Origin of the sequence: Lutibacter maritimus (assembly GCF_900116115.1) — a bacterium.
In the GTDB taxonomy this organism is placed as follows: Bacteria; Bacteroidota; Bacteroidia; order Flavobacteriales; family Flavobacteriaceae; genus Lutibacter; species Lutibacter maritimus.
In genome coordinates, this window is sequence record NZ_FOZP01000004.1 from 7,501 (window position 1) to 238,186 (window position 230,686).

Here is a 230,686-nt window from a genome sequence, read left to right on the forward strand (position 1 = left end):
TAAATATATAGGAAGTGATGAAAATTGGGAAAAAGCTGAAAACGCAATTATTAATGCAGCAAAAGAAAAAGGATTAGATTATATTGTAGAATATGGTGAAGCAGCTTTTTATGGGCCAAAATTAGACTTTATGGTAAAAGACGCTTTAGGTAGAAGTTGGCAACTTGGAACCATTCAGGTTGATTATAATTTACCAGAACGTTTTGATTTAAATTATAAAGGCGCCGATAACCAGTTACACAGACCCGTTATGATTCACAGAGCTCCTTTCGGTTCTATGGAAAGGTTTATTGCCGTTTTATTAGAGCATACAGGAGGAAAATTTCCACTTTGGCTAACACCCGAACAAGTTATTATCCTACCAATCAGTGAGAAATTTCAAATATATGCTGAAAAAGTTTTACATTTGCTAGAAAATTCCGAAATTCGCGCCCTTGTAGATGATAGAAATGAAAAAACGGGTAGAAAGATAAGAGATGCCGAAATGAATAAAATCCCTTTTATGTTAATTGTGGGCGAACAAGAAGAAAACGAAGGTTTGGTTTCTGTTAGAAAACAAGGAGAAGGAGATTTAGGAACATTTACAATAGATGAGTTTATTTCAATAATAAATAACGAAATTAATAGTACATTAGAAAAATTTTAAGTTTAATTTAAAAACTAGAGCCATAGCATTAAGTAGAAATAAAGGTCAAAGAAAACCTTGGAGAGTAGTAAAAGAAGATCAACATAGAATTAATGAAAATATAATTCATGTTGCTGAAGTACGTTTAGTAGGTGAAAACGTAGAAGTTGGTGTATACCCATTAGCCAAAGCAAAAGCTTTAGCTAAAGAAATGGAATTAGATTTAGTCGAAATTTCACCAAAAGCTGATCCACCTGTTTGTAAAATTATTGACTATAAGAAATTTTTATACGAACAAAAGAAACGTGAAAAAGTTCAAAAAGCTAAAGCTTCAAAAGTTGTGGTTAAAGAAATTAGATTTGGACCTAATACGGATGAACATGATTTTGAATTTAAAAAGAAACACGCTTTAAAATTCTTACAAGAAGGAGCTAAACTAAAAGCCTTTGTATTTTTTAAAGGTAGATCAATAATATACAAAGATCAAGGTCACATATTACTGTTACGTTTAGCAACAGAACTTGAGGAATTTGGAAAAGTTGAGCAAATGCCTAAATTGGAAGGAAAACGTATGATTATGTATATCGCTCCAAAAAAGAAATAAATTACCGAACGCAGAATAAGAATTAATGTTTACTTTTGCGCTCGTAATAAAATATTAAGCAAGATAAAAAAGTATAAGAGAGATGCCTAAAATGAAAACAAAATCTAGTGCTAAGAAGCGTTTTAAGCTAACTGGCTCTGGTAAAATTAAAAGAAAACACGCTTACAAAAGTCACATTTTGACTAAAAAAAGCAAAAAACGTAAATTAAAACTAACTCATACAGGTTTAGTACATAAAGCTGATGAGAATAGTGTTTTACAACAGTTAACTTTAAAATAATAAAGTTACAGGGAAATTAATAATTAACCTTGGAGTAGTGCACAAACAAGTGTAAATTAAATTTTACCGCCTACTACAAAAAAAACAAATTGAAATTATGCCAAGATCAGTAAATTCAGTTGCTTCAAGAGCTCGAAGAAAAAAGATATTGAAGCAAGCAAAAGGTTACTTTGGACGTAGAAAAAACGTTTATACAGTAGCAAAAAATGCGATTGAAAAAGGAATGGTTTATTCCTATAGAGATCGTAAAAACAAAAAGAGAACTTTCCGTGCTTTATGGATTCAACGTATTAACGCTGGAGTTCGCCAGTATGGAATGTCTTACTCACAGTTTATGGGACAAATTAAAGCTAATAATATTGAATTGAATCGTAAGGTTCTTGCCGATTTAGCTATGAATAACCCAGAAGCTTTTAAGGCAATTGTAGATACAGTAAAATAGATTTTTAATTTCTTGCTTATATAAAAAACCCAATCTTTTTAGATTGGGTTTTTCTATTTAAATACAAATTCCGCAATATGCTAGAGTTCTATTTTTTTATATATATTTACATCTTATTTTAACTAATTATATTATGCTTGTTTGGGGAATTTTTATTGCTGTAATTCTAATCTTTTTAGCGTTAGACTTGGGGGTTTTTAATAGAACACCTCATATAATTAGTACTAAAGAAGCGACAAAATGGACCGCAATTTGGGTAACTATATCTTTGCTGTTCTCAGGCGTAATTTATTGGCTATATTCAACCAGTATTATTGATAATGTAGACAACCTTACACCAACTAATGCCACTTTAAAATATATTACTGGATATTTAATTGAACTATCTTTAAGTATTGATAATATTTTTGTAATTGCAGTTATCTTTACTTCATTTAAAATTCCATTAAAATATCAACATAGAGTTTTATTCTGGGGAATTTTAGGTGCAATAGTATTTAGGGCTTTAATGATTTTCTTTGGAGTTATACTTATTAAAAAATTTAGTTTTACAACGTATGTATTTGGCGCATTTTTAATTTTTACTGCATATCGAATGCTAGTGTCAAAAGACGAAGAATTTCATCCTAAAAAATCATTTATTTATAGACAAATAAGAAAATTTGTTCCCATTACAAGTCATATGAATGGAGAGCACTTTTTTGTAAAAATGAGACATATAAAAGCTGCCACTCCTCTTTTTATTGCTTTAATTATAATTGAATTTACAGATATTTTATTTGCGTTAGATAGCATTCCGGCAATTTTGGCAATTACATCAGATCCTTTTTTAGTATTCACTTCTAATATTTTTGCAATATTAGGTTTACGATCTATGTATTTCTTCCTTTCTAATATGCTGGCTAAATTCCATTATTTAAAATACAGTTTAATTGTAATTTTAACTTTTGTGGGAATTAAACTACTATTGGCACACCATTATAAATTTCCTGAATGGTTTTCATTAACTGTAATTGCAATTTCTCTGTCAGCCGGAGTTATTGTATCATTAAGGTTGATGAACAAAAATGAAGCTTAAAAAAAGAAGAATTAATTAGTTCTTCTTTTCAATTTCTCTAAGGTTTTCTATTTTTTTATGCGCTAAGAATCCGGCAACATCTTCAAAATGTTCTTTAACACGTTTATGCCCAAATTCAAAAACTTTAGCTGCTAAACCGTCTAAGAAATCACGGTCGTGTGAAACTAAAATTAACGTACCATCAAAATCTTTTAAAGCATCTTTAATGATATCTTTCGTTTTCATATCTAAATGATTTGTTGGCTCATCTAATATTAAAACATTTACAGGTTCTAATAACAATTTAATCATTGCTAAACGTGTTTTTTCTCCTCCTGAAAGGACTTTTACTTTTTTTGTAATATCATCACCACTAAACATAAAAGCACCTAACATGTCTTTAATTTTGGTTCTAATATCACCAACAGCAATTTGATCAATTGTCTCAAAAACACTTAAATTTTCATCTAATAATGATGCTTGGTTTTGCGCAAAATATCCAATTTTTACATTATGGCCAATTTCCATTTTACCTTGAAAATCAATCTCACCCATAATAGCTTTTATCATTGTTGATTTTCCTTCACCGTTTTTACCAACAAAAGCAACTTTCTCACCTCGTTCAATCACTAAATTAGCATTATTAAAAACAATATGCTCACCATAACTTTTAGATAATTCTGATACCACAACTGGATATTGTCCACTGCGTGGAGCAGGAGGAAATTTCAAACGTAAAGCTGATGTATCAACCTCATCAACCTCAACTAATACCAATTTTTCTAACATTTTAACACGAGATTGTACTTGATTTGTTTTGGAATATGTTCCTTTAAAACGCTCAATAAACTCGGTATTTTCAGCAATCATTTTTTGCTGTTCATCATAAGCTTTTTGTTGATGTGCTCTTCTATCTTTTCTTAACTCTAAATAATGCGAATAATTTGCTTTATAATCGTAAATTCTTCCCATTGTAACCTCAATGGTTCTGTTTGTAATATTATCAACAAAAGCTCTGTCATGCGAAATTACAATCACTGCTTTAGCTGAATTAATTAGAAAATCTTCTAACCACATAACACTTTCAATATCAATATGGTTGGTTGGCTCATCTAATAAAATTAAATCTGGTTTTTGTAGTAAAATTTTAGCCAACTCAATTCTCATACGCCATCCACCAGAAAATTCAGAAGTTGGACGATTAAAATCTGAACGTTCAAAACCCAATCCTTTTAAAACTTTTTCAACTTCTGCTTCATAATTTACCTCTTCAATTGAATAAAATTTTTCACTTAGTTCGGAAACTCTCTCAATTAATGCCATATAAGCATCACTTTCATAATCTGTTCTAATTGTTAATTCTTCATTTATTTTTTCAATTTCAGCCTTCATTGTAAAGATTTCTGCAAATGCTTTTGATGTTTCTTCAAAAACTGTTGCATTATCTTTTGCTAATAAATGTTGTGGTAAATAGGCAATTACAGCATCTTTGGGTGCAGAAATATTTCCGGTTGAGGGTTTGCTTGCACCAGCTATAATTTTTAATAAAGTAGATTTTCCAGCTCCATTTTTTCCCATTAAAGCTATTTTATCATTTTCATTTATAGCGAAGGAAACATTGCTAAAAAGTGTGGTTCCTCCAAACTGGACTGAAATATCATTTACTGTAATCATTTATTAAATTTTTAATTTTTTGAAGTGGCAAATATACATGAATGTTTTAATACGAAACCATTTAAAATTTTAGGCTTTTTTCAAAAAAAAAGCAAGAATTTCTTCTTGCTTTTTAAATAGTACTTTAATTTTAAGTTTAAAAAACTTCTCCTAACTCTTTTAGTTTTTCAGTATTTTCAGCTAGTTTCAATTCTTCAACAATTTTATGAATATCTCCATTAATAATATTGCTTAAATCGTACATTGTTAAACCAATTCTATGTTCAGTAACACGACCTTGCGGATAGTTATAAGTTCTAATTTTAGCTGATCTATCACCCGAACTTACCATACTTTTACGTTTTTTAGCATCTTCTTCCTGCTTTTTAGCAAGTTCAACTTCATATAAACGTGAACGCAAAACCGTTAACGCTTTGTCAAAGTTTTTGTGTTGCGATTTTTGATCTTGACATTGTGCTACTAAACCTGTTGGTATGTGTGTTAAACGAACTGCAGAATATGTAGTGTTTACTGATTGACCCCCTGGACCAGACGAACAATATAAATCTTTACGAACATCTTTCATGTCAATTTGCACATCAAATTCTTCTGCTTCTGGCAACACCATTACTGTTGCGGCAGATGTATGAACACGACCTTGTGTTTCAGTTTGAGGAACGCGTTGTACACGGTGCACACCAGCTTCGAACTTTAAATCACCATAAACATCTTCACCTTCAACACTAAATATAATTTCTTTAAAACCACCAGAAGTTCCTTCGCTTACATCAACAATTTCTGTTTTCCAACCTTTTTCAGCACAAAATTTGGTATACATTCTGTACAAATCTCCTGCAAAAATGCTAGCTTCATCACCACCTGTTCCTGCTCTAATCTCAACCATTACATTTTTAGCATCTTCAGGATCTTTAGGGATTAACATAAATTTTATTTCCTCTTCCAATTGTTGAATTCTGGCATTTGCTCCTTCTAATTCCATTTTTGCCATTTCAGTCATTTCTGCATCTGATCCATCGGCAATAATTTCTTTAGCTTCCTCAACATTATTTAATAAGGTTTTGTACTCATCACCCAGTTTCATTACTGCACTCAAGTCTTTATATTCTTTATTTATTTGAATATAACGTTTTTGATCTGAAATAATATCTGGTTGAATTATTAAATCAGAAACCTCGTCAAAACGTTGTTTTATTATTCTTAATTTATCTAACATGTAGTTTTTTAATTGGATTGCAAATTTACAACAAATTCTTGATATTTTTTAATATTCAAAAATACCGAATTCACTAGTAATTGTTAATTTTTTACTTTCTGAAGCTTCCACTTTACCAATAACTTGCGCATTAACATTAAAACTTTTTGAAATAGTGATAATATCATTAGCAATTTCTGAAGGTACATATATTTCCATTCTATGTCCGCAATTAAAAACCTGATACATCTCTTTCCAATCAGTGTTACTTTGCTCTTGTATCAATTTGAATAAAGGTGGAACTGGAAATAAATTGTTTTTTATAATATGTAAATTATCAATAAAGTGTAAAATTTTTGTCTGGGCTCCTCCACTACAATGCACCATTCCATGAATTTCTTTTGAAGTATATTTTTCTAATATTTTTTTAATTATTGGCGCATAGGTTCTTGTTGGAGAAAGTACTAGTTTACCAGCATCAATAGGTGAATTTTCAACTGAATCGGTTAATTGTACGTTCCCAGAATATACCAATTCACTAGGAACTGCTGCATCAAAACTTTCTGGATATTTTTTTGCTAAATACTTATGAAACACATCATGACGTGCAGATGTTAATCCATTTGAACCCATTCCACCATTGTATTCCTTTTCATAAGTTGCTTGTCCAAAAGATTCTAAACCTACAATTACATCACCTGGTTTTATATTTGCATTGTCAATTATATCGGTTCTTTTCATTCGTGCAGTTACTGTAGAATCTACAATAATAGTTCTTACCAAATCTCCAACATCAGCTGTTTCGCCTCCTGTTGAGTGAATTTCAACTCCAAACTTTTTTAAATCTTGTAATAATTCTTCTGTACCATTTATTATTGCAGAAATTACGTCACCAGAAATCAAATTTTTATTTCTACCAATTGTTGATGACAGTATAATATTATTTGTAGCTCCTATACATAATAAATCATCAACATTCATAATTAATGCGTCTTGTGCAATACCTTTCCACACGGAAATATCTCCAGTTTCTTTCCAATACATGTATGCTAATGATGATTTTGTTCCTGCTCCATCAGCGTGCATTACCAAACAATAATCTTCATCATTGGTTAAATAATCTGGTACAACTTTACAGAAAGCTTTCGGAAACAATCCTTTATCAACATTTTTTATTGCGTTGTGAACATCTTCTTTTGAAGCTGAAACACCTCTTTGACTGTATCTTTTACTTATATCTGAACTCATTTGTACTTAATTATTTTGTTTTGCAAAAGTAATTTTTCTTTTTTACATAATAAAACATAAAAAAACCGAATGAGATTCATTCGGTTTTTTTTAATTAATTATTTTTTATTCCCAGTCTGGCATTATTGCATTTAAAAACATTTCAATCCTGTCATTATTATTATCAATATCCATTTTATAAATTGTTTTTAACGAAATACCGTCGTTTGATGTATTTACAAAAATAACTTCCGATTCATTTGGCGAAAATCTAGGATCCAAATCTAAAGTTCCTGCAGGTTTATTTGAAGAAACATCTACGACACTATTATCACTAAATTTATAAATAAAAATATGAGTATCTAACTGTCTGTTATTTGGGCTTTCAAATTCGGAAATATCATAACTATATAACAACAGCTTATTATCCACTGAAATATTTAATCCTCCAGCAGCTCCATTAACATCAAAAAGTACATTATTTATAACATTTCCGGTTAAATCGATAGTAAAAATTGAAATATTATAACCTGTGATATCATTCGTTTTCAAAGCAATTAAACTCTCATCACTACTCCAATCACATTCAGTTATAAAACTTCCATCGGTTGTTTTATAAATTTGTTTTAAACCACTACCATCTTTATTAATTACATATAACTTATCATAATGCGGATAAATAAATCTATCTCCATTTGATGACCAAGAATAGTCAATTTCATTGTAATTATTTCCAGTTACAGAAATTGCATCCGTTACCTTTTTTACATCTGTGCCATTAGGACTCATTGTAAATAAATGAGTTTCATTATTATATGTTCTAAGAAATGCTATTAAATTTGAAGCTTGATTTTTTCTTGGTCTCCAACTATTAAATTCTTCTGATGTTAACTGAATTTTATTCTCAGGAATGGTATCATTTTCATTAAAACTTGAGGAATAGATAACATTATTGTTATTGGAAAATTTTTCTACGTATAAATATCTATTTTCAGGAAATGGTTTTATTTTAAATGTACTAACTGTACTTAAAACTTCGTTGTTAATATTATCTGTTGCTCCTACTTGCCAAAAATATTTAACACCGTAGTTTAAATTAGAAATTACATATGATGTTTCACTTATACTATCAATTTTAATAATATTGTTATTATTGTCATTTTTAATTTCAAGACTATATAGTATCTCATCTTCTTCAGGGTCAGTTGATTCCCAAGTTAATTCAACTGAAAGTTCTAAATTTTCACTACCATCAGTTGGGGAAATTAAAATTGGAGTTGATGGTGGTCTATTTAAAGCATTGTCATCTTCCATTTCAAAAATAACATTTATTATTAAATCTACTGACACAGTAGCTGGTTCAAAAGATGTTAAATAATTTTCTTTTGTTGCGCTAACAGAATAATCACCTTCTTCTACTTCTTCAATAATAAAATACCCATCAACATCAGTAAAAACTGTATTATTTGTTGGGCTTAAAGTAATTTTAGCATTCTCAATTGGGTTGAAACTGATTGCCTCAACAACTCTTCCGGTAATTGTTCCTTTACCAATAAAACCTGTAGTTTCCTCACTACAATTGGTTAAAAATGCGAGTAGAAAGATTAATAAAATATTTAAAACTTTTTTCATAATTTCATTTTTTATTCGAACATTACCGGTTTAACACTATTAAATGGATTCCCTAAATAAAAATTAAGTCCTAAACCAACTTTATAATAAAAATCATTCCATTTCCCTTGATTTAAACCTTCTAATTCATCTGTAAAGAGCATATTTTGTTCTACAAATAGTTTTATTCCTAAATTTTTTACTGGTAAAAACTCTACGCCTCCTCCATATTGAAATTTAAAATAGATGTTATCAATTTTTTTGTCGGAAATAGCTCCAAAACCTGCATAAACAAATGGAGTTAAATTGTCATATGGCAAAATATCATATCCTAAATTTGTATCAAATGAAATAAAATCATTTTTAAAAGTATTTTCATTTTCTAATTGAAAATAGCTAGTCACAAAATTTAAATTTAATCCTGGTTTTTTAAAATATAATTTTAAAGATAAATTAGCGCCTAATCTTTTAGTAGCATCACCATAATCATTATTTGGAATTGACATTAATCCATCAAAGTTTATAGCTGAAGTACCTCTTTTATCTTCTAATTTTCGGTCGTATAATGCTGTAGATTCAGCTTCTTCTTTTTCTTTTAAATATTTTTCTTTTACTAAATTTACTACCGGCTCTCCTCCTTTTGGCAACCATAATCCATCTATAATTCCTTCAACAATTAAAAGCTCTACAGCTTTATCAATTGCTTCTTTAATTGCTAATTGGGCTGGTTCATTTTTGGTGATTCCGGTTTCAACTTCTAACAATCTTTTAATATTTACATACCTAAATAAATTTGCTGAAATTCCTTGTGATAAAATTGTTTTTGAGACGTATACATTTTTTAAAATTCTACCACTTGATGTAGAAACGGCTCTTAAATAAACTGTTATTCTATCTTGTCTGTATTCTGCAGCCCCTCCTAACCCAAAATATCTTGCTCCAGATCCTCCTGTAATTATATTAGAATCATAGGAAACTACGCCTCCTTCTAAAATGATACCTGCAAAAAGTAGTGGTGGAATTGATGTTGTTTGATCTTCATTAGCATCTCTGGCATATTCTTGACGAGTAGATCTAATTATCTGTCTCTCGTTAAGCAAGTTACCTATATTTTCTCTTTCAATAGGTTTAAACCATTTTGATTCTTCTAAAGATTTTAACAAAATTGAAGTTCCTCCTTGTGAAACTGCAGTACTAAAAGTTGATCCGTTTTCAACTAATTTATACTGCCCAGTTTGGTCTCTAAATTTATAAACACCAACTACATTTTCTGTAGCTGGCAAAATGGTATCTAATATACTTTTTCCTGAAGTATTTTCTCCAATTCTTGCTTTGCTAGTTTTAAAAGGTTGATTAAAATAAGTGCCACAACTTGTAACTAATAGTATAATAATAAAGCAATTGATAACTTTTAAATACTTATGCATAATTTTAAGGGTTGTAGTATTTAGTTTGGAATTGTAATTTGAGTTTGTTCTCCTGTAGCAGTATCTAAAATATTAACAGACAAGCCATTACTGGTTGGACTAACTTCAACAACTAAGGATCCAAAAACAAAAGTTCCAACCGATAATGATTGATCTCCAAATTGTTGAGTAAATAAATCTTGAGACAATGAATTTAATAATTGCCTATTTAAGCTTTCAGTAAAATTTTCTAAATCTGTAGCTTGATCAAAACTAAAACCTGAATCTTCTTCAAAATTGTTTTGTGCATTTGCAGAAGCCAATAATTGTTGGTAATTAAATGTATCACCACCAAAAAAAGGATTAATTGGTTTATAAACTAAGTTTTGTGAAAACATGAAAATCGGCATACAAATGAGTATAACGACTTGTATAAATTTTAACTTTTTCATAATTAAAGATAGTGAATATTTTTAAATTCTGCTATTTCTAAATAACATTTTTCGTTGTTTAGAATATTGACTTAAATTTTGTAAGGATGCTTTAACTCCTGATTTTAAATACTCTTCATCAGGTTTGGACATAAATTCAAATAATACCTGATCATCAACTTCAACTGTAATTATACTACTTGTTCCAAAATACGGTTTTTCTTTAATGGTAATTATAAATGGATATTGGGTGCCAGAATTTAAATAATCTTGGTAAAAATAATCATGAAAGTCTTTACCTATTTTAGTAATCACTTCATCAACTACAATACCTTTTAACTCAAAATCAGTTTCTCTTACTACTTTTTTTTGTGCTTGTTGTTGTTTTTGCGGAAGTATATATAATGAATCTTTTGAAATTAATACATTTTCCTGTTTCACAAATAAATAAATTCGTAAATCTTCGTCTGCATTTAAATTTAAACGAATTTCAGAAACTGTTTTGCTTTCTTCTGGATTTAATGAAAATTCACCTTCTTGCCTATTGCTTGAAAAATTACCTGATGCATTTTTCTTTAAGGCCAATAAATTATAGTACAAATTACTTTTAAAAACCGACTCATCATTTTCTACTTGTGCGCGTATCAAAATTAAATTATCGGATTCTTGAATATTAATTTTTGCTTTAACAACCTCGTTTAATTGACCATAAAATTGATTAAAACTTAACATTAAACAACATAAAATAATATGTATTTTAATCTGTTTCATTTGTTAATAATTTTTAATAATCAATGTACTAAAGTCAGATTTTTGAATAATTCCAATATTTTTAATGATTGAGTTTTCACCATAAATTTGTAGGTTATTAGAATTACCCTGTTGAATTATATTAAAATTTGATGGAGTATTATTATAGTAGTTTATAAAATTATAGTAATTATTATTTCCTATTTGGTTAATTTTTTGAGAATCAGCACCTTTTTGTTTAATATCAATTTCATTATTATTTCCAATTTGATTTAAACTAACAATATTACTTTGCACTTGAAAACTATTAGTTGAAAGTGTTTGTGTATCAGTTAATTTTGATGAAAATTCTTTATTCGATTGAAAATATTGATTGATAACATAGGTGTTTTCATCAGATAATTGCTGAGCAACTAAAAAGTTACAATTGGCAAAAAATAGTGTTAAAGCTATAATTAATATGTAGTTATATTTTTTCATCTTACTCAAATTTAAGAAAAAAAGAGGGTTTTCACCCTCTTTTAATTGATTATTTTTAGTAGTAGATTTCTATTAGTTTGGATTTGCATTAAAACCATTAACTTGTTGTACACATGCATTATTATTATTACCCATTTGGTCAACAAAGCTATAATTACCTGTTGTATCAGCAAATTGATTAACTGTTACTTTATTGTAATTTCCACTTTGAGAAACCCAATTGTAATTCCAACCTGTTCCTCCTTCAGTTTGCGTTAAACAATTACTATTACCAACACCATTTTGAGACACATAAGAAGTATTAGTAATATAACCTAAACCAAGCGCATAAGACCCTGCATTTTGAGTTTCTGAAGATGTATTACCTCTACCATCTTGTTCTGTAATTGCAACATTATAACTACCTGTTTGAGTTTGATTAGCATTGTTTCTAAATCCATTTTGGTCTATACTTGCAAAACTTCCTTCTGCTCCATCAGCACCAGAATTTTGAGCTTGAATTGCATTGTTAACTCTACCCGTTTGAGAAACTCTAGCATCATTATTATCATAATACTGTTCTTGATGTGAAGCATTTCTTCTACCGCTTTGATAAACATAAGCATCATTATTTTCAGCCCAACCTGTACCTACAATTTGGTCTGCATAATTTCCAGCTCCCATTTGAATCACCCATCCATCATTGTAGTCTCCTAATTGTCTCACATATGATGTATTTGATGTTCCTGATTGATAAATATCTGCATTATTGTTTGAACCTCCTAATCCCATAAATCCATTTGCACCATCTTGCTCAACTTGAGAATAATTACCAGTACCTAATTGCCATACATTAGCATCATTCATATTACCTGTTTGATGAATGTCAGAAACATTATAAGCACCGTTCCACGATACTAAACGTGTAACTTGATCCACACTACAATCATCACAAGGCGCACTATCTGGTGCTGCATTTTGATTTACAACATCTGGCATTGGATTGTGTTGATAATAATGATTTTGAGCAAACATAATACTTGTTGCGCATAGCAAAGCCATGCTTAAAATTAATTTTTTCATAATAAATGATTTTAAGTTAGTAATAATTAGTAATAAATTTTGTAAAATTTATATGGGGATACAATATCAAATCAGCAACTACAAAGCACTAAAATGAATAATATAAATTTTCTAATACGGGGAAAACAATTTTTTTTGGGATTTAAACAGTGGGGTAATAAAATAATAAGTACTTTATTAACATTTAAGCAGGACTAAATTACACATACTTAATTAAATAACAAAAAAATTTTAGCAAAAATATACAAAATACACCCTTTTGGTAATAAAATGTAATATCTGTAACATGTATTACATGTCAACTCTTAGAGTGCAGAAATTCATCTTTTTTAAATATATAAAAAAGATTAAACAGTATTAATTATCAATAAGTTAAGTAATGGAAAGAGATAAATTACAAGCTTTAAGCTAAGAGATAAGTTCAATTACCTGTAATTTGTGATGGTGATAGTTTTATTGTTTGAAAACTGTAATATCTTTATATTATTAATAATTGAATTTTCACCAAATATTTGTAAATTATTATTTAATCCAAATTGCTGAACTTCAAAATTTAAATAATTATTACTATAATAGGTTATAAAATCAAAATTATTTTGGTTTCCTAATTGCGTAACGTTTTTTTCTCCTCCTTTAGTTTTAATGTTTGTAGTATTATAATCTCCTATTTGAACTATAGAAACTTCAGAGTAAAAAGGATTGCTATTATTATAATTTGTTGATTGCGAAAAAAGAGTATTATCTTGAACCGATAAATTCTGAAAATATTGGTTTATTAAAAAAGTATTTTGGTTTGTTTCTTGTGAAAAACAAGTAATTGAAGAAATTAATATAAAAAACAAACTAATTATATTTAATAGGTATTTCATATGATTACTATTTATAAAAAAAGGAAGGGAAAATCCCCCCCTTTTTTTTTAATTAATGTATTTATAAAGTTTAGAAAGGATTTCTTATCATAGCTTCTGTTCCTACTTGAGTTACACAAGCTTTGTTAGAATTACCTTGTTGATTTACATCACTCCAGTTACTTCCAAATAATGCATCTTGATCAACATTTGTAAAGTTAGTTTTACCATGTTGAGTTACGTAACTTATGTTAAAGTCAAAATTCATACCCATAAATGAATCAGTATTATTTTGATCTACACAAGCCATATTACTATTTCCATGTTGATCAATTATAGAATAATTCCAACCACTAAAACTAGCAGCTTGGTTACTAACCGCAGTGTTTCCGAAACCATGTTGATCTGAATATGCTTCATTAAAGCTTCCATATTGTGATTGTTTAGCTGCATTTTCATGACCATTTTGATCAATATCAGCAATGTTATGAGTATAATATGATCTACCAGAATTTTGATTTTGCTCTGCGTAGTTATCATTTCCTTCTTGGTCTACAAAAGCATCGTTGTATTTTCCATCTTGGAATTGGAAAGATGTATTCCATTCTCCTTTTTGATTAACACTTGCTTCATTTTTATATGCATAACCGTTTGCACCAACTAATTGTTTCGCAAAATTTAATTTACCTTCTTGAACAACTGTTCCTTCATTTTCGCGACCATATTGATTAACTATTGAATGATTATATCGACCTGTTTGTGTAACATGAGCAACGTTTTCATCTCCCAATTGTTTCACATACGAATAATTTCCCCATCCAAATTGATCAACAACTGCTAAGTTTCTTAGTTCATCTTGATCAACATAACTTGTGTTAATATCTGCTCCTCTCCATCCTGTAGGTAATTGATCAATTGAACAACCATCACATTCTACTTGCATTGGAGGTTCTATACAATTTTCAACCGCTTGTGCAAATAACATACTTGTAGCAAAGAATAACGCTACCACTAATAATAGTTTTTTCATAATATAAATTTTTAAATTAATAAATTAATAATGTGATATAATTATATAAGGGAATTGAAGTAATTTTTAAAAATCATTTAATACAAATCATTTTAAAATAATTCTATATAGTTATAAAATAGGGCGAAACTATTGTGTAGGGTTTATACAGTGGGGATAAACAATTTTTTTTGCGCAATAGAAATTAATTGTACGTAATACTATTTAATTTCTGGTACTAATTTACAATATTATTTTAAATATTACAATTTTAACTACTTTATTTTCAATGTTTTAGATGTGAATTTTTTAGAAACTTAGGTTACATAAAAATAAAAAAGTCAAACAATCTGTAATTTGTTTGACTTTTTATTAAAAAAACTTCGATATAATTAAAATACTATAATTTACAGGATTTTTATTATGTATTTAATAATGAAAATTATCGTGTAAATAACAATTCTCTGTATTTTGTTAGTGGCCAAATTTCATCATCAATCATTAATTCTAACTTATCACAATGATATCTTATATCTTCAAAAAATGGTTTTACTTCATTACAATACATTTCAGCTTTTTTAACTGCATCTTTTAAGTTATTAGCTTTTTTTCTTGTATTAATCATCTGTTCAACTTTTGCGTGAATTGCTTCTATATGTCCAGAAATTCCTTTTATAAGTTGAATTTGTTGACTTGCATGTTCTTCAAAATCTTTACCGAAAATTTCTTTTAACCCTTTTACATTTTCAATTAACATATTTTGATATTTAACCGCAGTTGGCACAATATGATTTCCTGCAATATCACCTAAAACTCTTGATTCTATTTGAATGCGGAGTGTGTATTCTTCAATTTCAATTTCATACCTCGCTTCTGTTTCTATTTTACTCATTACATTCATTTGTTCAAATAACTCAATAGATTTTTTAGATATTCTTGCTTTTAAAGCTTCTGGTGTTGTTTTATTATTACTTAAACCTCTTCTTTTTGCTTCTTTTTCCCAAGCTTCTCCGTAACCATTTCCTTCAAACAAAATATTTCTTGAGGATTTAATATATTCTCTTAAAACATTAAATACAGCTTCATCTTTCTTTAAATCTTTTTTATCTATTAAAGTATCAACTTCAACTTTAAAATCTTTTAATTGTTTGGCTACAATGGTATTCAAAACTGTCATTGGATTAGCACAGTTAGCCATTGAACCTACAGCTCTAAATTCAAATTTATTACCAGTAAATGCAAATGCTGATGTTCTATTTCTGTCTGTATTATCTAATAATACATCTGGAATTTTACCTACTACATTTAACTTTAAATCTGTTTTTTCTTCTGGAGATAATTTTCCTTTTGTAACTCCTTCTAGTTCTTCTAAAACTTGAGTTAATTGAGCGCCAATAAATACGGATATAATTGCTGGAGGAGCTTCATTGGCTCCTAACCTATGGTCATTACTCGCCGAAGCAATTGCTGCTCTTAATAAAGCTTCATGATTGTTAACAGCTTTAATAGTATTGATAAAAAAGGTTAAAAATTGAAGATTACTCATGGGTGTTTTACCTGGTGATAATAAATTAACACCAGAATCAGTTGAAAGCGACCAATTATTATGTTTCCCAGAACCATTAACTCCCGAAAATGGTTTTTCATGAAATAACACTTTAAAATCATGACGAGAAGCAACTCTTCCCATAACATCCATTAGTAAAGAGTTATGATCTACCGCTAAGTTTGCCTCTTCATAAATTGGAGCTAATTCAAATTGATTTGGAGCGACTTCATTATGCCTTGTTTTTACTGGAATACCTAATAACATACATTCCATTTCTAAATCGCGCATAAAATTTAATGCTCTTGAAGGAATAGAACCAAAATAATGATCATCTAATTGCTGCCCTTTTGCTGGTGAATGCCCTAATAAAGTTCGTCCTGTCATAGCAATATCTGGTCTGCTATTGGCCAACGCTTTGTCTATTAAAAAATATTCTTGCTCCCAACCAAGTGATGATGTTACTTTTTTAACATTTTTATCAAAATATTTACATACATCTGTAGCTGCAGCATCAATAGCGTGCAATGCTCTCAATAATGGTGTTTTATAATCTAAAGCTTCTCCAGTATAAGACACAAAAATTGTTGGAATACACAAAGTTGTACCATAAATAAATGCTGGCGAAGTTGGATCCCAAGCTGTATAACCTCGTGCTTCAAACGTATTTCTAATACCTCCATTTGGAAAACTTGATGCATCTGGTTCTTGTTGCACTAATTGACTTCCTCCAAATTTTTCAATAGCCATACCATTTTCAATGGTTTCAAAAAACGCATCATGTTTTTCAGCTGTGGCTCCTGTTAAAGGTTGAAACCAATGCGTATAATGTGTAACTCCTTTTGATAAAGCCCATTCTTTCATTGATGAAGAAACTTGATCTGCAATTTTTCTATCAATTTTTTTACCATGTTCAATAGCACTCATAACACCTTTATAAGCTTCTTTTGTTAAATATTGACGCATTGTATTTTCATTAAATACATTTTTACCAAATAACTCAGATCTTTTAAGCTGTTCTTTTATCTCTATCGGTTTTCTACTTTGAGCAAGTTCAATTGCTTTAAAACGTAATTTTGCCATAATATTTAGTTTAGTAAATACGAAGATACAAGAAATTAAAAATATTTTTATCAAAAAAATAAGGATTTTTTTTAAGTATTTTCCAAATACCCCCATCTAAAATAAGGCATTTACAAAAATTTGCACACTTTTAGCATTTAACCCCCTTAAATTTTTGTTATCTTGTTTAAATAATTATTTTTGCTCCATATTTGAATTTATATAATTAATTAACATTATGGCGAAAATAAAATTAGAGTATATTTGGTTGGACGGGTATTTACCAACTCAAAATATGAGAAGTAAAACTAAAGTAGAAGAACACGAAAACTTCAAAGGAACTTTAGAAGAAATTGGAAACTGGTCTTTTGATGGTTCTTCAACAAGACAAGCTGAAGGTGGTTCTTCTGATTGTGTTTTAAAACCTGTAGCTATTTACCCTGATCCAGATCGTATTAATGGTTATTTAGTAATGACAGAAGTTATGAATCCAGATGGAACTCCACATGTTTCAAATGGTAGATCAACTATTGATGATGATAATGACGATTTCTGGTTTGGCTTTGAACAAGAATACTTTATTATGGATGTTAAAACTGAATTACCTTTAGGTTTTCCAAGAGGTGGTTATCCAAAACCTCAGGGAATGTATTATTGCTCAGTTGGTGGTTTAAATACTCATGGACGTGATTTAGTTGAAGAACATGCTGATGCTTGTATTAAAGCTGGTTTAAATTTTGAAGGTATTAATCAAGAAGTTGCTTGTGGACAATGGGAGTTTCAATTATTTGCAAAAGGAGCTAAAAAAGCTGGTGATGAAATTTGGATTGCAAGATACTTATTAGATAGATTAACTGAAAAACATGGGTACTATATTGAATATCACCCAAAACCACTTGGTGATACTGACTGGAATGGTTCTGGTATGCACGCTAACTTCTCAAATACTACTTTAAGAACTTGTGGATCTGAAGAAACTTACAAAGCTATTTGCGAAGCGTTTAGACCTGTAGTTAAAGAACACATTGAAGTTTATGGAGCTCATAACGAACAACGTTTAACGGGTAAACACGAAACAGCTTCTATCCACGATTTTTCTTATGGAATTTCTGATAGAGGAGCTTCAATTAGAATTCCTATTTATACAGTATCTAAAGGATGGAAAGGTTATTTAGAAGATCGTAGACCTGCTTCAAATGCTGATCCATATAAAGTTGCAGCTAGAATTATTTCAACTGTAAAATCAGCTAAAGTATAATTTTAGAACTTTTATAATACAAAAAAAGACACTGCAATGCAGTGTTTTTTTTGTGAATTGCTTTTTATAAAAAAGTTTTAATCATAAAGGCAATATAAATTCCTATCAAAATTAAACCCTCTTTCCAAGTAAACTTCATTTTTACAGGAATAAAATTTAGCGGTAAAATAATTAATGAAATTACTAACATCCAAATTAAATCATTAGAAATTAATCCAAAATCGAACACTTTAATTGGTGTTATAATGGAAGTTAAACCAAGAACAGCCAAAATATTAAATACATTTGACCCAATTAAATTACCCATTGAAATTGCTTTTTCCTTTTTTAAAATAGCAATTAACGAGGCTGCTAATTCTGGAACACTAGTTCCAATAGATACCACAGTAACTCCAATAATTCTTTCACTTACATTAAAATTAGTTGCTAAACCCACGGCTCCTTTTACTAAAAGTTCAGAACCACCCCACAAAGCCAAGCCTCCAAAAGCTAAAAAAAGAATATTTTTATATAAAGGTAGTTGAACATCATCTTCAGGTAATTCATCAACAATTGCTGGTTTTTGAAATTTTAATAAATATACCAGAAATGTAATTAGCATTGCAAACAAAATAACTCCTTCATAACGCTGTAGTTCTCCATCAAAAGCTATAAAAAAGTATAATAATAATGAAGAAATCATCATTACTGGCCAATCAATTTTATAAAAACCTTCTTTAACTATTATTGGTGAAATTAAAATAATAATGGCTAATACCAATCCTAAATTTGCTATGTTAGAACCTATCACGTTCCCTAATGCAATATCTGCATGGCCATCTAAGGCAGCATTTAAACTTACAATTAATTCAGGTGCAGATGTTGCAAAAGAAACAATTGTCATTCCAATTACAATTTTAGGAATGTTTAATAGTAATGAAAATCCAACAGCACTTTTTAACAAATAATTTCCACCAACAACCAATAAAACAAATCCAACCAATAATAATAGTATGTTCATACAATATAAATTTTTGCAAATATAATAGAATATAAATAGTCGATAAATTGTTTAAAAAGATATAAATTTATGTTAAATAACTATATAAATAGTTGCGCAACTATTTATATAGTTTATATTTGATTTTTAAAATTTATTATAATGAACAAACTTACTACGAAAGAAGAAGAAATAATGCAAGTTTTATGGAAATTAAAAAAAGCATTTGTAAAAGAAGTAGTTGCCGAACTACCAAAACCCAAGCCGCATTACAACACAGTTTCAACAGTTATAAGAAAAATGGAAGATAAGGGTTTTGTTAACCATGAATCATTTGGGAATACACACAGATATTTTCCAACAATTTCAATGGAAGAATATCGAAAAAAATATTTTTCAAGCGCTATTCATAATTATTTTGAGAATTCTTATAAAAACGTGGTTTCATTCTTTGCTAAAGAAGAAAAAATTAGTGCTGATGAACTACGAGAAATAATTAAAATTATTGAGAACAAACAAAATCAATAACAATGGAATACCTTTTAAAATCTAGCGGTTTAGTTATAATACTTGTGGTATTTTATAATTTATTTTTAAAAAATGAAACCTTCTTTACATCAATTAGAAGTTATTTTTTAATAGGTTCACTAATTATAATTACAGTTCCATTAATTGAAATACCAATATACATTCAAGAAGTGGCTTCACAAAGTAATGCTTTAAACTTAGCAACTATTGATGTAAAAAATTCAAACATCGAAAATTCAATAAATTGGACACAACTTATTACGCAAATATATGTTTTAGGCGTACTATTTTTTGGCAGTAAGTTTATTGCTCAGCTACTATCATTACTAGCACTCATTATAAAACATAAAACTATAAAACAAGGTAATTTATATTATATAGAAACCTCAAAAAACATTGCTCCTTTTTCATTTTTTAATATTATAATTTACAACAAACAACAATTTACAATTGAAGAATTGGAACAAATTATGAATCATGAAAAAATTCATGTAAATCAATGGCATTCTTTCGATACAATATTATCACATTTACTTGTAATCCTTTTATGGTTTAATCCGTTTGCTTGGTATTTTAAAAAATTAACATTACAAAATTTAGAGTTTTTAGCAGATTCTTGTGCGCTAAATAAATCAAAAAACCAGCAATTGTACAAATTCACTTTATTAAAAGCTAGTACAAGAAATTTCAATATTTCAATAACCAACAATTTTTATAATTCATTAATTAAAAAAAGAATCATTATGTTACACACCAACAAATCAAAAAATAATAAGCAGTGGAAATATGCATTGTTAATTCCAGTATTAATAGCATTTATTTCAACTTTTAACACCAAAACAATTGCTCAAAATGTAAAGCATAGCAATATTAATAATAATTTAAAATTTGAAGTTATTATTGATAAAAATGCTAATGAAACGGAATTAAATGAAATGGAATCTTATTTTAATAATGAATTTAAAATAGACTTGTCATTTAAAGGAATTAAAAGAAACACGAATAATGAAATTTTAGCAATAAAAATTGATGCTAAAGGCAAAAATACACAAGCAAAGTTTGAAAACTCAGGTACACTACCAATATTACCAATTAAAATTTCTTACGATTCTGAATTTGAAAATATAACTATCGGAAATGTAGCATTAAAAAAAGGAAAAAAACATAGCTATACTTATAATATTGAAGGTGACAAAGTTGATGAAAACGGTGAAGTAATTTTTGTAACCAAAGATTCTACAAAAATAAAATGGGTATCAAAATCAGAAACAGATACTTTGCATTTAAAAGGGAAAAACTCTGTCCGCATATATAGTGATAATGCAAGTGAAGATGTTAAAATTATAACTATTGAAGATAATGATAAAAATGTGTTTATAATTAAATCTGATGGCAATAGCATTAATAAACAAAAAATTAACAAAAATTCAAATGTAATTTTAATAGATTCTGAAAAAGACGAACCTATTTATTTTGTTAATGGTAAAGAAATAAAATCTGAAGAATCGAAAAACATTGACCCAAATACCATTGAAAGCATTAATGTTTTAAAAGGTGAAAATGCAATTGAAAAATATGGTGAAAAAGCAAAAAATGGCGTTATTGAAATACTAACTAAAAAAGAATAAAACAGACTAAAAAATAGTTTTTACAAAACCTACTTTAAAATATTTTTTTAGTAGGTTTTTTTTATAAAAAAAATGAAACGCCTTATACCAGGAGTTTATAATAATGAAAAAGCCTTTACTTTATATTTTTTGATATAAAACCTCCATTAAAATATTACATTTTAAAACTTTATATGAATTTTAAATTATAATTTATAACATTAGTGTAGTATTTTATTTACATCAATAAACAGATATCCTTTTTTTATTTATAAAAGAAAGTCAAATTGATAAATTATGTTTTTAGTAGTTGGATACTATTTGAAAATAGAATTACCTTAATAAAACAAATAATTTATTAACCAAAAACTCACAGAATTATGACCACTATTTTTATACTAGTAACCAAGCTAGTTTTAACTATTATTCATTATTTATTTTAATAAAAGTAACTTTAAATTGCAAGAAAAAATCCTACTTGTTGTAGGATTTCTTTTATTGTTTAATTTTGTACTATGAAAAATCAACTATTTAAATTATTAGCTAAAATAAATAAGCATTTATTACCAAGCTTTTCAAAAAAAAGACTTGATATGTCAAAAGCTAAAAAATGGCAACTTGCAATAATTGGTTGGAGATATTTTGTTACAAAAAATAGTTTGTAAATAATATATTTATATTATATTTGCACCCTCAAAACGGCCTCGTGGCGCAACTGAATAGCGCATCTGATTACGGCTCAGAAGGTTACAGGTTTGAATCCTGTCGAGGTCACTAAAGCTACATACAAATAGCAACAAAACCATCTAAATCCTATGATTTAGGTGGTTTTTAGATTTTTAGGACATCAAAGAATTTGATGTTATTTGATTTAATATGGTAGCTAAGTGTCAGCTTAACTGACACTTTCAAAAAAATGTAAATGTAAGTTTATAGTTGATTTGACTTTCGTTTTGAACAATGTTTAACATTTTAAAACGACAACTATGAAAACACATTTTCGACAAACTTTTGCCTTCAAAGTTCAAGGGCAATTAATGATGAAGCTTTACTTTATGTAAGAATTACTGTAAATAAAGAAAAACTTAATATCAGTCTAAAGAAAAAAACACCCATTGCTTTATGGGATGCGCAAAAGAAAAAAGCTAAAGGAAATTCAGCAATCGCAAGACAAATAAATGATTTTTCCAGACTAAAAAACAAAAACCCCTATAAAGGAGCTTTTGAGTTGTATTTATACTTTTTTAATGCTTTGCGTAACGATTACCATTGTTATGGGTACCTGTTCAATTTACCATCTAAAGGCAACAATTTTATTATTTACCTATTTAACTTTTAAATCTTTGATAACCCATTGTAATATATTATCTATCCCTAATTTATAGTCACTCCAATTATCAATTAATAGCACGTCTGGTTTAATTCCGTTTGTTACTGTTTCTGATAGATTGAACTTTCTTTTAGAATATGTTATAATTAGTTTTGAGTTTGGTAATTCAAACTGATCCATATCTTGATAGCCGTTAGGATTAGAGCCAGTCGGTTGACCAACAGTTTTAGCATTTAACAAGTGTTTAAATAGTGCTGTATTACTAGTAGCCGCAGAAAATGTTTTATTACTCGTTAATACAAATACACCATTTTTCCAATCTATACTATCGGCAAGATTTAGTGCATATGCTAAAACTGTACCTACGTATAAATCTCCACCTCCATTATTACGCATATCTATAACCACTTGATTTATTTGATTTTTTAAAATATAATTTACCAATGTTTCTCCAAAAATTTGCATATCTTCAAAAGTTGGATAGCTTTCAAAATTTATATATATCGCTTGAGTGTTTTTAATTGGCGAAAACCATAGATAAGGGAAACTAGGGTTATTTGGCTTTGTGATTTCTGGTACACCAATAGTTAAATAAACAAAATCTGAGGTTTTATTTAATGAATTTACATCTAATGCTTTTAGTGTTGTTTTTATTTTTTTATTATTTGCATCTAGAAATGTAAAGACCGCTTCATTCTTCTTTTTAGTAACATTAAGCGCAAATAGTAATTCACTTATAGTAAGGTAATTTCCTGTTCTAATAATTTGTGAAAATTGGTTTTCTACAAACTGTGCTACTTCTGAAACTTTAGCTGACACCTCTTTTATTGGAACATTATCAATGGCTACTAATGATAATTTTAATAAGTTATTATTCTTGTTATTTACTTTTACCACACGCCACTGATTGTCAATATATTCTACTTCAAGAGGAAATTGATGTGTGGTCATATTTCTTAAGGAAACAGCTGTGTGTCCATCATTTATTTGTCTTGTTAAGCGCATTAATTTTAAAATAATATCAAAATCGTTTAATGATTCAACATTATTATAAATCTTGCTCCATTCAGTTAAAAACGTTTCTTTGGATACCGAATGGTACAGGTCTATATGTTTTTGCTCTAAAGATTCCTTATAGATTTTTAGGTCTTCTTTCCAGTCAATTCTGTTAGCTGTCTGCGCAAGTAATATTTGAAACGTAGAAACGAAAAAAACTGATATAGGAATAATTATTTTTTGAAAGAAATTCATAGTACTATTTATTTTCTATTATATTATGTATATCGTATGCCGTAAAACCATATGGTTAACACTGATGAAATAAACTTAAATCTAAATTTTTAATATTTTAGAATGAGTAGCCGATGGAAAATTCCCCATAAAATGGATCTATAAAGTCATAATCACTCCTAAAATCCCTAATCATTTCATTAACATCTTGGGTATTCAGATTACTATTCCAATCTTCATTTGAAAACCCGTAACCAAGTGCAAAGGTTAAGGTAAAACCACTATTCCAAACCCATTTTTTTCCTGCATTTATACCAAAGCTCACATCGGGCATAGTAAAGTCAAAATTCGTTTCATTGATTTTACCTTCCCCGTTAAATTGTCTGTATCTACCATAAGCTCCAGCAAAATACGAATTCATTTGCTTATTGAAATGGTAACGATAGTTCAGTATAAAAGAATACCCACTGGATTCTATTCGTGCCTCGGTGTAGGTTTTGGGAATTGCTTCATAATCAAAGCGCACCACAAAGCCGTGCTTTTTTTGATGCAGGAATTCATAATTCACAGAATAAATTCCAAATGCCACTGCTACAGGGCAAGCACTTATTGAGTGTTTAAATTCTGATGGTGACTTTAGCTTTAAGTCTTCTTTCTCTTGGGCAAAGGTAAAAGTTGAAACTACTATTGCAAATAGATAAAGGATAACGTTACGTTGTGATTTCATAATTAATTGTTTAAAATGGAAGTTTTGAGAATTTTATAGTGCAAATATCTTATTCAATATAAAGTCAATCGTCTTGAATTATAATAAAGGACCTCACAATATCTATCCCTTTTAGTCTTGTGATTTCAATAAAATATGGCATATTATATTCTGCATTTCTTGAGATTTATACATTGGTATTTGGTGTCCTACGTCTTTCAACCAAAACAATTGCTTTTTAGGTGCTTTAAGCTTTTTAAAAAACTTTTCGGTAAGTTCAAAACTTGTTGTTAAATCTTGTTTTCCTATTAAAACATAAATAGGAATTTTAAAAACTGTTTTATATTTTAATAAATTAATAGCATATAGTTGTTTATAAAGAGGCATCCATTGTTGTTCCCATTCTTTAAAGAAATTCATGTATTGTTCAAATTCATTTTCCGGAATGTAAGCTCCTTTATAATCGCTAATCCATCTAAATTGAATTGTCAAATCTTCAACATTTTCATAAGGTATATGTATGGAATTAAGTTGTTTAACAATTTCAATCTTATTTTGCTCTTTATAATGGTTTATAAGTTTTTTATTGGTTAAGTTTTGACTTTTTTGATTATTTATTAATGGGCTTATTGCCACAAGTGATTCAATGTTGTTTGGGTATTTTAATGCTAGATGAAACCCTAAAACAGTTCCCCAAGAATTGGCAACCAATACAATTTTGTCTTTATTATATTTTTCTAATAGAAACAACAAGATTTCTTCGGCATCTTGTTTCATTTCTGATAAGGTTGGTGATTTTAAATTGAGACTCATTGATTTTCCTGCTCCCCTTTGATCCCAGTGCACAACTAAAAAATATTCTTCTAATATGTTAGTTATCTGTTGTCTATGAGATGAAGTTGCTGCTCCGGGGCCACCATGAAGATATAACATGAGCGGTTTATTTTTATTTCCTTTAATACTTATAAATTGCTTTACACTTCCAACATTCACAAATTGGGTTGTATCAATACTATTTGAATTAACCATTGATTCTTGCCCAAACAAATTACAGGATAGAACAATAAAAATAGTTATGAATAAATTTTTCATGGTTTTATATCTAAAAAAATGTTATTAATAATGTAAAAGTCTAATATCTTCTGTAAAGAATTGTATTTAGAATCTTATTCCTACATAAAGGTTAGGTTCAAAAAGGAAATAGGATTTCCACTTATTATCTAATTGTTTAAATGCTTCTGGTGTATTGGTGTCAAACATCCAATTTTGACAATGAATTTGGGGTTCTATAAAAATTCGTTTCTTTTTGCCAAAAGCAATGTGATAGCCAACGTGATAAGAATTGTAGAGCTTAAAGCCGTTTGCTATTTTTTTATTATTCTCATCTAGGTATGTTTTGTATTGTGGTAACACTTCAACTGAAGCAAATAATCCTTTCCAAAGCATACGTTGATATGATACTCCAATTCCTGTTTCTTTCAAGTAACCAGGATAAAATTCGGTTTCAGAATCTATTTTATCTTTAAGTCCGTCCCACCATTGAATACCCATAGGTTGAAATAATCTCCAAGTAGCGATTTTAATCCCAATGATGTTTTTAGAATCTAATTCCTGCTTTACATGAATTTCAATGTGTTGCGTGTTGGTTTTTTCCCCTCCATTACCAATATTGCTTAAAATAATTGCAGGAAAGCTTACCCTATATTTAAAATTCGTATCATTATTTTTTAATGATTCTGATTTACGCTGAGCAAAGATATTCAGCGTACAAAGTGTTAATCCGATGATGAATAGTTTTTTCATTTTAATTTGTTTTTAATAATTCTTTTTTGATTACTATTTAATTTATGATGCAAAGAAACACTAGAAGTTAATGTGCGTCGTCCTGAATTATGATTTCAAACCTTCTTAATTTTTAATACTAAAATCCATTTTAGGATGTAGCTATTTTTCAACTATTAAGTTTTCTAAATACCTCAGAGCAGAAGCAATTAAGTTATTACGTTTTTTTGCCTTTTCTTGGTAAAAACCCAAAGTTTGTTTATTTAATTTTCGACCCTCTACAAAAACATAGATTGGTTTTTGCATGGTTGATAATGTTATTAACGGATTTTCATCAACTAACAACAAATTGGCCATTTTACCAACTTCAATAGTTCCAAGAGAATTCATAATAGCGTGTGTTTTGGAAGCATTTACGGTAGCTGTCTTCAAAACTTCATAATTTGAAAGGCCAGCTTCTTTGTAAAAATTTAATTCTGTATGCAATGAAAATCCAGGAAGCGTAACACCAATTCCAGCATCTGTTCCGCAAATTATATTTACACCTGATTCATTCAGTTTTTTTACGATGGTAAGATGAAAATCATGTTGTTTTTTAATTCTGCTGACTGTTGTTGAATCCTTTTGCTTGGCAGATAACCAACGGTTGAATTGATTTTTACTATCTACTCTTTTCACGAGAGGATTCATATAATCTAGCTGTTCTGAATCTAACATAGAATCATTGTTCATCATTTGATAGATATTATTGAATACCGTTAAAGTAGGACAATAGCTTGTTTGCTTTGATTGGGAAATTAAGTTGATGATTGTTTGCAGTTTAAGCGTATCCAAATCATATTGTAATGGTTGCTGTACAATTTCTTCGGCATGTTCAATAGACTTAATTTGAGGATTCAAATGGTCTGAAAACAGTACTTTTTTAGAAGTGTGGGCAACAATATCCATTTCAGAAATTTTAGCTTGTTCAATAACTGCATCAAAGATTGGTTTATCCAATCCATCATAAATTTTGATGAAGTCATAACCTCTGTCTTTATATGAAATCACCTTTTCCTTAGCTTCTTCGGGGCTAAATAAATTCAAATTATCGTCACCAATAAATTCTGGTCCTGTTAGTTTTGGTCCTGTAGTAAATAAGGTGGGTGAAATTATCCTATCATTTAATATATCTTCCTTAATTCTTAAATGCATTGGCATACCCCATACATTTCTCATAGCGGTAACACCGTTTGCAAGGTATAGGCCCAGTTCATATCTATCCCACAGATGCACGTGCATGTCTATTAAACCCGGGGTTAAATATTTGTTTTTGGCATCTATAATTTCGATGCCGTTAACATTAATAGTATCTGCAATCTGCTGTATAATTCCTTCTTTTATGAATACCATTTTATTGACTAAAACAGTGTCTTGATTCATTGGAATGATATTGACATTGGTAATTAGGTAAGATTTATTGGATAGTGAGTCCTTTTTATTAATCTTTAAATAATTAGTCTCCAACGAATCAATCCAGAGGGTAATGATTCCCATTAGAACAATAATCCCAAAGAGTAGAAATCCAATTTTTAAAATTCGTTTTAGTATTTTCATTTATTTATTTTTAAGTTATGCTAACCTATTGCGGCTATCCCAAGCCTATAGTTTTATTGCTATTTTATTTGACTTTAATTAGCATTTATTTACGATTTGATTTTTCCTAAGATTTTCATAATAAATCTATCTAAAATTTTTTAGCTTCTTCAATATAAAAATCTTCTAAACGATGTGTACCATAAGTGGGTGCGATAGTATCTTCTGCCATTAAGGTTAGAAAAAACTCAAGTGGCCCATAGGTTTTTACACTAGTAAAGGTTCTCAAACTCCAAATAGTTAGTTTTCGCATCCAATCTGGTAAATGAATGATTTTTATAGGTTTGTTCAATGCATTTAAAGCTAATTCACTAATTTCATTAAGACTTAACACATCGGGTCCTCCTATGGTTAATTCCTTGTTGGTTTCCTCTAAATTGTCCACAATATATGTTGCCAAATCTTTACCGTGAATTAGGTTAAATTTTTGATAGCCCGATCCAAACAAATAAACACGACCCGATTTTGCCATCTGCAAAAAATCTTTCATATCTGAAAAAAAACCGTTGGGTCTTACTATGGTATAGTTTAATCCTGAGGATTTTAAAGCATCAACAAACTTTTCCTTGGCTTCAAAAATTTTTAAATTCCTATATTTATTGCCATTAATTGCCGAAACGTAAACGAAATGTTTTACACCTGCTTTTTTTGCTTCTTCCAACAAATTTATATTGGCTTGATAATCGACATCCATATAGGTGAGCCCATCTTTTTGTCTGGTAATACCCACAGTAGAAATTACAGCATCAATACCTTTACAAATATCCCGTAGGGTGTCAGGTTTAGTAACTTCAGCTTGTTTTATTTCTAAATAGTTTTCATTTGTATTTATTAACTTATCAGGGTTACGGACAATGGCTACTACCTGATTTTGTTGTTCAATCAATACTTTTAACAAATAACCTCCTAAATATCCTGTAGCTCCTGCTAATAATATGTTAGTATGTTTCATTACAAAAAGGTTAATGTGATTTTAATTAAACTCATTTGTTAATAATTGCTCTATAATGGTATTGCGTTGCGTACCTGTATCGTCTTGTTGATTACTTAATAGTACAATGGTAGCATCAAATTCTGGAATAAAACCAATCATACTCCAATAGCCATTAATATCACCACCGTGCCAATACATTGTTGTATTACCTTCTTGAGTGGTAAACCAGCCTAAGCCAAAATCGGTATATCCACTTGATACGTTCTGGGTAAATATTTCGGTTTTTTCAGCATTCGTAAACCAATTGGTTTTTACAGCATTTACCCAAGTTTCCATATCTTTTGGGGTACTACTAAAGTCGCCAGCACCAAAAGCGATTGTCATTGGATAGCTGCTATTTGGAGTTCCGTTTAAATAGCCCTGAGCGTTTGTATTTATATCTATTACATCTGCACCTTTATACGTGTTTGACATCTCTAATGGATTAAATATTTTTTGTTGAATATAGTCGTGGTAAGGCATTTGAGATACTTCTTGAATTAATAAAGCAGCAATAAGAAAGTTTGAGTTGCTATACTGTTTATTAGTACCTGGCGAGAAATTGAGACCATTTTCAGAAATCATATCTTTTATTACTTGGTATATATCTTCTTCATCCAAAATTTCTCCTTGTTCATAAGCATCCTCTACTACAAGTTGATAATCTGGAATACCCGATTGATGTGATAATAACTGAGCAATAGTAATTTGATTACCATTTGGAAATTCAGAATCAAATTCATCTAACGTTTGATTAAAACTGCTGATTAAACCGTCACGTTTTAATTGTACAATTCCTGCGGCGGTTAATGTTTTGGTTACCGAACCAATGCGATAATTAAGATTATAATCTTGGGGTAATGCTGTGTTTTCGTTTGCTAACCCGAAGCCTTGACGTATTAAATTATTTCCATTCTTTGTTATAATGGCATAACCTTGAAAATCAATATCATTCAATAAATTTTCAATGGTTGTGTAGTTGGTTATTGGGTTAGGATCGTCGTTCTTTGAGCAAGATGTTATAAATCCTAAAATTAATATTATTATTACTAGGAAGTGTTTGTGTAAAGTTGTCATCACTATTTTTTTTAAATTGATTTGAAATTATTTGATTGTGCAAATTTGATATAATAGGAGGCTCTAATCGTCCGAGATTATAATTTCGAACGAATTAAAGTGTTTAATAAAACAAATTGATTTTAAGCAAAGTTCAGCTCGTTCTTTTATAAAAGGACGTATTTCATACTAGCAAAATTTTTTTTAGAAAAATTTATTTTAAAGTTTCAGTTTGAAAATCTTCAATTGTCTTTAGATAACGCAAAGCATCATCAATTTGACTTCCGTTACCACATAGTAACCAGTTGAGCCATTTTTCATTAAAGCGTTTTTGTTGTAAACCCCTTAATAGAACTAAGGAAACAACTTCTAATATGATAGTTGTTATACCAAAAGATATAATTATGTTGAAGTTTAGCAAGGCCATTAAATCTATATTAAAGATGGCTTTGAAAAAAAAGATGCCAACAAATGGGCCAAATGGTAATAACCAAGCTACTATTCTCAAATTTTGAACTATTGCAGTTTTAAGCATAGCTAACTTTTCTTGAATCTTAACTACAGCTTCAGTATAGTCAATAGACAGAATGAGTTTCAATTGTTTTATTGAAGACCACACCAACCAAAAAGAAAAAAATGTCACTACTGCTCCAGAAAAGGCAAAATACCAAAATTGAGCATATTCTAAAGCAAAATACATGGCATAAAAACCTGTTATTGTATAAAAAATTAATGTGGTAATTGGTAAAAATAATAAACCAAAAAGCGATGATTTCGCCTTATCTAATTTCATTTCTTTTAAAAGCGTTAAATTTAATTTTCTATTTGCTTCTAAAAGTATTTCGTTTTGTTTCCAAAGATTTTGTATATCTAAATTTTCCATGATTTTATTGTTTAAATTTTTTCTTTAATTGTGTTTTAATTCTGCTAATTTTTGTACCTACATTACTTAAAGAAATACCCATAGCTTCAGAGATTTCTTTATGACTATTGCCATCTAAATACATAATAACAATAGCTTTGTTTAATGGGTCAAACTCCTGAATAAATGCTCTTAATTGTTTGATTTTTTCATCATATTCATTTGTTACATCTTCATTAATTGCAACAATCTTAGAAGGCATTGCAACTTCATGCTTTTTTCTAGTTTTCTGTTTTCTATAATGTGATATCGTAATATTAAAAGCAACTCTATACAACCACGTAGTGACTTTAACTTTATAATCAAAATTGTCATAGCTTTTGATGACTTGAAAAATAATTTCTTGTATTACATCTTCTTGCTCATTACTATCCGTGCAATAACTATTTACAATTTTGTAAATGAGGTTTTTGTTGTCCTCTATGATATCTACAATATCAGGTTTGTTCACTTTCATCATAGTCCGTTTTTAATTGACCATTCTCGAATTTTATTCATTGCTTCTTCATTATGCCTAATACCATTGTGTGTTTCATTTTTAATTAAATAACAATCTCCATTTGAATATGATTTAATTAGTATCGGATATTCTTCTGCAATAAATACTTCATCTTCCTTACCTACCAAGGTTATAAATGGTGCAACAATTCTTTTTAAAGTAGATCTCAAATTTTCAGGATAAATAGCATTCATACTTCGGTACGAATAAGATGTAATAGGCATTTGTTTTGGTAAATTATAAAACACAACCTTTAACGAATCATATTGATGAATACCAAACTCATTAAGCATTTTTAATCCTAATCCTCTAGATAAATGCGACTTTATAAAGCTATTTTTTAAATCTATCTGTTGATTTGTCGTTGCTGATGATGTGCCAAAATTAGGAGCAAATAACACGTAACCATCTATTTTAGTTTCAGGAAAAGTTTCCGAATGTCTTAGTATAATTCCTCCTCCCATAGAATGTCCAACAAGTATTATTTTTTGATGTGGTTTATCACTTCTTATAGTTGTAATAATTTCGTTTAAATCTTCAGCATATTGGTTTGGTTTTGAAATATCACCCGGAATACCACCTGACGCACCATGACCTCTTAAATCTATAGAAATTACTTCTACTTGTAACGCTTCTCTAATAAGACCAGACATTTTATTATAGGTATAACTTGATGCTAATACTCCATGTAATAGAATTACGGTTTTATTACTTAAAAACGGATATTTTTGAGCCGTAATTTTAACATGATCTTTCATATTAAAGACAACAGTTTCTGAAGTATTTGGTTGTTCAAAACCTAAATCTGCTAAATCTTTTGGACTTGGATTTGGCATAAAAGGACTATCAAATTGAGGTTCGGGAAGCGCAATTAATTTGAGGGCTTCCTCTACTATTCGAATACTATCTGTTTTAATCTGCCCAAAAATCACTTGGCTAGATGTAATTACTAATAGTAATAATGCTTTGTAAATAATTTGCTTCATATCTATAAGTTTTGATGGCGTTTTTTACATTAATCGTTTTATGTGAAAAAAAATCACACACTTTTGTAAATACTTTTCAAACTTAAAGATAAATTAAGGTGTCAATCGTTCTGAAATATAATTCCGAACCAAATTAAAGTACTTGTAAAAAATTAGTTTTTATTGTATTTTACCCATTGACTCGGCGTGTTGCCTTCTACTTTTTTAAAATAGGTATTAAATACACTTTTAGAATTAAAGCCACTATCATAGGCTAACCCAAGAATGGTTAAGTGCGAATTTTTAGGATCTAAGGCTATAGTTTTAAAGTGATTTAAACGGTATGAATTCACATAATTATTAAAATTCATACCTATCACTTCATTTATTAAAAAGGAAACTTTATTAGTTGAAATTTCTAGCTTTTCTGAAATTGTACTTAATGATAAAGAAGCATCAAGATAAGGTTTCTCTTCATTAAAGTAAGCAGCTAATTTGTTTTGTAATTCCTTTTGCTCTTCCTCTAATAAAAGCGGTTTGGTTGTTTCTATAGTTTTTTGATTATCAACTATTTCATCAATTGAAAAATTACTTACATGTAAATTATAAAAATCATTAAACGCTCTCAAAGGTTTTAACAAAGGTTCTTGTTTATAATTGAGAATTTGCCCGCGTTTTTGTGATACAAATTGTTTCAATAATTCAAAAGCTTCATTTGTGTAATCTGTATTGGCAAGAATGAAGAGTTCAAACAAGGTCAGTTGATCTCTTTTTAAATGATTAGAAAGAAAGTTTGATAAAACTTCTTTAGGTAAGGAATTTCTATTTTCATTTACAGCTTCATTTAATAATTGTATTTTTTCCCACAAAGGGTTAAATTGAAATTCATTTTCTAATTGTTCTCTTTTATTAAGAGCAATTAAACAAACCGCTTTTTTATGATAAGCCAAATCAAAATCAGGACGTAGATGAATTGCCTTTGTGATATGGTGTAAGGTAATATCAAAATCACCTTTATAGTAATAAATATTTGCGAAAATGTATTGATTATTTGCTGAAAGTGGATCGATTTCTAATAGTTTTTTACCATAAAATATAGCTTCATTAAAATGGCCATGTGCCATAAATAACTTGACCATAACATCTAACGCATCTATGTGATTAGGATTTATAGCAAGAACATCTTTTATGTAATGATATGTAGATTTAAAGTCCCATTCTCTCCAAAAACATTTATTTACATAACACATGGGGTATTCGGGTAAATGAGTGTCAATTTCTTTGGCTTTCATTAAGTTGATAAAAACTTTTTCAGTTCCTTCCTCTTTACTCATATACCCCCAAGTGGTTAACAATTCAAAGCATTGAACATTACCATAATATGCTTTTGCATAATTAACATCTAATGAAATTGCTTCATTATAAAATTGGATAGCTTTCTTTAAAGCATCTGGTGTCCATTGTAATTGATTAAAGCGTCCTTTTAAAAATAATTGGTATGCATCAATACTGCTTGTTGGTTGCTTAATTAAATGGTCTTGCACTTCAAAATGCCCAAAATTGTTTCGAATTTCATCAGCAATAGCTATGCTAATCTCATCCTCTAAATCAAATATATTTATTAGTTCTCTATCAAATTTTTTAGACCAATAATGGGATCCGTCGTTAGCGTCTATTAATTGTGCTGTTATCCTAACTATCTCTTGGGATTTTTTTATACTTCCTTCAAGAATTGTATTAACACCTAATTGCTCGCCAATTTTTCTAATATCAATTTTTTTACCTTTGAAGGCAAATGAAGAGGTTCTTGCTATAACCTTAAGTTGCTTAATTTTTGTTAAAGCATTTATAATTTCTTCTGTAATCCCGTCACAAAAATATTCGTTTTCAATATCATTGCTCCTATTTATAAAGGGTAGGACTGCTATAGAATTCCTTTCTTTCATTTGATTTTAGGTTTGTTTAAAGCCTTTTAAAATTAATTTAATTCTAAATTTGGTACATTGTTTTTTATATCTAGAAAAAAATCTCTAGGTTACATGGTTTTTCTAATTCTTTACTTCAATTATTTAGTTTGTTTTAAATTCCTAATTTTTCACTACTTTAACTTGGTAACAATCTATTAACCAATTTATTGCATTTGCTTCAAATAGACCTCATCTATAGGATAATTTCTTATGTTTCGTTGAAAATTCTTTATTTTATCTAGTGCTTATTTTGGATTGCTTTGTACATCATTTTTAAAAATATAGCGACCTATTCTCTAATGAAATAATAATTTCCTCCATCTTCATCTACTCAAACAAAGTTGATATCGCATTTTTACTTTCCATAAACTGCTACATTACTCACCAACACTTTATGTTAGCTTTGATTATTTTTCTATAGAAATTTTAGCTTTATCACAAAAAATAAAATTATAGTTGCAACTCTTTTCTATGTTGTTTTATCAAACGTTTTATTTTTTTAAAATTTCATTAACAAATTTACATATTTTGATTTTTATACAATTACTTGTTAGACTTATTATTACCACCATTTTGTTTCATCATCAAATTAGCTATACAAAAGTTTCTATTTTGTACTGCTGTTTCTTATGGAATAGGATTTTTTGGTAGTTTGAATTATACAATCCTTCGACTGAACTTAGGTGACAACTTAATTCTCAATAGAAAAAAGTAAATACTATTTTTTTGTCGTTTATATCTTAGAGAATTGGAAGCTTTATACAGCTTAAGTTTGTAGTTCATTAAATTAATTTAATAATTAAGTAAAGAAAGAATAAAAGAGAGGATTAAGGTTAGTATATACGGTGAAACCTAGATTTCGTCAACTCTGATAACCTCCTCTCTTTTTCTACTTAAATTTTATTCAGTTCTTATAAATTTATAAACTAGATTTTAAGTCATTGAAATTTGAGTAGCTATTCTTTCCAAAAAAAAATACCTGAAGATAAATATATTGAAATCTTGTAGTCTGGTCGGACCTTCCAATTGCTTATGCATAAATGTCTCCTGAAAAATCAATTAATGCATTTACTAAATTAGGCTGATAGGTGGTTTATCCAGAAATCCACCACATAGTAACACCAACTCTATGACTTAAAGAAGGTTCATTCCACAAGTCTGTCATTATTCTATTGGGAATTGAGGTATCTTTCATTATGTCGTGGACTTGAACTGCTATTGCCTTTTTTTGTAAAAGCATTTACAAATATCCTAGCTGTTTCTTTTACAGCATTAACCCAATTATCTGAAGTGAGTCCAGCATTTAAAAGTTCATCTCTTGTTACAGCGTTAAAATGACCTTATATACTATTTGAAGTCATTTGCGAAACATACACTAAAACCAAATCATTATCTTCACTGTATACGTTTGATGTCACTAATTCATTAAGAAATAAAATACTAAATCCTTGTAAAACAGTTGTTTTACAAGGATTTAGTATTTTTTAAACTTGATTTCATATACTTAGTAAAGTTAAATAAATAATTAATTACACTCAACAACCCATTATTAATATACAATTAAAAACTTCACACATTTAAAAAAATTAATCTATATGTTTTTCCAAAGTATTAACTTTACATAATACTTTTTTACATAATACTTTAAAAAATCATTTTAAATGTCACCATTAGTTACAATTGAAAACAAACTAAAAGAACGAATTAAAGAATTATCGTGCTTATATTCAGTTACATCAATTATTATGAATTGTAATTATGATAAAATTGAAGATTGTATTGAAAAAATAGCCTACAGCCTAAAAGATGCATTTCAATATAGTGAAGATACATGCATTACAATTAAAACCGATGAATACACAATTTCTACATTAGAATATCCTAAAAAAATGCCAACAATACAATCACAAATTAACGTATTTAACACAAAAATTGGTGAATTAACTGCTGGTTACAATAATAACAAACTAACTGAAAACTCTTTTTTATATGAAGAAAAACAACTTTTGGAAAAAGTAAGTATTGAAATAGGAAATTTATTAGAACGAAAAAAAATTCAGGAAAATGAAGTGCTTTTAAAACGAAAAGTTGAACGTGCAGATAGAATTAGCATTCTTGGAGAAATAACTGCTGGTATTGCGCATGAATTAAACACACCATTAGCTAATATTTTAGGTTTTGCCGAACTTTTAAAAACTAATTTTATTGAAGACAAACAAACAACTAAAGATCTAGATAAAATTATTAATAGCGCAATTTTTTCTAGAGAAGTGGTTAAAAAACTAATGTATTTTGCATGTGAGATTCCACAACAAATTACCGTTGTAAACATGAACAATACTATAACTGAAGCTATCAATTTATTAGAACCTTCTTTTAAAAAGAAAAATATTAAATATGTTTTAAAATTTCAAAAACCAACCATTCAATTAAATGTTGATAGCATACAATTAATTCAGGTGATATTTAATATGGTATTAAATGCCATTTATTTTTCTCCTGAAAATGGTGAAATTCAAATTGAAACGCTTGATAACAAAAATAACGTTATTTTAAACATTTCTGATCAAGGACCCGGCATAAAACACGCAATTGCTGATAAAATTTTTAATCCATTCTTTACTACAAAACCAGTTGGTGATGGTGTTGGTTTAGGATTAAGTGTTGTGCATGGTATTATTAAAAGTCACAAAGGAACAATTACACATCTACCAAATTCACCAAAAGGAACTATATTTAGTATTAAATTTCCTAAAATATAAAACGATGAGTTTACTCAATGAAAATATTTTAATTGTTGATGATGATATTAATATTTTAGAATTAATACAAAGACATCTTCAATCTTTAAATTACCACACATTTAAAGCCATTTCAGTTAAAGAAGCTATCCAAATTTTAAAAGATACCAAAATTGATTTATTAATTACTGATTTAAAAATGCCAGATGTTGATGGATTTCAACTTATAAATTATACCGCTGAACATTATCCAAATTTACCAAAATTGGTTGTTACTGGTTATCCATCACTAAATGATGCTGTTGATGTAATGAAATCTGGAGCCATTGATTATTTAGTAAAACCATTTACAAAAGAAGAATTAAAAAAAGCGCTTTTTAAAGTTTTTAATAACAAACCATTTACAGCAAATCAAAAAAATAAAACAGCTCACAAAACCACCAAACAGTATGGTGAACTAATTGGAGAATCTGATGCGTTAAAAAGTGTAATTGAAATTATTGAACGAGTAAAAAATAACAAAGCAACCGTTTTTATTGAAGGTGAAAGCGGCACAGGAAAAGAATTAATTGCCAGAGCCATTCATTATCAAGGAAAATTTGCTCGTGAACCATTTATTGCCGTTAATTGTGCTGCAATTCCAGAAAATTTACTTGAATCGGAATTATTTGGTTATACAAAAGGAGCTTTTACAGGAGCCGACAATTCTAGAATCGGTTTTTTTCAAGCTGCCAATAAAGGCACTATTTTTTTAGATGAAATTGGAAATGCATCTTTAGCTGTTCAAGCCAGACTTTTAAGAGTATTACAAGAAAAAGAAATTACTAAAATCGGCTCTCAAAAATCCGAAAAATTAGATGTAAGAATCATCACCGCAACAAATAGTAATTTAGAAGATTTAATTCTAAAAAAAACATTTAGAGAAGACCTATATTACAGGTTAACTGTTGTGCAAATTAAGGTTCCTCCATTAAGAAATAGAATTAGTGACATTCCTTTTTTAGTTGAAAAATTTTTATTTAAATACGGTGTTGAGTATAAAGATACTTTTGTTAAAATTACACCAGAAGCATTAAAAATTCTGCAACGGTATAATTGGCCAGGTAACATAAGAGAGCTTGAAAACATTATTCAACAAACTGTAATTATGAGTGATAATTTAATTGATGTTACCCATTTACCAGAACATTTAAAATATAAAATTAATTTTAAAAAATCTAAATTCTTAACTTTAAAAGAAGTGGAAAAAGAATATATTTTATCCGTTTTATCTGCAACAAATAATAATAAAACTAAAGCTGCAGCAATTCTTCAAATTGACAGAAAAACACTTCTTCAAAAAATTAAATAATAAAATTGCGTAAATAATACTCATATGGGTAATTTTTACGCAATTTACTTTTATTTAAAAAAACAATCTTGCATCATAAAGTATTGATTAACAATTTATTAAAACCATAAAACCAACAAATCATTTAATTGGCATAAAGATTGACATCTATTAGTAAATTATAATTTAAAAAATTATGAATACAATAGATAGTAGTTTATGCTCAAATTGCAATAACAGAAAAACCTGCACACTAACAGAAAGTAAACGATTTATTTGGTCTTGTAGTGAATTTGACAATACAAACACTAAAAGTGAGTTAAAAACAAGTGCTAAAAAAGCAGTTGCTTATTTTTAAAATTATTTAATTAAATAATACTTACAAAAATGACATTATTCTATAATCATTATTCAAATGATTTTACAATCATGGAAAAACAGCTAAATGAATTAAAAAATTGGATTGAAAGTTTAGAATTTATTTCTAATGAAATTAATTATTTTATAAAATTTTCACAAGAGGAAGATGACAATACTGATTTTTATACTTCATTTACTCAAATAAAGGAAGATAACATAGATTTTTTAATACTTCTTAAAAACTACTCAAATAGCATTGAAAATTCTATTGAATGTATTGATTTAGATTGTGATGCTTATTATTTAAATGAACATGAATATTATCGCGATCAATATGTCGATTTTTTAAGAGCCTACAATAATTTAAAATTAAAAACACTTAAAAAAACATTTGAACTTAAAGATTAAATTAATAATTGCTATGAAATTAATTTTTGATTTTCCATAATTATTTATGGATGTTTAATTTACAAATAGTAAAAGCGTAGTTATATAACTACGCTTTTTTTTAATATTAATAAACACAATTAAATATTAAAATATACTTTTTGAAATTCCTAACTCTAAGCCACGTAATTCAGCAAGTCCTCTTAAACGTCCAATACCTGAGTAACCAGGATTTGTTCTTTTTTGTAAATCATCTAACATTTGGTGACCGTGATCTGGTCGCATCGGTATTTTTGCATCAATCATTCCTTCAGAAACTCTTCTTCTTTCTTCAATAATTATTTCTTTTACTACACTATACATATCTACATCACCTTCTAAATGATTGGCTTCATAAAAATTACCTTTCGCATCGCGTTGCGTACTTCTTAAATGTATAAAATGTACTCTATCTGAAAACCTTTTAAATATTTGTACCAAATCATTATCTGCCCTAACACCTAATGAACCTGTGCAAAATGTAATTCCATTGGCTCTATGCGGAACTTGTTCAAATAAATAGGCATAATCTGCTTCAGTACTAACAACTCTAGGCAAACCTAAAATTGGCATTGGCGGATCGTCTGGATGGATGCACATTGATACATTATTTTGAGCTGCTACAGGAATAATTTCTTTTAAAAATGCAACTAAATTTTCTTTTAGTTTTTCGGCATCAATTGTATTATAGGTATCTAATATTTGCTGAAATTGCTCTAGGGTGTACCCCTCTTCAGCACCTGGTAAACCAGCAATAATATTGTTTACTAATGTTGTTTTTGTATTTTCAGAAAGCGACTCAAAATACGCTTTTGCTTCTATTTGCTGACTTTCAGAATATATAACTTCTGCTCCAGGTCTTTTTAATAAAAATAATTCAAAAGCTGCAAAAGCGATCACATCAAATCGTAGTGCTTTAGAACCGTCTTCTACTTCATAATCTAAAGAAGTTCTGGTCCAATCTAAAACTGGCATAAAATTGTAACATACAATGCCAATTCCACAACTTGCTAAATTTTGAATACTTTTTTTGTAATTTTCAATATATACCTTATAATTTCCGGACCTAGTTTTAATATTTTCGTGTACAGGAATACTCTCTACAACACTCCATTGCAGACCTACACTTTCAATTATATTTTTACGTTTTATTATTTCATCAACAGTCCAAATTTCTCCATTTGGTATATGATGTAAAGCTGATACAATTCCTGTTGCTCCAGCTTGTTTTATATCTGATAAAGATACGGGATCATTTGGCCCGTACCAACGCCATGTTTGCTCCATTTTAAATTTTTTATAATTATTTATACACCACTAAAAGCACTAAAGCCTCCATCAATTGGAATTACAATTCCAGTTACAAATTTTGAAGCTTCAGAGCATAAAAAATGAATAGATCCATTCAATTCATTTGCTTCACCAAATCGTTTCATTGGAGTGTTTTCAATAATTGTATTTCCTCTGTTGGTGTAAGAACCATCTTTATTAATTAATAAATCTCTGTTTTGATTACCAATAAAAAATCCAGGTGCAATAGCATTTACACGCATTCCGTCCCCAAATTTTGAAGCCAATTCAACTGCTAACCATTTGGTGTAATTATCAATTGCTGCTTTTGATGCAGAATACCCAACAACTCTAGTAATAGCACTTTGGGCTGTCATTGATGAAATATTTATAATAATTCCTTCTTTATTTTTGGTCATTTCTTTTCCAAAAACTAAAGAGGGTAAAATGCTTCCAAACAAATTTAAATCAACTACTTTTTTAAAATCATCAATTTTAACATCAAAAATATTTTGATGCTCACCAATAGTAGCTCCTGGCATATTTCCTCCTGCTGCATTTATTAAAACATCAATTTTTCCTAATTGCTCAACTATTTTACTACAAACTTCATTTAAACTAGTTTCATCTAAAACGTTACATACAAAACCTACAACATTATTACTTATTACTTTTAAACGCTCAATTGCACTATAAACTATTTCAGCTTTATAATCTAGAATAACAACCGTTGCATTATTTTCTAATAAATACTCAGCCATTTGACCACCTAAAACGCCACCACCTCCAGTAATTAGTATTACTTTATTCTCTACATTAAATAAATTCATTATATTTCTATTTTATTTTTTTTGATGTAATTTAATTTCTTTACTTCTTATCTAATTGAAGCATAAAAATACTTATTAATTTTAAGATTTAATTCGTTGTGATTGTTAAATAGGTTCCTTTAAAACTTTGATTTAAAACCATTACTCTTATTAAATTATTTTTTCCGTCTGGAATTATTTCAATACTAGCTTTACCGTTTGCCATAGCTATAGTTTCACTGCCTGTTGGAGTCCCTTGATTTTTAAGCGCTTGCCCTCCTTCTAAACATTGAAAATAAACTTTTTTCTCATAATCTAAACATTGCAACCCATTGGGATCAACTGCCGTTGCTGTAACCAAATAATTACCATTTTCCAGTTTTTTATATGATAAATTTAATTTTGCTGCTACATCATTTTTAGTATATCTGTAATTCACAAATAATGTATCTGTAATTTTTTCACCATTTTGTTTAATTCCAACAGCAACTAGCTCATTTTTTCCGGAAGTAAAATTAACATCCCAAGTTAAACCACTTGCAGGAAATTTTGAAATATCTTTTTGTTTTTCACCTAAAAACTTACCGTTATGATAAAAACCTACTTTTTCACAATTACTGTATACACTTATTGTTTTTGGAGTCTTTTCTGGACCTTGTCTTTCTGTCCAAGTATGAGATTCTATATAAACAAAAGGTTGATCGCTCCAATAACTTTTAAAAACGTAATAAGCGTCTTTTGGATTTCCATTTCTATCTGCAACTCCTTTTTGGTTCATATAAGGAATATCATTTTCTGGACGTAATGGCGTTGCAAAATCTTTAAATGCCCATTGAATATTTCCTACAAATGTTGAGTCTAGCTCTGAAATTCTTAAATGCCAATCAAATAAATCAACAATATAATTCTCACTCCAATCACCAATTTGAGCAATATTAGCAACCTCAGTTTGAACAATTTCTTCTTCCCAACTCTCTGACTGAATTAATCCTTCTCCAGTGATTGGATTTTCGGAATGACGCCCCACATGGCTTGAGCCTCCATACTCCGCATGTATAAAATGTTTGTATTCTTTTTTATAAGTATCTATTGCTTTTTGGTAGCTTTTATAACTACCTGAATACCATCCTGACCATATTGATGGCGAAAAAACATCTACAATATGTGCTCCTTCATAATACTTGCGTATAGCTGTTTTTCTTGATGGATCTAATTTATGTGAAAGAATATTTAACTCTGTTAAAAAGGCGTTCATTTTTTCTGGATTGTCACCATCTTCAAAATCTGGTAACCAATACATTTCATTCCCCAACGACCAAATTATAATACTAGGATGATTATAATTTTGTAAAATCATTTCTTTCAATTGATTTTTTGTGTTGGTTTTCCAAGTTTCATTTCCAACACCTCCTCTACACCAAGGTAATTCATCCCAAACTAAAATTCCAAGTTCATCACAAGCTTTATAAATCTCTGGATCCTGCGGATAATGAGCTAATCGCACAAAATTTGCACCCATTTCCTTTATTGATTCCATATCTTTTCTGTGCTGCTCATTAGACATTGCTGGTCCAACACCGGCTTGCTCTTCATGACGATGTGTTCCTCTTAAAAGCAATCTTTTTCCATTTAAATAAAAAGGACCATTATCTTTAAATTCAAACCATCTAAATCCAACTTTTTCAACTATAGCATCTATTATTTTTTTATCAGAGATTAAATGAATTTGAACAGTATATAAATTGGGTGTTTTTGTATCCCACAATTCTGGATTCTTTATGTTTTCAAAATTTATTTCTGTTTCATTTCCAGTTAACAAAATAGATTTTGTTGCAATCTTTTTGCCTGAAGGATTATAAAGTATAGCTTGTAAGCTTAATTTTGAAACATTATTTGGGTTCTCAACAAACGTTTTTAATTTTAAAGATGCTTTTTTATGAGAGACTTTTGGTGTGGTTATTTGAACCGATGTGATGTTATTTTTAGGTGTTGTTAATAACCAAACATCTCGTGTAATTCCTCCATAAATAAAAAAATCACTTTGTTGTGATGGAATAACTTCTATATTGTAACTATTATCAACTCTAACTAAAATTTCATTAATTCCTTCAGTGATAAAATTTGTAATATCAATATTAAAACCAATATATCCACCTATATGATCTCCTGCTTCTTTACCGTTTACAAACACTTTAGTTGTAATATTTGAGCCTTCAAAATAAAGCGTGTAATTTTGATTTTTATTGATGGTTTTAATTTCTAAATCTTTCTTATACCAACTAGCACTTCTTCTGTAACCTGGCTCCAAATCTGTTGCATCATCTGCATTCCAAGAATGTGGTAAATTTAATGGAACCCAATTATTATAATTTCTTATATCAGCTATTGAATTCACATTCGTTTCGGCATACATCCAATTTTCATTGATGTTTGTTTTAGTTCTAAACTGATTATCAATTAATATATTACCTGCAAAAGTATAATTACAACTTACCATCAGTAAACTTAAAATTAATAAAAATTGCAAATTTTTGAAGTGCATTTGTGTCATAAACTAAAGTGCTTTTTTTCTTAGTACAGCTTCTAAATAATAATAGTCTGCATATACTATAGGTTCATCAATTTCTTCATTTTTTGGCCAAATTCCTGTACTATGATCAAAGATAAAAGGGCCATCAACATTTTCATTTAAAATATATTTTTCTGTATTTAAAGACTTTAAAACTTTACTAGCAAAATTTAAATACACCTCATTTTTTGTAAATCCATATAATTCAATTAAACCAGATGCAGTAACTGTTGCAGCTGATACATCTCTAGCTGCATTTGGAATATTAGGATCATTAAAATCCCAATATGGAATACCATCTTCTGGTAAATTCTTATGATTTATAAAAAAGTTTGCGGTTGCTTCTGCTTGTTTTAAATATGCAGCATCTTTTGTATATCTATACGACATAGTATACCCATAAATTGCCCAAGATTGACCTCTTGCCCAAGCAGATTCATCATTAAAACCTTGGTGTGTCACTTTATCTTTTGCAAGACCTGTAATGGTATCGTAAACAACAACATGCCAAGTACTATTATCTGGTCTAAAGTGATTTTTTAATGTTGTATTTGTATGTTTAACTGCAATATTATGATACGTGCTATCTCCTGAAATTTTAGTAGCTTCAAAAAGTAGTTCTAAGTTTAGCATATTATCTATAATTACGGGAAATTCCCAAATATCTTTATTAAAATCCCAAGACCTTATTGCGCCAACTTTTTCATTAAATCTAGTACTTAATGTTTGTGCACTTTTAACAATAATATTTTTATAAGTTTCATTTTCTTCAACTTCTAAACCCTTCCCAAAACTGCAAAAAATTTTAAATCCCATATCATGTGTGCGATTGTTAAATTTTTCTTTTTCAATAAAAGCCGTCCATTTTTTAGCTTTATTCTTGTATGTAACATCATCTGTAAGCTGATATAATTGCCACAGATTACCAGCAAAAAATCCACTAGTCCAATCTTTTGAAGGAACTTTTTTTATTTCACCGGTTATTACATTCATGTTACGAGGAAATGCAGTAGAATCTAACGGATAGTCTAAAAGCATTTTGTATCGTAATTCAAGTAAGTTTTCAATAGTATTTTGACTCGTTAAATTTTCAGAATTACCCTTGGATTTACAGGCTATTAAAAGCACTGTAAACCCAAGCATAATTATATAATAACTAATTTTATTCATGGTTTATTTACATCAAATTAATACCCTGGATTATTAGGCATTAAATTAGGATTTCTTTGTAGCTCATCTGATGGCAATGGTAATAAATAATCTCTAGTTGGATCAAAACCTGTTTGATTTTCTAAACCAGCAGCTCCAAAAACTTGAGGGCCTAAGTTTCTTCTTTTAATATCATACCATCTTTTAAATTCAAAAGCTAATTCCCATTTACGTTCTTCTAAAACCATGGTTCTAAATGCGTCTTGAGACATTGTAGGAACATCCGCAGGAAAATTAGTTAGTACACCTGCTCTATTTCTTGCTCTTGCTCTAACTCGGTTCACATAACCATTTGCTTCTGTAGTTCCTGGAGATGTTTCGTTTAATGCTTCAGCTGCAATTAACAATACTTCAGCATAACGCATTTGTGAATAATTTTGTTCAGTTCCGCGAGCATTACCAAGTGAAACTGCACCTGGAAATCGAGTATATTTAGCGCAATATGCACTTGCAATATTTAAAGCGCTTGCTGTTGGGAAGTAGGAGAATGGCTGAACAACACCTTTAAATACCCCTATAGTATCTAAACTTACATGCTTTCTATAATCTCTTCCATCCCAAGTGTTATAAACCTTCACAGAAGGCACAGCAACTGACCATCCTTCTCCAATTTCGGTTCTACCATCAGTTCTTTCATTAGCTCTAATTCCTGTTAATGCTCCTTGATAATCTCTACCCGTATCTCCATCAGAAAAGCCGTTGAAATCTATTGAGAATAAAGATTCTTTTTGGCCTTGTTGCTTAGTAGCATCAAATAAATCTTGAAAATCTGCAACTAATTCTAAATTAAATTTTGCTTCATTTATAATAACGTATTTTGCTTCTGTATATGCATTAGGAAAATCTCCCATTGTTAAATATACTGATGCTAAATAACCTGCTGCTGCTGCTTTAGAAGGCAATGCTCTTGTGGGTTGATTGTCTGGCAACCACTCTTTAGCAAATTTTAAATCTGCAATTATATTTGTATAAACCTCTGCTTCAGATGTTTTAGAAATTTTAGTTGCCTCCTCTAAATTATCTACAGGTGTATCTAAATATGGTATATCTCCAAATAATTGTACCAAATGAAAATATGTATATGCACGCACAAAATACGCTTGTGCTACAACTGGGTTAATCTCCTCATCAGCTAAACCAAGGCTTTCAGCTCCTGCTATAGCTTCATTTGCTCCTGCAATAATTTGATATGATTTTGGCCAAAATGCAGTTATCATTCCATTATCAGCTGATACTGTAAACCTATCGTGATCAATTCGTCGAGCTGCTGTCCCAACATCTCCAATGGTTACCATATCACTTCTTAACATTAAGGGCAATGATAATTTTCTACCCCAAAAAGCCTCTGTAGCCATATTACCATAAGCACCATTTATAACAGTTTGAACATCTTGTGGTGACTTAAAAAATCCTTCAGGAGCCAGTAAACCAACTGGTTCCTCCTCTAAATCTGAACACGCAAAAATTACTAATGTAAGTGCGTATATTATATATCTAAATTTTGTCATTTTTTTAATTTTTTAATCTGAAATTATTTCTTAAAATACTGTTTTATACAGTTTTTTTATTTTTAATACTCCTTAAAATTTTAAGTTAATACTAAAAGTTACCGATTTTATATTCGGATAATTTCCATAATCAAAACCTTGATTTACGTTACTACCTTGGTTTCCTTGACTTTGGTAACTGGCTTCTGGATCAGTACCAGGATAATCTGTAATTGTTAATAAATTTTGTCCACTTAAAGACAAACGCACTTTATCCATTCCTAATTTTTCAGAAATATCTGAAGGTAAATTGTAGCCTAATGCTAAATTTTTAAGACGCACATAGCTACCATCATACACAAATCTTGAAGTTATTCTTTTACCCCTAACTTTAGCCGATGGTACATTTGTATTTGTATTCGTTGGTGTCCAAGCATTTAAAGCTTCTGTTGTAGCATTTGCACCTCCTGAAGCTAATTCTAACGCTGTGTAACTAAAAATATCTCCTCCTATTGCTGCTTGAAAAAATACTGATAAATCAAATTCTTTATATTTAAACGTATTGTTTAACCCAGCCGTCCAATCTTGATTAGGATCTCCAATTATTTTTCTATCTGCAGTTGTTATTTTACCATCATCATTAAGGTCTGCAAATAATTCTTCTCCGGCTTCATTTGTAAAACTAGCTGTTCCTGTAGGTAATGTTCCTCCTTGATTTACACCTAAATATTCATATCCATAAAATAAACCAACGGCTTCACCTTCTCTTAATATATGTGTTTCATCTTGTAAAAAATGTCCTGGTGCTGAATCTAAAAATATATCATCGCCATTTATTAATTTAACAACTTTATTTCTATTTCTTGCCCAGTTAAAATCTGTAGTCCAAGAAAAGTCATCGGTTGAAACATTTCTAGTTGTTAAAGTAATTTCAAACCCTTTGTTATTAATTTCTCCAATATTTTTTAGGGTAGTTAAATTTAAAAATCCAACATATTCCGGTACTGAAGTATCTCCCAAAATAACATCTTTAGTATCAATATTATAATAATCTAATGATAAAGAAATTCTATTATTTAGTAACCCTAAATCAACACCAAAATTTGTTTGATAAGAAGATTCCCATTTTAAATCTGGGTTAGAAAGTTGATATGGTACAATTGCATTTACCGTTTTATCTCCAACAACTGCGTAAATATTTTCATAGCTTGCTAAAGATTGATATGGCTCTATTGAAGGATTTCCTGTCACACCATAACTAGCTCTTAATTTTAGGTTTGAAATTGTTGTATTATCTTTTAAAAAATCTTCACTTGATAATTTCCAACCTAATGCTCCAGAAGGGAAAAATGCGTATTTTTCATTTTTAGCAAAATTTGATGAACCATCACGTCTTGCAGTAAATGTAACTAAATATTTATCATCATAATCATAATTTAATCTTCCAAACTGCGAAACGATTTCGGTTTCAGTTAAAGATGATGTTGGAATAAGCGGTGTTGATCCACCTCCTAGATTGTAAAAAGAAACACTGTTACTAATAAAACCTTGAGCTCCTGCAGTAGATCTTTCTCCTGTTGATTTTTGATAAGAGTAACCTGCCAATAAGGTTAAATTTCCTTTACCCAACTCTTTTTTATACGTTAAATAATTTTCACTTAATATATCTGTTTCTTTAGTGTTTGCTATAGCTGCAATTCCACCTTGTCCACCAGCTGTTGTAACTAATGAAGAAGGTTTAAATGTACCTCTTGTTCTATTTAAAGTACTAAAGCCAAATGTTGTTTTAAAAGACAATCCTTCTATTAATTCATAATCTGCATAAAAATTAGCTCTGTAATTATCAGTTTTTGTTTGATCAATACTTTCAGATGCAATAGCATAAGGATTATCAACATCATCACCTACAGAATTAGAAGTATTTTCACCTTCTGCATTTAAAATCCCTAAATCTGGTGCAAATCTATAGGCTATAGAAATAACATCACCACTTCCTCTTCCTCCAGTACTTGCTTGAGTTGATACTCCATCTTTAATTCCACGACTACCAAAAGAATTGAAACCTAATTTTAATTTATCAGTTACTTGCGCATCAACATTACTTAAAAAAGAGAAACGTTCATAACCGGAGTTAATTACCACACCTTTTTGATCAAAATATGTTCCAGACACATAAAAATTAACATTATCCGAACCACCTGAAAATGATAATTGGTGGTTTGCTGTATTTCCATTTGTATAAATAAGATCTTGCCAATCTGTATTTGCTGGACCTTGTATATAACCAGGATTAATTTTTGTTTGGTAAGCGGCAAATTGATCAGCATTTAGTAAATCTAACTGCTTTGAAATTGTTTGACTTGCAAATGAGCTATTTATTTCAACAGTTAATTTTCCTTTTTTTCCTTTTTTAGTGGTTACTAAAATTACTCCGTTTGCTCCTCTTGAACCATAAATTGCAGTTGCAGATGCATCTTTCAACACTTCAATAGATTCAATGTCTGAAGCCTGTGGCAAACTTGCTCCAACAAAACCGTCAACAACAACTAAAGCTGCACTACTAGCTCCAATAGAAGTATTCCCTCTAATTTTAACTGAAATTGGTGCGCCAGGTTCAGCACCATTGTTTGATTGCACAACAACTCCGGCAGCTCTACCTTGTAAACCTTGTTCAGCACTTAAAACAGGAAAAGCGTTTAACTCATCAGATTTTACTGAAGATACAGAACCTGTTATATCACTTTTTTTAGCAGAACCATAACCAACTACAACTACTTCATCTAAATTACTAACATCTGCACTTAATACAACGTTTATAGTTTGATTTGTACCCACAGTTACTTCTTTTGTGACATACCCAATATATTTAAATACTAATACAGCATTATTATCTGGTACATTAATTGTAAAAGCCCCATCCATATCGGTGGAAACTCCCATAGTTGTTCCTTTTATAATAATGTTAACACCTGGCAATCCTAGTGGATCATCATTGGATGTAACTTTTCCAGAAATGCTTTTTTGTTGAGCATTTACACTGACTCCTACAAGAAAAAAGAGTCCCAGTAAAAAATAATTTACTGACTTAATTTTTTTTAATACTTGCATACACATAATTTAATTTGGTTAAAATTTAACTAAAACTGATAATTAATAAACTCAGAGTAATAACTAGTATTACTAGAATAAATTGAATGGTTCGAATTTTAGTTTTATTGAGTTTCATAATGGTACAAATTTAACTAGCCCAAAGGATCTAAACGTTCAAAATAGGGTATACAAAAATTCAAAATTGCTATTATAAACCCTTAAAATATGGCGTTTTAGATTTATTCTAAAATTTGATTGGTAAATTTATTGGTATATTGTGTTGGTGTTAATCCGTATTTTTTTTGGAAGCATTTGCTAAAATATTTTGGGTTTTTAAAACCCACTTTAAAGCATACTTGTGAAACATTAATTTTATTTTGTTCTAATAATTGAGCTGCTCTTTTTAATCTAAATTCTTGAATAAATTCATTTGGAGTAAAATTTGTCCAAGCTTTAACTTTTGTAAAGAGCAAAGTGCGACTCACTCCTAATTCTTCACAAAATAAAGGAATATCAAATAATTCATTTGATATATTGTCTTCCACTATTTTAAAAGCCTTTTTAAGCAATTCTTCATCTAATGATGACACGGTAATTTCACTAGGTGTTAGAGTATCTTGACTAGAAAACTTGGTTTTTAACCGTTGGGTAGAATCGAGTAAATTTTTAATTCTTAATTTAAATTCTTTTAAGTTAAATGGTTTACTTATATAATCATCTGCTCCGCTTTCTAAACCTTCAACTTTATAAATTAATGAAGTTCTTGAGGTTAATAATATTACTGGAATATGACTTGTTTTTAAATTTTCTTTTATAGTTGCACACAGTTCAGTACCAACCATTTCTGGCATTATAACATCACTTATTATTAAATCTGGTACAAATTTTAAAGCTTTTTTCATGGCAATTTTACCATTTTCAGCTTCTAAAATGTTATATTCTTTTTTTAACAAGTTTTTCATAAAAGATCTTAAAGGCTTGTTATCTTCTACTAATAAAATTGTAAATTTTTCCTGATTAATTTCAAAATCTGAAACATCTCCATCAATTACTATTTCAGGAACACTTAACTGTGATGCATACTGCGTGACATCATCACTAATTTTAAAATTGCTTAAAATTTCATTTTCAGAAAGATGCTCTTTACCTAAAGGAAGTGTTACTTTAAAAATTACACCTTTAGTTTTTTTGTTTTTTACATTTATAGCTCCTTTATGTAGTTTTACAATGTTTTTGGCAATAGATAACCCAATTCCAGTTCCTTTATTATAACTTTTTTGAGGATGGTTATGAATTGCTATTTCAAAAAAACGATCGAAAATTTTATCAATATATTCATCTGCAATTCCTACACCTGTATCTTCAACTTCAATACAAATTTCATTTTTATGTTTAAAAACATTAAAATTAATGATTCCTCCTTCTGGGGTATACCTAAAAGCATTTGAAATTAAGTTATAAAAAACGCGTTCTAATTTATACCTATCATAATAAACCAATATTTCATCATCTGTAGAATTAAAAGTATAAGTGTAGCCACTGTCTTTAGCAAACTCGCTAAACGATAAAAATATTTCGTGTAAAAATTTTACAATATTACCTTCTGCAGCTTCTAATTTATATTGATTATTTTCAAGCTTGCGAAAATCCATTAATCTATTAATTAATTGTAGTAAATGATTTGCGCTACCTTCAATTACCAATAACTTTTTATACATACTATTGCTTCCGTTGTAATTTGAAAGTATTTGTTGCAACGGACCTAAAATTAAGGTTAATGGTGTTCTAAACTCGTGCGAAATATTTGTAAAAAATTGTAATTTTGAATTGTTAATTTCTTCACTTCTTTTTGTTTCAATATGTTCTAATTCTAATTCATGTTTTAATTTTGCCTTAGATTTCATTATCCACGCCAAACCATATAAACTTAATAGAATTAATAAAGTATATAGCGCAAATGCCCAACCACTTTTCCAAGGGGCTGGTTTTACAACTATTTTTAAAGTTGTTGGTATGCTATTCCAAATCCCATCATTATTAGCTCCTTTAACTTCAAAAATATAAGTTCCTGCATTTTGAATTGTATAATTTGCTTCGGTATTTGTGGTTGTAACCCATTCATTTTGTAGCCCAACCAATCTATAAGCGTATTGGTTGTTATTTGAATTTACAAAATTGGGAATGGAGAAATTAATTGAAAAATTAGCTTTATCGTAACTTAATATTAGTGATTTGGTATAATTAATTGTTTTATTTAAGATGCTTTGACTATCGCTTACATTAATTAATTCATTTTTAACAAAAAAGTTTGTTAATAGCACTTGAGGTGAATAGGTATTTACGGCAATTTTTTTTGCATCAAAAAATGAAAATCCAGCCGGACCACCAAAGTAAAATCGATCATTTGCTGCTTTTAATGAAGCATTGTCATTAAACTCGTTACTTGCCAAACCATCTTTTTGATCGTAAATTATAGTTTTTTTAGTACTAGGATTATACTTAATAATTCCTTGGTTAGAGCTTAGCCAAAAATTATTTTCTGAATCTTCTTCAATTGCATGAATGGATATAATATTGGAATTTATATCATTAATATTTACTTTATCAAATGATTTTCCATTAAATAAAAATAATCCTTTTGCTTTTGTGCCTACCCAAATTTTCGCTTTACTATCTTCAAAAACAGAAAGAATATCATCTCCCGAAACAACTTCTTTATCAAAAAAGAAATGTGTTAAATTGTACTTGTTTTTGTTTAGTTTTGAATCTTTCAGTAAATTAAGTCCACTTTGGGTTCCTACCCAAATATTATTATTCTTATCAATTAAAATAGTTCTTACTCTTTTGTTTGACAGCGTATTATTAGCATTATTTTGAATTCCAACTTCTTCAAATAGCTTACTTTTAGTATCATATTTAATTAAACCTTTACCAAAAGTACCTAGCCACAAATAGTTATTTTCACCTTTTTTTATTGAATACACACCTGCTTGCTTCAATAATTCTTGTAATGTTTTTGAAATGCGATGGTTTTCAAATTTTTGTGTTTTAATATTATAAACTGAAATTCCACCTGTAAAAGTGCCAATCCATAACAATTCATTATTAGTAAGGCATAATGATTTTACGTTATCACTTGTTAACCCTGTTGCATTATCTGTGTTTATGTAACTAGCATTATTATTTTTGGTATTTATAATGGTAATTCCACCTCCTTCTGTACCAAAATATATATTTTCACCTTCTTTTTCTATTGAACTAATTACATCAAATCCCAACGCCATTTCGCCAGAATCTTCATTGATATTAGAAAAATTCACATTTGATATGTCCCAAAAATTAACACCTTTATAATAGGTACCAATCCAAACAGATCCTTTTTTATCCGTAAATATTGATTTAACTTTTACAAGATCTAATGATTCATGATGTTTACTAGTAACTGTTTGCACAGTCCCACTATTATCAATTGTACAAACACCACTGTATGTTCCTACCCATAAAGTTCCATTTTTATCAATTGTTAAAGACCGAATATCAACATCCTTAATTTTTGTTAAATACGATGTAAACTTATTTAAAGTAGTATTATAATATAATAAACCATTTGATTTAGTGCCAACCCATAAATTACCTTTTACATCTTCAACAATATCTTGCACAAAAAAAGATTCCGTAGTATTATTTAACGCTATTTGCTGAAAATTGAATTTATCGTTTTTTCTATCTATTAATTTACAAATACCTTTTGCAGTACCTATGAAAATATTTCCATTTTTTAAGTGTAAAATACTTAAAACATAATTATCTGTTAAACTATTTTCTACTGAACTTGAACTTAATACATTTAAAACTTTGTTTTTATCTTTATTTATAATAGACAAGCCATTAGAGGTTCCAACCCAAATTTCATTTTCAATTTCCTTTACACACCAAATTGTATTATTATTTATGGTGTGTTTATTATTTGCGTGAAAATATTGTTTAAATGTATTACTTATCGGGTTAAAACAATTTAATCCGTTATATGTACCAACCCAAATATTTCCTTTAGCATCTTCTTCAATAGATAAAATATCATTATTACTTATTGATAAAGAATCATTTGGATTGTTTCTAAAAACTGTAAAGTTTGTTCCATCATATTTATTTAATCCATCTCTAGTTCCAAACCACATTTGACCCAATGTATCTTGATGAATTGCTATAACAGAACTTTGTGAAAGACCATTAAATGTGGAAAAGTTTTTTAATCGAATTTTAGAAGTTTGACAAAAACCATCAATAAAAATAATTAACAATGCAACAATTAAAATATATTTTCTATTCATTAAAGGGTTATTCAATTTTTATAAAATAAATGAATTTTTGATAAACAGTTAAATTTAATGCTTTTATTGAATTCATATAAATATATTACTTTTTAATTCTATTTTTTAATTGGTAATTATACAATGAAGGCTCTAAATTTATTGGTAAATTTATAAATTCTTGATAGGAGTTTGGCTCATATCTTACAACAAAAGAGTGATTTCCATGCACTCCAATAATTCTTGAAAAAGGGCCATCTTTCATCCCATTTAATTCTATAGGAACTTTTAAATCTAATTTACTAAAAAGTTGCACATTTAAATTCCAAAAAGTACTATATGATCCGTGACTTGGTTTCCAATATCCTGCACCTCCTCCTGCAAACAAAGGATAGGTCTTATTTTCAAGTGGTGAAAGATGTACCGTAATATTATCAAATAAATTTTGATGATTTGCCCCAGAATGTTGATCTAAAACTGGATTTACAAACACTTCACATTGTTGATATACATTTTTAGTTGAAAATGTATTAAAACTTAAAGGATGTATAGCTTTATTATAAACTCTTAAATTTTTTACTAACACATTATGTACGCCAGCCATTGCAACGGTATAATGTGCCAAATTTGAGCCTTGTGTAACTATATTTTGAATGGTAACATTTGCAATTTCTTCTGTTAAAATTCCACTTTCTGCATTCTCTATTACAATATCATTTACCCAACTATTAAAAAGTCGCGTTAAAAAAATACCGTTGTAGCCTTGCTCTACGTGATGTGCGACATATGGAGTACTTGGAAAAGTAATTTTAAAATGTTCTATACCAACTTCTTTTAAATGTTTCCATTCAACTAATTGTGCTTTGTAACTTGGTTTTATTGAAATTGTTAATGGCGATTTAATGGTTACTTTATTCTTGTTTATTGCAGTTATTTCTACTTGTTGACGAACTATTGGTAAGGTTGGAAAAGCCCAATGATGTGAACCAACTTTTACATTGGTGTTTTTATATAAATCTGTAATAATTGCTCCTTGTTCACCTTCTGTATTAAACAACTCGAGTTGAACAACATCACCTACATTTAATCCGTCTGTTTCAGAAACTTCTATAATATGTTCACCTCTTTTACCTTCAACAACTTTTGCTAAAACAACTTGAGGAGTATCATATTTCCCTAAATAGGATTTTACGCGTTCACCTGGTACCTGAGTCCAAATAAACCCACCAGACCAAGCGTATTGCGAAAAAGGTAAATCAATATTATTTTCTTTTTCTATTTGGCGCTTATCAAACTCTACTAAATATTCACGAAGTTCATTTAACGATGCTGGGTTTTTAAAATACATCATTGGCCTTGGGCAAAAAATCTCTGTTCCTCCTTCTCCAGTTCCAGCTCCACGTAACACAAAATTACTTCGTTCTAAATATAAAACAGTACTTAAAATTAATTTACCTGCAGGCAACTGTAACACACCATTTCCTTGCACTTTATTTGCTGCCTCAATTGCTTTCAGCAAGCTTTTTGAATCATCTAGACCATCATTTGGGATCACTCCAAAATCGGTTGCTAAAATTATATTTTCTGATATTTTTGGAATTTGCTTTTCTCCAAATTGATATCCAGCAAAACTAAAATCAGGTAAATAATTTTCAGTTGCAATTTTTTTATTGTTGATAATTTCAGGCAAATTTTGTGAAAATAGTTTTGTCTCATAATTAATAATAACAAAAAAAAGAATCCAATATTTAAGAATTATTTGCAAGTTAAAATTGATTGTGTTTTTAGTTTGTACCGTCATAATTTAAACTTTAAGTACTATTTAATTTAGAATTTTAATTCATTTTAAAATTAGATACTTTATAGGTTCTAATTATCCTAAATTAGGTATAAAATTGTTCAACATAATTTTAATAGGAAAATAAAACTCTAACACTATTAAACTAATAATGGATTCGACTTCAGTTATTATTGCAAATGAATTTAGGAGATAAAATACTATGGTTTGTGGTTTTTAATTTCCGACAACACAGAAGACAATATTGTTCAAATGTTAAGAAAAATACAGATTTACAATAATTTTTCAATTAACTGATAAAAGTCATAGAATAACTTAAAAAATACAGATATTTTTACATCATAATTCAATTACTTAATCAGTTTAAGTAATGTTTTTGATTTTTTTAGTTAGTAGTAAAAAAAAAGAGAATTCGCCCGAATTCTCTTTTTTTTATTTATAACCGTTTTATTTTTAAACTATTACAACTGAATTTTCTTCAGATCCAACCCCACTATGAACATATTTATCAGCTTCCCAATCGTTTTCCCACTGCTTACTATCTAATAAATATTTAAATTGATATTCTTTTTCAGTTTCTAAATCAATAGTAACTTTAAATGTTCCGTTTTTAAACTTTTTTAACTCAATTGCATCTTCAGATTTCCAATCGTTAAAATCTCCTAACAATTCTACTTTATTTGCCCCTTTTGCCTCTTCTTCTGAAATTAAAAAAGTTACCTTACAAACTGGCTTACTTTTTAAAAATTGCTTCTTTAAACTCATAACTAAATTTTGTTAATATTATTAGCGACAAAATTGAATTAAAAAAACATAAAATTCCACAACATGTTTTTCTTATTTATATTTAATATTAACTTCGAAAACGTTTTAGACGCTTTATTAATGTTAAATTAACATATATTAAATTTTAATTACCTAAAAATCAATAACTAAGAAATTCAATACTATCTTTAATTTTATATTATTTACATATTTCACTCACAATTAACACTTTAAAAAATGAAATATTCAATTTTTTAATATGATTCTATTTAAATATTCAATAACTTTATGAAAATAAACCAAAACAAACTAATTATGGATAGTGATTTTAAAGTGTGCGTAAACGAAACTTTAGAGTATAAATTCAATAGTTCAAATCCTAATAAATTAGATGTAATTAAACTCTCTAACTCAGAATTTCACGTTTTAAAAAACAAAAAATCTTACAATATTCTCATAGAAAAAAATAACTTCTATTTGAAAGAATATACTATTTCTGTTAACTCCAATAGCTATCAAATAAAAATTTCTGACAAACTTGATATGCTTATAAAAGAAATGGGATTTCACAATGGCTTATCAAAAAAAATAAACAACATAAAAGCACCAATGCCTGGCATTATATTAAATGTTTTAGTTAAAGAAAACCAACCAGTAAAAGAAGGTGAAACCATTTTAATTTTAGAAGCTATGAAAATGGAAAATGCAATAACTTCACCTAAAGATGCAATTATAAAAAGCATTTCAATTTCTGCAAATCAAACTGTTGAAAAAGGACAACTTTTGTTAGAGTTTGCCTAAATTCATTTTTAATTATAACTTCATAAAATTCATTCATTATGAAAAAAATATTAATTGCAAACAGAGGAGAAATAGCAATTAGAGTTATGAAAACTGCAAAAAAAATGGGAATTAAAACTGTTGCCGTTTATTCTGAAGCAGATAGAAATGCTCCTCACGTTAGGTTTGCAGACGAAGCTGTCTATATTGGAAAAGCTCCATCAAATAAATCGTATTTAGTTGGTGAGCGCATTATAAAAGAAGCCAAGAAATTACAAGTTGATGCCATTCATCCTGGTTATGGTTTTTTAAGTGAAAATGCAAATTTTGCCGAACAAGTAGAAAAAAACAACCTCATTTTTATAGGTCCAGAATCCGAATCAATTAAAATTATGGGAAGCAAATTAGCAGCTAAAGAAGCCGTTAAATCTTATAATATACCAATGGTTCCGGGAATAGACAAGGCTGTAACTAACCCAAAAGAAGCTATTGAAATAGCAAAAAAAATAGGCTTTCCAATTTTAATAAAAGCATCAGCAGGTGGCGGAGGTAAAGGCATGCGTATTGTAGAAAAAGAAGCCGATTTAGAAACACAAATGAAACGAGCTATTAGCGAAGCAATTTCAGCTTTTGGAGATGGCTCCGTATTTGTTGAAAAATATATCACTTCTCCACGTCATATTGAAATCCAAATTTTAGCTGATAACTACGGCAATACGCTTCATTTTTTCGAGAGAGAATGTAGCATACAACGTCGTCATCAAAAAGTTATTGAAGAAGCTCCTTCATCTATTTTAACTCCTAAAATACGTCAAAAAATGGGAGATGCAGCTATAAAAGTTGCGAAGGCTTGTAATTATATTGGAGCTGGAACTGTTGAATTTTTAATGGATGCTAATTTAAACTTTTACTTTCTTGAAATGAATACCAGATTACAAGTAGAGCATCCTGTAACCGAATTAATTACAGGCGTAGATTTGGTAGAACTTCAAATTAAAATTGCAAGAGGAGAAAAATTAACTATAAAACAAGAAGACTTAAAAATAAATGGTCACGCACTTGAGTTGCGCGTTTATGCAGAAGATTCTATGAACAATTTTTTACCAAGTGTAGGTACGTTAAATACTTATCAATTACCTGTTGGAGAAGGAATTAGAGTAGATAATGGTTTTGAAGCTGGAATGGAAATTCCTATCTATTATGATCCAATGATATCAAAATTAATAACTTACGGAAAAACCAGAGAAGAAGCCATTGAACGTATGATTGGCGCTATTGACAATTATAAAATTGTTGGAGTCAAAACAACATTGCCTTTCGGAAAATTTGTTTGTCAACACGAAGCTTTTAAATCTGGAAATTTTAATACACATTTTGTTAAAAAATATTATTCAGCAGCTAAACTTCAAAAAGAAATTGAAGATGAAGCTAAAATTGCTGCTGAAATGGCCTTAAAAATATATCTTGAAGAGCAAAAAATCTTAAAAATTCCTTTAACCTAATTTAAAATACCATACTATGGAATCTAAAATTGAAAAATTAAATAGTAGAATTGCTTTAGCATATTTAGGTGGTGGAGAAGCTAGAATAGAAAAACAACACGCCAAAAAAAAATTAACAGCTAGAGAACGCATCCATTATTTATTAGATGAAAATTCTTTTGAAGAAATGGGTGTTTTAGTAACACATAGATGTACCGATTTTGGCATGGAAGATCATTTAATTTTTGGAGATGGAGTTGTTACAGGTTACGGAACAATTAATGGAAGATTGGTATATGTTTTTGCACAAGATTTTACTGTTTTTGGTGGAGCTCTATCGGAATCTCATGCCGAAAAAATTTGTAAAATTATGGATCAGGCAGTTAAAGTTGGCGCTCCAATAATTGGTTTAAATGACTCTGGAGGTGCAAGAATTCAAGAAGGTGTACGCTCTTTAGGTGGTTATGCCGATATTTTTTTTAGAAACGTTCAAGCATCAGGGGTAATTCCACAACTTTCCGCAATTATGGGACCTTGCGCTGGTGGAGCTGTTTATTCACCAGCTATGACAGATTTCACCATAATGGTAGAAGAAACAAGTTATATGTTTGTAACAGGTCCAAACGTAGTTAAAACCGTTACAAATGAAGAAGTTACATCAGAAGAATTAGGAGGTGCTAGTACACACTCAACAAAATCTGGAGTAGCTCATTTAACATCCTCAAATGATATTGAATGTTTAAATGATATTAAAAAACTACTCAGCTACATCCCACAAAACAATAGAGAAACAACAAAAAAAATACCTTTTGAAATTAAAGATGAGTTACGCGAAGAACTAGAAAATTTAGTTCCTGAAAATACCAACAAGCCATATGATATGCACCATGTAATTCACGGAATTATTGATGAAAATTCTTTCTTTGAAATTCAAAAAGATTATGCTGAAAACATTATTGTCGGTTTTGCAAGATTAGCAGGAAGAAGTATTGGAATAGTAGCAAATCAGCCAATGCAATTGGCAGGTTGTTTAGATGCAAATAGCTCTATAAAAGGCGCTAGATTTACACGCTTTTGCGATTGTTTTAATATTCCATTATTAGTATTAGTAGATGTTCCCGGATTTTTACCTGGCACAGATCAAGAATGGAATGGTATTATTAAAAATGGCGCAAAATTATTATATGCTTTAAGTGAAGCAACAGTGCCAAGAATTACTGTTATAACCAGAAAAGCCTATGGCGGAGCTTACGATGTTATGAATTCTAAACATATTGGTGCTGATATGAATTTTGCTTGGCCAACTGCTGAAATTGCCGTTATGGGGGCAAAAGGTGCTGCTGAAATTATATTTAAAAAGGAAATAAAAGAAGCTGAAAACCCTGAACAAAAATTGAAAGAAAAAGAAGCAGAATATGCTTTTAAATTTGCCGACCCATACAGAGCTGCACGACGTGGTTTTATTGATGAAGTTATTTATCCAAAAAACACAAGAAGAAAATTAATAAAAGCATTTCAAATGCTTGAGGGAAAAGAAATTGTTAGGCCCAATAGAAAACATGGAAATATTCCATTATAAAATGCTTTAAAATAAAAAAAACCTCAAAATTAATTTTGAGATTTTTTTGTAAGTATTCTTTAATTTTATCGTCTAATATTTAAAGGGTTACATCTTTTTCATTTTTAATTTATGATGTTCTTTTGGTTAGGTAACTCTTTTAGAAAAGTCAACATTTGCATGTTGACTTTTTTTATATAATTTCTGCAGATAAACCTTTTGTTAAAAGTTGAATACAACGTGGTTTTAAATCTTTATATTCACCAGTTTTAACGGTACATTTACCTTTATAATGAACCAAGATTGCGCATTGTTCTGCTTGCTCTAATGTGTGATCACAAATTTCTATTAATGAATCTATCACATGGTCAAATGTATTAACATCATCATTAAACAATACAATTTCATTTTGAATTGTTTCTTTTTCTAAAACATCAACCTCTTCCTGTATTTTTCTTTGTGTACTCATTTTGCTAAGCTAAAAATTATTTTTGATACTTCAAAGCGACCCAATTATTTCGCTCAATAATTTTATCTATTTTAAATTGATATTTTGATACTTCTGCATCAATAATTGTAATATCTTCTTGGTAAAAACCACTTAATAATAACGTGCCATTATCATTTATACAGTTCATATATACCTGCATATCATTCAATAAAATATTTCTATTGATGTTAGCAATAATTACATCATATTTTTTGTTAATTAATAACGATGCATCTCCTTCATAAACATCAATATTTGAACAATTATTACGTTCAACATTTTCAATTGAATTTTGATAACACCAATTATCAATATCAATAGCATCAATAGGGTTTGCTCCTTTCATTTCAGCAAAAATGGCTAAAATTCCAGTTCCACAACCCATATCTAACACTTTTTTATTTGTTAAATCAAGGTCTAACAAATGTTGCACCATCATATGAGTTGTTTCGTGGTGACCGGTTCCAAAACTCATTTTTGGCTCAATTACAATATCATATTTTAAATTTGGATTTTCGTGAAATGGTGCTCTAATACTTACCAAATTATCTACTTGAATTGGATTGAAATTTTTCTCCCACTCACTATTCCAATTGGTTTGTTCAATTACTTCCATTTCAAAAGAAATAGAAAATTGATCAGAATTTAAAATAAAAACATCATTTAAAATATTTTCATTCCAATCTGTTTGTTGAATGTAAGCTATTAATCCCTCTTCGTTTTCCACAAAACTTTCGAAACCAATTTCACCCAACTCAGCAACCAAAATTTCGGTTGCTGGTTCTTTTGGGTGTATTTTAAATGTATATGATATATAAATATTATCCATTAAATTGCGTCAATTATCGCTTTAAAATCATCTTTATTAAGTGCAGCTCCACCAATTAATCCACCATCAACATCTGGCTTTCCAAAAATTTCCTGTGCATTGTTTGGTTTTACACTTCCACCATATAAAATTGAAACGTTTTCAGCTACATCATCATTAAATTCATCTGCAATAATTTTTCTAATAAACGCGTGCATTTCTTGTGCTTGTTCTGGCGAAGCAGTTTCACCTGTTCCAATTGCCCAAACTGGCTCATATGCTAAAATTATATTTTTCCAAGATTTTGCTTCTAAATGATATAAAGCATTTTTTAATTGACTTTCTACAACTTTAAAATGATTACCAGATTTTCTATCTTCTAAAACTTCACCAAAACAGAAAATTATTTCCATTTTATTTTCTAAAGCTGCATCCACTTTTTTAGCTAATATTTCATCGGTTTCTCCAAAATATTCTCTTCTTTCTGAATGCCCTAAAATTACAATTTCAACACCAACAGATTTTAACATTTCTGCAGAAACTTCACCAGTAAAAGCTCCGTTTTTTGCAAAATGCATATTTTGTGCAGCAACTTCAACTTTCGTCCCTTTTGCTTTACTAGCAACTTTTTGTAAACTAACAAACGTTGGAGCGACAATTACTCTTGTGTTTTTAAGTTTGTTCTTTTTAACACTTTTTGCTACTTTTTTAACTAACGATTTAGATTCATCTAAATTATTATTCATTTTCCAGTTTCCTGCTACTATTTTTTGTCTCATTTTTACTATTATATTAAATTATAACTACAAAATTAATCAATAATGCAGTCCTTAAAAAACTTCCTTTCAATATACTGCGAATTCGTTTTCGATTTCAACTATTTATTTTAATCTAATCTTAGGATCTAACATTCCGTAAATAATATCTACAAAAATATTAATTAAAATAAACAATGTTGCAATGGTTAAAACACTACCCATAATTATTGGCAAATCTAAAGTATTTAAAGCATTTACAATTTCGCGACCTAAACCATTCCAATTAAAAATATATTCTACAAAAACCGCACCTGCTAGCATAGATGCAAACCATCCAGAAACCGCAGTAACAACCGGATTTAATGCATTTTTTAATGCGTGCGTTTTAATAATTTTGTAGGTTGATAATCCTTTTGCTTTGGCAGTTCTAATATAATCTTGGGTTAAAACTTCTAACAAAGAATTTCTCATTAATTGAATTACAACTGCTAACGGTCTAATCCCTAAAACAACTGCTGGAAGCACTAAATTTTTCCATTGAATGTATATTTTCTCACCAAAATCATCTACTTCAAACAAACTACCAGTCATATTTAAATTCGTGTATTTGTGTAAAACAAAACCAAATAACCAAGCAAATAAAATAGCACTAAAAAATGAAGGAACACTCATTCCTAAAGTACTAATTATTGATATTATTTTATCAAAAAAACTATCTTTAAAAAGGGCTGATAAAATACCAAAAAAGATTCCAACAATTATGGCAATTGTAATGGCCGAAATGGCTAAAATGGCAGTGTTAGGCATTGTTTCTGCTATTACTTCTGATACATTTTTATCATTTTTTTGAAACGACTTTCGCAAATATGGATATTTTAAAACCACTGTTTTTTCTTTAAAAGAAAACAACTCAACAAACGAATATTTATTAGTACTTAAAAACGTATAATTATCACTATTTTTTGAATGCACAGAAATTGGCGATAAATCGTTTAAATAATAGAAATATTGTGTGCTTAATGGCTGATCAAAACCATATTTTTTTCTAATATTTTGAAGTTGCTCTGTATCTTCTCGCTGATCTAACATCATACGCGCAGGATCACCCGGAAGCACATTAAATAAAAAGAAAATAACAGTTATCACTCCTAAAAGTGTTAAAATTCCGTATCCTATTTTATTTGAAATATAGCTAAACAAATTGTTTTATTTGATGAACAAATATAACTTAAAGTATTAAAATTACTACTTTTGCACAACTCTTTATTTGAACTTATGAACAAACAAGAACTCATTTTACAAATTCAACAAAAAAAATCGTTTTTATGTATTGGTTTAGATGTTGATTTAACAAAGATTCCAAAGCATTTATTAACTTGTGAAGATCCAATTTTTGAATTCAACAAACAAATTATTGATGCCACGCATCAATTAGCTGTAGCTTACAAACCAAATACCGCTTTTTATGAAGCTTACGGAATTAAAGGTTGGCAAGCCTTGGGTAAAACCATTGATTACATCAATAAAAATTATCCAGAATTATTTACTATTGCCGATGCGAAACGTGGTGATATTGGAAATACTTCCGCCATGTATGCCAAAGCTTTTTTTGAAGATTTAAATTTTGATGCTGTAACTGTTGCACCATATATGGGCAGCGATTCTGTAGAGCCTTTTTTAGCTTTTAAAAATAAAACAACCATTTTATTGGCTTTAACATCTAATAAAGGTGGCTTAGATTTTCAAGGGTTAAAAACTGATAATCAAGAATTGTACAAAGAGGTTTTAAAAACTGCATTGACTTGGCAAAACCCTAAAAACTTAATGTTTGTAGTGGGTGCAACAAAAGCAGATTATTTTGCTGAAATCAGAAAAATTGTACCAAATCACTTTTTATTAGTTCCTGGAGTTGGTGCACAAGGTGGAAATTTACAAGATGTTTGCAAATTTGGTTTAACTAAAGATTGTGGTTTACTAATAAATTCATCTCGTGGAATTATTTATGCTGGGAACGATGAAAATTTTGCTAAAGCTGCTAAAAATGAAGCTTTTAAACTACAACAAGAAATGGAACAAATTTTAAATGAAAACAATTAAAGATCAAATTGGTAGAGAAATTATTTTAAAAAATACGCCAAAAAGAATTGTATCACTAGTTCCTTCACAAACCGAATTATTATGCGATTTGGCTTTGGAAAATGAATTGGTAGGAATTACAAAATTTTGTGTTCATCCATATCATTTAAAATCTACGAAACAAATTGTTGGAGGTACAAAAAAAGTAGATTATGAAAAAATTAAGGCTTTAAATCCAGATTTTATTTTGTGCAACAAAGAGGAAAACGCTTATGATATGTTGCCAGAATTGGAAAAAATTGCTCCTACATATTTTTCTGATGTAAACAATTTAAATGATTCTATAGATTTAATATTACACTTAGGTTCTATTTTTAACAGACGCACCGAAGCAGATAATTTAGCGCACAAAATAGAATATAAACTAGCAGATTTTAAGCAATTTATAAAAGATAAACCAATTAGAAAAGTGGCCTATTTTATTTGGGCAAAACCTTGGATGGTTGCTGGAAATGATACTTATATAAATGAAATGTTGCAACTAAATAAGTTTGAAAACATTTATGATACAATGAGTCGTTACCCGAAAGTTGAAATTAATAGAATTAGACATGAAGGCGACCCTGATGTAGTAATTTTATCATCGGAACCTTTTCCATTTAAAGATGAACATGCGCTAGAAATTGCATCTTTCACAAACCGATCGATAACTGCTTTTGGAGATGGAGAAATGTTTAGCTGGCCAGGTTCCAGAATACTTTTAGCTTTTGATTATTTTAAGCAATTACATAAAAAACTGGAAAGTCATTTTTAAACAAAAAAACCTTTCAAAATAAATTGAAAGGCTTTTTTTGTTATAATTTTTATAACTATTTTAGTTATCCTGCAAAGCAAAAACTCTTTTTAATAAATCTGATGTTCTACTTGCCACTTTTGTTCTAATATTAAGTTCTTCAACTTCAACCATGGTAAAAACGCCTTTTAGCGCCTCGCCAGTAACATAATCTGTTAAATCTGGATTTACTTTATTAACCAATGGAAGATTGTTATATTTTGTAATTAAATCTGACCAAATTTTATCAGCGCCTACTTTTTGAAAGGAATTGGCAATAATTGGATTAAATTTTTGATATAACGCATCTGATGTAGAATTTTGCAAATATATTGTGGCCGCATTTTTATCACCCATCAAAATATTTTTAGCATCTGTAAAAGACATACCTTTAACAGCGTCAACAAAAATTGGAATCGCTTCACCTACAGCATCTTCAGCAGCTCTGTTCAACACTTTCAGCCCTTCATCTGCTAATTTAGATAGACCAATTTTACGTAGAGTATTATCAACTTTTTGCAATTCTTCTGGCAATAAAATTCTGGTTAATTCATTTTTAAAAAATCCATCTTCTACAGCCAATTTACTAACTTGGTTTGTAATTCCTTTATTTAATGCCTCTTTTAATCCATTGGCAATTTGATCGTTGGTAATCATTCCGCTAGGTAACTGATTAACAACTTGTTGCAACTCTGCACACGCTGAGAATTGAAAGATTGCAATTAATAATACTAGTTTTTTAATCATTTTATTTTTGTTTAAATTGTCCTGTTTTTATATCAAAACCAAACGGGCAATGTTTGCATCCATTTTTACAACAATACCCTCTTTTTAAATGATATTGTTCAGTAAAAACTCTATAACCTTGTTCGTTAAAGTAAAAATCTCCTTCTTCTAAAGGGGTTGTATTCATAAAATTCATACTTGCAAAAATATAAAAAAAAACGCTCTGAGAATTCAGAACGTCTTTTGGTTTCTTTTTCAATTATTTTTCTATTCCTGGAGGATATTTTGTCATTATTTCAGCAACAAACTCCTTAATTCTTTCTTCTTTTTTAGTTACATTACCTGAAGTATTTAAAGCGCCACTTCCAATACCTTGCCAAGCCAATTCTTTTGTTTTTGCATCAATTAAATCAACAAACAATGTGCCTTCTGTATATTTTGATATATGTGTTCCAAAATTAGGACCATAATACCAAGGGTGCCATCCAAAATACATGGAATTATTATTATAAACATCCACTTTTTGTCTTGATTTGGTAAAGATATTTACCAATACATCAGGGTCTTCAGAAATTGTTAATCCTTTTGCTAACAATTCACTTTCAATTGCTTTTAAAATTCTACGTTTATCTAAATCAGAAATTTCTACTTTGTCAATTCCTTTTTTATAAAACGCAAAAGTTTTAAATTTTGAAAAATCGGTGGTAGTATCATAATCAGAAGTAACTCTAACAGAACTACATGAGGCTACTAAAAAAAGCAGGGCAACTGGTAATAATTTGAAGATTTTCATTTGTGTAATTTTTAACTAATTGAACAACTGGTGTAAAATAGATTCATCAACCAAATTAGGTAACGTAACTTTTAAATTCGGTTCAATTTCCATTGCTCTTTTAATAGCAAATGTTGCACCATCATTACGCGCCCAATTTCTTCGAGAAATTCCATTATTTACATCCCAAAAAAGCATACTTTTTAAACGCTTTTCCGCTTCTTTACTTCCATCAAGAACCATACCAAAACCGCCGTTGATTACTTCTCCCCATCCTACTCCGCCTCCGTTATGTATTGAAACCCAAGTTGCTCCTCTAAAACTATCACCAATTACATTTTGTATAGCCATATCTGCTGTAAACTGCGAACCATCGTAAATATTTGAAGTTTCTCTATATGGGGAATCCGTTCCAGAAACATCATGATGATCTCTTCCCAAAACAATTGGAGCTGAAATTTCACCAATTTTTATGGCATTATTAAAAGCTTCAGCTATTTTGGTTCTTCCTTCGGCATCGGCATATAAAATGCGCGCTTGTGAACCCACAACTAATTTATTTTCTTGCGCCCCTTTTATCCATTGAATATTATCAGCCATTTGTTGCTGTATTTCTTCAGGTGAATTTTTCATTATTCCCTCAAGAACATTACAAGCAATAGCATCGGTTTTTTCTAAATCTGTTGGATTGCCACTTGTGCAAACCCAACGGAAAGGTCCAAAACCATAATCAAAACACATTGGTCCCATAATATCTTGCACATAAGAAGGATATTTAAAATTGATGTTATTTTTACCCATAATATCAGCTCCTGCTCTACTTGCTTCTAACAAAAATGCATTTCCATAATCAAAAAAGTACGTTCCTTTTGCTGTGTGTTTATTAATTGCTTTTACCTGTCTTCTTAAACTTTCTTGAACTTTTTCTTTAAACAAATCTGGGTTTGAAGCCATTAATTCATTAGCTTCATCAAAAGAAATTCCTACTGGATAATAACCTCCAGCCCAAGGATTGTGTAAGGATGTTTGATCGGAACCTAAATCTACATACACATTTTCATCAGCAAATTTTTCCCAAACCTCTACAATATTTCCTAAATAGGCTATTGAAACCACTTCTTTATTTGCTTTGGCTTTTTTAACTCTTGCAACTAATTGATTTAAATCTGAAATTTTTTCATCAATCCAACCTTGTGATAAACGGATTTCAGTAATTTTTGGATTTACTTCTGCACAAACTGTAATACAACCTGCTATATTTCCAGCTTTTGGTTGCGCTCCACTCATTCCTCCAAGACCAGATGTTAAAAATAATTTTCCTGATAAATTTTCCTTATTTTTTGCAATTTTCCTACCAGCATTCAATACGGTAATTGTAGTTCCGTGGACAATTCCCTGAGGACCAATATACATATAGCTTCCAGCAGTCATTTGTCCGTATTGTGTAACTCCTAACGCATTATATTTTTCCCAATCATCTGGCTTGCTATAATTAGGAATCATCATTCCGTTAGTTACCACAACTCTTGGCGCATTTTTGTGAGATGGAAACAATCCCATTGGATGACCAGAATACATCACCAAAGTTTGCTCATCTGTCATTTCACTTAAATATTGCATCGTAAGTAAATACTGTGCCCAGTTTTGAAAAACGGCTCCGTTTCCTCCATAGGTAATTAATTCGTGTGGATGTTGCGCAACAGCATAATCCAAATTATTTTGAATCATGTGCATAATTGCCTTTGCTTGTTCACATTTTCCGGGATATTCACTTATTGGCCTTGCATACATTTTATAATCTGGTCGAAAACGATACATATAAATTCTACCAAATTCTTTTAATTCATCAGCAAATTCTTTTGCTAAAATAGCATGATGCTTTTTATCAAAATATCTAAGTGCATTTTTTATAGCTAATTCCTTTTCTGGTGTTGATAGAATATCTTTGCGCTTTGGCGCGTGATTTATAGATGTGTTGTATGGTTTAATTGAAGGTAATTCAGCAGGAATTCCTTGTTGTATAATTTCTTGAAAAGTCATATTGATTGGTTTATTTTTAATTAATTCTACATTGAAAAAATTAAAAAAACTAAGGATAACGGATATCAACTCTAAAATGAGTTAATGCAATGCATTTTTTATATTTAAAGTGAAAAACGTCCAAGATAATTTCTTTTATTTGGTGTTTTACAAATATAGTTCAATTTGGATTGATTTTTGAATAACTTGCAATTAAATGATCGTAATTTTTAAACATATAGTTCCTAAAAAATATTGTGGCTTAAGTATTTATCCTTTTATTTTCTTGAAATATAAAAGCTTAAAAACTGATGAAATATTTATAAATCACGAAAAAATTCACTTAAAACAACAAATTGAGTTGCTTTGGATTTTCTTTTTTATTTGGTATTTTATTGAATATTTTATTCGCCTTTTCCAATATAAAAATCATAACAAGGCTTATAAAAATATAAGCTTCGAAAGAGAAGCTTATATGAATGAAAATAATTTAAAATATTTAAAAAATAGAAAACACTATTCGTTTTTAAAATATCTTAAATAAATACTACCGTTTTGTTTTTATACACCATTACTTTACGTTTTGTGTGTAATTTTATGGCTCTGGAAAGTACAATTTTCTCCAAATCTTTTCCTTTTAAAATAAAATCTTTAATAGTATTTGTATGTGTAACACGTGTAATATCTTGCTCAATAATTGGACCTTCATCTAAATCTTCCGTAACATAATGGCTGGTTGCTCCAATAATTTTAACTCCTCTTTCAAAAGCAGAATGATATGGTTTTGCACCTGGAAACGCTGGTAAAAATGAGTGATGAATATTAATAATATGGTTGGTATAATCTTCAATTAATTTGCTTGAAATAATTTGCATATACCTTGCCAATACAATAAAATCTACTTTATATTCTTGAAGTAATTTTAACTGCAAGTCTTCTGCAACTTTTTTTGTATCTTTTGTAACTTTTATATAATAATATGGTATATTAAAACTATTAGCAATATGCTCTAAATCAGGATGATTACTTATAATTAACGGAATTACAACATCCAATTCATTAGCACTATATCTGCTTAAAATATCATACAAACAATGCTCATATTTAGACACAAATAACGCCATTTTTGGTTTTATATCCGCATCAAATAATTGCCAGTTCATATTAAATTTTTCAGAAAACGATTCAGCAAAATTTTCTTCAAATTTTTCAACAGAAAAAGTAGCTTTTGCAAACTCACATTCCAATCGCATAAAAAACATTAAATTTTCTCTATCCACATGCTGGTCAATATATACAATGTTACCATTTTGTTTTTGAATAAAATTTGTAACAGAGGCAATTATTCCTTGTCTATCATTGCAATTTATAAGTACTATTATTCGTTTCATTTTTACATTTATTAAACTTCAAAATTATGCAAAATAACTTTAGTCTTTAACAACTTTACAAAAGTTAGATATTTGATAATTTTAACGTTATAATTTTAAAAAAATCATAAATTGCACTTTAAATACTAGCTAATATTACATAATGGAAAAAATTTCAGTTTATAAACCAAAAAATAAAATACGAATTGTAACTGCCGCATCGCTATTTGACGGTCATGATGCAGCTATAAATATCATGCGGAGAATTATTCAGGCAACAGGCGTTGAAGTTATTCATTTAGGACATGATAGAAGTGTTGAAGAAGTTGTAAACTGTGCAATTGAAGAAGATGCAAATGCCATTGCAATGACATCTTACCAAGGAGGTCATATGGAATATTTTAAGTATATGTATGATTTACTGCAAGAAAAAGGCGCACCACACATTAAAATATTTGGTGGCGGAGGTGGTGTTATTCTTCCTGATGAAATTAAAGAATTGATGGATTATGGCGTTACTAGAATCTATTCTCCAGATGATGGAAGAGAAATGGGTTTGCAAGGAATGATTAATGATATGATAGAAAAAAGCGATTTTCCATCAGGTGAAATTATTGATTTTTCTATAGAAGATTTAACTAAAAAGAATGCCTCACTTTTAGCACGTTCAATTTCTGCTGCTGAAAATTTTTCTGAAAAGCATTCAGAATTTATAAAAGAATTAAGAACCATTTCAAAAAAATCTGATATTCCAATTTTAGGAATTACCGGAACAGGAGGTTCTGGTAAATCTTCTACTGTTGATGAATTAGTGCGAAGATTTTTAAATGATTTTCCAACCAAAACTATTGGAATTATATCTGTAGATCCATCAAAAAGAAAAACTGGCGGAGCTTTATTAGGCGATAGAATTAGAATGAATTCTATTAAAAACAATCGAGTTTATATGCGCTCTTTAGCAACCAGACAAGCAAATTTAGCGTTGTCTAAGCACGTAAGTGACGCAGTTGCTATTTTAAAAGTAGCTGGTTACGATTTGGTGATTTTAGAAACTTCTGGAATAGGACAAAGTGATACGGAAATTTTAGAGCACTCTGATGTTTCTTTATATGTTATGACTCCAGAATATGGTGCTGCAACGCAATTGGAAAAAATTGACATGCTAGATTTTGCGGATGTTATTGCGTTGAATAAGTTTGATAAACGTGGTGCTTTAGATGCTTTGCGTGATGTTAAAAAGCAATACCAACGCAACCATAATTTATGGGAAACGGATGCAAACGCTATGCCTGTTTACGGTACCATTGCATCTCAATTTAACGATCCTGGAACCAATGAATTATACAGCGTACTTATTAAAAAAATAAATGATAAAACAAACGCAAATTTTGAAAGCTCCTTTGAGTTAAAAGAAAATTTAAGTGAAAAACAATTTATAATTCCACCAAACAGAACTCGCTATTTATCTGAAATTACTGAGAATAATAGAGCCTACACAAAAGAAAGTTTATCGCAAAAAGAAGTTGCTCAAAAATTATTTGGTATTTATAAAACCATTGAATCAGTTTGTTCAATTAAACCTGAATTAACTGAAATTGGATTGAATGAGGATGAGATTCTGAAACAAGTTAAGAATAATAATTCAAAAGAATTAATTGTGCTACTCTTTAAAGAATTTTCACGAGTAAAAATGGATTTAAATCCGCACAATTGGAATATTATTTTAAACTGGGAAACAAAAAAACAATCCTACAAAAATGATATTTATTCTTATAAAGTTAGAGACAAAGAAATTTGTATACAAACACATAGCGAATCACTTTCTCATTTACAAATTCCAAAAATAGCGTTGCCAAAATATGAAGCTTGGGGAGATATTTTATATTGGAGTTTAGAAGAAAATGTTCCTGGGGAATTTCCTTATACTGCAGGGCTTTTTCCATTTAAAAGAACTGGCGAAGATCCAACTAGAATGTTTGCCGGTGAAGGAGGTCCAGAACGCACCAACAGACGTTTTCATTATGTAAGTTTAGGATTGCCTGCCAAACGTTTATCTACAGCTTTTGATTCGGTTACTTTGTATGGAAATGACCCTGATATTCGTCCAGATATTTACGGAAAAATTGGAAATGCAGGCGTTTCTATTTGTTGTTTAGACGATGCTAAAAAATTGTACTCTGGTTTTGAGCTAACCAACCCAATGACTTCGGTTTCAATGACAATTAACGGTCCTGCACCAATGATGTTGGCATTTTTTATGAATGCAGCCATTGATCAAGAATGTGAAAAATACATTATTAAAAATGGTTTAGAAAAAGAAATTGAAATCAAAATTGCTAAAATCTATAAAGAAAAAGGTGTAGAGCGTCCAAAATATCAAGGAAAATTACCAGAAGGGAATAATGGTTTAGGATTACTTTTATTAGGTGTTACTGGTGATGAAGTGTTACCAAATGATGTATATCAAAAAATTAAAAAAGAAACTATTTCAACAGTTAGAGGAACTGTACAAGCTGATATTTTAAAAGAAGATCAAGCGCAAAACACCTGTATATTTTCAACTGAATTTGCATTGCGATTAATGGGTGATGTTCAGGAATATTTTATCGCAAATAATATACGCAATTTTTATTCAGTTTCTATTTCTGGCTATCATATTGCTGAAGCTGGTGCAAATCCAATTTCGCAATTAGCTTTTACCTTAGCAAACGGATTTACGTATGTAGAATATTATTTATCAAGAGGAATGGACATTAACAAATTTGGTCCAAACCTATCTTTTTTCTTTTCAAATGGTGTAGATCCAGAATATGCAGTAATTGGTAGAGTTGCTCGTAAAATTTGGGCAAAAGCATTAAAAAATAAATATGGCGCAAATGAACGTGCTCAAATGTTAAAATATCATATTCAAACCTCTGGAAGAAGTTTACACGCACAAGAAATAGATTTTAATGATATACGAACAACATTACAAGCATTGTATGCCATTTATGATAATTGTAATAGTTTGCATACCAATGCTTATGATGAAGCAATTACAACTCCAACAGAAGAAAGTGTACGCAGAGCAATGGCAATTCAACTAATTATTAACAAAGAATTAGGATTAACAAAAAATGAAAATCCAATTCAAGGTGCATTTATTATTGAAGAATTAACCGATTTGGTGGAAGAAGCTGTATACAAAGAATTTGATAGAATTACAGAACGTGGTGGTGTTTTGGGCGCTATGGAAACTATGTACCAAAGAGGGAAAATTCAGGAAGAAAGTTTGTATTATGAAACTTTGAAACACAACGGAGATTTTCCAATTATTGGTGTAAATACTTTTTTAAGCAGCAAAGGCTCACCTACCGTTTTACCACAGGAAGTAATTAGAGCAACTGAAGATGAAAAGCAATATCAAATTACCGTTGTTAATAATTTAAACAAAGGAAATAAAAATAAGGTTTTAAAACAAATTGAGTTGCTGAAACAAAAATCTATCAACAATCAAAATATTTTTGAACAGTTAATGGAGGCTTGTAAAGTTTGCTCTATTGGTGAAATTACAGAAGCTTTATTTGAAGTTGGTGGACAATATAGAAGAAATATGTAATACTTGAAGTTTGAGTGTTTATAATTTTTGAATAAGTTTAAACACTCAAACCTTAAATTATTTAACTTATAATAAAGATTTTACATAATGTCTGTGCATCCTTCTTAATAAAATTAATTCTTTACGAAGCATGCGTACAAAATCTTTGCCATTAATTTTTGTGCGTTCAAGATTTAGACAATCTTCATATAAACAATCAATAAAATAACGTAATGATTGAGCATACTTTAATTTTAATACTGGATTTTCCTGCGTTTCAGTTTCAGCAATTTTCGGAACTAATCCTAATGAATTCATTACCAAACTATCTGCATACCTATCGTGTTTATTAACTGACGAATACATTGATAAAATTGTTTTATCATTAGTAACATACGAAGCTATATGACGTGATAGTTTAAAAATATCTAAAGATTTTTGATAAAAACTTAAATGATTTAAAGTATGTTTTTTATAATTTTTCATTTCCATTTTTTAATAGCATCACAAATTTACCTACATTTTAAAATTTTTATATTTAATAATTAATGTGTAATTTTATTTTTCTTTAAATATTAATGGATTTTTAGATGAATACTTAAATTATGAAATTAGATGATATCAATTGGAAAATACTAAAATGTTTACAAAAAAATGCCCGACAGTCTAATACTGAAATTGCAAAACAAGTAAATATATCATCTCCTGCTGTTGCTGAACGCATAAGAAAAATGGAAGACATTGGAATTATACAAGGATATCATGCCAAAGTTTCTCATTATGAAACAGGTCATCAATTAAAAGCAATTATTACTTTAAGAGCTTTTATGGGAAGACTGAAACCATTTTTAGAAATAGTTAAAAATTTTGACGAAGTTGTAAACTGTTATAGAATTACAGGAAATGAAAATATAGTGATGGAAGTGGTTTTAAATAATCAAAAACACTTAGAAAAATTTATAGATCAGCTAATTACTTATGGTGAAACCCGAACTCATATTGTTCTTTCTAATGTTGTTGAAAATAATCCAATTATAAAAAGAACAAATCTTAATTTATAACTAACTATTACTATCAATAATAGTTAATGCTAACCGAATTTTAAAATACTCAATTTCGCCATTAAAATACTCAAAATAAGGCTTTAGCGCTTGTGGATTTTCTAACTCATTTTTGGCTAATCTTACTTTCTCCACCTCTTCATTACTCACAAATTTATATATGTCAATAGCTTTTCCGTCACTATAAAGTTTTGCTAAATGGGAAAATATAGTAGTAGATTTTAAATCTCTTTTTTCGGCAATTTCATCAATACTAAAACCTTCTTTATATAGTTCATAGGTAATTAAATTGGTATCTTTCTTTTTATGCTTTTTCTTTTTATCACCCATAAAATTGATGATTTCAGCAATAAACTCATCACCATATACTTCTAATTTTCGCTGTCCTACTCCACTTATTTCTAATAAATCACTTTCACTCATTGGTCTTGCGCGCTCCATCTCTTTTAAAGTAGCATCACTAAATACTAAGTATGCAGGAATATTCTCCTCTAAAGCAATTTGATGACGCAATTTTCTCAATCTTTCAAACAACGTATCCTTTTTAGCCTTAGTAACTTTTGGCTCTTTTTGCAAAATCTGTTGCTCTTTAATATCAACAGCTTTGGTTAAACTTACAGTTGCATTTTCAAACAATACTTTTTTTGAAAATTGTGTTAATCGTAGCGCATTATTTTTATGAAAAGCTATTTCGCAATATCCTTGATTTATTAACTGAATAATATATTGTTGCCAATCGCGCCAAGAAATTTCTTTCCCAACACCGTGTGATTTTAGTTTATCATACCCTTTATCTAAAATAGCGGCATTATGCGCGCCTCGTAACACATCAATTACAGTTCCAATTGCTTCATTTTCATTTAAACGTGTAATAACGGACAATGCTTTTTGCGCAATTATTGTTCCGTTAAAAACTTGTGGCGGATTTTTACACACATCACAATTTCCACAGTTTTCTGATAGTAATTCACCAAAATAACTTAATAAAATTTTTCTTCGGCAAGTGGTAGCTTCAGAAAATTGTTTCATACGTTCTAATTTTGCAACTTGTACCTCCTCATTACTTGCGCCACTCATAAACTTTCGTAACTGAATTACATCTGAATAACTATGAAAAAGTAACGCTTTTGCATCTAACCCGTCACGTCCACAACGTCCAATTTCCTGATAATATCCTTCAATATTTTTAGGCATATTATAATGAATTACCCATCGAACATTGGATTTATCAATTCCCATTCCAAATGCAATGGTAGCGCAAACAACTTGCGTTTTATCGTAAATAAAATCTTCCTGCGCTTTTGTGCGCTCTATAAAATTTAATCCGGCGTGATATGCTTTTGCGTTGATTCCATTTTGCATTAATTTTTCAGCTAGTTGCTCGGTAGATTTTCTACTTAAACAATAAATAATTCCAGCTTCTGATGGTTTTTTTCTTATAAATTTTATAATTTGTAATACTCTATCGTTTGCTGGACGCACCTCTAATTCTATATTTTTTCTATCAAAAGATGATAAAAATTGTGCAGCTTTTGGAATATTTAACTGCTCTAAAATATCTTTTCTCGTTGCTTTATCGGCAGTTGCAGTTAATGCAATAATTGGAGTGTTTGGTAATAATTTTTTTAAAAAACCTAGTTGCTGATATGATGGACGAAAATCATGTCCCCAAGAAGAAATACAATGCGCTTCATCAATTGCAATGCAACTAAAATATGTTTCATTTAAAATGTTTTCTAAAAAACTTAAACTTTCTGGAGCAACATAAAGTAACTTAATTTCTTTATTAACAACCTTATCAAAAATAGCATCTTGTTCAAATTTTTCCTGACTGCTATTGTAAAAATCTGCAGTAATTCCGTTGGCATTTAAACCATCTACTTGATCTTTCATTAATGCTATTAAAGGTGAAATTACCAAGGTTACTCCTTCAAATAATAATGCTGGCAATTGAAAACAAATTGATTTACCGCCACCAGTTGGCATGATAACTAAATTATCTTTTTTTAATAGTACAGATTCAACTATTAATTGTTGTTGATCACGAAAACTATCATAACCAAAATATTTTTTTAAGGTAGGCAATAATTTACTTTGTGTTTCTTTTAAAAGCATTTTTTAATTTTTTTACAAAAATACATTTAATTAACAAATTAGAAGAAATTGAAATAAACTAGGGTATTTTTATCTTTAATTCAAAATACCTATTACTGAATGCACGGCATTTAATATTATAGTAAAAATTACCGCAAATGTTTATTATAAAGGCAATAAACACAAGGCTAGCAACAAAAAAAACGTGCATCCCAAGTAAAACTTTCGTAATTTCGCACACTTGACGTTTAATATATAAACAAAAAAATAAAGACATGAGTAAAATAATGACAGTCGACATATTGTCGAGTATTAAAGGAGCGCAGCCTTCAGAGGCAGTGAATAAATTATTTGATGTGATTAAAAATGCACATACCAATAATAATTCTTTAAATAATGTCAATTATAATTGCGTGTCTGTAAACGACCTTAGAGAAGATCTTGTAGTAGAAAGTTCGGCTATTGAAAAAGAATTAATTATAGAAAACTTTCCGAACAAAAAAAACGGTTATCTAGTAGTTGCTAAAATTATAGAAGACTAGTTATGGAATCTCAAATAAAAGCATTGCACCAACAATTGGTGACAAAACAGATTACTTGTACTGCATTAGTAAAAGAAAAATTAGAACTACTTAAAAAGAACACACACAATACTGTTAATTCTTTGTTAGATACTTTAGCGTTAGATTTAGCTGCAAAAGTAGATGCTAAAATTACAAAAGGTGAGGAAATTGGTTTGCTGGAAGGAATTCCTTTTGGAATTAAAGATGTGTATATGTTGCAAGGAACTTTTGCAACTGCAAGTTCCAATTTATTGAAAAATTACAAATCTGCTTACACAGCAACGGCAATTCAAAAATTATTAGATGCTGGTGCAATTCCGTTAGTGAAAGAAAATTGCGATAGTTTTGGACACGGTTCTTCTAGTGAAAATACTATTTTTGGCGCTGTTAAAAATGCTGTAAATACCGATTTAGTTGCTGGTGGTTCAAGTGGTGGTTCTGCAGTAAATGTTGCTTTAGATTATACTGTTTTTTCTATTGGTGGAGATACTGGAGGTTCTATTCGTCAACCTGCTGGTTACAACAATATTTACGGTTTAAAACCAACATACGGACGTATTTCTAGATATGGTTTAATGGCCTACGCATCCTCAACAGATTGTGTTGGACCGTTAGCAAAATCTATTGAAGATATTAGAATTGTATTAAATGTAATGAGTGGAAAAGATGCTAAAGATCAAACATCCATCACCTCATCTGAAATAACTGAAGATGCTATTTTAAAAAACACTGTTAAAACTGTTGGTTATTTTAAGAATTTTATTGAAAATGATGCTATTGCCCCTAAAGTTAAAGCCGATTTTTTACAAAGTATTGAAAAAGTTAAGCTAAAAGGAATTAAAGTAAAAGAATTAGATTTCTTTCCATCAGATATTTTGGTTTCAACGTATTATACGTTGGCAATGGCCGAAACAGCTTCTAACTTATCGCGTTTAGATGGCACAAACTATGGAAATAGAATTGAAGATAAAAATTTGAAAGAAACCTATGCAGTAACGCGTTCAGAAAATTTTTCAGAAGAAACAAAACGAAGAATTGTTGGTGGAAACCAAGTATTATCGCAAGGTTTTTCAGATGAAATTTATTTAAAAGGATTGGCTATTCGCGATCAAATTGCTGCAAATTTCACTAAAGATTTTGAAGAAGTTGATATTATTTTATCGCCAGTTACACCTATGAGTCCACCAAAAATTGGAGATAGCTTAAAAGATCCTTTGGCCATGTATTTATCTGATGCGTACACTGTTGGTTTTAGTTTAGGACAATTACCAACGCTAACTGTGCCACAAGGAACACAAACTGGTTTGCAAATTACCGCAGCCAAAAATAACGAAGAATTGATATTGAAGTTTGCTAACTTCTTAAAAGATACAATATAATGGAATTGGAGCAATTACAGGCGGCTATAAAAGCCCACGATTTAGAATTGGTTATTGGACTAGAAACGCACGTTCGATTAAATACCAAAACCAAGTTATTTTGTTCTTGTCCAAATCAAGAAATTGAAACACCAAACCAAAACATTTGTTCGGTTTGTACTGGTCAAATGGGTGTTTTACCAGCATTGAATAAAGAAGCAATTACAAAAGCCATCTATTTTGGTAAAGCGGTAGATTCTTCATTTTCTAATGAAGTAATCTCTTGGGATAGAAAACATTACGAATATCCTGATAACCCGAAAAACATACAAATTACACAATATCACAATCCTATAATTCCGGACGGACAAGTTTCTTGTTACCGAAATGATGGTTCTCAGTTTACGGTTAATTTAACGCAAGTGCATATAGAAGAAGATGCCGCAAAATTAATGCACGAAAAGAAAGTTTCTTTGGTTGATTTTAACAAAGCCGGAGTTCCTTTAATTGAAATTGTTACAGAACCTTGTATTCGGAATATTGAAGATGCTTCTATTTACGCACAATACATTCAGCGTATTGTTCAAAACTTAGGAATTTCTGAAGCCAACCTAGAGAAAGGTGAATTTAAATCGGATGTTTCGGTTTCGCTTCGTAAAAAAAGAAGCTACGATTTAAATCCTAGAACTGAAATAAAAAACTTGAATTCATTCAAGTTTATGGTAGAAGCTTTAAAAGAAGAAATTGAAAAACAATTCAACTATTATGTTGAACATAAAGAATTTAGACCAGATCAAACCACTGTTTTATGGGATGCCGATTTAAAGCAAACTAAAACAATGCGTAAAAAGGAATTTGAAGCCGATTATCGTTTTATTTCGGAGCCAGATTTACCTTTTGTAAACATAAAAGATGTTGTAAATGCTATAAAAGTTGACAATAGTGCATTGCCGTATGCGGTTGAATCTATTTTAATTAAAGGCGGGGTTTTACCACAAGATGCTAAGTTTTTTACGGCAGATGCTGATCGATCTAAAACGTTTATGGCGATAAATAATGTACTGAAAGATCCATCATTTGTAGCTAAAACCTTGGTAAATAATTTAAGTGCCGATGAATATTCAAAAATTAAAAATATTGAGCATTTAATAGAAATTTTCCAATTATTTAAAGCTGAAAAAATTACAGTTGTTTTAGTTCAAAATGCCATTACTGCCTATTTAAAAGATAGAACTTTTGATTACAATAAATATTTTGAAGAAAATACCATTTCAGAGACTCAAATTAAAAATGCTATTGAAAAAGTAATTTCAGAAAATGAAGCCATTGCCAATGAAATTAAAGCCGGAAACCAAGGAAAAGCTGGTATTTTAGTTGGTAAAATAATTACAATAATTGGAAAAGGAGCATCAGGAAAAGTAATAAGAGAAGGTATTTTAGCTGCTTTAGGTGCTGATGAAATGCAAGCTTCAAAAAATGAAGCTCAAAAATCAAAAACAGAAAGCGCAACTACTTCATCCAAAGAACAAGAAGAAGTATTGCCAGAAATTCCTATTGTTATAAAAGAGAGGTACAGAACGCATTTAACTTCTAGTTTATCAGAAAAAAACATCAACGAAAAAATATCTTTGGCTGGTTGGGTTGCAAGTGTTCGTGACCACGGTGAATTAATTTTTATTGATTTACGTGATTCTAGTGCAGAAATTTTTCAGGTTCGTTTAAGCAGAGAATCGTTTCCTAATTTAGATGAATTGGTAAAATTAAAACCAGAATCTGTAATTATGGTTACTGGTGTTGTGGTACAACGTAATGCCGATGATTATAATGCGGCTTTACGTACTGGTGAAATTGAATTAGAAACTTCGGAATTAGAAATTTTAAATCTTTCTAAAACCTTACCTTTTGAAATAAAAAGAGCGACAAAAACCAGTGAAAATGTTCGTTTTCAATATAAGTTTTTAGATCATAGAAATGATGATGTTAGACGCGTTATTGTAAACCGCCATAAAGTTATTAAATTATTACGTGACGTTTTAGATGCAGAGAATTTCTTAGAAATTGAAACACCAATTTTAAGTGCAGGAACCGATGAAGGCGCACGTGAGTTTATTGTTCCAACACGTAAACAACCAGGATTCTTTTACACGTTACCACAAGCACCGCAGCAGTTTAAACAAATGTTAATGGTAAGTGGTTATGAAAAATATTTTCAATTTGCACGATGCTTTAGAGATGAAGATTCTCGTGGAGATCGTCAGCCAGAGTTTACGCAATTAGATATGGAAATGGCATATGCAAGTATGCAGCAAATTATAGATTTAAACACCAAAATGTTTAATGAAGTAGTGAAAAAAATATATGGTAACAAGTGGATTTTACGTCCGTTTGAAATACTTACCTACAAACAAGCTATGGATAATTATGGTTGTGATAGACCGGATTTACGTTTTGGATTGCAATTACAAGATATCACCAATATTGTTAAGGACACTACTTTTCAGGTATTTAGCAAACCAATTGAAGATGGCGGCATTGTAAAATGTATTAAAGTATCAGCTAAAGAGCAAGGAAGTAAGCGTTTATCTAAAGGACAAATTGAAAATTTAACTTCTATTGCGCAACAAAACGGCTTGGGTGGTTTGGCTTATATTATTGTAAATGAAGATGAATTACAATCGCCCATCATTAAGTTTTTAGGTGAAGAAATTGCAGCAGGAATTATAAAAGCTACCAATGCGCAAGTTGGTGATATTGTATTTTTCTCAGCGGCAGATTATACTACAGCAAACAAAGCTTTAGATGCTGTGCGTCAGGAATTGGGTAAACTATTGCATTTAATAAATCCAAAAGAATTACGCCCTGCTTGGGTAATAGATTTCCCTATGTTTGAAAGAACTGATGAAGGACGATGGACCTTTACACACAATCCGTTTTCGATGCCTGCTGTGTACGATTTAGAAAAACACATGAAAGGTAATGATGAAGAGATTGGAACTATCATTGCTCAACAATACGATTTAATTTTAAACGGTTACGAAATTGGTGGAGGATCGGTTCGTGCGCATAAATCAGAAATTTTAGAAGCAACGTATAGAAATATGGGTTACACTAAAGAAGAAATGATTAAAAGTGTGGGAACTATGTACAAAGCGTTTCAATACGGTGCGCCGCCACACGGTGGAATTGCTTGGGGAGTTGACCGTTTAATGATGATTTTAGAGAAAAAAACATCTATTAGAGAAGTTATGGCGTTCCCAAAAACAGGTACTAGTGAAGATTTACTATTTGGAGCTCCATCACTTTTATCTGATAAAAAGGTAGAGGAACAAAACGTGAGAGTTATTAGAAAATAAATAGATAAAAGGCTGTCTGAAAACGAAATTTTCGTCAACCTGAACTTGTGTTTCAGGTTCTCATAGTGATTGATGACCAATATGATGAGATGCTGAATCAAGTTCAGCATGACGTGTTCTTAAAATTTTTCAAGTAGCCTTTTATTTTTATAGATTATACCCAATAGAAAACATTACAATTCTTGGTAATATATATGTTTTTTGATCAGAAATTATATACGATGAAAAACTATTTGAACTTTTATATTTTACGTTTAATAAATTTTGAGCATCTATTTTAAAACTCCAAGCGCTATTTTCCTTTTTATAGGAAAGTGTAGTATTTGCTAATTGGTAATTTGTAGTTTGATTGCTTGTTTTATTAGTATAGTTGTAATTTTCGTACTCAAAAGAAAAAATAAATCCTTTTAAAAAATCATAATCTATAGTTAAATAAGGTTGATTTGTTACAAATTTTGAAGTTTGATTACTTGATGTGTAATTACCAAAATCTTGCTTAAAACCAACTTCAACAGTTGGAAATTTATCAAACAATGTTTTTACAGATAATTCATAGCCTACATTAGTACTTTTATTAGTTACAAAATTTTCATTAATATTTTGTAAATATGTAGAAGTTGAAGCTGTAGTTTTTAAACCATATTTAATATTTTTTATTTTTTTACTAATATCCATATTAAAATTCCAACGTTCTTCGGGGTTATTTATTAATATTGGTGAAATAAATTGGTTGGTTTCTTGAAACTGAACTGCATTTTGAATTCCTTTTACTTTTTTAGTATAATTTATAGCGCTAAACAACATTAAACCTCTGTACAAACTAAATCTGCTATAATACATACGTGCTGTATGAAATAGTTCATTTTCTAAGTTTTCATTTCCTTTAAATACGGAATTGTATGAACGTAAATAAAAACGGTTCGCCAATTTTGAAGCATCAGAAAAGGCACTTTTTAGTTGATAATTTAATTGTATTTTTTTTGAGCTGCTAAACGCAATTTTTGCTGAAAAATCTGGCAGAAGTACCGTTTTTTGATGATTCTCACTTGTAACTTGCTGTGTTTCCCAATTGTATTGGTGCAAAAATGCACCTTGTTTTACTTCAAAAATACCTGCTTTAAATTTGTAATGAATACCCACAAACAAATCATTCAATTGAAACTTTAAATCATTTCCAAATCCAGCTTGAGCAAAGCTATTTTCTGTTCCGTTCTCCAAAAGCTGACTATCTTCCGTTAAAAAAGAGTCTTTAGTATAGTTGTTTCCAATAGTTGTATATATATGATTAAAGTTATTGAGCACCCAATAATGCTTAAAAATAGCATCAATACTGGTTTTATTAATTTCTCTTAATTGATGAATATTATAAGTATCCGATTGCACAATAGGAATTAAACCTTGTAAAATTGGTTGATTTGTTTCCCATAAAGTCATTGGATTATTTTCATCTAAAACAGCATCAACAGCAAATGAAAAGGAATGCTTTTGGTTCATTTTTTTATGCCATTCTATATTTTGATTTAGATACTTTGAAACAGCTTCATTCTTTTCTGAAATATGGTTTTGTTCATTTTCAATGACTGATAAAATGGTGTTATTTTTATAGTTATCCGTCTGTTTTACTTGCGATTTAAAATACCATTGTTCATTGTTATTAGGTGCATATTCAATATTTAACTTCCCAATACCCAATATATTTCTTGTAGCAGAATTATGGGCTTTTTCTTCTGTAAATGCAGAATATTGATTGATTGATTCTTGAAAAGTTTCATTTTTTGAATGTGAAAAAATAGCATATCCAGAAATGTCTAGCTTGCTATTTACCGCTTTGGTAATGTTTAATGCGCCAAATTTATTAGTACTGTTTACAATATCTTGGGTTTCTAAAAACTGAGAAAAATCACTGGCAGAAATATTATAAATTGAACCATCGGTTTTTAAAAAGGCACTAACACCACCTTGAAAATTCATATAATCTTTAAATGTAAAGGTTTTCTCACCCGTATTATTTAAGTTCCCAATAAAATTAACATTGGTTTTTGGGCTGTAATAAAATAAGTTGCTGTGTGCTCTGTAAAAATCTTTATTTCCCTTTCCAACTTCAATATCGCCAAAGGCAAATTGTTTTTTATCTTTTTTTAAGAGAATATTCATTGCCATTTCATCTGAATCTGTTACGTTTTTTAAAAAGGCAATTTCATTATAATTATCAATTACCTGCACTTTATCAATAGCATTTGCAGGAATATTTTCAACGGCTAATTTAGTGCCGCCATTAAAAAACTTCTTGCCTTCCACTAACATTTTTGTTACTTTTTTACCTTGTACTGTAACACCTCCATTTTTATCAACCTCAACACCTGGTAATTTTTTAAGTACATTTTTTAATTTGCGTTCTTCTCCTGTAACAAACTTACTGGTGTTGTAGGTTATGGTATCTTCCTTTACGGTAACTGGCAACTCAATAATAACTTCTTGTAATTGATTGGAATCTTCTTTTAAAATTATGTTTTTTAGTGCATTTTCTGAAGCTACTAATTCAAAATTGGCAGTTTTATAGCCCATATAACTCACCGAAATTACAAATTTTTCACCTTTATTAAGTTCTAATTTGTACAACCCTGCATCATCAGTAATTGCAAATTGTAAATTTTTTGTAAGGTCTGCAGGTTTAGCAATAACGTTGGCATAGCTTAACGGATTTTGCAAACTATCTTTTACGCTACCTTTTAGGGTAATTGTTTGGGAATTTGCAACACAAATTTTGATGATAATAAAAAATATACTTAGAAATTTCCTTATAAACATATCATTTTTTTCTTTCCTTAAAAAACCCTGGAAAATAATCCTTTAATAAATTACGATACTCCTCCTCTGTTACTTTTATCCCAGCATTTGGCTTTTCTATACGAACAGGTCTCTTTGAGTTTAGCTTTATTTTTGTAGCTCTATAACTTAGTAAAGAATGTTCTAATTCCAAAATTAAGCCTGGCAGGCCATTATATTCTTTTGGTCCAAAGCTTACTGGAATTTGTGGTGTAAACCAAGCTACTGTCTTATTATTTGAATTTAAAGTATCTTTTTTTATTGCTTTAAAACAATTATAAGTCCCTATTTTTTTTGATTCTTGTTTAATTTCCCAAGTAATCGGTTTTTTATTAATTAAAAATTTACCAGCCGCATTACTTTTTTGTAACAAATGTATATCATTTGAAACGTCATTATAAAACACATCTCCTTTTCCTGCAAAGGTTCGAGTCAAATTAATTCCTTGATCTGCATCATTCTCCATTGGAGTATCCAATTTGTAAAGAGATTCATTATTAGAAAAAAATAAGCTTGCAGTAATATCTTTGGAATTATTTATAGCTTTTATTGCCTGTTTATTATTTTCAGTTTCAACAATCTCTTTTTGGTTGGCTTTATTATAACTAATAGTATATGTTACTTTTCCTTCAATGTTGTTTTGAGCAAACAAAAAAGTAGTATATAAACAGGTTATTATTAAAATATAAATTTTCATTTTAAATAGAATTTGAACAACCGAGTATTAATATATTAATACTCGGTTGTAATTAAACAAATTTGTTATACTAATTTGCCATACAGTCAAGATAAAACTCCATATAAAGTTCAAGATAATAATCCTGATACTCCCCTCGAATATCTTCTTCATTAACCATTGCAACTGTTTCAACGTTACCCATGGCTTGATCAACACAATCTCTAACTTTTACAACTTTGTCTTCTATACTTGAATTCGCATTCACCATTGCTAAACTTGCAAAAACAAATACTATACTTAAAATTATTTTTTTCATTTTATTAAAATTTAAATTTGTTACTAGCGCATAATTGCGCTTTAATATTTTGTTAGTTCTGCGAGGTGTATTACTTTTGCAACACTTTTGGCTGTTTGTATATAGTAGCTATGTCATAATAGTTAGTGGTTTTAAGTTAAACATTTTATTAGCGTATTGTGTTCTTAAAATTTTTACCAGCAGAGGATTTTTATTTTTTCTCCGCTTATTAACAATATATAATTACCTTCTTTAAGTTTTATTTAAAACTTAAAGGCAACAAAAAAACTCTTAATATGAGTTTACTCCTTATTCTTAAAAATATGTGGTAAATAGCAATTTACAGCAGTATTCTTTTTCATATAACAATTTTATATTAGGTTTTAAATCTTTCTTCAGGTTAAATGTATAAAAAAAAAAAAAAGACTTGGCAAAATATTTTTACTAATTAGCTACATTTAAAATGGTTATAAATAAGAATAATATTTATCTTATTTTTAAAAAAAGCTAATTTCTTCTACTTTTATCAATTTCTTTATATTTATTTAATAATTGCTCATGAGTTATAATTTTACCTTTTTCAGGCTTTTTAATTTTAGGCTCATTTTTAGGATTTAATTTTATTGAACTTGCATAATATGTTATACCGCCTTCTGTTAATTCTAAAATAAGACCTGGTAAACCTGCATAATATTTTGGACCAAAACCATTTGCAATTTGAGGAGTATACCAAGCTTCAATTGCTATCTTTTTTTTAGGGTTTACTTTTATAGCTGTTGCTTTAAAGCAAATATAAGCTCCTATTTGTTTGGATTCGTTTGATAATTTCCAACCAATTTCATTTAAATTTCTTTTTATAATCATTCCCTTATCATAAGAACCTAATTCCTCTAATGAAATACTATCTTTAATACTTGTATAAAAAAAACTATCGCTTGCTGTAAAAATTTTAGCATAATCTATACTAATCATATTATTTTCTGAACCTAAAATTTCTTTCCAAAAATAATTGGAACTGTCTTTATTAAAAATCAAATTAAACTGAAAGGAGTCTTGATATTCCTTTATGCTTTCATTTATAGTATAAAGTGCCTCTGCCGCTCCTGGCTTACCAAATTGTTTCAATGAATCTATATTAAACATATCTGAAGCTCTATATTTATAAACTACTTCACCCGTAAATTTTTGTGCATAATTTGTGTTGTAAATTGAAAATATGAGTACGAGTAAAAAAATGTTTTTTATTGAATTCATGTGGATGAGTATTAATTTCGTTTTATGCTCTTTAAAAAATCATACGCCCTTTTTTTTTGCTTATTTCATTGTATTCATCCTTTGTAACTTCTTTACCTTTTGCTGGTTTCACTATTTTAGTGCCTTTTTTAGTATTTAACTCAATTGTTGAGGCATAAAAACGAACGTTTTGATATTGTATTTCTATAATTAAACCCGGTAAACCGCCAAAACCTACAGGACCAAAACCAAATGGAATTTCAGGAACAAACCAAGCTTCAACAGGATGCTTAAATATACCTACATTATTTTCAACAACTTTTGTAGTGAGTGCCTTATAACATTTATAGTTGCCTATTAATTTACTCTCATTTGTAATTTGCCATTTTATGGAGTCTAAATTAGAAACTATATTAAAAATTTCTCCTGACAGCTCAACACTTCTTATAGCCTCTTTTGTTTTTAAATTCATATAAAAATCGCCACTTGCACCTCCCGCACCTACAATAAATTTTAGTGATTTTTCATCTGTTTCAATCGCTAAATTTTCTTCTAAGGAAAATAATGATTCATTATTATTAATAATCAGATTGTACCGTAAACTATTGCTACTTTCTTTTAAACCATCTTGTATGGTATTCATTATTTTTTGCTTCTCTGGATTGCTATTATTTATTGGGTAGTAGTTTATTATATCTTTTTTATACATAACAAAAACTTTCCCATTCTGAGAAAAACTTAGTACTGTAAATAATAATAGTGTTGATAAAAGAATTATTTTTTTCATTTTATTGAAATTTATTTTAATTATTCTGGTGCTTTTTCATAAAATCCTGTGTCAATTTTTTTACAATATTTTCATATTCTTCTGACGATACCTTCTTTCCTTCTATTGGTTTATTTATAACCAAGGAATCTAGGTTTAATTCAATTTTTAAAGCTGAAAAAGTTAGGTTTCCTTCTTGTAATTCTAAAATTAAACCTGGTAAATTGTCATATTCTTTAGGTCCAAAATTAACTGGTATTTCAGTTGTATACCAAGCAACAACTTCTCTTTCCTTAGTAATTCCTTTTCTGTTTTTAAAATACTTTACTGCTGTTGCTTTTAAACAAGAATATTTTCCAATTATCTTTTCTTCTTGAGTTAATTCCCACTTTATTAAGGGATAATCAACCAAAAATAATTCTCCATAATACTCTTTTTGATTTATTCTTTCATTTGCTTTTACATTTGAATAAAAAATTCCATTTCCAGCAAAAATTGTAACTAAACCTAATTTCTTATCATTTTCATTTACTAAAACGTCTTGTTTTTTAAAAATAGATTCATTGCTAGAAAAACTTAATATGTATAGTAATTTATCTGAATCCATTGACAAAGATTTACTATTATCCATATTAAATTCTGCTGAGTAAACAATTTGTCCATTTATATTTTGACTATAAGTACTCTGTGAAATAAATGTTATTAAAACTATACTTATCAATAATAAAGTTTTTAAATATCTCATTTTTTAAATATTTTAATTAAAAAATTAAGGATTCATTATAAAAAAAAGTTAACTAATGAACCCTTAATCGCTCATTAAATTAAGTTTTTTATTTAATATTCGTTAAATTCATTGCATAAATCGAAAAGATTACGAAAAACTCTTCCCCATTCTTCACTTGACCAATCTTGATCACTATTTTCTTCAATTTCATTTGCTGCATTATATGCTTTACTCAAACAGCTTTCCTCAGCTATATTAAAAATTTCTGAAATTTCTGTTAATTCATAATTAAACTCCATTGAATTTATTGTTTTAATTAAAACTTTATAATCATTTAAAACTTCATTTTCTTTAGCTTCATGAGCTTCAATATTAATTGCCAGTACTAAAAAAATTGCTCCTAAAATTAATTTTTTAAATGCGCATAATTGCGCTTTTATATTTTGTCAGTTCTGCGAGGTGTATTACTTTTGCAACACTTCCTCTGTTTGTATTAATTAGCTATGTCATAGTTGGTTGGTTTTAGGTTAAACATTTTATTAGCGTATTGTGTTCTTAAAATTTTTACCAGCAGAGGATTTTTATTTTTTCTCCGCTTATTAACAATATATAATTACCTTCTTTAAGTTTTAAATAAAACTTAAAGGCAACAAAAAAATCTCTTAATATGAGTTTACTCCTTATTCTTAAAAATATGTGGTAAATAGCAATTTACAGCAGTATTCTTTTTCATATAACAATTTTGTATTGGGTTTTAAATCTTTCTTCAGGTTAAATGTATAAAAAAAAAAAAAGACTTGGCAAACTATTTTTTAGGATACAATTTACATTGCTTTTTATCAGTATTTTAGGAGGTTTAGCTGTAATATTTGGTGCTTTTGGGGCGCATGCATTAAAAAAATATTGAATGAAGATCAACTAAAAAGTTTTGAAACTGGTGTTAAATACCAACTTGTAGTTTACAAATAATCTAAATAAGTAAGTAATGCCTTTAAAATGATACTGTGTTGGAAGCTGTGCATTTAAAATTATCATTACCGTTAAAAAAGGTACAATTTTATTGTTGTCAAGCTATTTTTTGGGTGGTTCTTTTCTAATTTGAATTCCTTTTTTTAACCAACGTTTAATTTGTACAGCAGGCTGAAAATTTAAATGAAATTTTTGAATGCCCTTTACGCGTAATAATGCTTGTGAAGGTTGCGCTTTGCCTTTCATTCCAATTTTAAACTTTCCTAAATGTTCTATATCAACTATTTTGCCATCTTGCAAATGAAATAACATTTTAGGAGCCAATGCCATTAAAACAAATTTAACATCAACAGCACTTAAAGAACATTCATTACTAATTTCATACGCTATTTGGTCTAAATCTACCGTACCTGTACTTACAGCTTGCATAATATGCTGTATTTCATCTGTATTCAAAGGATTTCTTCGTTTTGAAAATCGATATTGTAATGGCATAATGTGAGTATTAAAATTTATAACGTATAGTTGTATTTATTTCTTCTTCTAGTAAATGAATTGTTTTCTTGTATAAATGAGTTTTTTTACTTGATAGTTGAAGTAAATATAGTGCTTTTTATTTAAAAATATAGTACTATTAATTTGTAAATATTGAGCTATTTAATTAAGAAAATTGTACTACTAAAAAATACACATCTTTTAAATGAAGTAATACACTGAATTAAAGAAAGTTAAACGTGTGTATTTATATTAAATTAAAAATAACCCATTGAGTGTAATTAGTTTTTTAAGTTAAGTTTTCGTCAGTTCGAGTGATTTTCGATAGAAAATTGTATCGAGGACTAGAAAATTTATCTTAAAAAATGGTTCTCGATACATTTTTTGTTCCTTTGCAATACACAAAAAACACTCGAACTGACGTTTTTAAAAATTACACCTAACGTGTTAAAGATACTAAAAATATATTGATATGTAATAAGTAAGACCTATTAATTATGAACAAAAAATCATCATTTATTTAGAACCAAGCTATCTAAAAAGCCTTGAAATTAGTCCTGCTATTTTAAAGTTTTTCAATCAGTTTCATTTACAAATAAGAATAGCTACATTTACACCAAACTATTTTTTATGTCACAATTTACATTACTTTTTGCCAGTATTTTAGGAGGTTTAGCCGTTATTTTTGGTGCTTTTGGTGCACATGCATTAAAAAAAATACTAAATGAAGATCAATTAAAAAGTTTTGAAACTGGTGTAAAATACCAACTATATCACGCTATTGTTTTATTGGTTATTGGCTTTAATTTAAGTTTAGATACTACATTAGAAAAATATATGGTATATAGCTTTATGATTGGAATTATACTTTTTTCATTCAGTATTTATGGTTTGGTTATTTCATCTGCAAATAATAAAAAATTAAAGTTTTTAGGCCCAATTACGCCTTTAGGTGGTTTATTATTAGTATGCGGCTGGATTTTGTTATGTTTTTCAATTTTGAATTTATAACATAAAGAGGCTGTATTGAAAGTAGAATTTTAGTCAACTTATGCATCTATTTCACTCAGCAACAGATTATTGAGCGAAGTAGATACACAGGTTCTCATTGTGATCGATGATCAATATGATAAGATGCTGAATCAAGTTCAGCATGACGTGTTTCTAGACTTTTTAAACAGCCTCTTTTTTTAAAACAACTAACTAAAGCTTTTGTCTATAAATTATTTTGAAGAAAATAATTTAGGATTAAATGTAAACATAATCCAGCTCCAAGAACTGTTTTCATCTTTACCACCACCTTTTAATACTTCCATAGAATTTGTTCCGTACATTTTAGAATAACCTGCGCTAAATGCAATATTATTAGCTACTTTATATCCAATTGTTAGATCAATTTCAGTTCCTAATTTACTGTCCATTTTAGTAGTTCCGCTATAAATATCAGCAGCAGATGAAAAGAAATGAGGCATAACCTTTGCTGAAAACTTATCTTTATTATACCCAACAAAACCATTTACATCTACTAAACCAACTGATCCACCGTGGTTTCCAACATAAAAATAATCCATCCAACCATTAAATTTATGGTTGGTACCATATAACGGATTGAAGGATTTTACGTCTAAACTTGTGTCATTTGTGTCTTTCCCACTTAAATATTCAGCACCTACACCAAAAGAAAATAAATCGGAAGCTTTATAACTTATGTTTCCAGAAAAATTAGAAGCACTTACATCTTTATCAGAAATTTTTCCAGTTTGAACATATATAGAGAAATCTGAAGCAAATTTTCCTTCTTTATACGTAATATACGTACCTATTGTTTGTGAGTAATCTACTTTTTGATCTCCAGCATTTAAATATTCAACACCATTATTTAAAGCCAATAAACTTAAACCAACTTTATCAATTGCTGTGTGATAATATGCATATTGAAATGTTTTGTAACCTGCAATATTGCTGTATAAATTATCTACACCTGCTTGGCTATCAGCATTTAAAGCAAAACCTATATCTAAATTACTCTTTTCTGAAAGTTTAAATTTAGCAATCATAGCATCATGGCTTCTAGCTTGTTGTGCCCAACCTACGTTTCCAAAAATTCTACTGTCATCATATACAATTTCTTGACGCCCTAATTTTAATGAAAAACTGTCAGATAATAATGCTTCTGCCCAAGCTTCGTGTAACATTGTAGCATTGTCATCAGCGCCTAAAGTACTAATATCTCCCCAAACTCTAACGTTTTGTAAAGACATTCCAATTTTAATTTTATCTTGACTAAAATTAAAGTTTAAACGTGATCGCTGTGAAATAAAGTTGGCACCATCTGCATTTGTTGCTAGCAATGAACCGTAACCATGTTTATTTTCAAAACGCGGTCTTAATTCGGCAGATAAATCAAATTGTTGCGCATAATTAGTTGTTACAATTAATGTAACTAAAAGTGTAAAATAAAAATACTTTCTCATTGGTATTTGTTTTAATTATTTTTCAGTTAAATATATAAAGACCTCTTTGTCTTTATATGGCGAAAATACGCGCAATAAAAGAAGTAAATAATGATTTTTATCAACTTTGCTATTTTAAAATAAATAGTAGCGTTCCCATTACTATAATTAAATAAAATATTATTGAAAATTTCCAAAAAGAATGTGCTTTTTTCATTTCCATAAAATAATTTGCAACTAAAATAAATTTAATGGCAGCAAGCACCAATATAAAAGTTACAGCAACTGTTGTTACAAGTGTTGAATTTGATACCAATGCTGTACAAATTGTAAGCATAATTAATACTAGCCAAACTATTAAAAGAAGGTTTTTTCTCATTTTAAAAAAGTAAATAGATTACGGGAAATAATAATAACCAAATTAAATCGCACATATGCCAAAACGCAGCACTTGCTTCAAAATCTTCTAAGTTTAGGGTAGATTTTCTTTTAAAACCAACATAATTAAATAGTAAAATAACCAATCCAACCACCACATGAATTACATGAAACAAGGTTAACATCCAATAAAATGAAAAAAATGTATTGTAACCAATTGTTAAACCTGCTTGTAGTTTAAAATAATATTCAACGCTTTTTAATAGTAAAAACAACACGCCACCAACCATTGTTAATTTTAGAAAAAAAGTAGCTTTTTCAATCTTATTTTCTTTAAAATTTTCTACCGATTTTGCCATAAAAAACCCACTGGTTAATAAAAAAATGGTATTGATTGCACCAAAAGTAGTATTCAATAATAATTTAGATTGATGAAAAATTTCAGGTTCATCTTTACTATACAAAACCATTGCAACTAAAGCTGCGCCAAAAGTGAATAATTCTAAAAAGATGATAATCCATAGTAAAATTCCTCCTGGCGGATACGCAATATTTTTGCTGTTAATTGTTGAAGTATCCATAAATTAATCCCAATCTAACAAACGTTTTTCGCCTTCTAATTTTTGAATATCTGTTACGTCCTGTGACATTTCAATAACACCTCTGTATTTCTTATCATTATCTCTAATAGCGAAATATCTGATATGAATAATTCTTCCTCTAAAGTTGAACCAAAACTCTGCAACATCTTTTGTTCCAGCTTTAAATTCGGCTACAATTCGCAATACCATATCTACACTTTTTGGTGGATGACAAAAACGAACTTCACGTCCAATAATTCCTTTACTTCTTGGAAAAACTCTATCATCTCCTCTATTGTAAAAAATTACTTTATCATTTTCATCCACAAACGTAATGTCAACTGGCAAAAAACGAAGTAATAAATTTACTTGTTCAGGAGTCATATAACCTTCGTCGTAATGAAACGTGTTTTCCAACGAAAAAGATAAATCGCGTTGTGTAAAATCTTCACTTGGGTGCACATATGTTTCTTGCTCAATTGCAGGATATGGTAATGGTTTTTCTAATAACATCCAACCAATTTCCTCATCGCCTTGGTAAAATTCTTTCCATTCGTCTTCCGATAATAATTCCATTGAATTTGGAAATAATTTCATATGTTCAATGGTTAATAAACGCTTAATTCCTTCCACTAAATACGGAATATTATCTACAATTTTCTGTGTATTTCTTTCTGAATTATAGGTATTTAATAAACGTATTTGATCACGTAAATTGTCATGAAATGACCACATTCCTTGACTTGGACCTTCCCAACCGTGCTTTTCTAAATATGGAAATAATTGATTTTCTTTGCGTGAAAATCGTTTTTCAATAGTTGTTAATTGATTGAAAATATTAAAATATTTTTGAAAATCAGCTACTGGATTAACATCATATAATTCAGCTAATAAATTCTGAATTAATTCGCTTTCTTGGTAATATACTTTTACTGGATGCCCCGTTGGCAGTTTTTCTACAGTAGTTAAAAATGAATTCATTTTTTTAATTTTTTATTAGGCTATTAATTTCAACACTTTTGGAAAAAAAACGTGTTTATTAAAATGTACATATTTTTGAAGTTGATGATCTAATTCGTGTAATTTTTCATATAAAAAACGGAACGAATTACAACCATCTGCAGGAACAGTATAATGTGTAGATAAATTTGAAATTTCTTTAAAAGTATCACTCACTAATTGTTGTGCAATTTCAGTTTTATTGATGGCTTTTTTAATTCCATCTATTTGATCTGTTGAAATTTCATCGAATTTATTGTTTAACTCTAAAACACTTTCAATAGTTGGAAACAAAGTAGTTTCTGTATTTTTTAGCATTTCAACCAACACCACCTCAACAGCTTGTAATAACGTATTAATTTCAACAACTTCTTTTGCATGACCTCCATGAACCTGCGCTACTTTAGCTGCAATTGGCATAATTTGCGGTAAATTTTCTTCAATGTAATTGTGGTATTCTTCACTAATTTGATCAATTAGTGAACTAATATCTAAATCGTTTAAATCATGTTCTCCCGATATTTTTGAATTTAAAGCTTCAATTTCTTGCTTTAAAACGTTAAACTCAATTCCAATTTCTTTACAAGCGTTTTCTAAAGTAACGCCACCTCCACAACAAAAATCGATTTTGTATTTGCTAAAAACGTGATCAGATCCTAATTTTTTTGAAACAATTTCTGCAACTGTATTCTCTTTTGTAATATTCATCATTTTAAATTTTATGATTGATGTTTTATTTTTTCATATAGTTGAACCATAGACCTTAACAATTCAACTGGTGTTGTTAATATTTGATAATGATTTTGTCCAAACATTTGCGGTAAATAATATTTTGCTTGTGCTTCAATAGCTAAAGCATACGAATTTATATTGCGTTCATTTAATTCTCTTAACGCTTGTTTTACATCATTTACGCCGTACTTACCTTCGTATTTATCGTAATCATTTGGTTTGCCGTCTGACAGTAAAATCACCCATTTATTTTTAGTACTTCGCTTATCTAACATCGCACCAGAATGACGCAAAGCAGCACCAATTCTGGTATAACCACTTGGCGCTACAGCGCCAACTTTAAATTTGGCTTTATTCCAATCTTCATCAAAATCTTTTATGGTGATGTATGAAGAATGATTTCTAGTTTTAGAGTAAAAACAATCGATAGAAAAATCGATATTAAATTCATTTAAAATTTCTCCAAACAAAATAGAAACTTGCTTTTCTACATCAATTACGCGATTTCCTGCGGCATAACCATCACTTGATAAACTGATATCTAACAGCAATAAAATGGATAAATCTTTCTCCTTTTTACGTTTTGAAATGTAAATATTTTCTGAAGGTGTGTGGTTAGAATGTACATCTACAAACAAATCTGTAATAGCATCAATATCAAATTCATCACCTTGTGTTTGTCTGCGTTGTTGTTGCAATTTATTGTTTACCGTTGTCAACATTTTACGCAAACCCATTAAGGTACTATTGTTTTCCTTTATCGTTTTTTTGTAATAATTCACATCATTTTTTAGCAAAGTTTTTGGGTATACTTTGCAAAAATCTGGTTTATAAGTACGTTTTGTATAATCCCATTCATCATATTTAATATGATAGCCATTGGCATCAATTTCAGCACTTTCAGAAACGGTTGTATTTTCAATAAAATCTGCCTGATATACAGAATGCGCGGTATCATCAACACGTACGGTATATTTCATATTAACATCTTCCAACGCATTTGAATGATCATCCAATTCATCTTCCCCATCAAAATCTCTAAAATTACCACCAAATTCTTCTGCTGTTTCAACTTTTTCAAACTGATGTTGTAAAACAGCATCTTCTTGTTGCTTTACATCAACTTGCACAGAAATAATTTCTTCAACAGCTTTTGATTTTAAAATGGTTTTCGGTTGTTCTTCATTGGCTTTTTTTACTTTATCTGTAAAATTATTTAATGTGTTTTCTGAAGCTTCTTCAGGGTTGTTTCGCATCCATTTTCCGTAGATAAATGAATAATCTGCCACTTCTTCTTCTTTTACTTTGTTTGTATAGAACTTTTTAAAGTTCGCATAGTATTTTTTAGTTATGGGAAATTGCTCAAATAACGATACTAATATTTGTTGAGATGTTTCTTGTGCTTTTTGTTGTGATTCTATTAACTCATGTTCTTGATGATCGTTCCAATTTAAATTTAAATTCTTTTGAATTGATAAGTATAAAACTCGAAATAAATAGAACGCAATATTTTCATCAATCGACTGAAAATCAGAAAATTTTGTAGGTAAAAAGAAATTATTGTTTTTATAACCACCTTCTCTTTCAGCCTCGTAAATTTCGATAGAATTACCAGTAATTGCGCGCGCCAATATGGTTAATCTAGGTTTTATATCTTCTAAATTAACAGTGTACAAATTCGCATTCTCTTTCTCTTTTTTCTTTCTTTTAAAATAAAAAGCTAATTTGGTAAATATGTATTCATCTGGTTCGAACATTCTTTATTTTTTGGCAAATTATATCATCAAATTACATAAATCTTTCAGTGCTTCAATCACTTCTAAATCATCTGTTAAAGGTTCTACAATAGCAACTTCTACCGATAATCTTTTTGGTAAACCACTATGAATTAATTTTGCTGCATCCACCAACAAACGTGTTGAAACAGTTTCTGCTAAACCTAGTTCCGTTAGATTTCTAATTTTTGTAGCAATATTTACTAGCTTTTTAGCAATACCAGCTTCAATACCAGCTTCATTCACCAAAATTTCAATCTCAATTTTTTCTTCAGGATATGCAAAAGAACTTGCAATAAAACGCTGGCGAGTAGATGGTTTTAATTCTTTAAATCCTTTTTGATAACCTGGATTAAAAGATGCAACTAACATAAAATCTTCATGTGCTTTTACTATAATTCCTAACTTATCAATAAACAATTCTCGCCTATGATCTGTGAGTGAATGAATAGCAACAATAACATCTGGCCTAGCTTCAGCAATTTCATCTAAATAAATAATGGCGCCTTGTTTAATTGCTGTTGTTAAAGGTCCATCCGACCAAATTGTTTCTGCTCCTTTTATAATATACCTTCCAACTAAATCTGTTGATGAAGTTTCTTCGTGACAACTTATTGTAATTAGCTTTTTATCTAATTTTGAAGCCATAAATTCTACAAACCGAGATTTTCCAGTTCCTGTTGGTCCTTTTAATAAAAATGGAATCTTATTTTTATAAGCGTGTTCAAACACTTCAACTTCTTTTCCTATTTGATGATAATATGGTAATTGCGTGTTCATTTTCTTCTTTTTTTGATTTATTAGAGTTGAAAACCAGAGCCTTTGACTATTGTGCAAACAAGTATGGGTATTTGCTAATTATCTTAAACTCTGGCATCAATCTAAAAAACTACAATTTAAATTTTTCAGCTAATTATTCATTAATCTGTAATGCCTCATCAGTTGGCTTACCGTGCTTATAAAAATCAATAATATATAATACAATTCCGGTTGTAAACATCGTTGCACACAACACTAAAACAACAAAATGGATACTAATTTCTTTTTGAACTTTCATAAAATCCATTCCAAACTTACGTTCTAAATAAACTTGTGCAACACCAGCAACTCCAAAAGCAACTGTCATTCCAATCATACCAATATTTGCTAGCCAAAATGCTGCTCTACCTCTAGTACTTTCATATAATTTTCTACCAGTCATATTTGGTAAACTATAACTTATAATTGCTAAAACAATCATTGCGTATGCTCCCCAAAAAGCTAAATGTCCGTGCATTGCTGTTACTAAAGTTCCGTGTGTATATAAATTTGTTTGAGGTAATGTATGTGCAAATCCTAATAAACCAGCTCCTACAAAAGATACAATTGCAGAACCTAATGTCCAGTATAATGCTAATTTGTTTGGATGTTTTTTCTCACCTTTTCTATACATATTTACTGCAAATAATGCCATTGCTAAGAAAGCTAAAGGCTCTAATGCTGAAAATATTCCACCAACAACTAACCAAATTTTATTTACACCTATGTAATAATAGTGGTGACCTGTTCCTAAAACTCCAGATAAGAAAGTTAAACCAACAATTACGTATAACCATTTTTCAATAACTTCTCTATCAACACCTGTTAATTTTATTAATAAAAATGATAAAATACCACCCATAATTAATTCCCAAACACCTTCAACCCATAAATGAACAACCCACCAACGGAAAAATGAATCGGTAACTTGGCTATCAAAAGGTAACATTCCTGGTAAGTACAATAATGCTGCAAATAATAATCCCATAGAAAGCACTAACGCAGTAGTAGTTTGGCGTTTTCCTTTAAATAATGTGGTTAAAATTAAACCGAGGAATAATAATACGTTTACAACTACTAAATAATCTAACGGACGAGGAATTTCTAAAAATTTACGTCCTTCCCAATAATTAAAATGATAACCAACAATTGCTATAACTCCAACAATTGCTAAGCTAATTAATTGGACATATGCTAATTTTACACTTACCAATTCTTTTTGAGCTTCTTCTGGAATAATATAATAAGCTGCTCCCATAAAACCAGATAATAGCCAAACAACTAATAAATTTGTATGTACGGCTCTTGCAGTGTTAAAAGGAATAAAATCGTGTAAGTTATCAAATCCTATTCGGGCAAAACCCATAATAAAACCGTATGTAATTTGTAATATTAATAAGAGCATTGAAAGGGCAAAAAACCAATATGCTACTTTTTGTGATTTATATTTCATAATGTGATTTTTAGTTGTTAATTTTATCTTTTGCTAAAGGCGAAACAATTCTGTCAAAACCATTTAAATCAATCTCTCCAATCCATTTAAAAAATGCTATTACATCAGTAGCTTCTTGTTCTGTCATTCCGTACGCCACCATTTTTCTACCGTTTGGTTGCCAAGGTCCTTTAGACATTAGAATACTTTTAATTACTTCCTCTCCATTTCCATCATAACGTTGGTTTAATCTGTCCACTACTTTTGTAAGCTCAGGTGCATAATAGCCTCCTTCGCCTAAAATAGTATGACATCCCATACAGTTATTTGATTCCCAAATTTCTTTACCTCTAACCACTTCTGCAGTAAGATTTTCATGATTTGTTTGATCCGTTGCTTCCGATAATGAATACACTGTAAGTCCTATAAAAATTAGGAAAGTTACCAATGTACCGCCAAGAAAGAACGCCCTTGCTTGTTTTTTAGATAACATGTTTAAAAGAGTTTAATTTAGTTAAATTGATTATTAATATATATTAAGACCTTTTTATCTTTTATATGGTACAAAAGTAAATAAAATATTTATTTGAATTATGATAATTGTCATAATTTTAATTTTATTTAAATTCAGGTGTAATATCTTTTAGGGTTAATTTTCTTCCTTGCGAAGTAATCTCTTTAGAAAATTCCATAATAGTTAAATCTCTAAACTTTCCTAAAATACCATTTTTAAATGGCTCAACAATAAAATGAACTGGACAAGGATTTGCGCCATCACATTCAGAAAGCCCTAAAAAACATTCGTTTAACCTAGTTAATCCATCAATATTTTCAATTATATCTAATACAGTTCTTTTTCCGTTCTTTTTAGTTAAATAGAAACCACCATTAGGACCTTTTGTTGAAGAAATAATTTTGCCTCGTACTAATTGTTGAAACAATTTTGCCAAAAATGGATTAGGTACATCAATACTTTCGGCAATGACTTTTACACTTATTTTATGGGTTTCACTTGAATGTTCTGCTAAAAACAATGTTGATAAAATAGCATACTTACTTGCACGAGATAACATCATAATAAATAATATTTTTGATTTCTTTTTTTGGTAAAATTAATAAAAAAAGAGTAACAAGTATTATATTTTTTTGAATTTAACTGTAAAGTGCCTCATTATAGGAGCCTCATCTGAAATGATATATCCAGATTTTGCTTCATTTCTAGTGTCATAAATATTTTTAATAGAAGCAGCAATGTAATCCATATGATTATTTGTGTACGTTCTTCTTGGTATTGCTAATCTAACTAATTCTAATTCTGGATATCTATTTTCTCTTGTAACCGGATCTCTATCTGCTAAAACTGTCCCAATTTCAACACCACGAATTCCACCAACAACGTATAATTCTACAGCTAATGCTTGTCCTCTGTATTCTTCTCTTGGAATGGTTGGTACAAATTTATTAGCATCTAAATAAATAGCATGACCGCCAAATGGTTGTTGCACAGGAACACCATAATCTACCAACTTTTGACCTAAATATGCAACTTGCTCTACCCTACTTTCTAAATAATTAAATTCTGTAGATTCATTTAATCCAACTGCCAATGCACCCATATCTCTACCATTCATCCCTCCATAGGTAATAAAACCTTCAAACATAATATTAAAAACAGTTGCTTGTTTAAAAACTTCTTTGTTATTAAGCGCAATAAAACCACCCATATTTACCAAACCATCTTTTTTTGCACTCATTGTCATTCCATCACCATAAGAAAAAACTTCCTTTACAATTTCTTTAATCGTTTTATCAGCATAACCTTCTTCTCTTTTTTTGATAAAATAGGCGTTTTCAGAAAAACGTGCAGCATCAAAATATAAAGGGATTCCGTATTTTTTACAAAGTTCAGAAACTTCTTTTGTGTTTTTAACAGATACAGGCTGTCCACCCGCACTATTACATGTAATGGTTAAAATTACAAATGGAATTTTTTCTTTTGGATATTTATTAAATACAGATTCTAATTTTTTTATATCTATATTTCCTTTAAACGGATGTACTACTGATGTATCAAATGCTTCATCAATTGTGCAATCAATTGCGGTTGCTTTTCTGAATTCAATATGTCCTTTTGTTGTATCAAAATGTGAGTTTCCAGGCACAACATCGCCTTCTTTTACCAAGGTAGAAAATAACACATTTTCAGCAGCTCTTCCTTGATGCGTTGGTAAAAAATACTTAAAACCAGTTATATTTTTTACTGTCTTCTTTAATTTTTTAAATGATAATGATCCCGCATAACTTTCATCTCCTATCATCATTTCCGCCCACTGTTTATCACTCATAGCACCAGTTCCAGAATCGGTTAATAAATCAATAAAAACTTTATCTGAAGAAAGGTTAAATAAATTATAATGCGCTTTTTTAATCCATTTTAAACGTTGTTCTTTAGTTGATCTGTTAATAGTTTCAACCATTTTAATTTTATACGGTTCAGCATATGGTAATTCCATAATAATAATTTTAATATTTATAAAAGAAGTAAGGTGATGTGTGGTTTAATAACCAAAAACGAGGTAAATAATTATTTCATAAAACACTCAGGGCGCTTTATATTTAAATAACTGTTAAAATATAGTTTGAAAAAACTTAATGTATTCATAAAACTTATTTCTGATAACAAATTTACAAAATTTAAATTTTAATGTCTCAATTTCACTATAAAATTTGAATTTTAATTAATGACAATAATCAGTAATTGTGACAAAAGTTACAATTAACTTTACTTCCGCAAAAGCTAGGTTATTTTTGTCTTAAAATTACATTAAAAAGGTAGTTTTATGACAATTATCATTAGCTTTGCAAAACATTATTTTTAATAACAAAATTAATAAAATGAATAAATTTTTATCGTTTATATATTCTACTAGAATTATGGCCGTTCTTTTTCTTGTATTTGCTGCAGCTATGGGTGTTGCAACTTTCATAGAAAATGATCACGGAACTGAAACAGCAAAAGCAGTAATTTATAATGCTTGGTGGTTTGAAGGAATTATGGTATTTTTTGCAATCAACTTTTTTGGAAATATTTTTAAATATAAATTATTAAGAAAAGAAAAATTAGTTGTTTTAGCATTCCATTTAGCTTTCTTTTTAATAATCATAGGCGCTGGAATAACAAGATATATTAGTTTTGAAGGCATCATGCCAATTAAAGAAGGTGCTGTTAGCAACACATTTCTTTCTGAAAAAAACTATATAAGTATCGTAGTTAATGATGGGAATGAACAAAAAACACCTTATCATAAACCAGTTCTATTATCATCTATTAGTAAAAATAGCTTTAATTATACTACTGATTTTAAAGGAACGGATGTTTCTGTAAAATTGACCAATTACATACCAAATGCTGAAGAGGTTTTTGAAGAAAATGAAACAGGTGAAGAATATTTATTATTTGTTGAATCTGGCGGTGGCGGAAGACACAACCATTACTTAAAAAAAGGAAATGCTGAAGTAGTGCATGGTGTATTAGTTGGTTTTGATTCTCCAAATAAAAACACAATAGATTTTAAAACTGTTGATGGAAATTTAAAAATTTCAACTGCCGTTGATGGAGAATTTTTTAGAATGGCTGACAATTTTGAAGGAAACATTGCAAAGGATTCTATACAAGATTTTTCACTTTTAGCAGTTCATTCAATTGCTGGACTTCAATTTGTTGTTCCAAAAGGCCCAATTAAAGGTACTTATAAAACCATTTCAGGTAATAAAGATATGAGTCCTTTGGCTCAATTAGAATTTGATGTTAAGGTTGGAGACGAAACAAAACATATTAAATTAAACGGAGGCAAATTTGCAATTCAACCGCCAACACAATTTTCTGTTGGAAATTTAAATTTCAGAATGAGTTATGGTGCTATGCAAATGAAATTACCATTTAGTATTAAATTAAACGATTTTCAGTTAGATAAATACCCAGGATCTGAAAGTGCTATGTCATTTGCAAGTGAAATTACTGTAATTGATCCAAGTGAAACTTTTGATTTTAGAATTTTTATGAATCATATATTAAATTACAAAGGCTATAAATTTTTTCAATCTAGTTATAATATTACACCCGAATATGAAGAAACTCATTTATCAGTAAATCATGATTTTTGGGGTTCTACAATAACTTATATCGGTTATTTCTTATTATATGCAGGTTTAATATTAATTATATTTATGCCAGGTACAAGATTTGATTTCTTAAGAAAAAGCTTACAAAAAATGAAAAAAGCCAAAACAACACTTTCTATTTTAGCTTTACTTTTATTTTCCGTTATTTCTTTTGGTCAAGAGCACAATCATGTAATGACTGAAAAACAAATTGATTCTGCTTTGGTTGCTAATGAAATTAGTGTAGAACATGCAGAAAAGTTTAGTAGGCTTATTATTCAAGATGCTGGTGGTAGAATGAAACCTGTGCATACCTACGCATCAGAATTATTACGAAAAGTAAGTAAACATGATACTTATAAAGATATGAACGCTACACAAGTGTTTTTATCTATTCAACAAAATCCAAGAACTTGGTTTCAAATTCCTGTAATTTATATTGAAAAAGATAATACAAAACTAAGAGACATTATAGGTATTCCTCACGATCAAAAATATGCAGCATTGGCTAGCTTTTTTGATGCTAAAGGAATGTATAAAATTTCTGAAATTCAGCAAGAAGCTCAAAAAAGCAATATCAAAAGCAAGTTTGAAAAAGATGTTATTAATGTAGATAGAAGAGTTAATTTATTATACTCTGCTATTACAGGTGATATTTTACGCATATTCCCAATACCAAATGATCCAAATAATACTTGGGTATCACACAACAATATTCAACCAACAAATTTTAAAGGTCAAGATTCATTATTTGTTCAACAAATATTACCAATTTATTTACAAACCTTATTTGAATCTAAAACAACAAAAGACTATTCTCAATCTGATGAAATTATTGATGGTGTTATAAAGTTTCAAAAAAAATATGGAAGTGCTGTTTATCCATCAGATCATAAAATAGATTTAGAAATAGCCTATAATAAATATGATATTTTTAGAACAATTTACAGCTATTATATGTACATAGGAACTTTAATGTTCTTATTTGTAATTTTTCAAATTTTCAATTCAAATAAAGTAATTAACTACTTAATTAAAGGAAGTATTGCTATTGTTGTTCTGCTGTTTTTAATGCATACAGGAGGTTTAATAGCGCGTTGGATTGTGAGCGGAAATGCTCCTTGGAGTAACGCTTATGAATCTATGATTTATGTCGGTTGGGCAACCATGTTGTTCGGGTTAATTTTTGGGCGAAAATCATCAATGACCATTGCTGCAACAGCATTTTTAACCGCATTTATTTTAATGGTGGCGCATTGGAACTGGATGGATCCTGAAATTGCAAACCTTCAACCAGTATTAAATTCATATTGGTTAATGATTCACGTTTCAATAATTGTTGCTAGTTATGGACCGTTTGCTTTGGGTATGATTTTAGGTTTAATTTCATTAATTCTGATGATTTTAACCACCGAAAAAAACAAAGCCAAAGTGGGTGCAATGATAAAAGAATTAACTACTATTAATGAAATGTCATTAACTGTAGGTTTGGTAATGTTAACTATTGGAAACTTTTTAGGTGGACAATGGGCAAACGAAAGTTGGGGTCGTTACTGGGGATGGGATCCAAAAGAAACTTGGGCTTTAATTAGTATTATGATTTATGCTTTTGTACTACATTTAAGATTGGTACCAGGTTTAAGAAGCAGATTTACTTTTAACGTATTTTCTGTTGCTGCATTTGCATCAATATTAATGACCTATTTTGGAGTTAACTTTTACTTGTCTGGATTACATTCTTATGCCAGTGGAGATAAGGTAATTACACCTAATTTTGTATATTATTCAGTTGCTATTGTTGCTGTTTTATCAATTATTGCATATTTTAAATTCAAAAAATATTATAAAAAATAACAAATACCAATGCAAAAATGTAACTTTGCAAACTATTAAAAAATATTATAAATGTTTAATAAGTACATAAAATTAGTTATAGCAGGAGCAATTTTTATTTGGGCAATATTTCAGTTTGTTGAAGGAAATATAATGAACGGAATTTCATTAATTTTATTAGCAGGAATTTTTGTGCTGTTTTATTTTAAAAACGAATTTATTTTGTTAGCCTTTTTACAATTAAGAAAACAAAACTTTGCTGGCGCAAGCAAATGGTTATCTTACATAAAAAATCCTAGTAGTGCTTTAATAAAAAAGCAAGAAGGTTATTACAACTTTTTACAAGGAATTATGGTTTCGCAAACAAATATAACACAAGCTGAAAAATACTTTAAAAAAGCGCTAAGTTTAGGCTTAAATATGAAACATGATATTGCAATGGCAAAATTACAATTAGCAGGAATTGCAATGACAAAAAGAAGAAAAAGAGAAGCTACACTTTTAATGAATGAAGCTAAAAAGCTTGACACTCAAAATATGTTAGCCGAACAAATAAAAATGTTAAAAAATCAATTAAAGAAAATTTAATTTTCTTTAATTTCATAAAAAAAGCGCAACAAATGTTGCGCTTTTTTTATGCTTAAATTTTAAATTATTGTAAAATTAATGGAACCAATTCTTTGGTATATTGTATTACATAAATACCATTATTTTCAAAGCTTCCGTTTATTTTTTTAGCGTAATTAAATGATGATGAAACTCTCACTGATTTTCCTGCTTTCAAACTTTCCTCTAGCGTTTCATAACTAGCCAATCTAATTAAAACATCATACGTTACATCAAAGCCTCTAATTGCATAATCAGAAGGAATAGTATTGTTTACCTTTTGATATTTGTTGAAAAAGTTTTTAACGATCTCATTATTCATATTAAAAAATTCGGCAGTTGGATATGTGAAATTTAACTGACCTAAATAGTTATTATCTACAGTATCAAAATTTTTCCCTTTTTCTAAAGAAATTAAACGAATAGAGAACTTATCTGCCAAACTTTTTAAATTGTTTATTGTAGATGCTGTTGTAACGTTGTCTTCACTAATTAAAAATATCCAATTTTTAGTTCCTTCTTTTAATTTTTCAGTAACTCTTCCTGCTGCTATATATCCTTTTTCTGGTTTAATTACTGAAACCTGTTTAATATCATCAAAAGCATTTAATTTATTTACAATACGCCAAAGTGCGTTTTGAGATTCTGCCTTTCCATCATTAATAACAATAATATTCTCGCCGTTATACGTACGTTCTAAATACGTAATTAATTTATCTTCAACCAAAGCTTCTTTAGGAGAAGCTTTTATTAAGTTTTCAGCACCATATGTATCCTGATTTTTCGAGAAAAACGGAGTAATTATTGGTGCTTTTATATTTTTAGATAGCCATTCTGCTTTTTCAAAAAACAACGGACCAATAACAACATCAACATCATTAAAATTTACTTTATTAACTAAACTTTGAATTTTTGATAGAGAATTTTCTGAATCAAAAAAATGTACTTTTAAATTTGCTCCTTTTTCTTTTAAAGAATCTATTGCCATTAAAGCTCCCAAATGAAAATCAGTTGCTACATTTGTTAAATTATTTTTAGTAAAAATTGAACTAGCTATAGAATCATTTATTTTATTTAATTGGTAAGGCAGTAAAAAAACTACGTTTAATTCTTTATTTAAATTAATTTTCTCTTTAAAAGTAACCCCAAGAGATTCATTTATAAGGTTAGAATTATAATCATTAAATAACGGTACTTTTACTATAACTTCTTCATTATTATTTTTTGAAATTTTCAGAACCATTCCTAATTTTAAACCTTCTTTTAAGTCTGGGTTTAGCTTTAATAATTCTGCTTCTGTAATATCATATTTTCTAGTTAAATTATAAATGGTATTGTCTTTAACCACCGTATGTAAAATATATTCTTTTTCTGTTGACGATTTTTGGTTAGTTTCTATACCTGGAATGATTAATTTCATTCCAATTTTTAGTCCGTCTTCAAGTCCAGGGTTTGCGTTTATTAAATCATTTATTGAAACATTAAACTTTTTAGAAATACCATAAATAGTTTCTTTTGGTTGTACCTCATAAAGGTTAACGTTTGTATTATCAGTTTCAATTATATTTTTTCCATAATTTTTATTAGGAACAATTATAACCGTTTCTGCATCTGGTTTTCTACTAACATCCGGATTTAATTTTAACAAATCTCTTGTTGATAAATCATATTCTTTGGCAATACTTTTTATAGTTTCTCCCTCTTTAACTATATAAGTTATATATTTTTTTTGCTGTGCAAAGGAAGCTACAGAAGTTAAAAAAAGAAATACTAAAAATAATTTAGATAAATTCATTTATGTTAATTTTTTAAAAATGGAAATTTATTCCCACTCAATTGTTGCTGGCGGTTTAGAACTTATATCATACACTACTCTATTAACGCCTTTTACACCATTTATTATTTTGTTTGATGTTTTTTGTAAAAACTCATATGGTAAATTTACCCAATCAGCAGTCATACCATCAGTAGATTCAACGGCTCTTAAAACCACAGCTTTTTCATAAGTTCTTTCGTCACCCATAACACCAACAGAGTTTACTGGCAATAACATTGCTCCTGCTTGCCATACACCATCATATAATCCTTCATCTTTTAGACCTTGAATAAAAATGGCATCAACTTCTTGTAACATTCTTACTTTTTCAGCAGTAATATCTCCTAAAATACGAATTCCTAAACCTGGTCCTGGAAATGGATGTCTTCCTAATAATTCATCATCAATTCCCATAGATCGCCCAACTCTTCTAACTTCATCTTTAAATAACATTTTTAAAGGTTCTATTATTTTAAGCTTCATAAAATCTGGTAATCCACCAACATTATGATGCGATTTTATAGTTGCTGAAGGTCCTCCGGTTGCAGAAACTGATTCTATAACGTCTGGATAAATTGTACCTTGTCCTAACCATTTAACATCTTGAATTAAATGTGCCTCATCATCAAAAACTTCAATAAAAACTCTACCAATTATTTTTCGTTTTCCTTCTGGATCTGATTCACCGGCTAATTCTTTCAAAAAACGTGCCGAAGCATCAACACCTTTTACATTTAACCCCATGTTCTTGTATTGATCTAACACATTTTCAAATTCGTTTTTACGCAACAAACCATTATTTACAAAAATACAATACAAATTAGTACCAATAGCTTTACTTAATAATGTTGCTGCTACTGTAGAATCTACACCACCAGATAATCCTAAAACAACTTTATCGTTTCCTAATTTTTCTTTTAAATTTTTTACAGTAGTTTCAACAAAAGAATCTGGTGTCCAAGTTTGTGCAACACCCGCTATTTTTACTAAAAAGTTTTCTAAAATTTTTAAACCATCTTTTGAGTGATATACTTCAGGATGGAATTGTATTCCGTATGAAACTTCATTTATTAATTTAAATGCAGCATTTTTAACGTCGTGCGTACTGGCAATTAACTCACTATATTCTGGTAATTCCACAATAGTATCGCTATGACTCATCCAAACCTGACTTCCTTCATTAACGCCTTCAAAAAATAAATCGTTAGAATTTACATAAGAAAGATTTGCTCTACCATATTCTCTGGTATTTGAAGCTGCTACTTTTCCACCAAAATTATGCGCCATAAATTGTGCTCCAAAACAAACTCCTAACAATGGTAATTTGCCTTTAATTTTAGATAAATCTGGATGTGGCGCATCTTCAGCTCTAACTGAAAATGGACTTCCTGAAAGAATTATAGCTTTATAATCTTCAATTTTAAAATTTTTACTGTTGTACGGAAATATTTCACAAAAAATATTGAGTTCTCTAACTCTTCTAGCAATCAACTGTGTGTATTGCGAACCGAAATCTAAAATAAGTACCTTTTGTTGCATCCGCAAAAATAATATTATTATTACTATATAAAATAATATTTATTAAAAAATAGATAGTTTATAAATTTCAGCTTCAAAAAATTACATTATTAGACGTTAATTTATGTTGTTTGTAAATTTTATGACACAAAAAAGACTTCATTAAATTACATATAAACCATTTTCATTCCATTTTCAACTTTAAATGCTCTTTAAATTTTACAAAATTAAAAATAAACGCATTTTAAAGCGTTTTAAGCGCGTTTTTCGTTTTTAAGAAATTGTTGATAACTTATTTTACCAAAAGGCTTAAAACAGCTAATTTACCATGATGATTACTTATATTTGTGTGTTACACAAAAAAGAATAATTTAGTTAATCATAAAAATATGAGCGAAGAAATAAATAAGCAAAATTATACAGCAGATAGCATCCAGGCATTAGAAGGAATGGAACACGTTAGAATGCGTCCTTCTATGTATATTGGTGATGTAGGAATTAGAGGTTTACACCATTTAGTATATGAAGTTGTAGATAACTCTATTGATGAAGCAATGGCTGGACATTGTGACACCATTAATGTTATTATCAACGAAAACAACTCCATTTCTGTAAAAGATAATGGTCGTGGTATTCCTGTGGGAATGCATAAAAAAGAAGGAGTTTCTGCTTTAGAAGTTGTAATGACCAAAATTGGTGCTGGTGGTAAATTTGATAAAGATTCATACAAAGTTTCTGGAGGTTTACACGGTGTAGGTGTTTCTGTAGTAAATGCATTATCAAACCACTTAAGAGCTACAGTTTATTTAGATGGTAAAATTTGGGAACAAGAGTATGAAAAAGGAAAAGCTTTGTACCCAGCTAAAACCATTGGTGAAACAACAGATAAAGGAACTATGGTTACTTTTTTACCTGATCCTTCAATTTTTTCACAAACTACCGAATATAATTACGAAACTTTAGCAACCAGATTACGCGAACTTTCATTTTTAAATAAAAAAGTAACTTTAACATTAACTGACAAAAGAACAACTAATGATGAAGGTGAATTTATAACAGAAACTTTTCATAGTGATGAAGGTTTACCCGAATTTATAAGATATTTAGATGCAACTAGAGAGCCTTTAACTACTAATGTTATTTCTATAGAAGGTGAAAAAAATGGTGTTCCAGTTGAAGTAGCAATGATATATAATACTTCATATTCTGAAAATTTACATTCTTATGTAAACAACATTAACACTCACGAAGGAGGAACGCATCTAGCTGGTTTTAGACGTGGATTAACTGCCACATTAAAAAAATATGCAGATGATTCTGGAATGTTAAAAAATTTGAAATTTGAAATTGCAGGAGATGATTTTCGTGAAGGATTAACCGCAATAATTTCAGTAAAAGTAGCTGAACCTCAATTTGAAGGTCAAACTAAAACAAAATTAGGAAACCGAGAAGTTACAGCAGCAGTTAGCCAAGCAGTTTCCGAAATGCTACAAGATTACTTAGAAGAAAACCCAAATGACGCTAAAGTAATTGTACAAAAAGTAATTTTAGCAGCAACGGCACGTCATGCAGCACGTAAAGCTCGTGAATTAGTACAACGTAAAACAGTAATGTCAATTGGTGGTTTACCTGGTAAATTAAGTGACTGTTCAGAAACTGATCCAGAAAAATGTGAAATTTTCCTAGTTGAGGGAGACTCCGCAGGTGGTACTGCAAAACAAGGACGTGACAGAGCTTTTCAAGCTATTTTACCATTAAGAGGTAAAATTCTAAACGTTGAAAAAGCAATGCAACATAAAGTTTTTGAAAATGAAGAAATTAGAAATATGTTTACAGCTTTAGGAGTTTCTATTGGAACTGAAGATGACCCAAGAGCTTTAAATTTATCTAAATTACGTTACAACAAAGTAGTAATTATGTGTGATGCTGACGTAGATGGTAGCCACATTGCAACTTTAATTTTAACTTTCTTCTTTAGGTATATGAAAGAATTAATTGAAAATGGACATATTTACATTGCAACTCCACCTCTTTATTTGGTTAAAAAAGGTCAAAAAAGAGAATATGCTTGGAATGATAACCAACGTGATATGATTGCATTAAATATGGGTGGCGGTGTTAATATTCAGCGATACAAAGGTCTTGGAGAGATGAACGCAGAACAACTTTGGGATACCACTATGAATCCTGAATACAGAACATTGCGACAAGTTACGATTGATAATTTAACAGAAGCAGATAGAGTTTTCTCTATGTTAATGGGTGATGAAGTTCCTCCTCGTAGAGAATTTATAGAAAAAAATGCAGTTTATGCTAAAATTGACGCATAAAAACTCAAATTCAATATTATTAAATCAATAAAAGACTGCTTTTTTAAGCGGTCTTTTATTTTTTGTAACATATTTTTATATATTTACTAAATAAAACCTCCAAAACCCATGAAAAAATTAGCACTACTTTTTATTATAATTTTACTGAATTTTTCAGTAAAAGCACAAGATGGTATGGAAGCAATCCTTCTATCTGGAATAAATGATGCAAATAAATTAACTGAAGCTTATATTAACCCGGCAATGAAAGGGCTTATACATAGTATGAATGGCGGATGGTATCATACAGCCAAAGCGCATAAAACCTTTGGTTTTGATGTTAGTATTGGACTTAACGCTTCTTTAATTCCTTCTTCAGAAGAAATTTTTAATTTTTCAGATTTAGGTTTATCTTCAAATACAACTTCTACATCTTTAACTGGAGCAACTGTTGCTGGACCTAATTCTTTAGAAGCACCTATAAATGTTTCTACCACAATTAATGGTCAAAATGTTACTGCAAATTATACAATGCCTGGCGGAATTAAAGATGATTTGCCTTTAAATGCAATGCCAGCACCTTCAGTTCAAATAACTTTAGGATTGCCACAAAAAATAGATATTATGCTAAGAGGTGTTCCAAACGTAGGGTCGGATGATGTTAAAGGTAATTTATTAGGTGTTGGTGTTAAAAAAGAAATAACAAGTTTATTTGGACCTGTTGATAAACTTCCTCTACACGTTGCACTATTAGGTACCTATACTACTATGGACGTTACGTACAATTTACAAAATGACAGCTCTATTCAAGGTACAAATCAAGAAGCAACTTTTAATTTAAATGCTTATTCTGTTCAAGCAATAGCTTCTATTAATTTTCCAGTAGTAAATTTTTATGGAGGTATTGGTTATAGTGGTGGAAATTCGAAATTTAAAATGAAGGGTACTTATAATTTAGAATATAACACTGGATATCCTGCTCCTAATGATACTGTTGAGGTTGAATTTACGGATCCTGTAAATTTAAGCTTTGAAAGTAAAGGCCTTAAAACAACTTTAGGAACTAGAATTAGTTTAGGGTTTTTTAAATTATTTGTGGATTATACAATACAAGAATACAATACAATTACCACAGGTATAGCATTTAGTTTCAGGTAATTAAAATCTATCAAAAAATGCCCTAAAACACTATAAACGATTTCGTAGATTAGACACTAATAAGTCCATAATTTCATTAAAATTTGTTATTTTTACGTCAAAATAAATTATTAAACATAACACTAAAAATATGAAAGTAACAGTAGTAGGAGCTGGTGCTGTAGGTGCAAGTTGCGCTGAGTACATAGCTATTAAAAATTTCGCTTCTGAAGTTGTATTAATTGATATTAAAGAAGGATTTGCTGAAGGAAAAGCAATGGACTTAATGCAAACAGCATCATTAATGGGCTTTGACACCCAAATTACTGGTGTAACAAACGATTATTCAAAAACTGCAGGAAGTGATGTTGCAGTTATTACAAGTGGTATTCCTAGAAAACCAGGAATGACGCGCGAAGAATTAATTGGAATTAATGCTGGTATTGTAAAAACTGTATCTGCAAGTTTAGTACAATATTCTCCAAACGTTATTATTATAGTTGTAAGTAACCCAATGGATACTATGGCTTATTTAGCTCACAAATCTACAGGATTACCAAAAAACAGAATTATTGGTATGGGTGGAGCATTAGATAGTGCTCGTTTTAAATTTAGATTAGCAGAAGCTTTAGGTTGTCCACAATCTGATGTTGATGGTATGGTAATTGCTGGTCACAGTGATACTGGAATGTTACCTCTAACTCGATTAGCTGTTAGAAATAGTGTACCAGTTTCTGAATTTTTATCAGAAGAAAAATTAGCTGAAGTTGCCGAAGCTACTAAAGTTGGTGGAGCTACCTTAACAAAATTATTAGGAACTAGTGCTTGGTATGCCCCAGGTGCCGCAGTTTCTTCTATGGTTCAAGCTATTGCTTGTGACACTAAAAAAATGTTCCCTTGTTCAGCTTTATTAGAAGGTGAATATGGATTAAAAGACATTTCAATTGGTGTACCTTGTATTATTGGTAAAAACGGAATTGAAAAAATAGTTGAAATTGAATTATCTGATGCTGAAAAAGCTAAATTAGCAGAAAGCGCTGATGGCGTAAGAGCTGTAAATAATTTATTATAAAAAAATATCTTATTCATAAAAAAACTCCTCAATACTTTGTTTTTGAGGAGTTTTCATTTTTTAGTGTATATTTATCTTTCAAATAAGATACACTTACTATGGGTAAATTCAAATATTTATCGGCATATATTTTAGCTTCAACAATTTATATTTCCTTTACTTCTTTTGGAATCTGGACATATTTACCAGTAATCTTTTCCTTTGGATTTATTCCCTTATTTGAATTATTTTTTAAACCAAATGAAACAAATTTTTCTGATGAAGAAAAGAAAAATGCAAAAAGTGATAATTACTACAAATTTGTGTTGTACTCAATTATTCCAATACAACTTGGTTTAGTTATTTTATTTTTAATCAGCTTTCAGGAAAACTTATTGCTTACTGAACAAATTGGTAGAATTGCATCACTAGGAATTTTATGTGGAATATTTGGCATTAATGTTGGCCACGAACTAGGTCATAGCAACAAAAGATTTGAACAATTTTTAGGTGAAATTTTATTATTAACGTCGTTAGAAAATCATTTTTTACCATACCACAATAGTGGACATCATTACAATGTAGCAACACCTAAAGATCCCGCAACTGCCAGAAAAGGAGAGATTTTATATTTATTTTGGTTCAGATCTCAAATAGGAAGCTATATCCAAGCTTGGCAATTAGAAAATGAACGATTAACCAAAAAAGGCAGTTCAGCACTATCATTTTATAATAAAATGATAGTGTATACATTAGCGCAAATAATTTTACTTTTATCAATATATTTTATATTCAATTTTCAAACTTTAATAGCATTTATAATTGGTGCTATTGTTGGAATTTTATTGCTTGAAACTGTTAATTATATTGAACATTACGCCTTACTTAGAAATAAAAATGAAAGCGGAAATTATGAACGTGTAAAACCTCATCACTCATGGAATTCTAACCATATAATAGGCCGAACCATTTTATTTGAACTTTCTCGCCATTCCGATCACCATTACAAAGCAAGCAAACCATATCAATTGCTAGATTATATTCCAAAAAGTCCACAAATGATTACAGGGTATCCTGGAATGATGTTGTTAGCCTTAATTCCACCACTTTGGTTTAAAGTTATGCATAAAAGATTAAAACAATTTCAACAAACAATTAATAAAATATAAAATGAAACAAAACATTTCACCAATTATAAATGTTTCAGAATTAATTAAACTTAGTAAACTAAATGATATCGTAATTGTAGATGCTAGTAATGGAGCTAATGCAAAATTAAATTATGAAACAAAGCACTTAAACGATGCTCTTTTTGTTGATTTAGACACCCAATTAGCTAATATTAAAAAAAATGTCGCAAATGGTGGAAGACATCCGCTCCCAAGTATAAACCAATTTTCTAAAACATTACAAGATTTAGGAATTTCAACACAAACGCACGTAATAATTTATGATGATAAAAACGGGGCAAATGCTGCTGCAAGATTTTGGTGGATGCTTAAAGCCATTGGACATGAAAAAGTACAAGTATTAAATGGTGGCATTCAAGAAGCTGAAAGAATGTCCTTTCCAATAAATTCTAATAAAGTTAAAGCAAAAAAAGTAACTCCATATACAATAAATCAATGGCAACTTCCAACAATTTCATTAACAGCTATTGAAAAAACTGTTAAACTTAAAAATTCAATTATTATTGATGTTCGTGAAACGGCTAGATATAAAGGAGAATATGAACCAATAGATTTAGTTGCTGGGCACATACCGACAGCAATTAATATTCCTTTTATTGAAAATTTAACTAAAGATGGTTTGTTTGCATCTCCTTCCGAATTACATACCAAATATTCCAAAATAATAAATGCTTTTAAAAACAATGGACCAATAATTGTACACTGCGGATCAGGAGTTACTGCATGCCACACACTTTTAGCCTTTGAATATGCAGGCTTAAAAATGCCAACACTTTTTGTAGGCTCTTGGAGTGAATGGAGCAGAAATAACAAACCTATTGAAATCAACTAAAATTGGTTTCAATAGGTTTAAAAGTATTTATAGTAACATTAAGATAATCCAGAAATCACTCCATTTTTATCAATTTTCATTTCTTCTGAAGCTGGAACACCTGGCAATCCAGGCATTCGCATCATTTGACCTAAAATTGGTATAATAAATTTTGCTCCTGCAGCAATTTCAATTTCACGCACTGTTACCACAAAGTTTTTAGGTCGCCCAATTAAAAATTCATTATCTGAAAAAGATTTTTGAGTTTTAGCCATACAAATTGCAAAATCATTAAAACCTAAACGATCAATTCTTTTTAAATTTAATTTTGCTTGTTTATCAAAATCAACACCATCAGCGCCATAAATTTCTTTAGCAATAATTTCAATTTTTTCTTTTATTGGCATATCCCATTTATACAAAGGTTCAAAATGCGACTTGTTCAATTCAACAACTTTAACAACAGCATGAGCTAAATCCTTCGTTCCTTCACCACCTTTTGCCCAATTTTCAGATACAACTGCTTGTACTCCTAATGATTTACAATGATTAATTACAAAATTAATTTCTTCATAAGAATCATTGACAAAAGTATTAATTGCAACAACTGGCTCTATGTTAAATTTTCTGATGTTTTCAATATGTTTTTCTAAATTGCAAAAACCAGCTTTAACGTGGTGTAAATTAGGAGTGTTGATTTCTTCTGTTTTTGCGCCTCCGTGGTGTCGTAAAGCTCTAATTGTAGCAACTAACACTACTGCTTTTGGATTTAAGTTTGCCGCAGCACATTTAATATTTAAAAACTTTTCTGCACCTAAGTCAGCTCCAAACCCAGCTTCAGTTACTACGTAGTTTGATAGTGATAATCCCATTTTAGTAGCTATAATGGTATTAGTTCCTTGCGCAATATTTGCAAAAGGACCTCCATGAATAATCGCAGGATTTTCTTCTAACGTTTGTACTAAATTAGGTTGTATAGCATCTTTTAATAAAATAGCCATAGCATTTTCAGCTTTTAAATCACGTGCAAAAACGGGTTTTTTATCAAAAGTAAAACCAATTAAAATATTACCAAGTCTATTTTTTAAATCTTCAAAATCAGTAGCCATACAAAGAATTGCCATAACTTCTGAAGCTGGTGTAATATTAAAGCCATCTTCACGTGGAATACCATTTGCAACACCTCCTAAGCCAATAGTTATTTTACGTAATGATCTATCATTCATATCAATAACACGCTTCCATAAAATTGTTCTTGAATCAATATTTAAATTACAACAAGAACTTTGCAAGTTATTGTCTATTAAAGCAGCTAGTAAATTATTTGCTTTTTCTACCGCATTAAAATCTCCTGTAAAATGTAAATTAATATCTTCCATAGGAACAACTTGAGAATATCCTCCTCCTGCTGCGCCACCTTTAATTCCAAAAACAGGACCTAATGAAGGTTCTCTAAGCACAACAATTGCTTGTTTTCCTATTTTATTTAAACCTTCGGTTAAACCAATTGATACGGTTGTTTTTCCTTCACCTGCTGGTGTTGGTGTCATTGCTGTTACTAAAATTAAGTTATTCTTTTTAATTTTATCTTCATCAATTAGTGTTAAAGGCAATTTAGCTTTGTATTTTCCATACATTTCTAATGCATCTTCTTCTATGCCTAATTTTGCAGCAATTTCTTTAATGTGTAATAATTTTTTATTTTGAGCAATTTCTATATCCGATAAAACTTTCATTTTGGTAATTTTAGGTATACAAATATATAAAATTCTTAATCTGAATAAGTGATTTATATCAAAGTGTTAATTTATACTTATAAAAGAGTAAAAAGAATTGTTAGTTCCTATTTGAAATTATATATTTGCACGTTTATTACAAATGATTCTTATATTAAATTAAATAAAATGCAAAACAAAGGACTTATAAAATTATTCGCTATTCTTTTCGGATTAGTAAGTTTATACCAATTATCATTTACTTGGTTTACAAATGGTGTTGAAGATAAAGCAAAAATTTATGCTGAATCAAAATCAAATGACGGTAGAGAAATAGCAAATCTTGAAAGAGTTTATTTGGACTCTGTTGCTAACAAACCTGTTATAGATTTAGGTTTCGCTCAGTTCAGTTACAATGACATTAAAGACAAAGAGTTAAATTTAGGATTAGACTTAAAAGGTGGTATTAATGCCATTTTACAAGTATCGGTTAAAGATATCTTGATTGGGTTATCAAACGATTCTAAAAACCCTGTTTTTAATGAAGCCTTAGCAAAAGCAACTGAAGCTCAAAAAAATAGTGATAAAACTTTTTTAGACTTATTTTTTAATGAGTTTGAAAAATTAAGCGCTGGAAAAGTAAAATTAAGTGATCCTAGCATTTTTGGAAACAAATCGTTAAGAGATAAAATTAATTTCAAATTAACCGACGAAGAAGTTAAACCTATAATTGCTGATGAAATATCAGGATCTATAAGTACTGCTTTTGAAGTATTACGTAGTCGTATTGATAAATTTGGAGTTACACAGCCAAACATTCAACGTATAGGTAACTCTGGACGTATTTTAATTGAATTACCTGGAGCAAAAGATATTGACCGTGTAAAAAAATTATTACAAAGTACTGCTGAATTACAATTTTGGGAAGTATACTCTAACCAAGAAACAGCAAATTTCTTTTTTGCAGCAAATTCTGTGATAGAAAATCACTTAAAAGCAGAAAAAGAAGAAACTGCTCAAGATTCTACTACAGTTAAAGATGATTTAAATGATTTATTAGGTGAAGTTTCTGATTCTATTGCAAACAAACAAGTAGATAACTTATTTACAGTTTTAACACCAAGTGTACCACAATCTGAAAACCAAATTTCATCAGTTATTGCAACTGCTAAAGTAGCAGATACAGCAACTGTAAATAAATATTTAGCGATGAAAGATGTTAGAGCATTGTTATCTAACGAAATGAAATATGCTAAATTCTTATGGGATTCTAAACCTTTTACTTCAACAGTTGCAGCAACTAATGAAAGTGTAGATTTAATTTATTTATACGGAATTAAATCTAACAGAGAAGATCTTGCTCCAATAGAAGGTGATGTAATTGATGATGCAAGTCAAGAATACGGACAAACTGGTAAGCCAGAAGTTAGTATGACAATGAATGCAACAGGAACAAAACAATGGGCTAAAATGACTACAGAAAACGTAGGTAAATTTGTTGCAGTTGTTTTAGATGATTATGTTTATACTGCACCTTCTGTAAATACTGCTATAACAAACGGTAGAACTTCAATTTCTGGAGGAAGTATGACAGTTGTTGAAGCACAAGATATTGCAAACGTTTTAAAAGCTGGTAAATTACCTGCTGCTGCACACATTATACAATCTGAAGTAGTTGGTCCATCACTTGGTCAACAAGCTATTGACAGCAGTTTAAGTTCATTTGCTTTAGCTTTATTAATTGTATTAGCTTGGATGGTATTCTATTACGGAAAAGCTGGTGGTTTTGCAAATATTGCCTTAGCAGCTAACTTATTATTCATCTTTGGAATACTAACAGCTTTTGGAGCTGTACTAACATTACCAGGTATCGCAGGTATCATCTTAACAATTGGTATGTCCGTAGATGCTAACGTAATTATTTTTGAAAGAATAAAAGAAGAGTTAAATAGCGGAAAAGGTTTAAAAGCTGCTATTGAATACGGATTTAGTTATAAAGGAGCTTTCTCTGCAATTTTAGATGCCAACGTAACATCAATGTTAACTGGTGTTATTTTATATGTATTTGGAACAGGACCTGTAAAAGGATTTGCTTATACATTAATGGTAGGTATCGTAACATCATTATTCTCAGCAATTTTTATTACAAGATTATTAATTGACTGGTATGCTGGAAAAGGTAAAACATTTACTTTTAACACAGCTATCACTAAAAACTGGTTTACAAATATTGATGTTGAATTCCTTAAAAAACGTAAAATTGCTTATATAATTTCTGGAATTTTAATTATTGTAAGTTTAAGTTCATTAATTTCAAATGGTTTAAACTATGGTGTAGATTTTGTTGGAGGTAGATCTTATGTAGTAAAGTTTGATAAACAAATAGTAGCATCTGATGTTGCTAGTACTTTAAAAGATGTATTTGGTGATGCCCCTGAAGTTAAAACTTATGGAGAAGCTACTCAATTAAAAATAACTACTAAATACAAAATTGAAGAAGAAGGAAATCATATTGATGATGAAGTACAAGGCTTATTATATACTGGTTTAAAATCATACATTTCTGAAGACGTAAGTTTAGATGAATTTAAACCTGGATATGACGGTGATAAAAAAGTTGGTATTATGAGTTCAATTAAAGTTGAGCCAACAATTGCCGATGACATTAAAACTGCTGCAGGATGGGCAATTTTAGGTTCGTTATTAGTAATTTTCCTTTACATCCTATTCCGTTTCAGAAAATGGCAATACAGTTTAGGTGCTGTTGCAGCACTTTTCCATGATGTTATTATTGTAATTGGTATATTCTCTTTATTTTATAAAGTTTTACCTTTTGATATGGAAATTGGACAATCATTTATTGCAGCAATTCTAACAGTATTAGGTTACTCAATTAATGATACTGTAATTGTATTTGATAGAATTCGTGAATTTGCAGGAACACATACTTCTTGGAAATTCTCAACTGTAATTGATAAAGCTTTAAGTACTACATTAGGAAGAACCATAAACACATCATTAACAACATTAGTTGTATTAATTGCTATCTTCTTATTTGGAGGTGATTCAATTAAAGGATTTATGTTCGCATTAATTGTAGGTATCGTAGTAGGTACGTATTCTTCGTTATTTATTGCCTCACCAATATTATACGATACAGTAAAAAAACTAGATAAAACTAAAAAATAATAACTATTGAAATTTATTTCAAAAACCGTTTTGACGTCTCAAAACGGTTTTTGTATTTCAAATTAGCAAAGAAACTTCATTTCTAAAGTAATTTTCTAATTTGATTCTTACATTTGTAACAAAGCATTAAGATGAGCATAATTAAACTACACGACAAACATTTTAAAACGTATATATCAGCACAAGAAATTGATAACGCAATAAATACCTTAGTTACTCAAATTTCAAATGAACTAAAAGATGAAACACCATTGTTTATTGGTATTTTAAACGGTTCATTTATGTTTGTTGCTGATTTTGTTAGAAAATACAATTATAACTGTGAAGTCTCATTTGTTAAATTAGCCTCTTATGAAGGAACAAATTCTACAGGAAAAATAAAAAAATTAGTTGGAGTTAATGAAAATTTAGAAGGTAGAACAATTGTTATTTTAGAAGATATTATTGATACTGGCAATACACTTCAAGAAATATTTGAAATTTTTAAAGACAAAAATTTAAAGCAACTTAAAATAGCCACATTATTTTTTAAACCTGATGTATTTAAAAAAGAATTACCAATTGATTATGTAGGAATATCAATTCCTGATAAATTTATAGTTGGATACGGATTAGATTACAACGGTTTTGGAAGAAATTTGGCAGATATTTATCAACTTACTACTCAACCAACTATGAAAAACATTGTATTATTTGGCCCTCCAGGTGCAGGAAAGGGAACGCAGGCAGATTTGTTAAAAGAAAAATACAACCTAAAACATATTTCAACAGGGGAAGTTTTTAGATTTCATATTAAAAATGAAACTGAATTAGGAATTTTAGCTAAATCTTATATGGATCAAGGTAATTTAGTTCCAGATGAAGTTACAATTGAAATGCTAAAAGATGAAGTAAATAAAAATATAGATGTTGGCGGATTTATTTTTGATGGGTTTCCAAGAACAGAGTCACAAGCTATTGCATTGGACGAATTTTTAGCCGAGAAAGGTGAAACAATTAATGGAATGGTTGCTTTAGAAGTACCTGAAGATTTATTGATTCAAAGATTGCTTGAAAGAGGAAAAACAAGTGGAAGAAGTGATGACCAAGATGAAAGTAAAATTAGAAATCGATTCGATCAATACAACTCAAAAACAGCAATACTTAAAAATTATTACACAGTACAAAACAAATATTTTGGCGTAAATGGCGTTGGAGAAATAAAAGATATTACCGTACGATTAAGTAACGTTTTTGATAAATTATAACATAATTAAACAAACTGTAAAAGCAGAAAATAGACATAATGGTAGAAGGAAATTTTGTAGATTATATTAAAATACACGCTAATTCTGGTAAAGGAGGACGTGGTTCTGCACATTTACACAGAGAAAAATACGTGGCTAAAGGCGGACCTGACGGTGGTGACGGAGGAAGAGGTGGTCATGTAATTGTTCGTGGAGATAAAAACTTATGGACATTGTACCATTTAAAGTTTAAAAAACATTTTAAAGCCGAACATGGTGGTGACGGAAGCGCATCAAGAAGTACAGGAAAAGATGGTGAAGATGTGTATATTGATGTGCCTCTTGGAACAATTATAAGAGATGCAGAAACCCAAGAAATTCTTTTCGAAATTACAACTGAAAACACTGAACAAATACTTCTTGAAGGCGGTATGGGAGGTTTAGGAAACTGGCATTTTAAATCATCAACAAATCAAACACCTCGTTACGCACAACCAGGTATTGATGCACAAGAAGGGTGGTTTCAGTTAGAATTAAAAATTTTAGCAGATGTTGGTTTGGTTGGATTTCCTAATGCAGGAAAATCGACTTTACTATCTGTTGTAACTGCTGCTAAACCTAAAATTGCAGATTATGCTTTTACTACATTAAAACCAAATTTAGGAATTGTTGAATATCGAGATTTTCAAACTTTTGTAATGGCAGATATTCCTGGAATTATAGAAGGTGCTGCTGAAGGTAAAGGATTAGGACATAGATTTTTAAGACATATTGAACGAAACTCAACATTATTATTTTTAATTCCTGCGGATTCAGAAAACATTCAAAAAGAATATGACATTTTATTAAATGAACTACAACAGCATAACCCTGAACTTTTAGATAAAAATAGATTGTTAGCAATCTCTAAATCAGACATGTTAGACGAGGAATTAAAAAATGAATTAAAGAAAGAACTTCCAACAGGAATTCAAACATTATTTATTTCATCAGTTGCTCAACAAGGTTTAACCGAGTTAAAAGACACATTATGGAAAATGCTAAATTCATAGTATAATTATAAATAATTAACATAAAAAAAGGGACGTATTAATACGTCCCTTTTTTATGCTATATACAAAGTGTTTTAGGCTTTACAAGAACAAGCTCCAGGTTTGCATTTAGATTTAGCGCTTTCTAAATTTGCAACTTCATCTTTACAAGTACATTTTCCCGGTTCACATTTTGTACATGCAACTTCGTCTTTTTCTTGACAAGTACATTTACCTTCAGGACATGTACATTCTCCAGCTTCTTTACATTTGCAACCCTCTGCATGTTCCATATTTGCAGCTTTTTCTTTTAAGTCCATTTTACAAACTGGACAAGAACCTTCTTCTGCATAAGTTTTACCTTTTTCACAATCCATTGGGCATTGGTAAGTTTTAGACGCCATAGCATCATGGTCATGTCCTTCATGACTTTCCATTTGAACTTCTTCTTTTGCCTCTTCTTTTTTAGTTTCTTTACAAGCAGTAAATAATACTGCAAAAGAAAAAATTGTAGCAACTACAAAAATAATTTTTTTCATAATACTTTAATTAACGTTAAAATTGATATTTTTTTAAAGGCGTAATTTACTAAAAATAAAACAATAAAATATTTTGTGTGACTCAAAATATAAACACCTGATTATATTACACTTAATGAAGACATATTAATTATCGTTACTTTTAAAAGCTAACCGTTGATAATAAAATGCTGGAATTAGCAGTAATAAAATTATTGGATGAATTAAAAAACGACGTAAATAAAATATCACTAAATAACCATTTATTAATTGATATTTAATCACTAAAAAAAATAAAATCATTAAAATTAAAAAAGTAATAACATACACTTTTGAAGAAAATCTTATAACGCTTTTTTTATTAAAAATTACATACAAAATTGATAATGAGATTATTGTATTTATAAAAAATCTAAAAGATAGGTTTAACATATATAAACTCCAATTTAAATCAGGGATAGGTTTATGTAAATAGTCGCTTTTAAAATAGTCTATTAAAGGATCGTACAAAAAGGGTTCTAAAAAAACTCTAACACCTATTAAACATAGTATTAATAAAAATAATAATCCAAATTTTGCAATTTTACCCATTATTTTTGTTTTGAAAATTTAGACACCCACACAATCCATAACATAAAAGTAAAGCCATAAATTAAAGCAGGAAAAAAAATATCGTGCAACATATACTCGTACTCAGGAAATTTATACAATGCAATAGTAATTACAGCAATTCTAACAACATTTATTAAATAAATCAATAAGCTTCCAACTAAAATAAATAGCAAAGTTTGCTTAAATTTTCCTGAAAACGCCACAATAAATGCAATAAATAAAATTATAATACTTATTGAATTACAACCTTCAATAACTCTAGCAATTGGTTTTTTATCAATAATTACTTGGTATGATAACTCATAGTTACTTTGTACTATTTCAGAATTATAACCAAAACTATTAATTAAAAAATTACTTTGTTTAGCAACAATTTCTGTAACTGAATCACAAGAGTAAAAAGTTAGTTGTTTTTGACTATTACTTAAATAAATAGAATACAATAAAAATAACAAGGCATAAGTGCCAAAAAATTTAACTAAAAATAATATAACGGTTTTATTATTTTGCACTCAAAAAGATTTATATTTTTGCATAAAATTACAAATTAATATGAACTTATCTCAACTAAAAGAATCTGTTGTATCTATTATTAACAGCACCAATACAAAACCATTTAAACTACAAGCTATTTGCGATTTACTAAAAAAAGAAATTTCGTATTATGATTGGGTTGGCTTTTACTTTAAAAATGGAGATAAACATGAATTAAAATTAGCCGAATTTGCTGGTGAACCAACCGAACATACAATTATACCTTTTGGAAAAGGAATTTGCGGGCAAGTAGCCATTAGCAACCAAAACTTTGTTGTGCCAGATGTAACCGCTCAAGATAATTATATTTCTTGTGGATGGAAAGTTAAAAGCGAAATTGTAATCCCTATTTTTGTTAATCAAGAAAATATTGGACAAATAGATATTGATTCACACACAGTTAACCCATTTACAAAAAATGATGAAGAACTGTTAGAATTTGTATGTAAAAAAGTAGCACAAATACTATAAAAAATTTATTTGTATTATAATTATATTGAATAATCTTAATTGCAACATAGTTATAATTATATTTTTACAATTTTTATATGTTAAAACTTTATACTAAAAAGAAACTTAAAATAAAACAACTCATCTCAAAAAAGCTGTTTAAAGACATATTAAACTCAAAAAAAGTTAACAACCAAAAATCACCAAACTACCTTGAAATGGTTCATAATTTTGAATCAAAAATCAAAAAGAATTAATAAAAATTTAGTATTCTTTTGTTTTGTTTAAACTGTTGATAATTATTAGCTTTGCGCAAAAATAACAACACAACAAAATGAGCATAACTAAAAAAGCAAAATCAGCATTAATTTCAGTATTTCATAAAGACGGATTAGCCCCAATAGTTGAAAAACTTAACCAATTAGGAATCACAATATACTCTACCGGAGGTACAGAAGATTTTATTAAAAAATTGGGAATTAACGTTGTCCCTGTAGAAGAATTAACTTCATATCCATCAATTTTAGGAGGAAGAGTTAAAACATTACACCCAAAAGTTTTTGGTGGAATTTTAGCTAGACGTGAAAACGAACAAGATTTAGCTCAATTAGTTGAATACAATATCCCTGAATTAGATATTGTAATTGTTGATTTATATCCTTTTGAAAAAACAGTTGCAAGTGGCGCAACTGAGCAAGATATTATTGAAAAAATAGATATTGGAGGAATCTCATTAATTAGAGCAGCTGCCAAAAATTTTAAAGATGTAATTTGTGTTTCATCAATGAATCAGTACGATGAGTTTTTACAAATTATGACTAATGGAAATGGCGCAACTACTATAGAAGAACGTAAAAACTTTGCTGCAAAATCGTTTGCAGTTTCAAGTCATTATGATAGTGCAATATTTAATTATTTAAATAAAAACGAAATTGCTTTTAGAGAAAGTTTTGATGCATCATCAATTTTAAGATATGGTGAAAATCCCCATCAAAAAGGTTATTTCTTTGGAAATTTAGATGAATTGTTTGATAAATTACACGGAAAAGAACTTTCATATAATAATTTATTAGATGTTGATGCTGCTGTAAACTTGATGAGTGAGTTTAAAAACGACGCTCCAACTTTTGCCATTTTAAAACATAATAACGCTTGTGGATTGGCACAAAGAGAAACTTTAAAACAAGCCTATGTTGATGCTTTAGCTGGCGATCCAACTTCAGCTTTTGGAGGTGTTTTAATTTCAAATAAAGATATTGACCTCGCAACAGCCAAAGAAATTAACAATTTATTTTGTGAAGTTGTAATTGCACCAAACTACTCAAACGATGCTTTAGAAGTTTTAAAAAGCAAAAAAAATAGAATTATATTAATTCAAAAAAATATTGAATTACCACAAGTACAATATCGCACTGCATTAAATGGAGTTCTTTTTCAAGAGAAAGACAACAAAACAGATGATGCTAGCGTTATTAATACAGCAACAAAAAAAGAACCTTCAAAAGAAGAATTAGACGATTTATTTTTTGCATCAAAAATTTGTAAACATACCAAATCAAATACCATTGTTTTAGTTAAAAACAAACAACTTTTTGCAAGCGGAACTGGTCAAACTAGTAGAGTTGATGCTTTAGAACAAGCAATTGCTAAGGCAAAACATTTTAAATTTGACTTAAACAATGCAGTAATGGCTAGCGATGCTTTTTTCCCTTTCCCAGATTGTGTTGAAATTGCAAAAAACGCAGGAATAAATGCTGTAATTCAGCCAGGAGGATCAATTAAAGATCAGTTATCTATTGATTATTGTGATAACAATGAAATGTCTATGATATTTACAGGTATTCGTCATTTCAAACACTAATTTTAGTAACTTTACAACGTTTCAAAATAAAAAAATAAAAAAAAGTAAAATATATGGGTTTTTTCGACTTTATGACTGAAGATATTGCCATGGATTTAGGTACAGCGAACACCTTAATAATACATGATGGTAAGGTAGTTGTTGATGCTCCTTCAATTGTTGCAAGAGATAGAAATACAGGCAAAATTATTGCAGTTGGTAAAAAGGCCAGTTTAATGCAAGGAAAAACTCATGAGAATATAAAAACTATTCGCCCTTTAAAAGACGGTGTAATTGCAGATTTTGAGGCTTCGGAGTTAATGATAAAAGAGTTTATTAAAAATATACCGAACATAAAAAAACGTTTTTTTACACCTTCACTACGTTTAGTTATTTGTATTCCATCTGGAATTACAGAAGTAGAAAAACGTGCCGTCATAGATTCTGCAGAACATATGAATGCCAAAGAAATTTATCTAATTCATGAGCCAATGGCTGCTGCAATTGGTATTGGTATTGATATTATGCAACCAAAAGGCAATATGATTATTGATATTGGAGGAGGTACAACAGAAATTGCAGTTATTGCACTTGGCGGAATTGTTTGCGACAAATCTGTAAAAGTTGCTGGCGACGTTTTTACTGGTGACATTGCATATTATATGCGTACACAACACAATTTATATGTTGGTGAACGTACTGCTGAAAAAATTAAAATTCAAATTGGTGCTGCTACCGAAGATTTGGAAACACCACCAGAAGATATGTTAGTACAAGGAAGAGATTTATTAAGCGGAAAACCAAAACAAGTTCAGGTTTCATTTAGAGAAATTGCAAAAGCATTAGATAAATCTATTTTAAGAATTGAAGATGCCGTTATGGAAACTTTATCAAAAACACCTCCTGAATTAGCCGCTGACATTTACAATACTGGAATATATTTAGCTGGTGGAGGATCAATGCTTAGAGGGTTAGATAAACGTTTATCTAGAAAAACTGACTTACCAGTTTACGTTGCGGAAGATCCGCTAAGAGCTGTTGTTAGAGGAACAGGAATTGCCTTAAAAGATCTTGAAAAATTCAAAAATGTATTAATGAAATAGTAAACTTCCAACACCTAATATGCAGCATTTAATTTATTTTATCAGAAAATATAGATACTTTCTGCTGTTTATTCTGTTAGAAATTTTAGCTTTTTATTTTACCATTCAGCACCACTCCTATCATCAAAGTAAGTTTGTGAATTCTGCTAATTTTATTAGTGGTGGATTATACAATAAGGTAAATTCTATAAATGAGTATTTTCATTTAAAAACTGAAAATCAACTTTTAAATGAAGAAAATGCGCATTTAAAAAATCAGCTCGAAATAATTCAAACAGCTAAAAATGATAGTATTTATACAGTAATAGATACCACCACACATAATATTCAGAAATATGAGTATACAGTTGCTAAAGTTATCAATAATAATTTTGTTAAAAGAAACAATTATTTAACCATAAATAAAGGCACAAATAACGGTATTTCTCCAGAATTAGGCGTTGTTAATAGTAAAGGAATAATTGGAGTTGTTAAAAATGTTTCTCCAAAATTTGCAACGGTACTTTCTATTTTAAATAGCAATTCTAAAATAAATGTACGGTTAAAAAATAGCAATCATTTTGGTTCGTTAATTTGGAATGGAAATGATTATAATTTTGTACAGATAATTGATTTTCCTAGGCAAGCAAAATTAAAAAAAGGAGATACTATAATTACAGGAGGAAAATCGGCTATTTTTCCTGAAGGAATAAGTGTTGGAACTATACATACTATTGTAATAAAAAATCATCAATATCATCAAATAAATGTGAAATTATTTAATGATATGAGTGCAATTGGTCAGGTACAAATTGTAAAAAATCTTCAAAAAGAAGAACAACTAAATTTAGAAGAAAAATCTAATAATGAATAACGTGGTATTAAATAATAGCATCCGATTTATTGGCCTATTACTTTTACAAGTTTTAATTTTAAACCATGTAAATTTATTTGGCTTTATTAATCCTTTGTTATACATTGTTTGGGTATTGCTTTTTCCAATTAAAAAAAATAAATCTGCAATATTGTTCCTTAGTTTTTTATTAGGTTTAAGTGTTGATTTTTTTTTAGATTCGGGAGGAATTCACGCAGCAGCTACACTTTTTATTGCTTACATTAGGCTTCCAATATTAAATACAGTTTTAGGAAAATCAGATTTTGATTACCTACTTTTTAATATAAGAAGTATTGCATTTATTAAAGCTTTATCGTTTATCACCATACTTACTTTAATTCATCATTTCATAGTTTTTAGTTTAGAATATTTTAGTTTTAATGCTATAACATCAATTATGTATAATACGATATTAACTGGAATATTTACTATAATTTTAAGTGTTTTAGGAATCATTTTATTTACAAAAAAGAAATAATGAAAAGATTTAATCTTTTATCGTTTTCAGTTATTTTAATAAGTGTAATATATATTGCACGTTTATTCTATTTGCAATTATTAGAGAATGATTATAATATTCCCACGTTAAATAGTTCTGCGGTTAAAGTTGTATATGATTATCCTGAACGAGGTTATATTTATGATAGAAATGGTATTTTATTAGTAGCAAATCAGGCATCATATGATATTATGATTGTACCTAATGAAGTAAAACATTTAGATACTTTAGAATTTTGCAATTTACTTAAAATTACAAAAGAAGATTTGATAAAAAAAACTGAAAAGGCTATAAGATATTCCACCAGAATTCCTTCTATTTTTTTAGCACAACTTTCTAAAACTGATTATGCATTTCTTCAAGAAAAAATGTATAAGTATAAAGGTTTTTATATCCAAAAAAGGTCAATCAGAGAATATCCTGTAAAATCAGCACCAAACGTTTTAGGATATATTAGCGAAGTAAATGAAGGTTTAATTGCCAAAAATCCGTATTATCAAATAGGAGAATTAATTGGTACTGCCGGAATTGAAAAAACCTATGAAGAAGTATTAAGAGGAACCAAAGGTGTAAAATACATTCAAAGAAACAGGTTTAATAAAGAAATTGGATCATTTAAAAATGGTGTTTTTGATACCTTACCTGTTCCTGGTAAAGATATCACTTTAACAATTGATAGTAAATTACAACAATATGGCGAAGCCTTAATGGCTAATAAAAGAGGCGGAATAGTTGCTATAGAACCAAGTTCAGGAGAAATTTTAGCATTAATTTCAATGCCAACTTATGATCCTAATTTAATGGTTGGAAGAGAACGATCTGCTAATTTCACAAAATTATATTTAGATAGTATTAGCAGACCACTTTTAGATAGAGGTTTACAAGCACAATATCCTCCAGGTTCACCTTTTAAAATAATTTCAGCACTAACAGCTCTTCAAGAAAATGTAATAACGCCTTATACAACTACAACTTGCCATGGTGGTTACAAATATGGATCTGGAGCTGGTTCTTTTATGAAATGTCACTGCGAAACAGGATATCCAATTGATTTAAATGTAGCAATTTACAGATCTTGTAATAGCTATTTTTCTAATGCCTACAGAAAAGTTATTGAAAAATATAAAACTCCTTACGAAGGAATGAACGTTTGGAACAAACATGTAGAAAGTTTTGGATTAGGAAATTATTTAAATAATGATTTAGCAGTTGGTCAAAAAGGAAACATTCCTGATGGTGATTACTACAACAGAGTGTATCCAAATGGCAGATGGCGCGCTACAGCAACCATATCAAATGCAATTGGTCAAGGTGAAGTTTTAACAACGCCTATTCAATTGGCAAATATGACTGCAACAGTTGCTAATAGAGGTTTTTATTTTACACCTCATATTGCAAAACATATAGAAGGAGTTCCTTTAGATAAAAAATTTACAACGCCTAATTATACCACTATTGATAAAAAATATTTTGAGCCAGTTATTGAAGGTTTATTTAATGTAGTTGATAATCCAAGAGGAACAGCCCATTGGTCAAAAGTTGAAGGAATTGATATTTGCGGAAAAACTGGAACAGCCGAAAATCCTCACGGGCAAGACCATTCTATATTTATTGCATTTGCACCAAAAGATAACCCTAAAATTGCCATTGCAGTTTTTGTTGAAAATGGGTATTGGGGATCTCGTTGGGCAGGACCAATTGCTACATTAATGATTGAAAACTATTTAAAAGGTAAAACAAACAGACCATTAGTTGAGGAACGAATGTTTAATGGAAGCATTCAAGAAGAATATAATAAACAAATACAAGGAAATTTAAGACATTGAGAAGTAAAAAAAACAATATTTTTTTAGGAATTGATTGGTTATTGGTGTTATTCTATTTCATCCTAATATTTTTAGGATGGTTAAATATTTATGCAGCTACAGTTACTGAAGATGAATATGAAATAATAAACTTATCTTCAGAATATGGAAAGCAAATAATTTGGATTGGCTTAAGTGTACCTATTATTTTACTTATTTTAATGTTTGATGCTAAAATGTATGAAAAATACGCTTCAATTATTTATGTCACTTCGCTTATATCTTTATTAGGACTTTTTGTGTTTGGAAAAAACATAAATGGAGCCACTTCATGGTATGGATTTGGTATTTTTAGCTTACAACCCTCAGAGTTTGTTAAAGCCACTACTGCCCTAGCAATGGCAAAATTAGTAAGTGAAAAAATGTTTAACTTAAAAAACCTTGAAACCCAAATTCAATCTATTTTAATATTATTTTTTCCAGCAATATTAATTACTTTACAACCAGATCCAGGATCGGCATTAGTGTATGGTGCTTTTATCTTTGTATTATATAGAGAAGGGTTACCCTTTTATTTTATTACAGTAGGTATTACTGCACTTATTTTATTTATTTCAACACTTATATTTGGGTATTTTATAACCCTTATTGCATCTTTAGTTTTATTCTTTTTAATTTTAATTTACTTTTATTTTTATAGAAAAAGAGCTTTTAAAAGAGGTTGGTTAAAAATTATAGGTATATACATAATGTCTGCCTTATTTATATTTAGCATCGACTTTGTTTTTAATCAAGTATTTGAGCAACGCCACAGAGATCGATTCAATATTTTATTAGGAAAAACAGCCGACACTAAAAGTATAGGTTACAATACAAATCAATCAGTTACAACCATCGCAAACGGCGGTTTTTTTGGAAAAGGATTTTTAGAAGGAGAACGTACCAAAGGAGATTTTGTACCAGAGCAACAAACAGATTACATTTTTACAACCGTTGGTGAAGAATGGGGATTTTTAGGAAGTTCAATTGTTATTATTTTATTTGTACTATTTATTTTACGAATTATTCAAATTGCAGAACGTCAGAAATCAAAATTTAGTAGAGTATATGGTTACAGCATTGCAGCCATATTTTTTACTCATTTTACAATAAATATTGGAATGGTTCTAGGTTTACTGCCAACTATTGGAATTCCACTTCCCTTTTTTAGCTATGGAGGATCTGCGCTTTGGGGATTCACAGTATTACTTTTTATATTTATTAAGTTAGATGCTAACAGAATTTATGAGTGGTAATTAAAAAAACTAATTTCACATACATATTAAACAAAAAAAAGCATCCTTTTAGGATGCTTTCAAATCTTTATTTAACACTAAATTATAATGCAGCAACGTGCTTAGTTAATTTAGATTTTAAATTACTCGCTTTATTCTTGTGAATAATATTTTTCTTTGCTAATTTATCTACCATAGCAATTACTTTAGGAAATAATTCCTCAGCCTCTTTCTTCTCTGTAGCCGCACGCAAATCTCTAACAGCATTACGAGTAGTTTTATGCTGATACTTATTTCTTAATTGCTTAGCGCGATTGCTTCTAATTCTTTTTAATGCTGACTTATGATTTGCCATTATAAATTTTGTATTAAATTTTTTGTAGTCCGTAGGGGAATCGAACCCCTGTTACCAGGATGAAAACCTGGCGTCCTAACCCCTAGACGAACGGACCATTTTATTTGTTTACAACAACACTATTATTTCGTTATTGCGGATGCAAAAATACAACTATTTTTCAATCCACAAAATTTTTTTTTAAAAAATTAATAAGCTTTTGCAAATAATACTCTTTGACTCGATTTTTGTCCTGAAAATACACATTTCCCTTCTTCAATTTTACCATCTAAAGGTATACATCTAATGGTAGCTTTGGTTAATTCTTTAATTTTTTCTTCAGTTTCTGCAGTTCCATCCCAATGTGCTGAAACAAAACCTCCTTTTGTTTCTAATGCTTGCTTAAATTCTTCAAAGGTATCCACTTCAGTTGTGTGTTCATTTCTATACTCAACAGCTCTATCAAATAAATTAGTTTGAATTTTATCTAATAATACAGAAACATAATCAACAATGGCGTCTTGTGATACAGTTTCTTTTTCTAAAGTATCTCTTCTAGCAACTTCAATAGTGTTATTTTCTAAATCTCTACTTCCAATTGCAATTCTAATTGGAACTCCTTTTAATTCATATTCTGCAAACTTTGCACCAGGTCTAAAAGTATCTCTATCATCATATTTTACCGAAATTCCTTTTGCGCGCAATCCTTTTACAAAAACTTCAACTCTTTCTGAAATTGCTTCTAATTGATCATCACCTTTATAAATAGGAACAATAACCACTTGTATTGGAGCTAATTTTGGAGGTAGTACCAACCCAAAATCATCTGAATGTGTCATTATTAAACCTCCAATTAACCTGGTAGAAACTCCCCAAGAGGTTGCCCATACATATTCTTGTTTTCCTTCTTTAGATGTATATTTTACATCAAAAGCTTTTGCAAAATTTTGCCCTAAAAAATGTGATGTACCTGCTTGTAATGCTTTTCCATCTTGCATTAAAGCTTCAATTGTAAAAGTTTCATCTGCACCTGCAAATCGTTCACTTTCAGATTTTGATCCTTTTATAACTGGCATTGCCATAAAGCCTTCTGCAAACTCAGCATATACTTTTTGCATTAACATTGCTTCTGTAATAGCTTCACTTTTAGTTGCATGAGCTGTATGTCCTTCTTGCCATAAAAACTCGGCCGTTCTTAAAAATAAGCGTGTACGCATTTCCCAACGCACTACGTTTGCCCACTGATTTATTAATAATGGTAAATCTCTATATGATTGAATCCATCCTCTATATGTATTCCATATTATTGCTTCTGAAGTAGGGCGAACAACAAGTTCTTCCTCTAATTTGGCAGTTGGATCTACGCGTAGTTTTCCTGGATTATCAGGATCATTTTGCAATCTATAATGTGTTACAACTGCGCATTCTTTAGCAAAACCTTCGGCGTTTTTTTCTTCAGCTTCAAATAAACTTTTAGGCACAAACAATGGAAAGTAAGCATTTTCATGGCCTGTTTCTTTAAACATTTTATCTAACTGAGCTTGCATTTTTTCCCAAATAGCATAACCATAGGGCTTAATAACCATACAACCTCTAACTGCTGAATTTTCAGCTAAATCTGCCTTTACAACCAACTCATTATACCACTTGGAATAATCTATTTCTCGCTTTGTTAAATTCTTACTCATAATCAAAAGTTTGGCACAAATATTGCACCTTTTTATAATAAAAATGCTAATTTCGACAAAATTAGTTTTTTTTAATAGTTCAACAACAAAAATTTCAACTGATTATGGAAGTTTCAAATTTATTTACCAAAAAATATGCCCAAATAAGCACTTTAGTTGTTTTATTAGGCACTTTATATTCATGTGGCACCTACCAAAGTGCTTACAATTATGATGATGACGGAATTTACACTTCCAACACCAATGTTCAAAATAGTGAAGATATTGTTATTGTGGATGAAGATGAATTTGACAAAACTTACTTCAAACGTCAGCTTGAAAAAATGGAAGAACTAGATAATTCTGACATATTAACAAATGTAGATGAATATTATGATGGATATTATAATGATGATGAAGGTGATTATGACGCTGATTATAACGCTCCGTGGGAATACACAAATGATGTAACCATTTCCATTAACAATGGTTATAGCGGTTTTGGATTTGGTTATAATCCGTTTTACTATGATTATCATGATTATTATTATTCACAGTACTACAATCCTTGGCGTTATAGATACTATTCTCCATTCTATTATGATTTAGGCGGATATTTCCCGTACAGTTATGGCGGATATTACGGCTATTACGGTTATAACAATTATTACAGAAGTTATTTTTACCCTCGGTACGGAGGTTATTACAATTACTCGTATAATAACGGCTACTATAATAAATTTGATAGTTACGGAAAAAGAAGTTCCTATGTTTCTAACGGAAGAAACACTACATCATCCTCATCTCAAAGAACTGTTAGCAGCACAAGAAGAACGCCTTATAATTCTTCAAACTCCACTTATAATGGAACAAGAAGATCTTCAAGTAATACAGTAATTGACAGAAGTTCATCAACAAGATCTTCTACAAGATCAAACGGTACAATTCAAAGAAATATAAATTCTACAACAAGATCATCAGGTACTAACACTAGAAATAGAGATTACTTTAGAACTGGGAATAATAGAATAGAATCTTCTAACAATGGTTATATAATTAGAAGATCAACAAATTCGAGTTCCAATAATACTAACTATCCTACAACTAGAAGAAGTTCTTCAAGTTCTAACAATAATAGTAGTTCAACCAGAAACAATTCTTCTAGTTCTAACAACAATAGTAATTATACTAGAAGTAGCTCATCAAGCTCAAACAATAATAGTAGTTCAACCAGAAGTCGATCTGATTCTACAATAAGATCATCTAGTGCTAATTCATCAAGAGCATCAAGTAGTGGATATTCAGAAAATTCTTCTACAAGAAGTAGCTCTAGAAGAAATTAATAACCTCATTACAATTTTATACATTATGAAAAAATTATTTTTAGCAATGGTAATTTTTACTGCCTATTTTTCAAATGCGCAAACATTATCATACAACGACATAGGCGAATTATTTTCAAAAGAGACTATAAATGGAACTGCAAGGTTCAATGCAATGAGTGGAGCTTTTGGTGCTTTAGGTGGTGATATGTCTGCCATTGATGTAAATCCGGCGGGTGCAGTAGTTTTCTCAAAAAGTGAGGTTGCACTTTCATTATATAACAAAACCATTAAAACTAATGCTAGCTTTTATGGTTTAAACCAAAATAGTGAAAATGAATTTTTAGATTTATCTCAAGCAGGTGGTGTAATGATTTTTACAACTAATGACAATTCTGGTTGGGGAAAATTTGCATTAGGTTTTAATTATGCGGTTACGAATGATTTTAATAACTCGTGGACAGCAAAAGGTAATAGTGGTTACGCTCCTATTACAGATTTTTATGATCCTGATGTGGTTTATTTAAACTCTGATGGTCATTATTTTGAAAATTATACAGATGGAAAAAATGAAAAATACACTTTTACATTTGCTTCAGAATATAACAATAATTTAATGCTTGGTTTTTCTTTAAGCACATATAATATTGACCATTATCAACGTGTTTTAACTGAAGAATACAATAATGATGGTAATCAAAATACTTTTGACGTTTCTCAAAATCAAGAATTATTAACCTATGGTGATGGAATTTCTTTCAATTTAGGAATTATATCAAAACCAAATGACAATGTTCGTTTAGGTTTAGCATTTCAATCACCAATTTGGTACTCACTTGCAGAAGAATTTTTAGAATATGATGCCATAATATTTGAAAACAATACAAACATTACCGATCAATTTTCAATAGATGATACATATTCTGGCACTAATGGTTTTGATTATAGATTAAAAACTCCATCAAAACTAACAGGTAGCGTTGCGTATATATTTAACAAATCTGGTTTAATTAGTTTAGATTATATTTATAAAAACTACAGCAATATTAAACTAAGTAACGGTAATTTTACAGCCGAAAATCAAGGATTTAAAAATGATTTAGAAAACGCTACAGAATTAAGACTTGGAACAGAATGGAGAGTTGATGCTTTTTCTTTTAGAGGTGGCTATCATTATGAAAAAAATCCTTACAAAAACGCATATCAATCTGATGATATCGAAGGATTTTCATTAGGTGCTGGGTTTAAATTTAGAGGCGGAAGAGTAGATTTTTCGTATTTAAATTCAACAAATACTGCACCTTATAATTTTTATCCAAATAATAACCAAATTAACAATGCTGAATTAGATATTGACACATCAAGATTTACAGCAACATTGGTTTTAAATATATAACCTCAAAATTTATTTACTGAAAACGCCTCAATATTGAGGCGTTTTTTTATTATTAACACATTTGCTAAACAAGTTTTAGTACTTTTGCACAAAATTTAATTAAATGAAAGCAATTACCTTATATATAGAAAAAACTAATTCAGACACTATTTTAAAATTTTCATCAAACAATATTTTAACAAGTGGTAGTTATGATTTTAATAATATTGATGAAGCTAAAAATTCACCATTAGCTCAACAATTATTTCATTTACCATTTGTAAAACGCGTATTTATTTCTGCAAATTTTATAGCAATTGAACGTTTCTCAATTGTTGAATGGGCCGATGTACAAGAAGAAGTAAAAGAACAATTAGAAAACTACATTAATAATAATGGCGTTATTATTTCTGAAGAAATTGTTTCAAAAAAAATACCTGTAGAAGTATATGCTGAAGTTACTCCTAACCCTTCAGTTTTGAAATTTGTAGCCAATAAAAAATTAGTTGAAACAGATGTAGAGTATAAAAATATTGAAGAAGCCAAAAACTCTCCACTAGCAACTGAACTTTTTAATTTCCCTTTTACAAAAGAAGTTTTTATTTCAGAAAACTATGTATCCATTACTAAATTTGATATTGTTGAATGGAGTGAAGTAACTGTAGAAGTTAGAAGTTTTATAAAACAATTTATAGCTAACGGAAACACAATTGTAAATACAACTGCTGAAAAACCAGCAAAAACTATAACTAACAACACAAGTAATAGTGAAAATTTAGACGATGTTTCGCTTCAAATTATCAATATTTTAGATGAATATATTCGTCCAGCTGTTGCTGCAGATGGAGGAAACATTTTATTCCAATCGTACAATCAAGACTCTAAAACTGTAAATGTAATTTTACAAGGCGCTTGTAGTGGCTGTCCATCATCAACAATTACTTTAAAAAACGGAATAGAAAATATGCTAAAACAACTAATTCCTGGAAAAATTGAAGAAGTTGTTGCTGTTAATTATTAAATAATTATGACCGAAAAAGTAAAACCATATAAAAACTCTGACTTAGGAAAAAAAGAACAAGTTGCTAAAATGTTCGACACTATTTCAAATGAATACGATGGATTAAACCGCGTTATTTCATTTGGAATTGATGTTTCTTGGAGAAAAAAAGTAGTTGAAATTATAAAAAAAACTAATCCTTCAACAATTTTAGATATAGCTACTGGAACTGGTGATTTAGCCATTCATTTAGCAAAAACCAATGCTACAAAAATTATTGGTTTAGATATTTCAGAAGGTATGCTTCAAGTTGGGCGTAAAAAAATTGAAGTATTAAAGTTAAATAATACCATTGAAATGGTTTTTGGTGATTCAGAAAATATTCCATTTGAAAACAATTCTTTTGATGCTATTACGGTTGCCTTTGGCGTTCGTAACTTTGAAAATTTAGATAAAGGTTTATTGGAAATTTATAGAGTTTTAAAACCTGGCGGAACATTTGTAGTTTTAGAAACTTCGGTACCAACAAAAACTCCATTTAAACAAGGTTACAATTTTTATTCAACAAAAATACTTCCTACAATAGGTAAATTATTTTCAAAAGACAAAGTAGCTTATAAATATTTATCCGATTCAGCGGCTTCTTTTCCTTTCGGTGATGCCTTCAACAATATTTTATTAAAAAATGGGTTTATAAATGTTGAAAACAGACCTCAAACATTTGGAGTTGCTTCAATTTATATCGCTAAAAAATAATATATGAGAAAAGTTGTTGCTATTACAATTTTAATTTTTACAATAAACAGCCTACAAGCTCAAAAAAGAAGAGGAGTTGAGTACCACCAAAATTGGGATAAACAAAAAGTATTTTGGGGTTATTATTTAGGCTTTAACAAAAAAGATTATAAAATTACTTATTTAACGGATAATGTAAATGTTGAAGTAGCCTCAACAGCTGGATTTAATGTTGGATTAATTGGAAATTTACGTTTGCATGAAAATGTATCAATCAGATTAGAACCAGGTCTTTCAAGCAATACTAAAACACTAACTTTTAACCATATTATTGGTGATGATAAAGATAGAGTTAGAGAGGTAAACTCTACCTATTTACGTGTTCCATTATTGTTAAAGTTAAATACAGATAGGTACAATAATATTAGACCTTATATTGTTGGTGGAGTTTCTTACGATTATAATTTTTCTAGCAATCAAAACAATCCTGATGATAATTATGATGGCGAATTTAGAATGAAAAAAAATAACTTTATGTATGAAATTGGTGCAGGCATTGATATTTATTTACCTTATTTTATTTTTTCTCCTTCTATAAGAGGTGTTTTTGCTATTAATGATGAATTGATTAGAGACAACAACCCAAACAGTCCTTGGACAGGACCAATCGATTATTTTGGAACAAGAGGTATTTTTTTAAAATTAGCTTTTCATTAAGTTAAACGTTTAAATTCACTTAATAAAATTGCGGTAGCTGTAGCTACATTTAAACTTTCAGTTTGCTGCAAATTTCCAAAACGAGGTATTGAAATTGCATTATTTGTCAGATTTAAAATTTGTTCACTAATACCGTTAGCTTCATTACCCATAACTAGAACTCCACTTTTAGGTAAATTACTTTTATAAACATTTTCACTACCCATTAAAGTTGCAAAAATAGGTAATTGCGTGTTTTTTAAATAATTTTCAATTGCAGTATAAACAATTGACACTCTTGTTAATGAACCCATTGTTGCTTGCACAACTTTGGTATTATAGCAATCTACCGTATTTTCTGAACAAATTAATTGATCAACACCAAACCAATCACATAATCTAATAATAGTACCCAAATTACCTGGATCATTAACACCATCTAAAACTAAAATTAATCCATCATTTTTTAGTTTTTGAACTTTAGGAATTTTAAATATTGCAACAACATTGTTAGGTGTTTTTAAGGTGCTAATCTTTTTTAAAATTGCATCTGAAACAAGATAACAGTTTTCAATATTTGAGTAAGGAGAACTATCTACACAAAAAAGCTGATCCAATTCAAAATTTGAATGCAAAAACTCATCAACTACTTTAGTTCCTTCGGCAATAAATAAATGATGTTTTAATCTGTACTTTTTTTGTTTTAAACTCGTTATTAATTTAAATTGATTTTTGCTTAAACTCATTAAATTGATTGTAAAAATTGTAATTTGCTAATACCTTGAAATGTTTTACATTTGAAACAAATTTAAACTCTTATTTTTTGAAAAACAATTTTATAATATTTTTAATTTTAATAAGTTTAACTTTAAGTTTTTCATCATGCAATACATTAAAATATGTTTCTGATAATGAATTATTACTTACAAAAAACGCCGTTTTTGTAAATACTAAAAAAAATGTAAATACTGAAATTACAGATTATATTGTTCAACGCCCAAATCAGCTGGTTTTAGGCATTCCTTTTCCGCTTTATTTTTACAATATTGGAAACAAAAATTTTGAAACAGATTTTGAAAAATGGAAATCAGAAAATCCTAATTCTTATAAATTTACCACCAATATTTTTTCAGAAAAACAAACTAGAGGTGTTCGAGATTTTAAATATAGAACACACCAATGGTTTTTAAATAATGGTGAACCACCTGTAATTTTTGATGCTAAAAAGGCCATTCAAACAGTAGAAAACTTAACACAACATTATTATAACGAAGGTTATTTTAATGTAAATGTAGAATACGAAGAACATAAAATAAAAAATAAAAAAGTTGCAATTAATTACCTAATAAACACAGACAAACCTTATACATTAGATACCATTTCAACTGCAATAGAATCTGCCGTATTAGACTCTATTTACAATCTTTACAAAGAAAAATCGGAACTAAAAACGGGTAAACAGTTTAAATTATCGTTTTTTATTGATGAGCAAAATAGAATTACCAATCTTTTTAGAAATTCAGGAATTTACAGATTTAACAAAAATGCAATTACTTTTGAAGCTGACTCAACTAAAACCAATTACTCATCAGACATTACTTTAATAATTAATGATAGTATTGCTAGTGTGCCATTTAAAATTCAAAAAATAAAAGATGTAAATATTTACACCGACTATGCTTACAACACCAAAGATGAGCCAATTAAAACAAAAGTAGAATACAATGGATACTCTTTTTTAGCCATTGACAATTTAAAATACAATCCAAAATTATTATTGAATTCGGTTTTTATTCAGCCTAATGATATTTATAAAGATGAAACAAGAGAATTAACGCGTAAAAATTTAAGACGTTTAAATAATTTCAGATCCGTAGATATAAAATATGAAGAAACTGAAGATGATATGCTTAATGCATCTATTTTTTTAACACCTTTAAAAAAATATTCAATTGGTTTTAATACTGAGCTTACTCATTCCAATATTAGACAACTTGGTGTTTCAGGAAAATTATCATTTTTAAATAGAAATATTTTTAAAGGCGCTGAAATTTTAAAATTTTCCGTTCAAGGTTCGTTTCTAGACTCAAAAGATGCAGCAGACCAGAGTAGTTTATTAAATGCTTGGGAAATTGGTAGTGATATTTCTTTAGAAATTCCACGTTTTTTTATACCATTTAAATTAAAGTCAATTATTCCAAAAAATATGGCTCCTTCAACAACTTTAACTTTAGGAACCAGCCTTCAAAAAAATATTGGTTTAGATAAACAAAAATTTACTGGAATTATAGATTATACTTGGGAGTCATCAAAAAATAAAAAACATAGTTTTCAAATTGTAAATGCACAGTTTATTAAAAATTTAAATGTTAGTTCATACTTTAATATTTACAAATCCGAATTCAATGAAATTTCATCAATTGCAAGCACCTATTTTAATGAAAACATAGAAACTACTGGTGTTATTAATTTTATAGATACAAATATTGATTCTAATTTCGAATCATCAAATCCTACCGAATATCGCATAATTCAAAATATAAAAAACAGGTACAACATTATTACTGAAGATGTTTTAGTACCTATTTCGGCATATACTTTTACATATAACAATAGTGAAAATTATAAAGACAATGACTTTTCGTTTTTTAGAGCTAGATTGGTTTCTTCAGGAAATTTAACAACACTATTATCTAATGAAAGAGATGAAAATGGCACAAAAACCTTATTAAAAACACCAATTGCCCAATATATTAGAACGGATTTAGAATATAAAAAGTTTTGGAATGTATCTTTAGAAAATGTTATTGCATTCAGAAGTTTTTTAGGCATTGCAATACCTTACAAAAACTCCAGTTCAATTCCATTTAGCAGAAGTTACTTTATTGGTGGTCCAAACGATTTAAGAGCATGGAAAATTTACGATTTAGGTCCAGGATCCACAAAAAGTGGTTTAGAATATAATGTTGGAAATTTAAAATTTATTTCAAGTTTAGAGTATCGCTTTAAAGTAATTAATAGCATAAAAGGTGCTTTATTTATTGATGCCGGAAATATTTGGGACATTAACAATTCATCAGTAGTTTCAAGTGACGCCAAATTTAACGGATTTAGTTCTTTAAAAGATATTGCAGTTGGAACCGGCTTTGGTATTAGATACGATTTAAGTTTTATATTACTTCGATTAGATATTGGATTTAAAACCTACGAACCTTATTTAGATAATGGGAAAAAATGGTTTCAACACGTAAATTTCACTAATAATGTGTACAACTTTGGTATAAGTTATCCTTTTTAAATAAGCACTAATACTATTTCGTTTTCGTTTTTTTTTCTTTACAAGCATTAATTTAACCCAATTATTCCTTAATTTTGTTTCCATAAATCAAAACTAAATTATACTTAATATATTATGAGTCACACAATTAAACCAGGAGTTGCAACAGGAAACAAAGTGCAAGAAATTTTTCAATTAGCAAAAGCTAAAAAATTCGCATTGCCAGCTGTAAATGTTATAGGATCAAATACTATTAATGCCGTTTTAGAAACTGCAAAAGAATTAAATTCTCCAGTAATTATTCAATTTTCAAATGGTGGAGCGCAATTTAACGCAGGAAAAGGATTATCAAATGCAAATGAAAAAGCAGCTATCGCTGGTGCTATTGCTGGTGCAAAACACGTACATACTTTAGCGGAAGCTTATGGAGTTGTTGCAATTTTACATACAGACCATTGCGCTAAAAAATTATTACCTTGGATTGATGGATTATTAGATGCTGGTGAGCAATTTTATAAAGAAAATGGAGTGCCACTATTTAGTTCTCATATGATAGACCTATCAGAAGAGCCATTAGCTGAAAACATTGAAATATGTAAAACATACCTTGAAAGAATGAGTAAAATGGGTATGACTTTAGAAATAGAATTAGGAATTACAGGCGGAGAAGAAGATGGTGTTGATAATTCTGATGTTGATGCTTCAAAATTATATACACAACCAGAAGAAGTTGCTTATGCTTATACTGAACTTAAAAAAGTAAGTGATAACTTTACAATTGCTGCATCTTTTGGAAATGTTCATGGAGTTTACAAACCAGGAAACGTAAAATTAACTCCTAAAATTTTAGATAACTCACAAAAATACATTCAAGAAAAATACAATACAGGTGTAAATCCAGTAGATTTTGTATTCCACGGTGGTTCTGGATCTTCATTAGAAGAAATTAGAGAAGCTATTGGTTATGGTGTTATTAAAATGAACATTGATACCGACTTACAATTTGCTTTTATGGAAGGAATTAGAGATTTTATGGTAAATAATATTGACTATTTAAAAACTCAAATTGGAAACCCAGAAGGCGCTGATGTGCCTAACAAAAAAATGTACGATCCAAGAAAATGGGTACGTGAAGGTGAGTTAACTTTTAAAACTAGATTAATACAAGCTTTTAAAGATTTAAACAATGTAAATACATTGTAAACCAATTATTTACACATATTTTTAAACAAAGAGAATATATTTTTATATGTTCTCTTTGTTTTTTTTAGTAATTTGCACCACTATATTCAACTAAAACAATATTTTATATGTCATCTTGGTTTAAAAGAAAAGATAAAGGAATTCAAACACCTACAGACAAGAAAAAAGACGTACCAAAAGGTTTATGGTATAAAACCCCAAGCGGTAAAATTGTTGATACTGACGAATTAAAAGAGAATTATTATGTAAGTCCAGAAGATGGATATCATGTTCGAATTGGAAGTGCTGAATATTTCGAAATTCTTTTTGACAACAATGAATTTACAGAGTTTGATAAAGATATGGTATCAAAAGATCCTCTTAATTTTACGGACACAAAAAAATATACCGAAAGATTAAAAGAAGCCTATACCAAAACCAACTTAAACGATGCTGTTAGAACAGCTGTTGGAAAATCTTTAGGAAAAGACTTAGTAATTGCTGCTATGGATTTTGCATTTATTGGAGGCTCAATGGGAAGTGTTGTTGGTGAAAAAATTGCCAGAGCAATTGATTATTCAATAAAAAACAGAATTCCATTTTTAATGATTTCAAAATCTGGTGGCGCAAGAATGATGGAAGCATCATACTCATTAATGCAACTGGTTAAAACATCTGCTAAATTAGCACAACTTGCTGATGCAAATATTCCATATATATCATTATGTACAGATCCAACAACTGGAGGAACAACCGCCTCATACGCAATGTTAGGAGATATTAATATTGCAGAACCAGATGCTTTAATTGGATTTGCTGGACCAAGAGTTGTAAAAGATACAACAGGAAAAGATTTACCTGAAGGTTTCCAACGCTCAGAATTTGTGCTAGAACATGGCTTTTTAGATAAAATTATTGAACGTAAAAATTTAAAAAAACAAATAAATTTATATATAGATTTAATTGAAAACATACCTGTTAGAAAATAATAAATAATAAAAAAAGAGCGCAATTAGCGCTCTTTTTTATAAAGTACTACCTACTTTTAGTTTCTTTGCCTGCTTCATTTGTATAAATTACAACATTATCACAACTTCAATCTCCAAATTTACAGTACGCAAAGCATCTTTTTATTATTTTTAAAACACTACTAACAACATATTACTAAAAAATAAGTTCTTATTATAATTCATTGCTTTTCAAAATAATAGTAGTATATTTGCCGACTGATAGCGACTTGAAGTTGCATCATTACATAAAAATTATTAAAATAAATTAATGTTAGCATGTACTTAACAAAAGAAAAAAAAGCAGAAATTTTTGCAAAACACGGAGAATCAGCAACAAACACTGGCTCTACAGAAGGTCAAATTGCCTTATTTACTTACAGAATTAACCACTTAACTGAACATTTAAAAAGAAATCGTAAAGATTACAACACTGAACGTTCATTAGTAAAATTAGTAGGTAAAAGAAGAAATTTACTAGACTATTTAATTAAAACTGATATTGTAAGATATCGTGAAATTATTCAGGAATTAGGATTAAGAAAATAATATTCTTTATTTAAAAGAGGCGAATTTTGCCTCTTTTTTATTTTTTTAATTCTAAAAAAGAAAGCTTAAATTAAACTTTTCATTGGTAAACACACAACACAACAACAAACCAATTGTTTAATTAATTTTAAAACTTATTTATGATACCTAAGGTACATACACAAATTATTGAATTAGGAGATGGAAGAACCATTTCATTAGAAACAGGAAAATTAGCAAAACAAGCGCACGGATCGGTTGTTGTAAGAATGGGTAACGCTATGTTACTTTGTACAGTAGTATCCAACTACAGTGCTAGCCCAGGAGTAGACTTTTTACCTTTAACTGTTGATTACAGAGAAAAATTTGCTGCTGCTGGAAAATACCCAGGAGGTTTCTTTAAAAGAGAAGCAAGACCAAGTGATGACGAAGTATTGACAATGCGTTTAGTTGATCGTGTTTTACGTCCTTTATTCCCAAAAGATTACCATGCTGAAACACAAGTTATGATACAATTAATGTCGCATGACGTTAATGTAATGCCTGATGCTTTAGCTGGAATAGGTGCTTCTGCAGCTATTATGTTAAGTGATATTCCTTTTGAAACACCAATTTCTGAAGTACGTGTTGCGCGTATTAATGGTGAATTTGTTATCAACCCAAGCAGAGCTCAATTAGTTAATGCTGATATTGATATGATGGTTGGTGCCTCTGCAGATTCAGTAATGATGGTTGAAGGTGAAATGGATGAGTGTAGCGAAGAAGAAATGGCAGATGCTATTAAATTTGCGCACGAAGCTATAAAAGTTCAATGTGCTGCTCAAATTGCATTGGCTGAAGCTGTTGGTAAAAAAGAAACGCGTGAATACGAAACTGCTGTTACTGATGAAACTTTAGAAAAATTAGCACATGATTTTGCTTACCAAAAAGTATATGATATTGCTAAAGCCGGAAGTGCTAAACATGAACGTAGTGCTGCTTTTGCAGAAATTAAAGAAGCATTTAAAGCAACTTTTACAGAAGAAGAATTAGCTGAAAAAGGAGCTTTAATATCTCAATATTATTCAAAAGCTGAAAAAAGTGCTGTAAGAAACCTTACCCTTGAAGAAGGCTTACGTTTAGACGGTAGAAAAACTACTGAAATTCGTCCTATCTGGTGCGAAGTTGATTATTTACCTTCAACTCACGGTTCTTCAATATTTACACGTGGAGAAACTCAAGCATTAGCAACAGTAACTTTAGGAACTTCAAGAGATGCTAATATTTTAGATTCAGCTACTTTTGAAGGTGAAGAAAGGTTTTACTTACACTATAACTTCCCTCCTTTTTCAACAGGTGAAGCTCGTCCTTTAAGAGGAACTTCACGTAGAGAAGTAGGTCACGGAAACTTAGCTCAACGCGCTTTAAAAGGAATGATTCCAGCTGATTGCCCTTACACTGTAAGAGTTGTATCTGAAGTTTTAGAATCTAATGGTTCTTCTTCAATGGCAACAGTTTGTGCTGGTACAATGGCATTAATGGATGCAGGTGTACAAATGAAAAAACCGGTATCTGGTATTGCTATGGGATTAATTTCTGACGGTGATCGTTATGCTGTTTTATCTGATATTTTAGGTGATGAAGATCATTTAGGTGATATGGACTTTAAAGTTACAGGTACTGCCGACGGAATTACCGCTTGTCAAATGGATATCAAAATCAAAGGTTTATCATACGAAATCTTAGTAAAAGCATTAAAACAAGCTCGAGAAGGTCGTTTACATATTTTAGGAAAAATTACTGAAACAATTGCACAGCCAAATGCTGATGTAAAACCTCATTCGCCTAAAATGATAACCAAAGTTATTCCTAACGATTTTATTGGTGCTTTAATTGGTCCTGGTGGAAAAGTAATTCAAGAATTACAAAAAGAAACAGGTTGTACTATTGTTATTAATGAAGACCCAATTACTACTGAAGGAATTGTTGAAATTTTAGGAACTAACCAAGCTGGTATTGATGCTGTTTTAGCAAAAATTAGCTCGTTAATGTTTAAACCTGAAGTTGGTAGTATTTACGAAGTTAAAGTTATAAAAATGCTTGATTTTGGTGCAGTTGTAGAATATACAGAAGCTCCAGGAAATGAAGTATTATTACATATTTCTGAATTGGCTTGGGAACGTACTGATAATGTTACTGATGTTGTAAATATGGGTGATGTTTTTGATGTGAAATATTTTGGAAAAGATCCAAAAACACGTAAAGATAAAGTTTCAAGAAAAGCACTTTTGCCAAAACCTGAAGGCTTTGTAGAAAGACCTCCAAGAGACGATAAAAGAGGTGGTGGACGTGATAACCGTGGTAGAGATAACCGTGGTAACGACAGAGATAGAAAACCAAGAGACGATAGAAAATAATATATTACAAAAAATGCTTTTCAATATTGAAAAGCATTTTTTATTTCATAAAAATAAAAGAAGCCATACATCTAAATAAATTTATTTGTAATTTGGCTTCTTTCTTTTTAACAGCAAATACTAATCATTTAGTTCACTGTTAAATTTAAATTATTAGAAAAACTAACCCATTATTTTTTTCTAATAATTAGTTAATAATTAGAGCCCCAATTTTTTATTTTATAATTACTTTTTGATCTACAAAATGTTTGATTGGTAGTACCACAATGCCATCAGCAGTTTTAATAGTAATACATATATTATCAATTTCTTGGATAACACCTTCCACTTTTTTTGTTTTAATATGTTGCCCAATCTCAAAATTTCTGCGTGAATAGAATCCAAATAACAATCTGGTAATGATATCTCTTGCCCCAAATCCAAAAGCTATTGTAAATGATATTAAAACCGATCCTAATATTAATGTTAAATTACTTGTGATTATTTCTGTATTAACACCTGCTTGGTTTAATGCTGTAATAGATACAAATACTACAATTACATAAAAAGCAATATTACTTACCAAATTAGAACCCGAGAGTTCCATAGATTTAAAAGTGCTTACTATTGTATTTTTTATTATTGAAGCAAAATAAACTCCCACTACAAAAATTAACAAAGCTGTAATTAAAATTGGTAAATACGCTATAAAACTTCCAATTCCTTCAGAAATCATTTTTAATCCTAATATTTCTGAAGCTATAACTACAAAAATTAGAATTAATAAATATTTTACAAATTTTAAAATAATGTCAGAAGGCACTACATCGTAGTCACTTTTACCAAATAATTTTGCTTCATTTAATTTTGTGGTAATCGCATCTATTTTAGTTACTTTTAAAAGTCGTTTTAAAACAAAGTTTACCACTTTAATAGCTATATATGCTATAATTATAAACCCAATACCTAACAATATTTTTGGTATAAATGCTAAAATAGATCTCCACAAATCTTGTGCAAACGAAAAGTTTACATTTTCTAATTGAATAATTAATTTCATTTTTAATATAGGTTAGTTACTATTGAATTATTCTTTCAATAAATTATTAATGTTGTTGTTTTTCTTTTTTACTGATTCCTTCTCAGTAATTAAAAATTCGTTTATGGTACTTGGATATTTTACAGCAAATAAATCAGCTATATCAATAGAAAGTTTAATCAACGAAATATCATTAATTACCTTTTCCCGAAGTACTTTTGGCACTTCTTCATTATGTAATATTTTCTTAAACGGATTTTCCATTATTTAAGATTATTATATACATTAATTACTTTCTCTCTGGCTCTTTTTAAGCGCATTTTTACAGCACTTTCACCAATTTCCAATGATTCTGAAATTTCTTTTATTGAAAAATCATCTTGATATTTCATCAATAAAATCATTTTATCATCTGGCTCTAATTGGTCCAATGCTTTTTGTAATTTATCAGCTTTCATTTCAAATAAAGCCTCTTCGCTAGTATCGTGCTCTTCTGTGGCTGATAATTCACCTTCAAAATTCTTTTCATTTTTTTTATAATTATTTCGTGTTACATAATTCACACAAAAATTATAAGTAAATGAATATAGCCAAGTAGAAAACTTAGCTGTTCCTTTAAACGTTCTTAATTTTACAAATAGCTTAATAAAAATATCATGGGTTAAATCTTGCGCTTCTTCTTTAGAGCTTGCAAATCCGTAACACTTATTATAAACCATACTCACATGTCTATCATAAAGCACAGCAAACAAATGTGTATTATTTGTTTTAACTATCCTTTTAACCAACTCGTTATCACTTAATAACGCTATGTCGTCAGCTGATTTCAATTATCTTTTATTGGGTTATATTTTATAAGACTCTTTAATAACAAAAAAGTCACAAAAAAATATTTTTTTATTTTATTTGTAACATTTTCAAAAATACAACGTATATATATTAGACCCTATTAATAAACAAAATAATTTTTAGCTACTAAATGAGACAACTTAAGATTACAAAACAGGTTACTAACAGAGAAACCGCATCATTAGATAAGTATTTACAGGAAATTGGAAAGGTAGATTTAATTACTGCCGAAATGGAAGTTGAATTAGCACAACGAATTAAAGCAGGAGATCAAGTAGCTTTAGAAAGATTAACAAAAGCAAATTTACGTTTTGTTGTATCTGTAGCAAAACAATATCAAAATCAAGGTTTAACATTACCCGATTTAATTAACGAAGGAAATTTAGGTTTAATTAAAGCTGCAAAACGTTTTGATGAAACACGTGGTTTTAAATTTATTTCGTACGCTGTTTGGTGGATTCGTCAATCAATTTTACAAGCATTAGCAGAACAATCTCGTATTGTACGTTTACCTTTAAACAAAATTGGTTCTATTAATAAAATTAATAAAATGTATGCGTTTTTAGAGCAAGAAAATGAAAGACCTCCTTCTGCTGAAGAAATTGCAAAAAAATTAGATATGACTGTGAATGATGTAAAAGAGTCTATGAAAAACTCTGGCCGTCACGTATCTATGGATGCTCCTTTAATTGAAGGTGAAGATTCTAACCTTTATGATGTATTAAATACAGGTGAATCTCCAAATCCTGATAAAGCCTTATTACACGAATCTTTAAAAGTTGAAATTGAACGTGCTTTAGAAACTTTAACACCAAGAGAAGCAGATGTTGTGCAATTATACTTTGGTTTAGGTGATGCGCACCCTATGACTTTAGAAGAAATTGGTGAAACTTTTGATTTAACACGCGAACGTGTGCGTCAAATTAAAGAAAAAGCAATTAGAAGATTGAAACATACTTCAAGAAGTAAAATTTTAAAAACATATTTAGGTTAATTTCTATTAACTTTTTAAAAGTCAATAAAAACGCTCGAAATTTCGAGCGTTTTTTGTTTATAAATCATACTTTTGCAAAAAACTTATTAAAATGAACAAATTTATTGCTCCATCTATGTTAGCGGCAGATTTTGCTAACTTACAACGTGATATTGAAATGATTAACAACAGTAAAGCCGATTGGTTTCATATTGATGTTATGGACGGTATGTTTGTTCCCAATATTTCTTTTGGAATGCCCGTTATTAGTGCGATTAAAAAGCATGCTAAAAAAATAATGGATGTGCATTTAATGATTGTTGATCCAGACAGATATATTGCTGATTTCAAAAAAGTTGGAGCAGATATTTTAACGGTACATTATGAAGCTTGCCCACATTTACATAGAACTGTGCAAGAAATAAAAAGGCAAGGAATGAAAGCTGGAGTATCTTTAAACCCGCATACACCTATTGCTGTTTTAGAAGATATTATTGCCGATTTAGATTTGGTGCTAATTATGAGTGTAAATCCAGGTTTTGGCGGACAAAGTTTTATTGAAAACACTTACAAAAAAGTGCAACAATTAAGAGCGTTAATTGAATTTAGTGAATCTGATGCACTAATTGAAGTTGATGGTGGTGTAACAGATCAAAATATTGAACAATTATTAGAAGCTGGTGCCGACGCATTTGTTGCCGGAAGTTTTGTATTTAAAAGTGAAAATCCAACAGAAACTATTGCAAATTTAAAAGGATTAGTATCAGGAATTTAAGCCTTTTCCAGTTCGTATTGTTCCAATAAATATTTTAGCAAATCTGTAGTGGTTACTATTCCAACTAATTCATCTAAATCTACAACTGGTAATGCATGAAATTCATTTTTTGCTAAAATTTCAGCAACTGATTTTATTGTAATATTTGAAGTTACTTTAATTGGATTTTTCACCATAATTTGCTCAATGCTAAGCATATCATAAATAGCATTATCAATTTTAATTTCATCAGCATCGTACGAATCTAAAAAGCTAATTCTCCTTAAGTCCGACAAACTTAACATTCCTATTATATGTTTTTTTGTATCCACAACAGGAATATGACGAATATGAAAATCTTTAAACAACCGCTCAGCTTTATATAAATCGTCAGATAGTTTTAACGTTACAAGCTTTGTTGACATTATTTTTGATACAGGCTCTAGACGTTTCATAATTAAAATATTTTCTAATTATATAAAGTTCTTAAAATATTAGTAAATTTAGTATGACCAAAATCATATTAAACAATTTTTGAGGCGCTATATTAGCATTCTAATTCCTAAATTCTTAAAAATATTTTCAATGAAAAGGCAACTTTTTAATATTCATATCACGTTTGTTAACCTAATTTTTATTTTAATTGTCGTTTCTTGTACAACAAAAAATGAAAAATTAACCATTGCAACTGCAGCAAACATGCAATATACAGTTAATGAAATGACTGATATTTTTTATTCTGAAACGGGTATTGAATGCCAAACAGTTGTTTCATCTTCTGGAAAATTAACGGCACAAATACAAGAAGGCGCCCCTTTTGATATTTTTATTTCCGCAGATACTAAATATCCTAATGAATTATTTAAAAACGGTTTCACACAAACTGAACCAAAAATTTACGCTTTCGGAAAGTTAATTTTATGGACTTTAAAGAATGACATACAACCATCATTATCAAATTTAACTTCCGAAAAAATAAAACATATTGCAAGCCCTAATCCTATCACTGCACCTTACGGAATTGCAACTGAAGAAGTTTTAGCATATTATAAAATTTTAGATTCTGTTAAATCTAAACTAGTTTTTGGGGAAAGTGTTGCACAAACCAACCAGTTTATTACATCAAAAGTTGCAGAATTGGGTTTCACAGCAAAATCGGTAGTTTTAAGTCCAAATTTAAAAGAAAAAGGTATTTTTATTGAAATTGATGATAAATCTTATAATCCAATTGCCCAAAGTGCTGTTATCATTAAAAATACTGGGAAAGACCTTAGTAAATCGGAAAAATTCTTTAATTTTCTGTTTTCAAAAAAAGGAAAAGAAATTTTAAAAAAACACGGTTATACTGTAATAGATAATGAATAAATTACAAGGTTCTATTAATAATATTATTACCAGCGAAAGTTTATCTTTAGTATATATTCTAGTCAATAATACAAAAATTACAGCTATTGTAATTGATACGCCAACAACAAATCCTTTATTGCAAATTGGAAAAGCTGTTACGGTAATTTTTAAAGAAACAGAAGTGATTATTGGTACTGGAACAAATCATACTATTAGTATGCAAAATAAATTTGTAGGTCCCATTTTATCTATAGAATCTAAGGATTTGTTAAGTAAATTAATTATTGAAACTACTGTTGGTAAAATAACATCTATTATTACAACAAATGCTGTAAAACAATTAAAATTAGTTGTTGGATTAAAAGTTACTGCTATGGTTAAAACTAACGAAATTTTAGTAACAGAATGATAGATTGGGCACCACTTATATTAACCTTTAAACTGGCATTAATAACTACATTTTTGCTTTTTATAATTTCCATTCCATTGGCATATTGGATGGCTTTTACAAAGTCAAAATTTAAACCGGTTATTGAAACATTGGTAAGTATGCCACTTGTGTTACCGCCAACTGTAATTGGATTTTATTTACTAATTGCTTTTAGCCCTGCAAATTCCTTTGGAAATTGGTTAAATGAATGGTTGGGTTTAAAGTTGGTTTTTTCTTTTGAAGGATTACTTTTTGCATCCGTACTTTATAGTTTACCATTTATGGTACATCCAATTCAAAGCGGATTTGCTAATTTACCAGTTTCATTAAAAGAAATGTCATATATATTAGGAAAATCGAGATTTACCACCATTGTTAAAGTGCTTTTACCAAACATAAAATCATCATTATTAACTGGTATCGTATTGGCTTTTGCACATACAATTGGTGAATTTGGTGTTGTTTTAATGATTGGAGGAAATATACCTGGAAAAACAAAAGTTGCATCTATTGCTATATATGATGAAGTAGAAGCACTAAATTATGGCGCAGCAAACACTTATTCCTTAATTTTATTTACTTTAACTTTTAGTATTCTTTTAATTGTGTATTTGTTTAATAATGGTTATTTAAAACAGTTTCACAAATGATAGCATTAAATTTTCAAAAAAAATTAATTGCTGCTAATGGTAAAATGCTGCTTTCTGTTGAAACCTTAATTAAAGAAGGTAGCTTGGTAACATTATTTGGTAAATCTGGTGCTGGAAAAACTACTATTTTAAGAATTTTGGCGGGTTTAACTCAACCTGATTCCGGTAAAATTAGTGTTCATAATTCCATTTGGCTAGATACCCAAAACAACATAAATTTAAAACCTCAAAAAAGAAAAGTTGGTTACGTTTTTCAGGATTATGCATTGTTTCCAAATATGACGGTAAAAGAAAACTTAGAATTTGCACTAAATAAAGAAGATAACAGTAATATTATAAATCATTTAATTGAAATGGTTGAATTAGGTGAATTACAACATCGTAAACCATTTACACTTTCTGGTGGACAACAACAAAGAGTTGCATTAGCAAGAGCCTTGGTGCAAAAGCCAAAAATACTTTTGTTAGATGAGCCGCTTTCTGCTTTAGATGAAGAAATACGATATAAATTACAAAAATATATTTTAACTGTACATAAAGAATTTGGCTTAACAACATTATTAATTAGCCACGATGTTTCTGAAGTTTTAAGAATGTCTGACCTTGTTATTGAACTAAATGAAGGGAAAATAATTAGACAAGGACCCACAAATCAAATTTTTAATTATCAAGATTTAAGTGCGAAATTTCAATTAACAGGAACATTAATCCAAATCATAAAACAAGATTTTATTTACATTTTATCTGTTCAAATTGGAAAAGATATTGTTAAAATTGTTGCAGATGAAAGTGAAGGAAATAATTTAGCTATTGGCGATAAAATTTTAGTTTCAGCAAAAGCGTTTAACCCTATAATACAAAAAATAGGATAATTTATTAAAAAACTATCCTATTTCTAGTAAATTAAAATAACTAAATCTTTATTTGATTGTAATTTTAATTTCTTTTGAAATATTATTTGAAGCATTCCCAACATAAATCAAATAATCTCCTTTTTCTAAATTCCAGTTTGAAATACTTTCATCATAAAAAGATAAATCATTTGTATTTATTAAAATTTCAACAGATTCAGTTCCTCCCTTTAATACAGTTACTTTTTGAAAACCTTTCAATTCTTTTAAAGCTCTTTTAACTTTTGATTTTGACTTTCCTACATAAACCTGAACCACTTCTGCTCCATCAATTTCACCAGTATTTATAACATTTCCACTAATAGTAATCGTTTCATTTTGCGCATATTCTTTCTTATCAGTTTTAAAATCAGATAGTTTAAACGTTGTGTAAGATTTTCCTTCACCAAAAGCAAATAAAGGTTTTATTTTTTTTGTATCGTGCCAACGATAACCAACCAAAATATCCTCTTTGTAATATTGGTTGATGCTATCACCTGGATAAGATAATTTACCAAAAGAATGCGCAGCATTATCATTTAATTTTTTTGGAAAAGAAAATGGTAACTTACCTGACGGATTAACGTCTCCACTAATTACATCAGCAATTGCATTACCAGTTTCACTTCCTAAATACCAAGTTTGCATTAATGCTTTAACATTATCAAGCCAAGGTATTTCAACTGCATTACCACTTACTAATAAAACTCCAACATTATTATTAACTTTTAATAATTCATTTAATAACTCATTTTGCCCAAAAGGTAATTCAAACTCTTGTCTATCTCCACCCTCACAATCTTGTTGATGATTTTTATTTAAACCTCCAAAAAATAATACAACATCAGCCTTTGATGCTAAAGCTACTGCTTCGTTTTTTAATTTATCAGCATCAAGCGTTGAAGGGATAACTCTACCATAAGCTGAAGGTCCAGAAGCATAACCTAATCCATATAAAATAGTTGCATTCTTATACTTATTTTTCAATCCTTGTAAAGGAGAAATTTCTTTTTTTGCTTTTAATTCTGATGAACCTCCGCCAATTGTCATAGATTTTGTTGCATTTTCTCCTATTACTGCAATTGTAATTTTTTTAGATGGATTTATTGGAAAAAAAGAATTTTCATTTTTTAACAAAACAATTCCTTCAGCAGCAATTTTACGCGCAACGTCTAAATGTTCTTGGTTATTCATTCTTCCAAATGAACGGTTTGGATTCATATTTGTACGAAACATTAATCGTAAAATTCTTCTAACTTTATCATTTAATACATCTTCACTAACATCGTTATTTTTTAATTTTTCTAAAAATGGATTTGCTAAATAATAATAATCATATGTGTTTTTAGTAGATGTTGTTAAGCCATCAGTTCCTGTTCCCATTTCTATATCTAATCCATTTAATGCTGCTTCATTTGTATTATGAGTGGAACCCCAATCTGAAATCACAACTCCATCAAAAGCCCAATCTTCTTTTAAAATAGTATTCATAAGTATCTGATTGTGTGTTGTGTGCTGACCTCTAAATTGATTATATGCACCCATTAAAGACCAGACTTTTCCCTCTATTACAGCTGCTTTAAAGGCTGGTAAATAAATTTCATACAATGCTCTATCACTCACTTCTACATTAATATGATTCCTCCATAATTCTTGATTGTTCAGCGCAAAATGTTTTACACAAGCTGCCACTCCATTTTGTTGTACACCTTGAATATAAGGAACTACCATTTTTGAAGCTAAATAAGGATCTTCTCCCATATATTCAAAATTTCTACCGTTTAAAGGTGTTCTATAAATATTTACACCCGGACCTAATAAAACATCTTTTTTTCTATACCTAGCTTCTTCTCCTAAACTAATTCCATATTCTTTTGAAAGTTTTGGATTAAAAGTTGCTGCCAAACAAGTTAAAGCAGGAAATGCAGTAATAGAATCATTTGTCCAATTGGCATATCCCCAATCGTCCCAATTTATTTCACCTCTAACACCATGAGGTCCATCAGACATCCAAATTTCTGGAATTCCAAGTCTATCAACTCCTGGCGTAGAAAATTTTGATTGTGCATGACACATTGCAACTTTTTCATGTAAAGTTAGTAAAGAAATAATGCTATCAATTTTTTTTTCCGAATGATAATCAATCTGTTGAGAATTTATTTTAGAACTAATGATAACCAAAAAAAGCGTTACTATAAATTGAAATTGTTTGTTTTTAATATTCATTATTTGTACTGTTTAAGCATTTTAAAATTTATTTTGTTAAAACACCAATTTAATTAAATTGAAAAAGACAACGTGTTAAAACGTTGTCTTTTTTACCTTATTAATTCAAAACTTAATATCCAGGATTTTGATCTTCAGGATTAATTAAAACATTTCTACTTATTTCATTTGATGGAATAGGGAATACTTGGTTTTTTGAAGTATATCCTAAACTTGAAAGTTCAGCATCCGCTAATCCCCAACGAACCAAATCCCAAAAGCGTTGTCCTTCAAAGGCTAATTCTAATTGACGTTCTAATACAATTGCATTAAATAAATCGTTTCCTGTAGCTGTTATATCAGGTAAACCAGCTCTAAAACGAACCTTATTTAACTCAATTTGTGCTTTTTCATCTTCATTATTTTTATGATATGCTTCAGCAGCCATCAATAAAACATCTGCATAACGTAACAATCTCCAGTTAATTCCATAATTTAATTCATTAATTGGGCCGGCTGTATCTTCAGTTCTTGTAACATATTTTAATCGTACATAACCTTCATAATCATGAATTCCTGTATCAGGTGGTGTTACTGCACCACCTGCTGTAATTAAATCTGCTTCTGAAATAAGTGTTGCATTTTTACGGATAACATCACCTGCATTTACAAACGCCTGACCAATTTTACTTGTTGGTAAATTAAATCCCCATCCGTTGGCAACTCCAATAGCAGCAACATCAAATGCATCACCTCTTGGTCCCATTAATTGAGCGTGAATGTTACTTTCTGGACGTCCACCCCAAGGGAAATTACCCCAATCGTATTTTTCTGTACTTACATAATTTAATTCAATTAAAGATTCCATTCCGTTTTCAGTACTTGATTTCCAAACATCTGCAAAATTAGGTTCTAAATCAAATGCTTGTGATGAAATTACTTTACCAAACTCAATAGAGGCTAAATCATATTTTTTTTGAAATAAATAAACTTTACCTAAAACAGCTTGTGCAGCTTCCTTTGATATTCTGAAAGGTTGAGCAACTCCGCTTCTTAAAGGTAATCCACTAATTGCATCTGCTAAATCATTTTCAATTTGAATATAAACATCACTTTTTGGAGATCTTGCCAAACCAAATTCGCTAATTGATTGCGGTGTTGTTATTCTTAATGGTACATCACCAAATAAAGTTACTAACTCAAAATAACTATATGCTCTTAAAAATTTTGCTTCAGCAATAAATTTATCTTTGGAGCTTAATTCAGAGATTTCTAATTTTTCAATTAAAACATTTGCTAAACCAATTGTTTTATAAAAACCTTCCCAAACACCAGTAATTGCAGGATTATCTGCCACATGCGTAAAATCATCTATTTGTTGTAAAGGTGGTTGGTCTCCAATTGTGCTTCCAGCATTTGCAATATCACCTGGTAAAACTTTTAAGAAAAAAGCACTATTCCATGGACGATTATAATTCCAAGCCATTAAATCATAAATACCAAATATCACAGATTCTGCTTCGGCATCAGTTGTTAAAAAATCATCTTCGTTAATTAATCCAATTGGATCAACCTCTGTAAAATCATTACTACAAGAAGTATAATTAAAAATAATTAATACTCCTAAAACTACTATTTTAATATATTTTTTCATTGTTTTATTGTATTAAATTATGAATTATAGGTTTAATGATAAACCAAATATTATTTTACCAGGTATTGGATAAACACCTCTATCAATTCCTTGACTTTGATTGTTTGTACTACCTGCTTCTGGATCTAAACCTTGATAATTAGTAAAAGTAAAATAATCTTCTAATGAAACATAAAGGCGTAAATTATCTAATTTAATTTGCTCTACTACTTTTGATGGGAACGTATATCCAAATTGAATTTGTTTAATTCTCATATAAGATCCATCTCCAACCATTAAATCGCTTCGGTATAATTCATCGCTACCAACATCTGCTTTTGGGTAAGAAGCATTACTTCCTGGACCAGTCCATCTTCCATCAAATAAAAATGAAGGTTTGTTAGAATAAATTCTATCAGTTCTAGTCCATAACATATAAATTTCATTTCCTTGAGTTCCTTGGAAGTTTAAATTGAAATCGAAATTTTTGTAACCTAAATTAATTTGTCCACCGAATAAGAAATCTGGATGAGGATCACCAATATTGGTAATATCATTTGGAGTAATATCTCCACTATCATCTATATCTACAATAATAGGCTTTCCAGTTGCTGGATCAATTCCATCTGTTTTATACCCTCTAAAGTACCAAATTGGCTCACCTTCTTCAAAACGAGTAGTAATAAAACCTCTAACATCTGCACCATCAATTGGTGAATCTACAGCTAAATCTGTTACTTCATTTTTAAGTGTAGAAAAATTTAAGTTTACGCCATAGGTTAAATCTCCAACTTTGTCATTATATCCTAATTCAAACTCCCAGCCTTTATTTGAAACTGTACCCCCATTAAAGTTTCCAAAATTACGTCCTACAGATAATGGAATTAAACTATTCCCACTTACAATTAAATCTTTTGTTTTTTTATCGTAATAATCTGTAGTAAACTTAAGTCTGCCTTCAAAAGCTCTTAAATCAATTCCTAAATCTATTTGTTCAGAAGTCTCCCAAGTTAAATCTTTGTTTGGAATATTACTTGCTTCATAACCTGGTAAAAAACCACCATTTCCATCAGGAACTTTAACCCCAGTACTTGAAAAGAATTGTAAATCTTCATTTCCTAGTAAATTTTGATCACTACCAACTTGTCCCCAACTAGCACGAACTTTCAAATAATCTATAGCGCTATCTTCTTTCCAAAATTCTTCATTAGACATTACCCAACCAGCTGACACGGATGGAAAAATAGCTCCTTTATTAGCTTCAGAAAAAGCACTTGAAACGTCGTAACGTATAGTACCTTCTAAAAGGTATTTTTCATCATATTCATAAGAAAACCTTCCAAAAGTTGATCTTTTTCTTCTTTCAATAAAATTTCCACCTACTTTGTCTAAATCATCATCTTGTGTATAATCATGATAAGCGTAATTATCACCTTCTTTAGGCGTTGGACCTGAGAATAAATACCAGTTAGGAGATTGGTATTTTTCGGCAGATAAACCTGCTAACAAACTATAATTATGCTTGTTATAAGAACCGTTGTAGGTTACGAAATTTTCCCATAACCATGATGAATTTTTTGTAATATTATCATCAACTGTAGTTAATGAATTTTGTCTTTCTGAAGAAACATAATATACAGGATTCCAATTGTGATTTACAGAATAGTTTACATCAATCCCCAATCTAGTAGTCATAACCAACCCTTCTATAGGAGAAACATTTGCAAAAAAGGTACCTAATATTTTGTCGGTTTTAATGTTTCTATTTTGAATAGAAAGCATTGCTATTGGATTTGCAATTTCACCAGTTACATAAGCTGGTAGACCATAATAATTACCATTTTTATCAGCTAAAATTGTATTTCCAGCGTTTATTAAACTAGTAACATTTGCAGGCACTCCATTGTTGTATATTACAGGAGTTAAAGGATCCATTAATAAAGCATTATTTAAAATACCACGGTATTCATCATCTTCACTAATAACTCCACGACTTGTATTAGAATACGTTAGGTTGTTTCCTACTTCTAACCATTTATTTATTTGATGTTTAGAGTTTAATCTTGCAGTGTAACGTTTAAAGTTGGCTCTTTCACCCCCAACAATACCATCTTGATTGGTATATGAACCTGAAAGTAAATAGGTTGATTTTTCTGTTCCACCTGCAAAACTTAAATGATGTTTTTCCATCCAAGCATCTTCAAAAACTTCGTTTAACCAATTTGTATCAATTCCATTAGAAGGAATATTTTGAACACCAGCTTCATTTAAATAAGTTCTGTATTGAGACTCATTCATTAACTCCATTTTTGAGCGTTCTGACTGTACTCCAAATTGTGAAATATAAGAAATAAGTGGTTTGTCATAATTTCTACCAGATTTTGTAGTTACAATTACAACACCATTTGCACCTTCAGTACCATAAATTGCAGAAGAGGCAGCGTCTTTTAAAATTTCAATAGATTCTATATCTCCACCATCAATATTATCAATGCTATAAGTTTTCATACCATCTACAATATAAATAGGATCTGCATTTCCATTAGAACCCGTTCCACGAATTCTTATTTTAGAACCAGCTCCTGGCGAACCAGAATTTGTTAATACAGAAATACCGGATACTTTTCCTTGAATTGCTTGTTCAACTCTGGTAGTACCATTGTTTTGCATGTCTTCAGATTTAATACTAGAAATTGCTCCGGTTACTAAACTTTTCTTTTTAGATCCGTAACCAACTACTACAACTTCTTCTAAAGAATTTGCATTTTCAACAAGGACTACATTAATTATTGTTTTACCATTTAAAACTACTTCTTGAGTAGTGTAACCCACAAAACTAATTTGTAATACTGCTTTCGCTGGAACTTCACTTAACATGAACTTCCCATCAAAATCAGTTGTTGTACCATTAGTTGTACCTTTAACAATTACGTTTGCACCTGGTAATGGCCCATTGGCATCAGATACAAGACCCGAAACACTTTGTGCATTTGCAATAGCATACAGCATAAAGATTCCAAGAAAAATAATTTTTTTTACAATTTGAATTTTCATAAATATTTGGTTTAATTATTCTTTTTTATCTAAATTCATACAATTATGAATTGTAGTTCATACAAAGCTATTGCAATTGTTAAATAATTGTTAATTGAATTTTGTCATTTATTTGTATATTTTCATTAACTATGTATTTTAAATCTCAATTTTAAAATAGTTATGATACAAAATGCTCATAGAGAAATTACAAGACTAATTCCAGAAGACAGTTTTTTAGTTGAAGAAAGGGTAAAAGATGATTTTGATTTTCCTATTCACTTTCATCCTGAAATTGAGTTAAATTTTATTTTTAAAGGAAAAGGTGTTAGACGAATTATTGGAGATCATACTGATGAGATTGATGAATTAGAGTTGGTTTTAGTAGGTCCTAATTTAGTTCATGGTTGGGAGCTTCATAAATGCACTTGCAAAGAAATTTACGAAATCACAATTCATATTCATCCAGATTTGTTTAATGAAAAAACATTATCAAGAAGAATATTTAAGCCCATTAAAGATATGTTTAACAGAGGTAAACATGGCATTTTATTCTCTAAAGAAACCACTATAAAAGTAATGCCTAGATTGATGGCGCTTACAAGAATTTCTGGAATTGAATATTATTTAGAATTTATTGCAATATTAAATGATTTAGCAAAATCTGATGCACAAAAGTTATTATCAAACTCTTGCGCTGTAAAAGAAGATTTTCATAATAGTGATAAAATCAAAAAAGTGTATGATTATATTCAACAAAACTTTACAAAAACAATTACACTCAATGAAATTTCCGAATTGGTAAATATGAGTCCTGTTTCATTTAACAGATTTATGAAAAATAGAACTGGAAAAACATTTATAACTTATGTAAATGACACCAGAATTAGTTTTGCAACCAGATGGCTTTTAGAAACCGATTTAAGTATTGGAGAAATTGGCTTTAAATGTGGTTTTAACAACATTGCCAATTTTAACAGATTATTTAAAAAGGCAAAAAATTGCACTCCTAAGGAATTTAAAGAAGCTTTTGTAGGTGTAAAAAAAGTATTATAAAAAGTACTTTTTTGATAAATTACAAAACCTTCATAATTATTTAATTATGAAGGTTTTAAATAAACAAATCAAACTTAACTATTCTATCATTTTCCTAATTCAACTTTTATAAAATGTTCTATATTCTTCTCAAGTATTGGAACTATATTTGAGTTGGTTTTAAGTCCATTTACCCAAACATTTTTAACTCCTTTACTAACATTTTCTGGATTTAAAATTTCAATATTATACGTTGCTCCTCTGAATTTTCTAACCATTTTAAACCCTTTCCAATTTGATGGAATGCACGGATTAATTTCTAATCCTTTATATGATGGCTTTATTCCTAAAATATATTGAGTAATTGCATAAAAATTCCAAGACGCTGTACCCGATAACCAGGAATTCTTTGCCTCTCCAGGTTTAAAAGCTTCTTTACCTGCAATCATTTGGCAATATACATATGGTTCAACCTTATGTAACTCCGAAATATCTTCTAAATAACTTGGAGCAATTTTACTATAATATTCAAAGGCTTTATCGCCTCTTCCTATTTTTGTTTCTGCAATCATAATCCAAGGATTGTTATGACAAAATATACCACCATTTTCTTTATACCCAGCTGGATAGGTTGAAATTTCACCATATTCTATATAATACTTGGAAAAAGCTGGACTGTTTAAAACAATTCCATAATCACAATTTAAATGTTTATCAACTGCATTTAATGACTTTTCAACAAAACCTTCTTCAATACCAATTTCTGCCATACCACACCAACCTTGTGATTCAATAAATATTTTCCCTTCTTCATTTTCATTTGAACCCACTTTTTTACCAAAATAATCATATGCACGTAAAAACCAATCACCATCCCAACCAAACTTTTTAACAGCTTCAATCATATTATTTACATGATTTTGTGCTTCCACGGCTTCTGAATTTTTACCAATTTGCTTACATAAATCAATATATTCCTTACCGTACACAACAAATAGTCCAGCAATCATTAATGATTCTGCTTGGCCATCTTTTTTATTACCCGTAGTTTGAAAAGATTCATTCGGATCTTTTGAAAAACAATTTAAGTTTAAACAATCGTTCCAATCTGCTCTACCAATAAGAGGTAATTGATGAGGTCCTAAATTATTTACAACATGATAAAATGACGCTTTTAAATGATCAAAATGGGGCTTTGCTCTTGATGTATCATTGTCAAAAGGAACTAATTCATCTAGCAATGAAAAATCACCAGTTTCTTTAATATATTCAGTTGTTGATAAAATTAACCATAATGGATCATCATTAAAATTACCACCTAAAATTGCATTTCCTTTTTTTGTTAATGGTTGGTATTGGTGGTAACATGAACCGTCTTCAAATTGGGTTGATGCAATATCAACAATTCTTTCACGAGCCCTTTCTGGTATTTGATGAACAAATCCAATTAAATCTTGATTTGAGTCTCTAAAACCCATTCCTCTTCCTATTCCCGATTCAAAAAATGAAGCAGAACGAGACATATTAAAAGTTACCATACATTGGTATTGGTTCCAAATATTTACCATACGATCCAACTTTTCATCAGAAGAAGTAATATTAATTTTACCGAGTAAATGATCCCAATATACTCTTAACTCATTAAATGCAATGGCAACTTTTTCAACAGTATTAAACTTTTCAATCATTTCCTTTGCAGGTTTTTTATTGATGATTGATTTGCTTTCCCATTTATTATTTTCATCAACCTCAACATAACCCAACATAAAAATATAGTCTTTTTCTTGACCAGGATGTAGTTCTACTTCTATATAGTGTGAAGCCACTGGAGACCAACCATGTGCGATAGTATTTTTTGGTTTTCCATCTGCAACAACATCTGGTGTATCAAAACCATTGTAAAGTCCTAAAAAAGATTCCCTATCAGTATCAAAACCATTTATACTGGAATTAACTGCAAAAAATGCGTAATGATTTCGTCGTTCTTTAAACTCGGTTTTATGGTAAATTACTGAATCCTCAACTTCTACCTCACCAGTACTAAAATTTCGTTGAAAATTTGTCATATCATCTTCTGCATTCCACAAACACCATTCAACAAATGAAAATAATTTTAACTTTTTAATCTTTGAAGATGTATTTTTAATACTCACTTTCTGAATTTCTCCCCAAAAACCAAGAGGAATAAATTGAAGTACTTTAGCCTGAACACCATTTTTTGAACCTTTAAATTTAGTATAGCTCATTCCATGCCTACATTCGTAGCTATCAAGTTCTGTTTTTACTGGCTTCCAACCTGGAGACCAAACGGTATCTTCATCTTTAATATAAAAGTATTTCCCACCATCATCCGTAGGAACATTGTTATATCTATAACGCGTTAAACGTCTAAATTTCGCGTCTTTATAAAAAGTATAACCACCTCCTGTATTGGAAGTTAATGAGAAAAAGTCTTCATTCCCAAGGTAATTTATCCAAGGATAAGGAGTTTTGGGATTGGTAATTACATACTCTCTTTTAGCATCATCAAAATGACCGTATTTCATGTTTAATTTTGTATTTATTCTTTAAACTATAACCATTTGTTATTAAATAAAATAATAAGATCTGATAACAACAAACGGACTTTCTTCTTAAGAATTCAAAATTAAGTATCCATTATATTATTTTTTGATACTATATTGTCATTTAAGCAAATAATAAGAAACGTGGTTATCTAAATAAATATTAAACAAACAATTATTACTATTATTTTAAAACAAAAAACCTTGAATTATTTAAACTCAAGGTTTTGTAAATTAATTGTGACCCCGGCAGGATTCAAACCTGCAACCGCTGGAGCCGAAATCCAGTGCGCTATTCAGTTGCGCCACGAGGCCAATATAGAAATTTTAAAGTTTATCCCAATAATTGTTTTACAGCCATTGATATTGATTTCCCATCAGCTTTTCCTGCTAATTCTTTAGATGCCATTCCCATAACTGCTCCCATATCTTTCATTGAAGTTGCTCCAACTTTCTCAATAATTTTTTCAACTATAGCTTTTACCTCTTGCTCACTTAATTGTTTAGGTAAAAATTGAGCAATCACTTCCACTTGTGCTAATTCTGGATCAGCTAAATCCTGTCTACCTTGCTCAATATAAAGTGACGCACTATCTTTACGTTGTTTCACTAATTTTTGAAGTAATTTAATTTCATCATCTGCTGTTAATTCTTCTGCAGCACCACCTTTAGTTTGTAATAATAATATTTCAGATTTAATAGCTCTTAATGATTCTAAAGCTATACTATCTTTAGATTTCATAGCTTCTTTCATTTTTTCCATTAACTTTTGTTGTAAACTCATAATTCAAATATTTATCTTGCGAAGATAAAAAAAAAGAACTCGAAATTCTCTAATATTTATTAAAGATTTTCGAGTCCAAAACTTAGAAAACTTGTCTAAGGGCACTTGTCTTTGGGCAAAGTTTTAATCTACATTATCATGTAGGAAAGAGTTGTTTGAACGGAATTGAATATCATCATTATCATCAATATTTAAAGTAGTTCTAGACTGATTTAATTGTGATGAATGAGAGGTTTGATTTAATTCTACGCCCATTCTTTTATAAGCCGGCTCTTTTTCTATTTCGTCAATATTTTTATTTACTTTATTTATAAACTTATAATTAAAGTTTTTCATTTTTTCTCTTCTTTCTGTTGCTCTTTTTTGTAATTCAGCAATTGTTAAATCTAACGGAGAAACTTCTTTAAAATCAACAACTTCTTGATTATTTATATCAATTTTAGGTTCTGATTTGTACTTTAAAGTAGGTTCGTCATTTATTCTTTTTTCAATAGTTGCTGGTTTAGAAGCTCTAGTTAAGTTTTCTTCCAACTCTGTATAATCTTCTAGTGTAAAATATACATCCTCTTCTACTTTTTTAGGCTGAATTACTTGATGTGCAACAACCTCAATATTATTTATTTCAGTCTTTTTCACCTCTTCTACAGGTTCACTTTTTAATTTAGAAATAGGTAAATCAAACGTAAAAGATATCTGTTTTTCTTCTTTAACTGGTTCAATTACTGGCTCTTCTTTTTCTGCTTTAACATCTGTTATTACAAATTCTTCAAATTTTTCTGAAGATATTTCTTCATATACTACATCTATATTTTTAATAACTTCTGAAGTTTGAATAATATCAAATTGTGGTTCTTCTTCTATTTCTTCTCCTAAATCATACACAATTTTTTCTTCCTCAATTTCTGCAACAGATTCATTTGTAGATTTTGAAGAATTATCTAATAAGCTTTTCTCAGAAAAATCATAAGATGCTTCTTGTTCATCATTTAATGTGTGAATTATTTTTTTTGCTTCAACATTTGAAATTTCATGTTGTTGATCTTTATTAAATCCAGTTGCAACAATAGTTACGGCAATAGCGTCTCCTAAACTTTCATCTTCACCAACACCCATAATAATGTTTACGTTAGATTTAGCTTCTGATTGAATATAATCGTTAATTTCTCCAATTTCATCAATGGTAATTTCATCGGTTCCAGATACAATTAATAACAATACATTTTTAGCTCCTGTTATTTTATTATCATTTAATAACGGTGAATCTAATGCTTTTGAAATAGCCTCTTCTGATCTATTGATTCCTGATGCAGATCCTGAACCCATAATGGCTGTTCCACTATTTGATAGTACGGTTTTAGCATCACGTAAATCTATGTTTTGAGTGTAATGATGTGTAATTACTTCTGCAATTCCTCTTGCAGCGGTTGATAATACTTCGTCTGCTTTTGAAAATCCTGCTTTAAAACCAAGATTTCCATATACTTCTCTTAATTTATTATTATTAATTACAACTAAAGAATCTACATATTCTCGTAATTTTTCAATCCCCTTTTGAGCTTGTTCATTTCTAGTTTTCCCTTCAAAAGAAAACGGAATGGTAACAATACCAATGGTTAACAAATCTAATTCTCTTGCTGCTTTTGCAATAATTGGTGCTGCACCTGTTCCTGTACCTCCACCCATTCCAACAGTAATGAATACCATTTTAGAATTTGTAGACAACATTTGCTTAATTTCTTCAATATTTTCTTTAGCAGCTTGTTCACCAACATCAGGGTTTGCACCTGCGCCTAAACCTTCTGTTAAAGAAACGCCTAACTGAATTTTTGTAGGAATTGGGCTATTTTGTAATGCCTGAGCATCGGTATTACAAACAACAAAATCTACACCATTAATACCTTGGGAGTACATATGGTTTACGGCATTACTACCGCCTCCACCTACTCCAATAACTTTAATAACGTTAGATTGATTTTTTGGTAAATCGAAGGAAATGTTGCTAAAATCTGTGCTCATAATATTTATTTGTTGGTGTTATACGTATCTTTTTCTTACTTGTAATTTATTCTGCGTTATCTAAAAAATCTCTAAATTTATCGCCCCATTTTTCAAAAATCGATTTTTTAGGTTCTTTAGGCTCTTCTTCTATTTTAATTTCATTATCTACAATTACAGTTTTTTCCTCATTTTTTTCTTGTGAAACTTTTGGAGGTAAATTTTTCGCTTTTTGTTTATCAATTTTTTTTAACCCATTCATTAATAAACCAACTGCAGTTGCATACTGCGGACTTGAAAAACTTTCGTCAGAATCTCCAGCTAAATTTTCATTCGGATAGCCAATTCTAGTATCCATTCCTGTAATATATTCAACTAATTGCTTTAAGTGTTTTAACTGTGCGCCGCCACCGGTTAATACAATTCCGGCAATTAATTTTTTCTTTGGCTCTTCGTGTCCGTAATTTTTTATTTCTAAAAATACTTGCTCAATAATTTCTACAACACGTGCATGTATTATTTTAGATAAATTTTTAAGTGTAATTTCTTTTGGATCTCTTCCTCTTAAACCTGGAATAGAAACAATTTCATTTTCTTTATTTTCTCCTGGCCAAGCTGAACCAAATTTTGTTTTTAATAATTCTGCTTGTTTTTCAATAATTGAACAACCTTCTTTAATATCTTCGGTTATAACATTTCCTCCAAAAGGAATAACTGCTGTATGACGGATAATTCCGTTTTTAAAAATGGCTAAGTCTGTTGTTCCGCCTCCTATATCAATTAAAGCAACTCCTGCTTCTTTTTCTTCATTACTTAAAACTGCTTCAGCAGATGCTAATGGCTCTAATGTTATACCTGCTAAATTTAAACCGGCACTTTTAATACAACGTCCGATATTTCTAATAGATGAAACCTGACCTACAACAACGTGAAAATTGGCTTCTAATCTTCCTCCATACATACCAACTGGCTCAGTTATTTCCGCTTGTCCATCTACTTTAAACTCTTGAGGTAACACGTGTATAATTTCTTCACCTGGTAACATTACCAGCTTATACACTTGCTTTTCAAGTTTTTCTAAATCTTCATCGTCAATAACTTCTTCAGAGTTTGGTCGTGTGATATAATCACTATGTTGTAAACTTCTTATATGTTGCCCTGCAATTCCAACAACTGCCTCGCTAATTTTAATTCCAGAAACCGCAATAGCCTCATCAACAGCTAATTGAATAGATTGAATAGTTTGTGTAATATTATTTACCACACCTCTATGCACACCTAAACTTTTTGCTTTACCAGTACCTAGCAACTCAATTTTCCCATATTCATTCTTTCGCCCAATCATAGCAACAATTTTTGTTGTTCCTATATCTAAACCTACTGAAATATCATTATGCTCCATATTCTACCTCTTTTGTACACACAACTTGCTTGTGGTATTTTAAATTTATTGATGAATAATTGTTAATTGTACTATCCAACATTGTTTTGTTATAAAACGACTTTAAATTTTTAAATTTTTCGTTTAAATGATCGATGTTACCAACAATTATTTTTTGTTCACCAACTCTTGTTTCTAAAATGTACTCATTATTCGGCGCTAATTCAACGCCAATAATTTGTTTTTTTAAAAAATCATCTTTTAAAATTGTTGTTACCAACAGATGAATTTCATTAAATTTTTCTTCTTTTGCATTGCCAAAAACCACTAAAACTCGCTCTGAGTGATTTACTGACAAAGGCATTCTTTTTGCTTGTCTATCAATATAATAACTCTCATTGCCAGACACCACTCTTGCTATTGGTGTACGCTGTTTAACTTTTGCTTTTAGCGAACCATCAACGGTTAAAAAAATAGCCGCATTTTCTACCATAGGATGTGATAGAACATTAGACTCTAATTTATGTAAATCTATAACAGATTTTTCTTGATTTCTAACAGTTTCTCCATTTTGTATTAACAATTTATTAACCATTTCATAATTCATAAAAAGGTTATTTCCTCGCTCAAATTCAACCACAACTTCTTTCACTTTTATGGTATTATTTTTATGATTTGAAAAACCATATAAAAACCCAATTAAAGCAATTAAGAGTACTCCTTTTATGTAGCTCCAGTTAATTTTCACTTGTTAATTTGTTTTTTATTTCCTTTACTAATTCACCTATGTCTCCAGCTCCAATCATAACAATTACTTGGGCTTTTGATTTTAATATACTATTGTATAAATTTTCTTTTGATGAAATTTGTTTATATTTTAATGATACTTTATTTAATAACCACGCAGCTGTAATACCTTCTATTGGCAATTCTCTTGCCGGATAAATATCTAATAAAATTAATTCATCAAATAATGATAAACTTTTTGCAAAATCATCAGAAAAATCTCTTGTTCTACTAAATAAATGTGGCTGAAAAACGCCTATTGTTTTTTTTAAAGGATACATTTCTCTCACAGCATTTGCAACAGCGGTAATTTCTGTTGGATGATGTGCATAATCATCAATTAAAACTAAATTATCAGTCTTAATTTTATACGAAAAACGACGCTTTATTCCTGTAAAAGAAAGTAAAGCCTTAGCAATGACTGGCAATGATATTCCGTAACTATTAGCCATTGCTAAAGCCGCCACCGCATTTAGCACATTATGTTTTCCTGGTAAATTTATTTTTACCTCTTTTATTATTTCTGTTGGCGTTTTTACATCAAAAATATAAGTACCATTTTCAATTTTAATATTTGACGCATTATAATCAGCATTTTCATCTATTCCAAATGTTAATACATCAATTGCAAAAGATAATGCATCAATTGGTAATCCTTTTTTTACAATTAATTTTTCAGATACTTTAGCTCCGAAATCTTTAAACGATTTTTCCAACTCTGCTGAATCTCCATAAATATCTAAATGATCTGCATCCATAGAAGTTATGCAAGCAATGTTGGGTGATAATTTTAAAAACGAGCGATCAAATTCATCTGCTTCAACTACCGAAACTTCTGTTCCGCCTAAAATTAAATTTGAATTATAATTTTCTGAAATTCCACCTAAAAACGATGTTGCATTTACACCAGCTTCATGCAATATATGACCCAACATTGTTGATGTTGTAGTTTTTCCGTGCGTACCAGCAACAGCCAAACTAAACGAATTTTTAGTAATTTCTCCTAATATTTCTGAACGCTTTACAACATTAAAATTATTATTGAAAAAGAAATTTAATTCTGAATGATTTTTAGGAATTGCAGGCGTATAAACTACCAATGTATTTTCTTTATTTTTAAATTCATCAGCAATTAAACCTACAGCATCTTCAAAATGAACTTTCACTCCTTTTTCTGCTAAAGAAACAGTTATATCAGAAGGTGTTTTATCGTAACCAGCAATATTTTTTCCGTTGCTTTTAAAGTAAAAAGCAAGAGAACTCATACCAATTCCTCCAATACCTACAAAATAAATATTATGTATTTTATCTAAATTCAATGAATTAATTTTTCTATTTCTTTAACTATATCTTTTGTTGCATTTGGCAATGCCAAAGCTTTAATATTTTTACTTAATTTTTGTTGTAAAACTTCATTTGAAATTAAAACGTCAAATACATACTGAAAAGTTTCTAATTCAGACTCTTTTAATAAAATAGCACCTTCATTATCAACAATTGCCAATGCATTTTTTGTTTGATGATCTTCAGCAACATTTGGTGATGGAATAAATATTACCGGTTTACCAACTATACATAATTCTGAAATTGAACTTGCTCCTGCTCTACTTATTAAAAAATCAGCAGCAGCATAGGTTAAATCCATTCTATTTAAAAAAGCATAGGTTTTCACTCCTTTTAATTGATCGTATTTTTTAAATTCATCATAATACAACTTACCCGTTTGCCAAAGTACCTGAATGTTGTTTTTAACCAACCAATCAATATTTTTTTCAATTAAATTATTTATAGCTCTTGCACCTAAACTTCCACCGATAATTACCAGTGTTTTTTGCTCTTTATTTAAGTTAAAAAATTGAATTGCTTCTTCTCTTTTCCCTTCAATATTTAATAAATCTTGTCGAACTGGATTTCCTGTTTTCAATATTTTATCCGCAGGGAAAAAACGCTCTAAACCATCATAAGCAACACAAATTTTATCTGCTTTTTTACTTAATAATTTATTAGTTATTCCTGGATATGAGTTTTGCTCTTGTATAAGTGTTTTTATTCCCAATTTATTTGCAACAAATAATGTTGGCCCACTTGCAAAACCTCCAGTTCCAATAACTACAGTTGGCTTAAATTTTTTTATTGTTTTGTAAGCATTAAAAAAACTACTAAACAACTTAAAAGGAAATGATAAATTTTTTATAGTTAACCTTCTTTGCAATCCAGAAATCCACAATCCTTGTATTTCATAGCCCGCTTGGGGTACTTTTTCCATCTCCATTTTATCCTTGGCTCCAACAAATAAAAATTTGGCATCAGGATATTTCTCCTTTAGCTCATTTGCTATAGATACAGCCGGATAAATATGTCCGCCTGTTCCACCGCCACTTAATATGATATTAACCGATTGCTTCATGTAAAACATCTAAAGGGTTTTCTTCATTATCTGCACTCACTTCTTTTTCTTTATTTGCTGTAACACTTAAAATAATTCCAATAGCAATACAAGTCATCCAAATGGATGTTCCTCCACTACTAATTAATGGTAATGTTTGCCCAGTTACTGGAAATAAATTTACTGCTACAGCCATATTAATTATGGCCTGAACTATAATTGGTATTCCTACTCCAATTATTAATAAAGTAGCAAATATGGTTGTTGCTTTTTTGGCAGCAATTAAAATTCTAATTAATAAAAATAAATAGCAACTCATTACTACTATAGCGCCTATTAATCCCCATTCTTCAACAATAATGGCAAAAATAAAATCGGATGATGATTGTGGTAAAAAGTTTTTTTGCACACTTTTTCCTGGACCTCTACCTTGAATTCCTCCACTTGCAATGGCTATTTTTGCTTTTTCAACTTGATAACCTTCTTCTGCATTTTCATTTGAAAAATTCTCAACTCTACTTATCCAAGTATCAACTCTATTTGGCAACACACCCGGGAGCGCTTTTGCAGTAAGCACAAATAGAGCTAATACTAATACACCTATCCCCACAACAGATGCTAAATATTTAATTGGATAGCCTCCAATAAAAGCTACCATTAATACCATTAAAAAAATAATTGCAGTTGTTGAAAAGTTGGCTGGTAAAATTAATCCTAAGATTAAAGCAACCCATATCCACAACTTTAAAACACTGTCTTTAAAAGTAAATTCTTTGTCTTTATTTTGGGCCAAATAGCGCGCCACATAAATCATTAAAATTAACCCCGCTAAAGTTGATGTTTGAAAACCTATACCAATAAACGGAATTTGAATCCATCTACTTGCATTTGCACCACCAATAGTTGAGCCCTTGGCTAATGTAAATGCTAGTAATATTAAAACTAGTGGAATCATTAATACAGAACCTCCACTAAAAAATCTGTATGGAATTTTATGAACACCATAAATTATCATAAATCCGCAAGCCAACAAAAATGCATGTTTAACTAAATGAAAGATTGGTGTACCGTTATTTGCAACGTACACTAAATTGGTACTTGCGCTATAAATTGGTAAAAACGACAGTAATGCCATAAAACCAACTATTGCCCAAATAGCAAGATCTCCTTCAATATTTTTAAACCATTTAATCATTTACAACTCTCTAACTGCTTGTTTAAATTTGTTACCTCTATCTTCGTAATTATCAAATAAATCAAAACTTGCACAAGCCGGAGACAACAATACGGTATCACCTTTTTCCGCTATTTTATAAGCTACTTTTACAGCTTCTTCTGCACCTGCAGTTTCAACAATTAAATCCACTACATTATTAAATGTTTGTATAATTTTTTGATTCTCTATTCCTAAACAAATAATTGCTTTAACTTTTTCCCTTACCAACGGCATTAAATCTAAATAATCATTACCCTTATCAACACCGCCAACTATCCAAACCGTTGGGGTTTTCATACTTTCTAATGCATAAAAAGTGGCATTTACATTGGTAGCCTTTGAGTCGTTTATATACTGAACTCCATTTATTTTTAACACTTCTTCTAGTCTATGTTCAGCCCCTTCAAAGTCTTCCAAACTTTCTCTAATAGTGTTGCTTCTAACTTTTAATAATGAAGATGCCATAGCTGCTGCCATTGCATTTTTCGTGTTGTGTTTTCCCTTTAATGCTAAAGTTGTTATACTCATTATTGTTTGTTCAGTTTTATATTTTAAAATTATATTGTTATCTTTTATATACACACCTTGTTCCAATTCCTTTTCTAATGAAAACGGCAACAAAGTTGCTTTTAATTTATTGTTATTTAACCAGTTAACTATTACTTCATCATCAGCGTCATATATTAAAAAATCATTTTCCTTTTGATTTTCAGTGATTCTAAATTTTGAGTTGATGTAATTCTCAAATAGGTAATTATATCTATCCAAATGATCTGGAGTTATATTTGTTAGAATGGCAATATGTGGTGCAAAATCTACAATACCATCTAACTGAAAACTACTTAACTCTAACACATGAAAACCGAAATTATCTTCAGCCACTTGCTGTGCAAAACTTTTTCCAATATTACCACCCATTCCAACATTTAAATTGGCTTTTTTCAAAATATGATTTACCAACATTGTTGTGGTAGTTTTACCATTTGAACCAGTGATTCCAACTACAACTCCATTGGTGTATTTTGAAGCAAACTCAATTTCAGAAATTATAGGAATTCCTTTTTCTTTAAGTGTTACAATCAACTGAACCTTATCAGGAATTCCAGGGCTTTTCATCACTACATCGGCTTTAAAAATTTTAGCTTCTGTATGGCTTCCATCCTCAAATTCAATTTCATTATTTAAAAGAACGTCTTTATATTTTTGTGCTATTATTCCTTTATCAGAAACAAAAACATTGTATCCTTTTTGCTTTCCTAAAATAGCAGTTCCAACGCCGCTTTCTCCTCCACCAAGAATGACCAAATTCTTCATTTATCGCAACTTTAAGGTTACTATTGTAAATACCGCCAACATAATTCCAACAATCCAAAAACGCGTTACAATTTTACTTTCATGATATCCAGATTTTTGATAATGATGATGTAATGGCGACATTTTAAATATGCGCTTTCCTTCTCCAAATTTTTTCTTAGTGTATTTAAAATATCCTACCTGAAGAATCACCGATAAATTCTCCACCAAAAATATACCTGCCAAAATTGGAATTAATAACTCTTTACGCACCGCAATTGCCAAAACAGCAATAATACCACCAATTGTTAAACTTCCAGTATCACCCATAAAAACTTGAGCTGGATACGTATTATACCATAAAAATCCAACCAAAGCACCTACAAATGCTGCTATAAAAATGGTCATTTCACCAGAGTTTGGTATATACATTACATCTAAATAATTAGCGAAAATAATGTTACCCGAAACCCAAGCAAAAATACCGAGTGTGAGGACAATAATTGCCGATGAACCTGCTGCTAAACCATCAATTCCATCCGTTAAATTTGCTCCGTTTGATACCGCTGTAATTATAAATATGACAATTGGAATAAATAATAACCACGCGTAATCTTTTAATCCTTTTCCAAAAATCTCTAAAGCTTCAGCATATTCTAACTGATTATTTTTAAAAAATGGAATGGTAGTTTTTGTTGATTTTTTTGCTTCACCAAATAAAACAGGAACACCATCTTCAGCTACATATTGGTATTTTATTGGTAATTTCTCTTTCATAGTAACACTTGGATGAAAATAAAACATGGCTCCAACAAAAATTCCCAATGAAATTTGACCTGCAATTTTAAATCTACCTTTTAATCCTTCTTTATCTTTTTTAAATACTTTAATATAGTCATCAACAAAACCAATAATTCCCATCCAAACAGTAGTAACTAACAAAATAACTATATAAACATTATCCAACTCCGCCAATAACAAAACTGGAATTAACGTTGCCAAAATAATTATTACACCACCCATTGTTGGTGTTCCAGCTTTTTCAACCTGACCTTGCAAGCCTAAATCTCTCACTGACTCCCCAACTTGTTTAAACTGTAAATAGTTGATAATTCTTTTTCCGTAAATGGTAGAAAACAATAATGAAAGTATAAAAGCTAACGCCGAACGAAAAGATATATATTGAAACAGTCCTGCTCCAATAACATCAAATTGTTTGTCTAAATAATCAAATAAATAATATAACATATTGTTAATTTTCTAAGCTTTCAATAATTCAGTTATTATTTCAAAATCATCAAAATGTGTGCGTACTCCTTTTATTTCCTGATACGTTTCATGACCTTTTCCAGCAATTAAAATGATATCGCCTTTTTTAGCCAATTTTGTAGCTGTTTTTATAGCTTGCTCTCTATTTAAAACTGAAATTGTTTTTTTATAATGATGCGCTTCAACACCTTGTTCAACTTCATTTAAAATTACTTGCGGATCTTCGCTTCTTGGATTATCTGAAGTAAAAATAACCTGCGAACTTAATTGAGAGGCTATGCGTCCCATAACAGGACGCTTAGCTTTATCTCTATCTCCACCACAACCCACAACGGTTATCACTTGTTCATTTCCTGTTCTAATGTCATTAATTGTTTCAAGCACATTTTTTAACGCATCTGGCGTATGTGCATAATCAATTATTGCTGTAATTCCTTCTTTTGAAGTAAAATGTTGAAATCTCCCACTCACACTTTCCAACTCACTTATTGCTGTTAAGGCTTCTGTAGTATTTAAGCCTAATAAATCTGCAGTTCCATACACTGCACATACATTATATGCATTAAAACTACCTGTTAATTTTACCCAAACCTCATTACTATTTATATTTAAAAACAATCCAGAAAACTGATTTTCTAAAATTTTAGTTTTGTAATCAGCCATTGTTTTTAAAGCATATGTGTATTTTTTTGCTTTTGTATTTTGAAGCATCACTTCACCATTTTTATCATCAATATTTACCAAAGCAAATGCTGTTTTTGGCAACATATCAAAAAATGATTTTTTTACATCTCTATATTCCTTAAAGGTTTTATGATAATCTAAATGATCGTGCGTAAGGTTTGTGAAAACTCCGCCTGTAAACGTTAATCCTTCTGTTCTTTTTTGATGAATTCCATGAGAACTCACTTCCATAAAACAATAATCGCAACCAGCTTCAACCATTTCATTTAAATACTTATTTATAAGTAATGAATTTGGTGTTGTATGCGTTGCTTCATATTGAATTGTATCAACTAAAATTTTTACAGTTGATAGTAATCCAGCGCTAAATCCTGCTTTTTGAAATAATGTATACAATAAAGAAGCAATGGTTGTTTTACCATTTGTACCTGTAACTCCAACTAATTTTAATTTTGATGAAGGATTATCATAAAAATTTGAAGCTATTATAGCTAATGCAGTATCTGAATTTTCTACTTGAACATAAGTAATATCTTCGTTTAAGTTTTCAGGAAGTGTTTGGCATACAATTACAGTTGCTCCTTGTTCAATTGCTTTTTCAATAAACAAATGCCCATCAAAAACTAATCCTTTTTGAGCAACAAATAAACTATTTGGTTTTACTTGTCTAGAATCAAATGCCACAGCATTAATCTGCAAATTTGTAGTTCCATTTACTGAAATTACACCAACTTTATATAATATGTCTTTTACTAATTTCAACTAAGCTAATTTTATTTTTATTGTTTTGCCTTTTTCTAATTTTTCGCCTTCCGCTAAAGATTGTTCAATAACTTTTCCTTTTCCTTCTAATTGCACTTTTAATCCCAAATTTTCAAGTAAAGAAATGGCGTCCATAGCCGCCATTCCTTTTACATTCGGGATTGAATTAAATTCCTTGTTTGAATTTGCATAATACGTGTCAAAATTATTTTGAACACCTTTAAAATTTGGTGTTTTATCTTCAACTTTATTAATTATATGATTAGAAGTATATATTTTTTGTGCAATATCTTTAAAAACCGGACCCGCAACATCTGCTCCATAAAAACCAGTTTGAACTTTTGGTTTATGAATAACCACTATACAACTATACAACGGATTTTCAGCCGGAAAATAACCCGTAAAAGATGAAATATATAGTTTGTTTTCAGCCCAATCAGACTTCCAATATTCTGTTCGCGCTGTTCCTGTTTTTCCCGCCATAGAAAAGTCTTCTGAATACATTTTTTGTCCAGTTCCTCTTTTCACCACATTTTTTAAAACCTCTTGAACTTTTTTAATTGTTTCAGGAGAACAAATAGCTGGGTTTATAACTGTTTTATTAAACGATTCTACATGCTTATCCCAAGTTCTTATTTCCTTTACAAACATTGGCTTCACCATTTCACCATTATTTGCAATAGCATTGTAAAATGTAAGCGTTTGCATAGGTGTTAATTGCAAATTATACCCATAAGACATTGAAGGTAATGCGTTTTTACTCCACTTTTTTTCGCCTGGTGCAGGAATTTCAGGAATTCCCTCACCTTTTATTGGCAAACCAAGTGGTTTATGTAAATTCATTCCTTTAATTATGTCGATAAATTTTTGTGGATCCGTTCCAAAATTTTCTTCAATAAGTCTAGCCAATCCAATATTAGAAGAAACCTCTATTGCTCTTGCCGCAGAAATTTTCCCAAAACCACCTCTGTGAGAATCGTTAATAAAACGCCCATACATTTTATACCTTCCATCACCTGTATCAACAACTGTACTTGTATCAATTACACCAGACTCCAAAGCAGCCACAAAAGCCATTACTTTAAATGCCGAACCTGGCTCATGAGATTCTCCAACTGCATAATTTAAACGTTCGTAATATTTACCGTTTGAACTTCTACCTAAATTTGAAATAGCTTTTATTTCACCAGTTTTAGTTTCCATAACAACCACACAACCGTGATCAGCTTCATAAAATTCTAACTGACGTAATAACGAATGATGCGCAATGTCTTGAATATTTACATTTATTGTTGTAACAATATCATTCCCATTCACTGGCTCCACTTCATTATTATCATTAATTGGCTTCCATTGACCTTTTGCTATTTTTTGTTTTAATCTATATCCATTTTTACCAACTAAATAAGACCTATAGGCACCTTCAATTCCAGGAGCTCCTCTATAATCATCATAACCAATAGTTCTTTCAGCGACTCTTCCTAATGGATGTGCTCTAACGGTTGTTTGCTCGGCAATAAAACCTCCTTTATACATTCCTAAATTGAATATTGGAAAACTTTTTACCAACATATAATCATTGTACCCAAGTCCTTTAGCAATAAATAAATATCTATTTTTAGTATTTCTGGCTTTTCTAATTTTCACCTCCCAATTTGATGCTGATTTTCCGAATTTTTTGGCCAATTTTTCAGATAGCGCTCTAATGTTTTTTTCAAAAACTTCTTCTTCAACAGTAAAAGCATCCATTCTAATTTCATAACGAGACATTGATGTTGCTAATAAACTTCCATCATCAGAAAAAACACTTCCTTTATTTGCAAAAATAGTATCATTTCTAAGCGTTAGCTGTTGTGAAAGCTCTATATATTTTTCACCATCAGTAAATTGAATATCTGTTAACCTTACTACAATAGCAATTAAAAACAACGTAATTATAATAAATACGATGTAAAGTTTATTTAATATGCCCTTTTTAGTAACTGCCAATTATTTTATTTTTTTAGATATTACTTTTATTACCTGTGGCGGGTTTTCACTTGGTTGCAACCCAAGTTCAACCACCTTGTTTCTTATCGTAGATTCTAACTTCATTCCCATAAAAATTGTTCTAGTATCCACAAATTCAGCTCTTTTTTCGTTTATTTCTTTATTTAACCGTGCAATTTCCATCACTTTTTTATCAGCACTATGTGAACTCGCAATTATCAACAACATTAAACCAACTACAAATAATAGAAAACGCCAGTTTTTAAAGGAATCATCACTTACTAAAAATTTTCCTTTTAATACATTGTATATTTTATCTTTAACAGCTCCCATTTATTTTAAGGTTGCAATTCTTAATTTTGCACTTCTTGCTCTATTATTTAATTTCAACTCTTCAAATGATGGAATTATCATTTTACCAACAGTTTTTAGCGGAACACTGATGTTTCCAAAAAAATCTTTTTCTGGTTCACCTTCAAATAAACCCGTTTTCATAAAACGTTTTACCAACCTATCTTCTAATGAGTGGTAAGAAATTACGCTTAACCTACCTTTTTCATTTAGCAACTCTGGAATTTGAAGTAAAAATTCTTTCAACACTTCTATTTCTTGATTTACTTCAATTCTAATTCCTTGAAATATTTGTGCTAAAATTTTATGTTCAACCGCTTTTGGCACAAACTCCGAAAGCACTTCTTTTAATTCAAAACTTGTTTTTATTTTCTTTTCTGCTCTAGCTGCAACAATTTTTTTTGCAATTGCTTTTGCATTTCTTAGCTCACTATATTGAAATAATATATTTGCCAATTTTTCTTCATCATACAAATTCACTACCTCATATGCTGATAATTCTCCTGTTTGATTCATTCTCATATCTAAATCCGCATCAAAACGTGTTGAAAAACCTCTTTCAGCTTCATCAAACTGATGTGATGAAACACCTAAATCAGCTAAGATTCCATCAACTTTTTTAACATTATAAAAGCGTAAATACCTTTTTATATGTCTAAAATTTTGTGGAATTAATATAAATCTTGAATCATCAATACGGTTTTTCTGAGCATCCTCATCTTGATCAAAACCAAAAAGTTTTCCTTTTTCACCCAAACGATTTAAAATTTCTTTTGAATGACCTCCTCCTCCAAAAGTCACATCAACATACATTCCATCAGGTTTAATTGCTAAACCATCAACACTTTCTTTTAATAATACAGGATTATGATATTCCATCTTGATCTCCAGTTACGTTACCCATTACTTCTTCAGCCAAACTTCCAAATTCATCCGTCGAATCATCTATCGCCTTTTCATATTTGTCTTTATCCCAAATTTCAATAATGTTCACTGCTGAAGAAAAAACTACATTTTTATCAATTTCGGCAAACATTTGTAAATCTTTTGGAATTAAAAGCCTTCCTGAAGCATCCAATTCAACTATTTTTACACCTGCAGTAAATCGCCTAATAAAGTCGTTATTCTTTTTCACAAACCTATTTAACTTGTTCACTTGTGCCATTAAAACATTCCATTCAGACATTGGATATAATTCCAGACATGGTTGAAAAACAGAGCGTTTCAACACAAACCCATCTTGTAACATAGGCAGCAATTGCTTCTTTAATGCAGCAGAAAGTACTATCCTTCCTTTAGCATCAGCTTTAGCTTCATATGTTCCAATTAAATTAATCATAGATATTGTGATATGAATTCAAAAATATAAATTTTTTCCCACATTTTACCACTTTATCCCACTTTGTTGATAACTTTTACCACTTCAACCCATTTAACACATATAAAATTGAAATTCAAACCATTAAATAATTAATTGTTGGTATATATAAAAAAGTCGTATTTTCGAAAAAATAGTTACCTTTGCAATTAGCTTAAAAACATGATTAATGAGCCATAATCTTATACAAGAAGGAAAATTTAGTTACATTGAAGCCGGTGAAGGGCAACCAATAATTGTGCTTCATGGTCTTATGGGAGCCTTAAGTAATTTTGAAGGTGTATTTAACTATTTTTCACAAAATGGTTACAAAGTTTTAATTCCAGAACTACCAATATATTCACTGCCTATTTTAAAAACAAATGTGAAAAATCTTTCAAAATTTTTGAAAGATTTTATGAAACATAAAAATATTGATAAAGCTATTTTGGTAGGCAACTCGTTGGGTGGACATATTGCTTTATATTTTGCAAAATTAAACTTAAACAATGTTAGCGCATTAGTACTTGCTGGAAGCTCTGGACTGTATGAAAAATCTTTAGGAGATACCTACCCTAAAAGGGGTGATTACGATTATATAAAACGTAAAACTGAAGAAGTATTTTTTGATCCGAAAGTTGCTACAAAAGAAGCTGTTGATGAAATTTACGCTTCTGTTAATGACAGAACAAAGGTAATTAGAACATTAGCCATTGCTAAAAGTGCTATTCGCCATAACATGGCGAAGGATTTACCAAAATTAAACACACCTACTTGCGTAATTTGGGGAAGAAATGATAATGTTACACCTCCAGAAGTTGCTGTTGATTTTCAAAAATTATTACCTGATGCAGATTTATTTTGGGTTGATGAATGTGGTCACGCACCAATGATGGAACATCCAGATAAATTCAACGAAATTCTACATAACTGGCTTAAAGTCCGTAAATTATAAAATAATGATTATTAAAACTGCTGATTTTGTAATTAGCAACACCAATGTATCACGATGCCCAAAAGAGCAACTTCCAGAATATGCTTTTATTGGTCGTTCTAATGTTGGAAAATCATCACTTATAAACATGTTAACAGGTCATAGTAAATTGGCCAAAACTTCTGGAAAACCAGGAAAAACACAGTTAATTAATCACTTTAAAATTAATAATAATTGGTTTTTAGTTGATTTACCTGGATATGGCTACGCCAAAGTATCTAAATCTTTACGTCAAGGTTTTCAAGAATTTATAAAAGATTACTTTTTACAACGCGAACAGTTAATTTGCACATTTGTTTTAGTAGATTCTAGATTAGAACCTCAAAAAATTGATTTAGAATTTATGGAGTTTTTAGGTGAAAATGGCATTCCGTTTTGTATTGTTTTTACAAAATCCGACAAACTAAAGCTCTCTCAATTAAATAGGAATGTGCAGATTTATAGTAAAACTATGACAAGTACAATTTGGGAAAGTATGCCTCCACATTTTACCACTTCAGCAACAGACTCTTCTGGAAAAGATGAATTGCTGACTTTTATTGATGATTTAAATCAAAAAGTGTTAGAAAATTCTTAATAATGGCTTCAACCAAAAGCACTTTAAATATTTTATTTGAAGACAATCATTTAATAATTGTTAATAAACAATCTGGTGATATTGTTCAAGGCGATAAAACTGGCGATACACCTTTAAGTGAAGTAATTAAAGAATATATTAAAGATACTTATAACAAACCTGGTAATGTTTTTTTAGGTGTTGTACATAGGTTAGATAGACCAACTACTGGAGTTGTGGTTTTTGCAAAAACATCCAAAGCTTTAGAGCGTTTTAATAAAATGTTGCGCAATAAAGAAGTAAATAAAACCTATTGGGCTATTGTTAAAAACTTACCAAATAAATTGGAAGATACATTAATTGGTTTTCTGAAAAAAAATCCAAAAAATAATAAATCAACCTCTTATTCTTCTGAAATTGAAGGGAGTAAAAAAGCAACCCTACATTATAAAGTTATCAAATCTTTAGATAATTATCACTTGCTAGAAGTTGATTTAGAAACTGGTCGTCATCATCAAATTAGATGTCAACTTTCATCTATTGGTTGCCCAATTAAAGGCGATTTAAAGTACGGTTTTGATAGAAGCAATAAAGATGCAAGTATTCATTTACATGCACGTAAAATTGAATTCATTCATCCAGTTACTAAAGAAAATATTTCATTAATAGCTCCAACACCAAAGGACCCTATTTGGAATGCTTGTAGTTAGTAAATACTAAACATAAATAATGTTCGTTATTTAGAAATACTAATTAATTTTATCAAATGTCAAAAAAACTTATTCTTAGCGCGTTTTTGCTATGCGTTATTTCTTTAACAAATGCACAAAATTGGCTTACAGATATTGCCTCAGCAAAAGAGTTAGCCTCAAAAGAAAACAAACATATTATTCTAGTTTTTCAAGGTTCAGACTGGTGTGCGCCTTGTATAAAACTAGATAGAGAAATTTGGAGTACACCAGAATTTATAAAATATTCAAAAGAACATTTTATTATGGTAAAAGCAGATTTTCCAAGAAAAAGTAAAAATAAATTATCCGAAAATCAGCAAAAGCAAAACAATCAACTTATGGAAAATTACAATACCCAAGGTTATTTCCCGTTTGTTGCAGTACTGGATAAAAATGGAAAAATGTTAGGCAGCACAGGCTATAAAAAAACAAGTCCAACTGAATATATTAAAATACTTACATCATTTAAATAATGAAAAAACACCTTTTTTTAATTGTAATTCTACTGTATTCAACACAATTATTTAGTCAACAAATACATAGAAAAACATTAAAATTAATGGGAAGCCGATTTGATATTTCGGTGGTAGCAAATGATACATTAAAAGCTTCTTATTACATTAACTTAGCTGTTGAAGAAATTAGCCGAATTGAAAAATTAATTTCATCATGGGACCCAAATTCACAAACATCAGAAATAATTAGAAATGCTGGAATACAACCTGTAAAAGTTGATAAAGAATTGTTTGATTTAATAGAACGCTCTATAGCAATTTCAAAATTAACTGATGGTGCTTTTGACATTAGCTATGCTTCTATGGATAAAATTTGGAAGTTTGATGGCAGTATGAAAACAATGCCTTCTGAAAAAGAAATTAAGGAATCTGTAGCTAAAGTAGGCTATAACAATATTATTCTGGATAAAGAAAACCAAACTGTTTTTCTAAAATTAAAAGGAATGAAAATTGGGTTTGGAGCCATTGGAAAAGGATATGCTGCCGACAAAGCTAAAACGTTGTTAATTTCTGAAGGAGTTGTTGCCGGAATTATAAATGCCTCTGGCGATATGAATACTTGGGGAAAACAACCCAATGGAGATGATTGGAAAGTTGCCATTACAAATCCACTAAATAAAAATAATGCTTTTGCATTGTTACCAATTTCTAATAGCGCAGTGGTAACTTCTGGTGATTATGAAAAATATGTGAATTTTAATGGGAAACGCTATTCTCATATTATTGATCCAAGAACCGGATATCCGGCAAGTGATATTATTAGCGTTTCGGTTTTTGCACCAAAAGCAGAATTAGCCGATGCATTAGCAACATCCATTTTTGTAATGGGGACTGAAATTGGATTAAATAGAATTAATCAATTAAAAAATATTGAATGCATAATCATCGATTCAAAAGGTGGAATTCACACGTCTAACAATATAAATATTAACAAAATATGATTAAAAAAACTCTTTTAGCGCTCGTAATTTTATTTTCATTTAGCTCGTGCGTTGTTGTCAAAGAATATGAAAAAGTATATTTAAATGATCCTGATATGCTCTTGGCAGATAAAAAAATAAACAAATTTGAAACGAGTTTTCAGGTTTATAGAGAAGCTGCTTCTGGAGCAAATGGCGGAAAATCAGGTGGAGGTTGTGGATGTAATTAATGTAATCATGAAAAAATATATAGGTCTATTTATTTTATTTATTTCATTTTTTGCCTTTTCACAAAATGAAAATAATACGTATAAAAAAAGAGTTTTAGAAAATACTGAGGTTGATTTAATTTCTAGTTTTTATGGACAAGATGGAGATAACGCTGCTGTAACTGGAGGAATTGGAACTGAAAAATTAACCGATGTTGCAACTACAATTACGGTATCAATACCTTTAAATGATAATGATATTTTTACGATTGACGCAACTATATCCGCCTATAGTTCGGCATCTTCTAGCAATCTAAATCCATTTGATGCTTCGGGAGCTTCACGTGGTGGAGATGATGATGATGATGAACACGATGACAGAAGCGCTAAACCTACAGCTATTGGTCCAGCAACAGGAAGTCCTTGGGTTGAATCTTCAGGAGCTTCCAAAAGCGATGTTTGGGTAAATGGTGATATTGGTTATAGCCATGCTTCAGAAAATAGAAATTCAATAATTGGAGCAAACCTATCTTTTGCTAAAGAATTTGATTATACTTCTATTGGTGTTGGCGGAAATTTTACCAAACTTTTTAACGAAAAAAATACAGAAATTGGTTTAAAAGCCAATATTTATATGGATAGCTGGCAACCTGTTTATCCAACTGAAATTAAATCGTATAAAGAAGTTAATAAAAATTTAAATGATGGTTTTTTTGAAGGAGTTGATATTTTGGACCAAAATGGTGCAATCATAAATAAAACAGGCAGTACCGTTTGGAGTCCGTTTAACACAACATTAGTTGAAAATAAATCTAGAAATACTTATTCTGCTTCCATCAGTTTCTCGCAAATATTGAGTAAAAAAGCGCAAATCTCTATATTTTTAGATGTTGTGCAACAAAATGGTTGGTTAGCAAACCCAATGCAACGCGTTTATTTTGGAGACAGAGCTAACTATTATATTGGAAATGCTTCAAGTATTGCGAATTATACATCGCCAAAAAATACCGACGTGTTTCAATTGGCGGATGATATTGAGCGTTTGCCTGATACAAGATTTAAACTTCCTATTGGAGCGCGTTTTAATTACTATTTAAATGAAGTTGTTTCGCTAAGAACGTATTATAGATATTATTACGATGATTGGGGAATTACATCACATACAGCAAATATAGAGCTACCAATTAAAATTAGTGATACGTATACATTATACCCAACATATAGATATTATACACAAACAGCTGCCGATTATTTTGCTCCGTATGAAGAATTACTTTCAACCAGTGAATTTTATACTTCCGATTATGATTTATCAGAATTCAACGCCAATCAATTTGGTTTTGGAGTTTCTTATACCGATATATTTACAACCAGAAGAATCTGGAAACTTGGTTTAAAAAGTATTGATTTAAAATATAGCAATTACAAAAGAAATACTGGCTTAACTGCCGGGATTATATCTGCTGGATTTAAGTTTGTAATGGATTAAAATCTCTTTTGAAGAAATAAAAAAGAGGCTGTTTTAAATGCTAACTGTGCGTCAACCTGAACTTGTTTCAGGTTCTCTAAATATTTGTATTTACAGAATGAGATTCTGAAATAAATTCAGAATGACAAATAAAATATTTTAAAACAGCCTCTTTGTATTTTATGCTTTATTTTTCTTGGCTACAATTTCATCTAAACATAAATTCCCCACACTTCCTTTGTGCGTATGATTCACTTCTTTATTTGGATTAAAAGTACCATTATTAATATCTTTTCCTACTTGTTTATAAGCATCTCTAAACGGTGTTCCATTTTGAACAAGTTTATTAACTTCCTCAACACTAAATAAATACAAATATTTTTCTTCTTCAACAATATCGGTTCTAACTCTAATATTTTTTAATGAATAGGTTAGCATTTCTAAACAAGCCTTTAACGTTGAAAATGATGGAATTAATCCTTCTTTCAACAATTGTAAATCTCTATGATATCCACTTGGTAAATTATTTGTTATCAAAGTAAACTCGTATGGTAACGCTTGTAATTTGTTGCATTTTCCACGAATTAATTCAAAAACATCTGGATTTTTTTTATGAGGCATAATACTAGAACCTGTAGTTAATTCATCTGGAAATGAGATAAAATTAAAATTCTGACTCATATACAAACAAATATCCATACTCATTTTAGCCAGCGTACTTGCAACTGAGCTAATGGCAAATGATACTGATTTTTCTAATTTTCCACGCCCCATTTGAGCAGCTACCGAATTGAATTTTAACGTTTCAAAACCTAATAATTTGGTAGTTTCATCTCTATCAATTGGAAAAGAACTTCCATAACCAGCAGCCGAACCTAACGGATTTTGATTAGCAACTTTATACGCTGCTTTTAAAAAGTAAATGTCATCAATCAATGTTTCTGCATAAGCCGAAAACCACATACCGAATGAGGATGGCATTGCCACTTGTAAATGCGTATAACCTGGTAACAATACATTTTTATACTGATTGGCTAACGAAATTAATAAATCAAATAAATCATCAACCTCTGTATTAATTTCGGTTAAAGCATCTTTTAAATACAAATGTACATCTACTAAAACTTGGTCGTTTCTTGATCGAGCAGTATGAATTTTTTTACCAGTATCGCCTAACTTTTCAGTTAACAAATACTCTACTTTAGAATGCACATCTTCAAAAGAATCTTCAATAGTAAATTTTCCTGCTTCAATCAATTTTAAAATAGCTTTTAATTCTATTTCTAAAACCGAAATTTCTTCCACAGTTAACAATCCAATTTTATGCAACATTTTAGCGTGTGCCAAATTACCAATAACATCGTATTTTGCTAAAATTAAATCTAACTCTCTGTCGTTACCAACTGTAAATAAATCTATTTTTTTATCGGTTGAAAATCCTTTATCCCAAAGTTTCATAGTGTAAATGTTTAATTGTTGAACAGTTTAAAGGTTTAACCTTTTAAACTCATAAACTATTCAACATTTTTAAATAATTTCTTCTAATATTTTAATATACAAATCTATGCCTTCCTCAATTTCATGAAGATAAATAAATTCATCTGCTGTATGCGAACGTAAACTTTGTCCTGGTCCTAATTTTAACGATGGACAATTTAATACTGCCTGATCTGATAATGTTGGTGAACCATATGTTTCTCTTCCTAATTTAATTCCTGCCTGAACAATTGGATGCTCTTTTGGTATTGAAGACGAATTTAATCGTAATGATCTTGGACAAACTTCTGATTTTACGTTTGTTTGAATAATATCAAACACTTCTTGATTAGAATATGCATCTGTAACGCGCACATCAACTACATATTTACAATTAGAAGGAATAACATTGTGTTGATTTCCTGCTTCAATTTGTGTAACAGTCATTTTAACTTTCCCTAACGTTTCCGAAACTTTTGGAAACTCATAGGTTTGAAACCAATGAATATCTTCAATGGCATTGTAAATTGCATTATCACCTGTTCCGTGTGCGGCGTGACCTGCAGTTCCTTTCGCATCGCAATTTAACACCATTAATCCTTTTTCGGCAATAGCTAAATTCATTAAAGTTGGTTCGCCAACAATGGCAAAATCTATTTCAGGAATCACTTTTAACATTGAATTTAATCCATTTGGACCAGAATTTTCTTCTTCGGCTGATGCAACTATTACAAAATTGTATTTTAAATCTTCTCTATTATAAAAATATGTGAATGTTGCCAATAACGAAACTAAACATCCTCCAGCATCATTACTTCCTAAACCATATAATTTTCCATCCTCAACATCTGGACTTAATGGATTACGCGTATATCCTTTGTTTGGTTTTACTGTATCATGATGAGAATTTAATAAGATTGTTTTTTTTGAAGGATTAAAATGTTTGTTTTTTGCCCAAACATTGTGCTTATCACTTTCAAATTGAATATTATGATGCGAAAACCATTGCATTATCAATAAAGCTGTTTCGTTTTCTTCACCAGAAAAAGACTGCTTTGAAATTAAATTTTTTAATAACTCAATAGCTTCTTTAGTAAGTTGTTCTATCATTATTTTAAACTTAGTGTTGTATATAATTTATTGTTATTTTTTACTAATGAAGCATCTCCAATTTTTACTTTCCCTACTCCTTTTTCTAAGGCATTAAAGCAATTATGTATTTTTGGCAGCATTCCATCCGCTATAATTCCATTGTCAATTAACTCTTTATATGTTACTTGATTTATATGTGAAATTACTGAATTTTTATCTTCAATACTTTTTAAAACACCTTTTAATTCAAATACAAAATTTAATTCTGTATCGTATAATTTACTCATTCCAATAGCTACTTCTGAAACAATGGTGTCGGCATTTGTGTTTAACAGTTGCCCTTTTTTATCGTGTGTTATGGCACAAAAAATGGGTGTTACATTATTTTGAAGTAACACATTAATAAAATCAGTATTGATAGCATCAACATCACCTGCAAAACCATAATCTACATCATTTACAATGCGTTTATGTGCTAAAATACAATTGCCATCAGCTCCTGACAATCCCAAAGCATTGCAATTAAACTGTTGTAATTGGGCCACTATTTTTTTATTCAACAAACCAGCATACACCATTGTTACCACCTCAACAGTGGCTTCATCAGTAACTCTTCTCCCATTTATCATTTGAGGTACTAAACCCATTGCTGAGGAAACATCTGTAGCTTTTTTACCACCTCCGTGCACCAAAATTTTTGGACCTTCAACGGATGCAAAATCTTTTAAAAAGGAAGTCAAAGCAATTTCATCATTAATTACATTGCCTCCAATTTTTATAATTTTTAAAAGTTGTTTGTTCATTGTTTTAAATTTAAAAAACGTCATTCTGAACTTGTTTCAGAATCTCATCGGCCAAGTGCAAATTATAATATGAACCTGAAACAAGTTCAGGTTGACGAGATTTAGTTGTATTTAAATTATAAATTCTCTAATATTTTTTTCAACACAATTTGTGCTGAATATGTTCTATTATTTGCTTGTTGAATTACAATTGAATTTTCAGAATCAATTACTTCATCCGCAACAATAACATTTCTTCTAACAGGTAAACAGTGCATAAACTTCCCATTATTTGTCAACTTCATTTTCTCAGCAGTCACCATCCAATTAGTATCTTTATTCACAACTTTACCATACTCTTTAAAGTTACTCCAGTTCTTCACATACACAAAATCAGCATTTTCAAAAGCTTTATTTTGGTTATATTCTATTTTTGAATTTTTTGTAATTTCTGGATCTAACTCATAACCTTCGGGATGCGTAATTACAAAATCGGCATCTTGCAACTGCATCATTTCAACAAATGAATTTGCAACTGCATGTGGTAATGCTTTTGGATGCGGCGCCCAAGATAAGACCACTTTTGGTTTATGTGAAACCTTATATTCTTCCATGGTAATTGCATCGGCTAATGCTTGCATTGGATGCCCTGTAGCACTTTCCATATTTACAACTGGAATTCCAGCGTATTTTTTAAAACTTTCAATTACAATTTCTGCGCTGTCCTTGTCTTTATCAGTTAATGATGCAAATGCTCTGATTGCTACAATATCGCAATATTGCGCAATAACTTGTGCCGCTTCAATAACGTGTTCAGATTTATCCTGATCCATAATAATACCATCTTCAAACTCTAATTGCCAACCTTCACTTCCAAAATTCATAACAACAGTATTTAAACCTAAATTTTGAGCTGCTTTTTGTGTACTTAAACGCGTGCGTAAACTATTATTAAAAAACAATAAGCAAATGGTTTTTCCTTCACCAAGAAATTTATATTTTAATTCACTTTTTTTTAATTCAATAGCTTCTTTTACTGTTTCTTGCAAGCTATCTAACTCTTTTATGTTGGTATAATGTTGCATGTTATTTCACTGTTATTTTTGTAAATTTACTTTTATTATGCATAGCGTTTACAATAAAATTATCATTTAATCCATTCACAATCCACGTTTCAATTTTAGCATTTTGTGCTATTTCTGACGCTTCAATTTTTGTTGACATTCCGCCTGTTCCGTGTAAAGAAACAGATTGCTGAATCTGGTCTCTTAATAACTGAATATCAGAAGTTTCTCTAATGGTTTTTACAGTATCAGAATCAATAGATTCTTTGGTGTAAATTCCATTTGTATTGGTTGCAATAATTAACAAATCTACATTTAAAAGCGCTGCTGTTAATGCCGATAATTTATCGTTATCCCCAAATTTTATCTCATCGGTTGCTACTGTATCATTTTCATTTATAATTGGAATATAACTATTTTCAACCAATACATCAATGGTGTTTTTAATGTTAGTTCTAGATTCTTCTTTTTTAAAATCTGAATACGACAATAAACACTGAGAAGCGAGTAAACCCAACTCTCTAAAACTTTCTTGATAAATACGCATTAAATGTGGCTGACCAATAGAAGCTAATGCTTGTTTCACATTAATTTCCTTTCCATTACTTTCTAATTGCACAAATTGTTTTGCCACCGCAATTGCCCCAGAAGTTACAATTACAAACTCATAATCGTCTTTTAACTCTGCAATTTGGCACGCAATATCTTCAATTTTTCCACGAGAAATATGATTGGTTTCTTTTGTTAATACATTTGACCCAATTTTTAATAAAATTCTCTTTTTACCTAATTTGTCCATTTCCGTAAACGTACCATTTGTTAGTAACTAAATGCTGTAATCCCATTGGGCCTCTATGATGCAATTTATCGGTGCTTATGGCTAATTCTCCACCCAAACCAAACTGACCACCATCAGTAAAACGTGTGGATGCATTTTGATAGACCGCTGCAGCATCTACTGATTCCATAAAATATTGCGCAGTTTCCTTATTTTCGGTTAATATTACTGCTGAATGTCCGCCACCGTATGTATTTATTTTTAAAATAGCTTCGTCAATGTCTTTAACACTTCCCAACACAATTTTATAATCTAAAAATTCTTCAAACCAAATAGCTTCATTTTCAAACGCTGCAACATTTTCAAATTTTGAAAGTTCTTCATCGCCCAAAATTTCTACATTATGAGCTTTCAAATTATCTATTAATGTTTTTATAAAAGTTCTATTTTCAAGTAAAATACTATTTATCAACACCTTATCTAACGCATTACACGCAGATATTTTTGATGCTTTTGCATTTATAATAACTTTTAAAGCTAGATCTAAATTAGCTTCAGTACCAACATATACAAAATTATTTCCTCTACCACTTACAATTACAGGACATTTTGCATGTTGTTTTACAAAAGCAATTAATTTTTCACCGCCACGAGGCACAATTAAATCTATTTTTTGAGCAGGATGTTCTAAAAAGGCTTGCGTTTCAGCTCTGTTGTAATTTAAATATTCCACCCAATCGGTTGAAATGTTGTTTTCTAACAGTGCTTGATGCCATAATTCAACAATTTTTAAATTTGAATTCAACGACTCTTTTCCGCCTTTTAGCAAAATTTTATTACCAGATTTAAACGCAATTCCACCAGCTTCTACAGTTACATCTGGCCTAGATTCATAAATAATTAAAATAGTTCCAAATGGTGCTGTTTTATTCACCATTTTTAAGCCATTTTCGTGTGTAAAATTGTACAATTCTTTCCCAATCGGATCAACATCTGCAATTAATTGGTGTAAAGATAAAATCATTCCATCAATTTTTGCATCATCAACTTTTAATCGATCATACATCGCTATATCTACACCATTATAATTTTCAACATCCATTTTATTGGCATCTAATATTGCAACTCTTTCTGATGCAATTAATTCTGCCATTGTTGTTAAAACATTATTTCTTTGTGCTGAAGTTAATCCTTTCATGATGCCAATACCTCTTTCAAAGATTTTATAAATACATCTATTTCTTCTTTTGATATAGTTAACGGTGGTAAAATTCTTAACAAGTTTTTATTATTTGAGCCACCTGTAAAAATATGTTTATCAAAAATTAATTTTTTGCGTAATTCACCAACTTCAAAATCAAATTCAACTCCTAACATTAAACCTCTTCCTTTCACTTTTTTAATTTCAGGAATCTGCTTTATTTGCTTCATAAAATAGTTTGAAACCTCATTTACATTGGCAATTAATTTTTCTTCTTCAATAATATCTAATACTGAAATTGCAGCAGTACATGCTAAATGATTTCCACCAAAAGTTGTACCTAAACTACCATATTTAGCTTTAAAAACGTCTGAAATTAAAACACCACCTATTGGAAAACCGTTTGCCATTCCTTTGGCAGTTGTTATTATATCTGGCTGAATATCATGGTGTTGAAATGCGAAAAATTTTCCACTTCTTCCATAACCTGATTGTATTTCATCTACAATTAGCAATACACAATTTTTGTTACACACCTTTTGAACCTCTTGAAAAAATTCAGTGGTTCCTTCATCTAAACCTCCAACTCCTTGAATTCCTTCAATAATTACAGCAGCAACATCTCCTTTTCCTATTTCGTGAATGACTAATTCAATATCATTCAACGGTAAAAAAGTAACTTTTTGTTGTAAATTAATAGGCGCATTTATACTTTTATTATCAGTTACAGCCACAGCTGCCGATGTTCTTCCGTGAAACGAATTTGTAAAGGCCAGCATTCTACTTTTTCCAGTAATAAATGAAGCTAATTTTAGTGCATTTTCATTTGCTTCCGCTCCTGAATTACACAAAAACAAATTATAGTTTTCACAGCCAGAAAGTTTTCCTAATTTTTCGGCTAATTCAACTTGCAAAGGCATTTGAACCGAATTAGAATAAAACCCAATATGTTGTAACTGATTTGTTAAAGCTGCTACATATTTTGGATGCGTATGTCCCACAGATATTACGCCGTGACCACCATATAAATCTAAATATTTTGTATTATTTTCATCCCAAACATAACATCCTTCCGCTTTTACAGGAGTTACATTATACAATGGATAAACATCAAATAATTTCATAATAAAAATGTTAAATCTGATTAATTTTTTCGAAAGAAGTTACCAAACCTTTTATTAAAGAAGAACTTAATCCTTGGTGCTCCATTTCATTTAAACCTTCAATAGTACAGCCACTTGGCGTGGTAACTTTATCTATTTCTTCCTCTGGATGATTGCCTGTTTGAATTAACAAACTAGCAGCACCCAAGCAGGTTTGCATAGATAATTCTTGCGCTTCTTTAGCATCAAAACCTAACTGAATTGCACCTTGAGTAGTAGCTCTAATTAATCGCATCCAAAAAGCAATTCCACTAGCACAAATTACTGTTGCTGCTTGCATTAGCTTTTCTTCTATACACATAGTTTTTCCTAATGAATTAAAAATTGTTTTTGCACATTCAATATTTTCTTTACCGCTTTCATTTGCGCTTAAACACGTCATAGATTGTCCAACAGAAATAGCTGTATTTGGCATACTTCTTATAATTGGCACATTTGCACCTAAAATTTGTTCAATTTCCTCCGTTTTCCTACCTGTAACTACTGAAATAATCGTATGTTTTTTTGGATTTATCACCTCTTTTATTTCTTCTAAAACAGTATGTAATTGTTTTGGTTGCACTGCAATAATAACAATATCAGAATTGCGGACAGCCTTTTTATTGTCGGTTGAAATTTTAACATTGGGCAATTTTTCCCAAGAACTTAAAGATTCTGTATCTCGTTTAGTTAAATACAAATTTTTAAATTTAAAATTCTTTTGAGTTAGAATTCCAATAGCAATTGAATATCCTAAATTTCCTACTCCAATAATGGCTATTTTCATATTGTTTTTTTTTAAAATGAATTTGCTTTTAACTGCAACCCTTCTGTTTGATTTAACCTGAACATTAAATTCATATTCTGAATTGCTTGTCCTGACGCTCCTTTTAACAAATTATCTATTACCGAAGTAATTAGTAACGTATTTTTATATTTTTCTAAATGAATAAAACAATTATTTGTATTCACTACTTGCTTTAAATGAATTGGTTTTTTTGACACTTTTGTAAAAACGGCGTCTTTATAAAAATCTTCAAATAATTCATACGCATTTTCTAAACTTTTATCAAAACTTAAGTAAATAGATGCAAAAATCCCTCTACTAAAATTCCCTCTATTTGGAATAAAAAATAATTCTTCCGAAAAATTAACTTGCAACAAACCCAAACTCTCAGAAATTTCTCCTAAATGCTGATGGGTAAAAGCTTTATACACCGAAAAATTATTATCTCTCCAACTAAAATGTGTGGTTTCACTTGGTGAAACTCCAGCGCCTGTTGAACCTGTGGTGGCATTTATATGTACCGAGTTATTTAATAAATTCGCTTTTGCTAAAGGCAGTAAAGCCAACTGTATAGCTGTAGCAAAACAACCTGGATTGGCTACATAATTTGCCTTTTCAATTTTTTGCTGTTGTAATTCTGGCAAACCATACACATATTCGTTTCCCTGAAAAACAGCATCTTTCAGCAATCTAAAATCGTTGCTTAAATCAATAATTTTAGTGCCTTCAGAAAATTGATGTTGCTCTAAAAACTTTTTCGAATTTCCGTGCCCTAAACATAAAAATAACACATCTACATTGGTGTTTACAGTATCTGTAAATTTTAACTCTAAAGTGCCAAATAAATCTTGGTGCACATCATAAATAAAATTTCCTGCATTTGAAGTACTGAACACAAAATCTATTTCAACTTGTGAATGATGAATCAGTAAACGTATTAACTCTCCTGCTGTATACCCTGCTCCACCAATTATTCCCGCTTTAATCATAATTCTGAATTTACACTGTGAAATATTTTATTTGGAGTCCCTAAAATTTTAATAAATCCTTTTGCATCATCAGCACTCCACGCTTTATTTGTTTCTCCGTATTCTCCAAAAGTAGATTTCATTAAATCATGTGGAGATTCAATTCCGTTTAAACTAAAATGATACGGTTTTAAGGTTACTAAAACTTCACCGGTAACCGTTTTTTGAGAATCTTCTAAAAAGGCTTCAATATTACGCATTACTGGCTCAAAATATTGACCGTCATGAAATAACATTCCATACCAGCTTGCCAATTGTTCTTTCAAATTTTGTTGCCATTTAGATAATACATGTTTCTCTAATAAATGATGTGCTTTTATAGTTACTACAGCTGCTGCAGCTTCAAAACCAACTCTTCCTTTAATACCAACAATAGTATCACCAACGTGAATATCTCTTCCAATTGCATATTTAGATGCAATGGCTTCTAATTTTAAAATGGTATTTACAGATGAATCTATTTCATCGTTTATACCAATTAGTTGCCCTTTCTTAAAATGCAATTTAATATCGGTTGGTTCTGTTTTTTCTAACTGACTTGGATACGCACTTTCTGGCAAACCTTGGTGAGATGTTAATGTTTCTACACCCCCAACACTAGTTCCCCAAATTCCTTTATTAATAGAATATTTTGCTTTTGACCAAGGATAATCTACACCATGCTTTTTAAGATATTCGATTTCTTCCTGACGTGATAATCTTAAATCTCTAATTGGTGTAATTATCTCAATGTTTGGTGCTAATGTTTGAAAAATCATATCAAAACGCACCTGATCATTACCAGCACCTGTACTTCCGTGCGCAATATATTTTGCGTCTATTTTTTTTGCGTATTCTACAACTTCAATTGCTTGAAAAACACGCTCAGCACTAACTGATAAAGGATATGTATTATTCTTAAGCACGTTTCCATACACCATAAACCGAATGGCTTTTTGATAATATGTTTCTAAAATATTACAATTGGTATGAGATTTTACACCCATTTCGTAGGCTTTCACTTCTACTGCTTTTAATTCTTCCGCAGAAAAACCTCCAGTATTTACCAAAACACTGTGAACTTCAAGGTTTAATTCATTTTGCAAATATTTTACACAATACGAAGTATCTAAACCTCCACTGTATGCTACAACTACTTTTTCCATTTTATTTGTTTTTTTTCAGAAATAATGCTTGTTTAATTTTTTTCAATCGGCTTAACACTTTTGAATTATATTCGTGCTGTTTAATATTTTTTTCATGCTTTGGATCATACAACATCCCGGTACATAAACACATTTTTCTGTTGGTACGCATTAAAATATCGTAATTTTTGCATGTTTGACAACCATTCCAAAAAGCTTCATCTGAAGTTAATTCAGAAAATGTAACTGGCTGATAACCTAACTCATAGTTAATTTTCATAACAGCCAAACCTGTAGTAATACCAAATATTTTTGCTTCTGGATATTTTTCTTTTGAATGCTCTAAAATTTTCTGTTTTATTTTTTTTGCTAAACCTTGATTTCTAAAATCAGGATGCACAATCAACCCAGAGTTTACTACAAACTTTAAATTATCCCATAATTCTATGTAGCAAAAACCCGCAAATTGATCATCATGAATTGCAATTACGGCATTACCATTCACTATTTTTTTAGTAATATATTCTGGCGTTCGTTGTGCAATACCTGTACCTCTTACTTTTGCAGACTCTTCAATAGTGTCACAAATTAATTGAGCATATTTCACATGCGACTCGTTAGCTATTACAACCTTCATTGGCTTAATTTATTAAATTGAAAATTAAATGTATTATGAATTATTGATGTAACGGAAAAACCGTACTTTAAAAAACAATACGCCCCAAAAGGGCGCAAAAAATGATGAATAGTCTCAATAAAAAATATTGAAAAAATTAAAAATTTGATTTTAAATAGTATGTTATAAAAATGATACAAAATATTGGTGAAAATGAAAATTAATAAACTGTTTTTTTTGGATACGAAAAATTAACGCACAATGCGGCGCATCCTAAAAGTAGGCGGGGGAGTTAAAACAGTTGTATTTAATTTATATATTTTCATTGGTGCAATATTACATAAATTTGTAATACAAATTAATATTTGTTTAATAATTAACAAAATCACAATTTAAACTATTAAAAATTAACAAATCAGATTGTTAAAAACACTTTAATTACTAAATTAAGAATTGAAATAGCTCAGGTTTTTCATTTAAGTATTCTCCTAAAAACCCTTTTTCTTTCATTCTGGATACTAAAGGTTCAAAATCTTCTTTAGAATCTAATTCAATTCCAACTACTGCTGGACCTTTATCTCTATTATGCTTTTTGGTATATTCAAAATATGCAATATCATCATTTGGCCCCAATACATCTACTACAAATTCCTTTAAAGCACCTGCTCTTTGAGGAAATTTTATAATAAAATAATGTTTTAAGCCTTCATAAATCAGTGCCCTTTCTTTCATTTCTTCCATTCGGGTAATATCGTTATTACCACCACTTACCACACAAACAACAGTTTTTCCTTTTATTTGGTCTTTATGATTTTCAAGTGCTGCTATTGATAACGCTCCTGCAGGTTCTACCACCAACGCATTTTCATTATACACTTTTAAAATAGTAGAACAAATTAAACCTTCATCAATTAAATCAACATCAGACAGTAATTCTTTACAGAATTCAAACGTAATGTCGCCCATTCTTTTTACTGCCGCTCCATCAACAAATTTTTCAATTTCTGTTAAAGTTGTATTTACACCATTTTTTAATGATGCGGTTAAAGATGGCGCTCCTTTAGGCTCTACTCCTATAATTTTTGTTGAAGGACTTAAAGTTTTAAATACACTTCCAACTCCTGAGGCCAATCCACCACCACCAACTGGTAAAAATAAATAATCAATAGATTTTTCGGCATCACTTAAAATCTCTAAACCAACGGTTGCTTGACCTGCAATAACTTCAATATCGTCAAAAGGATGTACAAAAGTGCTTTTTTGTGTTTTACAAAATTCAACTGCCGCTTTTTGACTGTCATCAAAACTGTCTCCAAACAATTTGATTTCAATAAAATCTCTACCAAACATTTTTACCTGATCAATTTTTTGATGAGGTGTTGTAACTGGCATAAAAATAACGCCTTTTACCTGTAATATCTGACAAGCATATGCAACACCTTGTGCGTGGTTTCCAGCACTTGCACATACAATTCCATTTACTAATTGCGCTTCTGATAATCCCTGAATTTTATTATAAGCGCCTCTAATTTTATACGAACGAACTACTTGTAAATCTTCTCTTTTAAAATAAATATTTGCTTGATAGCGTTCAGAGAAATTTTTCATAAAAACCAAAGGAGTTGCCTGAACAACTCCTTTAATATTTTGTTGCGCTTTGTAAATTTTCTCTAAAGAAATGCTATTTTGAGAAGTTACATTCATTCACTTTTTAAAAGTTTTAATTTTATGATACAATTTTAGTCATAGCAGTCATAGATGCTCTTAAAAACTCACCAATTTCTTCTACTGGATGATTTCTGATTGCTGCGTTTACTTCAATTAATTCTTTGTTATCAACAGCGTTTGATCCATTGTTAAATGCACGACCAACTAAATTACTTGGTGCATTTTTCACATAATCTGCAATTAAAGGCTTACAAGCGTGATCAAACAAATAACATCCGTACTCCGCAGTATCTGAAATTACACTGTTCATTTCAAATAATTTTCTACGTGCAATTGTATTTGCAATTAACGGTGTTTCGTGTAATGATTCGTAATAAGCAGATTCATCTATAATTCCAGATTCAGTCATTGCTTCAAAAGCTAATTCAACACCTGCTTTTACCATTGCAACCATTAAAACGCCATTATCAAAATATTCTTGTTCTGAAATTTTCACATCAGCCGCCGGTGTTTTTTCAAAAGCTGTTTCACCTGTTGCAGCTCTCCAGGTTAGTAAATTAACATCATCATTTGCCCAATCTTCCATCATTGTTTTTGAAAAATGACCGCTCATAATGTCATCCATATGTTTTTGAAATAACGGACGCATAATATCTTTTAATTCTTCGGATGCATTAAACGCTGCAATTTTTGCTGGATTTGATAAACGATCCATCATATTTGTAATTCCACCGTGCTTTAACGCTTCAGTGATAGTTTCCCATCCATACTGAATTAATTTTGAAGCATAACCAGCATCTACACCTTCAGCAACCATTTTATCGAAACATAAAATAGAACCTGTTTGTAACAATCCACAAAGTATGGTTTGCTCACCCATTAAATCAGATTTTACTTCGGCAACAAATGAAGACTCTAAAACACCTGCTGTATGACCTCCTGTTGCAACTGCATATGCTTTTGCATAATCCCAACCTTTTCCTTCTGGATCATTTTCTGGGTGTACGGCAATTAGTGTAGGCACTCCAAACCCTCTTTTAAATTCTTCACGAACTTCAGACCCTGGTGATTTTGGTGCTACCATAATTACAGTAATATCTTTACGAATTTGCATACCTTCTTCAACAATATTAAAACCGTGAGAATAAGACAATGTTGCTCCTTTTTTCATTAAAGGCATTACTGCAGAAACTACTGCTGTATGCTGTTTGTCTGGAGTTAAATTAATTAACAAATCTGCAGTAGGAATCATTTCCTCATACGTACCAACTTTAAAATTGTTTTCTGAAGCATTTAAAAAAGATTTTCTTTTTTCTTCAATTGCAGCTGCTCTTAAAGTATAAGAAACATCTAAACCAGAATCTCTCATATTTAAACCTTGATTTAAACCTTGCGCACCACAACCAACAATTACAATTTTTTTTCCTTTTAAAGCTGCTACACCTTCGTTGAATTCTGATGAATCCATAAATCTACATCTTCCTAATTGATCTAATTTATCTCTTAATGAAAGCGTGTTAAAATAATTTGCCATTTTTTATTCTTTTTTCCTTTTAGTTAATTTCTGCTAATAATTCTGATATTGCCATTTTTGGTCGCGTAATTGCTATTCTACCTGATCTAACAAATTGCAATAATTTATAGGGTTTTAATTTTTCGTACATATTATCTATATCTTCTTTTAAACCAGAAGCTTCAATAACAAAATAGCGTTCTGTAATTGAAATAATATGTGCTCTTCTAAATTTTAATTTTTCTTGAATATTTTCATCGTATAAATATTCGGTTGAAATTTTAAATAAAGCTGTTTCATGATAAATAATTTCATCTTCAGTATGGTAAAAAGCTCCTATAACTTCAATCTGTTTCTCTAATTGCCCTACAACCTTTCTGGCTTGAACTTCAGAAATATTTACCACAAATGTAAAACGATGTACATGTTCTATTTCTGATTTAGATACCGTCATGCTTTCAATATTAATATGACGTTTTAAGAATATTGCCGAAAGGCGGTTTAATATTCCTACGTTGTTTTCAGTATATACTGAAAATGTAAAATTTTTAATTTCTTCCATCTTAACTTAATCTTATATCTGAAACACTTGCTCCGGTTGGTATCATTGGAAACACATTGTCTTCTTGTTCAATAACTACTTCTAAAAAATAAGCATCTTTAGATGCTACCATTGTTTTAATAGCCGCTTCTAAATCCTCTCGTTTTGAAACTCTTTGCGCCTCAATATCATAAGCCTGAGCTAATTTTACAAAATCTGGACTTACCATTTCTGTTGATGCATAACGTTTATCAAAAAATAATTCTTGCCATTGACGCACCATTCCTAAGTAACTATTATTTAAAACTACAATTTTAACTGCTGCCTTCGTTTGAAGAATGGTTCCTAATTCATTACAAGTCATTTGATAACCACCATCACCAATAATTGCAATCACTTCACGATTTGGCACACCCATTTTTGCTCCAATGGATGCTGGTAACGCAAATCCCATAGTACCCAAACCTCCAGAAGTTACACTACTTCTAGTTTTTATAAAATCCGCATATCTACACGCGAACATTTGGTGCTGACCAACATCAGAAACAATAACAGCATCACCATTTGTTTCTTTATTAATTCCACCCAAAACTTCACCCATAGTTAAACCTGGTTTTATAGGATTTAACTGATCATTAATTACTTTATCTTTTTCAATTTGAAGCAATTTATCAAATTCTTGCATCCATTCTTTATGATTCGCTTTATGCACGTATTGCATAATTTCAACCAATGTTTCTTTTACTGTTCCTAAAACAGCAACATCAGTTTTTACATTCTTATCAACTTCCGCAGGATCAATTTCAAAATGAATTACTTTGGCTTGTTTTGCATACGTTTGTAAATTTCCTGTAACACGATCATCAAAACGCATTCCAATTGCAATTAACACATCGCAAGAATTGGTTAATACATTTGGCGCATAATTTCCGTGCATACCAACCATTCCTACATTTAAAGGATGATTTGTTTCTAAAGCTGAAAGCCCTAACACAGTTGATGCCGAAGGAATATCTGTCTTTTCAATAAAGTTTTTAAATTCTTGTTCAGCGCTTCCAATAATTACACCTTGTCCCCAAACAATAAATGGTTTTTTTGCTGCATTAATAATTGTTGCAGCTTCTTTTATTTTATTTAAATCAAATTTAGGAGTTGCTCTATAGCTTCTAATTTTTTCACATTTTTTATAGGAGAAATCTAATTCACCAAATTGTGCATCTTTTGTAATATCAATTAACACAGGTCCTGGTCTTCCAGATTTTGCAATATAAAATGCTTTTGCAAAAACCTCAGGAATTTCACTTGCTTTTGTAATTTGATAATTCCACTTTGTAACTGGCGTTGAAATACCAATTATATCAGTTTCTTGAAATGCATCAGAACCTAATAAATGTGAAGCTACCTGACCTGTTATACAAACCAATGGTGTTGAATCTATTTGAGCATCGGCAATTCCTGTGACTAAATTTGTAGCACCAGGACCTGAAGTTGCAAATACAATTCCTGGCTTTCCTGAAACGCGTGCAAAACCTTGTGCAGCGTGAATAGCGCCTTGTTCATGACGCGTTAATACATGATGGAATTTTTCTCTATATTTATATAATTCATCATACACTGGCATAATTGCACCACCAGGATATCCGTAAGCTAACTCAGAACCTTCTTCTAACAAACATCTTATAACAGCTTCTGCTCCAGTTATTTTAACTGATTTTGAAGTTTTTTCTTCGTGCTTTTCTTTTTTTAATGTCTCCATAAAATTAAAATTTATCCGTTACACAACCTTCTGAAGCCGAAGAAACGGTTTTAGCGTATTTATATAAAATTCCTTTTGTATGTTTTAGCGCTGGAGCTTTCCATTTCGCTTTTCTATCAGCCAATTCACTTGCCGTTATTTTCACATCAATTGTTTTATTTTTAGCATCAATAACAATAGTATCTCCATTTTCAACCAAAGCAATGCCGCCACCTGTTTGTGCTTCTGGAGTAATGTGACCTACAACAAATCCATGTGTTCCTCCAGAAAAACGACCATCAGTTATTAAGGCTACGGTTTTTCCTAAACCAGCACCCATAATCATGGATGTGGGCTTTAGCATTTCTGGCATTCCAGGTCCTCCCTTAGGACCTACATAACGGATAACCACCACATCGCCTTTTGATACTTTTCCAGCACCAATTCCTGTATTTGCTTCTTCTTCACTATTAAAAACTACTGCCTTTCCTTCAAATAAATCACCTTCTTTACCGCTAATTTTAGCTACAGATCCTTCAGCAGCTAGATTTCCATACAATATTTGAAGATTTCCAGATGATTTTAAAGCTCTTTCTGTTGTATGTATTACTTGTTGATCATCATCAAATTTTAAAGGCTCAACATTTTGTAAGTTTTCGGCTAAAGTTTTGCCTGTTATTGTTAAGCAATCTCCATGTAAAAATCCTTTTTCCAATAAATATTTCATTACAGCTGGAGTTCCTCCAACTCCATGAACATCTTCCATTAAATATTCGCCACTAGGTTTTAAATCTGCAATTAATGGTGTTCTATCACTCACTCGTTGAAAATCTTCTAAAGTAAATTCAATACCTGCAGCATGAGCAATTGCCAAATAATGTAATACCGCATTTGTTGATCCGCCTAAAGCATTTACTAAAGCAATGGCATTTTCTAATGATTTTTTAGTGATTATATCTAAAGGCTTTAAATCTAGCTCTATTAAGTTTTTAATGGCAGCTGCAATACGTTCACTTTCATTTCCTTTGTAAGGATTTTCGGCAGGAATAGATGAATTGTATGGCAATGCAAATCCCAATGCTTCAATAGATGACGCCATAGTATTAGCTGTATACATACCTCCACAAGCTCCTGCTCCTGGTATCGCCTTTTTTATAATTTCTTTGTATTCTTCTTCATTAATATTTCCTGCAATTTTTTGGCCTAACGCTTCAAAAGCAGAAACAATATTTAATTTTTTTCCTTTATAGTTTCCTGAAGCAACTGTTCCTCCATAAACCATTAGTGAAGGGCGATTTAAACGCAACATTGCCATAATAGCTCCCGGCATGTTTTTATCACAACCAACTACGGTAACCAAGCCATCATAACTTTGCGCATTCATAACTATCTCTATAGAATCTGCAATTACATCGCGTGAAGGCAATGAATAATTCATACCTGAAGTTCCCATTGAAATACCATCACTTACACCAATGGTGTTAAATTTTAATCCAACAAGATTTATTTTATTTATTTCTTCCTGAATAAACCCAGCTAAACCATTTAAATGCATATTACAAGGATTTCCATCATAACCTGTACTTGCAATTCCTATTTGAGGTTTTTTCATGTCCTCATCCGTCATTCCAGTAGCATATAACATTGCTTGAGATGCTGGCTGTGTTGGATCTTGTGTAACCCTTTTACTATATTTATTTAATTCCATTAATTTTATTACTTTTTTAATTCTATTGAATTATATCTAAAACTATTTGTTATTTAATGCTTATTTTACAATAAGGTGCAAATTTAAATTAGACATTTGTTTTTTACTTTTTTATATTGCTTTTTTTACAATATTCACTTTCTATTAATTTTACATACTACATTGTTTTACTGATAGTTATATAATATTATTTTACAATGATAATTGAATAAAAAAACCTGTAACAATTTTTAAGTTGATACAGGTTTTTAAATTTTTTTCAATTTAAAAATACATCAACTTATTAGCGGACTAATAATGACAACTTTTAAAATGACGATATTTAAATTTATTAATTTCATTTTTTAATATTTATAAAAAAACCTTCCTAAAGTAATTAGGAAGGTTTTAATTATTTAAATTTAAATACAATCCTATTTATCTACCAGTAATAATTACTGAGACTTGAATAGAAATAATATTTACAATTGAATTTTTCATTATATATGGACAAATATGTGAATTTTATTTTAATAACAAAAGTAAATTCTTTTATTTATTTCAATAATTTTTTTGCTTTCTTTTGAATAATAGACTCTACTGTTTCATTTTGAATTTTACTTTCAAGCCACGATAAAATGTCTAAATATAAAAACGATCTTTTTTCGTAAGGATGATTTTCAAACTTTAATAATTCACCGTGTAAACTTTTAAATTCCTTTTTTAAATCTTGCGGATATATGTTGCTTAAATTTTTAAGGAATGAAATCATTTTACGTTGCACCTGATGCAAATCATTCATTTTTAATAAAAATTTGTATGTAGTTACTATTAATTTTTCAATATTATAATCTATACCGGCTTCATAATGTGCAACTAAATTTAAAACGCGCGCATAACACAATAAGTCTTCTCGCATTTTTAAATCTTTATTATTTATAATTTTTTCAAGATACACAATACAATCTTCATTTTTACCCGCTCCAAAATACATACAAGCAATTTTGTAGTAAAACACCATTATATGATGCTCATCTATTTGATTTTGAAACTCTTCTAATTTAGCAGACAACTTAACTACAAACGGTAAACCTTGTGTAAATTTTCCTTCTAAAAAATGCAGATTTAATTTATTTTGATTGAAATATAAAAATATAAGCGTTTTGGTATTTTCATTAATTGCTACTTTTTCATTTTTAATATCATCGCTTAAATTTTTAAGTACACTATTAAACTTTGTAATATGCTTACTTAAAAACAACGATTCTAATAAATAATTGGCGCCTTTTAAATAAAAAACCGGATTTTGGATTTTCATCTCTGGATTTTCATCAAATAAATCTACCCATTTTTGGGAGTATTTATAACTTGATAAAAAATCTTGCATTATTAAACTATGCCATAAATATGCTTTGTACAAAAAAAGTTTTTCTTTAAAACCTAGTTCAGAAATTTCAAATTTTGGCAATCGCTTTTCAAAATAGTTATTTACTTTTTTTATATCGGCATCATCTTTTGCATAACCTTCTTTTAGCAACAAACTATACAATTGTAATGATAAGTTAGAAAGTTTACTAGTTCTAACATTTTTTAAACTCAATTTTTTTGCTTGCTCTGAAAGTTCATCAGCTCTATTACTCATACTTCTGGTAATATATTGCGATTCAATTACTTTCTCAAACTCAACAATTTCATAAGCTAAATTATTTTCTTCATTCGCTAAAGCTAATTCTTTTGCCTTGTCTAATATTTTTAAACTTTGCTTATATAACCCTTTATTGTATAAAATAGCAGCAAAATCAAACTGTTCTCTAATTTGTGCCCTTACATTATGATGTACTGGATTAAAACGTAAACTCACCAATATTTGTTTATATAAATGAGCCTTTGTATTAGAAATTTGCTGTTTTTTAATGTTTGTTTTTTTTAAAATTAATTCATCATCATAAGACACAACTTTGTCTAATAAATTAAAAAGAGACATGAAATTTGCATCTGCATTTCCTCCTAACCTACCTACATAAAGCTTAAATTGTCTCTTTTCTGATTTAGAAAGTGATTTTACTAATGTAAAAAGCGCATCTTTTTGGTCAATAGCCATTGTAACTAAATTATTTTTTTATTATTGATTTTCAATGATTTACATTTTTTTTCATTCATTTGAATATAGTAAACAATAAAAATAAGTGGTAAAATCAATAATCCTTTCCCTCTATTTTTGGTACATCAAATGTGCTAAAAAAAAATCAGAAATGAGTAAAAATAAAGTCCAAATTTTTGACACAACCTTAAGAGATGGTGAACAGGTACCTGGTTGCAAGTTAAATACACAACAAAAATTGATAATTGCCGAACGTTTAGATATATTAGGTGTTGATGTAATTGAAGCTGGCTTTCCAATATCTAGCCCTGGAGATTTCACTTCAGTTGAAGCAATTGCAAAACTGGTTAAAAATGCTACTGTATGTGGACTTACAAGAGCAAATCAAAAAGATATTGAAGTTGCTGCAGATGCATTAAAATATGCAAAAAAGCCAAGAATTCATACTGGAATTGGAACTTCTGATTCGCATATTTTATACAAATTTAATTCAACACAAGATAAAATTATTGAACGTGCAATACAAGCTGTGGCGTATGCAAAAACATTTGTTGAAGATGTTGAATTTTATGCTGAAGATGCTGGTAGAACTGATAATGTTTATTTAGCCAGAGTTTTAGAACAAGTTATAAAAGCAGGTGCTACTGTTTTAAATATTCCTGACACAACTGGTTATTGTTTACCCGATGAATACGGTGCAAAAATTAAATTCTTAAAAGAAAATGTAAAAGGAATTGACAATGTAATTCTTTCTTGCCATTGTCATAACGATTTAGGTTTAGCAACTGCCAACGCTATTGCTGGGGTACAAAACGGTGCGCGTCAAATAGAATGCACCATTAATGGAATTGGAGAAAGAGCTGGTAATACAGCTTTAGAGGAAGTCGTCATGATTTTAAAACAACATCCTTATTTAAATTTAGACACCAATATTAACACCAAATTATTGTATAGCACTAGTCAACTTGTGCAACAAAGTATGGGAATGGTGGTACAACCAAACAAAGCCATTATTGGAGAAAATGCATTTGCACATAGCTCAGGGATTCACCAAGATGGTGTTATAAAAAATAGAGAAACATACGAAATTATAGATCCAGCTGATGTTGGTGTCACTGAATCTTCAATAGTATTGACTGCCAGAAGCGGAAGAGCAGCTTTAGCTTACCGAGCAAAAAATGTAGGATACGAATTAACTAAAATTCAGTTAGATGATATTTATCCTCAATTTTTAAAGTTTGCCGATCATCATAAAGAAGTAAATGATGAAGATATTCATCACTTAATGGAGTTAAACCATATTTCTAAATCTAAAATTGCAGTATAAATTACTGTTCATTTTTTAAACATTCTTTTTATAAAATTAGTTGATTCAAAAAAAATTTGAGTACAAACATGCTTGCTATTACCCAAATATTATCTACTGCTGTACCATTGCCTATAAAAAATATTAAGGCACATCAAATCGTGCCCAAAGAAATTTCACTTAAAGGTGAAAGAAATGGTATCGAAAAAAATTTATTTAGAGATTGGCGATTTCATAAGGATGGTTCATTAAACGATGATTTTATACTAAATGAAGACGCTTATTTTGGAAAAATTTTAATCACCGGTAATAATTTTGGATGTAAAAACAGTACAGATCCAACAGTTTGGGCATTGTATGACTATGGCTTTAAAGCTGTTATTTCTAGCAAATTTTCTAATGTTTTTAAAGAAAAAGCATTGCAAAATGGTGTGCTTCCGGTAAAAATATCAAGTGAATTTTTACAAATTTTACTTCAAGCCACAACTGCGAAACCCAAAACAATAATATCAATAAATACAAAAAATAAAACAGTTACTTTAGAAGAAACCGGTCAGTTTGAAAAGTTTTAAATTGCATCTTCAAAAAAAAGTGCCTAACTTTAAAATTATAAGCTCTAAATATTTGTAGTTTAGTAGTATATTTGTAGTTACCTTTTAGAAATATTTTATAGAATGGAATTAAAAATCGCTTTACTTTCCGGTGATGGAATTGGTCCGGAAGTCACACAACAAGCTGTTAAAGTGTTGGATGCAATTGCTGAAAAACATGGGCATACTTTTACCTTTACAAAAGCTGATGTTGGTGCAATTGCTATTGAAAAAACCGGGAATCCGTTACCTAATGAAACTTTAGAAATTTGTAAAAATTCTGACGCTATTTTATTTGGAGCTATTGGAGATCCAAAATATGATAACAACCCAGATAATGCAATTAGACCAGAACAAGGTTTACTTAAACTCAGAAAAAACTTAGGATTATTTGCAAATATTCGCCCATTAACAACTTACCCAACACTCATTCATAAATCTAACTTAAAAAAAGATGTTATTAAAGGTACTGATTTTGTTATTTATAGAGAATTAACTAGTGGAATTTATTTTGGCGAACACACTTCAAGTAGTGATGGTAAAACCGCATCAGACAGTTGTACCTATACTACTGAACAAATTGACAGAATTTCGCATTTGGCTTTTAAAGCAGCTCAGGTTAGAAGAAAAAAATTAACCTTAGTTGACAAAGCTAATGCTTTAGAAACTTCACGTTTATGGAGAAAGAGAGTGACTGAAATTGGACAACAATATCCTGATATTAAATTAGAGTATTTATTTGTTGACAATGCAGCAATGCAATTGATTTTAAAACCAACACAGTTTGATGTAATTTTAACTGAAAATTTATTTGGCGATATATTATCAGACGAAGCAAGTGTAATTGCTGGTTCTATTGGCTTGCTAGCATCTGCATCTATTGGTGAAAAAACCGCTTTATTTGAACCTATTCACGGATCATACCCAGATGCCAAAGGAAAAAATATAGCCAACCCATTAGCTTCCGTTTTATCGGCTGCAATGCTATTAGATTATTTTTCATTACACGATGAAGCTGAAGATATTAGAATTGCCGTTGAAAAATCAATTGAATTAAATATTTCAACACCAGATTTAAATTCAACAAATCATTTTTCAACAACCAATGTTGGAAATTTTTTAAGCGATTTTATTTTAGATGATGAAAATACTTTTTACAATAAAAATAATATAGATTTAGGACAGTCTACCATTATATAAAATTTAACAACAATTTAAAATACACCTAAGAAACTTAAATTTTTTGGGTGTATTTTTTTTGTAGATTTACCTTTATGGAAACACAAACAAACTTTTTAAACGCACTTAACTTCAGACGTTCTGTAAGAGTTTATGATCACGCACAAGAAATTGATTCTGAGTTAGTTAAAAAATGTTTAGAACTAGCAACATTAGCACCAAATAGCAGTAATATGCAATTGTGGGAATTTCATCATATAACATCACAAGAAATTTTAAAAAAATTATCCATTGCTTGTTTAAATCAAAGTGCTGCAAAATCTGCTAAAGAAATGGTAGTAATTGTTGTTAGAAAAGATTTATGGAAAAAAAGAGCCAACGCAAATATCTCCCATTTAAAAGCAATTTTTGGAAAAAAAATTTCTGATGAATACTCAAAACGAGAAAAATTTGCAATCAATTATTACAGCAAACTAATTCCTTTTGTATATACTGATTTTTTAGGCGTTTTCGGTTATTTTAAATATATCATTTCCTGGTTAACAGGCTTATTTAAACCTACTTATAGGCAACTTAGAAATTCTGACATACGTATTGTAGCACATAAAAGTGCCGGTTTAGCAGCGCAAACATTTATGTTAAGTATGGCAACTAAAGGCTATGACACTTGCCCTATGGAAGGTTACGATTCAATTCGAATAAAAAAATTATTAAATTTACCTTACAGCTCAGAAATTAATATGGTAATTTCATGTGGTATTCGTAAACCAGAAGGTGTTTATGGAGAACGATTTAGAATCCCATTTAATGAAGTGTATAAAAAATGGTAGCTTAAACAATATTAGAACTTGATTATTATGACGAAAGAAACAATTATCCAAAAAATTATATCAAACAAAAATAAGCCGCATTTAGATTTCAGTTTAAAAGATAAAACTGAAAAGTTTACAACTAACTTATTTTACACCTTGTTTGATGCAAATACTTGTGTTGCAAAAAATATTGAACAGTTAGAAATCGATTTTAAAGAAATTTACAACTTAGCGTGCATTATTAATAATGAAAAATGTACAGAAATTTGGGGAAAATTTTTATTAAAATTACCTGAAATTTTAGAAAACTTAAATCTAGATGCTCAAGAATTAGTAAATAATGACCCTGCATCTAATAACATTGAAGAAGTATATTTGGCATATCCTGGTTTTTATGCAATTGCTATATATCGCTTTAGTCATGAACTTTTTAAGTTAGACACCCCTGTAATTCCTAGGCTAATGAGTGAATACGCACACAGCAAAACAGGTACAGATATCCACCCAGGCGCAACTATAGGAAAATATTTTTTCATTGATCACGCAACAGGTACCGTTATTGGTGAAACTTGCGTAATTAAAGATCACGTAAAAATTTACCAAGGTGTTACTTTAGGAGCCTTGCAAGTTGAAAAAAGTATGAAAAATACCAAACGTCATCCTACTGTTGAAGACAATGTAACTATTTATGCCAATGCAACTATTTTAGGAGGAAATACCGTAATCGGAAAAAACAGTATTATTGGTGGTAACGTATGGATTACGGAATCTATTCCTGAAAATTCATTAGTATATCACAAACCTGAAACAAAATTAAAAACAAAAATATAATCATGCAAAATCGCAGTTTATTTGATTTTATTGGAAACACTCCATTAGTAAAAGCACAACATATTTTAGCTAAAAAAAACATATCACTATATCTTAAATTAGAAGGAAACAATCCTGGTGGAAGCGTAAAAGATAGGGCTGCCTATAATATGATTTCATCGGCACTTGAAAGAAAAGAAATTAAAAAAGGAGATTACTTAATTGAAGCAACAAGCGGAAATACAGGAATAGCTTTAGCAATGATAGCACAACAATTTGGTATTAATATTGAATTAGTTATGCCTGAAAACTCCACAAAAGAACGTATACAAACTATGGAAGCTTATGGAGCAAAAGTAACCCTTTCACCTACTTCGTTAGGTATTGAAGGCTCTAGAGAATATGCAGAAAATAACGTAAAAGAAAAAGGGTACTTGATGCTCAATCAGTTTGCAAATGATGATAATTGGAAAGCGCATTATAAAACAACTGGACCTGAAATTTGGAACGATACTAATGGTGAAATCACCCATTTTATTTCAGCAATGGGAACCACAGGTACCATTATGGGAACATCAACCTATTTAAAAGAAAAAAATAATGCCATACAAATTATTGGCGCACAACCAACTGATAATTCTAAAATACCCGGAATTAGAAAATGGTCTCCAGAATTTTTACCAAAAATTTTCAATCCAAAAAAAGTAGATCAAATAATTGAAGTGAGCGAAGATGAAGCTAGAATTATGACGAAAAGATTGGCAAAAGAAGAAGGGATTTTTGCCGGAATGAGTAGCGGTGGTGCTGTGGCAGCAGCACTAAAATTGGCAGAAACTATTGATAAAGGGGTACTTGTTGCTATTATTTGCGATAGAGGTGATCGCTATTTATCTTCCGATTTATTTGAATAAAACGTTGTAGTAGTTATCATTCTTATTGATTGGATTCTAATTGGTTTTATTGTAAATTTGTTAGTTAGAATTCATATTATCTACACATGAAAAAAATTCAAATGGTTGACTTACAAAGTCAATATGCAAAAATCCAAAATACAGTTGATGCTCGAATTTCTGAAGTTTTAAAATCAGCTACATTTATAAATGGTCCGGAAGTCCACAATTTCCAAAAAGAATTAGAAAATTATTTAGGGGTTAAACACGTAATTCCTTGTGCAAATGGTACAGATGCACTTCAAATAGCTATGATGGGCTTAGGGCTTCAACCTGGTGATGAAGTAATTACTGCAGATTTTACGTTTGCTGCCACAGTTGAAGTGATTGCATTGTTGCATTTAACGCCTGTTTTAGTAGATGTTGACCCAATAGATTTTAATATTTCTATTGATGCCATTAAAAAAGCCATTACTCCAAAAACAAAAGCAATTGTTCCAGTTCATTTATTTGGTAAAACTGCAAATATGGAAGCTATCATGGAAATTGCTGCAGAACATAATTTATTTGTTATTGAAGATAATGCTCAAGCTATTGGAGCAAATTACACATACAAAGATGGTTCTAAAAAGAAAGCAGGAACTATTGGTCATGCAGCTTCAACATCATTTTTCCCTTCAAAAAACTTAGGTTGTTATGGTGATGGTGGTGCAATTTTTACCAATGATGATGACCTAGCTCATAAAATTAGAGGTATTGTTAACCACGGTATGTATGTACGTTATCATCATGATGTTGTTGGTGTAAATTCAAGGTTAGACAGTATTCAAGCTGCTGTATTAAGCACTAAACTAACACATTTAGATTTGTATAATAAAGCAAGACAAGAAGCTGCAAAAAAATACAATGCTGCTTTTGCGAATGAAAAAAACATTATTACTCCTGTTATTTGTGATAATTGTGATTGTCACGTATTTCATCAATATACTTTAAAAGTTTTAAATGTTGATAGAGATCAATTAGCTGCATTTTTAAATGAAAACGGCATTCCTTGTGGCGTATATTACCCAATACCTTTACACAGCCAAAAAGCGTATGCTGACGAAAGATATAATGAATCCGATTTTACTGTAACAAATCAATTGGTAAAAGAAGTAATTTCCTTACCAATGCACACAGAATTAGATGATGAACAAATTGCATTTATCACCTCAAAAGTAATTGAATTTATTAATAGATAAAAAAATGAAAGTTTTAGTTACAGGTGGCCTAGGTTTTATTGGTTCACACACCGTTGTAGAATTACAAAACGAAGGTTTTGAAGTAATTATCATTGATAATTTATCCAACTCAAGTATTGATGTTTTAGATAAAATAACTTCAATAACGGGTATTAAACCTGACTATCACAATATAGATTTAAAGGAAAAATTAGCAGTAAAAATATTTTTTGAACATAACAAAGTAGATGGAATTATTCACTTTGCAGCTTCAAAAGCAGTTGGAGAAAGCGTACAAATGCCCTTAGAGTATTACGAAAATAATATTGGAAGTTTGATTTACATTTTACAAGAAATGAAATCTAACAACTTAAATAATTTTATTTTCAGTTCATCTTGTACCGTTTACGGACAGGCCGATAAATTGCCTATTACAGAAAGTGCGCCTATTAAACCAGCAGAATCACCTTATGGAAATACCAAACAAATTGGTGAAGAAATTATAAAAGACGCTACTAAAATATCTGAATTAAAAGCTATTGCCTTACGTTATTTCAATCCAATTGGAGCGCATCCATCAGCTAAAATTGGCGAATTACCAATTGGTGTTCCTCAAAATTTAATTCCGTTTGTGGTGCAAACTGCTGCAGGAATCAGAAAAGAACTCTCCATATTTGGAAGCGATTATGATACGCCTGATGGAACTGCTGTTCGTGATTATATTCACGTTGTTGATTTAGCAAAAGCTCATATTGTTGCCTTAAAAAGATTGTTACAAAATAACAACAAAGCTCAATTTGAAATTTTTAATTTAGGAACTGGAAAAGGGAATTCAGTTTTGGAAGTTATCAAATCTTTTGAAAAGGTTACTGGAAAAAAAGTAAATTATAAATTAGTTGACCGAAGAGCTGGTGATATCACAGCCGCTTATGCTGACACTAATTATGCCAACACAGAATTAGGTTGGAAAACAGAATTATCTTTAGATGAAGCGTTGCTTTCGGCTTGGAAATGGCAAGAAACACTTCAGTAAAATAGCTAAATAAAAAACCTTTGTAAATTTACAAAGGTTTTTTATTAACTTTTAGTAATTATTATAATACCGCTGAACTTGCAACAGCCTCTCTATCAATTTTTTTCACCAAACCTTGCAATACTTTTCCTGGACCAACTTCTATAAATTCAGTAGCTCCATCAGCAATCATTGCCTGAACAGATTGTGTCCAACGAACAGGTGCTGTTAATTGTGCAATTAAGTTTTCTTTAATTTCATTTGGATCAGTTACCGCTTTTGCCACAACATTTTGATAAATTGGGCATGTTGGCACACTAAAAACTGTATTTTTTATAGCTTCAGCTAATTCTTCTCTTGCAGGTTCCATTAATGGTGAATGAAATGCACCACCAACTGGTAATTTTAATGCGCGTTTTGCACCTCTTTCTAACAATGTTGCACATGCCTTATCTATTGCTTCAATTTCTCCTGAAATAACTAATTGACCTGGACAATTGTAATTTGCTGCAACTACAATTCCTTCAGTACTTTCACAAACTTCTTCAACAATAGCATCGTCTAAATTTAAAACTGCAGCCATTGTAGATTGTTGCATTTCACAAGCTTTTTGCATAGCTAAAGCTCTTTTTGAAACTAATTTTAAACCATCTTCAAAAGTTAAAACTCCATTAGCAACCAATGCGGATAATTCTCCTAAAGAATGCCCTGCAACCATTTCTGGCTTAAAGCTATCTCCTAAAGTTTTAGCTAATATTACTGAATGTAAAAAAATAGCTGGCTGCGTTACTTTAGTTTCTTTTAACTCTTCAGCGGTTCCTTCAAACATAACATCTGTAATTGAGAAACCTAAAATTTCATTTGCTTGTTCAAAAAGTGTTTGTGCAATTGGTGAGTTGTTGTATAAATCTAAACCCATCCCTGTAAATTGTGCTCCCTGTCCAGGAAAAATATATGCTTTCATATGTTATAATTTCAATATTTATTTAAAAATGCAAAAATACGAAATATTTACTATATTGGTGCAAACTCACTCTCTATGAAAAAGGAACAAAAATCTGAAGCCTTTACTATTTTTTTAATTTTAGGAGCTATGTTTATTGCTGCACTAGTAGCTTCAAATCTGATTTTTCAAAAATTTTTTTATTGGAATCCTTTTGGTTGGTTTAATTTTGAACTTTCTGTAGGTATTTTACCCTATCCTATAACTTTTTTAATTACCGATGTTATTTCAGAAATATATGGTAAAAAAAGAGCCAATCAAGTTGTAATTGCTGGAATTTTCGCTTCTCTTTTTTCTATGCTTATTATTCTATTAGCAAATTATGCACCCGCAATTAGTAATTCACCAATTGATAATACAACTTTTTCAAAAGTATTTGGTTTATCGCCCATAGCTGTTTTGGCATCTATGCTGGCATATTTGTTTGCACAATTTATTGATATTAGAATTTATCATTTTTGGAAACAAAAAACACACGGCAAACACCTTTGGATTCGAAATAATTTTTCAACATTTTCGTCGCAATTTATTGATACATTTACGGTAATTACATTCCTTTGCTTGTTTAAAGTACTTCCTTGGAATTTATTTACCACCTTGCTAATTAGCGGTTTTTTATTTAAAATTATAATTGCTCTTTTAGATACGCCAATACTATATTTTATCGTTTATTTATTTAAAACCCGTTTTCATTTAAAAATGGGTGAAGAGATTAAATTAATTGAGTAATTTTTATTTAGGCACAACTTTTGCATTATATATAAGGTAACAATTTATATATTTTATTGATATATAATTGTAAATGAAACATAAAGTAAATGACAAAGGCCATCACTAAAAAGAAACATTTACACAAAATTAATTTAAATGAAACGTTATTTAAAATTCATTTTAGTTGCTATTATTTTAATATCAGAATTAACTGGATGCCAAACTGATCAAACTTCAGATGAAATTCCTGCTTGTATTAAAAATAAAATAACAACAATATTAAATAATGCCGTAAGCAATCCTCCAACTCAAATTTGGAAATGGGAAGTTGATGGTAAAACATATTTTTATATAACCGCAGATTGTTGCGACCAGTTTAATTATTTATACACAACTAATTGTGAAATTGTTTGTGCGCCTGATGGGGGATTTACCGGTAATGGCGATGGAAATTGTCCAACTTTTAACACTGAAATAAAAAAAACTTTGGTTTGGGAAGATCAACGAAATTGATAATTATTTAACAGTAATAATTACTTTATAACCTTCACTATTTCTAACATTAAAAACCGTGAAATCTTCAAAAATTAAATATTGACCTTTCACCCCAACCAATTTACCAGAAAAAACAGGTGTTTTCTCCAAATTTAAAGAACTAATTTTGGTTGGATATTTTAATACTGGATAGTTAATTTCTACTACTTTTCCATTGTTTGCTAAAAAATAAGGTTGTGCTTCGTCTGGTATAAATTGTTTTAATTTTTCTCTTTCTTCAATTAAATTAGCATCTAACACCTCATTTTTCAACATTTTTTGCCAACTCGTTTTGTCAGAAACATGGTTTTTTAACGCAACTTCAGTAATTCCTGCTAAATACCTGTTTGGTACTTCTACAATTTCAATAGCTTTTGAAGCACCTTGATCTATCCAACGCGTTGGAATTTGTGATTTTCTAGTAACACCCACTTTTACTTCACTTGACAATGCTAAATACACCACATGAGGTTGCAACTGTACACTTTTTTCATAATCTAAATCACGATCTTCAATATCTAAATGTGCAGTGCTTAATTCTGGTTTCATAATCCAATCACCTACTTGTGCGCTGGAATAAAAACAATCATAACAAAAACCTTGTCTGTATATTTTTTTATTTAAGCCGCAACACAAGCATTCATATCCTTCAAAACTAATTTCAATTTCTTTATTTAATAACTGGTTTAAGTTTAAAAAGTCATTTTCTACTTTTAAATAGTAATGAACCTCATCATTTAACTCTGTCAACATTTTTTTTAAAACAGTTTGATATTGCATGGCAAATTTTTCTTAAATTTAACTCGCTAAAGATACTTAATTAAACATGCCATTCCCAATAGTAAATTCAATAATTTCATGGTTTTTAAAAAAACGCAAACATCAAATGGAATTATTTTTAAAATACCCAATTGATGTTCAAAATGAATTATTGTTTAAATTATTATACAAAGCTAAAGATACAGAAGTTGGATTGCAGTATAAATTTGAATCTATAAATAGCTACAAAGAATTTGCTAAAAACGTACCCATTCAAACCTATGAATCTATTGAACCGTTAATAGACAGAACTAGAAAAGGAGAACAAAATGTTTTTTGGCCAACACCTATTAAATGGTTTGCAAAATCTAGCGGAACTACCAATGCAAAAAGCAAATTTATTCCGGTAAGTGAAGAAGCTTTGGAAAATTGTCACTTTAAAGCTGGAAAAGACATGCTTGGTTTGTACATAAATAACAATCCCGAAGCGCAACTTTTTACTGGAAAAGGATTGCGATTAGGAGGTAGCAGTGCTGTTTATGAAGATAACAACTCTTATTTCGGAGATTTATCGGCAATTATTATTGAAAATTTACCTTTTTGGGCTGATTTTAGTAGTGCACCTAAACAAGAAACTGCTTTAATGAGCGAATGGGAAACCAAAATGGCAGCTATTGTAGATGAAACTATTGATGAAGACATTACAAGTTTGGTTGGGGTACCATCGTGGATGTTAGTGCTGCTAAACAGAGTGTTAGAAAAAACAGGCAAAAGCAATATTTTAGAGGTTTGGCCAAACCTTGAAGTCTATTTTCATGGTGGTGTTAATTTTAATCCTTACAGAGAGCAGTTTAAAAAAATAATTCCAAAAAAAGATTTTAAATATTTTGAAACTTACAATGCATCCGAAGGTTTTTTTGCCATACAAGATGTCAATCACTCATTAGATTTATTGCTAATGCTTGATTATGGTATTTTTTATGAATTTATTCCTATGGATGAATTTGATAATGAAAACTCAAAAGCAATTCCGCTTTCCGAAGTAAAATTAAAAGTAAATTACGCCATGGTAATTACCACAAACGGAGGTTTATGGCGTTATTTAATTGGCGATACCATAAAATTTACTTGTTTAAAACCTTACAGAATTAGAATTACAGGCAGAACAAAACATTTTATTAATGTTTTTGGCGAAGAATTAATTATAGAAAATGCAGAAAACGCTTTAAAACAAGCTTGTTTAAAAACAAAAGCTGAAGTATCTGAATATACCGTTGCGCCTATTTTTATGAGTGAAAAAAATTCAGGCGGCCATGAATGGATTATTGAATTTAAGAAGCAACCTGAAAATTTAAATTATTTTACTGAATTGTTAGACAACGCTTTAAAAGCAGCAAACTCTGATTATGAAGCAAAACGCTATAATAATTTAACATTGGCAATGCCAAAAATAAATGTTGCAAGAACTGGGTTGTTTTATGATTGGTTAAAACATCACGGAAAATTAGGTGGGCAACATAAAGTCCCAAGATTATCTAATACTAGAAATCATTTAGAAGAGATCTTGAGCTTAAATTAATTATATTTTTCGCTCAATAACATAATTAATCATTGTTAAAAGCGACTCTTTGTATTTTGAGTTTGGGTACGTTTCTAAAATATCTAATGCTTTAGAATGGTATTCTTTCATTTTTTGAATGGTATATTCCATTCCGCCTTTTTCTTGTACAAATGCAATAACCTCTTTTACGCGTTTTTTATCTTTATTGTATTTTTTAACAGAGTTTATCAACCACTTTTTATCTTCAGAATTGCAATTATTTAATGTATAAATTAAAGGCAAAGTCATTTTTTGCTCTTTAATATCAATACCTGTAGGTTTTCCAATTTTATCTTCAGTATAATCAAATAAATCATCTTTTATTTGAAAAGCAATTCCAATAAGTTCGCCAAACAAACGCATTTTCTCAATTTCTTCTTTAGAACTTCCAACAGAAGCTGCGCCAATACCACAACATGCTGCAATTAAAGTAGCTGTTTTTTGCCTAATAATTTCAAAGTAAACATCTTCGGTAATATCTAAGCGTCTTGCTTTTTCAATTTGAAGCAATTCTCCTTCACTCATTTCTCGAACAGCAACCGAAATCAATTTTAAAATATCAAAATCTTCATTATCAATAGACAATAGCAAGCCTTTTGATAATAAAAAATCTCCAACAAGCACAGCAATTTTATTTTTCCAAAGTGCATTTACCGAGAAAAAACCTCTTCTTCTATTGCTATCATCAACAACATCATCGTGTACCAAAGTAGCGGTATGAATTAGCTCAATTATAGAAGCGCCTCTATAAGTTCGTTCTTCAAATTTACCATTTGAAACCATTTTTGCTACCAAAAAAACAAACATCGGACGCATTTGTTTTCCTTTCCTTCGAACAATATATTGCGTAATTCTATTTAAAAGAGGTACGTTAGAAACCATGGATTCTCTGAATTTACTTTCAAAGAGTTCCATTTCTTCAAGAATGGGTTGTTTAATTAGTTCAATTGGTTTCATAAGCTTCACAAAAATAACAGAATATTTTTTACCAATCTAAATTATTTTGTTTCATTCATAAATTAATAGCCTTATTTTTGATGAATAAATTAATTTAAATTAAAAAAAATGAAAAGATTTTTATTTACAACGCTAATTTTAGCAATCACAACACTTGAAATTCAGGCACAAAACTATGAATATAAAGTTATAACAAGCATTGAATCTATTGTACCAATAGGTTTAGGAAGATCTCGAATTATTTCTTCTAGCGAAGAACAAAATTATGAAGACTTTACTTCTGAAAGAACTGCTGAAAATGACAAGCAAAATAAATCAAAACGATCTGATGTTAAAATAGATGATTTTGAAGAAACCAAATTGGTAAACTTTTACAGTATTGCAGGTATAAATTTTAAAAATATTGCTTCTAATGATGCTATTATTAGTTCAAAAATTAATGCAATGATTAATGAAGGTTGGGATTTAGCATTTGTGGTTAGCGGTGTTGAAAGCGATGCTGGAAAAGGCGATGGCAACGGTATTTACATTACACGTTTTATATTTAAAAAACTAAAACAACAATAAAAAAAGGGAAGCAATTGCTTCCCTTTTTTTTATTTTACATTGTGTTGAATGTTAATAGACTCTACGTGAATGGCTTTAAAAATTTCTTCAACAAATTCTTTGCTTAAGCCTTTATCTGCTCCAGCCTGAATCATAGTTGCTAAAATATCAGCCCATCTACCACTTTGAAGAATTGCCACATTTTCTTTGTGCTTTAAACGACCGATTGATTCTGCAATTTGCATTCTATCAGCTAAAATATCAATTAAACTGCTATCAATTAAATCTAATTCTTTTCTGTGCATATTTAATTTACGTTGAAATTCTTCTCCTGAACTACTTTTTTGACGGATTTTTAAATCTAACGTCATTTGGTGTAATTGTGCAGGTGTAATTTGTTGTGCGGCATCGCTCCAAGCTTTATCTGGATCAATATGTGTTTCAACCATTAAACCATCATAATTTAAGTCTAGCGCAGTTTGAGAAACATCTAATAAGGTATCTCTACGACCACAAATATGTGAAGGATCTAAAATTAAAGGTAAATCTGGAAATTCTTTTTTTAACTCAATTGCTAAATGCCATTTTGGTTTGTTTCTGTAATGTAATGAGTTGTATGTTGAAAATCCTCTGTGAATTACTCCTAATTGCGAAATTCCAGCCGCTTGAAAACGCTCTACACCACCTAACCATAATGGTAAATCTGGGTTTACAGGATTTTTAACCAACACTGGTTTATTTACACCTTTTAAAGCATCTGCAATTTCTTGTACTGCAAATGGATTCACAGTTGTTCTTGCTCCAATCCAAAGAATATCAATATCATATTTTAAAGCAAGTTCAACATGTTGTGCGTTCCCTACTTCTGTAGTTACCAACATACCAGTTTCTTCTTTTACTTTTTGTAACCAAGGCAATCCAATTTCACCCACTCCTTCAAAACCTCCTGGTCTTGTTCTTGGTTTCCAAATACCAGCTCTAAACACATTGGTATCTGTATCTTTTAACAAATGCGCAGTTTTTAAAACTTGCTCTTCTGTTTCAGCACTACAAGGCCCAGCTATTACAATTGGATGAGACAACCCCATTGCATCTAACCACTTTCTATTCTCTTTAGTAATTTCCATTTTAATTTAGTTATGTTATTATTTAATTTTTTAAAGGCAATGCCTATTTTATTCCGTTTAATATTGTTTTTATATAATTGGTACTTTTCATAGTTTCAGTTAACGCTTCACTATTACCAGTTTCAATCATTTCTTTAAATTCATTTAAATTTTTGATATATTCTTCTAAAGATCGAATTAAATTTTCTTTATTTTGAAGAAATATAGGTGTCCACGTGGTTGCAGAACTTTTTGCCAAACGCACTGTTGAAGCAAAACCTGTACTTGCCATATCAAAAATTGCTTGTTCATTTTTTTCAATTTCTAATACTGTTTTTCCCAACATAAAAGAACTTACGTGCGATAAATGTGATACATATGCAATATGTCTATCGTGTTCTACTGGATTCATCATTTTAATACGCATATTCAGTTTTTTAAACAAGCTTAAGGCTTTGTCTAAAATTTTCCAATCGCATTTATCGGACTCGCACAAGATATTTACTTTATTGTCGAACAAATTTAATATCGCTGCTTCTGGTCCTGAAAACTCTGTCCCAGCCAAAGGGTGCGCCGCTACGTAATTTTTACGTTTTGGATGTTTTTCAATAGCTACACAAATATTATTTTTTACCGATCCAACATCAAAAACCAAGGTATCTTCAGAAACAACATTTAATACTTCAGTTGCTACTTTTGGAATAATATCAACTGGTACTGCAATAATTACAACCGATGCATTTTTAATTTCAGAAAAATCAATTTCATCATCAATAATTCCTAACGCTTTTGCCTTTTTAATATGCTCAGGATTTTGATCAATTCCGTAAACTTTGCATTCAATACGTTGTTTTAAATCTAACGCTAATGAACCTCCTATTAAACCCAAACCAATAACTACTATTTTTTCCATTTCACTTTTTTTAAGCAGTTATTCTTTTTAAAACTTCATTTAAAGTAGCTGTATCTACACATAAAGAAGCTCTTATATAACCTTCGCCATTTGTTCCAAAAATGGTTCCTGGCGTAATAAACACATCTTTTTCATACAATAACTTATCAGTTAATGCTTCTGAATTTTCATCCGCAGGAATTTTAGCCCAAACAAATAAACCACCAATATTTGGGTTGTAGGTACAATTTAACGCATCAAATATTTTCCAAACCAACGCTCTTCTTTCTTGGTATATTTCATTTTGCTTTTGAAACCAATCATTTGATAATTTAAAGGCTTCTACTGCTCCTTTTTGAATTCCTAAAAACATTCCAGAATCCATATTACTTTTTACTTCTAAAATAGTTTTAATAATTTGCGCATCACCAACTACCATTCCAACTCGCCAGCCAGCCATATTAAATGTTTTACTCAACGAATTTAACTCAATAGCTACTTCTTTTGCGCCTTCAACCTCTAAAATACTTAACGGATTGTCATTTAAAATAAAACTATACGGATTGTCATTTACAATTAAAATATTGTGCTTTTTTGCAAAAGCAATTAATTGCTTAAAATCATCTTTAGTAGCTACCGCACCTGTTGGCATATGCGGATAATTTATCCACATAATTTTTACTTTTGAAAGGTCATTCTTTTCAATCTCATCAAAATTAGGCAACCAATTATTTTCAGCATTTAAATTATAAAATATCGGTTTTGCTTCCACTAAATTTGTTACTGAAGCATAGGTTGGATACCCTGGATTTGGAATTAAAACTTCATCGCCTTTATTTAAAAATGCCAAAGAAATATGCATAATTCCTTCTTTTGATCCCATCAATGGTAAAATCTCATTTGCTGGATTTAAGATGACATGATAGTTCGCTTTATAAAATTGCGCCATTCCATCGCGCAACTCCGGTATTCCTTGGTAACTTTGATATTGATGTGCATTTGGCAATGTTACTGCTTGTTGAAGGGCTTCAATTACATTTGCTGACGGATGCAAATCTGGACTTCCTATAGCAATATTTATAACAGGTTTACCTGCGCTTCTTAAAGCAGCTACTTCTCTTAATTTTTTAGAAAAGTAGTATTCCTTAACATCATTTAATCTGTCTGCTTTTTGTATCATTATCTTTTACTTTTATTGTATTCACCCAATACAGTTAACGCTTCCACTTCTTTTTTAACCTCTACAATTGCATTGTAATAATCTGCATAACTTTCAAAAATAAAATCAGCAAAAAAAGCATATTTCCATGGCGTATCAATTACAGGCATCGATTGAATTTTAGACAAATTCAAATTGTGTTTTGCTAAAATTGTAAGTACGGTAGCCAAACTACCCGTATCATCACTCGTTATAAATTTTATGGATGCTTTGTTTGATGAAACGTTTGTTCTGTTTTCAGTGCCTGTTAATACAAAAAACCGCGTTGAATTGTCTTTTATTGTTTGAATTTCAGGTGCAATAATATTTAAACTATACGTATTGGCTGCCAAATTACTAGCAATAGCTCCAATTCCTATTAATTGATTGTCATGAATTCTTTTTGCAACTGAAGCCGTATCTTTATCTTCAATTAACTTAATATGTGGATAGTTTTTAAAGAAACTATGGCATTGTAATAAAGCCATTGGATGTGAATACACCTCCTTAATATCTTCTATAGTTTGCCCTTGCAACCCCATTAAATTATGACAAATTGATAAATAATACTCTCCGCTTATTGCTAAGTTGTTGTCATCTATTAACGCATAATTTGGTAAAATTGCCCCTGCAATTGAGTTTTCAATAGCCATAATAAGCACTTCTGCTTTTTTATCTACCAATAATTGTGGCATTTCACTGAATGATAAACATTCTACCAAATCTATATTTTCACCAAAATATTCTTTTGCAACTATGTGATGAAATGATCCTTTAATTCCTTGTATTGCTACTTTCATTTTTGTTTACATCAAAAAAAAGGTCCCGAAATTTTTTCGAGACCTTATTATATATTTTTAATAGTTAAATAACACGTATAAAGCCTCACCTCTTATTGCTAAAATAAAAGTAAAAATAGAAGCTATTCCAAGTGTTATTTGTTATCATAATCTAAAATTGTGTCGACAAATCTATACATTAATTTTATAAAAACACTATTTTTTTTAACAAAAAAACAATTCTTATATAATTATTAAAATTTCAGTTTATAAATGTTTTATTCGTAAAAAAACTTTCATCTTTTTGAATTTATTCTTCTTTCATCTGATAAATGTATCTTATTTAAACACTCTTTTACGCTAAAAACTTGATTATTTACGTGAAAAAAGTCCTATTTACAACCATCAAAATCAGTTTACTAAATCAGCTGACGGTATTTATCACTTTCAGCATAAGTAAACATGCTACTTTGTTTAAGCATAGTTGAGAGCTATTTAGTTTTATTCAATAAAACCAATTGCGCAACGTTTCTATTAAAATAACAACACTATTTCAACCATGTTTCATTTTAAAAATTAATTACCTTTACAAAAATATCATTTGTTTATGAAAAATTTTCAATTTAAATTTCTACTTGCTTTCTTGTTGTTTGTCTATTTAATATTTCCATCAAATGCTCAAAACAGCACTACACAATTTAAATTTGAACTAAACAGTGCTATAGCTTCGGAAAATACGTTGCCTTTTTGGCTGGTTTCAAATAGCTATGGCGCTATACCCAATGAAAACAATCTCCGCTTAAAAAGTACATTGTTTTCAGATTTTCAAAAAAGCAATAGTGATTTCTCTTTTTCATACAAAGCGAGTTTTACTGCTTATGCCGCTAAAGAAAATGATATTTTTATCAATGAATTATACGGTAGCGTTTCTTATAAAAATTGGTTATTAACTTTGGGTGCTAAAAATGATGCAGTGATTTTTGAAGGGCTCTCGTTGTCTAATGGTAACATTATAAAATCAACAAACAGTAGAGCTTTTCCTGGAATTGAACTGACTACAAACGGTTTTATAACAGCTCCTTTTGCAAAAAACTGGCTTTCTTTTAAATTAAATTATGCCGAATATGTACTTCATGACAAACGTATTGCAGACAAAGCGCATTTACATCATAAAAGTTTATTTTTAAAATCTAAATTATCTTCCTCACTACATTTAATTACCGGATTGGATCATTTTGTACAATGGGGAGGAACCTCGGAGGAATTTGGCAAACACCCAGCATCTTTTAAAGATTATTTAAAAATAATTTCAGCTACTGCAGGTGGATCAAATTCGTATGAAGGTGAACAGGTAAATGCTTTAGGAAACCACATTGGTAGTTATTTATTACAATTAGATTATGTAGGCTTACATAGTAATTGGAGTTTTTATTATTCTCATCCTTTTGAAGACAGATCTGGGAGAGAATTTATGAATTACCCAGATGGTTTATTTGGCTTTTTTATAGATTTTAAAAAACCCAAAAGCTGGTTAACACATTTGTTAACAGAATTTTACAACACCAAACACCAAAGCGGAACTACTTCTGTAAGTGGTTACGATAATTATTTTAATAATACAATTTATGGAAGTGGTTGGACCTATTTTGGGCGTACAGTGGGCGCGCCTTTATTTTTAACCAGACCGACTGTTGATGGAATTACCCCCGGAATTGGAGAAAGCAGATTTACCGCAGTTCATATTGGTTTAAAAGGCCATTTGTCTGAAAATGTTAATTATAAAAGCAATATAACTTATACAAATTATCCGGGATGGTTTAATACTTCAAACAGTAAAAAAAATCAATTTTCAACAAGTTTTGAATGTGTGATACCTGAAAATCAATTCCCTTTTGATATTTCAATAGGAATTGCAGCAGATTTTGGCAATTTTAGTCCGTCTAATATTGGAGGGTTTATAGCGCTCAGTAAAAACGGTTTCTTTTAATAATCACTTTTATAAAAATTCTGATATTCATTATCTTTAATATTTAAATACTATTTAATAGATGTTTACGCTTTTTAAACCAAAAAAAACACTGGTCACAAATTTCCCTCCAAATTATATGGATTTGCATTCGCATATATTACCAACTGTAGATGATGGCGCTAAAAGTTTTGAAGAATCTTTGGTGTTATTAAAAAGGTTGGAAAGTTATGGCATACGAAAACTAGTTTTAACACCACATATTATGGAAGGTGTTTGGGAAAATAGCAACACTTTTTTAGAGCAACGATTTTATGAATTACAAGCCTATTTAAAAAAAGAACAATTTAACAGTATTACATTGCGTTTAGCCGCAGAATATATGTTGGATAGTAATTTTAGCACGTTACTAAAAGAGCAACAATTGCTAACCATTAAAGATAACTATATATTGGTAGAACTATCGTATTTAAGCGCACCCGTTAATTTGTACCAGCTGTTATTTGAAATACAACTTGCAGGTTATAAACCTATATTGGCACATCCTGAACGCTATAGTTTTTTTCATCAAAACTTTAAAGAATATCATAAATTAAAAGAAGTTGGCTGTCTTTTTCAACTCAATTTACTCTCTTTATCAGATTATTATGGTAAGGATGTTCATACAATTTCAAAAAAGTTACTAAAAGCCAATTTGATTAATTTCACTGGTATGGATGTACACCATATAAAACATTTAAATTATCTTGAAAAAATTAACAATCCATCCATCGTGAAACTTATTCAACCTATTTTAGCAAACAATGTGCAATTTGCACAAGAAAACTAAGATTTAAATATTAATCCTTTTTTCCACCAAGGTTTCTTTTTCTCACTTTCAGAATAGCCATAACCATAACCGTATCCATAGCCATAACCTCTTTCAAAATCAGTATCATTAACTAAAACTGCCATATTAGGCAATCGTTTTTCAGCAAATAATAACTTTGGCACATCTAACAATCGCTTGTCTAAGAAATTAGCACGAACCACATAAATAAACATATCTGCTTGGTTGCTTAACAATAAGGTGTCGGTTACAATATTTACAGGTGCTGTATCAACAATTACATAATCATAATGCTGTCTTCCGTAAGCTAAAACATCTTCAAAACGACCGTTCATTAATAATTCTGATGGATTTGGTGGAATAATACCCGAATGCAGTAAATCAAATTTAAATTCAGCAATTGTTGTAATTACGTCTTGCACTTTCATTTGATCATCCATTAAAAAATGAGTCAATCCTTTTTCTGAAGGCATGTTTAAATATTCAGATATTTTTGGTTTTCTAATATCTGCACCAATCAATAATACTTTTTTATTAGACAAGGCTAGTACTGATGCCATATTTATGGCTATAAAAGTTTTTCCTTCGCCGCTTAACGTTGATGTAATAAAAATTGTTTTCCCACCATCTTTTACTTTAGAAAGCATAAAGTTGATATTTGTACGCAACAATCTGAAAGATTCTGCAGCACTATTCCGTTCATTTTCACCAACTACCACTTTTTTATCGGATACAGATTTTGGAATATCTCCTAAAATTGGTGCTTTTAACACAGCTTCTACATCTTTACGAGTATGTACTTTATTATCTAACAATAACAATATATAAATAATCCCTAACGGAATTAAAATACCAGCCACCAACGCCGCTAAATAATACATTTTACGCTGTGGAGCTACAGGAACATCACTACCAAAGGCTGTATCAATAATTTTAGCATTTGGCAAAGTAACCGCTAATGAAATGGCGTTTTCTTCTCTTTTTTGCAATAAGTATAAATACAAGGCTTCAATAATTTGTTGCTCACGCTGAATGCTTCTAAATTCGCGTTCTTGCTTTGGTACAGCTGCAATTTTTGCATTGAATAAATTTTCTTGCTTTTTAATGTCTTGCAGTGTAATGTTTAAAGATGATTTTAAACTACTTAAACTTTGCTGTATTCCTGCACGTAATTGTTTAATTTGTTTATCAATATTAACAATTACTGGATTTTGTACTGTGGCACTTCGTAAAAGTCTGTTTCTTTCTAAAATTAGCTGATTGTATTTTGTGGTACTTTCATCTATACTACTTTCCGTAAAACCTAAGTTTTCAGGCAACAATTCACCCTCATTTTTAGTTACATAATCAGCTACATAATTAGCTAATTTAATTTGCGTACTTACATCAATGGCTTTTTTAGAAATTTCAGTTTTGTTTTGCAAAACCAACCCAGCTTCTGAAGTAATATCGGTTAATTTATTAGATGTTTTAAATTCTTCAGCGCCAATTTCAACTTCCAACAAATCGTTATTAATAATTTCTATGCGTTCATTAATAAATTTGTTGGTATTTGTAGCAATCAAATTTTTATCGGCAACAGCATCTTTGTTGTATTGTGCTACTAAATTATTTAGTATTTCTTCTGCTTTTACCTTTACTTCATCAACCAAGCTAATTTTGAGTACGCTTGAATTTTTTAAAATTTGAATTTGAATTCTATTTCTATAACTTTCAACAATACGCTTTAGCGGACTTATTTTTACAATAATTTCTTTTCCAAAATCATTTTTATCAACCATATAAGGTGTAACAATAATAGCACCAAAACTGGCAGTTATTTTATCGCCAAATGTGTATAATTTGGTGGTATCATTTTCAATAAATTCAAACTGGGTTGCCGATTTAACAATGATTGAGAATTGCGTTATTAAATTTTGAAGTACTGCATCATCTAACAAAAAATTAATTTTAACGGGCGTTGTTTTAAAAAACATTTCAGATTCTATCACACGGCCTTGACTAAAATACTGAACGTTCAACTGCAAATCTTTAGCAACACGTTCCATTAAACTTCTAGATTTTAGCAACTCAATTTCATTATCTAAAGAAGCCTTGGTGTTTCCTAACAATCCTAAATTTTCTAATGCAGAAAGTTCTGTTACGCCCCCTTTTTCACTATCATCAATTAAAATAGTTGTAGAAACTTCATACAAATTAGGCATGTAACGCACATAAAAATAGGTTGCTACTACACACAAAACAACACCTATTACTAACCATT

Annotated in this window: 200 protein-coding genes, 3 tRNA genes and 1 pseudogene (2 of these 204 running past the window's edge); 82 read left to right on the top strand and 122 right to left on the bottom strand. The window is 29.8% G+C overall.

The window, feature by feature from the left end; all coding sequences use genetic code 11:
- The 5 genes from thrS to BM335_RS07275 form a co-directional block, all read left to right on the top strand.
- Positions 1-646 carry the 3' portion of a threonine--tRNA ligase gene (gene thrS / locus BM335_RS07255; protein WP_090224885.1) on the top strand. The gene continues 1,295 nt to the left of window position 1, outside the view, so only the last 646 of its 1,941 coding nucleotides appear in the window; its start codon lies beyond the left edge, outside the window; it ends in the stop codon at positions 644-646.
- A gap of 22 nt (positions 647-668) precedes the next feature.
- Positions 669-1,229, top strand: coding sequence for a translation initiation factor IF-3 (gene infC / locus BM335_RS07260; protein WP_090224887.1), 561 nt, complete (start codon positions 669-671; stop codon positions 1,227-1,229).
- Positions 1,230-1,311: 82 nt separating this feature from the next.
- Positions 1,312-1,509: a 50S ribosomal protein L35 gene (rpmI, locus tag BM335_RS07265; protein WP_090224889.1), complete on the top strand. Its 198-nt coding sequence runs from the start codon at positions 1,312-1,314 to the stop codon at positions 1,507-1,509.
- Between the two features lie 97 nt (positions 1,510-1,606).
- A complete protein-coding gene (gene rplT / locus BM335_RS07270; RefSeq protein ID WP_090224892.1) occupies positions 1,607-1,951 on the top strand; it encodes a 50S ribosomal protein L20 in 345 nt (114 codons plus the stop codon).
- A gap of 133 nt (positions 1,952-2,084) precedes the next feature.
- Positions 2,085-3,029: a TerC family protein gene (locus BM335_RS07275; RefSeq protein WP_090224894.1), complete on the top strand. Its 945-nt coding sequence runs from the start codon at positions 2,085-2,087 to the stop codon at positions 3,027-3,029.
- Between the two features lie 15 nt (positions 3,030-3,044).
- Here BM335_RS07275 and BM335_RS07280 read toward each other — a convergent pair whose 3' ends face one another.
- The 12 genes from BM335_RS07280 to BM335_RS07335 form a co-directional block, all read right to left on the bottom strand.
- Positions 3,045-4,682, bottom strand: a complete 1,638-nt coding sequence (locus BM335_RS07280) for an ABC-F family ATP-binding cassette domain-containing protein (protein ID WP_090224897.1) — start codon at positions 4,680-4,682, stop codon at positions 3,045-3,047.
- A 136-nt stretch (positions 4,683-4,818) separates the two neighbouring features.
- Positions 4,819-5,895, bottom strand: coding sequence for a peptide chain release factor 1 (gene prfA / locus BM335_RS07285; protein WP_090224899.1), 1,077 nt, complete (start codon positions 5,893-5,895; stop codon positions 4,819-4,821).
- A 48-nt stretch (positions 5,896-5,943) separates the two neighbouring features.
- Positions 5,944-7,122, bottom strand: a complete 1,179-nt coding sequence (locus BM335_RS07290; RefSeq protein ID WP_090224902.1) for an AIR synthase related protein — start codon at positions 7,120-7,122, stop codon at positions 5,944-5,946.
- 105 nt (positions 7,123-7,227) lie between these two features.
- Positions 7,228-8,733, bottom strand: coding sequence for a carboxypeptidase regulatory-like domain-containing protein (locus BM335_RS07295; RefSeq protein ID WP_090224904.1), 1,506 nt, complete (start codon positions 8,731-8,733; stop codon positions 7,228-7,230).
- A gap of 11 nt (positions 8,734-8,744) precedes the next feature.
- The gene (locus BM335_RS07300; protein WP_090224906.1) at positions 8,745-10,139 is read right to left on the bottom strand and encodes a CsgG/HfaB family protein; all 1,395 of its coding nucleotides are present in this window, start codon (positions 10,137-10,139) and stop codon (positions 8,745-8,747) included.
- A 20-nt stretch (positions 10,140-10,159) separates the two neighbouring features.
- Positions 10,160-10,570 (bottom strand): curli assembly protein CsgF, encoded by a 411-nt coding sequence (locus BM335_RS07305; protein ID WP_090224908.1) that lies wholly within the window; start codon positions 10,568-10,570, stop codon positions 10,160-10,162.
- A 21-nt stretch (positions 10,571-10,591) separates the two neighbouring features.
- Positions 10,592-11,320: a curli-like amyloid fiber formation chaperone CsgH gene (csgH, locus tag BM335_RS07310; RefSeq protein ID WP_090224910.1), complete on the bottom strand. Its 729-nt coding sequence runs from the start codon at positions 11,318-11,320 to the stop codon at positions 10,592-10,594.
- 3 nt (positions 11,321-11,323) lie between these two features.
- Positions 11,324-11,779: a hypothetical protein gene (locus tag BM335_RS07315; protein WP_090224913.1), complete on the bottom strand. Its 456-nt coding sequence runs from the start codon at positions 11,777-11,779 to the stop codon at positions 11,324-11,326.
- Between the two features lie 72 nt (positions 11,780-11,851).
- Entirely contained in the window at positions 11,852-12,841 is a 990-nt protein-coding gene (locus BM335_RS07320) for a hypothetical protein (RefSeq protein WP_090224915.1), read from the bottom strand.
- A 425-nt stretch (positions 12,842-13,266) separates the two neighbouring features.
- Positions 13,267-13,710 (bottom strand): hypothetical protein, encoded by a 444-nt coding sequence (locus BM335_RS07325; protein ID WP_090224917.1) that lies wholly within the window; start codon positions 13,708-13,710, stop codon positions 13,267-13,269.
- A 70-nt stretch (positions 13,711-13,780) separates the two neighbouring features.
- Entirely contained in the window at positions 13,781-14,719 is a 939-nt protein-coding gene (locus BM335_RS07330) for a hypothetical protein (RefSeq protein WP_090224919.1), read from the bottom strand.
- Positions 14,720-15,140: 421 nt separating this feature from the next.
- Positions 15,141-17,327: a glutamine synthetase III family protein gene (locus BM335_RS07335; protein WP_090225575.1), complete on the bottom strand. Its 2,187-nt coding sequence runs from the start codon at positions 17,325-17,327 to the stop codon at positions 15,141-15,143.
- A gap of 217 nt (positions 17,328-17,544) precedes the next feature.
- Here BM335_RS07335 and BM335_RS07340 point away from each other — a divergent pair, with 217 nt between their 5' ends.
- Positions 17,545-18,564, top strand: coding sequence for a glutamine synthetase beta-grasp domain-containing protein (locus tag BM335_RS07340; RefSeq protein WP_090224921.1), 1,020 nt, complete (start codon positions 17,545-17,547; stop codon positions 18,562-18,564).
- A 64-nt stretch (positions 18,565-18,628) separates the two neighbouring features.
- Here BM335_RS07340 and BM335_RS07345 read toward each other — a convergent pair whose 3' ends face one another.
- Positions 18,629-19,564 (bottom strand): calcium/sodium antiporter, encoded by a 936-nt coding sequence (locus BM335_RS07345; RefSeq protein ID WP_090224924.1) that lies wholly within the window; start codon positions 19,562-19,564, stop codon positions 18,629-18,631.
- Between the two features lie 141 nt (positions 19,565-19,705).
- Between BM335_RS07345 and BM335_RS07350 the strand changes: the two genes are divergently transcribed.
- The 5 genes from BM335_RS07350 (at position 19,706) to BM335_RS16000 (ending at position 23,017) form a co-directional block, all read left to right on the top strand.
- Positions 19,706-20,071, top strand: a complete 366-nt coding sequence (locus BM335_RS07350) for a BlaI/MecI/CopY family transcriptional regulator (protein ID WP_090224926.1) — start codon at positions 19,706-19,708, stop codon at positions 20,069-20,071.
- 2 nt (positions 20,072-20,073) lie between these two features.
- Positions 20,074-21,699: a M56 family metallopeptidase gene (locus BM335_RS07355; RefSeq protein ID WP_090224929.1), complete on the top strand. Its 1,626-nt coding sequence runs from the start codon at positions 20,074-20,076 to the stop codon at positions 21,697-21,699.
- A 494-nt stretch (positions 21,700-22,193) separates the two neighbouring features.
- Complete coding sequence (locus tag BM335_RS07360) at positions 22,194-22,343, top strand: SsrA-binding protein (RefSeq protein WP_090224931.1); 150 nt, start codon at positions 22,194-22,196, stop codon at positions 22,341-22,343.
- Between the two features lie 35 nt (positions 22,344-22,378).
- Positions 22,379-22,452 (top strand) — tRNA-Arg (locus BM335_RS07365).
- Between the two features lie 259 nt (positions 22,453-22,711).
- Complete coding sequence (locus tag BM335_RS16000; protein ID WP_090225577.1) at positions 22,712-23,017, top strand: Arm DNA-binding domain-containing protein; 306 nt, start codon at positions 22,712-22,714, stop codon at positions 23,015-23,017.
- On the opposite strand, the gene BM335_RS07375 is transcribed toward BM335_RS16000, so the two are convergent.
- The 12 genes from BM335_RS07375 to BM335_RS15820 form a co-directional block, all read right to left on the bottom strand.
- Positions 23,003-24,259 (bottom strand): S41 family peptidase, encoded by a 1,257-nt coding sequence (locus BM335_RS07375; RefSeq protein ID WP_090224934.1) that lies wholly within the window; start codon positions 24,257-24,259, stop codon positions 23,003-23,005. The genes BM335_RS16000 and BM335_RS07375 overlap by 15 nt on opposite strands.
- 97 nt (positions 24,260-24,356) lie before the next feature.
- Positions 24,357-24,965: a DUF3575 domain-containing protein gene (locus tag BM335_RS07380; protein WP_090224937.1), complete on the bottom strand. Its 609-nt coding sequence runs from the start codon at positions 24,963-24,965 to the stop codon at positions 24,357-24,359.
- A 111-nt stretch (positions 24,966-25,076) separates the two neighbouring features.
- Positions 25,077-26,036: an alpha/beta fold hydrolase gene (locus tag BM335_RS07385; protein ID WP_090224939.1), complete on the bottom strand. Its 960-nt coding sequence runs from the start codon at positions 26,034-26,036 to the stop codon at positions 25,077-25,079.
- A 66-nt stretch (positions 26,037-26,102) separates the two neighbouring features.
- The gene (locus BM335_RS07390) at positions 26,103-26,747 is read right to left on the bottom strand and encodes a hypothetical protein (protein WP_090224942.1); all 645 of its coding nucleotides are present in this window, start codon (positions 26,745-26,747) and stop codon (positions 26,103-26,105) included.
- 141 nt (positions 26,748-26,888) lie between these two features.
- On the bottom strand, positions 26,889-28,322 hold the full coding sequence (locus BM335_RS07395) for an amidohydrolase family protein (RefSeq protein WP_090224944.1): 1,434 nt from the start codon (positions 28,320-28,322) through the stop codon (positions 26,889-26,891).
- 130 nt (positions 28,323-28,452) lie between these two features.
- Complete coding sequence (locus BM335_RS07400; RefSeq protein WP_090224947.1) at positions 28,453-29,313, bottom strand: SDR family oxidoreductase; 861 nt, start codon at positions 29,311-29,313, stop codon at positions 28,453-28,455.
- Between the two features lie 21 nt (positions 29,314-29,334).
- The gene (locus BM335_RS07405; RefSeq protein WP_090224949.1) at positions 29,335-30,411 is read right to left on the bottom strand and encodes a serine hydrolase domain-containing protein; all 1,077 of its coding nucleotides are present in this window, start codon (positions 30,409-30,411) and stop codon (positions 29,335-29,337) included.
- Positions 30,412-30,604: 193 nt separating this feature from the next.
- On the bottom strand, positions 30,605-31,273 hold the full coding sequence (locus BM335_RS07410) for a hypothetical protein (RefSeq protein WP_090224951.1): 669 nt from the start codon (positions 31,271-31,273) through the stop codon (positions 30,605-30,607).
- 4 nt (positions 31,274-31,277) lie between these two features.
- A complete protein-coding gene (locus BM335_RS07415) occupies positions 31,278-31,772 on the bottom strand; it encodes an RNA polymerase sigma factor (RefSeq protein WP_090224954.1) in 495 nt (164 codons plus the stop codon).
- Entirely contained in the window at positions 31,769-32,797 is a 1,029-nt protein-coding gene (locus BM335_RS07420; protein WP_090224955.1) for an alpha/beta fold hydrolase, read from the bottom strand. The genes BM335_RS07415 and BM335_RS07420 overlap by 4 nt, the downstream gene beginning before the upstream one ends.
- Before the next feature lie 152 nt (positions 32,798-32,949).
- Complete coding sequence (locus BM335_RS07425) at positions 32,950-34,722, bottom strand: helix-turn-helix domain-containing protein (RefSeq protein WP_090224957.1); 1,773 nt, start codon at positions 34,720-34,722, stop codon at positions 32,950-32,952.
- Positions 34,723-35,836: 1,114 nt separating this feature from the next.
- The gene (locus BM335_RS15820) at positions 35,837-35,983 is read right to left on the bottom strand and encodes a hypothetical protein (RefSeq protein WP_218157812.1); all 147 of its coding nucleotides are present in this window, start codon (positions 35,981-35,983) and stop codon (positions 35,837-35,839) included.
- A 421-nt stretch (positions 35,984-36,404) separates the two neighbouring features.
- Here BM335_RS15820 and BM335_RS07430 point away from each other — a divergent pair, with 421 nt between their 5' ends.
- From BM335_RS07430 to BM335_RS07440, 4 genes are all read left to right on the top strand, one after another.
- A complete protein-coding gene (locus BM335_RS07430) occupies positions 36,405-37,505 on the top strand; it encodes a sensor histidine kinase (protein WP_090224959.1) in 1,101 nt (366 codons plus the stop codon).
- A gap of 4 nt (positions 37,506-37,509) precedes the next feature.
- Positions 37,510-38,835, top strand: coding sequence for a sigma-54-dependent transcriptional regulator (locus tag BM335_RS07435; protein ID WP_090224961.1), 1,326 nt, complete (start codon positions 37,510-37,512; stop codon positions 38,833-38,835).
- Positions 38,836-39,010: 175 nt separating this feature from the next.
- Positions 39,011-39,172, top strand: a complete 162-nt coding sequence (locus tag BM335_RS15725) for a hypothetical protein (RefSeq protein ID WP_177219178.1) — start codon at positions 39,011-39,013, stop codon at positions 39,170-39,172.
- Positions 39,173-39,201: 29 nt separating this feature from the next.
- Positions 39,202-39,582 (top strand): hypothetical protein, encoded by a 381-nt coding sequence (locus BM335_RS07440; RefSeq protein WP_143102401.1) that lies wholly within the window; start codon positions 39,202-39,204, stop codon positions 39,580-39,582.
- Positions 39,583-39,708: 126 nt separating this feature from the next.
- On the opposite strand, the gene uxuA is transcribed toward BM335_RS07440, so the two are convergent.
- The 9 genes from uxuA to BM335_RS07485 form a co-directional block, all read right to left on the bottom strand.
- Entirely contained in the window at positions 39,709-40,887 is a 1,179-nt protein-coding gene (uxuA, locus tag BM335_RS07445; protein ID WP_090224967.1) for a mannonate dehydratase, read from the bottom strand.
- A 20-nt stretch (positions 40,888-40,907) separates the two neighbouring features.
- Positions 40,908-41,720 carry an SDR family oxidoreductase gene (locus BM335_RS07450; protein ID WP_090224969.1) on the bottom strand — a complete coding sequence of 271 codons (813 nt, stop codon included), beginning with the start codon at positions 41,718-41,720 and terminating at the stop codon, positions 40,908-40,910.
- A gap of 88 nt (positions 41,721-41,808) precedes the next feature.
- On the bottom strand, positions 41,809-44,226 hold the full coding sequence (locus tag BM335_RS07455; RefSeq protein WP_245780635.1) for a glycoside hydrolase family 2 protein: 2,418 nt from the start codon (positions 44,224-44,226) through the stop codon (positions 41,809-41,811).
- A 27-nt stretch (positions 44,227-44,253) separates the two neighbouring features.
- The gene (locus BM335_RS07460) at positions 44,254-45,438 is read right to left on the bottom strand and encodes a glycoside hydrolase family 88 protein (RefSeq protein ID WP_090224971.1); all 1,185 of its coding nucleotides are present in this window, start codon (positions 45,436-45,438) and stop codon (positions 44,254-44,256) included.
- 17 nt (positions 45,439-45,455) lie between these two features.
- A complete protein-coding gene (locus BM335_RS07465; RefSeq protein WP_090224974.1) occupies positions 45,456-46,985 on the bottom strand; it encodes a RagB/SusD family nutrient uptake outer membrane protein in 1,530 nt (509 codons plus the stop codon).
- A gap of 72 nt (positions 46,986-47,057) precedes the next feature.
- Entirely contained in the window at positions 47,058-50,072 is a 3,015-nt protein-coding gene (locus BM335_RS07470) for a SusC/RagA family TonB-linked outer membrane protein (protein WP_245780636.1), read from the bottom strand.
- Between the two features lie 221 nt (positions 50,073-50,293).
- The gene (locus tag BM335_RS07475; RefSeq protein ID WP_090224978.1) at positions 50,294-54,385 is read right to left on the bottom strand and encodes a two-component regulator propeller domain-containing protein; all 4,092 of its coding nucleotides are present in this window, start codon (positions 54,383-54,385) and stop codon (positions 50,294-50,296) included.
- A gap of 85 nt (positions 54,386-54,470) precedes the next feature.
- Positions 54,471-56,054 carry a hypothetical protein gene (locus BM335_RS07480; RefSeq protein ID WP_245780637.1) on the bottom strand — a complete coding sequence of 528 codons (1,584 nt, stop codon included), beginning with the start codon at positions 56,052-56,054 and terminating at the stop codon, positions 54,471-54,473.
- Between the two features lie 561 nt (positions 56,055-56,615).
- Entirely contained in the window at positions 56,616-56,927 is a 312-nt protein-coding gene (locus tag BM335_RS07485; RefSeq protein WP_090224981.1) for an isoamylase early set domain-containing protein, read from the bottom strand.
- 288 nt (positions 56,928-57,215) lie between these two features.
- On the opposite strand from BM335_RS07485, the gene BM335_RS07490 reads away from it, so the two are divergent.
- The 3 genes from BM335_RS07490 to BM335_RS07500 are packed head-to-tail and all read left to right on the top strand — an operon-like array spanning position 57,216 to position 60,767.
- The gene (locus BM335_RS07490) at positions 57,216-57,728 is read left to right on the top strand and encodes an acyl-CoA carboxylase biotin carboxyl carrier protein subunit (RefSeq protein WP_245780638.1); all 513 of its coding nucleotides are present in this window, start codon (positions 57,216-57,218) and stop codon (positions 57,726-57,728) included.
- A gap of 38 nt (positions 57,729-57,766) precedes the next feature.
- Positions 57,767-59,209, top strand: coding sequence for an acetyl-CoA carboxylase biotin carboxylase subunit (gene accC, locus BM335_RS07495; RefSeq protein ID WP_090224983.1), 1,443 nt, complete (start codon positions 57,767-57,769; stop codon positions 59,207-59,209).
- 16 nt (positions 59,210-59,225) lie between these two features.
- Positions 59,226-60,767 (top strand): acyl-CoA carboxylase subunit beta, encoded by a 1,542-nt coding sequence (locus BM335_RS07500; RefSeq protein ID WP_090224985.1) that lies wholly within the window; start codon positions 59,226-59,228, stop codon positions 60,765-60,767.
- 172 nt (positions 60,768-60,939) lie between these two features.
- Here the strand turns inward: BM335_RS07500 and BM335_RS07505 are convergent, their stop codons facing one another.
- The 4 genes from BM335_RS07505 to BM335_RS07520 all read right to left on the bottom strand — a co-directional run bounded on the left by BM335_RS07505 (position 60,940) and on the right by BM335_RS07520 (position 64,002).
- Positions 60,940-61,215, bottom strand: a complete 276-nt coding sequence (locus BM335_RS07505) for an ATP-dependent Clp protease adaptor ClpS (RefSeq protein ID WP_090224987.1) — start codon at positions 61,213-61,215, stop codon at positions 60,940-60,942.
- Positions 61,216-61,231: 16 nt separating this feature from the next.
- Positions 61,232-62,065: a 50S ribosomal protein L11 methyltransferase gene (prmA, locus tag BM335_RS07510; RefSeq protein WP_090224989.1), complete on the bottom strand. Its 834-nt coding sequence runs from the start codon at positions 62,063-62,065 to the stop codon at positions 61,232-61,234.
- Positions 62,065-62,823 carry a triose-phosphate isomerase gene (gene tpiA / locus BM335_RS07515; RefSeq protein ID WP_090224991.1) on the bottom strand — a complete coding sequence of 253 codons (759 nt, stop codon included), beginning with the start codon at positions 62,821-62,823 and terminating at the stop codon, positions 62,065-62,067. Before tpiA ends, prmA begins: the two co-directional genes overlap by 1 nt.
- 102 nt (positions 62,824-62,925) lie before the next feature.
- The gene (locus BM335_RS07520) at positions 62,926-64,002 is read right to left on the bottom strand and encodes an ABC transporter permease (RefSeq protein WP_090224994.1); all 1,077 of its coding nucleotides are present in this window, start codon (positions 64,000-64,002) and stop codon (positions 62,926-62,928) included.
- Positions 64,003-64,077: 75 nt separating this feature from the next.
- Here BM335_RS07520 and pyrF point away from each other — a divergent pair, with 75 nt between their 5' ends.
- A complete protein-coding gene (gene pyrF / locus BM335_RS07525; protein WP_090224996.1) occupies positions 64,078-64,899 on the top strand; it encodes an orotidine-5'-phosphate decarboxylase in 822 nt (273 codons plus the stop codon).
- Positions 64,886-65,692 carry an ABC transporter substrate-binding protein gene (locus BM335_RS07530; protein WP_090224998.1) on the top strand — a complete coding sequence of 269 codons (807 nt, stop codon included), beginning with the start codon at positions 64,886-64,888 and terminating at the stop codon, positions 65,690-65,692. The genes pyrF and BM335_RS07530 overlap by 14 nt, the downstream gene beginning before the upstream one ends.
- 60 nt (positions 65,693-65,752) lie before the next feature.
- Here BM335_RS07530 and BM335_RS07535 read toward each other — a convergent pair whose 3' ends face one another.
- From BM335_RS07535 to purU, 5 genes are all read right to left on the bottom strand, one after another.
- Positions 65,753-66,457: a DUF4197 domain-containing protein gene (locus BM335_RS07535; protein WP_090224999.1), complete on the bottom strand. Its 705-nt coding sequence runs from the start codon at positions 66,455-66,457 to the stop codon at positions 65,753-65,755.
- A 1-nt stretch (position 66,458) separates the two neighbouring features.
- Positions 66,459-66,632 (bottom strand): C1orf53 family protein, encoded by a 174-nt coding sequence (locus tag BM335_RS15730; RefSeq protein ID WP_394332776.1) that lies wholly within the window; start codon positions 66,630-66,632, stop codon positions 66,459-66,461.
- 63 nt (positions 66,633-66,695) lie between these two features.
- On the bottom strand, positions 66,696-67,229 hold the full coding sequence (locus BM335_RS07540) for a DUF4136 domain-containing protein (RefSeq protein ID WP_090225001.1): 534 nt from the start codon (positions 67,227-67,229) through the stop codon (positions 66,696-66,698).
- 15 nt (positions 67,230-67,244) lie between these two features.
- A complete protein-coding gene (locus BM335_RS07545; protein WP_090225003.1) occupies positions 67,245-69,248 on the bottom strand; it encodes a urocanate hydratase in 2,004 nt (667 codons plus the stop codon).
- A 515-nt stretch (positions 69,249-69,763) separates the two neighbouring features.
- Positions 69,764-70,618: a formyltetrahydrofolate deformylase gene (gene purU, locus BM335_RS07555; protein WP_090225008.1), complete on the bottom strand. Its 855-nt coding sequence runs from the start codon at positions 70,616-70,618 to the stop codon at positions 69,764-69,766.
- Between the two features lie 142 nt (positions 70,619-70,760).
- Between purU and BM335_RS07560 the strand changes: the two genes are divergently transcribed.
- A complete protein-coding gene (locus BM335_RS07560) occupies positions 70,761-74,195 on the top strand; it encodes a methylmalonyl-CoA mutase family protein (protein ID WP_090225010.1) in 3,435 nt (1,144 codons plus the stop codon).
- Between the two features lie 66 nt (positions 74,196-74,261).
- Here BM335_RS07560 and BM335_RS07565 read toward each other — a convergent pair whose 3' ends face one another.
- On the bottom strand, positions 74,262-74,660 hold the full coding sequence (locus tag BM335_RS07565) for a hypothetical protein (RefSeq protein WP_143102402.1): 399 nt from the start codon (positions 74,658-74,660) through the stop codon (positions 74,262-74,264).
- Positions 74,661-74,779: 119 nt separating this feature from the next.
- Between BM335_RS07565 and BM335_RS07570 the strand changes: the two genes are divergently transcribed.
- Positions 74,780-75,235: an Lrp/AsnC family transcriptional regulator gene (locus tag BM335_RS07570; protein ID WP_090225015.1), complete on the top strand. Its 456-nt coding sequence runs from the start codon at positions 74,780-74,782 to the stop codon at positions 75,233-75,235.
- Here the strand turns inward: BM335_RS07570 and recQ are convergent, their stop codons facing one another.
- Positions 75,236-77,350, bottom strand: a complete 2,115-nt coding sequence (gene recQ / locus BM335_RS07575; protein WP_090225019.1) for a DNA helicase RecQ — start codon at positions 77,348-77,350, stop codon at positions 75,236-75,238.
- A 254-nt stretch (positions 77,351-77,604) separates the two neighbouring features.
- Here recQ and BM335_RS07580 point away from each other — a divergent pair, with 254 nt between their 5' ends.
- The 3 genes from BM335_RS07580 to gatB/aspS are packed head-to-tail and all read left to right on the top strand — an operon-like array spanning position 77,605 to position 82,603.
- On the top strand, positions 77,605-77,871 hold the full coding sequence (locus tag BM335_RS07580) for an Asp-tRNA(Asn)/Glu-tRNA(Gln) amidotransferase subunit GatC (protein ID WP_177219180.1): 267 nt from the start codon (positions 77,605-77,607) through the stop codon (positions 77,869-77,871).
- Between the two features lie 2 nt (positions 77,872-77,873).
- Positions 77,874-79,271 carry an amidase family protein gene (locus tag BM335_RS07585; RefSeq protein ID WP_090225021.1) on the top strand — a complete coding sequence of 466 codons (1,398 nt, stop codon included), beginning with the start codon at positions 77,874-77,876 and terminating at the stop codon, positions 79,269-79,271.
- Complete coding sequence (gene gatB/aspS, locus BM335_RS07590; protein WP_090225024.1) at positions 79,271-82,603, top strand: bifunctional amidotransferase subunit GatB/aspartate--tRNA ligase AspS; 3,333 nt, start codon at positions 79,271-79,273, stop codon at positions 82,601-82,603. Before BM335_RS07585 ends, gatB/aspS begins: the two co-directional genes overlap by 1 nt.
- Positions 82,604-82,750: 147 nt before the next feature.
- On the opposite strand, the gene BM335_RS07595 is transcribed toward gatB/aspS, so the two are convergent.
- From BM335_RS07595 to BM335_RS07625, 7 genes are all read right to left on the bottom strand, one after another.
- On the bottom strand, positions 82,751-85,411 hold the full coding sequence (locus tag BM335_RS07595) for a carboxypeptidase-like regulatory domain-containing protein (protein ID WP_090225027.1): 2,661 nt from the start codon (positions 85,409-85,411) through the stop codon (positions 82,751-82,753).
- Position 85,412: 1 nt separating this feature from the next.
- Positions 85,413-86,126, bottom strand: coding sequence for a GLPGLI family protein (locus BM335_RS07600; protein ID WP_090225029.1), 714 nt, complete (start codon positions 86,124-86,126; stop codon positions 85,413-85,415).
- A gap of 70 nt (positions 86,127-86,196) precedes the next feature.
- Positions 86,197-86,424 carry a hypothetical protein gene (locus BM335_RS07605; protein WP_090225031.1) on the bottom strand — a complete coding sequence of 76 codons (228 nt, stop codon included), beginning with the start codon at positions 86,422-86,424 and terminating at the stop codon, positions 86,197-86,199.
- Between the two features lie 486 nt (positions 86,425-86,910).
- Positions 86,911-87,657, bottom strand: coding sequence for a GLPGLI family protein (locus BM335_RS07610; RefSeq protein WP_090225034.1), 747 nt, complete (start codon positions 87,655-87,657; stop codon positions 86,911-86,913).
- Between the two features lie 31 nt (positions 87,658-87,688).
- Positions 87,689-88,423 (bottom strand): GLPGLI family protein, encoded by a 735-nt coding sequence (locus BM335_RS07615; RefSeq protein WP_090225036.1) that lies wholly within the window; start codon positions 88,421-88,423, stop codon positions 87,689-87,691.
- A 16-nt stretch (positions 88,424-88,439) separates the two neighbouring features.
- Positions 88,440-89,147 (bottom strand): GLPGLI family protein, encoded by a 708-nt coding sequence (locus BM335_RS07620; RefSeq protein WP_090225039.1) that lies wholly within the window; start codon positions 89,145-89,147, stop codon positions 88,440-88,442.
- Between the two features lie 92 nt (positions 89,148-89,239).
- The gene (locus BM335_RS07625; protein ID WP_090225042.1) at positions 89,240-89,428 is read right to left on the bottom strand and encodes a hypothetical protein; all 189 of its coding nucleotides are present in this window, start codon (positions 89,426-89,428) and stop codon (positions 89,240-89,242) included.
- A 476-nt stretch (positions 89,429-89,904) separates the two neighbouring features.
- Here BM335_RS07625 and BM335_RS15900 point away from each other — a divergent pair.
- Positions 89,905-90,083 (top strand): annotated as a pseudogene (locus BM335_RS15900) (DUF423 domain-containing protein); the annotation flags it as partial.
- Positions 90,084-90,200: 117 nt separating this feature from the next.
- Here BM335_RS15900 and BM335_RS07630 read toward each other — a convergent pair.
- Positions 90,201-90,593 carry an HU family DNA-binding protein gene (locus BM335_RS07630; protein WP_090225044.1) on the bottom strand — a complete coding sequence of 131 codons (393 nt, stop codon included), beginning with the start codon at positions 90,591-90,593 and terminating at the stop codon, positions 90,201-90,203.
- 630 nt (positions 90,594-91,223) lie between these two features.
- Between BM335_RS07630 and BM335_RS07635 the strand changes: the two genes are divergently transcribed.
- Positions 91,224-91,604: a DUF423 domain-containing protein gene (locus tag BM335_RS07635; protein WP_090225046.1), complete on the top strand. Its 381-nt coding sequence runs from the start codon at positions 91,224-91,226 to the stop codon at positions 91,602-91,604.
- A 212-nt stretch (positions 91,605-91,816) separates the two neighbouring features.
- Here the strand turns inward: BM335_RS07635 and BM335_RS07640 are convergent, their stop codons facing one another.
- The 11 genes from BM335_RS07640 to BM335_RS07690 all read right to left on the bottom strand — a co-directional run bounded on the left by BM335_RS07640 (position 91,817) and on the right by BM335_RS07690 (position 102,254).
- Positions 91,817-93,067: an alginate export family protein gene (locus BM335_RS07640; protein ID WP_090225049.1), complete on the bottom strand. Its 1,251-nt coding sequence runs from the start codon at positions 93,065-93,067 to the stop codon at positions 91,817-91,819.
- A 109-nt stretch (positions 93,068-93,176) separates the two neighbouring features.
- Positions 93,177-93,425 (bottom strand): cytochrome C oxidase subunit IV family protein, encoded by a 249-nt coding sequence (locus BM335_RS07645; RefSeq protein WP_090225051.1) that lies wholly within the window; start codon positions 93,423-93,425, stop codon positions 93,177-93,179.
- A gap of 1 nt (position 93,426) precedes the next feature.
- The gene (locus BM335_RS07650) at positions 93,427-94,005 is read right to left on the bottom strand and encodes a cytochrome c oxidase subunit 3 (RefSeq protein ID WP_090225053.1); all 579 of its coding nucleotides are present in this window, start codon (positions 94,003-94,005) and stop codon (positions 93,427-93,429) included.
- 3 nt (positions 94,006-94,008) lie between these two features.
- The gene (locus BM335_RS07655; RefSeq protein WP_090225055.1) at positions 94,009-94,986 is read right to left on the bottom strand and encodes a DUF438 domain-containing protein; all 978 of its coding nucleotides are present in this window, start codon (positions 94,984-94,986) and stop codon (positions 94,009-94,011) included.
- Positions 94,987-95,001: 15 nt separating this feature from the next.
- Positions 95,002-95,715 (bottom strand): DUF542 domain-containing protein, encoded by a 714-nt coding sequence (locus BM335_RS07660; protein ID WP_090225058.1) that lies wholly within the window; start codon positions 95,713-95,715, stop codon positions 95,002-95,004.
- 8 nt (positions 95,716-95,723) lie between these two features.
- Positions 95,724-97,493, bottom strand: a complete 1,770-nt coding sequence (locus tag BM335_RS07665) for a nitric oxide reductase activation protein NorD (RefSeq protein ID WP_090225061.1) — start codon at positions 97,491-97,493, stop codon at positions 95,724-95,726.
- Between the two features lie 18 nt (positions 97,494-97,511).
- Positions 97,512-98,291, bottom strand: coding sequence for a CbbQ/NirQ/NorQ/GpvN family protein (locus BM335_RS07670; protein WP_090225064.1), 780 nt, complete (start codon positions 98,289-98,291; stop codon positions 97,512-97,514).
- 133 nt (positions 98,292-98,424) lie between these two features.
- Positions 98,425-99,762 (bottom strand): cbb3-type cytochrome c oxidase subunit I, encoded by a 1,338-nt coding sequence (locus BM335_RS07675; RefSeq protein WP_090225066.1) that lies wholly within the window; start codon positions 99,760-99,762, stop codon positions 98,425-98,427.
- Between the two features lie 10 nt (positions 99,763-99,772).
- Positions 99,773-100,234 (bottom strand): c-type cytochrome, encoded by a 462-nt coding sequence (locus BM335_RS07680; protein ID WP_090225069.1) that lies wholly within the window; start codon positions 100,232-100,234, stop codon positions 99,773-99,775.
- 124 nt (positions 100,235-100,358) lie between these two features.
- Positions 100,359-100,817, bottom strand: a complete 459-nt coding sequence (locus BM335_RS07685) for an RrF2 family transcriptional regulator (RefSeq protein ID WP_245780640.1) — start codon at positions 100,815-100,817, stop codon at positions 100,359-100,361.
- 60 nt (positions 100,818-100,877) lie between these two features.
- Positions 100,878-102,254: a tryptophanase TnaA gene (locus BM335_RS07690; protein ID WP_090225074.1), complete on the bottom strand. Its 1,377-nt coding sequence runs from the start codon at positions 102,252-102,254 to the stop codon at positions 100,878-100,880.
- A 382-nt stretch (positions 102,255-102,636) separates the two neighbouring features.
- On the opposite strand from BM335_RS07690, the gene ccsA reads away from it, so the two are divergent.
- Positions 102,637-105,756 (top strand): cytochrome c biogenesis protein, encoded by a 3,120-nt coding sequence (gene ccsA / locus BM335_RS07695; RefSeq protein WP_090225078.1) that lies wholly within the window; start codon positions 102,637-102,639, stop codon positions 105,754-105,756.
- Between the two features lie 51 nt (positions 105,757-105,807).
- Entirely contained in the window at positions 105,808-106,323 is a 516-nt protein-coding gene (locus BM335_RS07700) for a hypothetical protein (protein ID WP_090225080.1), read from the top strand.
- A gap of 64 nt (positions 106,324-106,387) precedes the next feature.
- Here BM335_RS07700 and BM335_RS07705 read toward each other — a convergent pair whose 3' ends face one another.
- Entirely contained in the window at positions 106,388-108,136 is a 1,749-nt protein-coding gene (locus tag BM335_RS07705; RefSeq protein WP_090225083.1) for a PBP1 and LysM peptidoglycan-binding domain-containing protein, read from the bottom strand.
- A gap of 27 nt (positions 108,137-108,163) precedes the next feature.
- Positions 108,164-109,696 (bottom strand): glutamine-hydrolyzing GMP synthase, encoded by a 1,533-nt coding sequence (gene guaA / locus BM335_RS07710; protein ID WP_090225085.1) that lies wholly within the window; start codon positions 109,694-109,696, stop codon positions 108,164-108,166.
- Positions 109,697-110,064: 368 nt separating this feature from the next.
- Here guaA and gyrB point away from each other — a divergent pair, with 368 nt between their 5' ends.
- The 5 genes from gyrB (at position 110,065) to BM335_RS07735 (ending at position 116,194) form a co-directional block, all read left to right on the top strand.
- Positions 110,065-112,005 carry a DNA topoisomerase (ATP-hydrolyzing) subunit B gene (gene gyrB / locus BM335_RS07715; protein ID WP_090225088.1) on the top strand — a complete coding sequence of 647 codons (1,941 nt, stop codon included), beginning with the start codon at positions 110,065-110,067 and terminating at the stop codon, positions 112,003-112,005.
- A 108-nt stretch (positions 112,006-112,113) separates the two neighbouring features.
- Positions 112,114-113,142: a DUF6588 family protein gene (locus BM335_RS07720; RefSeq protein WP_090225090.1), complete on the top strand. Its 1,029-nt coding sequence runs from the start codon at positions 112,114-112,116 to the stop codon at positions 113,140-113,142.
- Between the two features lie 130 nt (positions 113,143-113,272).
- Positions 113,273-114,193 carry a malate dehydrogenase gene (locus BM335_RS07725; RefSeq protein ID WP_090225092.1) on the top strand — a complete coding sequence of 307 codons (921 nt, stop codon included), beginning with the start codon at positions 113,273-113,275 and terminating at the stop codon, positions 114,191-114,193.
- Positions 114,194-114,291: 98 nt separating this feature from the next.
- Entirely contained in the window at positions 114,292-115,341 is a 1,050-nt protein-coding gene (locus BM335_RS07730) for an alkane 1-monooxygenase (protein WP_090225095.1), read from the top strand.
- 1 nt (position 115,342) lies between these two features.
- Positions 115,343-116,194 (top strand): sulfurtransferase, encoded by an 852-nt coding sequence (locus tag BM335_RS07735; RefSeq protein WP_090225097.1) that lies wholly within the window; start codon positions 115,343-115,345, stop codon positions 116,192-116,194.
- A gap of 38 nt (positions 116,195-116,232) precedes the next feature.
- On the opposite strand, the gene BM335_RS07740 is transcribed toward BM335_RS07735, so the two are convergent.
- The gene (locus BM335_RS07740; RefSeq protein ID WP_090225100.1) at positions 116,233-117,909 is read right to left on the bottom strand and encodes a formate--tetrahydrofolate ligase; all 1,677 of its coding nucleotides are present in this window, start codon (positions 117,907-117,909) and stop codon (positions 116,233-116,235) included.
- Positions 117,910-118,077: 168 nt separating this feature from the next.
- On the opposite strand from BM335_RS07740, the gene secDF reads away from it, so the two are divergent.
- The 3 genes from secDF to obgE all read left to right on the top strand — a co-directional run bounded on the left by secDF (position 118,078) and on the right by obgE (position 123,355).
- On the top strand, positions 118,078-121,077 hold the full coding sequence (gene secDF, locus BM335_RS07745; RefSeq protein WP_090225588.1) for a protein translocase subunit SecDF: 3,000 nt from the start codon (positions 118,078-118,080) through the stop codon (positions 121,075-121,077).
- A gap of 131 nt (positions 121,078-121,208) precedes the next feature.
- A complete protein-coding gene (locus BM335_RS07750; RefSeq protein WP_090225103.1) occupies positions 121,209-122,324 on the top strand; it encodes an adenylate kinase in 1,116 nt (371 codons plus the stop codon).
- A gap of 38 nt (positions 122,325-122,362) precedes the next feature.
- Positions 122,363-123,355: a GTPase ObgE gene (obgE, locus tag BM335_RS07755; protein WP_090225105.1), complete on the top strand. Its 993-nt coding sequence runs from the start codon at positions 122,363-122,365 to the stop codon at positions 123,353-123,355.
- Positions 123,356-123,429: 74 nt separating this feature from the next.
- Here obgE and BM335_RS15825 read toward each other — a convergent pair whose 3' ends face one another.
- The 3 genes from BM335_RS15825 to xrtF all read right to left on the bottom strand — a co-directional run bounded on the left by BM335_RS15825 (position 123,430) and on the right by xrtF (position 124,976).
- On the bottom strand, positions 123,430-123,873 hold the full coding sequence (locus tag BM335_RS15825; protein WP_090225108.1) for a heavy metal-binding domain-containing protein: 444 nt from the start codon (positions 123,871-123,873) through the stop codon (positions 123,430-123,432).
- Positions 123,874-123,999: 126 nt separating this feature from the next.
- Positions 124,000-124,443, bottom strand: coding sequence for an exosortase F system-associated membrane protein (locus tag BM335_RS07765; RefSeq protein ID WP_090225111.1), 444 nt, complete (start codon positions 124,441-124,443; stop codon positions 124,000-124,002).
- Entirely contained in the window at positions 124,443-124,976 is a 534-nt protein-coding gene (gene xrtF, locus BM335_RS07770; protein ID WP_090225113.1) for an exosortase family protein XrtF, read from the bottom strand. Before xrtF ends, BM335_RS07765 begins: the two co-directional genes overlap by 1 nt.
- Positions 124,977-125,016: 40 nt before the next feature.
- Here xrtF and BM335_RS07775 point away from each other — a divergent pair, with 40 nt between their 5' ends.
- From BM335_RS07775 to rodA, 7 genes are all read left to right on the top strand, one after another.
- Positions 125,017-125,469 (top strand): GAF domain-containing protein, encoded by a 453-nt coding sequence (locus tag BM335_RS07775; protein ID WP_090225116.1) that lies wholly within the window; start codon positions 125,017-125,019, stop codon positions 125,467-125,469.
- Positions 125,470-125,782: 313 nt separating this feature from the next.
- Complete coding sequence (purH, locus tag BM335_RS07780; RefSeq protein ID WP_090225119.1) at positions 125,783-127,309, top strand: bifunctional phosphoribosylaminoimidazolecarboxamide formyltransferase/IMP cyclohydrolase; 1,527 nt, start codon at positions 125,783-125,785, stop codon at positions 127,307-127,309.
- 53 nt (positions 127,310-127,362) lie between these two features.
- Positions 127,363-128,391: a rod shape-determining protein gene (locus tag BM335_RS07785; RefSeq protein ID WP_090225122.1), complete on the top strand. Its 1,029-nt coding sequence runs from the start codon at positions 127,363-127,365 to the stop codon at positions 128,389-128,391.
- A 19-nt stretch (positions 128,392-128,410) separates the two neighbouring features.
- Complete coding sequence (gene mreC, locus BM335_RS07790) at positions 128,411-129,244, top strand: rod shape-determining protein MreC (RefSeq protein ID WP_090225125.1); 834 nt, start codon at positions 128,411-128,413, stop codon at positions 129,242-129,244.
- Positions 129,237-129,743: a rod shape-determining protein MreD gene (mreD, locus tag BM335_RS07795; RefSeq protein ID WP_090225128.1), complete on the top strand. Its 507-nt coding sequence runs from the start codon at positions 129,237-129,239 to the stop codon at positions 129,741-129,743. The genes mreC and mreD overlap by 8 nt, the downstream gene beginning before the upstream one ends.
- Positions 129,743-131,590 carry a penicillin-binding protein 2 gene (gene mrdA / locus BM335_RS07800; protein ID WP_090225130.1) on the top strand — a complete coding sequence of 616 codons (1,848 nt, stop codon included), beginning with the start codon at positions 129,743-129,745 and terminating at the stop codon, positions 131,588-131,590. Before mreD ends, mrdA begins: the two co-directional genes overlap by 1 nt.
- Complete coding sequence (gene rodA, locus BM335_RS07805; protein WP_090225133.1) at positions 131,587-132,864, top strand: rod shape-determining protein RodA; 1,278 nt, start codon at positions 131,587-131,589, stop codon at positions 132,862-132,864. The genes mrdA and rodA overlap by 4 nt, the downstream gene beginning before the upstream one ends.
- Positions 132,865-132,946: 82 nt before the next feature.
- Here the strand turns inward: rodA and rpsT are convergent, their stop codons facing one another.
- The 3 genes from rpsT to proS form a co-directional block, all read right to left on the bottom strand.
- Positions 132,947-133,198 carry a 30S ribosomal protein S20 gene (rpsT, locus tag BM335_RS07810; protein ID WP_090225135.1) on the bottom strand — a complete coding sequence of 84 codons (252 nt, stop codon included), beginning with the start codon at positions 133,196-133,198 and terminating at the stop codon, positions 132,947-132,949.
- Between the two features lie 25 nt (positions 133,199-133,223).
- Positions 133,224-133,295 (bottom strand) — tRNA-Glu (locus BM335_RS07815).
- A 91-nt stretch (positions 133,296-133,386) separates the two neighbouring features.
- Positions 133,387-134,865 carry a proline--tRNA ligase gene (gene proS, locus BM335_RS07820; RefSeq protein WP_090225137.1) on the bottom strand — a complete coding sequence of 493 codons (1,479 nt, stop codon included), beginning with the start codon at positions 134,863-134,865 and terminating at the stop codon, positions 133,387-133,389.
- A 104-nt stretch (positions 134,866-134,969) separates the two neighbouring features.
- Between proS and BM335_RS07825 the strand changes: the two genes are divergently transcribed.
- The 5 genes from BM335_RS07825 to porT all read left to right on the top strand — a co-directional run bounded on the left by BM335_RS07825 (position 134,970) and on the right by porT (position 139,993).
- Positions 134,970-136,187, top strand: coding sequence for a hypothetical protein (locus tag BM335_RS07825; protein WP_090225140.1), 1,218 nt, complete (start codon positions 134,970-134,972; stop codon positions 136,185-136,187).
- Between the two features lie 25 nt (positions 136,188-136,212).
- Positions 136,213-137,562 (top strand): OmpP1/FadL family transporter, encoded by a 1,350-nt coding sequence (locus BM335_RS07830; RefSeq protein ID WP_090225142.1) that lies wholly within the window; start codon positions 136,213-136,215, stop codon positions 137,560-137,562.
- Between the two features lie 103 nt (positions 137,563-137,665).
- Positions 137,666-138,562, top strand: a complete 897-nt coding sequence (locus BM335_RS07835; RefSeq protein ID WP_090225145.1) for a NifU family protein — start codon at positions 137,666-137,668, stop codon at positions 138,560-138,562.
- A gap of 6 nt (positions 138,563-138,568) precedes the next feature.
- Positions 138,569-139,297, top strand: coding sequence for a bifunctional demethylmenaquinone methyltransferase/2-methoxy-6-polyprenyl-1,4-benzoquinol methylase UbiE (gene ubiE / locus BM335_RS07840; RefSeq protein ID WP_090225146.1), 729 nt, complete (start codon positions 138,569-138,571; stop codon positions 139,295-139,297).
- A gap of 3 nt (positions 139,298-139,300) precedes the next feature.
- The gene (gene porT, locus BM335_RS07845) at positions 139,301-139,993 is read left to right on the top strand and encodes a type IX secretion/gliding motility protein PorT/SprT (RefSeq protein ID WP_090225149.1); all 693 of its coding nucleotides are present in this window, start codon (positions 139,301-139,303) and stop codon (positions 139,991-139,993) included.
- On the opposite strand, the gene BM335_RS07850 is transcribed toward porT, so the two are convergent.
- On the bottom strand, positions 139,990-140,718 hold the full coding sequence (locus tag BM335_RS07850; RefSeq protein ID WP_090225152.1) for a TrmH family RNA methyltransferase: 729 nt from the start codon (positions 140,716-140,718) through the stop codon (positions 139,990-139,992). The genes porT and BM335_RS07850 overlap by 4 nt on opposite strands.
- A 77-nt stretch (positions 140,719-140,795) precedes the next feature.
- Here BM335_RS07850 and tamL point away from each other — a divergent pair, with 77 nt between their 5' ends.
- The 5 genes from tamL to BM335_RS07875 all read left to right on the top strand — a co-directional run bounded on the left by tamL (position 140,796) and on the right by BM335_RS07875 (position 148,362).
- Entirely contained in the window at positions 140,796-143,270 is a 2,475-nt protein-coding gene (tamL, locus tag BM335_RS07855) for a translocation and assembly module lipoprotein TamL (protein ID WP_245780641.1), read from the top strand.
- Positions 143,271-143,384: 114 nt separating this feature from the next.
- Positions 143,385-144,452 (top strand): class II fructose-bisphosphate aldolase, encoded by a 1,068-nt coding sequence (gene fbaA / locus BM335_RS07860; protein WP_090225156.1) that lies wholly within the window; start codon positions 143,385-143,387, stop codon positions 144,450-144,452.
- Positions 144,453-144,559: 107 nt separating this feature from the next.
- Positions 144,560-145,420: an acetyl-CoA carboxylase, carboxyltransferase subunit beta gene (gene accD, locus BM335_RS07865; protein WP_090225158.1), complete on the top strand. Its 861-nt coding sequence runs from the start codon at positions 144,560-144,562 to the stop codon at positions 145,418-145,420.
- A gap of 297 nt (positions 145,421-145,717) precedes the next feature.
- Complete coding sequence (gene rpsO / locus BM335_RS07870) at positions 145,718-145,987, top strand: 30S ribosomal protein S15 (RefSeq protein WP_090225160.1); 270 nt, start codon at positions 145,718-145,720, stop codon at positions 145,985-145,987.
- Positions 145,988-146,127: 140 nt separating this feature from the next.
- The gene (locus tag BM335_RS07875) at positions 146,128-148,362 is read left to right on the top strand and encodes a polyribonucleotide nucleotidyltransferase (RefSeq protein WP_090225162.1); all 2,235 of its coding nucleotides are present in this window, start codon (positions 146,128-146,130) and stop codon (positions 148,360-148,362) included.
- A gap of 214 nt (positions 148,363-148,576) precedes the next feature.
- On the opposite strand, the gene BM335_RS07880 is transcribed toward BM335_RS07875, so the two are convergent.
- From BM335_RS07880 to BM335_RS07890, 3 genes are read right to left on the bottom strand one after another with little or no spacing between them, the layout of a single operon-like run.
- A complete protein-coding gene (locus tag BM335_RS07880) occupies positions 148,577-149,401 on the bottom strand; it encodes a mechanosensitive ion channel family protein (protein WP_090225165.1) in 825 nt (274 codons plus the stop codon).
- A 27-nt stretch (positions 149,402-149,428) separates the two neighbouring features.
- Positions 149,429-149,644, bottom strand: coding sequence for a hypothetical protein (locus BM335_RS07885; RefSeq protein WP_090225167.1), 216 nt, complete (start codon positions 149,642-149,644; stop codon positions 149,429-149,431).
- The gene (locus BM335_RS07890; protein WP_090225169.1) at positions 149,644-150,210 is read right to left on the bottom strand and encodes an RNA polymerase sigma factor; all 567 of its coding nucleotides are present in this window, start codon (positions 150,208-150,210) and stop codon (positions 149,644-149,646) included. The genes BM335_RS07885 and BM335_RS07890 overlap by 1 nt, the downstream gene beginning before the upstream one ends.
- A 149-nt stretch (positions 150,211-150,359) precedes the next feature.
- Here BM335_RS07890 and BM335_RS07895 point away from each other — a divergent pair, with 149 nt between their 5' ends.
- Together BM335_RS07895 and rpe are read left to right on the top strand one after the other, a co-directional pair.
- On the top strand, positions 150,360-151,223 hold the full coding sequence (locus tag BM335_RS07895; protein ID WP_090225171.1) for a sigma-70 family RNA polymerase sigma factor: 864 nt from the start codon (positions 150,360-150,362) through the stop codon (positions 151,221-151,223).
- 91 nt (positions 151,224-151,314) lie between these two features.
- Positions 151,315-151,977, top strand: coding sequence for a ribulose-phosphate 3-epimerase (gene rpe / locus BM335_RS07900; RefSeq protein ID WP_090225174.1), 663 nt, complete (start codon positions 151,315-151,317; stop codon positions 151,975-151,977).
- Here rpe and BM335_RS07905 read toward each other — a convergent pair.
- Positions 151,974-152,381: a CBS domain-containing protein gene (locus tag BM335_RS07905; protein WP_317041029.1), complete on the bottom strand. Its 408-nt coding sequence runs from the start codon at positions 152,379-152,381 to the stop codon at positions 151,974-151,976. The genes rpe and BM335_RS07905 overlap by 4 nt on opposite strands.
- A gap of 160 nt (positions 152,382-152,541) precedes the next feature.
- On the opposite strand from BM335_RS07905, the gene modA reads away from it, so the two are divergent.
- The 4 genes from modA to BM335_RS07925 are packed head-to-tail and all read left to right on the top strand — an operon-like array spanning position 152,542 to position 155,255.
- Positions 152,542-153,321 carry a molybdate ABC transporter substrate-binding protein gene (gene modA / locus BM335_RS07910; protein WP_090225180.1) on the top strand — a complete coding sequence of 260 codons (780 nt, stop codon included), beginning with the start codon at positions 152,542-152,544 and terminating at the stop codon, positions 153,319-153,321.
- Positions 153,314-153,712: a TOBE domain-containing protein gene (locus BM335_RS07915; protein WP_090225183.1), complete on the top strand. Its 399-nt coding sequence runs from the start codon at positions 153,314-153,316 to the stop codon at positions 153,710-153,712. The genes modA and BM335_RS07915 overlap by 8 nt, the downstream gene beginning before the upstream one ends.
- Complete coding sequence (gene modB, locus BM335_RS07920; RefSeq protein ID WP_090225185.1) at positions 153,709-154,383, top strand: molybdate ABC transporter permease subunit; 675 nt, start codon at positions 153,709-153,711, stop codon at positions 154,381-154,383. Before BM335_RS07915 ends, modB begins: the two co-directional genes overlap by 4 nt.
- Positions 154,380-155,255 carry an ABC transporter ATP-binding protein gene (locus BM335_RS07925; protein WP_090225188.1) on the top strand — a complete coding sequence of 292 codons (876 nt, stop codon included), beginning with the start codon at positions 154,380-154,382 and terminating at the stop codon, positions 155,253-155,255. Before modB ends, BM335_RS07925 begins: the two co-directional genes overlap by 4 nt.
- A 48-nt stretch (positions 155,256-155,303) precedes the next feature.
- Here BM335_RS07925 and BM335_RS07930 read toward each other — a convergent pair whose 3' ends face one another.
- From BM335_RS07930 to BM335_RS07940, 3 genes are all read right to left on the bottom strand, one after another.
- Positions 155,304-157,499 carry a beta-glucosidase family protein gene (locus BM335_RS07930; protein WP_090225194.1) on the bottom strand — a complete coding sequence of 732 codons (2,196 nt, stop codon included), beginning with the start codon at positions 157,497-157,499 and terminating at the stop codon, positions 155,304-155,306.
- 112 nt (positions 157,500-157,611) lie between these two features.
- Complete coding sequence (locus BM335_RS07935) at positions 157,612-159,132, bottom strand: RagB/SusD family nutrient uptake outer membrane protein (protein ID WP_090225196.1); 1,521 nt, start codon at positions 159,130-159,132, stop codon at positions 157,612-157,614.
- A gap of 24 nt (positions 159,133-159,156) precedes the next feature.
- On the bottom strand, positions 159,157-162,165 hold the full coding sequence (locus tag BM335_RS07940) for a SusC/RagA family TonB-linked outer membrane protein (RefSeq protein ID WP_245780642.1): 3,009 nt from the start codon (positions 162,163-162,165) through the stop codon (positions 159,157-159,159).
- 162 nt (positions 162,166-162,327) lie between these two features.
- Between BM335_RS07940 and BM335_RS07945 the strand changes: the two genes are divergently transcribed.
- Positions 162,328-163,200: a helix-turn-helix domain-containing protein gene (locus BM335_RS07945; RefSeq protein WP_177219181.1), complete on the top strand. Its 873-nt coding sequence runs from the start codon at positions 162,328-162,330 to the stop codon at positions 163,198-163,200.
- Positions 163,201-163,286: 86 nt separating this feature from the next.
- On the opposite strand, the gene BM335_RS07950 is transcribed toward BM335_RS07945, so the two are convergent.
- The 16 genes from BM335_RS07950 to BM335_RS08025 all read right to left on the bottom strand — a co-directional run bounded on the left by BM335_RS07950 (position 163,287) and on the right by BM335_RS08025 (position 181,978).
- Positions 163,287-165,725, bottom strand: a complete 2,439-nt coding sequence (locus BM335_RS07950; RefSeq protein WP_090225201.1) for a glycoside hydrolase family 94 protein — start codon at positions 165,723-165,725, stop codon at positions 163,287-163,289.
- Positions 165,726-165,984: 259 nt separating this feature from the next.
- Positions 165,985-166,058: transfer RNA gene (locus BM335_RS07955), tRNA-Arg, on the bottom strand.
- Between the two features lie 19 nt (positions 166,059-166,077).
- Entirely contained in the window at positions 166,078-166,527 is a 450-nt protein-coding gene (locus tag BM335_RS07960; protein ID WP_090225202.1) for a GatB/YqeY domain-containing protein, read from the bottom strand.
- Positions 166,528-166,650: 123 nt separating this feature from the next.
- Positions 166,651-168,543 carry a cell division protein FtsZ gene (gene ftsZ, locus BM335_RS07965; RefSeq protein ID WP_090225203.1) on the bottom strand — a complete coding sequence of 631 codons (1,893 nt, stop codon included), beginning with the start codon at positions 168,541-168,543 and terminating at the stop codon, positions 166,651-166,653.
- A 46-nt stretch (positions 168,544-168,589) separates the two neighbouring features.
- The gene (gene ftsA, locus BM335_RS07970) at positions 168,590-169,924 is read right to left on the bottom strand and encodes a cell division protein FtsA (RefSeq protein WP_090225204.1); all 1,335 of its coding nucleotides are present in this window, start codon (positions 169,922-169,924) and stop codon (positions 168,590-168,592) included.
- Positions 169,914-170,651: a cell division protein FtsQ/DivIB gene (locus BM335_RS07975; RefSeq protein WP_090225205.1), complete on the bottom strand. Its 738-nt coding sequence runs from the start codon at positions 170,649-170,651 to the stop codon at positions 169,914-169,916. The genes ftsA and BM335_RS07975 overlap by 11 nt, the downstream gene beginning before the upstream one ends.
- The gene (gene murC, locus BM335_RS07980; RefSeq protein WP_090225206.1) at positions 170,641-172,008 is read right to left on the bottom strand and encodes a UDP-N-acetylmuramate--L-alanine ligase; all 1,368 of its coding nucleotides are present in this window, start codon (positions 172,006-172,008) and stop codon (positions 170,641-170,643) included. Before murC ends, BM335_RS07975 begins: the two co-directional genes overlap by 11 nt.
- Positions 172,005-173,096, bottom strand: coding sequence for an undecaprenyldiphospho-muramoylpentapeptide beta-N-acetylglucosaminyltransferase (gene murG, locus BM335_RS07985; protein WP_090225208.1), 1,092 nt, complete (start codon positions 173,094-173,096; stop codon positions 172,005-172,007). Before murG ends, murC begins: the two co-directional genes overlap by 4 nt.
- A complete protein-coding gene (locus BM335_RS07990; RefSeq protein ID WP_090225210.1) occupies positions 173,080-174,270 on the bottom strand; it encodes an FtsW/RodA/SpoVE family cell cycle protein in 1,191 nt (396 codons plus the stop codon). Before BM335_RS07990 ends, murG begins: the two co-directional genes overlap by 17 nt.
- Positions 174,271-175,605 carry a UDP-N-acetylmuramoyl-L-alanine--D-glutamate ligase gene (gene murD / locus BM335_RS07995; RefSeq protein WP_090225212.1) on the bottom strand — a complete coding sequence of 445 codons (1,335 nt, stop codon included), beginning with the start codon at positions 175,603-175,605 and terminating at the stop codon, positions 174,271-174,273.
- On the bottom strand, positions 175,606-176,832 hold the full coding sequence (gene mraY / locus BM335_RS08000; RefSeq protein ID WP_090225214.1) for a phospho-N-acetylmuramoyl-pentapeptide-transferase: 1,227 nt from the start codon (positions 176,830-176,832) through the stop codon (positions 175,606-175,608).
- A 12-nt stretch (positions 176,833-176,844) separates the two neighbouring features.
- Positions 176,845-178,299, bottom strand: coding sequence for a UDP-N-acetylmuramoyl-L-alanyl-D-glutamate--2,6-diaminopimelate ligase (locus BM335_RS08005; protein WP_090225216.1), 1,455 nt, complete (start codon positions 178,297-178,299; stop codon positions 176,845-176,847).
- Positions 178,300-180,288, bottom strand: coding sequence for a penicillin-binding protein (locus BM335_RS08010; protein ID WP_090225219.1), 1,989 nt, complete (start codon positions 180,286-180,288; stop codon positions 178,300-178,302).
- Positions 180,289-180,621, bottom strand: coding sequence for an FtsL-like putative cell division protein (locus tag BM335_RS08015; protein ID WP_090225224.1), 333 nt, complete (start codon positions 180,619-180,621; stop codon positions 180,289-180,291).
- Complete coding sequence (gene rsmH / locus BM335_RS08020; protein WP_090225226.1) at positions 180,622-181,518, bottom strand: 16S rRNA (cytosine(1402)-N(4))-methyltransferase RsmH; 897 nt, start codon at positions 181,516-181,518, stop codon at positions 180,622-180,624.
- Complete coding sequence (locus BM335_RS08025) at positions 181,505-181,978, bottom strand: division/cell wall cluster transcriptional repressor MraZ (protein WP_090225228.1); 474 nt, start codon at positions 181,976-181,978, stop codon at positions 181,505-181,507. Before BM335_RS08025 ends, rsmH begins: the two co-directional genes overlap by 14 nt.
- Positions 181,979-182,186: 208 nt before the next feature.
- On the opposite strand from BM335_RS08025, the gene BM335_RS08030 reads away from it, so the two are divergent.
- The 7 genes from BM335_RS08030 to BM335_RS08060 are packed head-to-tail and all read left to right on the top strand — an operon-like array spanning position 182,187 to position 187,410.
- Positions 182,187-182,951, top strand: a complete 765-nt coding sequence (locus BM335_RS08030; protein WP_090225229.1) for an alpha/beta fold hydrolase — start codon at positions 182,187-182,189, stop codon at positions 182,949-182,951.
- Positions 182,952-182,955: 4 nt separating this feature from the next.
- Complete coding sequence (gene yihA, locus BM335_RS08035) at positions 182,956-183,567, top strand: ribosome biogenesis GTP-binding protein YihA/YsxC (protein WP_090225230.1); 612 nt, start codon at positions 182,956-182,958, stop codon at positions 183,565-183,567.
- A 2-nt stretch (positions 183,568-183,569) separates the two neighbouring features.
- Positions 183,570-184,256: an RluA family pseudouridine synthase gene (locus BM335_RS08040; RefSeq protein WP_090225231.1), complete on the top strand. Its 687-nt coding sequence runs from the start codon at positions 183,570-183,572 to the stop codon at positions 184,254-184,256.
- A gap of 56 nt (positions 184,257-184,312) precedes the next feature.
- A complete protein-coding gene (locus BM335_RS08045) occupies positions 184,313-184,750 on the top strand; it encodes a thioredoxin family protein (protein WP_090225236.1) in 438 nt (145 codons plus the stop codon).
- On the top strand, positions 184,750-185,733 hold the full coding sequence (locus BM335_RS08050; protein WP_090225238.1) for an FAD:protein FMN transferase: 984 nt from the start codon (positions 184,750-184,752) through the stop codon (positions 185,731-185,733). The genes BM335_RS08045 and BM335_RS08050 overlap by 1 nt, the downstream gene beginning before the upstream one ends.
- A complete protein-coding gene (locus BM335_RS08055; RefSeq protein ID WP_090225241.1) occupies positions 185,730-185,942 on the top strand; it encodes a DUF4266 domain-containing protein in 213 nt (70 codons plus the stop codon). The genes BM335_RS08050 and BM335_RS08055 overlap by 4 nt, the downstream gene beginning before the upstream one ends.
- 7 nt (positions 185,943-185,949) lie before the next feature.
- On the top strand, positions 185,950-187,410 hold the full coding sequence (locus BM335_RS08060) for a DUF3570 domain-containing protein (RefSeq protein ID WP_090225243.1): 1,461 nt from the start codon (positions 185,950-185,952) through the stop codon (positions 187,408-187,410).
- A 159-nt stretch (positions 187,411-187,569) separates the two neighbouring features.
- Here BM335_RS08060 and argH read toward each other — a convergent pair whose 3' ends face one another.
- From argH to BM335_RS08145, 17 genes are all read right to left on the bottom strand, one after another.
- Complete coding sequence (gene argH, locus BM335_RS08065; RefSeq protein ID WP_090225245.1) at positions 187,570-188,847, bottom strand: argininosuccinate lyase; 1,278 nt, start codon at positions 188,845-188,847, stop codon at positions 187,570-187,572.
- A 69-nt stretch (positions 188,848-188,916) separates the two neighbouring features.
- Positions 188,917-189,975: a M20 family metallo-hydrolase gene (locus tag BM335_RS08070; protein WP_090225247.1), complete on the bottom strand. Its 1,059-nt coding sequence runs from the start codon at positions 189,973-189,975 to the stop codon at positions 188,917-188,919.
- Positions 189,975-190,760, bottom strand: coding sequence for an acetylglutamate kinase (gene argB / locus BM335_RS08075; RefSeq protein ID WP_090225598.1), 786 nt, complete (start codon positions 190,758-190,760; stop codon positions 189,975-189,977). The genes BM335_RS08070 and argB overlap by 1 nt, the downstream gene beginning before the upstream one ends.
- Positions 190,761-190,876: 116 nt before the next feature.
- On the bottom strand, positions 190,877-191,824 hold the full coding sequence (locus tag BM335_RS08080; protein ID WP_090225248.1) for an N-acetylornithine carbamoyltransferase: 948 nt from the start codon (positions 191,822-191,824) through the stop codon (positions 190,877-190,879).
- Position 191,825: 1 nt separating this feature from the next.
- Positions 191,826-192,602: a glutamate 5-kinase gene (proB, locus tag BM335_RS08085; RefSeq protein ID WP_090225249.1), complete on the bottom strand. Its 777-nt coding sequence runs from the start codon at positions 192,600-192,602 to the stop codon at positions 191,826-191,828.
- Entirely contained in the window at positions 192,586-193,779 is a 1,194-nt protein-coding gene (locus tag BM335_RS08090) for a glutamate-5-semialdehyde dehydrogenase (RefSeq protein WP_090225250.1), read from the bottom strand. Before BM335_RS08090 ends, proB begins: the two co-directional genes overlap by 17 nt.
- Positions 193,776-194,906 (bottom strand): aspartate aminotransferase family protein, encoded by a 1,131-nt coding sequence (locus tag BM335_RS08095; protein WP_090225252.1) that lies wholly within the window; start codon positions 194,904-194,906, stop codon positions 193,776-193,778. Before BM335_RS08095 ends, BM335_RS08090 begins: the two co-directional genes overlap by 4 nt.
- A gap of 10 nt (positions 194,907-194,916) precedes the next feature.
- The gene (proC, locus tag BM335_RS08100) at positions 194,917-195,711 is read right to left on the bottom strand and encodes a pyrroline-5-carboxylate reductase (RefSeq protein ID WP_090225253.1); all 795 of its coding nucleotides are present in this window, start codon (positions 195,709-195,711) and stop codon (positions 194,917-194,919) included.
- Between the two features lie 11 nt (positions 195,712-195,722).
- Positions 195,723-196,700, bottom strand: coding sequence for an N-acetyl-gamma-glutamyl-phosphate reductase (argC, locus tag BM335_RS08105; protein ID WP_090225254.1), 978 nt, complete (start codon positions 196,698-196,700; stop codon positions 195,723-195,725).
- Entirely contained in the window at positions 196,697-197,884 is a 1,188-nt protein-coding gene (locus tag BM335_RS08110) for an argininosuccinate synthase (RefSeq protein WP_090225256.1), read from the bottom strand. The genes argC and BM335_RS08110 overlap by 4 nt, the downstream gene beginning before the upstream one ends.
- Position 197,885: 1 nt before the next feature.
- The gene (locus BM335_RS08115; RefSeq protein WP_090225258.1) at positions 197,886-198,500 is read right to left on the bottom strand and encodes a GNAT family N-acetyltransferase; all 615 of its coding nucleotides are present in this window, start codon (positions 198,498-198,500) and stop codon (positions 197,886-197,888) included.
- A gap of 420 nt (positions 198,501-198,920) precedes the next feature.
- The gene (gene ilvA, locus BM335_RS08120; protein ID WP_090225261.1) at positions 198,921-200,183 is read right to left on the bottom strand and encodes a threonine ammonia-lyase IlvA; all 1,263 of its coding nucleotides are present in this window, start codon (positions 200,181-200,183) and stop codon (positions 198,921-198,923) included.
- 22 nt (positions 200,184-200,205) lie between these two features.
- Complete coding sequence (ilvC, locus tag BM335_RS08125; RefSeq protein WP_090225264.1) at positions 200,206-201,681, bottom strand: ketol-acid reductoisomerase; 1,476 nt, start codon at positions 201,679-201,681, stop codon at positions 200,206-200,208.
- 19 nt (positions 201,682-201,700) lie between these two features.
- A complete protein-coding gene (gene ilvN, locus BM335_RS08130; RefSeq protein WP_090225266.1) occupies positions 201,701-202,222 on the bottom strand; it encodes an acetolactate synthase small subunit in 522 nt (173 codons plus the stop codon).
- Between the two features lies 1 nt (position 202,223).
- Positions 202,224-203,957, bottom strand: coding sequence for a biosynthetic-type acetolactate synthase large subunit (ilvB, locus tag BM335_RS08135; protein ID WP_090225268.1), 1,734 nt, complete (start codon positions 203,955-203,957; stop codon positions 202,224-202,226).
- A gap of 4 nt (positions 203,958-203,961) precedes the next feature.
- A complete protein-coding gene (ilvD, locus tag BM335_RS08140; RefSeq protein ID WP_090225271.1) occupies positions 203,962-205,644 on the bottom strand; it encodes a dihydroxy-acid dehydratase in 1,683 nt (560 codons plus the stop codon).
- 535 nt (positions 205,645-206,179) lie between these two features.
- On the bottom strand, positions 206,180-207,724 hold the full coding sequence (locus BM335_RS08145; protein ID WP_090225278.1) for a hypothetical protein: 1,545 nt from the start codon (positions 207,722-207,724) through the stop codon (positions 206,180-206,182).
- Between the two features lie 151 nt (positions 207,725-207,875).
- Here BM335_RS08145 and BM335_RS08150 point away from each other — a divergent pair, with 151 nt between their 5' ends.
- From BM335_RS08150 to galE, 8 genes are all read left to right on the top strand, one after another.
- Complete coding sequence (locus BM335_RS08150) at positions 207,876-209,051, top strand: 2-isopropylmalate synthase (protein ID WP_090225280.1); 1,176 nt, start codon at positions 207,876-207,878, stop codon at positions 209,049-209,051.
- A gap of 68 nt (positions 209,052-209,119) precedes the next feature.
- On the top strand, positions 209,120-209,602 hold the full coding sequence (locus tag BM335_RS08155) for a 3-isopropylmalate dehydratase small subunit (protein ID WP_090225281.1): 483 nt from the start codon (positions 209,120-209,122) through the stop codon (positions 209,600-209,602).
- A gap of 102 nt (positions 209,603-209,704) precedes the next feature.
- A complete protein-coding gene (leuB, locus tag BM335_RS08160; protein ID WP_090225283.1) occupies positions 209,705-210,820 on the top strand; it encodes a 3-isopropylmalate dehydrogenase in 1,116 nt (371 codons plus the stop codon).
- 74 nt (positions 210,821-210,894) lie between these two features.
- Positions 210,895-211,629 carry a nitroreductase family protein gene (locus BM335_RS08165; protein WP_090225286.1) on the top strand — a complete coding sequence of 245 codons (735 nt, stop codon included), beginning with the start codon at positions 210,895-210,897 and terminating at the stop codon, positions 211,627-211,629.
- A gap of 27 nt (positions 211,630-211,656) precedes the next feature.
- Entirely contained in the window at positions 211,657-212,442 is a 786-nt protein-coding gene (gene epsC, locus BM335_RS08170) for a serine O-acetyltransferase EpsC (RefSeq protein WP_090225288.1), read from the top strand.
- Positions 212,443-212,444: 2 nt separating this feature from the next.
- Positions 212,445-213,332, top strand: a complete 888-nt coding sequence (gene cysM, locus BM335_RS08175) for a cysteine synthase CysM (protein WP_090225290.1) — start codon at positions 212,445-212,447, stop codon at positions 213,330-213,332.
- 86 nt (positions 213,333-213,418) lie between these two features.
- Positions 213,419-214,552, top strand: a complete 1,134-nt coding sequence (locus BM335_RS08180; RefSeq protein WP_090225291.1) for a DegT/DnrJ/EryC1/StrS family aminotransferase — start codon at positions 213,419-213,421, stop codon at positions 214,550-214,552.
- Between the two features lie 4 nt (positions 214,553-214,556).
- Positions 214,557-215,564, top strand: a complete 1,008-nt coding sequence (gene galE, locus BM335_RS08185; RefSeq protein WP_090225600.1) for a UDP-glucose 4-epimerase GalE — start codon at positions 214,557-214,559, stop codon at positions 215,562-215,564.
- A 61-nt stretch (positions 215,565-215,625) separates the two neighbouring features.
- On the opposite strand, the gene fabD is transcribed toward galE, so the two are convergent.
- Positions 215,626-216,507, bottom strand: a complete 882-nt coding sequence (gene fabD, locus BM335_RS08190; protein ID WP_090225292.1) for an ACP S-malonyltransferase — start codon at positions 216,505-216,507, stop codon at positions 215,626-215,628.
- A 75-nt stretch (positions 216,508-216,582) separates the two neighbouring features.
- Between fabD and BM335_RS08195 the strand changes: the two genes are divergently transcribed.
- Both BM335_RS08195 and BM335_RS08200 read left to right on the top strand, forming a co-directional pair.
- Entirely contained in the window at positions 216,583-217,275 is a 693-nt protein-coding gene (locus BM335_RS08195; protein WP_090225293.1) for a queuosine precursor transporter, read from the top strand.
- A gap of 138 nt (positions 217,276-217,413) precedes the next feature.
- Entirely contained in the window at positions 217,414-217,770 is a 357-nt protein-coding gene (locus BM335_RS08200) for a DUF6970 domain-containing protein (RefSeq protein WP_090225294.1), read from the top strand.
- A gap of 3 nt (positions 217,771-217,773) precedes the next feature.
- Here the strand turns inward: BM335_RS08200 and BM335_RS08205 are convergent, their stop codons facing one another.
- Positions 217,774-218,571: a DUF2797 domain-containing protein gene (locus BM335_RS08205; RefSeq protein ID WP_090225295.1), complete on the bottom strand. Its 798-nt coding sequence runs from the start codon at positions 218,569-218,571 to the stop codon at positions 217,774-217,776.
- A gap of 46 nt (positions 218,572-218,617) precedes the next feature.
- On the opposite strand from BM335_RS08205, the gene BM335_RS08210 reads away from it, so the two are divergent.
- The gene (locus BM335_RS08210; RefSeq protein ID WP_090225296.1) at positions 218,618-220,129 is read left to right on the top strand and encodes a GH3 auxin-responsive promoter family protein; all 1,512 of its coding nucleotides are present in this window, start codon (positions 218,618-218,620) and stop codon (positions 220,127-220,129) included.
- On the opposite strand, the gene BM335_RS08215 is transcribed toward BM335_RS08210, so the two are convergent.
- Positions 220,130-221,107 (bottom strand): polyprenyl synthetase family protein, encoded by a 978-nt coding sequence (locus tag BM335_RS08215; protein ID WP_090225297.1) that lies wholly within the window; start codon positions 221,105-221,107, stop codon positions 220,130-220,132. It abuts the gene before it with no gap.
- 108 nt (positions 221,108-221,215) lie between these two features.
- On the opposite strand from BM335_RS08215, the gene BM335_RS08220 reads away from it, so the two are divergent.
- Positions 221,216-221,674, top strand: coding sequence for a hypothetical protein (locus tag BM335_RS08220; RefSeq protein ID WP_090225298.1), 459 nt, complete (start codon positions 221,216-221,218; stop codon positions 221,672-221,674).
- Positions 221,675-221,703: 29 nt separating this feature from the next.
- Here BM335_RS08220 and BM335_RS08225 read toward each other — a convergent pair whose 3' ends face one another.
- Genes BM335_RS08225 through BM335_RS08240 form a run of 4 tightly spaced genes read right to left on the bottom strand, consistent with a single transcriptional unit; the run spans position 221,704 to position 225,649 of the window.
- The gene (locus BM335_RS08225) at positions 221,704-222,780 is read right to left on the bottom strand and encodes a bifunctional 3-deoxy-7-phosphoheptulonate synthase/chorismate mutase type II (protein ID WP_090225299.1); all 1,077 of its coding nucleotides are present in this window, start codon (positions 222,778-222,780) and stop codon (positions 221,704-221,706) included.
- Positions 222,781-222,823: 43 nt separating this feature from the next.
- Positions 222,824-223,672 (bottom strand): prephenate dehydrogenase, encoded by an 849-nt coding sequence (locus BM335_RS08230; RefSeq protein WP_090225301.1) that lies wholly within the window; start codon positions 223,670-223,672, stop codon positions 222,824-222,826.
- A gap of 10 nt (positions 223,673-223,682) precedes the next feature.
- Entirely contained in the window at positions 223,683-224,831 is a 1,149-nt protein-coding gene (locus tag BM335_RS08235) for a pyridoxal phosphate-dependent aminotransferase (protein ID WP_090225304.1), read from the bottom strand.
- Positions 224,831-225,649 carry a prephenate dehydratase gene (locus BM335_RS08240; RefSeq protein WP_090225305.1) on the bottom strand — a complete coding sequence of 273 codons (819 nt, stop codon included), beginning with the start codon at positions 225,647-225,649 and terminating at the stop codon, positions 224,831-224,833. Before BM335_RS08240 ends, BM335_RS08235 begins: the two co-directional genes overlap by 1 nt.
- A 586-nt stretch (positions 225,650-226,235) precedes the next feature.
- Here BM335_RS08240 and BM335_RS08245 point away from each other — a divergent pair.
- Together BM335_RS08245 and BM335_RS08250 are read left to right on the top strand one after the other, a co-directional pair.
- A complete protein-coding gene (locus BM335_RS08245) occupies positions 226,236-227,615 on the top strand; it encodes a capsule assembly Wzi family protein (protein ID WP_090225306.1) in 1,380 nt (459 codons plus the stop codon).
- A gap of 61 nt (positions 227,616-227,676) precedes the next feature.
- The gene (locus BM335_RS08250) at positions 227,677-228,423 is read left to right on the top strand and encodes a tyrosine-protein phosphatase (protein ID WP_090225307.1); all 747 of its coding nucleotides are present in this window, start codon (positions 227,677-227,679) and stop codon (positions 228,421-228,423) included.
- Here BM335_RS08250 and BM335_RS08255 read toward each other — a convergent pair.
- On the bottom strand, positions 228,420-230,686 hold the 3' portion of the coding sequence (locus BM335_RS08255) for a GumC family protein (RefSeq protein ID WP_090225309.1). It continues 91 nt past the right edge of the window; the window shows 2,267 of its 2,358 coding nt (coding positions 92-2,358); the start codon falls outside the window, past its right edge; its stop codon occupies positions 228,420-228,422. The two genes, BM335_RS08250 and BM335_RS08255, sit on opposite strands and share 4 nt — an antisense overlap.

Excerpts from the sequence above, each read along its gene's own strand:
- BM335_RS08230 (WP_090225301.1), bottom strand. The coding sequence starts at position 223,672 with ATGGAAAAAATAGTAGTTATTGGTTTGGGTTTAATAGGAGGTTCATTA.
- leuB (WP_090225283.1), top strand. The coding sequence starts at position 209,705 with ATGGAATTAAAAATCGCTTTACTTTCCGGTGATGGAATTGGTCCGGAA.
- proC (WP_090225253.1), bottom strand. The coding sequence starts at position 195,711 with ATGAAAATAGCCATTATTGGAGTAGGAAATTTAGGATATTCAATTGCT.
- BM335_RS08070 (WP_090225247.1), bottom strand. The coding sequence starts at position 189,975 with ATGATAGAACAACTTACTAAAGAAGCTATTGAGTTATTAAAAAATTTA.
- BM335_RS07435 (WP_090224961.1), top strand. The coding sequence starts at position 37,510 with ATGAGTTTACTCAATGAAAATATTTTAATTGTTGATGATGATATTAAT.
- BM335_RS07650 (WP_090225053.1), bottom strand. The coding sequence starts at position 94,005 with ATGGATACTTCAACAATTAACAGCAAAAATATTGCGTATCCGCCAGGA.
- BM335_RS07640 (WP_090225049.1), bottom strand. The coding sequence starts at position 93,067 with ATGAGAAAGTATTTTTATTTTACACTTTTAGTTACATTAATTGTAACA.
- BM335_RS08165 (WP_090225286.1), top strand. The coding sequence starts at position 210,895 with ATGGAAACACAAACAAACTTTTTAAACGCACTTAACTTCAGACGTTCT.
- BM335_RS07350 (WP_090224926.1), top strand. The coding sequence starts at position 19,706 with ATGAACAAACTTACTACGAAAGAAGAAGAAATAATGCAAGTTTTATGG.
- BM335_RS08060 (WP_090225243.1), top strand. The coding sequence starts at position 185,950 with ATGAAAAAATATATAGGTCTATTTATTTTATTTATTTCATTTTTTGCC.
- BM335_RS08240 (WP_090225305.1), bottom strand. The coding sequence starts at position 225,649 with ATGAAAGTAGCAATACAAGGAATTAAAGGATCATTTCATCACATAGTT.
- rpsT (WP_090225135.1), bottom strand. The coding sequence starts at position 133,198 with ATGGCAAATCATAAGTCAGCATTAAAAAGAATTAGAAGCAATCGCGCT.
- ftsA (WP_090225204.1), bottom strand. The coding sequence starts at position 169,924 with ATGGAGCATAATGATATTTCAGTAGGTTTAGATATAGGAACAACAAAA.
- BM335_RS07690 (WP_090225074.1), bottom strand. The coding sequence starts at position 102,254 with ATGGAATTACCATATGCTGAACCGTATAAAATTAAAATGGTTGAAACT.
- BM335_RS08215 (WP_090225297.1), bottom strand. The coding sequence starts at position 221,107 with ATGAAACCAATTGAACTAATTAAACAACCCATTCTTGAAGAAATGGAA.
- BM335_RS07950 (WP_090225201.1), bottom strand. The coding sequence starts at position 165,725 with ATGAAATACGGTCATTTTGATGATGCTAAAAGAGAGTATGTAATTACC.
- ilvB (WP_090225268.1), bottom strand. The coding sequence starts at position 203,957 with ATGGAGACATTAAAAAAAGAAAAGCACGAAGAAAAAACTTCAAAATCA.
- BM335_RS07850 (WP_090225152.1), bottom strand. The coding sequence starts at position 140,718 with ATGAGTTTAAGCAAAAATCAATTTAAATTAATAACGAGTTTAAAACAA.
- BM335_RS07300 (WP_090224906.1), bottom strand. The coding sequence starts at position 10,139 with ATGCATAAGTATTTAAAAGTTATCAATTGCTTTATTATTATACTATTA.
- BM335_RS07505 (WP_090224987.1), bottom strand. The coding sequence starts at position 61,215 with ATGAGTACACAAAGAAAAATACAGGAAGAGGTTGATGTTTTAGAAAAA.
- BM335_RS07335 (WP_090225575.1), bottom strand. The coding sequence starts at position 17,327 with ATGGCAAAATTACGTTTTAAAGCAATTGAACTTGCTCAAAGTAGAAAA.
- rsmH (WP_090225226.1), bottom strand. The coding sequence starts at position 181,518 with ATGGAATATCATAATCCTGTATTATTAAAAGAAAGTGTTGATGGTTTA.
- BM335_RS07565 (WP_143102402.1), bottom strand. The coding sequence starts at position 74,660 with ATGAAAAATTATAAAAAACATACTTTAAATCATTTAAGTTTTTATCAA.
- BM335_RS07945 (WP_177219181.1), top strand. The coding sequence starts at position 162,328 with ATGATACAAAATGCTCATAGAGAAATTACAAGACTAATTCCAGAAGAC.
- proS (WP_090225137.1), bottom strand. The coding sequence starts at position 134,865 with ATGAGTAAGAATTTAACAAAGCGAGAAATAGATTATTCCAAGTGGTAT.
- BM335_RS07685 (WP_245780640.1), bottom strand. The coding sequence starts at position 100,817 with ATGATGTTATCTCGTGCAAGTAAGTATGCTATTTTATCAACATTGTTT.
- BM335_RS07630 (WP_090225044.1), bottom strand. The coding sequence starts at position 90,593 with ATGCCATTACAATATCGATTTTCAAAACGAAGAAATCCTTTGAATACA.
- BM335_RS08220 (WP_090225298.1), top strand. The coding sequence starts at position 221,216 with ATGAAAAGATTTTTATTTACAACGCTAATTTTAGCAATCACAACACTT.
- recQ (WP_090225019.1), bottom strand. The coding sequence starts at position 77,350 with ATGCTTTTAAAAGAAACACAAAGTAAATTATTGCCTACCTTAAAAAAA.
- BM335_RS07620 (WP_090225039.1), bottom strand. The coding sequence starts at position 89,147 with ATGAGATATTTAAAAACTTTATTATTGATAAGTATAGTTTTAATAACA.
- BM335_RS07605 (WP_090225031.1), bottom strand. The coding sequence starts at position 86,424 with ATGAAAAAAATAATTTTAAGTATAGTATTTGTTTTTGCAAGTTTAGCA.
- modB (WP_090225185.1), top strand. The coding sequence starts at position 153,709 with ATGATAGATTGGGCACCACTTATATTAACCTTTAAACTGGCATTAATA.
- BM335_RS07275 (WP_090224894.1), top strand. The coding sequence starts at position 2,085 with ATGCTTGTTTGGGGAATTTTTATTGCTGTAATTCTAATCTTTTTAGCG.
- murG (WP_090225208.1), bottom strand. The coding sequence starts at position 173,096 with ATGAAGCAATCGGTTAATATCATATTAAGTGGCGGTGGAACAGGCGGA.
- BM335_RS07730 (WP_090225095.1), top strand. The coding sequence starts at position 114,292 with ATGGGTAAATTCAAATATTTATCGGCATATATTTTAGCTTCAACAATT.
- BM335_RS07645 (WP_090225051.1), bottom strand. The coding sequence starts at position 93,425 with ATGAGAAAAAACCTTCTTTTAATAGTTTGGCTAGTATTAATTATGCTT.
- fabD (WP_090225292.1), bottom strand. The coding sequence starts at position 216,507 with ATGAAAGCATATATTTTTCCTGGACAGGGAGCACAATTTACAGGGATG.
- BM335_RS07600 (WP_090225029.1), bottom strand. The coding sequence starts at position 86,126 with ATGAAAATTTATATTTTAATAATAACCTGTTTATATACTACTTTTTTG.
- BM335_RS07570 (WP_090225015.1), top strand. The coding sequence starts at position 74,780 with ATGAAATTAGATGATATCAATTGGAAAATACTAAAATGTTTACAAAAA.
- BM335_RS07785 (WP_090225122.1), top strand. The coding sequence starts at position 127,363 with ATGGGTTTTTTCGACTTTATGACTGAAGATATTGCCATGGATTTAGGT.
- BM335_RS08045 (WP_090225236.1), top strand. The coding sequence starts at position 184,313 with ATGTCAAAAAAACTTATTCTTAGCGCGTTTTTGCTATGCGTTATTTCT.
- BM335_RS07295 (WP_090224904.1), bottom strand. The coding sequence starts at position 8,733 with ATGAAAAAAGTTTTAAATATTTTATTAATCTTTCTACTCGCATTTTTA.
- BM335_RS07765 (WP_090225111.1), bottom strand. The coding sequence starts at position 124,443 with ATGGGTAAAATTGCAAAATTTGGATTATTATTTTTATTAATACTATGT.
- BM335_RS07610 (WP_090225034.1), bottom strand. The coding sequence starts at position 87,657 with ATGAATTCAATAAAAAACATTTTTTTACTCGTACTCATATTTTCAATT.
- BM335_RS08210 (WP_090225296.1), top strand. The coding sequence starts at position 218,618 with ATGCCATTCCCAATAGTAAATTCAATAATTTCATGGTTTTTAAAAAAA.
- BM335_RS07625 (WP_090225042.1), bottom strand. The coding sequence starts at position 89,428 with ATGGAGTTTAATTATGAATTAACAGAAATTTCAGAAATTTTTAATATA.
- BM335_RS08155 (WP_090225281.1), top strand. The coding sequence starts at position 209,120 with ATGCTTGCTATTACCCAAATATTATCTACTGCTGTACCATTGCCTATA.
- BM335_RS07930 (WP_090225194.1), bottom strand. The coding sequence starts at position 157,499 with ATGAATATTAAAAACAAACAATTTCAATTTATAGTAACGCTTTTTTTG.
- ilvC (WP_090225264.1), bottom strand. The coding sequence starts at position 201,681 with ATGGCAAATTATTTTAACACGCTTTCATTAAGAGATAAATTAGATCAA.
- BM335_RS07375 (WP_090224934.1), bottom strand. The coding sequence starts at position 24,259 with ATGAATTTCTTTCAAAAAATAATTATTCCTATATCAGTTTTTTTCGTT.
- BM335_RS15825 (WP_090225108.1), bottom strand. The coding sequence starts at position 123,873 with ATGAAAAAAATTATTTTTGTAGTTGCTACAATTTTTTCTTTTGCAGTA.
- BM335_RS07330 (WP_090224919.1), bottom strand. The coding sequence starts at position 14,719 with ATGAAAAAACTATTATTAGTGGTAGCGTTATTCTTTGCTACAAGTATG.
- BM335_RS07750 (WP_090225103.1), top strand. The coding sequence starts at position 121,209 with ATGAGCATAATTAAACTACACGACAAACATTTTAAAACGTATATATCA.
- accD (WP_090225158.1), top strand. The coding sequence starts at position 144,560 with ATGTCATCTTGGTTTAAAAGAAAAGATAAAGGAATTCAAACACCTACA.
- csgH (WP_090224910.1), bottom strand. The coding sequence starts at position 11,320 with ATGAAACAGATTAAAATACATATTATTTTATGTTGTTTAATGTTAAGT.
- BM335_RS07895 (WP_090225171.1), top strand. The coding sequence starts at position 150,360 with ATGAGACAACTTAAGATTACAAAACAGGTTACTAACAGAGAAACCGCA.
- BM335_RS07360 (WP_090224931.1), top strand. The coding sequence starts at position 22,194 with ATGAAAAATCAACTATTTAAATTATTAGCTAAAATAAATAAGCATTTA.
- BM335_RS07545 (WP_090225003.1), bottom strand. The coding sequence starts at position 69,248 with ATGACTTTTCAAGAAATTATACAACAAGGAATTCCTGCTGAATTACCT.
- BM335_RS07740 (WP_090225100.1), bottom strand. The coding sequence starts at position 117,909 with ATGAAAGTTTTATCGGATATAGAAATTGCTCAAAATAAAAAATTATTA.
- BM335_RS07475 (WP_090224978.1), bottom strand. The coding sequence starts at position 54,385 with ATGAATAGAAAATATATTTTAATTGTTGCATTGTTAATTATTTTTATT.
- uxuA (WP_090224967.1), bottom strand. The coding sequence starts at position 40,887 with ATGGAGCAAACATGGCGTTGGTACGGGCCAAATGATCCCGTATCTTTA.
- BM335_RS07450 (WP_090224969.1), bottom strand. The coding sequence starts at position 41,720 with ATGAATTTATTTAATGTAGAGAATAAAGTAATACTAATTACTGGAGGT.
- BM335_RS07410 (WP_090224951.1), bottom strand. The coding sequence starts at position 31,273 with ATGGAAAATTTAGATATACAAAATCTTTGGAAACAAAACGAAATACTT.
- BM335_RS08205 (WP_090225295.1), bottom strand. The coding sequence starts at position 218,571 with ATGCAATATCAAACTGTTTTAAAAAAAATGTTGACAGAGTTAAATGAT.
- obgE (WP_090225105.1), top strand. The coding sequence starts at position 122,363 with ATGGTAGAAGGAAATTTTGTAGATTATATTAAAATACACGCTAATTCT.
- prmA (WP_090224989.1), bottom strand. The coding sequence starts at position 62,065 with ATGGATAATATTTATATATCATATACATTTAAAATACACCCAAAAGAA.
- BM335_RS07665 (WP_090225061.1), bottom strand. The coding sequence starts at position 97,493 with ATGTTCGAACCAGATGAATACATATTTACCAAATTAGCTTTTTATTTT.
- BM335_RS07655 (WP_090225055.1), bottom strand. The coding sequence starts at position 94,986 with ATGAATTCATTTTTAACTACTGTAGAAAAACTGCCAACGGGGCATCCA.
- BM335_RS08110 (WP_090225256.1), bottom strand. The coding sequence starts at position 197,884 with ATGGAAAAAGTAGTTGTAGCATACAGTGGAGGTTTAGATACTTCGTAT.
- BM335_RS08115 (WP_090225258.1), bottom strand. The coding sequence starts at position 198,500 with ATGAAGGTTGTAATAGCTAACGAGTCGCATGTGAAATATGCTCAATTA.
- BM335_RS07720 (WP_090225090.1), top strand. The coding sequence starts at position 112,114 with ATGAAAAAATTAGCACTACTTTTTATTATAATTTTACTGAATTTTTCA.
- BM335_RS07880 (WP_090225165.1), bottom strand. The coding sequence starts at position 149,401 with ATGAAATTAATTATTCAATTAGAAAATGTAAACTTTTCGTTTGCACAA.
- BM335_RS07390 (WP_090224942.1), bottom strand. The coding sequence starts at position 26,747 with ATGAAAAAACTATTCATCATCGGATTAACACTTTGTACGCTGAATATC.
- BM335_RS07440 (WP_143102401.1), top strand. The coding sequence starts at position 39,202 with ATGACATTATTCTATAATCATTATTCAAATGATTTTACAATCATGGAA.
- tpiA (WP_090224991.1), bottom strand. The coding sequence starts at position 62,823 with ATGAGACAAAAAATAGTAGCAGGAAACTGGAAAATGAATAATAATTTA.
- BM335_RS08145 (WP_090225278.1), bottom strand. The coding sequence starts at position 207,724 with ATGGCTATTGACCAAAAAGATGCGCTTTTTACATTAGTAAAATCACTT.
- BM335_RS08025 (WP_090225228.1), bottom strand. The coding sequence starts at position 181,978 with ATGATTAATTTAATTGGAACATATGAAGCTAAAGCTGATGCTAAAGGA.
- BM335_RS07415 (WP_090224954.1), bottom strand. The coding sequence starts at position 31,772 with ATGATGAAAGTGAACAAACCTGATATTGTAGATATCATAGAGGACAAC.
- mreD (WP_090225128.1), top strand. The coding sequence starts at position 129,237 with ATGAATAACGTGGTATTAAATAATAGCATCCGATTTATTGGCCTATTA.
- BM335_RS07290 (WP_090224902.1), bottom strand. The coding sequence starts at position 7,122 with ATGAGTTCAGATATAAGTAAAAGATACAGTCAAAGAGGTGTTTCAGCT.
- modA (WP_090225180.1), top strand. The coding sequence starts at position 152,542 with ATGAAAAGGCAACTTTTTAATATTCATATCACGTTTGTTAACCTAATT.
- BM335_RS08200 (WP_090225294.1), top strand. The coding sequence starts at position 217,414 with ATGAAACGTTATTTAAAATTCATTTTAGTTGCTATTATTTTAATATCA.
- BM335_RS15820 (WP_218157812.1), bottom strand. The coding sequence starts at position 35,983 with ATGCTTTTACAAAAAAAGGCAATAGCAGTTCAAGTCCACGACATAATG.
- mrdA (WP_090225130.1), top strand. The coding sequence starts at position 129,743 with ATGAAAAGATTTAATCTTTTATCGTTTTCAGTTATTTTAATAAGTGTA.
- BM335_RS07875 (WP_090225162.1), top strand. The coding sequence starts at position 146,128 with ATGATACCTAAGGTACATACACAAATTATTGAATTAGGAGATGGAAGA.
- BM335_RS07915 (WP_090225183.1), top strand. The coding sequence starts at position 153,314 with ATGAATAAATTACAAGGTTCTATTAATAATATTATTACCAGCGAAAGT.
- BM335_RS07680 (WP_090225069.1), bottom strand. The coding sequence starts at position 100,234 with ATGTTATCTAAAAAACAAGCAAGGGCGTTCTTTCTTGGCGGTACATTG.
- BM335_RS07585 (WP_090225021.1), top strand. The coding sequence starts at position 77,874 with ATGGAATCTCAAATAAAAGCATTGCACCAACAATTGGTGACAAAACAG.
- BM335_RS07315 (WP_090224913.1), bottom strand. The coding sequence starts at position 11,779 with ATGAAAAAATATAACTACATATTAATTATAGCTTTAACACTATTTTTT.
- mraY (WP_090225214.1), bottom strand. The coding sequence starts at position 176,832 with ATGTTATATTATTTATTTGATTATTTAGACAAACAATTTGATGTTATT.
- purU (WP_090225008.1), bottom strand. The coding sequence starts at position 70,618 with ATGAAACGAATAATAGTACTTATAAATTGCAATGATAGACAAGGAATA.
- BM335_RS07700 (WP_090225080.1), top strand. The coding sequence starts at position 105,808 with ATGTTTAATAAGTACATAAAATTAGTTATAGCAGGAGCAATTTTTATT.
- galE (WP_090225600.1), top strand. The coding sequence starts at position 214,557 with ATGAAAGTTTTAGTTACAGGTGGCCTAGGTTTTATTGGTTCACACACC.
- BM335_RS07705 (WP_090225083.1), bottom strand. The coding sequence starts at position 108,136 with ATGAATTTATCTAAATTATTTTTAGTATTTCTTTTTTTAACTTCTGTA.
- argC (WP_090225254.1), bottom strand. The coding sequence starts at position 196,700 with ATGATTAAAGCGGGAATAATTGGTGGAGCAGGGTATACAGCAGGAGAG.
- rpmI (WP_090224889.1), top strand. The coding sequence starts at position 1,312 with ATGCCTAAAATGAAAACAAAATCTAGTGCTAAGAAGCGTTTTAAGCTA.
- yihA (WP_090225230.1), top strand. The coding sequence starts at position 182,956 with ATGATTATTAAAACTGCTGATTTTGTAATTAGCAACACCAATGTATCA.
- BM335_RS07580 (WP_177219180.1), top strand. The coding sequence starts at position 77,605 with ATGAGTAAAATAATGACAGTCGACATATTGTCGAGTATTAAAGGAGCG.
- BM335_RS07825 (WP_090225140.1), top strand. The coding sequence starts at position 134,970 with ATGGAAGTTTCAAATTTATTTACCAAAAAATATGCCCAAATAAGCACT.
- BM335_RS07530 (WP_090224998.1), top strand. The coding sequence starts at position 64,886 with ATGAAAACAATTAAAGATCAAATTGGTAGAGAAATTATTTTAAAAAAT.
- BM335_RS07470 (WP_245780636.1), bottom strand. The coding sequence starts at position 50,072 with ATGCAAGTATTAAAAAAAATTAAGTCAGTAAATTATTTTTTACTGGGA.
- BM335_RS07960 (WP_090225202.1), bottom strand. The coding sequence starts at position 166,527 with ATGAGTTTACAACAAAAGTTAATGGAAAAAATGAAAGAAGCTATGAAA.
- BM335_RS07325 (WP_090224917.1), bottom strand. The coding sequence starts at position 13,710 with ATGAAATACCTATTAAATATAATTAGTTTGTTTTTTATATTAATTTCT.
- BM335_RS07540 (WP_090225001.1), bottom strand. The coding sequence starts at position 67,229 with ATGAAAATCTTCAAATTATTACCAGTTGCCCTGCTTTTTTTAGTAGCC.
- BM335_RS08080 (WP_090225248.1), bottom strand. The coding sequence starts at position 191,824 with ATGCAACATTATACCAACATAAAAGAGTTAGATAGCTTGCAAGAAACA.
- secDF (WP_090225588.1), top strand. The coding sequence starts at position 118,078 with ATGCAAAACAAAGGACTTATAAAATTATTCGCTATTCTTTTCGGATTA.
- porT (WP_090225149.1), top strand. The coding sequence starts at position 139,301 with ATGAGAAAAGTTGTTGCTATTACAATTTTAATTTTTACAATAAACAGC.
- BM335_RS07595 (WP_090225027.1), bottom strand. The coding sequence starts at position 85,411 with ATGTTTATAAGGAAATTTCTAAGTATATTTTTTATTATCATCAAAATT.
- BM335_RS07305 (WP_090224908.1), bottom strand. The coding sequence starts at position 10,570 with ATGAAAAAGTTAAAATTTATACAAGTCGTTATACTCATTTGTATGCCG.
- BM335_RS07635 (WP_090225046.1), top strand. The coding sequence starts at position 91,224 with ATGTCACAATTTACATTACTTTTTGCCAGTATTTTAGGAGGTTTAGCC.
- mreC (WP_090225125.1), top strand. The coding sequence starts at position 128,411 with ATGCAGCATTTAATTTATTTTATCAGAAAATATAGATACTTTCTGCTG.
- BM335_RS08245 (WP_090225306.1), top strand. The coding sequence starts at position 226,236 with ATGAAAAATTTTCAATTTAAATTTCTACTTGCTTTCTTGTTGTTTGTC.
- rpsO (WP_090225160.1), top strand. The coding sequence starts at position 145,718 with ATGTACTTAACAAAAGAAAAAAAAGCAGAAATTTTTGCAAAACACGGA.
- BM335_RS07345 (WP_090224924.1), bottom strand. The coding sequence starts at position 19,564 with ATGAACATACTATTATTATTGGTTGGATTTGTTTTATTGGTTGTTGGT.
- BM335_RS07885 (WP_090225167.1), bottom strand. The coding sequence starts at position 149,644 with ATGGAAAATCCGTTTAAGAAAATATTACATAATGAAGAAGTGCCAAAA.
- BM335_RS07405 (WP_090224949.1), bottom strand. The coding sequence starts at position 30,411 with ATGACAACTTTACACAAACACTTCCTAGTAATAATAATATTAATTTTA.
- BM335_RS15725 (WP_177219178.1), top strand. The coding sequence starts at position 39,011 with ATGAATACAATAGATAGTAGTTTATGCTCAAATTGCAATAACAGAAAA.
- BM335_RS07675 (WP_090225066.1), bottom strand. The coding sequence starts at position 99,762 with ATGAAATATAAATCACAAAAAGTAGCATATTGGTTTTTTGCCCTTTCA.
- BM335_RS15730 (WP_394332776.1), bottom strand. The coding sequence starts at position 66,632 with ATGAATTTTATGAATACAACCCCTTTAGAAGAAGGAGATTTTTACTTT.
- ilvD (WP_090225271.1), bottom strand. The coding sequence starts at position 205,644 with ATGGAATTAAATAAATATAGTAAAAGGGTTACACAAGATCCAACACAG.
- BM335_RS08055 (WP_090225241.1), top strand. The coding sequence starts at position 185,730 with ATGATTAAAAAAACTCTTTTAGCGCTCGTAATTTTATTTTCATTTAGC.
- BM335_RS07385 (WP_090224939.1), bottom strand. The coding sequence starts at position 26,036 with ATGAAAAATTTATTCATAACTATTTTTATTGTTCTATCCTGTAATTTG.
- BM335_RS08090 (WP_090225250.1), bottom strand. The coding sequence starts at position 193,779 with ATGAAAGGATTAACTTCAGCACAAAGAAATAATGTTTTAACAACAATG.
- BM335_RS07660 (WP_090225058.1), bottom strand. The coding sequence starts at position 95,715 with ATGATGAATATTACAAAAGAGAATACAGTTGCAGAAATTGTTTCAAAA.
- BM335_RS07395 (WP_090224944.1), bottom strand. The coding sequence starts at position 28,322 with ATGAAAATACTAAAACGAATTTTAAAAATTGGATTTCTACTCTTTGGG.
- accC (WP_090224983.1), top strand. The coding sequence starts at position 57,767 with ATGAAAAAAATATTAATTGCAAACAGAGGAGAAATAGCAATTAGAGTT.
- BM335_RS08150 (WP_090225280.1), top strand. The coding sequence starts at position 207,876 with ATGAGTAAAAATAAAGTCCAAATTTTTGACACAACCTTAAGAGATGGT.
- BM335_RS07940 (WP_245780642.1), bottom strand. The coding sequence starts at position 162,165 with ATGAAAATTCAAATTGTAAAAAAAATTATTTTTCTTGGAATCTTTATG.
- BM335_RS07400 (WP_090224947.1), bottom strand. The coding sequence starts at position 29,313 with ATGAAACATACTAACATATTATTAGCAGGAGCTACAGGATATTTAGGA.
- argB (WP_090225598.1), bottom strand. The coding sequence starts at position 190,760 with ATGAACAAACAACTTTTAAAAATTATAAAAATTGGAGGCAATGTAATT.
- BM335_RS07465 (WP_090224974.1), bottom strand. The coding sequence starts at position 46,985 with ATGACAAAATTTAGATATATAATATACGCACTTACATTAGTAATTTTT.
- BM335_RS07485 (WP_090224981.1), bottom strand. The coding sequence starts at position 56,927 with ATGAGTTTAAAGAAGCAATTTTTAAAAAGTAAGCCAGTTTGTAAGGTA.
- BM335_RS07280 (WP_090224897.1), bottom strand. The coding sequence starts at position 4,682 with ATGATTACAGTAAATGATATTTCAGTCCAGTTTGGAGGAACCACACTT.
- prfA (WP_090224899.1), bottom strand. The coding sequence starts at position 5,895 with ATGTTAGATAAATTAAGAATAATAAAACAACGTTTTGACGAGGTTTCT.
- ilvA (WP_090225261.1), bottom strand. The coding sequence starts at position 200,183 with ATGAATGTAACTTCTCAAAATAGCATTTCTTTAGAGAAAATTTACAAA.
- gyrB (WP_090225088.1), top strand. The coding sequence starts at position 110,065 with ATGAGCGAAGAAATAAATAAGCAAAATTATACAGCAGATAGCATCCAG.
- guaA (WP_090225085.1), bottom strand. The coding sequence starts at position 109,696 with ATGCAACAAAAGGTACTTATTTTAGATTTCGGTTCGCAATACACACAG.
- BM335_RS07935 (WP_090225196.1), bottom strand. The coding sequence starts at position 159,132 with ATGAAAAAATATATTAAAATAGTAGTTTTAGGAGTATTAATTATTTTT.
- fbaA (WP_090225156.1), top strand. The coding sequence starts at position 143,385 with ATGAGTCACACAATTAAACCAGGAGTTGCAACAGGAAACAAAGTGCAA.
- ftsZ (WP_090225203.1), bottom strand. The coding sequence starts at position 168,543 with ATGAGCACAGATTTTAGCAACATTTCCTTCGATTTACCAAAAAATCAA.
- BM335_RS08180 (WP_090225291.1), top strand. The coding sequence starts at position 213,419 with ATGAAAAAAATTCAAATGGTTGACTTACAAAGTCAATATGCAAAAATC.
- BM335_RS08235 (WP_090225304.1), bottom strand. The coding sequence starts at position 224,831 with ATGATACAAAAAGCAGACAGATTAAATGATGTTAAGGAATACTACTTT.
- rpe (WP_090225174.1), top strand. The coding sequence starts at position 151,315 with ATGAACAAATTTATTGCTCCATCTATGTTAGCGGCAGATTTTGCTAAC.
- BM335_RS07830 (WP_090225142.1), top strand. The coding sequence starts at position 136,213 with ATGAAAAAATTATTTTTAGCAATGGTAATTTTTACTGCCTATTTTTCA.
- gatB/aspS (WP_090225024.1), top strand. The coding sequence starts at position 79,271 with ATGGAATTGGAGCAATTACAGGCGGCTATAAAAGCCCACGATTTAGAA.
- epsC (WP_090225288.1), top strand. The coding sequence starts at position 211,657 with ATGACGAAAGAAACAATTATCCAAAAAATTATATCAAACAAAAATAAG.
- BM335_RS07725 (WP_090225092.1), top strand. The coding sequence starts at position 113,273 with ATGAAAGTAACAGTAGTAGGAGCTGGTGCTGTAGGTGCAAGTTGCGCT.
- pyrF (WP_090224996.1), top strand. The coding sequence starts at position 64,078 with ATGAACAAACAAGAACTCATTTTACAAATTCAACAAAAAAAATCGTTT.
- BM335_RS07990 (WP_090225210.1), bottom strand. The coding sequence starts at position 174,270 with ATGATTAAATGGTTTAAAAATATTGAAGGAGATCTTGCTATTTGGGCA.
- rplT (WP_090224892.1), top strand. The coding sequence starts at position 1,607 with ATGCCAAGATCAGTAAATTCAGTTGCTTCAAGAGCTCGAAGAAAAAAG.
- ubiE (WP_090225146.1), top strand. The coding sequence starts at position 138,569 with ATGACCGAAAAAGTAAAACCATATAAAAACTCTGACTTAGGAAAAAAA.
- BM335_RS08095 (WP_090225252.1), bottom strand. The coding sequence starts at position 194,906 with ATGAAATTATTTGATGTTTATCCATTGTATAATGTAACTCCTGTAAAA.
- BM335_RS07490 (WP_245780638.1), top strand. The coding sequence starts at position 57,216 with ATGAAAATAAACCAAAACAAACTAATTATGGATAGTGATTTTAAAGTG.
- BM335_RS07430 (WP_090224959.1), top strand. The coding sequence starts at position 36,405 with ATGTCACCATTAGTTACAATTGAAAACAAACTAAAAGAACGAATTAAA.
- proB (WP_090225249.1), bottom strand. The coding sequence starts at position 192,602 with ATGGACAAATTAGGTAAAAAGAGAATTTTATTAAAAATTGGGTCAAAT.
- BM335_RS08250 (WP_090225307.1), top strand. The coding sequence starts at position 227,677 with ATGTTTACGCTTTTTAAACCAAAAAAAACACTGGTCACAAATTTCCCT.
- BM335_RS07905 (WP_317041029.1), bottom strand. The coding sequence starts at position 152,381 with ATGTCAACAAAGCTTGTAACGTTAAAACTATCTGACGATTTATATAAA.
- BM335_RS08040 (WP_090225231.1), top strand. The coding sequence starts at position 183,570 with ATGGCTTCAACCAAAAGCACTTTAAATATTTTATTTGAAGACAATCAT.
- BM335_RS07560 (WP_090225010.1), top strand. The coding sequence starts at position 70,761 with ATGGAAAAAATTTCAGTTTATAAACCAAAAAATAAAATACGAATTGTA.
- murD (WP_090225212.1), bottom strand. The coding sequence starts at position 175,605 with ATGAAGAATTTGGTCATTCTTGGTGGAGGAGAAAGCGGCGTTGGAACT.
- BM335_RS08195 (WP_090225293.1), top strand. The coding sequence starts at position 216,583 with ATGAAAAAGGAACAAAAATCTGAAGCCTTTACTATTTTTTTAATTTTA.
- BM335_RS07775 (WP_090225116.1), top strand. The coding sequence starts at position 125,017 with ATGAACTTATCTCAACTAAAAGAATCTGTTGTATCTATTATTAACAGC.
- BM335_RS07320 (WP_090224915.1), bottom strand. The coding sequence starts at position 12,841 with ATGAAAAAATTAATTTTAAGCATGGCTTTGCTATGCGCAACAAGTATT.
- BM335_RS07615 (WP_090225036.1), bottom strand. The coding sequence starts at position 88,423 with ATGAAAAAAATAATTCTTTTATCAACACTATTATTATTTACAGTACTA.
- BM335_RS07340 (WP_090224921.1), top strand. The coding sequence starts at position 17,545 with ATGGCGAAAATAAAATTAGAGTATATTTGGTTGGACGGGTATTTACCA.
- BM335_RS08030 (WP_090225229.1), top strand. The coding sequence starts at position 182,187 with ATGAGCCATAATCTTATACAAGAAGGAAAATTTAGTTACATTGAAGCC.
- BM335_RS07925 (WP_090225188.1), top strand. The coding sequence starts at position 154,380 with ATGATAGCATTAAATTTTCAAAAAAAATTAATTGCTGCTAATGGTAAA.
- BM335_RS08225 (WP_090225299.1), bottom strand. The coding sequence starts at position 222,780 with ATGGAAATTACTAAAGAGAATAGAAAGTGGTTAGATGCAATGGGGTTG.
- BM335_RS07460 (WP_090224971.1), bottom strand. The coding sequence starts at position 45,438 with ATGAATAAAATTAGTTATTATATAATTATGCTTGGGTTTACAGTGCTT.
- BM335_RS07380 (WP_090224937.1), bottom strand. The coding sequence starts at position 24,965 with ATGAAATCACAACGTAACGTTATCCTTTATCTATTTGCAATAGTAGTT.
- BM335_RS08015 (WP_090225224.1), bottom strand. The coding sequence starts at position 180,621 with ATGGGAGCTGTTAAAGATAAAATATACAATGTATTAAAAGGAAAATTT.
- BM335_RS07735 (WP_090225097.1), top strand. The coding sequence starts at position 115,343 with ATGAAACAAAACATTTCACCAATTATAAATGTTTCAGAATTAATTAAA.
- purH (WP_090225119.1), top strand. The coding sequence starts at position 125,783 with ATGAGCATAACTAAAAAAGCAAAATCAGCATTAATTTCAGTATTTCAT.
- ilvN (WP_090225266.1), bottom strand. The coding sequence starts at position 202,222 with ATGGAAGAAATTAAAAATTTTACATTTTCAGTATATACTGAAAACAAC.
- ccsA (WP_090225078.1), top strand. The coding sequence starts at position 102,637 with ATGAATAAATTTTTATCGTTTATATATTCTACTAGAATTATGGCCGTT.
- cysM (WP_090225290.1), top strand. The coding sequence starts at position 212,445 with ATGCAAAATCGCAGTTTATTTGATTTTATTGGAAACACTCCATTAGTA.
- BM335_RS08050 (WP_090225238.1), top strand. The coding sequence starts at position 184,750 with ATGAAAAAACACCTTTTTTTAATTGTAATTCTACTGTATTCAACACAA.
- BM335_RS07500 (WP_090224985.1), top strand. The coding sequence starts at position 59,226 with ATGGAATCTAAAATTGAAAAATTAAATAGTAGAATTGCTTTAGCATAT.
- BM335_RS07355 (WP_090224929.1), top strand. The coding sequence starts at position 20,074 with ATGGAATACCTTTTAAAATCTAGCGGTTTAGTTATAATACTTGTGGTA.
- argH (WP_090225245.1), bottom strand. The coding sequence starts at position 188,847 with ATGAAACTTTGGGATAAAGGATTTTCAACCGATAAAAAAATAGATTTA.
- BM335_RS07420 (WP_090224955.1), bottom strand. The coding sequence starts at position 32,797 with ATGAAGCAAATTATTTACAAAGCATTATTACTATTAGTAATTACATCT.
- BM335_RS07835 (WP_090225145.1), top strand. The coding sequence starts at position 137,666 with ATGAAAGCAATTACCTTATATATAGAAAAAACTAATTCAGACACTATT.
- BM335_RS07425 (WP_090224957.1), bottom strand. The coding sequence starts at position 34,722 with ATGAAAGAAAGGAATTCTATAGCAGTCCTACCCTTTATAAATAGGAGC.
- BM335_RS07670 (WP_090225064.1), bottom strand. The coding sequence starts at position 98,291 with ATGAACACGCAATTACCATATTATCATCAAATAGGAAAAGAAGTTGAA.
- BM335_RS07535 (WP_090224999.1), bottom strand. The coding sequence starts at position 66,457 with ATGATTAAAAAACTAGTATTATTAATTGCAATCTTTCAATTCTCAGCG.